Raw genomic sequence first — 230686 nt, forward strand, 5'->3', positions numbered from 1 at the left:
TTCGGGATACTCACGCCCGGAGGAAGAATTGTTCCAGCCGGTATGGTCACTTCCACTTTGCCTGTAGCCAGTGTGTTGGCCATAATGTTCAGCTGGGTGATATATCCTTGAACATGCACATCACGAGAGGTCACATAACCAGCGATCTCCCCACCGGTCAATGCGCCGGCGATGGCGTTCGTAATCGGAGTAGAAGTCATATCATCCACCACAACTTGATTTCCGAACGTCACTTGATAGACGTCCCCTGTCTCGGTTACATTCACGTTCCCGAGCAAGGAGAGCTGATCGATGAGCAGATCCCGCTTATCACGCAGATCATTCGCGTTGTCACCAAGACCCTCAATCCGTTTAATACTCTGGGTTAACTCTGCAACTTGGTCGATATAGTTGTTAGCTTCAGCAACCTTAGTGTCAATACGAGAAGTCAGGTTATTGCTGAGGGTATCCAATTGTGAGTAAATATGGTTAAACGTTTCCGTCAAAGCGATCGCTTTCTGCTGAACCGCCATACGGGCGGACAAGTCGGTGTCGCTCGGATTCTTGCTCAGCGTCTGCCAAGCCGTCCAGAATTCAGAAATACTTGCACTCAAGCTGCTGTCCGAAGGCTCATTAAAAATCCCCTCAATATTCGAAAGCGTCTCTTGCTGAACGCTCCATGTCGACAAATTCGTATTCTGATTGCGATATTCGATATCCAATAAAAAGTCCCGTACCCGCTGAATACTTTCCGCTTCTACACCCATCCCGAGCTGACCGGCCGCTTGGGAACGCTGCAGTCCCGGGAAAGCAATGGGGTTGGCTGCAACAAGGCGAGTAGTCTGGCGAGAGTATCCTGGCGTATTGGCGTTCGTAACGTTATGACCAGCTGTGTTAATTGCAGCTTGCTGGGCAATCAAGCCCCTCTTTCCGATTTCGAGCAAATGAAATGTGGATCTCATCTACATTTTCCTTTCTGCTTATGCCCTGGTATCAAACATGCTTCGGCCCTTGCCGGCAGGATTCTGATGCTTCGGATGCTGATAAAGCAAATCATCCTCCGGACGACTGACTAACAAATTTAAACTGTAATCTATGAACGCTAGTGATTGCTCAATTAGCTCCCGGTTAATCGCATTCAGCTCTTTGAGTTCCATGAGCCTGTCCATTAATTGCTGCTGCACATCCTGCAGCTCTGTTTTTTCCTCCGGGTTAAATACAAGACGAGTCATTTCAGTAACCGTCAGCTGAAGCTGGGAGCGGATGCCCTTCTCACGTAAAAAATCATCTGCGGCACCTTGACGCAGCGCTTCCGTTTCCGCCACCTGCTTCAGCAGGCGGTTCTCCTTGGTCATGACCGCTGTAAGACGTTCCACATCATTATCCAGAATGGCTTGCCTTTTATCTTTCCCTGCCTCTATGAGCTGCTGATGCAGCTCATCCTGACGCTTCATATATTCGATTATGGACCTAGCACTCACTTGGACTCACCTGATTTATTGTAGGATTGAAAATACGGGAGCAATTTGTCTGCTAAACGGTCGACTGGCACTTCATAAGTACCATTAGCTACAGATTCCTTCAAACGCTGAATTTTCTCCGCGCGTTCCGGATCCTGTACTTTACTCTGTGCACTCAGTTCCATCGCCTCCGAGGAGATTGATACTTCATCCTTGCGGCGCTTCTTCTTATCGATATGCTGCATCTCCCGAGATTCAATATTCCGTTGATACGAATTGATGCCGTTCACACGTCCCGATTCGTTAATCTTCACGCCCTATTCACCTCACTTAAAATAAAAGACCGATAAGCTTTACTAAGTTTATCGGTCGGATATGAAACATTGTTAATAGTTCAAAAGTTAGTATTTGCGCAGTTTATCGACTGCACTGTAAGTCTCTCTGTCTTTTCTGGACCCAGGCTGATTTTCCTGGTCGCCAGCAGCAGCCTGCCTTAGCTCCCTCGTTAAGCGCGTCCGGCAGGACTCGCACATATTGCTCTCACGAATCAACGTTCCGCAAACTTCGCAAGGATACGCCAGGTTTGGCGCGTTCGCAATCGAGATCCGGCCTTCCTTGATAAACTTCGTAATTTGCCGCACAGATACTTCCGTAGCCTCAGATACCTCATGAATAGTTGCACCTTTTTGCTCACGAAGGAAGGTTGCGCATTTTTCATATTCCTTCTCAATAACCTTCATGCAATCAGGACATAATTCCCGAATATTAACCGTATATAACTTGCCGCACCGAGGGCAATTCCCCAGATTCATGCTCAACAACCTCCATGCCACATAGAACCTTTAATACCCCTAGATTACATTATCTTAGGCCTTACGTCTATCATTCGGTAACAGAATCCACACATTTTTCCTATATTTAATCATTTACGAACGAGCCCAGGTTAAACTATAGATCTCGATGGGCATTTCTACAATGGATTCATATCTCCGCAAAACCTGAGCACAAGCGTTAATCGTACTCCCGGTTGTGTATATATCATCTACCAATAATATACGGAAAGGTCCTTTGATCCGTGATGTCCGCACTTGAGATCGATTATGCTCTACTACCTGCCTGCTTATGGACCACAGTACATCAGGTGCATCCTGCAACGCACCAAAAACACCCTCCATATCCTTTAGCCGATCCATCCGGCTCTTGAAACTCTGTTTATTCGTGTGACGTCTACGTTCCAGCAGCCGAACACAAGGCGCCTTTATTCTAAGCGCAAGCCCTTGTGCGAGCACCTCCGCTTGATTGAACCCCCTTTCCTGAAGCCTTTCCTCACTGACCGGAACCGAAGTGACGGCATGTATACTCCATGGTATGTTGCCAGAATTCCGTGACCCCTTATTGCCCAAATGGATGTTCGCTTCCCGATGGAGCAGCGTGTATACCCGTAACATCATTTCTATCAAAAGAGGAGCGTAACGCTCATTCCCCCTATATTTATACTGGGCCAACCACTCTCTCATCTGCGTATCATAGGTTACCGCACTCCGATTCAAAATAAAGCTCCGCTCGTTCATGCCTGATCGAATACAATCGGGACAGCCGATTCCCCGCCCGCATCGCCAACATTTGGGTTTCATGATCCAGGGGATAATCCGATAACAGGCACGGCATATTCCCGGAAGTTCCCGGTTGAATGAACCTGTTTTTCCACAAGTGAGGCAGGTTTCGTCAATCGGTTTGAGCAAACGATGCATATGCCCGAGCAAATGGCTAAAGACATTTGATATCAAATATGCTCCTTCCTTTCTAAGAGAGATAGAATAAAGAACACCAATAAACCAGATAAAAAAAGTACACAGCTAACAGCGCGTGCATATCGCCACACCCATTGCCGCGATTGCCGATATATGCCTGATAGTATTTTCCTCAACTAAATTGAAAGTGTTAAAATGATTCCTGATTGAATAATACATACGTCTTAGATAGAAACTCATGTCCCGATGAAACCCAATCACCCAAAACTCTCAAAGCTGAGCATCCAGTTGATTTCCAATTCCATTACTACATTTTCCTGACTTACCACTGTTCCTTCTATCATATCTATCAATCGTTTGTTAAAGATGAGTTATATGAAGAATTATGAGGATCCATGAGGATCCATGAGGTTTCATGAACTATGAGCTATGAGAGCCATGGGAGTAAATGAGAGCTATGAGAGTCTATGAAAGCTAACACTAAATATCATGTTTAACTCAATCCCCTAGTCATTCGACAATTCCTGAACAGACCATAAATACCCGCCTTTACGTGCGATTCGGTTCATCGCCTTGATTTGCCGGACTGCCGAGCTTTGGCTCCGAGTCCATTGAGGCGCAGCAAATACCACCCGTCCTGCCGGATCATCCTTGGATCGGCCCGCGCGGCCGGCCATTTGAACCAATGCAGCTTCGTCAAAAAGCTCACTGTCCGCATCTAAAATAAACACGTCACTTTTCGGAACCGTTACCCCTCGTTCAAGAATGGTCGTTGTCACAAGCAAGCGAATCTCACGGTTACGAAAGGCCATCACTTTGCTTGCCCGTTCCGGATCGATGGATGAAGTTCCTTCAATCGGCATATTGGCAATGGCCTTGCGAAGCAGCTCCAGCATCGGATCAATATGCTTGATGCGGGAAACGAACAGGAACACTTGAGCACCACGGGAAAGAGATGCACTCAGACTACGGACCAAAGGTGGGGGAAGCTTTTTTTCCTGTAGACAGCGGTTCACCGTCGAGATTTTCAGCTTTTGCGGTACGGGTAATGGATGACCGTGGAAGCGTGCGGGGACTTTGGCATGCGGCAATCGGCCTGCAGCTGCCTCACGCTGTAAAGACGTTGGTGGAGTGGCTGACAGATAGATATACTTCCCCCCTGATTTGCAAGCACCTTTGGCCGCGTAATCCAGCATCGGATCATTATGATAAGGGAACGCATCAATCTCATCGATCACGACCAGGTCAAAAGCTCCCCTGAAACGCAGCAGCTGATGCGTCGTTGCCAGTGTGATGCTCCCTTGCTTCCATCTGTCCGGACTTCCCCCGTATAACGTGACCACTGTCTGTTCCGGAAAAGCCTTAGATAAGCGTGGTGCCAGCTCCAGCACCACGTCCCGTCTTGGCGCGGCAACCAGCACGCGCCCACCCGCATCCAGAATAGAATGCAGCAGCGGAAAGATCATTTCAGTCTTTCCGGCACCGGTCACCGCCCAGATGAGAAACCGGGCGGGCCCCGCGGAGCCCCCTGCGGGCGGCTCCGCCAAAAACCGCAGCGCAGCGCTAGCGGCGGCGCTTTGCGCTGCGCTAAGCCCCCACCGGCCCAAGGCCGCGGTGGGGGAACCCCCGGCCGGGCCCCGCACGGCCGACCCTGCTGCGCCATGCAGCAGCAGGGCACAGGCGCGGCTGCGCCCCATCGCGAGGCAGGCCTCGCAATAGGCGCAAGCCGCCGAGCCGCACGCGGCGCATGCCGTGCGGCCCCTGGCCTCGCTGCCGCATCGCCGGCAGCGGAGCGCCACGGCCCGGCGGCGCAGCCAGCCGGGCGCACCCTGCGGGGCGGGCTGTGCCAGCCCCGCTTCCAAACGCAGGCGGCCCAGCAGGACGCCGAGCTGGGCCGCGGAGCGCCAGTCGCTGGTGTCCCAGGCGACCTCCGCCAACAAAGCCTCGACCTCGCCGGCAAGCAAGGCTCGTCCTGCCATGCACTGAATCAGCAGCTCCGCCTGCTGTACCAACAAAGTCCAATCCTCAACCACATTCCTTTTTTCGATAACGGAATTTACATACGATCCGTCCAATAGCTGAATCTCCGTAAACAAAAGACTCCATTGTGATTTGTTTCCTTCAGGCTCTTGTAGTAAAAACGAACTTAAGCTCTGGTACAAATATTTCTGCCATTCCGATTTCCCCCATTGATCCATGTCTTGGTTGGATCGAAATCTCTCTTGAATGACAACGGCCCACCCTAATGGAACTTGTGTTGATAACAGCACCAATGAGCGTACGCTGGTTTTCTCATCCGTCCATCGTTTCACTCCATACCACCATTGAAGATCCACCCGCATATCCAGCGAGAGAAAACACTTCCATTTCTCTGATGTTCGAATGGCATATATGGCAATCTGCATGACATCAACTCCAATAATGAGACATATAAGCTGGTAAAATGCCGAGTGCTGGTACGTTATTAAGCAAGATTTCATATCTACGGCTTACCAGTTCCATGCTGAGACCATTACATTATGAAATAGATCCTTCTCACGATGCCCTATGTCGAAATCTGTCACACCCCTAATTTAACCGCTCTATTCCCACTTCTCCTAGTCGGGTACAAGTACCGCTATGAGAGACAGAGAATCACATGGAAACAAGAACGGAGTTGAATGCAGGAGGTTCAGCGAGGTTCAGCTGTAGACAAAATAAGAACAAGCACATTTTGATATTAGATAGCCACTCTCCCTCCAAGAAACACAAAAAACACACCCTTCGCTTACGCTTGGAGTGTGCTTCACGCCTTTAACAATATGAATACCAACCTGGTAACCAAAACAACTTGCTGATGTTTAACCCTGTACATATGGAATCCGAACAGCCTCCATCGGGTTTCTTAGATCGATCCGTATCACTTCTTCTTCATTCGGACCGGCACCCATTTCCCGTGATGCCGAGTCATCGGACTTCCAAGTCCCATATACCAGTTCAATTCCGGACAAATGAGTCAATCTCTGGACAATCTTCAGCGTATCATCGTACGACTGATCATCAAGGACGGTGACACGCACGCGCGTCCCGCTCAGCAGGGCATACCATGAAAGGGCTCTCAAATACCATTCCACCTGCCGCTCATGGTTGGACGTGATCAGCACATAATGCCTGCGCCGCCCCGTGCCTTCACCGGCTCTTCTAAGATGACGGGCATGCACGATATGAATCAGAGCAACAGCAATCCCGTACACCGCGAGTATCCACAGCAATTGGGCAACCATGAGACTCACCTCCTTCTCTTATCAACAATATATGCTGGTCAGGAGGGTACGGTGACAGCTATGTAATCAGAGCCCACACAGAACTTAATGGGAACGGCTCAAACACCATAAGAACAACATCTTTTGGGGCGAACCTTCACGGAAGACAGACCGCCTTTTGAAGTATGTCTTCTTGCGATTATCGAATTTGTTCAGCTTCGCTGAAAACCTATAAATCATCATAACAAAAAGGAACCGCCCTTGGCAGTTCCCTCCCTATGTAAGACGCGTCCGTGCATTCGGATCGGCGATTACAACGTCACCCAGCCATATTTGATCGAGTTGATAACCGCTTGTGTACGGTCGTCCACTTCCATCTTCTGCAAAATGCTGCTGACGTGGTTTTTTACAGTTTTTTCACTAATGAACAGGTATTCCCCTATCATCTTGTTGCTCTTGCCTTCGGCCATTAGTCTAAGCACTTCCGCTTCGCGCCTTGTCAATGGGTTATTCTCGCCTGCCACAAACTTGACTCCAGCCTCACGCGAACCGCCCTCAGCCATAGCGCCTGCTTCGTTTACATAAGTCATTCGGCGGAGCTGTTGAATGAGCTTACCCGTAACTTTCGGATGGATAAATGCATATCCCTCATGTACCGAACGAATCGCATTAATCAGTGACTCGGCTTCCATATCCTTCAGGAGGTAACCGTTTGCTCCCTTACGGAGCGTTTCAAACACATAACTTTCATCGTCATGAATCGACAGAATGATAACTTTGATCTCAGGAAACATTTCACGTAGTTTCTCAGTTGCTTGAACGCCATTTTCGGTGGGCATGTTGATATCCATCAGCACGATATCCGGCTTCACTTCGTTACAGAACTCAAGCACTTGAATTCCATCGCCGCATTCTCCGATAACGTCAATGTCGTCCTCCATATTCAGTATACGCTTCAGACCCTCCCTAAACAGCTGGTGGTCATCCGCTAATAATACTTTAATAATCGCGTTCTCTTTCTCCAAATGTTCCATCCGATTACTCCTTTCTCTTTTCTACGTTCGTCGGGATATGAATCACGATCTTCGTTCCTTGATTCTCAGCTGAATCGATCTCCATTCTCCCTTCGAGCAGCTCAACCCTCTCCCGCATGCCAATTAACCCAAAGTGGTCCTTGCTTTTCTGCTCCAGCAAATCGACATTGAATCCCAGGCCATTGTCCTGTACAACGATTTTGACCAATTGCGCCTGGTACGTGATTTCAACAAGCACATAAGTCGGGTAAGCATGTTTTGCAGCATTCGAAAGTGCTTCCTGCACCAACCGGTAGATGGCCGCCTCCATCGCAGAAGAGAGACGATGCTCTTTTCCCCGTGTCTCGAAGATCGTGCGGATTTTCGATTTCTCTTCATAATCATGCACGTATTTACGCAATGTGGGGATTAATCCTAGATCATCGAGTGCCATTGGACGCAGATTGAAAATGACTTTTCGCATTTCCTCCAAGCTCGATCGAACCTGGCCCTTCAAATCTACTATTTCGTCCTGCACCATCTTAAATTCCTGCTTTGCGAGCATTCTTTCTACAATTTCCGTCCTAAGAACCAGATTCGCCAGCAATTGTGCAGGTCCATCATGAATCTCCCTGGATATGCGCTTCCGTTCTTCTTCCTGCGCCAAAATAATTTTGAGACCAATGACCTGTCTGTTTTTGGCAGATTCGATGATTCGGGATACCTGACCCAGCTCTCCGGACAAGTATTCCAATACCACGCCCATCTGAGATCCGATCGATTCTGCACGCTCCACGGAGTTCTCGACATTACGAACCCGCTTCTGCAGCTCATCTCGTCTTGCCTTCAGATACATTTCCTTCTCCCGGTAGATCATGAGGTCAAGCTGTAGCTGGGTTGCTTTCTCATACGCCTGCTTGATGTCCTCTTCCTTGTACCGGACAAAATCCCGGCTGACCTCGGTCAGCCGGATCCGGGAACGGCGGTAGTTCAGCTCCAGCTGATCTACCTTCTCTAAGGTTTCCGTCGTTTCTTTTAATGTCCGCTGCAGTTCATGATTGAGAGACGTAAGCTCTTGCCGCGACGCCTCCAATATTTCGAACATTTGGTATTTGCTGTCCTCCATCACTTTGATGGCATTTTTTATGACACGGTCGATGGCATCGGCTTGATAATCCACGCACTCTACTCCATTTCTAACGTTTCATATACATATCATACCATATCACGATTCGATCGTAACGGTCTTCGTGTTCTTGTCCCATTTTACTTTAAGGCCTAATTGCTCGGAAACGAGACGAAGAGGGACCAAAGTCCTACCGCCTTGGACCATAGGTGATACAGCCGCCGAACTGCGCTTACCGTTTAGAATGAATTCCTTCTTGCCGACCGTTAATTCCATGAACATGCCGCCTCTCAGGACGCCTACCCGCTGAGCAGATTGGTTCCAGGTTGCATGCCCGCCGAACGCGTCGAGCACGTGTTTAATCGGAACGTAGGTCGTCCCATTTTTCAGAATTGGCGCCGAATCTATTGCCACTTTCGAACCATTCAGCATAAGAGATTTTTGCCCAATGGTCATGACCGCTTTGCCGGTTGGAAGTCCTTCATTCCCTGATAGAGACGGCATTGTGAAGCGGATATCGTCAAAAGATACAGCTCCTGTCAATGCACGCTCGTCCTGGCCTTCTTCCACGTTCACCACATACAGCCGCTTCATCTGTGCCGGGAATGCAATGTTGTATCCGCTGAGATCGAGGCTCAGCGTCTTCCAACCGCTCCAATCAATTGCTTTTGCCAAGTCGACGTATACGGTTTTTCCATTATTGTCTTGGAGTTCAGCGCGCAGCCAGTTCAGGCTGTTATCTCCCTCCACATCAATGGTCATGGCCGTAGCCTGTGCAGGAATCACTTTGCCAGTTGTACCATTCAACTCGGCGTAAGCGTACATTTTTTGCCCTAATCCGCTTGTCATATCATAGGTCAAGTTCAAGACTTTGGACGATGCCTTTGCTCCGCTGCCATTTTTGATCGCTGCAGTCCCGGTAACTGTCGGCACATTGGTCGTGAACTTCACCGGGTAATTCACATTCTCGAAGTTCTCCCACGTGCTTTCGCCCGCTGCCGACAAAATAACGACCGTGCTAAAGCCGTCATAGCGTGCGATGGCATAACCGACTTTTGTATTGCTGTTCACGGAGGATACGGTCAGGCGGCCGTCTTTGACGCTGCCTTTAAATCCGATAAACTCCCATTTCAGCGCGCTGCTCGGAACCTCCAAGCTCTGGCCGTTGCTTGTTACGGCCGTCACCGGCACGGAAACACTCGTTCCAGCCTGCAGCGGTGCGCTTGATACGCCTGTAGTCAACGCAACAAGATCATCAGCGCCCAGCACCTTGACTTGCATCGTAGCTTTCGTGCTGCCGCTTACTGCTGTCAGTGTCGATGTACCCGGCTTCGTCGCTTTAATGCTTTGTCCGTTGACCGCTAGATTGCCGTTGCTGGACTTCCAAGTCGGTTTAATCGAACCTGCTTCAATTGGGTTATAGTAGGTATCATAGCCTTTTAGTTCATAGGTGCCCATTTGACCGATCAGGAGCGTGTTGCTGCCACTTACTTTTAAGCCCTTCAAGCTGCCCTGAGGTGCTGTGGAGAACACGCCAAGTGAGTTAACAATGCTGCGCTGCGTGGTGCCGTATTCCGTGTTAAAGGTCAACTGGGTATTCATCTCAGCTAGTGGACGGTTTACCATCGTTGTCGATCCGCCGCCGTCGAGGTTCATCCCCTTCCATACGCCAACCTTTGTCATGAAATCCTGAAGCTGCTGCAGCGTCATGCCTTTACTGTTATCGTTGCTCTCCGTAGCAATCAGGTAGGCGTATCGTCCGTCTTTGGAGTAACCTACGGCTGTACGTGCCCTGCTCCCTCCAATCGAATTCACGTTTCGAGAGAATGATGTTGCCTTGCCGTTATCCACCAGAATCGTATGGCCGCCAATCATCATTTGGAGTGTAGACGGGTCCAGTTCTTTACCTGATTTTTTGGACACCAGAGCATAATTCGCTTCCAGCTTTTGACCGACAGCCAGATTTTTTTTCACGAACTCTGCCGCAGCCCCATGGGTTCGCAAAATGTAGCTTCCCTCCGGTATCGCTGTTGGCAATCCTGCCATTACTGAAATATCGGTTATGACCCCATCCGTTACCATAACCTCCGTTGGCGTTGTCGAGCTGTTCTTAGGACGCTCAACAGCCTTCCATGCGCTTGTGTAGATATAAGCTGTATTGGCATGGCTATACGTTGATCCGGTGCCTTCTGGCGCATAGGATGTTTTGTTCATACCCGCGAGCGGGAATGAGGCTCCATTCTCAGCTGTAATACTCCCCGAGAATGCAAACTCATCCAGAATTGGCGTTCCATTGTTCGTTACTCCAAAAGCATACATGCCTTTCAGATCCGAAGGCGTTGACATCAACAGACCATTCGATACTTGAGCACCCATCGGAGCCCCTTCGCTGCCGGTATTAAAAAAGTCACCGTTAATAGCAGCTACCGCGCCGTTCTCCTTAGCCATTCCTCCCGTGCTTTGTCTCGTTGTAAATTTATTCCCTTGGCCTGTCATGACATCCAGCTTCACATATTTGTTGTTCAGATCCACCCGAACGACATTCGCCAGCGATTTTGCGCCTGTACTGTTGATATACTGATACTTCATCAAAACCGCACCGGAAGTAATGATTTCCTCGCCAAGCTTCTTAGCCGATGTTGATGCCGCATAAGCTACCGAGGATGTTGATAGGTTCCCTATCACTGGTATTCCGCTGCTCAGCACAGGACCCACCCAGATGACTCCTGCCAATGTAATAATCAACCATTTCTTGCCTACACCTGATGTTGTAGACTTCAGTGTTTTCCCCTGACTAACCATGTAATCGTAACTCTCCCATCTATCGTTCAACACGGATGCCGAACATATAAAGTCTCTAATTAATAGACTTCATTTTTGCGGAAAAGTTACGAATTTGTTATAAAAAAACACTTTCGCGTATCGTACAACAAGTCTTGTAAAATTTATAGCGGAATTTTTTAGGAGTCTATGTAAATCAATCCTATGTTACTATATTTTCATGTAAAAGTAACTAGTTTGTCATAAAGTTTATTCCTCGTTTTCCATTTATTCATTAAAAAAGCTGATAACCATAGTGGGTAATCAACTTTTTAATTATTTCATTTTTGTCATATTTTCATATCCAACTGAGTTGAATCTCTACTCACTATGAGAATTAAGAAGCAGAAAAAAGGCATGTGCCGATTTTTTTCAGAAGAAAAATTAAATCAGCACATGCCTAAACTTTATATCTGGAACATATCTTAAGATTACCTTAGTTTACGCCAGCTTGTTCTTTCAGTGCTTCCGCTTTGTCTACGCGTTCCCAAGGCAAATCCAGATCTGTACGTCCAAAGTGTCCGTAAGCAGCGGTTTGCTTGTAGATCGGGCGACGAAGATCCAGCATGCGGATGATTCCAGCCGGACGCAGGTCGAAGTTGTTACGCACAAGCTCAACCAGCTTCTCTTCGCTCACTTTACCAGTTCCGTAAGTATCAACACTAATCGACACTGGGTTAGCGACACCGATAGCGTAAGCCAATTGAATTTCACACTTGTCCGCAAGTCCTGCGGCAACTAGGTTTTTAGCCACGTAGCGAGCCGCGTAAGCAGCGGAACGGTCAACCTTTGTAGGATCCTTACCGGAAAATGCACCGCCACCATGACGAGCGTAGCCGCCATAGGTGTCCACGATAATTTTGCGGCCTGTCAGGCCAGCATCCCCTTGAGGACCGCCGATAACAAAACGTCCGGTAGGGTTAATGAAATATTTAGTTTCTGCGTCCAGCAATTCAGCTGGCACGACAGGAAGAATGACTTGTTCTTTAATATCTTTCTGGATTTGCTCCAGCGTTGCTTCTTCGGCATGTTGAGTTGATACCACGATCGTATCCACACGGACCGGTGTATTGCCGTCATACTCAACCGTTACCTGGGTTTTACCGTCCGGACGCAGGTAGTCCAGCGTACCGTCTTTACGAACCTCGGACAAACGACGAGCGATACGGTGAGACAATGCAATCGGAAGAGGCATCAATTCTGGCGTCTCGTTGGTTGCAAAACCAAACATCAGACCTTGGTCACCAGCACCTATGTTCTCGGTTTCCTTGTCCATTTGGGAAGGATCACGATTCTCCAGTGCAGCGTTTACCCCCTGTGCAATATCGGCAGATTGCTCATTCAGCGATGTTAACACCGCGCATGTATTGTAATCAAAACCGTACTTTGCACGGGTATACCCGATTTCCTTCACAGTATTGCGTACAATGGATGGAATATCCACGTATTCAGATTTAGTGCTAATTTCACCAATGACCAAAACAAGACCAGTCGCAACGGAAACTTCACAAGCTACGCGTGCGTTCGGATCGTTAGCCAAAAAAGCATCGAGTACCGCATCAGAAATCTGGTCACAGATTTTATCCGGATGTCCTTCAGTTACGGACTCAGATGTAAATAAACGTCGCCCTGTTAAAGACATGAGATCAACCTCCCATATGAATAGTATGTGATATATCAAAAGGTCCTACACAAAAAATGAACCTTTTCCGACAGGAAAAGGTTTGAAATGTACAATCCTCAACATGCATATTAACTTATTTGTTACTAGGTGTCAATCCAGTAAGTAAGCTGCTTTCCAAGGATTTTCTTGGGTTTCTCAATCGGATTTAGTCAAGGATAAGTTCCGCTTTTAACTGAAAAACAACTACAATTTACCGAAGAGACTTTGTTCAGCGTTTCGAACCAAACGTTTAGTGATCTCTCCACCAACCGATCCATTCTCACGGGATGTTAGATGCCCCCACCCAGGACGACGGCTGGAAGATCCACCACCGATGATTCCTAACTCAGAGCCAAATTCCGTATCGGCTCCATTGGAACCGCTGCCATATCCCACGGGTAATCCAAACTCTGCTGCAATTTCGTATTTCATTTGCTTCAGCATTTCACGACTCTCCGGTACCACTTGACGGTTACGACTGCTGCGTGCCATGAAAATACACCTCCTGTATTTGTTTTTACAGAAGTATTATTTGTTGATTTCAAAGCACCCACACGTATAAAACGTTGTCACTACTGGCAATAATTATAAGAGGATTATACCGATAAAATGTTGCCATGCCTCTAAGCAGGTTAGAGCAAGTATTAGCAGGAGTTAAACGGATCCTAGTGGATTCCTACTTAATGGTGAACCCGCCACGGACCATGACAATCAGATTGCTTGTCTGCCCTTCTTTCACCTGGATGCCCCGACCTTCACGGGGGAAAGAAAGCAGATGGTTCTTAGGCGCAGTTTCACCATTTAAGAGGTCTTTACCGTCCGTAAGGTCTGCAACGCCGCTAGCGACTTCTGTGTAAATCACAGCATTACCTGAGCGAACAATGAACTCCGTTCCTGCATCGGCAATCAGAATCTTGCCTGGTTTCAGCGCAACGTTCTTAACCTCATCAGCACCTTGGGATGGCTGAGTTGGATTTGTAGGATTTGTTGGATTCGTAGACCCTCCACTACCGCCATTCAGCGCGTGCTGAATTTGTTGGTCAACGTAGCTTTTGGTGACGACCGGGTCGTCAGTAGTACCTGGGGTGGTGCCAGCGCCGGTGGCGGTGTTGTTGTAAGTTGCACCAATCCAGATGCCAGCTCCAATCGTCAGAGCCGCCAAGCCAACCTTTAAATAAGGTTTCATTTAATCTGTTCCTCCTAAGGTAATCTATACTATTTAACTATAAAGAAAAAACCAGAACTGAACAACCCTACTTAGGTAAGCTAAGGATTGTTTTCTTTGGAAAATTAAAAAACACACCGGAGAACATAATGTTCTCCGGTGTGTCAAAGCTTAGATGCTAAGCTTTATTTTGGTATGTCGATTTTAGTACTTGATAGTACCTTTCAAATCAACTGTTGTATTATCTTCCAGAACAACACTAGCTTTCAACTCTCCGCCATTAATGGTATCTTCTTTACCAACTACTACTTTGAAGGTTTTTCCAACAGCAGGCAATTCTGCATCATAAAGAGTTGTTCCTTTATTAGTAGCAATCGAAACTTTACCATTAACGATGCCTTTAATGTTCTTATCTACATTAACAGTCAGTGTAGAAGTCGCTGTGTCATAAGTTGTAGATTGTACGGTTACTGGTGCGACAGCTGGTGCAGTAGGAGCCTCGACAGTAAATACATCGGATTCAACGGCTTTAACATCTGTTCCTCTTGCAACCATATACTGAGCATCCTTACGAACTTGCACAGAGATCGGAGGATTTGCTTTAAGCAGCTCAGGGTTAGTAAGTGTCACTACAACATTACCCTTTCCATCAGTAGTGAAGGAAGTAGTATAGTCAGTTGCAGGGATAACTGGAGTATTATCCTTGGAAAGATCTTTAAGAATGAAGTCATTTCTCAGATCTTCAACTTTACCGTTTTTGGAATCTACATAAGTAGAGAAGGTAACAGTAAACGACGCGTCTTCTCTCTTAGTAACACCAGTAGCTTTAGGTGCTACAGTGTTTTGAATATTCATCACAGCATTACCATTAAGGTTAAGTCTGTTGTTGGAATAAGTTTCGATGGAGTTGTTAGCAAACAAAGTGATTGTTCCACCATTTAAATGCTCATTGCTTGTTTTCAATGTTACTTTAGCTCCATCAATTTTCACTTCTGATGGGTAAGTACCGTTAACAGTGAAATCACTAGCGCTAGCATAAGCAATTACTTGATTGAACTCAAGTTCAAAGGTTTTAGCATCCTTTTGAACAGCTTTTGTCCATTCGAGTTTACTTTGTTTTGCCTCTCCTAAGCCCGCGCTAGTCCAGGAAACCGATTGTCCTGTTTTAGATTTGAGACCAATTGCATGGACTCCTTTAACAGAACCGTTCGTTCCAAACGAAACTTTTGTTCCGTTAATGAACTCTGGGAACTGAAGCACTACGGATTTAGCACCATTTACTACATCCACTCTAACTTCAGCAGGGATAGCAATTCTTTGTGTGTTAGCACCGTTCTTTTGGAAATCGATATAGTAGCTGCCTTTGTTTTGAAGAGTCGAAACATCCATTTCTCTTCCAAAATGCAATGCTAATTTACGAGTTGAATCGTTGTAATCCACATTAGAAACGTCTGGGTTAGTAACATCAGCCGCTACAAATGTACCATCGTACTCAACCATAGTGTTTTGCAATGCTGTTCTGTCTTTTACATCTTTAACCTTCAGGTCGTAAGTACCTTCAAGAGTGCTGAAGAAACTAACGTAGAAGATTTTGTTCGATGCATCTGCAGCCACTACATTGTTCACAGGAATAACATCGCTACCTTTTTTAACAGTGAAGTACTTTTTGTCAGCAGCATCTACTGCTTTGTCAAAACGAACTGTCAACGTGTTTGCTCTGTCATTACCGAATGTAGTTTCAAGTACACGAGGTTGAACCAAGTCAATACTTGCTGTTACTTTATGTTCCTTCACAGGATTCACGTTACCGGAGTAGTCTTTAACCTCAACGAACAGGTTAGTTTCATATCCTGGCAAACGGTTAGCAGAGAAATCAACTTCATAAACGTTTGCTGCGATTTGAGTTGCTTTACCTTTTTTCTTGCTGTCGCCAGACTTCCAGTAGAAGCTATCTTCTGTTACGGAAGCAGGATCGATTTCTTCATCGAATGTTACTGTTACTTTTTCCAGAGTAGCAGAAATTTCAGTAACCTTCGGACCTTCAGTATCAACTGCAACTGTGAATTCTTTGGTATCAGCCAAAGATTTTAGACCTGCGTAGTCCTCAACCAGGGAAGTTGTCAATTTGTGAGCACCGACGGAAATTCCACCTGTGTAGTCTCTCAAGATAACTTCTCTTTGGTTTGCACCTTGCGTTACGGAACCAGTGAACGCTTTGTCATCCAGTTGGAAGTTGCTGCTGGATGGAGCGATAACAGGCTCGGAGAAAGTTACCTTAATAACTTTAGTTCCAAGAGCTTTTACTTCGGAAACTGTTGGCAGCGTGTTGTCGGACGATGAGAAGGACACTTCACCTTGTGGGATTGCAGCGCCTTGATCACCTTTAACATTCTTCACAACAATCTTGTATGTTGTTCCTTGTACGAATTTGCTGGATTCGTTCAACAGGATACGTACAGATTTACCATCTTCCAGTACGGAAATGGATTTGATTCCTTTAGAGTTGGAATCGATGACATAGTTGTTTTTGTCAGTAGCAGACGCTTTGTCAACTTTACCGTCAAATACAACTTCAACTTCTTTCAAGTTAGTGGAAGTTGCGGATTCAACTTTAGTAGCAGAAGTTACCTTCCAAGTTACACTTTCAGTGTACTCGTAGTTGTTATGTTTGAACTTCACTTCAGTAGCTGTGTTAGCTTTCAGTGGAGTTTCCAGTTCAACTTTCACTTCTTCGTTGTTAGCAAGTTTGAAAGTTACAACTTTACCGCTCTCAGTTACATCATAAGAAACCACTTTTGGTTTTTGTTGCGACAAGTAGATTGTGTAAGCAACTTCAACCAATTGGGAACGGGAAGCGTTAGCTTTAGGGTTTGTTTTAGCATCTACCAAACCAGCGTTGATTGCTGCTTGAACATAACCTTTAGCCCAGTCAGAAGCGTTGTTGTTCGTTTCTGTTGGAACTTCAAGCTTTTGAGCAGTAACGAGAACCTTCGCCATTTCTTGAACGGTGATTTTACCGTTGAAGTCGAAGATCATTTTCGTTGTGTTTTTACCTTCCATGATGCCTGCAGCGTATACTGCTTCTACATAAGGAGCTGGCCATTTGTCAGCTTTGTAGTTTTTGTCTTTGAAAGATGCTTTGCCTTGGATTGGCTCAAGACCCATGATGCCTACCAAAACTTTCGCGAACTCAGCGCGAGTCATTTCTTTATCAAGACCAGCAGTGTTATCTGGATAGCCAGTGAAGATACCTTTTTCTTTCAATACATCAAATTTCTGTTGTGTGTTAAGCGCATCGTCACCGAATGCAACAGAAGCAAACATCGAGAATGCCATTGCTGTAGACAGTGCTACGGATAAAATTTTCTTCATAACCTTTTTTTCTCCTCCTTGAATCATCACTTGATTGTTTTCTTTAATTTGGTAGCTCTTATCACTCATTGTCCTGCACCTCCTTTCCCGAGTTGAGCATAAATCATAAATGATGTCTGTGACGATATCACAGAATCTTGTTAACGAGAGAACACTACAAACTAGAATAGATTTCCTAATCCTACCTAGGTATTATACAACGAGTCCCATACTCCGTAAAGAACATTTTTCTAATTAATAGACAATCTTCTTGCATCGGATAATCTTGGGTTCCTCATTGCGTTCTACATTATAAACGTTTGATTTCTCAAAAAGTTGCGGTTGTTACAAAGTTTTTTTAAAAATATTTTCAAAACCATTTCCGATTCCCATAACATTGGGTCAATTACATAATATGACAACAAAAAAGACGCCCTGTGGGCGCCCTTTGTAGAATACTATCGAATCTTCATAGCAAGCTGGATAATTCGTGCACGCATCTCCGGATTGCTGTGCAGCGTGCTGTACATCTGATCAATCTCTGCTTTATTCGTACGATATGATTTGTCATGTTTTATTGTTGTATGAGACCATTGGATCAACGCATTCTCAGCCGCTGTCATTTCGTTAAATGAATCATGAAAGCCTGTCTCAACAACGAGTCCCTCCATGACTTCCTGAGTTATCTCATCATGAGCGGCACGAGCCAGCTCAATCTTCTTCTCCATCACTTTGGCTTTTTCCTCGAACTTGGTCTTCGCCTTCATGTAGTCGAGCTGCGCTTTTGATAATATCGGCTTCATAAATTCATCTTCACCCTCTAAAAATAGTATGTGCTTCCGCTATTGTAGCGTATTCTACATGAAATTACAAAACATTAGATATTGGTAAACGGTTTCTTGGTCCATAGTATCATCCTTAAGATCTTGTTAATTATGTTATATATAACCTTATCCATCATAATTTGCACATAAGAAAACGAGAGCACAGCCATCAGTAGTTAGGCGTCTGCTCTCGTTCCTTTTGTCCTACAGTTTCTTCTTATAATATAACCTACATCATTTTAAGTTTGTTCATCATGCGTTTCACGATCGTCGCCGTATCTGCACGATTCAGAACAGCATCCGGGTTGAAGTTATACGTCGGTTTCTTCTCGCCTTCCTTCAAGCTGTTGGCAACACCAGTGATGATGCCCGCCTTACTTACAGCAAGAATGGCTGGATAAGAATAATTCGATTTGATTTTGCCGACATCTTCGAACTGCTTCTGAAGTGCTGCTTTATCTTTTTCGATTTCACCCATCTTCAGGTTGAGCGCACGTGCAATCATGTTGGCCGCTTCTTCACGAGTCAGTTCCATATTAGGAGCAAAGCTTCGTGGCGCAATGCCGCGAATGATTCCTTTTCTGGCAGCTGTCTCAATATAACGGTAATCCCACTGCATGCTATTGACAACACTTTCCTGATAAATGTCATCAAAAGTGAGCTTGTTCTTATCGGTATCATAATCCAACGGAATATCCAGCAGCTTCACTATAATAGTAGCTAATTCACCGCGTGTCATTGGATCATACACGCCGAATGCATCCGTCTTGGACGCCTTCATGTATCCTCTGGCCAGCATCAATTCAATATCGTTACGGGCCGTCTTATGCGAGATCGCATCGGAGTAGCTATAACGCAAGGATTTAACTGCGTAATAACCAAATCCCTTAAATGGAGCCGTAACAGTTTTCTTCTTAGCATCTACTTTCCCGCCGATGTTGATCCAAGTTCCTTGGGACGGGTTATACCACCAAATGCCCAAGTTGCTTGAAGCTGAGTTCACCAGTGCAGAATCATATTTCAAGGTAATCGTACCTTTTTGCGACAACTCCATCCAGTTCTGGGGAATCAAGCGTTGATGGAATTCGTTCCCTTTTGCGTACGGATGCGCTGCTGCTTTCACATTAAAGTCCTCTACGTTGCTGCTGTATGCATTAAGCGAACCCGCATCCAGCCAGTAAAGAGGGGATGAATAACCGTAATGGGCTGCCGGAGTGAAACGGAACGCATTGTTGTTATCCCCTGGAATGAGGGACAGGCGTCCATCCATTTCTACACCGTTCTCGATTTCACCAATTCGATTGTAAGCTTTAACGGTCCGCCCATCGATCTGGTTGGCAATACCAAACAGGATGTCATGCTCGCCAAGCAAATTGATCGTAGGCACTTCTGCATTCGGACTTGATTTTGCCTGTTGAAGCACCGTGCCTTTCGGCAAGGATAGAGACAAATCACCCTTAAATACTTTAACCTTACCTGACTTCGAAATATTTGTTTTAAACTGAGAGCCTTCTGTTGCATCATCGGTGTACGTTACAACGAATTGCCCGCTTGTCTTTTTGGTACCTTGTTCGATCGTGAACTTAATCGTATTTTTACCGTTTTTCAGGTTCTTGACCTCAAGACGGAAAATGTCGCTGATTTCGGATTTCACCATTGGCGTTTTGCCAATCAGAATGGAAGTAGCTCCTTCAGCCTTGATGCTTACCTCTACAAAGTTCTGTTTCAATACGCCTTCGTTAGGGAGCCTAGGAGAAAGAACTTCATAAGGCGCACGCTCACGAGTAATTTCAATGGTATCTGTGGTTGTAACCGACTGATAACGCGAACCGATGCTGATTGCCTGCAATCCAACCTCTGGAAGCGCGAGTTCTTTAAATACAACGCGGGCAGAGCTGGAGTTTGCTCCATTGACAATGGTAAAGTATCGGTCGTGCTCCTTCGGATCAATGGGATCTAATTGTGTCTTCAGGGTCCCCCCTGTAAGACGCCAGGTTCCTGCGTTGTCTTTTGTAAACACTGCAAAGATGGATGGCGTAGGATGGCTAAGATTCACCGTGATCTCATCGGTGTATTCCACCTCAAAGCGAAGACCCAAAGCCTTTTCATATGTGTTATAGGCATTCTCGGCGGTTTCTCTGAACAACCCATCCGGATCGGATTCCGTTGCGGAACCAACCGGGAATGGAATCATGTTTTTGATAACCGAACGAGTATCGCTAAAATACAGCAGAGTTAGTTTCGTCGAGATTTTCCCGCTCTTGTCAGCGACCACCAAAGTATTCGGACCTGGGATCAGCTGCAGGAACGTCGTATCTGTAAAGCTGAACTCGCCATTTCCGCTCACTGGCAGATCGCGAGTGTTACCATTCAAGGAAATCGTAAGTCCTGATGTTCCCGTGTAGTTCACAATCCGACCCGTTACTTGATTAAAATCTGTACTATTCTTAAAGACCTGATTGTTATACAAATGATAAATATCAATATAAGTGGAGGACAGGAACGTTACCGGGATCACCTTGGTATCGGAGACGCCCGATGCATTGCTGACCTTAATGATCAGATTTTGTTGTCCTGAAGGCAGATTCGTAATTTTGAAAACCGTGCTGCCATTATAGGTAAGTTTCTGGGCAATCGTGCCGCCGCCCTTGCTGGATTCAATCTCAACGTCGCCTGCGTTCACTTGTTCCACCATTAAGTAGATCGGCAATTCGTTAAGGACAGTATTGTTACTGCTTGGAAAAATGGACTGAGAGGTAAATGTTACCGTTCCGCCACTCTCTGTTACACCGTATAGTTGATGCACCTGTTTGATTGTAGGTGCATTGATATCACGATAAGTAAAAGGATTTTTCACATCGAAACCAGTGCTAGTGTCCTTAGTATAAACAAAGTATTCCCCGCTCTGTGTGATGTCAACCGAGCCAGTGGATGTAAAAGGATACATCAAGCTGTTTCCCAGGAGGCTTGCTGCACCTACGGTAGCATTTGAGGTCATGATTGGCACTGTGGATCCTGTCGGAAATACGGATACTTCAAGAGTTGGCGGTACCGCAGGCGTACCAGCCGGAGGAGCATCCATGATAACATAACCGGAGATGACGCCGTTAACCGTACCGGTTACAACGGCCTGCCCATCGATCTTGGTGTTACCAATCTGCAGTTGATTGACCGTCAAGGAGCCTGTCGGATGATATACGACCTGTCTATTAATGGTCTGTGTTTTCGATTCCGAGTTAACGACGATCACCAGATCGTTTACACCCTTTTGCAATTGGATCCCTGCGGAGTAATACGTATCACCGCCGCCAGGATACATGGCCATGCCGTTAACGGTCACACCTTTGGAGCCATTGGTTGCTTTTACCGAGATGCTAACGGTCTGCGTGGTAACGACAACCGGCTTGGAAGCATTCTCTTCCAGGACACGTCCATCACTGAGCGCTACTTCGTACACAGCCGGTACGTCGGAAAATTTCACATAAGCCGTCGCACTCATCTGCTGGCCTTGCGTACTCATACCGGATACGATGATTTTGTTCACGCCCTGATTCAACTGCACATTCAGGAACTCGAACGTATTCGCTGCTTCGTCCAGAATCGGCTTAACACCTGTTCCGCCTGTGGTTGTGTCATCAAAGCGTTTAATCTCATACGAGATGGTATTCGGGTTAATGCCGTTGTAGGTACCCGAAACCGAAATAGAATTCCGGTTCTCCGGTGTTGGGGAATTTGGATCCGTACTTAGATTTGAAAAGTGAAAATACAAGGCTCCATTTGCAGCTGAAGCCGGTAAAGCCGGAATTAGGGAAAAGAACATAGCAATGGCCAATAACAGGCTTGCTATTGTACGGAAATTTTTCTTCAACGGTTGTGCCTCCTTGATCATTCGGACGTTGGAGTCCGTTTTGGGTGTTACGTCGTTCACTGGGTCCCCTCGCTTTCACTAACAGATTGGTTCTATCGCATAGTTCATATATCGGAAACGAGTGTCCTATTATTTAGCAAAAATCACAAAAAAGCCTCACCCTTTTTGGGTGAGGCTGGCATGTCCGATCCGGACGCATCATGAAAAAGAATAAGTTCTACTTGGAGCGACTTTCGGGATTTGCCTTCATTCGCATACGGTTGATCAATCCAAGAATCGGCCGTTTGGTCTTGCCGACCAGTCCGATAATTTCAGCACCGATCTGCATGAAACACATCATAACGCAGATAACGACGAAGGTTACCCAGTTTGCTTCATACATGGCCGCCGAAGATTGAATGACAGCCAGTACGCCGAAAAATGCAGCAATCACATAAATGATCAACACCGTCTGACGGTGACTGAATCCTAGCTCGCGCAGACAGTGATGCAGATGTCCTTTGTCTGGAGCGAAGATCGGTTTCTTCTGGATTTTACGACGGATGATAGCGAAAAACGTATCAGACAACGGAACACCGATAATAATCAGCGGCGTAATGAAGGATACAATGGCAATCTGTTTGAATCCAAGCAGGGATAGCATGGCCAAACAAAATCCAAGGAATAATGAGCCCGTATCCCCCATGAAAATCTTGGCCGGGTGAAAGTTGAAGAATAGAAACCCGATAATGCTGCCGAGGAGAAGCAGACAGAGCAAAGCAACAGTGGTATTGCCCATCAGGACCGCCATGACCAGAATCGTACCGATCGCAATGCCCGATACACCGGCTGCAAGTCCATCCAGTCCGTCAATGAGATTAATCGCGTTGGTTACGCCGACAATCCAGAAGATTGTCAGTGGAATCGATACCCAGCTCTCCAGCATAGAGTACCGGTCCTGGAACGGTATATTTACAAAGTCCACGGTAATATTAAATCCGAATACAACTACGCAAGCAGCTGCAATTTGAGCCAAAAACTTCACTTTGGCCGAAAGTTCAAATCGATCATCCAAGGCTCCGATCAATACGATCATGGAACCGCCGATTAGAAATGCCTTCATAAAGTTGGCATCGCGAGGGGACAGGCTATCTGGAAGAAAAGGAAGAACTGCAATCAGTCCAATAATAAAAGCCAGATAGATGCCGAGTCCCCCGAGTCGGGGCATGATCCGGGTATGAACCTTGCGGGCATTTGGAACGTCAACGGCACCAATCTTAACGGCAAACTTCTTCACAAGCGGCGTTAAGAGCAGAGCGAGCGTCAGCGATATGATAAACCCGATGATGTATATCATTAACATGTAATCATTCGACCCCCAATATTGTCTACCGGTTGAATTATACTCCCTTCGGGTCCGAAAACCAATACCAATTTCCGGTGAAATCCCGGATTTTACCCACAGAAATGAGCCATTTAGCTCGTTTTCGTTACGTTTTCTTTCTCGCGCAGCACTTTCACTACGAATCTCGGCAGCGCAAGCATTCTTTTGTAACGTGTAGGCTCCTTCAGAAGACGGTAAAACCATTCGAGACGCAGCTTTTGGAATACCTTCGGTGCTCGCTTCAGTTTGCCGGAGATAATATCAAAAGATCCTCCGACCCCCATAACAACCGGAACTTGAAGCGCTTGTTTATGCTGGGCAATCCAAGGCTCTTGAGTGTCCGCACCACGGGCAACAAACAAAATATCCGGTGAAGCTGCCCGAATCTGTTCAATGACGGCAGCATCTTCATCTGGTCCAAAAAAACCGTCCCGATAGCCGCATATAATGGCAGCCGGATATTGCATTTGTAACCTTTCGGCCGCTTCCTGAATCACTTCGGCGGTGGTTCCCAGCAGAAAGAACTTCCATCTATAGGTTTCCCCGACCTTCAACAATTCATGTAACAGCTCGAAGCCGGTAACGCGCCCCTCCAGCGGTTCGCCCCCTACACTGGCAGCCCAAACAATCCCCGTGCCATCCGGAACGATGATTTCAGCACTTTGCATCATCTGTTTATATTCCGGATGGTTGACGGCGGTCATCACCATGATCGGATTCGCCGTGATCACATGGTGGGGCTGCCCCGACTGCACAGCCTCTGTCAGGTATTTCACCGTATCTTTCATACTGAGTTTAGAAAAAGGAATCTCGAACACCGATACGGTAGGAAATGGATAGGTCTGTTTCATGTTTATCATCCTCTATGGCGTAAATATTGGGCAATGTGGCGTGCAGGCAGAGCAGCCTGTTGTTTCAATGCGGTAATCTGCTCGCCGTGCTCCGCCTTCCATGCCGCTGCATCGTCCAGCAGCCTCAGCATCTGATCCTTTAACGTATCCGCGTCAAGGGACTCGCTGCTTCCCACAGGCTCGCTGCCCAGCCGCTTCAAAAAGTGATTGATTTTCGGGTCATAGGAAATTCCGAGCAGCGGCACGCTCTGATTCGCGGCATAGATCAGGCTATGCAGGCGCATGCCCAATATCATATCACAACGGCTAACCTCTCGCAGCATGTCCTGCGGCTGCTTCTCATCACAATAGAAACTGATTTTCGAACCATTCTTGGAAATATCGCCAATGCCGCTAGCAATAAACTGCGAAGCCTCAAGATCTTCCGGCTGATAAAAAGGGAGAAAACGAAAATGTACCGGACGCTGTGCGGCTAATGCCTTTAACCCTTCCGCAATAGCCTTCAGCTCTTTGCGTTCCGGATGCCAATATCGAACCGAAATACCGATAACTGGCAGAGAACCTTCTCCTTCCATCTCACGATTTGATAATGAGGACTGCACAAAAGGTTCTTCGAATGATTCACGATGTTCTTCTTCTATAGAAGAAACTGATGCAGCACCGTTCTCTTCCAGAGTCGATCCCGGGTTGGAATCACTCTGATGAACAACCTCGCCCTCTGGCAGCGGCAATCCCATCACCGGATCGGGTACGACGTGAATGGCTTCCCCTGATATTCCCATGGACTGAAGCAGTTCGCCGGACTGCATGTCACGCACCGAGATATACGTGCATTTACGGAAGATCGAGCGAATCATCGGATAAAACAGCTTACGGTTGACCGGACCTACGCCCTGGGCATAAATAAACGTCGGTTTACCAAGCCACTGTGCGATCTTGAGGACGCCCAGGTAATACGGGATCGTTTTCGGACTGGTAGCATCCTGCAGCAAACTTCCTCCGCCGCTGATCAAGCCGTCACTTTCCTTGATTGCCTGTCGAACTTCACCCAGCTTCATCCGGTGTACGGACTTCACCCCATATACCGCTGAGGTCCATTCCGGGTCAATGGAAAGTACAACGGGATTAATATTAACTCCCGCCGCCTTTCCTTCCTGCTCCAATGCGGTCAGGATGGATTTCAGGACCGCTTCGTCACCGCTATTTTTGAATCCGTAGTATCCGGAAATGACTATTGTTTTAGAAGTGGAGACCATCGTTTCCAGATCCTTTCTGCCACTTGCCATACCAATATCGCGATCAATCCGATAATTAAGCCGAGTCCAAGACCCAGTACAACGCGAATAGCCGAAATATAGAGTGGCGTGTGAATATGCGTAAATGTTCCGACCATCGACAACTGCCCCATCACACCAATAATGAGCAGGTAAACGGCATGACGGTATTTAAATGACAGGAAGACGCCAAGCACCATCATTGGATGGGCCAGCAAGAACTCCTTGTTACGCGGACGTACGCCAAACGTATTTTCCAGGAATGTACGGAATGTCATTTCGATCGAGGACACATTGCCTGCATTACCTGTACGTGTGAGATAGTACCAACCAACGATAGCTACAATACCGGCTGCGATGACCCATGTCAGTGAGATCGGTGTTTTAAGCAATTTCAGGATTGAGTTATAAGTCGATCCACCGCGGTACAGTACTACGTAGATTGCAATGAGCCCAATCGGTGCCGCAGCCAGCAAATTCACGCCGCGGAACTGGTCCAGAACGAGCATATAGGTCACATTATTCAATAACGCTACAACGATCGGTACAGCTGCGAGCGACAAGATCGTAGTCTTTACCAATAATACGATCGAATGGGTCACTCTTCTGCCAGAACTCATGTCCGGTATGCTCTGCTGCGTTTCATTGACTTTGCGAATGGCCAGAATGACGGCAACCGTTGGAGCACTGATTGCAGCTAATAGAGCTAAGGCCTGTTCAAGTAATGTCGGTTTCAGAACATATAATCCCGCACTGCCCAAAAGCCCGATCAGGAAAGCGGCAATCGTAAGGAACGGAATGTAATAGGAAATCATGAGCGCAATCAGAGCTACAGCTCCGACGACAGCCCCAAGCTTGAAGTAACGCTGCAAGGAAGAGTCGGTTACCTTAAACGGCTCTGCTGGACCCATGGTGAAACCATTGTCCTCTATCTGCTTAATGGCCTGACCCGAACCTGTCAAACTGTCAATCAGATTATCCAGCGGGTGGGTAACAGACGCTTTGGTCATATCCCGGCTTGGCTCTGCGTTTAAATAGAACATTCGAATGTTACGGTCTTTGGAAGCCAGAGCAAAACGGTCTCCAATAACCTCAGGCTCCAGATTAGCATCCCGCTCACTTAAGGAATAAATACGGGTTACATTGTAATCTGTTAAATAGGCTAGCTTCGTAAATCCTTTTTGCGGGCGCTTGATATTCTCAATCGCCACGAGGCCAATACCATGTTGGTTCAAAAGTTCACCAAAGGAATCCAAGCTTTTCATGTCGGCATTATCGTTGAAGCCTTTGGCGGAATCACCTTCAAACAAAATTCGTTTTACACCGTTTTCCGCGAAGTAGGACATCAGCTTCTCCATATAGGCCTGGTCATAGGGAAGACTGTCCGACAGACGCGGCACAATGTTAAAGCCCTTCTCTCGCAGCATGCCAATGGTAATCGGGTCTGGAGACAACGGTTTGATGACCGCATTGGATCGCGGAGTTTCCAACACCAATCCATCCACTCCACGCTCGAACTGCCAAGATCTTACCGGAATGCCCAACCTTGTGTAGGCTTCTTCGATAATGGGTTTAATTAAAGTCGCGCTTTCCTCGTTCAGGAACGAAACGTACGTAAAATTCTCGTTCGGCGAGACCGTCGTACCTGTCAGATCGGCGACCTGCTGCCCGTCATATACCGATATTCGCCGCGATTTCACCAGCTCGTCCAGCGTGCTTTCATATAGCGCCATACTGATTACGCCAGCGTCTTTCAGGCGATCCAGCTGCTCGGATACAAAATCCTGCGGCTTAGATTGATATACCGCGACATCCAACAAATCCCGATAATCAAACACCAACTCGACGTTCTTTGATGTTGATTCTGTTTGCAGTCGGTCATAACCTACCGGCAGGGCCGCTGCAACGCCAAGAACAACCAGAATCCACAGCCACTTGCGGGCTGCTGTGTTCCAGCGTTTCCAATTCTGAACCACGAAAGTACCTCCTCATCGAACCTATGGAAATTTACGATGGAGGGCAACAGTCCTCTTGGGCCTTGCAGCAACCATCGTAAATTCCCCTCGTTCTCTTCTCTCATTAAATGTATCTATGTTTAAGCGTCTACCCGGGCCATGACTTGATCCGAGAGCGATTGAATTTTGCGCTTCGCATCGGCGAGGGATTCGCCGCGCACGGCAAAATACACTTTGATCTTCGGCTCGGTACCGGAAGGTCTCAGGCAGAACCAAGATCCGTCTTCAAGCAAATACTTCAACACATTTTCCTTTGGCAATCCGCCCAGGCCTTCCGCATAATCAAGCACCTGCTTAACCGACACGTCTCCGACTTCCCCAGGTGGATTGTCGCGCCAATCAGACATCTTCGCTTGAATCTGGGCGACGCCATCCTTACCCTTGAGCGTCCGGGATTCCAGTGTCTCGAGGAAATAACCGAATTGCTCATACAGCTCCTGCAGCACATCGTACAAGGTCTTGCCTTGTGCTTTATAATAGGCGGCTGCTTCGCATATCAGCATCGAGGCCAATACCGCATCCTTGTCGCGGGCATACTTTCCAGCCAAATAGCCGTAACTCTCCTCATAACCAAACAGATACGTATGACTGCCAGACTCCTCGAACTGGGTCATTTTCTCACCAATGTATTTGAAGCCCGTCAATGTATTCAAGACGGTGGCACCATAATGCTCGGCAATCGCCGCTCCCATCTCACTCGTTACGATCGTCTTGATAACCGCACCATTATTAGGCAGCTTACCCGCTTCCTTCAATTGACCCAGCAAATAGTGGATCATAATTGCGCCGGATTGATTGCCTGTCAGCACGACGTATTCGCCCTGGCTATTCTTCACGACAGCCCCCATGCGATCCGCATCCGGATCCGTCCCGATCAAAATGTCAGCTCCGACTTCCTCACCAAGCTTCATCGCCAGTGTGAAAGCTTCCCGCTCCTCAGGATTTGGAGATTTAACGGTGGAGAAGTTTCCATCCGGCTCGGCTTGCTCCGGAACAACATGAATATGCTTAAAGCCGATGCTTTTAAGCACACGCTCTACGGGTGCTTGCCCTGTTCCATGGAGCGGCGTAAATACGATTTTGAAATCCTCGCCAAGCTTGGATGCGATAAGTTCCCGATTCACGCTGACATTCGTCACCGTATCCACAAAAGCCTGGTCCTCCGCTTCGCCCAGCCAAACCAGCAGACCTTGAGCCTCTGCATCAGCCTGAGACAGCCTCTTGACCGCGGAGAAGGAATCGACCTCCTGTATCCGGGCAATCACGTTCTCTGCTTCGTGCGGTACCAACTGGCCGCCTTCACGGTTGTACACCTTATAACCATTGTATTCCGGCGGATTATGGCTTGCCGTGATAACAATCCCTCCGGTAGCACCCAAGTGACGCACGCTGAATGACAATTGCGGCGTTGAACGCAAGGAAGGATACAGCTTCGCTACAATCCCGTTTCCGGCCAGAACCAAAGCAGCCTCTAACGCGAATTCCGGTGAGAAATGCCGGGAATCATGGGCAATGACAACAGAAGGCTTTCCCTCCGCTGTGCCATGAGCCTCCAAAATATATTGGGCAAAGCCTTGTGTTGCGCGACCTACCGTATATTTATTAATCCGGTTGCTGCCTGCACCAATGACGCCGCGCAGACCACCCGTTCCAAATTCCAGATCACGATAAAACCGTTCCTCCAGCTCTTTGGTATCGTGCTCGAGTGAACGCAGTTCCTGTTTCGTCTCCTCATCTACATAAGGATCATTCAGCCAACGTTGCAGCGTATCGATTGTTCTCTGACTCATCTCTGACATGAAAAAAAGTCTCCCTTCCTCATCCAAACAAGAATAGTCTGAAAATTACTCCTTATCCGCGAGAGCAAACATAATCTCTCCCTCGGCAACTACACGTCCATCCACCGTCGCGGTTGCTTTCCCTTTACCAATCATGCCCTTCAAGCGAGTGATCTCGACTTCCAGCCGCAGCGTATCTCCCGGTACTACTTGCCCACGGAAACGGAAACCGTCAATGCCCGCCAAGAAGCCAAGCTTTCCCCGGTTGCTCTCTACATTGAGAATCGCGACAGCGCCGACTTGCGCCAAAGCTTCTACAATCAGGACTCCCGGCATAACCGCATATTCAGGGAAATGCCCGACAAAAAAAGGTTCATTGATCGTCACATTCTTAATGCCAACCGCTCGTTTGCCGTCCTCAATCTCCACAATCTTATCGACCAGCAAAAATGGGGGGCGATGGGGAATAATTTCTTGAATCTGTTTGATGTTTAACATAGTATTAAAATCCTCCTTATGTACGTACCCGCCAAGCATAGCGTTTGAAAAGGGGTGTTCGTTCCATTTGCTGCCGCTGTGCCGCTTTCTCAAGCCGCGGGAGGTATTATTTGCGGTTGTATCATGCTTTCTCTTGAGGTTTTCTTAACGAATTTCAGATCATATGCATAAAAAGAAGGATCTGCGGAAAAAATGATGGATATCCTTCACCGCTGCAGAAGTGAAGGTTTTAGATAAGGGGCTTTCTCCAATCGGACACTTGTGTACGAGGAGAGGGCCCTTTTATAAGTTTTTTGGGGTCCCCGCAAAGTATTTGGAATAAGCATCGCAGCATAGGCTCTACTTTGTGGGGTTATTTTATATACATCCGTCCATTGTCATGAAATGACAAAGTTAATACGCAAGTCCCACCCCATTATACCGTTTAACCCCAAAAAAAGAAAACTCCCTTAAAGGGAGTTTGGCATCTAATCTCAAGACATGGTGTTCACCCTGACCTCTCGTCACGGTGCGAAAATCAAATCAAAAACATGCTTCCATGTGCCCCATTCAAACACTTCACTGAGCTCCTGATCGCCGAGGACAACATATCCGAAGACCATGCCTCCGAATAATGCCAATACGAGCAATACAGGAATCATGATACGGACAGCGATTTTCCATCCGGATGTCTTGGAACGTTTATTGGCTTTTGCTTCACTCATGATGCCCACCTACCCTCGCATTGTGTTGGCAAGGTTCATCATGGTATCGCTTGAACTAAGCGCACGTGCTGTCAGCTGGTAGGCCCGCTGAACTTCCATCATCTTGGTCATCTCGTCGGTCAAATTGACATTCGATTGTTCCATAAATCCGGACAGTACCTTCGATTTAAGAGGCTCGCCTGGAGCCGCCGGTGTCAAATCGAACACATCGCCTTCCGCCAAACCGTTTCCTACGACAAACAGGTTATCGCCGACAGCGACCAAACCTTCCGGACGCTCAAGCTCGACCAGCTTCAAGGTTGCATAAGGAGCCGTACGACCTGTGGGGGTCTCCACGATAATCTGCCCTTTCTCGTTAATGGCAACTTTCCCTTTGGCCGGAAGCGAGATTGGCTTATTGTTCACGTCAAGTACAGGATAGCCTTGTGAATTGACCAGCAGCAGGTTGTTAGGGTTACGGGCATCCGGAGATACATGGAATCCGCCTTCGCGGGTATATCCAATCTCGCCATCTCCCTGAACGGCAAACATGGCTTGTCCATCAATCATCAGATCAAACGGACTTCCGGTTTCCTTCATGGCTCCCTGCTCCATGTTCTGCACAACGGAAGATAGTCTCATGCCATACCCGAGTGTATAGCCAAGCGGTGTCGCACGGCCTGTCCGGTCGAAATCCTTGTGATGCCGCTGAACCTGTGTCAGCACATCTTCAAAGGAAGCCTCCTTTTTTTTATAACCAGCCGTATTGACGTTTGCTATATTGTCCGCAATGACATCCAACCGCTGCTGAAGGGCATTCATCGACACCATGGCGCTAATCATCGAGTTGTTCATCACTTACCTCCCGTGGGCTCACATTTTCATACAGCAGCGTGCTGCCTGCTTACTTACAGACAAGCTTAGACTCGGCCGATCTCATTGACCGCCTTCTCCAGCGTTCTGTCGTAATACTGAACAATTTTTTGGTTCGTTTCATACGCGCGCAGCGCAGCTGTCAATTCTACCATCGATTGCGTTGGGTCCACGTTGGACCCCTCAATAAATCCCTGACGGATGACTCCGTTATCACCGCGTGCCATAAAACGCACTTCCCCGTCCGGATCGGCCATACGGAACACGCCGTGACCTTCACGAATCAGTCCATGAGGCTCGCTCACGATGCTGACTCCGAGAATGATGCCTGTCCCATTGCCTTCTGCGTCCATGATTTCTCCTTGCTCATTCACTGTAAAGTTACTCGCCGAGCCTGTCAATACAATCGGTCTGTTATTGTTATCCAGAACCTGATAGCCACCATCGCTCAAGAGGCTGCCATTCGGGCTAACCCGGAAGCTGCCGTTACGGGTGTAACGGATATCTCCGCTCTCATTCTGAACAGTGAAAAAACCTTCCGGCCGGTAAATCACCTCGCCGTTCTCATCCACGTATCTGCCGGAAGCATCAAACGGATAAGCTTGGCCTGTTGCCGGATTCTGTACCGTAAAAGAGGACACCAGCGCAAAGTCTGTTGTCTTGCCCGTTTCCCGGAGCGCGCCTTCGGTATAAAGCGATATGCTCTCCTCAGCGTAAACACCAGTGTTGAACTTGCCCAGCTTCCGTCCCGCATTCGCCGAATCATTGCCGCCGATCATGGAGACAAGCACTTCGGGGAATGAACGCTGTACGCTGTTCGTTGCCTTGTAGCCTGTCGTGTTGACGTTGGCAATGTTCTGCGTCACCGTATTATGTCGCTGCTCCTGGGTCATCATCCCCGAAGCTGCTGTATATAGACCTCTTAACAATGAAGGCACTTCCCTTCCAAAATAGATCCGTGAATGGCCGCTTCGCTGACGGATTGTATTTCCAATCGCTGTTGTTTTCGGATTTCTCGTTAGAACTTCTCAAAATGTTGAAATCCGAAATCAAAGGCGACCACTCCGTTTTTCCAATACAATTCCGTCCTCTTCGCTGCTGCTGCGCATGACCATTGTATACTGCAGACTTATGTAGCTGCATCGTATGGATACAGATTTAAAATCAAATATCACGTTCCTATCATCTATATCGGAAGGTTAGAACTTTTTCTTTACGACCTTGTCCAAATTATCCAGCATAATTCCCGTTCCCTTAACCACACAGTGCATCGGATCCTCCGCAACAAGCACCGGCACCCGCAGTTCGTCGGTCAACAGCTCGTCCAAACCATGAAGCAGTGCGCCACCGCCGGTCAATATGACGCCGCGATCGATAATGTCCGCCGACAGCTCCGGCGGCGTCCGCTCCAATACGGATTTGGCTGCGAGTACGATCGATGACACCGGATCCCACAGGGCTTCCTGCACTTCGGCTGAGGACACCGTTACGGTAAACGGAAGTCCCGATACCATATCGCGTCCGCGAATATCCATCTCAGCTTGTCTACCGCCTGGACGAACTGTTCCGATCGCCATCTTCAAATCTTCTGCCGTCCGTTCCCCGATCAGTAATTTATATTTTTGCTTCACGTACTTTATAATCGCCTCGTCGAACTTGTCCCCTGCCATTTTAATCGAAGAAGCGGTGACGACATCGCCCATGGACAGGACGGCCACATCCGTGGTGCCGCCCCCGATGTCCACAACCATGTTACCGCTCGGTTGGAAAATATCCATCCCTGCGCCAATTGCCGCTGCCTTCGGTTCTTCTTCCAGGAACACATCCCTTGCGCCGCTGCGCTCAGCCGCTTCCCGGATCGCCTTCTGCTCTACCGAAGTAATGTTCGTCGGAGCACAGATGAGGATTCGGGGCCGGCTGTGCCAACTGCGCGCGCCCACGCGATCAATAAAGTACTTCAGCATTGCTTCCGTTATTTCGAAGTCGGCGATGACCCCGTCCCTCAGCGGGCGGATCGCAATAATGTTGCCGGGAGTGCGCCCGATCATGCGCCGTGCTTCCTCACCGACGGCAAGGACTCGTTTGGCGTCGGTCTCAATAGTGACAACGGAAGGTTCGTCTAACACTACCCCCTTCCCCTTTACGTGAATGAGCACGTTCGCCGTTCCGAGATCGATTCCAATATCCTTGCTCAACATCATGAAAAGCCCCCAAAGTGTTATTTTATGGTAAAAGAGTCTGTTCTCTGTACCGAACCATCCTTCGACATAATCTAGCAAGCGATGATGATCTTCGGCAAAACAGGTCCCATATTTCGATCCTATACCAGCTTTTAACATATCATACTTTAGGGGAGGGATTCAACGCCAATCTAGCGACCAAAGCCCTAAAAAATCAGGATTTCGCCGTGGCCACCGGTTCACGGTTGCTGCCGGTTTTTTTGTACTTGATCTTGGTAGCTTCTCCGCCTCTCAAATGGCGGATGGATTTGTGGTATTCGAGAATGTGCTTCACCTGATCCGCCAGGTCCGGGTTGATCTCCGGCAGACGTTCGGTTAAGTCCTTATGCACCGTGCTCTTCGACACGCCAAATTCTTTGGCTATAGTTCGAACCGTATGCCTCGTTTCCACGATACAGCGTCCGATCTTAATGGTCCGCTCTTTGATGTAATCGTGCACGCTCCCGCCTCCCTACTGTGTGGATAGTTTGGTACATTATATGAGGGGCATGACGGGATATTCGCGGTTTCAAGGGCTGACAAGCTTACTTGGACTCATTTATTTTCTGGACATGCCCGTGACGGACAAGTCTAAAATGTCCACAAAACAAGGCGCAGCAAGGGTTGGACTTGCCGTCCAAACCCGCAACAAAAAAAAGACAGGATCACAAGATCCTGCCCTCTTCAAGTGCGCGGTGGGCGCATGGCTACAAAGAAATGAAATTATTTTTGCGGAAGCACGCTCACAGGGTTGACCAGTTTCCCGCCCTCGTACACTTCGAAGTGCACATGGTTGCCGAGATCCTTCTCAAGCTCACTGCGTCCTGCAGTCGCGATGGAATCGCCCTGCTTCACTTCAGCGCCTTCCTTCACTTTCACTTCGTTCAAGCTTTGGTACACGGTTTTCGTATCACCCGACGTAATCTCCACGACGTTGCCGTTAACTGGATGATTCTCAACCCGGGTCACTTTACCTGTCAGTGCGGCACGAACTTCAAACATCGTGTCATCTGCAGCGGCCAAGTCGATTCCCAGATTCGGCGTGAAGGTGTCATTGTATTGCACCATCGCCTCTTGATGCGTTTCTGGGTTCGTCTCATCAAAGTAAGGCTTGACGATGCTGACTGCCACGTCATCGGCTACCGGCCAGATCATTGATTGCGCATTGGCCGTCACTTCTACAGCTTCTCCATCATTGCCTTCCGTTGCAGCAGGTTTCTCTGATCCTTGTACCGATCCCGATACACTTGTTTCTTCCCCTTGTGGCTTCAGCGTTTTTTGGCTGGCGTCCTGGTAGACCCACACGAGGGTTAGTATAATTGCCGCTGCTGCTAAGTATGCTGCCGGGAACACCCACCGTTTGGATAATGCTTTCTTCCACGAAGATGACGGTACCGCCGAATCTCCTTGCACAGTTTTAGGAGTTTCTTCGTGGGGTTTACTATTTTTGTTCTGTTCATTCATTTGCAATCACCTCAGTAACCATTGTTACCGGGGTCAACTCTTTTATACGTTATCTCACTATTATTTTTTTGAGAGGTTGTTCCAAAAGTCGTCTTTTGATCACGGAGTGAATCAAGGGGCAACTCGGCATCGAATCTTGAATTCAGCCGGTCCTTCCAATGCTCACGTACCTAAAACGTACGCTCCGCTTCTCAGTCCCTAGCTTTATTCAACCTTCTCGGTGCTGAAAGACCGATTTTTTGAACTTGTATTAAAAGAGAGAAGATTTGAAGTTTTGTCAAAAGAAATATTCGTATAATAGTGCTCCAGAATCTCTTTCGCTTCATATCCTTCGCGGGCCATGCCCTCTGCTCCGTATTGGCTCATGCCCACGCCGTGGCCATTGCCGTAGGTCGTTATCTCCATCTCGCCGTCTTTCATATGAAGGGTGAATTGGCTGGACCGAAGCCCCAGCTTCTCTCTCACCTCGCGACCGGTGAACTTCTTGCCGCCAACCCGTACGCTCTCAATTCGATGACCTTGCGTATACGAGAGTACTTTCAAAAAAGAAGCCCCCCCATCCCCGCCTGCCGATACCGGTACGGCTCCATCCGTCAGGCCGAGCTTTCCTATGAATTCCGAACGGGGCATCGTGATTGTTGTCTTGTACTTCGGTGAAATCTGTTTATCCCATGGACTCTCCACACTTCGCAGATAGGGAATCTCGTTCTTCCAATAATCCTCTGAATTTTCGGTATACCCGTTACTGGTGGAGAAAAAAGAAGCTGTAATCGGTTGACCCTCATACGTCATCACCACTCCTGCCGTTTCCTTCACCGCTTGCTGGAGCTTCGCCAGCTCTGTTTCTTTCCCTAGCCGCTGCCATTCCTTCGTAAGTTCGTCTTGGGCAATATAAGCCTGGTGACTGACCGTATCGGTCACCACGGCCTTGCCGTCCGGCACGCCGCTGCGGTCCCTGGACGCAAGCCGCTGCACGATATAGGTCCGTGCCGCAATGGCCTGGGCCTTAAGTGCCTCCAGCTGGAACTCGGCCGGCATCTCGGCGGCCAGGACGCCGACGAGATATTGTTCCAGCGGCAGCTCCTCCACGGTATCCGTCTTGGTTACATAGACGGATACCGTGGGCTCTTCCGCCGCCTGCGGCTCGGCGGAAGGCAGCGGGGCCGGCCCGGGCGGCAGCGGCTCTGGTGCGTTGTTGCCGGGGGCAACCACCAGCAGAGGCAGCGCCAGCGCCAAGGCCAGTAGCACCGCCACGGCCCAGACGGCGGGGTGCACCCGCACCCGCCGCCTTCCGGTGGCCGGGCGCCGCGCGGCAAAGCCGCGGCGCCCCCAGCGCGCAGGCCGCACACGGAACGTGCGGCCGCCGCGCGGCACGCGGCCCGTTGCCGCCTGCGCGAAGCGCTGCGGCTCGGCCGCGGGATGCGGGCCCTGCGGCATCGCCGCTGGCCCGCCGGGGTCTGGCGTGGCGCTGTGCGCAGGCACGCCAGCGGGGCGGCCGGGCGGCGGCGTATGGGCCGCCCGCGGGCCGTGGCCGGACTCGCCGAAGGCGTCCGGCGCTCTCCCCGGGCTGCCGTGCCCGTGAGGCCCTTCCTCTATATCCTTTTTATCCTGTTTCGATTCATAACTATGTTCTTCAGTTGATCCGGCTTTTTTCTCAAGTTCACCGGGAAAATCCCACTTCAATACGGGAGCAGCCGATCCTTCGGATGGCACCTGGTATGATTGAGGATTTTCTTCTCTCAGAACATCTTTTGGATCGATCGCTCGTTTTTTTCCTGCTGTGCTCAGATTTACCCGAACCTTCGAATCTTTCATTGCATTTCCCTCCTGTGCCTTTTCCCCTGGAATATACCTCTGGCTTATGCTCCATCAGGCTCTACTTATACTTATGAGATACGGGCATTTGATAGAACTATTCTAAGAGAAAGGAAAAAGTCACATGGATGAAGAAACGCTGACACTGAATGCAAGCAAGCTAGCAAAGAGAGAGTCTCCTACTCATCCGGTATCAACGTAAGAGAATCAATGATAGCCGGAATTATGTTTATATACAAAAGAGAAGGAGCTTCGCCCTTATCGGCAAAGCCCCTTCTTCTACACTCTATTGTGGTCTATCCTGGATCATCAAGGTCAATCTTGATTGTTACACCCAGGTAGGTTGAACTTTGAAAACTTTTGCGTCTTCTGTTTCACTTGCCACTTTTTTCGAAACTTTCTCCGAGCTCTGGTCCTCCGTCGAAATACGCCAGATATCCGCGCCAAGTCCAGACAGCTTCTCCGCTAAATGAACATAGCCGCGATCGATATGCTGTACGCCGCCAACTTCGGTAGTCCCCTCCGATACAAGCCCGGCTAATATCAAGGCAGCCCCTGCACGCAGATCCGTTGCCGTTACTTTGGCACCTTTAAGCTTAGCGCCGCCCGTAACGATGGCAGAACGTCCTTCAACTTTGATCTCTGCATTCATCAGCTGAAATTCGTCCACATGCATAAAGCGGTTTTCAAATACCGTTTCCGTAACAACACTTGTACCTTCGGAAACCAGCAAAAGAGCCATCATCTGGGACTGCATATCGGTTGGGAACCCAGGATAAGGCAAGGTTTTCACATCAACCGACTTTAATGGTTTGTCAGCGATAACGCGAATTCCATTCTCGTCCGGTTCAATGGTAATCCCCATCTCTTCCATCTTGGAAATAACCGGTCCAAGGTGGTCTGCAATGGCTCCTTCGACATACACATCACCGCCCGTGATTGCAGCCGCAGCCATAAAGGTGCCTGCTTCAATTCGGTCAGGAATTACGTTATGCTTAACGCCATGCATCTTCTCAACGCCCTCGATACGAATCACACCCGTGCCCGCACCGCGAACTTTGGCGCCCATTGCATTCAGGTAATTCGCTAAATCGACAATTTCCGGCTCTTTCGCCGCATTTTCGATTACCGTAATCCCTTCAGCCAATGTAGCAGCCATCATAATATTTTCAGTAGCACCCACGCTGGCTACGTCCAAATAGACCTTCGCCCCACGCAATCTGCCATTGCTTTTAGCTTCAATATATCCTTGTCCGAGGCTAATCTCAGCCCCGAGAGCTTCAAATCCTTTTAGGTGTTGATCAATGGGTCTTGTGCCGATAGCACACCCCCCGGGAAGCGAAATCCGGGTTCGTCCACAACGTGCCAATAAAGGTCCCATGACCAGAAAAGACGCCCGCATCTTCCGCACCCATTCATAAGGTGCTTCACATGTCGTTATGTGCTCTGCATTTACACGTATCACTTCATCCTGATATGTAATGCCCGCACCAAGCGACTCCAATACTTTACTGATTGTAATTACATCGTCAAGAGGAGGCGCGTCAATAATAACACTTTCCCCAACTTCCCCTAGTAGAGAGGCAGCGATGATCGGAAGAACTGAATTTTTTGCTCCGCTGACTTTGACGCTTCCGGTCAGTCTTTTGCCACCGCGGACGATAAATTTGCTCATCATGGTTTCCCTCCGCGTCCATAATTTTCCTGATTGCGTGTGTTAGTGATTAGTTGTTGCTAATTCCCTAACTTTCATCTTAACATTAGTGATTTCCGCTAAACAAGCGATTTTCGAACTATTTATGACATCTGATTCGGTGTCTACATCAGGTATCAGAAATCCATGATGCCACCTTATGAAGCATCTGTTATCCGCAGTATGGACCTTCGAAAGGTACCATGACCGACCAGCACTTGTCAATGCATAACAATTACCGGGTGAACTCTATAGTCCGGAAGTCATACCGTCCGCCCGATCAAATTCTTATTTTAAGTGTTAACATAATAAAATGCGTTTATTCGACATTCTCCCCTAGCAACCTAACAGAGATATAACCATTCATGCCGCAATTAAAACAGACAAGTAAAATATTGGCAAGACCATAACCTCGTGCAACAAATGTTTCATTACTAACTGCAGCACCTTGTGTTATGTATGACGCTCATTTCCGTTCTAAAACATATATCGGATCATTTGACTCCATGTAATATAGTCAATTAGGAATTCAGCCACGAATCGTCCAAGCACCACTGCCAGCAGCAAATGCAACAGCTTTCCCTGCGGCCCTTTTGGATGACGGACAACCAAATCCAGCTTTACTTGTTGTAATGCCCACCAAGCCAGTGCGATACAGATCAGCGAAACGACAATAGACAAGAATCCGTTAACACCAACAGCACTGATTGAATTAGATAAATCCTGGTTCATACTCCCTCCTCCTTCATAAATTATCCTGCCCTGTTCAGGACCGACTCTTCTATAATACTTGGCTGGCGGCTAAGAATCCAGCACTTTCTATTCGACATTTCCTCGGAAATAATAAAGTTTCTCGACAACCTCCCAAAACGATCATTTATACGCTATTAGGAGAAGTTAGAATTCCCATTAATTTCACTCCAAAAAACATCCAACAGCCAATCATATAGTGTAGTTTTATATCTCGAACTTCTATTTATACCGACGGTTTAACAAAAAAATACCCATCTATGAAATTAATGATATTCACAGACCGTGTATAGCTGAGATGACGTTATCACAAAAAGAAGAATATTTATGTATCAAAACAATCCATGCCTCAGGTCCTTTCTAAGAGTAATTGATGGCTATGGACCCATTTACGTCATCCACCAAATTGTATATGCCATTGGCTCCATGGGCCAACTAGATCCCCACCAGATATGCGGTTCAGACAGTGAGATAACTATAAAAGATTACCTCTTTCTCCCTTTCATGCTTGGTTATACCTGCAATCTATGAATGCTCTACACCTTAAACGAGTACTTTTATAACCAGTATCATTGGCTACTAATAGAAATAGAACACAAAAAGACAGCTTGGCTGAAAATTACAGCAAGCTGTCTTCGTTACCTTATTAGTTCCGCGTCACTTTAATCCGGTTCATCGCTCTTTGCAGAGCCATTTCCGCGCGACGATGGTCAACTTCATCTTGTCTTCCCTTCGCATGCAGACGGGTCTCAGCTCTTTCCTTCGCGGCTTCCGCACGCTCCAGATCGATTTCTTCCGCTTTCTCTGCGCTTTCCGCCAGGATGACAATCTTATCTTTACGGACTTCGACGAAACCGCCTTGTACCGCAAACGGGGTTCTCTGGTTGCCAATCTTCACATAAACTGGCGCTATCTGAAGCGGCGTAACGAAGGAAATATGACCTGGCAAAATGCCCAGCTCTCCCTCGACCCCACGTACCGTAACACTGTTCACCTGCTCAGAGTAGACCAGGCGGTCCGGCGTTACGATTTCCAACAAAATGGTGCTCACTTCCATCCCTCCTCACCGTTTTCCGCAGAAAACTCGCGCAGCAGACCTCACAGTCTCACTAGAAGCACTGTTCCGGTCTGCTGATCACGGAGCGTCAGCTTACAATGTTTTTGCTTTTTCAACTGCCTCTTCAATCGTACCTACGAACAGGAAAGCCGCTTCCGGAAGGTGGTCGTGCTTGCCTTCCAAGATCTCTTTAAAGCTGCGTACAGTTTCTTTAACCGGTACATATTTACCCGGGATGCCGTTAAACTGCTCGGCAACGTGGAAAGCTTGGGAAAGGAAACGTTGAACACGACGAGCACGTCCAACAATCGCTTTATCTTCCTCGCTCAGCTCATCCATACCGAGAATCGCGATGATATCTTGAAGCTCGTTATAGCGAGCCAAAATTTTCTTAACGCCTTGAGCAACATTATAGTGCTCTTCGCCCACGATTTCCGGAGCCAAGATACGGGAACTGGATGCAAGCGGATCTACCGCAGGATAGATACCCATCTCGGAAATCTTACGCTCCAGGTTTGTCGTTGCATCCAAGTGAGCAAACGTTGTAGCCGGAGCCGGATCCGTATAGTCATCCGCCGGTACATAGATAGCCTGGATGGATGTAACGGAACCTTTCTTGGTAGAGGTAATCCGCTCCTGCAAGCGTCCCATTTCGGATGCCAGCGTTGGCTGGTAACCTACCGCGGAAGGCATACGACCCAGGAGGGCGGATACTTCGGAACCCGCTTGAGTAAAGCGGAAGATGTTATCGATAAAGAGAAGTACGTCTTTACCTTCTTGGTCACGGAAATATTCCGCCATCGTCAAACCAGTCAATGCTACGCGAAGACGGGCACCCGGAGGCTCGTTCATTTGACCGAATACCATCGCGGTTTTGTTGATAACACCGGAATCACTCATCTCGTGGTAAAGGTCATTACCTTCACGAGTACGCTCACCTACGCCGGCAAATACGGAAATACCGCCGTGTTCTTGGGCGATGTTGTTGATCAATTCCTGGATAGCAACGGTTTTACCTACGCCGGCACCACCAAAGAGACCGATCTTACCGCCTTTTTGGTATGGAGCAAGCAAGTCGATGACTTTAATTCCCGTTTCAAGCATTTCTGCTTGCGTGGAAAGCTCATCATAAGCAGGAGCCTCACGGTGGATCGGGTTATTAATTTCGGATACTACGGCACCTGCATTATCGATCGGCTCACCCAATACGTTAAATACACGGCCAAGTGTAGCGGAACCTACAGGAACCGTAATCGGTCTGCCCAAATCCACGGCTTCGATACCGCGAACAAGACCATCCGTGGATGACATCGCGATACAACGAACCAGATTATCACCCAAATGATTGGATACTTCCAAAGTCAAATCAACCGAGCGGCCGCCTTCCAGCGTTGCTTCAATCTTGACAGCATTAAAAATCTCGGGAAGATGACCGCGCTCAAATTCAATGTCAACTACAGCACCTGTAATGCTGACAACGCGTCCTTTTTTCATTGATTCGTTTTCCCTCCTACCCGCTCACCTCTAGCGGTGAACGATGATCGTAAAAGCGGCTTATTCATGACATGGCCGCATATCCGTTAAATACTAAGTTAAGAATTCGGAGCCGTGCATTATTGCTGAGCGTTTGCTCCGCCCACAATCTCGGAAATTTCCTGCGTAATGGCAGCCTGACGAGCACGGTTGTAAGTAAGGTTCAACTCGTTGATCATCTTGCTTGCATTCTTCGTTGCAGCTCCCATAGCAGTCATCTTCGCACCCAACTCACTTGCCTTCGCATTCAGCATCGCACTGAAAATCAATGTTTCCGCATATTTCGGAAGCAGAACCTCGAGTACGCCTTCAGGAGATGGTTCGTACTCATAACCCGTCAGGTTCTCGGCGCTACCAATGTTCTCCATCGGCAGAAGCTTAGAGATCTCCTGAAGCTGAGTCAAAGCATTCACGAATTGGTTATAGCACACGTATAACTCATCAATCTGACCCAGCTCATATTGATGAACCGCCGCGTTAGCGATGGCCTTAATATCTGCGTAGGTCGGACTATCGGATAAATCGGTGAGCTCCTCAACAACCGGAAGTCCACGACGGCGGAAATAATCCCGTCCTTTACGTCCGATCACAAACAGGCAATACTCGTCCTTGGACTGATGGCGTTCTGCGATAAAGTTCGATACTTTTCGCAAAATGTTGGAGTTCGATGCACCAGCAAGACCGCGGTCTGAAGTGATCACCAGATAACCGGTTTTCTTCACTTCACGCTTTTCCAGCATCGGATGGCTGATTCCCTTGGTTCCAGCAGCAATGCTGCCAACCACTTCTTTCAGCTTCTCAGAGTATGGAAGCGCGGAGGTTGCTTTCTCTTGGGCTCTTCTCAGCTTCGCGGCAGCAACCATTTCCATCGCCTTGGTGATCTGCCTTGTGTTCTGAACACTCTTGATCTGCCGCTTAATATCACGTAATCCTCTTGCCATGTTTTCACCACCTTAAAACTTTGGCGGAGCCAAAGCTAACTTCGTACGCGTAGACTAAGCTTTGGCTAGGACCAAAGCCGTACCTTTTGTAAAAATCACTTTGGTCACAGCCAAAGCTACATTCCATATGATGAAAGAGGATGCCGGGCTTACCCCGGCTCCCCTCCTATTGCTTACCTGAGGAGCTTAAACCGAAGCGGCAAAGCCCTTCTTAAATTGATCGATTGCCGCTTTCAATGCGTTTTCGTTGTCGGACGTCAAATCCTTCGTATCTGTAATGGATTGAAGAATTTCCGGTTTATTGCTTTCAATAAACGTAAGGAACTCGCTCTCGAAACGACGCACGTCAGCAACCTCGATATCATCGATATATCCTTTAACGGCTGCGTACAAGCTAACCACCTGTTGTTCAACGGACAACGGCTGGTTTACACCCTGCTTCAGGATTTCCATCAATCTTGCACCACGGTTCAAACGAGCCAAGGTTGATTTGTCCAGATCAGATCCGAACTGGGAGAACGCCTGGAGCTCACGATATTGCGCAAGATCCAGCTTCATGCCGCCCGCAACCTTTTTCATCGCTTTGATCTGCGCGGAACCACCGACACGGGATACCGAAATACCGACGTTAATCGCTGGACGTTGACCGGAGTAGAACAACTCAGACTCCAGGAAGATCTGTCCATCCGTAATCGAAATTACGTTGGTTGGAATGTAAGCAGATACGTCAGAAGCCTGTGTTTCAATAAATGGCAGTGCGGTTAATGAACCACCACCAAGCTCATCGTTGAGCTTCGCTGCACGTTCCAGCAAACGGGAGTGCAAGTAGAAAACGTCACCCGGATAAGCTTCCCGACCCGGAGGACGACGGAGGAGCAAGGACAACTCACGGTATGCTGCCGCTTGTTTCGACAAGTCATCATAAATGATGAGTGCATGCTCGCCCTTGTACATGAAGTACTCACCCATAGCGCAGCCTGCGTATGGAGCGATGTACTGCAATGGAGCCGGCTCAGAAGCCGAAGCCGTAACAACAATCGTGTACTCCAGTGCGCCATGACGGCGAAGTGTTTCAACAACCTGTGCTACAGTGGATTGTTTTTGGCCAATGGCTACATAGATACATTTAACGCCACTGCCTTTTTGGTTCAGGATGGTATCGATCGCAACGGTGGTTTTACCCGTTTGACGGTCACCGATAATCAACTCGCGCTGTCCGCGGCCGATAGGTACCATCGCGTCGATCGCTTTAATACCTGTCTGCATAGGCTCATGAACGGATTTACGTTCGATAACGCCTGGTGCGCTGCTCTCAACCGGACGATAAGCTGTCGCTTCGATCGGGCCTTTGCCGTCAAGCGGTTGACCCAGCGGATTGACAACGCGTCCAAGCAGAGCTTCACCTACAGGAACCTCCATGATACGTCCTGTACGCTTAACCTGATCGCCTTCCTTGATTTCGGAGTAAGGTCCCAGGATAACGACACCGACATTGCTCTCCTCAAGGTTCAGCGCCAGACCGAACACGCCGTTCTGGAACTCCAAAAGTTCCCCGGACATCGCGTTCTCCAGGCCGTACACGCGAGCAATACCGTCACTTACTTGAATTACCGTACCTACTTCAGAGACAGTGATATCGGATTTATATTCTTCAATTTGACTTTTGATTAAAGTACTGATTTCTTCAGGTCTGATACTCAACGTTTTCACCCCTATCTACTATGCTCGTCTATTAAAAGACTTTTCAAGACGTTCCAGCTTCCCGGCAAGGCTTCCGTCATAAAGCTTGTCGCCAATGGCAACTTTCAGGCCGCCGAGCAAACTCTCGTCCACAACATTGGTCACCCGGATATTCTGATGGGCTAACTGTCCGAATTCCGAAGCTACCTGTTCTTTTTCCTGATCGCTAAGCGGGTAGGTGGAGTACACAGTGGCGTCCGCCAATCCTAAGCTCGCACCTTGTATCTTCACATAACTGTTCAGCAGTTCAGCGAACATTTCTGTACGCCCTCTGTCGAGAAGCAATTCGATCGTGTTCAATACAGGCTGCGATACCTTCCCTGCCAACGCCTGGCTGATTACGTTCATCTTCACGGACTGGGGAACATTCGGCGTGGAGATGAATTTCTGGATGTCGGCATCGCCTTCGATGGCTTGCACAACAGCGCGTAATTCTTCTTCCACTTCCAGACCCTTCTGCTGCTGAGCCGCCACTTCGAACAGCGCCCGCGCATACCGCTTGGCTGCTACTGTATTTTGGCTCATGGTCTGCCTCCTACCTCTTTAAGGTATTGATCCACCAGTTCTTCTTGAGCTTTGTCATTCTTCACTTCCCGTTCAATCAGCTTGGTAGCGATTTTCACGGAAACACTGCCGATTTCATTGCGAAGCTCTTCGACAGCTTTCTTCTTCTCATTGTCGATATCACGAACAGCCTCGGATTTCAGGCGAACCGCCTCTTCCTTAGCTTGCTCCATAATTTGCTCTGCTTGTTTGTTGCTAGTTTGTCTGGAACGCTCGATGATTTCGTGAGCATCTTGACGCGCTTGCTCCAGTGCCTTCTTCTGCTCTTCTACATAAGCAGTTGCCTGCTGACGGGTCTGTGCCGCTTCGTTCATCTGGCTCATTACCAGTTCACGACGCTGCTCCATGATGCCGAACAATTTACTGAACGCAAACTTTTGAAGCAAAAGGTAAAGAATAATAAACGCGATAATAGTGATTACCATATTTTCCCATAGAATATTCATTGAGGTCACTCCTTTCCATCAACACGAAGTGCGGTGCCTAACAAAACGAAGGCGCGGATGGCATCGGCCCTCCCCGCCAAACCGTTGTATTGTTATTAAGAGAACATGATCAAGAACGCGATAACAGTAGCCGCCAAAGGAATAACCTCTACGATACCAACACCGATAAACATCGTTGTTTGCAATTGACCACGTGCTTCTGGTTGACGAGCGATAGACTCAACTGTTCTGCTTACGATCATACCGTTACCCAAACCTGCGCCAAGAGCGCCCAGACCTACTGCAATAGCTGCTGCCAAAAATTCCATTGTTAAATATCCTCCTTAAAATTGTTTCAAAATTGAAATTTGGTGAAACTATAGAAAATATCTCTTTCGAAAAACACCGCTGTTACGGCGGATTCGTCCGAGTTGATCAATGCTCTTCGTGAATCGTTGTTTGCGAGATGTATACCATGGTCAAAATCGTAAAGATAAACGCCTGCAATGCACCAATGAAGATACTGAAACCTTGCCATGCGGCCATAAATGGAATGCCCCAGAAGCCGGTTTTCAGAATCACCGTGATCAGTACCTCGCCGGCAAAAATGTTGGCATAAAGCCGGATTGCCAGAGCGATAGGTTTTGCCAGGTTCTCAATGATATTGAGTGGCAAGAAGATCGGGAACGGTTCGATGTAATGCTTCAGGTAATGCTTGCGATTCTGCTTCAAGCCCAGGTAGTTCATGAGCACGAACACAACGATCGCAAGACCGGCCGTAACGGAAATGTCCGCTGTTGGCGACTTCCACCACAATACGTGGGCGTAGTGGCCATGTTCAAGTCCGAGCGTAGCCAGAATTGGCTGACCAAAGACTTTGAAGTTCTCCGGCAAGTCGGTGATAATTGAGAACGGCAGGCCCAGCAAGTTCGCTACAAAGATGAACAGGATGAGAGTAAGCCCCAATGATATGTAAGCTTTCCCTTTCTTCAGATCCATCGCACTCGCTACGACGCCTTGCACAAATTCCACTACCCATTCCATGAAGTTTTGCAGTTTGGAAGGGTTTTCGACGGATAGATTACGTACAGCCAGTCGACATAATACGAACACCACCAAACAGGTGACGAACAGCATTAGTACCGCTGAAAGATCAATATTCAATCCGCCAAGTTTGATAATCGGTGAATCATGCATAAAATTGTTTTCACCCCTTTCCAAGTTAGCGCTGATCAATGATTGTTTCTCAAACTGAACACAATGCTGACAGGAATGGTCAACAATTGGGGTATGAACAGACCGGCAATTGCACCGCCGAGTGATACCTGCTCGAGTTTAGCGGCGAAGATAACAATCAGAAATCCGATGCACAATCTCGTAATAAAGCCGAAGTTGTACTTTTTCGGTTCCGGATCGACAGCCAATTGCGCCAGCTGCTGCACTTTCATGGAGAGGAAGCGTACATTAAACAATCCCGCCGCCATGCCCATGATCAACCCCATAAAAATCGGGCGAAATTCCGGATAGAGAGCCCATCCGAGAAACAAGGCAGACAATAAGAGTAATGATACTCTAAATACAGCGTTCACAATGGAAGTCAAATCATTCACGCCTGCGCCCCCAAAAACTTTTTAATGAGAAGAGCGATATTCAAAATCCCTACAAAGAGCCCCGAAAGCGTACCAATGGCAAGCCACACTCTGGGCCCGTCCAAATGATTCATGAGCCATCGCCCGGTAAAAAAACCGATGAGAATGTAAGCGGCAAGCAAACCGCCAGCCCCGCTAATGTATAGCGCTATCAACCAAGGGTTATCTTGACTTTTCGGATTTTTCATATGAACCTCTAATCCCAACTCATTTTACTGAATATTACAAGAGTTTGTCAATGAATCGATTTGATGGATTTACCGTGTAAAATCGGCGTTTTGAGCAGTCTAAATTGCACAAAACGCCGCGGTAACCGTACAGTTCAACTGTATGCTGTCTCCTTGCCCATCAGAATACGGTAAACTATACCTTTGTGAACATTCTGTGAAATTCTTCAGGACGCTCTTTTCGGATGCCGAAATGGTGCAAAATCGCATTGACAATTCGCTGTGAAGCTTGTCCATCACCATACGGATTAGCCGCTTTGCTCATCTTGTCGTAGAGCTCCTGATCAGTCAGAAGAACCTTAATCCGTTCATACACATTCTCCTCCTGGGTGCCTACCAGCTCCAGGGTACCGGCCTCAATGCCCTCCGGACGTTCGGTCGTATCCCGAAGCACCAGGGTCGGCACGCCGAATGACGGAGCTTCCTCTTGCATGCCGCCGGAATCCGTAATAATGAAATGCGTATGGGTGTAGATATTGTTCATATCCACAACATCCAGCGGATCAATCAGCTTGATGCGCGGGTGATCTCCCAGAATGCGATGAGCCGGCTCTTTAACGGCAGGGCTCGGATGTACAGGATATACGATGGCGATATCCTCAAATTCATCGGCAATGCGCTTTACCGCTTCAAATATTTGACGATGCGGCTCCCCTTGGGATTCGCGGCGATGTGCCGTCATCAGGATCAAGCGTTTGCCCTTCGCCCAGTCCAGAACCGGATGGGTATAACCTTCACGCACCGTGTACTGGAACACGTCCGTAGCCGTGTTACCCGTAACATAAATGCGGGATTCCGGCTTGTTCTCCTTGCGGAGATTCTCGGCGGACCAGTTCGTCGGCGCAAAGTGAAGATCAGCAAGCACACCGGTCAACTGACGGTTCATCTCCTCCGGATAAGGATTCAGCTTGTTCCATGTCCGCAGACCCGCCTCTACATGGCCAACCTGAATCTGCTGCAGAAAGGCTGCATAGCTGGCCAGGAACGTTGTCAGCGTATCGCCGTGCACCAGAACGATATCCGGTTTAGCCTCACGAAGAACAGGCTCAAGACCCTCCAGAACGCGCACGGTGATCTCGTTGAGCGTCTGACGGTCCTTCATGACATCCAAATCATAGTCGGGAACAATCTTGAACACATCCAGCACCTGATCCAGCATTTGCCGATGCTGCGCAGTAACACAAACGACCGATTCAATATGCTCGGGGTGACGTTGAAGCTCCAGAATAAGCGGCGCCATCTTGATTGCTTCGGGGCGGACCCCAAATATCGTCATCACTTTCACTTTTGACATGTTTGAAATACCCCTCTTTGCTTGTTTTCAAATATTCAAGACGTACGAATGACTGGCACTTATTTCGTGCCGTACAGCCGATCCCCTGCATCCCCAAGGCCCGGTACGATGTAGCCATGGTCGTTAAGGCCCTCATCGAGAGCAGCAACATAAATATCCACGTCCGGATGGGCATCATGGACAGCCTTCACACCTTCCGGTGCAGCCACGAGGTTCATCATCTTGATCTGGGTACAGCCGCGTTTCTTCAGCACGTCGATAGCAGCGATGGCGGATCCGCCCGTCGCGAGCATCGGATCAATGACGATCAATTCCCGTTCCGTAACGTCCGTTGGAAGCTTCGTATAATATTCAACAGGCTGAAGCGTTTCGGGGTCACGGAACAATCCGACATGCCCTACCTTTGCTGCAGGAAGCAGCTTGACAACTCCATCCAGCATGCCGAGACCGGCGCGCAGGATCGGAATCAAGCCGAGCATGCGGCCGGAAATGACTTTGCCTTGGGTTTCAGCTACCGGCGTCTGCACGGATATGGATTCAAGAGAAACCTCCCGCGTAATTTCATAAGCCATCAAAGTCGCGACTTCGTCTACCAATTCGCGAAAGTCTTTTGTGTTAGTCCGCATATCGCGGATAAATGTAAGTTTGTGTTGAATCAACGGGTGATCACAAATCACCAATTTTCCCATGTCTGGTCCCTCCGGTTTGAGTACAAATGTTATTTCAATATGGGCGTAAAATATTTGTGAGCTCCATAAATCCTGTCTATTATATCATTCCCTCTAGTCAATTGACACCTGCACGGGTCATGTTTTATTCCATGAGTTTTTGACCTTATAACTAAACCGGATCTCCTTCTGCCCTGAACCTAGGTTTTCCATTTTCGCCTATATTGATGCTAACCGCGAAGCTACCTGACTGGGAAAATGAGAGCATAGCAATCTGGCCAGAATGTTTATAGCTCCTAAAAGGACCCCACCTGCATCAGGCGGGGTCCTCTTATCATAGGCTTCTTCTTCGGAGGAGACTGTGATTAATATTTCATTTCAGCATAGAGAGGGTATTGATCTGTAAGCTCAGCCACCAAACGACCTGCGTTTTCAAGCGTTGCCTCGTCTTTCGGCTGCTTCAATGTCATGGCAATAATTTTCGCGATTTTCACCATCGCCTGCTCATCCATACCGCGGGAAGTAACCGCAGGGGTACCGATACGGATACCGCTCGTTACGAACGGGCTGGTTGGATCAAACGGGATGGCATTCTTGTTCACGGTAATCCCGATGGAGTCCAGAACTTTCTCCGCGTCTTTACCGGTGATGTCCAGATTGCGGGTATCCACCAGCATCAGGTGGTTATCGGTTCCGCCGGATACGATATTCAAGCCTTCCTCGATCAGAGTATCTGCCAGCACTTTCGCGTTCTTCACGACATTCTCTGCATACGTCTTGAAGGACGGATCCAATGCTTCGCCAAGCGCAACGGCCTTGGAAGCAATAACATGCATGAGCGGGCCGCCTTGGGAGCCGGGGAATACCGCTTTATCGATCGCTTGCGCCCAAGCCTTTTTGCACAGAATCATACCGCCGCGAGGTCCGCGAAGCGTCTTATGCGTCGTTGTCGTTACAAAATGGGCATGCGGAACCGGATTCGGATGAAGACCTGCCGCAACAAGACCGGCAATATGAGCCATATCAACCATGAACAACGCGCCAACGTCGTTCGCGATGGCAGCAAGCCGTTCAAAATCAATGATGCGAGGATAGGCACTTGCACCCGCTACGATCAGACGAGGGCGATGCTTGAATGCCGCTTTGCGAACTTCGTCGTAATCGATCAGGAACGTATCTTCTTGCACGCCGTAGGCAACAAAGTTGTACAGAAGGCCGGAAGCGTTAACCGGGCTTCCGTGAGTCAAATGACCGCCATGAGCCAGGTTCATGCCGAGCACGGTATCTCCAGGCTTCAGGGCTGCCAAATATACCGCCATGTTCGCTTGGGCACCGGAGTGCGGCTGAACGTTGGCATGCTCGGCTCCGAACAGTTCTTTGGCACGGTCACGGGCGATATCTTCCACGATATCCACACGCTCACAGCCACCGTAATAGCGTTTGCCAGGGTAGCCTTCCGCATATTTATTCGTCAGCACCGTCCCCATTGCTTCCATAACCGCTTCGCTAACAATATTCTCAGAGGCAATCAGCTCAATGTTGCTGCGCTGACGCTTCAGCTCCAAATCCATCGCTTCCAATACAGCCGGGTCACTCTTCCGCAAATGTTCCATCATGTTCATATCCTCCCATAATCAATCGTTATTTTTTCTTGCAAAGTCAATACTACAAGTTGTCATAATTAAAAAAGCGAGTTCTCATTTGAATCAATCGCATAGTGTGGAATCATCCCTCTGCTCGAACTGGTACACCGCGCGTTCTCCGCCAATCAGCTTCGGACGGGTATAAGCCGCGGTTACGCGCGCCTCGCCGATATAACGCTCGGTCGGTCTGAACGGAACCGCCACTCGCCGCAAATGCATGCCGATCAGCGTCTCGCCGATATCAACTCCGGCATGTGCTTCAATCGATTCCGCAAGACAAGGCTCCTTCATGCTGCGGTAAGCCGCGGAGGCCATCGACCCTCCCGCTCCCGGAATGGGAACAGCCGCCACTTCCGTCAAGCCCAGCCGCTCGAGCAGCTCGCGTTCCATGACAAGCGCACGGTTCAGATGCTCACAGCATTGATAAGCCACCGCGAAACCGAATTCCGCTTGAACCTCGGCAATGCCCTGAAGGAGCTGCTGCGCCGTTTCAAGAGCGCCGCCTGTGCCGATCCGGCGTCCGACCACTTCACTGGTGCTGGCTCCGATGACCAGCACTTTACCGGGTCCTAACACGGCCGCTTCGGCCAGTTCGCGGACCATACGCGCTGTCTGTTCGTTCAAGGAAACCTTGGAGATATCCGTCATGTCACAGTCCTCCCGATGATTTTTTTCACAGAAGATGCTTCAATCCCATATCACGATAGCCGCAGCCGTAAATTACGCGTTCACTTATCGCGACTCATTCTTCAGGTAACGCTCCTCGATGGCCTTGATCTTGTTCACACGGCCGATATGGCGCTCGCCATGACTGAAATCCGTTGTCAGCCATGCGCTGACGATTTCAGCAGCAAGTCCGGGACCGACGACACGCTCACCCAACGCAATCACGTTGCTGTCGTTATGCTCACGCGTCGCTTTGGCCGAGAACACATCATGTGTCAGCGCGCAGCGAATGCCCGGCACCTTATTGGCCGCAATGCTCATGCCGATCCCCGTACCGCAGATCAGAATGCCGCGATCCGCTTCACCCGAGACTACCTTCTCGCACACAGGAAGGGCATAATCGGGATAATCCACGGAATCGGAACAGCCGCAGCCCAGATCCTCCACCTCGTGTCCAAGACCCCGAATGACTTCCACGATCTCCTCTTTCAGACGAATGCCGGCATGATCCGTACCCAATGCAATTTTCATCTATGAAAAACCCCCTCGTATGTTCGCTTTTGCGTTTTAGCTTGTTTCATTATAACCCAAATCAGGCGCAAAAGACGAAAAAAGAGCAGTCGGCGCACGTATTGTGCTCCAAATGCTCTTTGCCCAGGCGACCGGCCGTATATTCCGATGCTCCATCGTGGTTTCATCCACTTCGTCGCCAGTTACACCGGATCATTGTTTTTCAACTCCATCTTAAAGCAATACCATGTGAAAGGCAAGTGGCTTTTTAGCCCAATGGTAGGCTTCATATCGTTCAAAGCAAGGCTTAGTTATGCCGATCCGCCTCCAGCTTGTCCAAGAGACGGAACAACGCCGTCCGAATCTCTGCAGCCGTCGCTTCATATTCCTCCCGCGAGCCTCCAAAAGGATCGGAGATATCGAAGCTCGGAATGCGCTGGCGCAGCTCGATCAGACGCTCCCGGTCACGGTCGCTGACGTCGCGGCCCAGCGATCTGGCCAGCTCAAGCGCCGCATACAGACTATCCTGCTCCCGCAGATCATCCAGCACCTGTCGGTCATCCTCAACAAACTCTTTCAGCGTATGCATCTTGTCTGCGGCGTGCGGGAACTGCCTTATAGCATACTGCTTATGCGACTGGGTCAACGTCAGGATCAAATCTGACCACTCCACCAGATTCGCAGTCAACGGTTTGGACACCAAGCGTTCTTGGATATCCTGGTCTCGTAGTATGGACTCCGCATGATGGGACACCGGCATTCCATCCACGGCCGAGACACCGGCGGACTTCGTTTCCAGCGGGATGCCCCGTTGTTTGGCAAGCTTGCGCAGCATGCCTTCAGCCATTGGACTGCGGCAGGTATTTCCCGTGCAGACAAACAGTATATTTTTCACGGTCCCGTTCCTCCCGTTAGTAGGTTCTTTGGGGTTATTGTAACAAATATAACGTCAAAAGATAAACATGACACCAAATATAACCAAAATGAGCCCGCCCAGCATTTCACCGTACTCCCCCAGTTTATTGCTTACCTGACGGCCAAGCAGCAAACCGAGAATGGACAGCAAACCGCCCACGATCCCGAAGGAGATCACGATCAACAGTACATCATCCACAAACATCCCGAGTGAAACGCCTACCGAGAAGGAATCGATGCTGACGCTAAGTGAAAACAGCAGCATGCCTAAAAATGCGGTAGGATGTATTCGCTGTCCTTCTCCGCCCCGCCAGGCGTTATACATCATATGCCCGCCGAGAAGAAGCAGCAGTCCGCCGGCCGCAAGTCCTGTGACGTGACCCAGTAACATGCCTACATAGCGGCCGGCAAATAAGCCCAGCAGCGGCATCAACATATGAAACAACGCGATCATGAAGCTGATGCCCAACATATGGCCTAAGCGCATACCGCTTCTCATTCCGACTCCGACTCCAAGCGAAAATGCGTCTAGCCCGAGTGCAACCGCCATCAGCAGAATCGCCGCAAGCTGTCCCGATTGGACAGACGCCTCCAGCATGCCCATTCCCCCAAGTCCCATGGTCTTGTACACCATATGCGGACAAGGGGTAAATGATGCCAAAAGTGTTCATTCAGCAGCTCAATTCACATCGATGATGTGGTGTCCCGCGGCCTTCAACAGCCGGTTCATGACGGCTGCCCCGAGACCTTGCTCCGGGCACGCTTCGGCCAGAATGAAGGTCGCGCCTTCGTCATCGAATCGGCGCAGGCCGGCGTACAGCCGGCGGGCCGCTTCCTCCGGCGCGGCCAGGCTGCCGAGCGAGACGACAACGTCCGCGTGGTAGTGACCGATGTGCTCGTCGAATGACAGCACGCCGGTCACCTCCCCGCGCCGGGCGGCCGCCTCAAGCTCGGCCGCGATGCGTGCCGACACGGCAATGGCACGCGGGCCCTGCACCACGCACATCGCACCCTTCGGTGCGTAGTGCGTGTACTTCATGCCCGGCGATCGCGGCGTCGGGCTCTCCGCCTCCCCGGCGGCGCGATGCAGCGCCGGGTCCATGCGCACGCTTGCCGCAACCGTGGCAAGCTGCTCCGCCGTGACGCCGCCCGGGCGGAGCACCGTGACGGCCCCGTCTTCGCCGACTTGCACCACCGTCGACTCGACGCCCACCCCGGCCGGGCCGCCGTCGAGGACGCCGTCGATCGCTCCCGCCAGATCCTCCAGGACATGGCTGGCCAGCGTCGGGCTTGGCCGACCGGAACGGTTCGCGCTCGGCGCAGCCAGTGGACGCCCGGCGGCGCTGATCAAAGCCAGCGCCACATTGTGATCCGGCATCCGTACGGCAACGGTATCGAGGCCTGCCGTCACGCGAGGGGAGACAGCACCTGGTTTAACGGGCAGTACCAGCGATAGCGGCCCAGGCCAGAACATTGCCATCAGCGCCCGTTCCGTCTCATTTACATGAAGGACCAAACCGTCAAGCTGAGCTAGCTCTGAAATATGCACAATCAATGGATTGTCCGACGGCCGGCCTTTCGCGGCAAAGACGCGCTCGACCGCTTCTGTATTGCCGGCGTCCGCGCCAAGCCCGTAGACCGTTTCCGTCGGAAAGGCCACCGTTCCGCCGAGCTCAAGCACCTGCCCCGCTTCCCCAAGCGCCTGCTTTGCCTCATTCTCCAAACTTAAGCTCTCCCTAGAGAGCGAGTTCGAGACGTGCCACACTTGGGTTGATTTTGCACCAACCTGGCGGAAGCCGTTATCCCGCTGCTGGTTAGGTTCCATGCCGTTCCCGTTCTGTTCCATTCCTATCCCAAACTTTCTGTATATGAAATATATAAACTCCCGTGCGAGTTTTGCCTATGCCCCAAAATAAAAAGCGCTTTTCGTTCTTCAGTCCCGGGCCGGTTCTCATTCAAACCAGTCGCGCCAAAGAGAAAGCACTCTTCTAGAGGTTGTTCAAAAAGTCCGCTTTTGATCACGAAGCGAATCAGGAAGCAGCTCGGCATCGAATCTTGAATTCAGCCGGGCCTTCCGGTGCTCACGTACCCAAAACGTACGCTCCGCTCCTCACTCCCTAGCTTCATCCAACCTTCTCGGTGCTGAAAATCCGACTTTTTGAACTCGCACTTCTACTTCAAAGTTTATCATACCGGGTCAGGATTGAAAATCAGCTTACTCATAATCCTAGAACAAGCTTACCACCCAGTTCCAAATGCCACGGAACATATCCCACAAGAAGAAGCGGACCTCCGGTTCGCTATCGCCTGCGTTCTTCGGAGCTTCCTCTTGGGAAGTTTCGCCAGCCTCAGCAGAAACCGTTTGGATACCTGTGTCAACAGGCTGCGCCGCCGCATCCCCGCTGCCACCATCGATGAAACAAAGCGGCGGGAACAGGACACACCACCAGTTCTGCCCTTGACCTTCTCCTAAAGAAATCCGCAGCGCATCGTAATCGCCGGCCGGATACACCGTGCCCCCGTATAACTTCGTCGGGAACGGCACGACGCCAAGCTCTACGGTGTAATTGTACGTAATTCCCCTTTTCTTCAACTCTTCACCCACCAATTGGCGGATTTCCGGAAGATGCTGCCGGGTTAATTCTTTGGCGTCTTCCAGGCTTTGCGGGTTCTCCAGCTGCAGGACCCAGAGCTGCATTTGCTCAACGACCGAATCACGGATCTCTCGTTTGACCAGCTGATCGGACGGGCTATCGGAATTCGCCAGAATGCGAAGTCGTATCGATTCCTCGGGGATCGGACCGCCAACAACAGAAGCATCAATCTGCTGTCCTTCCCAAGCCATAATGACCATAAACATACAGGATAAGAGCACAACCATTTTCTTCACGATAATACGGAGGGTTTCACTATAATTTTTCATCTTGCCAGCCGCCTCTCTATGAACATCTCTATGATGCTATCAGTATGTCCGCCGGACAAAGATATAAACGTAGAATCTAGCAATTTGATATAAAAATCATAGATTGATGCAGCACGAACCAAAAAAGATGCGACTCCCACGGGAATCGCATCTTCGCCAAGATCGGTTATTCAGTTCATCTAATTGCCGTGCCCCACACTTTTCCGCTGGAGATAGGGCAATTATTGAGCTTCCCGCAAGTTACGCCTGCTTCGAAGCGGCCGGGCGATAGGCATGCGGATCCGGCATATCTTCCTCCACTTCCTGTCCATGCAGCTTCACGCTCATGGCGACACCCAGACTGGCCATACTGATCACAAGGGAAGTTCCCCCGTAACTGATGAAGGGCAGCGTGATCCCGGTCAGCGGCATTAAGCCGATAAACATGCCGATGTTCTCGAAGATCTGATATAAGAACATCGCCACGACTCCTATAATAAGAAACGGCCCCGCACGCTCTCGGGATTCCAGGGAGATCAGGATTAGCCGATGGATCAGGATAAAATATAACAGAAGCAGAACGGAAGATCCGATAAAACCGAATTCCTCGGCAATCTGCACAAATATGGAATCAGAATACGCATATGGCACTCTGCCCGACTGGATCGACGATCCCTGCATGTAGCCCTCGCCGCTCATGCCACCCGAGGCGATGGCAAGCTTCGCATTCGTCGTATGGTAGCTTGCCTTGGCAGTTGCCTTCTCCGGATAGAGCCACGGATCAATCCGTTCCACCCAGTGCGGCTTCAAAATCTTCGATTCCAACAATTCATCATGATAATGAATATAGGCCTGAGCCCCACCGAAGGCTAAGCCTGCCACAAGCGCAAGCCCAATGAGCGCATGGGAGAACTTGACATTCCCGATCCAGAGCAACCCCAGCAAAATCACGACATAACTGAGCGCGTTACCCAAATCATTCTGGGCCATAACGAGCGCAAAAGGCACGAATGCCAAAAGTCCGATCGGGACAACGTCCTTCCAGAAAGACAGCAGCGGTTTGTTTTTGCGCACCAATACGAAAGAAAGGAAAATAATCAGGATCAGCTTGAACAATTCAGCAGGCTGTATACTGAGTCCGCCAATGTAAATCCAGCCTTGGGCCCCGTTGATATCCTTACCGATAAACATAACGAGGACCAAAACAGCTAATCCACCCAAGTAAATATATTTAGCATATTTAATCAACAACCGGTAATCCAGCAGACTGATTCCGAAAAAAGCAATGAAACCGACAATGTAAAAGGCAATCATGCGGAGATGAGAGCCTTCGAATTTGGTGTCAACAGTTGTGCTGTATATCGACGTAATGCTGATGCCCATCATCAAAACCAGTACAAAAACAATAACGTAATCCATCTTCTTAAATTTCTGAAGCATTCTTTACGGTCCCCCTGTGCCCGGAGCTGTTAACCCCAACCCCCCGGTTTGCCTATACAGGCATATAACGATTATTCGAAAAGAAAGTTTAACGCTGCTTATCGTTGATCCAAATAATATCCGTTAAAAAAAAGTCTAAAGGCGACATTACAATGGAGCGTTTCAAGGAGCAGGCCGTGCTTAGCCCCTAATGAAATATTCTAAAAGATTTCCTCCACTAATACAATTCACGGACCCTTCTGTGGATACCAACAAAAAATACAAAAGAGATGCTGCTTTCGATAGCATCTCTTTTGATTCTAAATCCGATAAGCGTAAATCAAGCCTGTTTTGGGGGTACAGAGCGGTACGTTTGAGGATTAGGCATATCCTCCTCCACTTCCTGTCCATGCAGCTTCACACTCATGACAACCCCGAGGCATGCCATGTTAATGATGAGTGATGTTCCACCATAACTGATGAAGGGTAGCGTAATCCCTGTCAAAGGCATCAACCCAATAAACATGCCAATATTCTCAAAGATTTGATACAGCAGCATGGCAACAATGCCGATGATTAGAAATGGACCCGCTTTGTCCCGGCTTTCCAATGAAATCAAAATCATTCTGTGAATGAGTATGAAATATAACAACAACAGAATGGAAGAACCGATGAAGCCGTATTCCTCTGCAATTTGCACAAAAATTGAATCCGAATACGTATAAGGTACACGCGAGGATTGTACGGAGCTTCCTTGTAAATACCCTTCTCCGCTCATACCGCCTGAAGCAATGGCCAGCTTCGCATTGTTCGTATGATAACTCGCTTTCGGCGTTGCTTTTTCTGGTATCAGCCATGGGTCAATCCGTTCCATCCAGTGGCCGCGGCTCTCCATGATTTTCGATTCTTTGATTTCATCATGATAGTGGATATAGGCCTGTGCTCCACCGAAAGCGATGCCTGCTACAAGCAGCAGCCCGATGAGAGCGTGCGAAAACTTCACATTCCCGATCCATAACAACCCAAGCAAGATGACAATATAGCTCAGTCCATTACCCAAGTCATTCTGAACCATGACAACGGCAAACGGGATAAACGTCAAGAGCCCAATCGGTACAATGTCCCGCCAAAAGGACAACTTCGTTTTATTCTTACGGATAAGAACATAGGTGATAAATATGATCAGCACCAGCTTGAACAATTCCGCAGGTTGAAAATCCACGATACCCAGATTAATCCAACCTGTGGCATTATTTTTGGTCTGGCCGATGAAGGAAGGCAGCAGAAGGGCTAATAACCCGCCGATGTATATATGCATTGCGTATTTATTCCATAACCGATAATCAATCAAACTGAGCCCAAAAAAGGCTGCAAATCCGAGGATATAAAATATCCCCATCTTGATATGGTGTCTTTCGAATCCGGTGTTGTCGAGCGTGGCACTATATATCGATGTAATACTGACAACCATCAGCATCAACAGTACAAAAACGATAACAAAATCAATTTTCTTGAATTTCTGAAGCATGCTTTGGTCCCCCTGTGCCCGGAGCTGTACACACTGATTTGCCAATTGAGGTAAGGTAACAATCTGTACGACAGCAAACATTTAATCGGCTCAGCCCATCATCTATTTTAAAAGAAATCCACCCAGAACACAATTAACGGAAAATTCCCAGAACATGCCTGTCAATCCCCGCCAAATCCGGCACCGTGACGATTTCCTTCCAGTGCCCTGCACTCCGCAGAAGCTCTGCCACATCCTCGGCTTGGCCCATACCCAGCTCAAAGGCGATCAGCCGCGGCGGAGCTGACAGCAAGGGCAGCTGCGCCATCATGATCCGGTACGGATTCAATCCGTCCGGCCCGCCATCCAGTGCCGTTCGCGGCTCATAATCACGGACTTCGGGCTGAAGTCCCTCAATATCCTCCGCCGGAATGTACGGCGGGTTGGAGACAAGGATGTCCGGGGCCATGCCGGCGAATGGCTCCAACAGGTTCCCCTGCCGAAACTCGACACAGGCGTTCAGCTGCTTCGCATTACGAGCAGCTACCTCCAGCGCATCCGGCGAAATATCGCTCGCCAGCAAATCCCATGCCGGCTCCTGCAATGCCAACGTAATGGCGATGGCCCCGCTACCCGTGCCGATATCAATGGCCTGTAGCCTTTCATACGATCGCGAAGTAAGCTCCCGTCCATACTTCAGCACCGCTTCCACGAGCAGCTCCGTTTCCGGACGCGGAATGAGAACCGCCGGCGTAACTTCAAACGGTCTGCCGTAAAATTCCTGTTCGCCGATAATATACTGCGCAGGAACGCCTTGGGCTTTGCGATTGATCGCTTCTTCCAGGGCGTAGCGGCGGTCCGCCGGAAACGGATCCGCGAGTGCCATATAATATGAGGTTCCCGACAATCTCAGCACATGCTCCAGCAGCAGCTGCGCATTCCGCTGCGGTTCCATTACCCGCAAGCCGTCTAAAAAAGAAGAAGCCTCCACAAAGGCTTCTCTTATGCTGCGCTGCGGCGTCAATTCAAATATCGTCCGCTTCAAAGCGTTATACTCCTTTTTCCATCAGTTCAGCCTGCTCCGCAAGGGTCAGCGCCGAAACGATCTCTTCAATCTCCCCGTTCATCACTTGATCCAGCTTGTGAACGGTAAGTCCGATCCGGTGATCGGTTACACGGCTTTGCGGGAAGTTGTACGTACGGATCCGCTCACTGCGGTCACCTGTACCCACTTTGCTCTTCCGCTCACCGGCATACTTCGCTTCTTCCTCTTGGCGCATCATATCAAAGATACGGGCACGAAGCACCTGCAGTGCCTTATCCTTATTGGAGTTCTGCGATTTGCCGTCTTGGCACGTAGCCACAATCCCCGTCGGGATATGCGTTACGCGTACCGCCGACTTGGTGGTGTTAACGGACTGACCGCCTGCACCACTGGAGCAGAAGGTATCCACGCGGATATCCTTGTCATGGATTTCGATATCCACTTCTTCCGCCTCTGGCATGACCGCCACCGTAGAGGTGGATGTATGGATACGACCTCCGGATTCCGTAGCCGGAATACGCTGCACACGGTGCGCGCCGCTCTCAAATTTCATTTTGCTGTAAGCGCCGCGACCATTAATCATGAAGATGACTTCCTTGAAGCCACCCAGATCGTTCGTGTTGACGTCCATCAGTTCAACCTTCCAGCCCTGGGTATCCGCATAACGGGTATACATCCGGTACAGGTCGGAAGCAAACAGTGCCGCCTCGTCGCCGCCGGCTGCGCCACGAATCTCGATGATGACGTTCTTATCATCATTCGGGTCCTTCGGCAGCAGCAAAATCCGAATCTTCTCCGCCAGCTCGCGCTCACGCTGGGTAAGCTCTTCGATCTCCATTTTCACCATTTCGCGCATGTCGTCATCCAACTTTTCGCCCTGCATGGTTTTGGCAGCTTCGAGCTCTTCAATTACATTTTTATATTCAACATAAGCCTCATAAGCAGGCTGTAAATCGGATTGTTCTTTGGAATAATCCCTGAGCTTCTTGGAGTCATTAGCGACATCGGGGTCGCACAACAGCTCACTTAACTTCTCGTAACGGTCCGCAAGGGATTGTAATCGGTCCAACAAAGGAATTCACCTCTCTAAGATATATTCCTGAAGATATGCCCTTTTGCACTCCATTTCGCATCAACAATGAAGTGTAAACGACTTTTTATTTTACCATGAAACGACGTATTTGACTAGCAGGCAGTTGACCGGACTGAAAGGATCTCTCCCTTCAAGTTTGGCTCCCATTCAGAGGGTGATCCACCTGTGCAGGGAGGGTCCAGCACTCCTCAGCTCATCACTATGATATCTTCAAAAAAACCACGGTCCCATGCACAAAGTGACATGGAGCCATGGCCTTTGAATACTTCAATTCCTACACATTGAAACGGAAGTGCATCACATCGCCGTCATTCACAACGTACTCTTTGCCTTCCAGGCGAAGCTGTCCGCGTTCCTTCGCGCCGTTCATCGATCCGGCCGCAACCAGATCATCGTAAGCTACGACCTCAGCACGGATAAAGCCGCGTTCGAAGTCGGTATGAATCACGCCAGCCGCTTGCGGAGCCTTCGTTCCTTTGCGGATCGTCCAGGCACGTACTTCCTGCACGCCTGCCGTAAAGTAGGTGTACAATCCCAGAAGACTGTAAGCCGCCTTGATCAGACGGTTCAAACCGGATTCCTCCAGCCCCAGCTCCTCAAGGAACATCGCTTTATCCTCGCCCTCAAGCTCGGCAATCTCGGCTTCAACCTTCGCGCTGATCGGAACCACGAGTGCGTTCTCCGCAGCCGCGAAATCACGAACCTGCTGTACAAAAGGATTGCTGTCGGCTTCCGTAACGCCGTCTTCGCTCAGGTTAGCCGCGTATAGCACCGGCTTCAATGTCAGCAGGTGCAAATCACGAACAATCAGCTTCTCATCGTCGCTCAGTTCCACGCTGCGTGCCGGTTGATCGTTGTAAAGGGCTTCCTTCAGGCGCTCCAGCAGTTCTACTTCCTGAGCATACTGCTTATTGCCGCCCTTCATGTTCTTCTTCGCGCGATCGATCCGCTTCTCCACGCTGTCGAGATCCGCTAGGATCAGCTCCAGATTAATCGTCTGGATATCGCTGACCGGGTTCACTTTACCGTCAACGTGGGTAATGTTCTCGTCCTCAAAGCAGCGAACAACATGAACGATGGCATCCACTTCACGAATATGGGCAAGAAACTTGTTCCCAAGGCCTTCCCCTTTGCTCGCCCCGCGAACCAAGCCCGCGATGTCCACGAATTCAAAAGCGGTCGGTACCGTTTTGTTCGGCTGAACCAGTTCGGTCAGTTTGTTGAGGCGCTCATCCGGCACTTCCACAACACCGACGTTAGGATCAATCGTACAGAACGGATAGTTGGCCGATTCGGCGCCTGCTTGCGTGATCGCATTAAACAATGTTGATTTGCCGACGTTTGGCAAACCGACGATTCCTGCTTTTAAAGCCATTTATGTGACAACTCCTTATTAGGTTTACTTCTTTATTTATAAGTATTACACAGCTTTGGTTCTTATCGCCGAAGCTACGAATCGCCAGCTAAACAATCTTATTAATTATAGCAGATACCCGATAGACTTCAACACGAATATACTGCCATCGTTGAATGTGATCCGGGCCCATCACTCCGGCCATTTATACACGAATCAGCCGGTTGGTAGACTTCAGCGCATCGATATTCCCTGCGCCGATTCCGAACATCGCCGTCCGCAGCTCCAACTCCACCTGGGCAAGCCGCTGATCCAGCGCTTCCACGGATTCGACCGCCGAGCCCAGGAGTCCACGCCCGAAGCCTGCCAGATCGGCGCCAAGCGAGAGCGCTTTAGCCGCATCGACGCCGCTCTGCAGCCCACCGCTGCCAATAATCGCACAGGTTGGCGCAGCTTCGCGCACCTCCACGATACATTCCGCGGTAGGATTGCCCCAACCGGCGAAAGCCTCAGCCGCTGCGCGGCGAACCGGATCCGGGCTGCGAAATTTTTCAACCTGACTCCATGAAGTACCGCCCGCACCTGCCACGTCGATGAAGGCCGCCCCGATATTCAGCAGGCTCCGCGCCGTTTCACCATCGATTCCCCAGCCAACTTCTTTAATGCCAACCGGTACCGAAAGTGTACGGCACAGATCCTCAATTCGCCCAAGCAAACAGCCAAACCGGGTATTCCCTTCCGGCTGAAACACCTCTTGAAGTCCGTTTAAATGGAGAACCAGCATGTCCGCACCCGCGATATCTACCGCCCGCTGACAATCGTTAAGGCCAAAGCCATAGTTCAGCTGCACCGCTCCAAGGTTAGCGATAACCGGCACGCTCGGCGCACTCTCCCGGACACGGAAAGTAGAAGCAAGCTCTTCCTTCTCCACCGCGGCCCGAACGGAGCCTACCCCAAGTGCCCAGCCGCGCCGCTGCGCTGCTTCAGCTAAACGTCTATTGATCTCTCCGGTAGCCTTGCTTCCGCCAGTCATGGAGCTGATTAGAAATGGTGTGCGTACAGAAAAATTAAGAAATGTTGTGTCCAGCTTAATATCGTCAAAGTCAATTTCCGGCAGTGCGGAGTGACGGAAGCGGTAACGTTCAAAACCGGTGGTTACTCCCACAGAGCCTACTTCCTCATTCAAGCATAAGCGTACATGCTCTATTTTCCGCTCGCCCGTGGGCACTTCCGGCATCAGCCTGCCCTCAAGTTTTTCCGATCCTCTGCCTGAAATGGTTTCAGCAGGTTTATCCGCAGTTTCTTTATGTTCTGAATTCATCCCGTGCCTCCTTATCCACTTCACTCATCCCTTAAATAACTATATATAAGCATATCATTGGCACCACAGATTGTCCCAGCTCTACATGATATGTACCTCTACAAGCTAAAATATAAACTCGGTGTTCACCCATTCTTACGCATGTATTGAACTAACAAACCTCTCGACCATCATTCTACCCTGAGATCTTAGGAACAACCCGAAATCGAATACGATCCGAACTGCAAAACATGGAGTGCGTCAGGACAGGTCATTCATGTTAATTAACGTTATACAACAGTAGCGATAGGAGGATGGGCTATCTTGGGTTTCCGCCAATTATTTCATACGCGCACTTCAGAAAATCAAAATACACCTCGTGAAGGTACAAAGCTTGTACCAGGGAAACCTTCCAGAGGCTTCCGCATACGAAACACGATTTTGATCGGCCTGGCCCTTCTCATTCTCTGGCTTATCGGCGTGATGATTTATCAGACGCATAAGCCGCTGCCGAAGGGGATCTCTTATGAAAGCCCGCTTTACCAGAGCGACGTTAAAATGTGGATGGACCTGACCTATCCCGGACCGGACGGTCAACCGATACATGATCGCGAAATCGGACCACGCATCAGTCAAATTATCGATGAATCCCGGAAGTTCCTGGTGATCGATATGTTTCTGTTCAATGGCTACACCCATAAAGGTCAGATATTCCCTGAAGTCAGCGAAGAACTCACTCATCTTCTGGTTGTCCATAAGAAGAAATATCCCGACATGGATATCTTCTTTATTTCCGATGAAGTCAATACCGGATATGGCTCCTATTCGCTGCCGGAATTCGAGGCCATGAAAGCAGCCGGGATTCATGTAATTATAACCGATGTCAACCGGCTTCGAGATTCCACGCCCATCTATTCCGCTGTATGGCGAACGTTCTTCCAGTGGTTTGGCCAGTCGGGCAGAGGGACACTCCCCAATCTGATGGCAAGCGAAGCACCCGATATTACGGTCCGCTCCTATCTGAAGCTGCTGAATGTGAAGGCCAATCACCGTAAAATCGTCATCAGCGAGAACACTGCGCTGGTCACTTCGGCCAACATCCATGACGCCAGCGCGTTCCATTCAAACATTGCCTTCGAAACGAGTGGGGACATCATCGGGGATATGCTTGCAGCTGAACAAGCTGCCGTTAACCTTACAAGCCGAATCAAACTGCCGGAATATGAGCCAGACTCCAAGCCACACATGCAACCTTCTGGTCAAGCAAACGATGTCGATGTTCGTTATCTGACGGAAGGAAAAATCTATAAATATGTTCTGAAAGCCATAGAGCAATCACAGCCTGGGGACACGCTCTGGATGGGGATGTTCTATCTAGCCGACAGCAAAGTCATGGACCAGCTTCTTAAGGCCTCGGACCGCGGCGTTGATATCCGCCTCATCCTGGATCCGAACCAGAATGCCTTCGGCCGGGACAAGATCGGCATCCCTAACCGTCCGGCTGCCGCTGAGCTCATCCAAAAATCCAAGGGCAACATCTCTGTTCGCTGGTACAACACCGGTACAGAGCAGTATCATACCAAGCTCATGTACATTGCCAAACCGACAGGCAAGTCTGTGATTACCGGTGGGTCAACCAACTTCACCCAGCGGAATCTGGCTGATCTCAATTTGGAAAACAACTTGTGGATAGCCGCACCTAAGGATCATCCGCTTACCCGGGATCTGGACCGTTACTTTCATCGAATATGGCTCAACGAAGGCGCAGCCTTTAGTCTCGAAGTTGAGGCTTACCAAGGAAAAACGACATGGATGAAGGACATCCTGTTTAAACTGCAAAAATGGCTCGGTTTCACTACCTTTTAAAGTTCTTTCAATATGATGTATGTACGCACATGAAGTGCCCGTATGTACCACGAGTTCCCCACCTCCACCGCATTACAGCAGAGGTGACATTAGCCGGGCGGCCGACTCCAGCAGCCGGGTCATGATTCTTTTTTTACGGGTATGATTGCGGTCGTACAGGATAGCGGATTCCTGGTCCTGCTCGAAGTCGGATACCAGCCTGCCTACGCTTTCCGTATGAACGAGTAAAGCATTAACCTCAAAATTAAGGTGGAAGCTCCGCATGTCCATGTTAGCCGTACCAATGGTTGCGACCTCGCCGTCAACGATTAGCAGCTTCGAGTGCATAAACCCTTTTTCATATTCATACACCCTTACCCCGGCATCCAGCAGAGCCGGAAAATAGGAATGAGAAGCCAGGAAGGGAAGCCATTTGTCCGGTTTCGACGGAAACAGAATCCGTACATCAAGACCGGACAAGGCAGCAACCCTGAGCGCGGTGAATATGTCTTCATCCGGTATAAAATAAGGCGTAGCCAGCCATACCGACTTACGAGCCGACACAATCATGGAGAAGAAGATGTTCTTCAGGGCTCTTCGCTCATTGTCCGGTCCGCTTGCGATAATCTGGACGGCACCGGCACGGTTCTCCAGCAAATCCGGTGAATAATAGATGGGTTCACTCGGCTGCTCACCTGTCATGTACTGCCAATCCTGGAGAAAGATAACTTGGAGCGTTCTGACAGCCTCTCCACGGACAAGCATGTGGGTATCGCGCCAGAAACCAAATGCCTTGCTGCGGCTTAAATACTCATCCCCTACATTCAATCCACCAACGAATCCGACACTCCCGTCAATAACAACGATTTTGCGATGATTGCGGTAATTCACGCGGCTCGTGAAAAATATCGTTTTGGGACTGCCGAATACGGCGACCTGTACACCCGCATCTCGCATCTCTTGCAAAAAGGAAGGCGGCAGCTGCAAGCTGCCAACGGCGTCCACCATAAACCGAACGGCCACCCCCTCTTTCGCCTTCCGTATCAAAATTTCCTGGATCTGCGTTCCGATCGCATCCGGACGGTAAATGTAATATTCCATATGAATGTGATGCGCCGCTTGTTCCAGCTCCGCAATCAAGGCCGCAAAAGTCTCTTCCCCGTCGGTCAGCACCTTGGTATCGCTCGAGAAGGAAATCGGCGTGCGTGCAAGGCGGGTAGACAGCTGAAGGAGCTGCTGCACTTCGGGCTTAAAGCAGGAGATGTCTGGGGTGTTCTTCCGGAGCACTTCGCTGGTATATACCAGCACGTCCTTCCGCGCTTTTTTATCGTATTTTCTCCGCTTGAAATAGTTCTGTCCGAACAAAAAATAAAAGACAAGCCCTACGATAGGGACAAGCGCCAAAAGCAGAATCCAGGCCAACGTGCTGGTGGGATGACGATTCTCCATAAAAATCATGAATCCGATGGATACTACGGTTAGCGTAGAGAATATCCCGATAATGGTCCCTGTCGTCTTCCCGAAATAATCCATGCCAAAATAATAAAACGCGAACAAAAGCGCGGTAATCAGTACAGCCTCTATTCCCTTTCTCATATCGTTTACCCCTTGTTCTTCATCGTTTCTGTCTCTATGTATGTACGATGCTGGTCACACCATATTCTACATGATCTCCCCCAGGAACTAAAGACTGTTCTCCTTGAGCCGACAAGGCCTGATACCCAAAAATAAAATATTGACAATGCGAACGCCATTTGTTAAAAATATAACTAACGATCGTTAGTTAGGAGGAATCTTATGAGTGCCGTCGACATTAAACAATCCGCCCTTGCCCACTTTGCCAAAAACGGTTACGAAGGGGCATCGTTAAAACATATTGCTGACGACTGCGGAATCAAAAAACCGTCGATTTATGCCCATTTTTCCAGCAAAAAAGATTTGTTTCTGCAGGTGCTTCAGGACGTATTCCAGCGCCAAGAGGACTTAATGGTAGGCTATTTTCTCGACCATGCGGATTGGCCGCTGGAGCAGCAGCTACACGGATTTCTTGAAAGCCGTCTCCAAGCTTATCGTATGGATGATGAAGTCCGGTTCTTCTTGCGGATGGCCTTCTTCCCGCCAAGCTCGCTGTACGACGAAGTGATGGGGATGGTATATCCATTGCTGGACCAGCAGGAGGAGAACCTGTCCAAACTGCTTGCCGCAGGCTGCCCGGTTCACGGACGCATTATTCGTTATCCGCGTAAAGCCGCCATTGCCTACATGACCTTGCTGGACGGAATTCATCTGGAAACCGTATACGGCGGAGAAGAACGGGCCCTAAGACGGGTTGTGGCCGCTTGGCCCGTGTATTGGTTAGGGGTAAAGAAACAGGGATATAACCACGAGAGTTAATGTCTCCTATTCTACGCATGCTAAAGGGGCTTAAGGAGAATAGGAATCGGTAAGTGAGGGGTTACTGTTATTTTCATAAAGGAGTGACAATTATAATGAATCGCAACTGGCTTTATGTGCTGCTTGCTGGATTGGTTGAAATCATATGGGTGATGGGTTTGAAGCATTCCTCTAACACATGGGAATGGCTTGGAACCGTGGCCGCCATTACAGCGAGCTTTTATCTTATTATCGAGGCGGCCAAACGGCTGCCGGTCGGAACGGTGTATGCCGTCTTCACGGGAATCGGCACAGCCGGAACAGTGGCTTCCGAAATGCTGTTCTTCGGAGAACCGTTTAAAGTGCTCAAGGTGCTTCTGATCTGCGTGCTGCTGGCAGGTGTGGTCGGACTTAAACTGATTACCAGCGATCATGCAGAACCGGAGGTGAGCAAGTAATGGCCTGGGTTGCTCTTGTATTTGCCGGATTATTTGAAATCGGCGGCGTTATCGGTATCAAAGGCGTGTCGGAACGTAAGGGATGGCGCTATGTACTGATTTTGGCATTATCTTTTGCCGCCAGCTTCTCCCTCCTCTCCTACGCCATGACCGTACTGCCTATGGGTACCGCTTATGCCATCTGGACGGGAATCGGAACGGCGGGCGGCGCGATCACCGGGATGTTCCTGTTCGGGGAACCCAAGGAGTGGCGGCGGGTGCTGTTTATTGCCATGATTCTGTGCTCGGCTGTCGGTCTGAAATTGATCAGTTAAATAATTTCAACAAATTTCATATATTTTCAGAACCCATGAAAAGGGACGACCGTAGTAAAGTTGAAACGGTCGTTCTTTTTCATATATAATAATTCTTGACCTTATGGTCAATCTAAGAACCGCAAAGTTCTCAAGCGAGGTGAACTATTGATTGACTGATAAAACGGCAGAAAAACGACAGCAAATACTCATCACTGCGATGCAGCTGTTTTCCGCGAAGGGCTCTTCGGTTACCTCCATGCAGGAAATTGCCGAAGTATGCGGGATGTCGAAAGGCAGCCTCTATCTTCATTTCAAATCCAAAGAGGAACTGGAAAAGAGCATTTACGAGCTTATCGCAAGCCGCATTAAAGATGAGATTCTCCGGGTCGACCACGATCCACTGCTTGCACCAAAGGAGCAGCTGCGCAAGCAGACGGAAGTGCTTCTGGTCCATTTTCTGGAGATCCGGGAATTTCTCCTGAAGCAGTTCCATGATCAGATGCCTCCGGGGAAACCGCCTTTTGACAAGGAAAACATGCGGCAGGAAATGCTGGCTACATTGCAGTGGTTTAACAATAAGCTGAAAACCATTTATGGACCGGACGTAGAGCCGTATACGATGGAGATCGGCATGTTTATGGGCAGTATGCTCGGTTCTTATATCCGTTTCCTGTTCATGCCGGGATTTCATTTGAATGTAGGAATCATCGCTGATCATCAGATCCAGCTGCTGGATGATATTGTAGCCAGTATTCTGCGCAGACGGCCCGAACCCCTGATCCCGATGGAGGCGGTTGGGCAATTGGGTCAATTATGCCAAACCGACATGCGCACGCAGCGTCACCCTCTCATTGTTATTAAGACGATGAAGAATGAGCTTAAGAGGATCCAGGTGGAGCCGGATGTCCGGGAAGATGCGATGGAGTCGCTCAATATTATGGAGAAGGAGCTGCTTGCCCTTCAGCCCAGCCGGGCCGTTCTGAAAGGAATGCTTGCCAACTTGGAGGGGATCGAGGACCTTGAAGCATTGTTTACGGAGCTCAAGGGCACCATTGTGACTGTACTCGAAAGCTATCTTACACCCGGTGGAATGATGATGAAGGGGAATTAGTCCAAGTTACAGACATAGAGTTTTGGAGAGGAGAGAGAATCGCCTAATGAAAGGAATTATCAATTTCTCGCTGCGCAACAAGTTTGCGATCTGGCTGCTGACCATCATCGTCAGCTTCGGAGGGTTATACAGCGGACTGACGATGAAGCAAGAAACCATTCCGGATATTAACGTCCCGTTCTTAAGTGTCACCGCGATCTATCCGGGTGCAGCCCCTGAAGGTGTTGTGGAGGATGTTACCAAACCGCTTGAGACGAGACTCCGCAATATTGACGGCGTCAAAACCGTAACCTCCACTTCCATGGAAAATGCAGCCAATGTCATGGTTGAGTTTGATTATGGTAGTGATCTGGACAACGCTACGGCTGCTGTTCGTGAAGCCATTAACGAGGTAAAGCTGCCTGATGACGCCCAGAAACCTACCATATCCAAATTCAGCATGAGCTCCATGCCGGTTGTCTCCCTAAGTATTGCGAACAAAGACAATATGGCATTGGATGAATTGACACGCATCACAGAGAAAGACATCGTTCCGGAGCTGGAGGATTTGGACGGAGTTGCTTCCATCCAGGTAGCCGGACAATTCGTGAACGAGGTACAGCTAAAGTTTAATCAGGACAAATTGAACGAGCTTGGCCTGACGGAGGATACCGTCAAAGGAATCGTGCAGGGTTCAGCGCTGTACGTTCCGCTCGGCATGTTCGAAATGGAAAAATCGCAGAAGGCCGTTGCTATTGATGGCGGCATCATCGGCATTGACGATCTGAAGAATATCGCCATTCCGGTTATTCCGGGTGGCGGCGGTGCAGATGCATCTGCCGGAGCTGGTGCTCCGAATGCCGGGACAGGTCAACAACCATCGCAGCAGCCTTCCGGTAATGCAGCTGGGGCAGGCCAACAAGGCGCTCCTGGAGCCGGTGCGGCTGCTGGTGGACCAAGCGGTGCTCCTGCCGTTCCGACCGGCATTCCAACTGTGAAACTCAGTGAGATTGCCAAGATTGAAGTTATCGGAACCTCGGAATCCATCTCCCGCACCAACGGGAAGGAATCGATCGGTATCCAAATCGTGAAAGCCAACGACGCCAATACGGTTGATGTTGTCAATCAGGTGAAAGACAAGGCCGAAGAATTGAGAGGCCTCTATCCTGGCATGGATCTGACAATCATGCTGGACCAAGGCAAGCCGATTGAAGACTCTGTTCATACGATGCTCTCCAAGGCATTATTCGGCGCACTGTTCGCCGTTCTGATCATTATGATCTTCCTGCGCAACATCCGTTCGACGATTATATCGATCATTTCAATCCCATTGTCCTTGCTGATTGCGGTTCTGTGCCTGAGACAAATGGATATCACCTTGAATATGATGTCGCTCGGTGCCATGACCGTTGCTATCGGCCGGGTTGTCGATGATTCGATCGTCGTTATCGAGAATATCTACCGGCGCATGTCCCTCTCGACCGAGAAGCTGACAGGCCGAGAGCTTATTAGTGCCGCTACACGTGAAATGTTTGTACCGATCATGTCCTCCACCATCGTAACCATCGCGGTATTCCTGCCGCTTACCCTGGTTAGCGGTATGGTCGGAGAGCTGTTCATGCCATTTGCATTGACGATGGTCATTGCACTGCTCGCTTCCCTGGTCGTGGCGGTCACACTCGTACCCGCTATGGCGCACAGCCTGTTCCGCAAAGGCTTAAAGAACAAACATGATCATGCAGAGAAACCTGGCGCAATGGCCCGCGGGTATCGTTCCATTCTGAAATGGACGCTGAATCACAAAGCCATTACATTCCTGGCAGCCATCGTGTTATTGGCAGGAAGCTTGTTCCTGACGAAGTACCTTGGAGTTAGCTTTATTCCTGAACAGGAAGACAAATATGCCATGGTCACTTATTCTCCTGAACCTGGCGTCATGCTGGAGGATGTAGAGGAACGCGCATTAAAAGCGGAGAAATTGATCCTGGATCAGCCTGGAGTGCAAACGATGCAATACTCCATCGGCGGAAGCAATCCGCTTGGTATGGGATCAGCGAATTCCGGATTATTCTATATTATGTATGACCCGGACACGAAAAACTTTGAAGATGTCAAAAAAGCGCTTGTCGAGGATCTTGCCAAGGAAGTACCGGATGGCACTTGGTCCAATATGGACATGGCGGCCGGCGGCTTTGGCGGCAGCCAGTTAACGGTTAACGTCTTTGGCGACTCTCTGGAGCAGATCAAGCCGGTGGCTGATCAAATCGCAGAACTCGCAAACAAGGATACCGCTACCTTCGACAATGCAAAGACCAGCTTGTCCGAAGCGTTCGAGCAGTATACGCTGGTTGCCGACCAAGAGAAGCTGAGCTCCCTTGGCCTGACAGCCGGACAATTGGCAATGAAGCTGTCTCCGGTACGGGAACGTCCAGTCTTGACCGAAGTCAAAATTGAGGACAAGACCTACAATGTTTACATTGAGACGGACAGCAAAACCTATAAGAGTATAAAGGAAATCGAGAACGAAACCGTCACCTCCCCACTCGGTATCGAAGTACCGATCAAGGATGTGGCCAAGGTGGAAAAAGGAACGACTCCAGACTCCATTATGCGCATCGACGGGAAAATGGTTGTGACCGTCACAGCCGACATCCTGTCCAGCGATGTAGGATCGGCCTCCACCAACCTGGAGACTGAAGTGAATAAGCTTGAGCTTCCAGACGGCGTATCCGTCCAATTCGGAGGCGTCACCGAGCAAATCAACGAAACCTTCGGACAGCTTGGACTCGCCATGCTGGCAGCCATCGCGATTGTATACTTTGTGCTTGTGGTTACATTCGGTGGCGGTCTCGCACCGTTCGCCATCCTGTTCTCGCTGCCGTTCATTGTCATCGGAGCCATTATCGGCTTGCTCGTCACAGGCGAGACACTGAATGTGTCTGCACTCATGGGCGTACTTATGCTGATCGGTATCGTCGTGACCAATGCGATTGTATTGATCGACCGCGTAATCCATATGGAGCGCGAAGGAATGAGCACACGCGAAGCCCTGCTTGAAGCCGGCGCTACCCGTCTTCGTCCAATCCTGATGACGGCACTCGCAACGATCGGCGCTCTTCTGCCTCTCGTATTCGGTTGGGAGAGCAGTGCAGGCATCATCTCGAAAGGTCTCGGCATTACGGTTATCGGCGGTCTGATCAGTTCGACGCTGCTCACGCTCGTGGTGGTACCTATCGTGTATGAGTTCCTGATGAAGTTCAGCAAGAAAAGAATCGAAGATTAAGTAGAACAGCAAAGCCCCGGTTTCCTATAATAGGAGATCGGGGCTTTTTTGATGACTATGATGTTGACGACTATGATGTTGTCTTGCTTGCTAATGTACCAGCACAGCCTCCCTGGAATGCTTCCACGTCTTCAGCATGCTCAGATCCTGTGCGAGGAAATCCTCCAGCAGACTGAATAACGACTGATAAAGCGGACTTTCCGTGGATCCTTTCAGATCCTTGCAGAGGGACGGCACCCATGACAACAGATGCTCCTCCAGAAACTTCTCTTGAACCTCCATCAATTGCAGCATGCTATGTTCACAATACGTATTGTTCAGCATACGGTCATGAAGCAGTGTCATAAATTCCAGTTCAATGGCTATATGATCGTCCGCTTCCCCGTGCAGTTTATTAAAGGCAATACCGACGGATGCGTAACAATCGGCTAAATCCTGAGCGCATCCATCCTTCGTATAATGAGACTCTGCTGCCTGACGCTGTTTGGACTGCTGAAGCAATCGGCGGTATTCCGCCCCTTCATATTCGCAAATCCGAACCAATTCCTCAGGTGAGCGTCCACATAAATATGTCATCAGTTCCGTACCGGCCTTCGAACACTCCGCAGCCTTGCTAATTCCACTTCCGCGGCTCCATTCCGCAATCATAGACAAGCTGGGCCAATTGCCCAAAAAATCAATCAGCAGCTCGTAGACCGTCCCCCGGTTTTCAAGCCATCTGTGACAGACGTCAGGCACCTCCAAAGTTTGAACAGGTGATATCGCCATATCGAACCTCCTATTGGTAACCTTTCTTGTTGGATGTGATATCCTTGACAGTATATCTTAGATGAACGCCTAATGAAAGCAGATAGAAATGATTTCCGAAAATTTCGGAAAAATCAGGAAACTTTCGGAAATCTAGAATGTCACTACTCGCTTTCAAGGGGAGAAAGCTTTTGTTCACAGCTTCAATATAATGGATCCCGAAAGCGTTTACTGTGATTCTTCTCACAAAAGAATGGCCATTTTGCCGCTGCTTGTCCTCCGTCATGACCCAAACGGCGCATTGACTCCCGTTCGGGGAATGGCTACAATGTGACCATGCATGCTATAAAGGGGGATTTCCATGATCGAACCGCTTAAAGATTCTTTCGGTCGGGTCCATGATTATATTCGCATCTCGGTGACGGATCGATGCAATCTTCGTTGTGTCTATTGTATGCCGGAAGAAGGAATGGAATTCCAGCCTCATGATCAGATTATGAGCTATGAAGAGATCGCAGCGATCGTGCGCGTCCTTGCCCCTATGGGCGTCTCCAAAGTACGCCTTACCGGCGGGGAACCGCTGGTGCGCAAGGATCTGGAATCCTTGGTCCATATGATTGCTTCCATTGAAGGAATTCAAGATATATCACTTACCACCAACGGGATCATGCTCCCATCCAAAGCTCGTCTGCTTAAGGAAGCGGGACTCACTCGTATCAACATCAGCCTGGATTCGCTTCATGAGGAGCGTTACGCGCGCATTACGCGCGGCGGACGGGTGCATAAAGTGCTGGAAGGCATTGAAGCCGCTTATGAAGCTGGCCTGGATCCGATCAAACTGAACATGGTGTTAATGAAGGGCTTCAACGAAGACGAAATTCGCGACTTTATCGCTCTAACGCTCGATCGTCCCCTCCATGTCCGCTTTATTGAATATATGCCGATCGGCCAAGCATCCGATGCCTGGCGAGATTCGTATCTGCCGCTGAGCCGGGTATCCGAAGTGTGCCAGGAGGCGGGGTGGACCATTCAAGAAGAGCAGGGACCATCCGGCAATGGGCCTTCACGCAACATGAAAGTGGTTGGAGCTACAGGAACCTTCGGTCTGATCCATCCGGTCAGCGATCATTTCTGCGATTCCTGCAACCGCCTCAGGCTGACGGCGGACGGCCACATCAAGGCTTGTCTATACTGGTCCGATGAATTTAACGTGCGCCGTGTCGTCGATGATCCTTCCGCGGTGGCGAACCTGTTCCGCAAAGCGCTGGGCGATAAACCGCTGAATCATGAAATGGCGCTCGCGCTCGAGAAAAAGACACAAAACCATACTCCCACCGTCCGGCGCATGTCGCAGATCGGCGGATAAACCCGTCTGCTGCGCGTATACTGCCGATGGCAGATTTATTATCGCTAGCCCGCAGTTATATATTAAAATTCCCCGCCAAGCATTTAGTTGGCGGGGTTATTTTTTAGGATGAGTACCGGCTTCAACGGGCTTTGCACCTTGATGCCGCTATAAAACTCTACTATCTATCCTCAGACAAGTCGGAATTCAGCAGGCCGCCTGCTGCCTCATATTCCCCAGGTGTGTTCATATTAAATAAAATCCTGCGCGGATCAAGGCCCGTCATTGCCTCTAATTGCTCCTCATGCACAAAGACGGCATTCAGCTCCTGCACCCATTCCACCATGCGCAGTTGTCCCTTGATCAGCCTGTGCTCAAGGCCTTCTACGGTTTCTTTGCGATATGCCGCCAGCAGCGGATGCATCCTGCCCTCTACCACGGGGATTACAGCGTCGGCTGCGTACTGCTTGTTCGCCAGATCCAGCAGTCCCCGAAGGAAACGCTCATGGATATAAGGCATGTCACACGCAGCAACCATATTCCATGTGCTTTGGGATGACTTGAGCGCTGCATGAAGTCCCGCCATCGGTCCTTGCCCGACATAGAGATCGGGAATGCACTCCAATTCAAGAAATTGATAAGCGGCCGGGACATTCGTGGATAGGATTACCCGTCCGCTAACTTTGTCAAGCACCTGGACCGTTCGCTCGATCAAACTAATTCCCTCCATAGGCAACAGCGCCTTGTTTCTCCCCATTCTCCGGGAGGCTCCACCTGCAAGCACGATACCTGTCACCTGATCCGGCGAAAGGCCAACATCTAGGGAGTGATCGCTCATATGTTCTTCCCGCCTTTCTTACACGTTGTAAAAAAAGTTGATTCAGTTTACAGATTAATAACCAGAATAATGGAAAATCATTTAAAAGATGGTTTGTATCCCTTTTCAATGCATGATACATTGAAAGGAAAGCGGCTTCCTATGTCGCCGCGATTTTGGATTGTATTCGGTTTGAAAGGAATGACCTACTTGCGGAATATGGACAATGCTCAACCTTCGCTGACATCGCTCAAGCTGTTCAACTTCTTCATTTACGGAACCATGGTCATCTTCACCGGTTTTTTCCAGTTATATTTGCAAGACATCGGCATGAGCAAAATCGAAATCGGCAGCCTGATGGCAATCGCGCCATTTGTGTCCATCTTCGCAAATCCGTTCTGGGGATTCTGGGGTGACCGGGCGGCCAACATCAAACGCGTGCTGCTGATCATGATGACCGGTACGCTGCTGCTGGTCCAGCTTGTATTTCAGGCGAATACCTATGCAATGATATACATGACGATGATTTTCTTTTATTTCTTCCAGACTCCGATGTTCTCGCAGACAAATTCGCTGATTCTAACCTATATTGAGGGGACGCAGCAAAAATTCGGCTCGTTCCGGCTATGGGGATCGCTGGGATGGGCGCTGACGGCAATTGCTGCAGGACCTGTCATCGACCGGCTCGGATCGGGACGCATCTCTATCGTGTTCTCGGTCATGCTCCTGGTGGCGGCGTTGTTCATGTTCACATTGCCCTCCATCCAGAAAACAACGGCCTCGGCATCGGTTAACCTTAAAGGACTCAGCAGGCTGTTCCTGAATCCCTATTTTGTCTGGTTCATTCTGTTAGGCATCATGGTATCCATCCCGAACACAGCCAATAACACCTTTATGTCCCTATACATTCTGGAGCTTGGCGGTACCAAGCAGATGGTGGGCCTTGCCATCTTCTTCTCGTCGATATTTGAAGTGGTGATCTTCATTCTGTTTGACCGCTTCCTGAAACGGAAAATCAATGTCCTGGTCGGCTGCCTGACGATTGTCAGCCTGCTCTTCGCCCTCCGCTGGCTGCTGATGGCGGAAGCCAACAGCGCGCTGGAGGTGGCCTTCATCCAGCTGCTGCACTGCGTAACCTTCGGCGGCTATTTCTATGTTGGCGTTCAGTTGACGATGCTATTTGTGCCCACGCCGTATCGCGCTTCCGGACAAGCACTCTATACCTTGAGCTGGAGCGGCATATCCGGCGTCATCGGCGGTCTCGCCGGCGGCTGGATGTTCCAGAACTTCGGGGCGCAGATCATGTACCGGACCGGTACGATGCTTGCCATTGTGGGTGCTATCGGCTTTGGCTGGATGTGGTACAACCTTCGCAAGCACGGGTACCAGCCGCTGCATCCGGACGATCCCGAAGGCGACGAGATCGAGGAGTATGCTGCGAGTTAGAACGTGGTCCGTAGGAGAAGCCATTCAAATGACAAGATGGTATCACCGTAAATATAACAAGACTCGAATGAATCCTGTAACGGAATCTTCGAGTCTTGTTTACGTTATAGGGAGGCACGGGAGACTCTTCTCCCCTTCAATGCCTCCATTTCTATTTGCAATCTTGATTAGCTCTTCGGAAGCTGGAAGGAGCTCTTCAGGGAGACTACGCGGTTAAATACCGGACGCCCTGGCTGCGAATACTTCGAGTCGACGTTGAAATATCCGTGGCGGAAGAACTGGAACTTGTCCTGCGGTGCAGCATCCTTCATATTCGGTTCCACGAATCCTTGCACGATTTGCAGCGAGTTCGGATTGATGTCGTCCAGGAAGGACTTCTCGGCAGCTGCTTCTTCCGCTTCGCCTGCAACCTCTGGTACCAATTCGGCTTCTTCCTCTTCGTCCTTGAACAGTGGTTCGAACAGGCGGAATTCGGCTGGTACGGCCTGCGTGGCCTCCACCCAGTGAATCGTTCCCTTCACCTTGCGTCCGGTAAAGCCGCTACCGCTCTTCGTCTCCGGATCATACGTGCAGTGGATCTCAACGACCTTGCCGTTCTCGTCTTTGATCACATCATTGCACTTAATGAAATACGCATGCTTCAAACGCACCTCATTGCCAGGGAACAAGCGGAAATATTTGCTCGGCGGATCCTCCATGAAATCCTCTTGTTCGATATAGATCTCGCGCGAGAACGGAATCTGGCGGACGCCCATCTGCGGATTCTCCGTATTGTTCTCGGCATCCAGCCACTCCGTCTGGCCTTCAGGATAGTTCGTAATGACCACCTTCAGCGGGTCCAGCACAGCCATCGTGCGCGGCGCCTTCAGCTTCAGGTCCTCACGGATAAAGTGTTCCATCACTTGGCGGTCCACCGTGCCGTACGCCTTCGAAATTCCCGTCTCAAACACGAAGTTGCGAATGGCTTCAGGCGTGTATCCCAGACGGCGAAGTCCAGAGATCGTAGGCATGCGCGGATCATCCCAGCCGTCCACCACATTCTCGTCTACGAGCTGCTTCAGTTTCCGTTTGCTCGTAACCGTCTGCGCCACGTTCAGACGCCCGAATTCGTACTGATGCGGTGTGCTGTCCATCTCGCATTCCGCCACAACCCAATCATAGAAGGGGCGCTGATCTTCAAACTCAAGAGAACACAGGGAATGCGTAACCCCTTCAATGGCATCCTCCAGCGGATGGGCAAAAGCGTACATCGGATAGATGCACCACTTGTCGCCTGTATTATGATGATGCGCGTGGGAGATACGGTAGATGACCGGATCCCGCAAATTGATGTTCGGCGAAGCCATATCGATCTTGGCGCGCAGCACGCGCTCGCCGTTGGCAAATTCCCCTTTGCGCATCCGCTCGAACAGATCCAGATTTTCTTCCACGCTGCGATCCCGGTACGGGCTATTTTGCCCAGGCTCGGTCAGGGTTCCGCGCTTTTCGCGAATTTGGTCAGCGGATTGGTCATCCACGTAAGCTTTCCCTTTCTTAATCAGCAGCACTGCGCGATTGTACATCTCTTCAAAATAATCGGACGCGTACCGCAGCTCTTCCCAATCGAATCCGAGCCACTTCACGTCCTCCTTGATGGAGTTAACATACTCAATGTCTTCTTTCACCGGGTTCGTATCATCGAACCGCAAATGCGTCCGTCCGCCGAATTCATCGGCCAGCGTGAAATTGATCCATATAGCCTTGGCATGTCCAATATGCAAGTAGCCGTTCGGCTCCGGCGGAAAGCGGGTAACGATTTCCTTGACTTTACCGGACTTCAGGTCTTCGGTAATAACATTTTTTATGAAATTGGAGGGGGTGCCCCGATGGTTCTCCACGTTGATCAACCTTTCGTCCTGTAATTTCTGTCTATCTCCTGTATAAACGTGTTTCCCTTAAATATACCTGTAATGCCGTGATTGTTCAAGGAATTCGGCACTTCCGTGCCGCAAGTTGCCGACTTGGGATGAGGATTCCAGCGATCAGCCTGCTCCCAGCATCTAACCTGCATACAGAGATCCTCCCACAGCCGAAAATGCCGGTGAGAATCGTTTTGACGGGGGCTTTTCAATAGGGTAGCATGGAGAGAAAAACAACGATGGAAGGAGGCCTGCAATCATCTTATGAAACCTAGCAAATTCCCCAAAGAACAACGCGAACACCTGGTTGAACGGGTTCAGGAATACTTTGAAACAGAGCGCGGCGAAACCCTCGGCCATCTGGCTGCGGAAGGGATTCTTGATTTTTTCATGGAGACCTTAGGGCCGCATCTATACAATCAAGCGCTAAGCGACTGCAGAACGGTGGTCAATCAGCGTATGATTTCCCTTGAAGAAGATATTTACGCATTAGAGCAAAAAGTGAAGCGGACTCGTTAAAGCTACATACTCTTCACGATGGAGAACAAAGGAGATACCGTATGTTTGGATACACATTAGATGACCATGTTGAATTACGCCCCCTTGCCATAGAGCATGCACGGGCGATGTTCGAGATTACCGACCGGTCTCGGGACCGTCTCCGCAAGTGGCTCCCATGGGTGGATGCCGTCACCGAGGTCAACGATACCGTCAATTATATCAAAGGGGCCATGAAGCAAGCGGCTGAGAATGGCGGCTTCTCGGCCGGCATCTGGGTCCGCGAGGAACTGGCGGGCACCATCTCGTTCCATGAGATTGATTGGAGCAACCGCTCCGTCAGCATCGGATACTGGCTGGATCAGCATTTTACGGGGCAAGGCCTGATGACAAGCGCATGCCGGGCGTTCACGGATCACGCGCTGATGCGCATGGGCCTGAACCGAGTGGAGATCCGCTGTGCAACGGCGAACCATCGCAGCCGGGCCATTCCGGAACGGCTGGGATTTGTGCTGGAGGGAGTCATAAGGGAAGCCGAGAAGCTGCCTCAAGGATATGTCAACCACGCGGTCTACGGCATGATTCAGAGCGAATGGAAGCGGATGAGGTAACCCTTAATCCGAAATAAAATCGGCTTGTATCCTACGATAAGGACACAAGCCGGTTTTTGTTGTCTATATGTTCAAGGCAAGGGCCTGGCTTGGCTGGGAGCCCACGTCTCACTCCTGGTTGTCCCGCAGGGTCTTCAGCCATTTGCCGAATTGCTCCTTCAAGCTGGCTGACAGCACATCGATCTCCAGCATGCGGAACAACCCGCGTTCATCCTTCCGTCCATCCTTCATCATCTGGAGCACGTCCAGCACCGTTATGCCGGAAGCATGAGACTCAAGCTGAGCGACCGCTGAATCGGCGCGGACATTCCCTTCCTCCAGGACTCGAAAGTAAAACCCGCTGTAACCCGTATTCAATACTCTTGCCGGCATATCTTTAACGCCATGCTTTTGTGACAGCTTAAAGCATGGATACCGGGGCTGGCTGACCTGCACCACCGCGTCGCCTATCCGGTATACATCCCCAATGCAGACCCGATCCTCCAGCATCTCCCGCAGCGTCAGGTTTTCGCCAAATGCAGCATACTCCATCTGCTTGCCCAAAGAGCGTTCCCAATAAGGATAATGCTCAGAGGGGTACGCGCACACCGCCTTATCCACGCCGCCGTGATTGACGAGATCGGCCTGACCATCCCCTTCGAAATTCAATGAACTTAGGAACAAGGGGCCTTCCGCAGGCTGCTTATAAATCCCCGTAGACAGGTCCTTTCCCAGGTAATCAACCGTTACAGGCTTTCCCACATTCAGCGATACAATGCCCATGGTCATGGAAAATAACCTCCGCCTTCTTTTCTTTTCATCTACTATATGCAATAGCCTGTGCCCTTGTCCAGAAGCCATTTAAGCGGCGGGCCAAATAACATAAGGCCAACCAGAAATCCCTGATTGACCTTAACATACGAAACAGCCCGGCAAGCTGCCGGACTGTTCAAACCTATAACTCCATCTCTCTGCTGCCCGTTAACCGGCCTAGAGGGATATCATGATGTGATCATGATAAGAAGCAACACATTAAGATATCATCGACGTAACGTCCATCCACGTAGAACTCCTGAATCAGTCTGCCCTCTTCCTGAAACCCGCAGTTCCTGTAAAAAGAGAGTGCGCCCGGATTGCTGGACAGCACCCGCAGCCTCAGCTTCGAAATGCCTTCCACGCGCGCCATATCCTTCACGGCCTCGATCAGCCGCTGTCCGATGCCCTGTCGTTGATAAGCAGGGTGAACCGCTATGTTCAGCTCCAGTACATGACGATTGCTGTGAAGACTTGTGGGCGACCGGAATCCGATGTAACCGCACAGTTCTTCCTCATGCAGCGCCACGAGCTGTGTGCCTGGCGGACAATGCAGAAGATAATGTTCTCTTGAGGTCCACTCCAATGGGGCAGGGGCCGTGTTGCGATCCCATACCAGTTCGTCGAGTTCCATGAGTGCAGCAGCATCTTTCATCTCGGAGAACCGGATGGTCAATGTCTCTTGCCGGGTCTTCATCGCCATCCCTCGCTTTGATAACCATTCCCTCTATTATATCAGACCAGTTAGCCTTCTTGCAGACGAGTTTCACGGGTCAAGATTTATTGTTCATGAATAGAGGCGTAAATATCCACGACACAGCCGGTGTCGCCCTCTCCGGCCAATCGTTTGAAATCCGCACCTGCAATACGAACGCCGCCTGTACGGTATCGGTTCCGGATAGCATCCGCTGCCACATCCTGCCCGTTAATCGTGATACGGGTCCGCTCGGCGCGATCCACGTGATAAATGAACGTTACCGCCTTCCCCGCATAATTGAATTGGAACTCCAGGCCATCCAGCGTCTTCGGCAGGACCGGATCAATCACCAGGTCTCCTCCCGCTTCGCGAATGCCAAGCGCATTGGAAATCAACTGGTTCATGTAGATCCCCGGGCCGCTGGAATAAATCCGCCATCCGCCTTTGACAGGCACGCGTCCGCTCCGCAGTGCATCAAACGATTCCTGCGCTTCATAGCGCGTGTTGAACTTCCCGTCCGAGCTGCTGAAATACGCATTGCTCTGACGCAGCTCCGCATTTGGCACAACCTCGGTAATGCCGATCGGGTTAATACGCTCAAGCCCACTCCAAACCTCACTGCTCTTGCCGAGCTTTGCCATCGCCTCTACATAACGGATGTGCGCATGCACATATTGAAGACCAACCTCCCGGCCAAAATTCGCCGCCTGCTCCGCCCGCTTAAAGTGCGTGCTAACGCCCCCGGCATATACGGCTGGACGGTTCATCAATCTCACGCCGTCCGGACAGAACAGCTGCTCACGGATGATCTCATAATGGCTTGCTGCCTGCTCCGGCGTCAGCAGCTCGCTAATCATGCTGCGCGTCATCGGAAGAAGGCGGTACTGGATTCCCGTTTCCTGATCGGACGGATGCAGCAGGAATTTGCTCTGCTCTTTGCTCTCCATATAGACAAAGCCGGGAATCACTTCAGAATTCAGAATATACGTATTGAAATCCTGCTGGATTCCTTCCGCGAGGTCCCCTATCGCACCGGACATCGCTTGGTCCACACGCTCCATAACGCGGGAGAACTGGTTCAAGGTCTGATAGGTCAAAGCTACCGTCCAGCTGCTGACCATGAACTGCTTCAGCTGCGCGTTCGCCGGCTGTAGCGTATCATCCCAGTCCCCGTCTCCATAAGAAGACAGATAAGTGTCATGAAGGAAATGATTTTGAATATAGGCCATTTGCTTCTTCACATGCTCAAGCACGGTGTACGTCTGCTCCGTAAAATCGAAGCTGTGCTTTCTGGTGTAAGGAACAACCGAATCCAATATGTCGTAATCATGTGTGACAGCCAAGTAATCGCCCAGCACCTTAAGCGGCCATACGATAATATCGCCGTGGCTCTCTTCCTGCTGAATATGGGCATATTGATCAAACATGAACCACTGCGGCCAATTTCCGTCATCCTCATACTGGTGGGAATACACCTCTAGCAGGATATCGCGTACCTGCTCATATTTATGCGTAGCCATGAAATATTCAACAGGCCCTTGGCACACATCGCGCGTTCCCCACGCAGCGCCGCCGTATTGTTCCAGGCCGTGCGGTACCGAATAGTGAACGAGCATGTTATGCGTATACCACCAGGCGAGCGCATTCACCTTGAACAAGCCTCCTTCCTGTCCATTCTTCAGACTCAGATGGAACCCGTTCATGACGGACGCATAGAATGAGCGGTAGCTTGCAATCTCTTCATCGGCTTCCCGCGCCGCAAGCGGAGCGTTCGCTGCATCAAGGCTGCCTTGTACGGTCATGGTCCATTCCGCACTCTCGCCAAGCTCAAGTACTGTTAAGGAAGCACTGCCAGACGCGGTGTTGCTTGCCAGACAAGTTTCGTCCTTAACCTGCATATCGGCTCCCGTCACGCGAAGACGATAATGCAAATCTGTGTACACAGAAGCACTGAGTGAAGACGTATCGGCACGGAACGTCAGAATACCGTCTTCCTGAACCATATGATAAGGCACTTCGTATTCGTTGACATCCATCGTGATCTGCATAGTGACCAGATAACGATAAGCCCTTCCGCTCTCGGAACGGACTTGAAGCGTAACCTCCGATGCCGCAGCAGACGTGAAGTTGGTGATGATCAGCATGTCGCTTTCGGTCTTATAGTACCACCGCACATAGTTAAAGCCGATCTCGAACACGGATGGCATCGTCAGAAGACGATACTCGCCGTCCATTTCCACATAAATCCGCTGACCGGATGTCTTAGGCACGTTCAGTGCATTCCGCGCATGACTCATCATTTTGTTGAAGTTCGTGTTCCCCGTCACCAGCTGGGAATTAAACACACCATACATGTAAGAGGTTGTCGTAATGACAGGACTGCCCAGTTTCACATTGTTGCCGCTCATCAAGATATGGCCATGTGGACGCTCTACGCGAAGCTCCTTCTCCTTCATGACGATATGTTCATAAGTATCCGTGAAGAACGAGAGCAGTTCTTCCCCGTCACGCTCCTCTTGGCGGCGTACAGGGTACAAATTGTTCAGCTCGTCTTCCGTCAGCGGCAATGTGCGCAGAGGCTCCCCGAAACGCTCGGATCGCTCGATCCGAGGCAGCCGATTGCCCGTCTCCGTCAAGCGGGACGCTTCAACCTGCTGCCATGCAGCCTGAAGCTCATCCTGGAATTCCAGTGTTGTGACTGCATCCGGATGATTCTCTTTAAACAAGCCGTAAAATACGAACCGGGTTGTGCCACTAAGCGGTACACGAGGGGACTGCAGGGCCGTATAGGCAAACTCGTATTGATATACCTCATTCGGCAGGCTCTCCTTGGATAAAGCCTCCGCCTGATTTGTCTCTTTATAGGAAAGGCCAAAAAACTGAAAGCCATCCGTTGCATATCCGACCGCAGAAGTCAGCGCTCCCTGTTGAAGATAGGGGAATACGCCTCCCTGCGGCTGATTTTGACGGGAGCACACGACATACCCCAGACCTTCCTGCTCGAATACAGCATGGTCGATGTATTGGGACAAATATGCTTCATTGGTTCGAACGGCTCCCGGATGGGCGATGCCGATATCCTGTCCATACACGACGTCGGCTAGAATTCCTTCCCCCTGAAGCTGAATGTCCCAGAACCACGCGCCGGTATCCGTTGGGGTAAACAGAACCTTATAATCTACTCCCTTGACGCTGCCTTCCCACATCATCCGGTTATCCGCATGAGTGACCACGCTGTTGGAGTGTACTCCGAGCATAGGAACGGCCTCAATGCCGCTTTCCGTATGGATTCTCAGAAACAAATTATTGAGGGCGCCATCAATCGAATTGGAGAGCAGTTGATTAATCATCGTCGTGCCGTAAGTGGCTTGATAAAGATCACCGCTAGGCAAAAAGGAAAACGTCAATTCTCCTGCCTGGAGTACAACTTTTGCATCGTGCATTACTTGATTGGCTGTCACAAGTTTCACTTCCTATTCTGCATAAATGATGTTAGTCGTGTTATTTCCGAAGCCGAAAACGTCTTGTCTCCGTATCCCGGCTGTTCTTTCCGACCATGACGTCGAACTCACCCGCATCGCTGGTAAAGGACAGATCCGAATGATGATACCGCAGCTGTTCTTCAGTCAGCGTAAAGGTGATTTCCTGGCGTTCGCCCGGCTGCAGCAGCACCTTGCGGAAGGCTTTCAGCTCCTTGACGGGTCTAACGACCTCACCGGATCGGTCCCGGACGTACAGCTGGACGACTTCTTCACCGGCCATATCGCCGGCATTCGTTACCGAAACCGTAACTTCAAGAGGTTGATCCGGGGACATTTCTTCCGCCGACAAGTTCATGCTCCCATAGAGGAAATCCGTATAACTGAGGCCGAATCCAAACGGAAGCAGCGGCTCATTCGGAATGTCCAAATATTGCGATACATAGCGTACCTGCGCATCGGGCGCATCCTTCGGACGGCCGGTATTAAAATGGTTATAGTATACCGGCACCTGCCCAACGGAATAAGGGAACGACATGCTGAGCCGGCCAGAAGGATTCGCTTCGCCCATAAGCAGGGCAGCTACGGCCGCTCCGCCTTCACTTCCTGGGAACCAGGCTTCCAGTACGGCATCGGCCTCATCCAGCACGCCGTGCAGATCCAGCGGACGACCGTTGAACAATACGGCAACCATCGGCTTCTCCAGCGTTTTCAAATGCCGAATCAGCTCGAGCTGCGGCTCCGGCAGAGTTATGAACGCACGGCTGCCGGCTTCGCCACTCATCTCGGAATCCTCGCCCAGCGCAAGCACGATCACGTCGGCTTCCTTCGCCGCCTTCATCGCCTCATCCAACTGCTGCCCGGTCATGACGTTCACGTTACAGCCCTCGGCTACCGTGAGGGCACCGGAAGATAGCTTGGAGCGCAGTCCCTGTTCCAGGGTCACCGCATCTTCCTTCGAGCCCGTCCAGGACCATGGCCCAAGAATATCGCCGCTGGCACCGAACGGGCCGATCAAAGCCACACGCTGCTCACCGCGCAGCGGTAGCAAGGAATCGTTCTTCAGGAGCACGCAGGATTTAGCCGCAGCCTCCCGGGCCGCCTGACGGTGCTCTTCGCAGAACACAATCTCCCGTTCCGCCTGCGGATCGGCTCCCCGCACAGGGCGCTCGAACAGACCGAGACGCTTTTTCAATGACAGAATACGCAGCACCGCTTCATCGATCAGACTCTCGTCTACCAGGCCTTCGCGTACCATGTCCGGTAAATGATGTACATAGCTGGAAGTCATCATCTCGATGTCCACGCCCGCTTCGATGGCTCTTAACGCGGCCTCTGCCTCGTCCTCCGCTACCCCGTGAGGAATCAGCTCTTTGACCGCACCCCAGTCGGAGATCAGTACGCCGTCAAAACCCCATTCGCGGCGCAGCACATCACGCATCAACCGCTTATTGCCCGTAGCTGGTATGCCATCCACGGTATTAAAGGCGGTCATGACCATCTCGACACCCTCATCCAGCGCAGCCTTGTACGCAGGCAGGTAATATTCCCGCAGCTGACGCTCGGACATGTCCACCGTGTTGTAATCGCGGCCGCCTTCGCCTGCTCCGTATGCGGCAAAGTGCTTCACGCAAGCGGCCAGCCGGTTGAGATCGCCGCTCAGGTCATTCCCTTGGAAACCTCTGACAAAGGCTCTGGCAAATTCACTGTTTAAATAAGGGTCTTCACCAGTCGCCTCCATCACGCGTCCCCAGCGGGGATCGCGCACCAGGTCTACCATCGGCGCAAATGTCACATGCAGGCCGGATACCGACGCTTCACGGGCGGCGATTTCCGCACTCCGCTCCGCTAGGCTAGGGTCCCAAGAGCTCCCCATGGCAAGCGGCACCGGGAAGATTGTTTTAAAGCCGTGAACGATATCGGCCATGATGAGCAGCGGAATTTTCAATCGATTCTTGCGCAAATGCGCTTCTTGGACGGCTATCACTTCCTCCGCACCCGCCAAACCCAGCACAGAGCCGGCATTGCTTACGATCTCATCGGTGATGCCAAGCGACTCCATCGGTCCTGTAATCTGCCCCGATTCTTGAGCGCCTTCGAAAAAAGGGACGGCCAGTTGTATAAGCTGCGCAATTTTTTCCTCCAGCGTCATCTGCTCTACCAGAGAAAGTAGTTGTTGGTCTGCCATTTCCCATCCTCCTTTGTTGTTGCCGTTCACTTCATAGTCAATTCGAAACGTTTTGATTTCTCCCGAAGCGATCCATGTTTTCCCGAAAACCATATATTTTATAAGCATTTTTACTTGAAAATTAACTTTCTAAAAAACAAGGGAATCAGCGCTTATCTGCGCATATAATCGAAACGTTTCTATACATGCGAACGAAAAAAAATCAGGGCAGGGGCAGCCAATCCAGCACACGCTGAATTTTACGGTCCCAATATCCCCATTCATGACCACCAGGTTCTTCCTCATAGGTGATGTGAAGCCCCAGGCTGTCCGCATATTGTCTAAAGGTTTGGTTATCGTTGTACAAAAAGTCTTCGGTCCCACAACACTGATATAACATCGGTTTGTCGCCTGTATATGCCGCGAATTCCGTGGCCAAAAACAACAAATCGTCCCGGCTCCCCCGTAATCTATCGACACGGCCAAAGAGGGTTCGAATTTCTTGCTCTTGAAAGCCCAGCCCTGCAGCACGACTGACAAGATCCAGCCCACCCGACAGGCTTGCGCCCGCCGCATATCGATCCGGATAACTCATGGCCAGCTTGAACGCTCCGTAACCCCCCATCGAAATTCCGGCGACAAAGGTATCTTCCCTTCGTCCGGACACCGGAAAAAACGATGGAACGAGCTCTGGAAGCTCCTCGCTCAGGAAGGTAAAGTAAGGCAAGCCGTTTGCCATGTCCATATAATAGCTTCGTCCGACGCCCGGCATCACGAGCGCGATGCCTTTATTCTCGGCGTATCGTTCGATGGACGATCTGCGCATCCATTCGGTCTCATCCGCTCCTCGGCCGTGAAGCAAATAAAGCACCGGCAGTTTCGAAGAAGAACCGTACGGCATCAAAGCGGCTTGCGGTATAAAAACCTCGATGCCGGTAGACAGTTTCAGTGTTTCGGAATAAAAATCACACGTGATCCATGCCAAGTTCCTCATCTCCAATCCGGTCTATTAATTCTCTACTTTGCTCTTCCCTGCAGATGCCCGTTCCATCATTTCAGTCGTCAGCATATAAGACTGCTTCACGGATTCGCCGCCCAATATCTGAAACAGCAAATGGGCTGCAAGCGATCCCGCCTCGCTCTTGGGCTGCTTGATGGTGGTTAGCGGCGGATTCACGTATTCGGCTAATTGAATATCGTCATATCCGATGACGGATACATCATCAGGCACCGATATGCCACTCTCCTCAAAAGCCTTCAATCCTCCGATGGCCATCTCGTCGTTGCCGTAGAATATGGCCGACGGGAGCGACCCCTGCATGATCATCATCTTGGTCGCATTGTAACCACCCTCGCGCACGAAGTTGCCACTGAGACGCCATTTCGACTGTTCCTCCAGCCCCGCCTCGGCAAGTGCCCGTAAATACCCCTGATAACGCAAATGATTATCGTACGAATCCGATGAACCGCTGATGTACGCCACATGCCGATGACCGTTCTCAAGCAGATAACGGGTAGCCGTATACCCTCCTTGCTCTCCATCAACCAGCACATTCACCAGGTATTCACTGCACAATGGACGATCCATCACGACGATCGGAAATTGGGGACCGGAGGTCTCGATCAGAACTTCATCCCGAATATTAGGTGCAAGTATGATGGCACCATCCGCCCTTTTCTCTCTCAAAAATTTAACCGCCGTTGAATCTCTGCCCCCTATCGAGCTGCAGGCGATCAGATCATATCCATTGGTTAAAGCGACTTCCTGCACACTTCGGATCAGCTCGGAATAATAAGGGCCGGATAGATCCGTCAGAATAAGAGCGATTGTCTTGGTGCGGCTCCGCTTCAAATCCATGGCAAATCCGTTCTTCCGATAATTCAACTGCCTTGCTGCATCGAGCACCTTTGATCTTGTCTTGGAACTCACTCTGCTGTCGCCGCTTAACGCGTATGAAGCCGTTGACAAGGCGACTCCAGCGAGCTTTGCCACATCCTTTATCGTTGCCATTTCCTTACGCCCCTTCTACTACTTAAGAAACTCTATCTATTTTATTTCATGCCAGAGATCGTATATCCTTCAATAATATGTTTTTGGAAGAAAGAAAATACGATAATAATCGGAACAACCATAAATGCAGCGCCTGCCATCTGGAGGCCGAAATCAGATCCATGCTGTCCTTTCAGAAGCTGCAGACCCACCGAAAGCGTATAAAGCTTTTGATCGTTTGCCATAATGAGAGGCCACAAGAAGCTGTTCCAGGCGCCAATGAACGCTAAGATTCCCTGTACAGCAAATACGGGCTTCGTGATCGGAACGATCAACTGGAAGAAAATCCGCAGCTCTCCCGCTCCATCCAGCCTTGATGCTTCAATCAGATCCGACGGGATTGTGGACATAAACTGACGGAAGAGGAAAATACCGAATGCTCCGACCAGGCCAGGCAGCACAATACCCGCCATCGTGTTAGTCAATCCCATGGCATTAATCAGCAGGTAGACTGGAATCATAGTAACCTGTCCCGGAATCATCATCGTTGCCAGCACGAGATAGAAAAGCTTCTTATTGCCAGGGAACTCGTATTTAGCGAATGCATATCCTGCAAGCGCATTGAGGAATAGACCGACAAAAGACCAGAACACAATGATAAGCGTATTTTTCAGGTATACGATAAAGTCCAGCTTCGTAAATAAATCAACATAATTTTTAACCGTAAATTCTTTCGGTAATAACGTTGGCGGAACCGCCGTAAATTCATTTTCCGGCTTGAATGAGGACGTGATCATCCAGATAAATGGAATCATCATCAGCAGTCCCCCTGCAATGAGCAGCACCGTCATGACTGTTTTCTCAATTCTTTTAGCTGCCATACCCTGAGCCTCCTTCAGTTACGATAAGGAACATCGCTTGAACCTGAACCTTAATATTCGACATCTTTTCTCTTGACTGCGAATTGTACGACCGTTACAGCGATAATGATGATGAAGAGCACAAACGATCCTGCAGCCGCATAACCAAAATTGCTAAGCTGGAAGCCATTGTTATAAATAAAGAGAGCCATCGACATCGTTGAATTGAGCGGGCCGCCCTTGGTCATAACCAGCGGCTCTTCGAAGAACTGAATCCAGCCGATCAATGTCGTTATGGTGACAAAGAAGGTCGCAAAGCTAAGGAGCGGTACTGTAATATATAGAAGCTTCTTCCATTTGCTCGCTCCATCAATTTCCGCAGCTTCATAATAGGAGCGTGGAATGCCCTGCAGCGCAGCCAGGAAAATGATCATGTTGAGTCCGATGGATTTCCATACGGCCAGCAGAATCAGCGATAGCTTGGCTAGTGCCGGATCTGTCAGCCACTGCTGAGCCGGAACTCCGAACCAGGACAATATATGGTTAAAGAGGCCGTAATGGCTGTTATACAAGTAACCCCAAACAACCGCGACCGCCACAATATTCGTAATGGAAGGCATATAATACACGACGCGGAATGTTTTAAACAACAATCCCGTGCCGTAGTTAAGCAGCAATGCAGCGCCCATGGCAAGCATTACGACAAGCGGAACTCCGATAATAACATAGAACATGGTGTTAAACATGGATTTCAGAAAGACCGGATCTTTAAATACATTCATAAAATTATCGAAGCCAACGCCTTCAATGTTTGAATAATTAGCGAGACCAGCAAGGTCAATATCCGTGAAGCTGATGACAAGCGCAATGATGATCGGAATGATTGAGAACGTCAGAAGCAGCACCAGTGCGGGCGCAATAAACATATAAGGATACTTATATTGGTTAAAGCGCTTGATAAAGTTCTGCAATGTCATTCACCTCCTGCAAGTGTGGGTTTCTCAATGAAAGAATAACGCCCTTTGGAAGCAGTCAGGCTTGTTTCATCCTTCGAAGAAACAAGCCGGGCTGCGTGAAGACGCACTCTTATTTTTTGTTTAGAATTTCAGTAGCTTTCTGATTCAGAAGATCCATTTCTGCTTTGATGTCAGCTCCGCCAAGGGTAATTTTCTCAAAAGCGGCAATGGCTTCTTGGGAGACAGCATCCCACTCCTTAATGAACGGAACAGGTTTAGCGCTTTCGAGCTGTTTACCAAAGGTAGCAAAAATCGGATCTTCAAAGCGTTGGTCTTCCCATGCACTCTTAACAGCAGGCAGGTTTTTGGCCACATCATAATTGGTCAGCTGTGATTCTTTTTCACTCATGAAGGAGATGAATTTAACGGCTTCATCTGCATTTTCGGTTGTATTGAATACCGACATGTTCGCTCCGCCTAGGAACGATGCATTGTTTTCTTTAGCTGGAAGTGTTGTCGTAGCCCATTTACCTTCAATTTCAGGCGCCTTGTCTTTAACGCCTTGAATCATCCAAGGACCGCTGATAAACATCGGGAATTGTCCGTCTTTAAATGCGGCAAACAGATCCAAATCACTGGTAAGCGGCGTCATACCCGTGTCGTAGAAGCTCTTCAGGTATTCCATGGCTCCCATGAATTCCGGCTCGTTAAAATGAGGTGCCCGGTTCGCATCGATCATATCGCTTCCATTCTGCCAAGCAAACATGGACAGATAGTTCATATCTTTCGCATCAATGGTGATTGCGTAATTGCCGTCCCCTCTAGCTGCCAGTTTCTTACCGGCATCCTTCATTTCATCCCAAGTCTTAGGACCTTCCGGATAGCCTACCTCAGCCAGAATGTCCGTACGGTAGAACAGTACGCGCGTTTCCACATACCATGGGATGCTGACAACCTTGTCATCATAACTCATGGTTTGCACAGCACCGTCAAAATAGTTTTCTTGCTTCAAGTTTGGATACTGCTCCAGATAAGGCGTCAGATCGAGCAAAGCTCCAGCCTGAGCAAATTCCGGAATCCAGGTTGTTCCCATTTGCACAACGTCAGGGCCGCTTTTGGATGCAACGGCTGTTAGCAGCTTGTCATGCGCGCTGCCCCAAGGAATCAATTGAACGCTTACTTTAACGCCTGGGTTCTTCTCTTCATATGCCTTAATCAGAGTTTCGTCTGTTGTGTCACCCATCAACCAAACTTTCAGCTCTTTCTTGCCCTCGCCGCCTTTGCTACCTCCGTCTGCTTTCTCAGACCCGCCCGAGCATCCGGCTAATACGACGGAGAACATCAGCAATGCTGCCAACGTCCACAATATTGATTTTTTTCTCATTCTACATTCACCCCGTTTTTAATGTTTACCACCATGCGAAACGTAATACAAAACCTAATTGAAAGCACTTACTTCGAAACGTTTCGATTTTATTCGAAAAAATAAAGACGCCGGATAAAGGTTATTTCTATAATCCTACTGTCTCTTCATTCCCCCTATAAAGCACCTTTTCATGGTTATCATTGGGATAACCATGCTCTTGCGTATTCATAATAAATAGATTGCTTACTTGATAACTTCAAAAAACGCATTCCCTTTTGAAACGTTTCGACAAGTTCATTATAGCTCCCCCTGAGAGCGATTTCAATATCCTTTTTATTTTTTTTGTAAGGCGTTTCTTTGACAAGTGGTGTAAGCCTTGAACCGTAGACAAAAAAGCAGCAAGCTCCGAAGTAGGCCTGCTGCTTAATCCTATATCTTGCAATTATTTCAACTTTTAAAACCTGGGCTAGGCGTTAAGGTGACCTGCATTCTTGTCATGACCGTCATGATGCAGCGGGATGCCCTTACTAAGCCGGCCATGTACCGCAAATGACAGGATTGACAGCACGGCAACACCTGCTGCCAACCATGCCACCGGCGTCAGCCCGCCGCCGTCATACATCGTTCCCATCGCATAAGGCCCAATCACCCGGCCTGCGGCACCCATGCCGCCTGTCACGCCGATATAGAACGGTGCGGCTTGTCCTGCACGCTCCGAGATAAAAGCCGGGATTGCAGGCGAAATCAGCATTTCACCCAATGTAGCCAGCACCATCGCGAAGATCATGCCCGGATAACTGTGCACCGTCACGATAACGACATAAGCTGCCAGATAGAACAACGCACTTGCCGTCATCTGACTGCTCTCCGTACGGGCCGCCCAGCGCTTGATGGCATTCGTGAGCGGCTGCGCGGCAAAAATCAGAATCCCGTTCAGCGTCCATAAATAGCCATAAGCTGTCTTGGACATTCCCTCCGAGATGATGAATGGAGACACCCCTGTATTCCAGATGGAATTCCCGAACCACAAGAACAGGGAACCCAATCCCATAAAGAGATAGATTCGGGTGTTCCCGAGCAATGCCCAAGCCCCGGGGCCTGCCGGCAGCGGATTCTTAGGCTGCGGATGATGGGCCCCTTGCGATACGTCTGTTCCACCCAGCTTCGTCAGGTAGGACAGGAAGAAAATCGCAAATCCGAAGGACGTGACACCGTTTAAGACAAAGCTTAAATGATAGGAAATCTCCGCCAGGAAACCGCTCATGGCCGTTCCCAAGGCTACGCCTATATTATTCGCGACATAAATGACATTAAACAATTCTCCCCGCCGATCGGCAAACCGAAAGCCGATAAATGCCTGAATAGCCGGCATCGATACCGCGTTACAGAATCCGATGAAACCCATCATCGCGATGAACAAGCCCCATAATCCATTAATGAACGGAAGGGTGAACAACCCGAGGGCATTTAGCAGCAGCGAGCCTACAATGAGCTTTTTCACCCCGACCCGGTGGTACAGCGCGCCGCCAAGGAGTTGACCGACGATTCCCCCCATAGATTGAATCAGGATGACAAAGCCTGCATCCTTCATGCTGCGTCCCAGTTCATCAAATACATACATCGTTGTCAGCGGCCACATCAAGGACCCGCCTGCAGAGGCAACGAGACTTGCAACAAGAAAACCTTTTACTTCCTTAGGGTACTGCTCCAACCATTTCATGTTTATAATCTCCCAGCAGCCTCGCAGCAGTATAATTACGTATTTAACCTAAAAAAAGCCCATGCGGGCTTTTATAATTCTTCTTGAAGAAAGAGGCGAACGCCATCTTTATGATGCTCCTATAATCCTGTAAGAATGAACATTGCTTGTCATTTCTTATCGCCCAAATCCTAGTATCGCTTGAGAGATCCATTTTTAGCAAGCACACTCATTGACGCTTTACCATAACAGTGAACAGGACACTAAATAGCGGATCCCCAATTCTCAAATAACCCCTTGGTTCGGAGCCCCCCATCTATCCCGACGCCTTCTAATCGGGGTTTGAATCTCTTGATCTTGCAGGAATGCGTATTTGAACCGAAGTGCCGATTCCAACTTTGCTGAAGATGGACACGCCATATTCGCTCCCGTAATGCAGCTTCACCCGCTGGTCAATGTTTTGAATCCCGCAGCCCATGTGAGTATGATCCTTGGGATCAAATATCTCTTGGATTCGCTCCTGCTTCATACCCAGACCATCATCTATGATTCGGTACAAGATATCATCACCTTCCTTTTGGACCACGATCCGAATATGAATCCGGTCCCCGCTCCAAGCATGCTTCAGTACATTCTCAATGAAGGGCTGCAAAATCAGTTTAATAGTCTCGTAAGGCCATACGTCAGCATCAATGTCGTAAGTGACTTCCATGCGCTGACCGTATTTCACCTTTTGGATGTCCAGATACGCATTGGCCTGCTCAATCTCTAATGCTACGGGTATTAATACTCTGCCTGAGTTTAACGTAAGTCGATAAAATTGCGCCAGCTGCACAACCATATTCTGAAGTTTCTCCGTCTCCCCGAATTTCGCAAGTTGATTAATGGATGATAGCGTATTGTATAAAAAATGAGGATTGATCTGCGTTTGCAGCATTTCAAGCTCCGCTTCCTTCTTTTGGAGTTGGGTTAAATACACTTTTTTTATTAACGCTTCGATATCCTCGCCCATCGCATTCAAGGCATTCGCAATTTGAGGAAACTCTCCTTTGCCCCGATAAGCGATCCGTTTATGCAGATCCCCTTCCCGAAATGCATTGAGTACCCCTACAATCTTCAGGATTCGCTTAGAGAAGGATTGGGAAATAACATACCCCATAAATGTAAACAACACGACGCAGAGGATACAAATAACAATCAAAACGGCCCGTACTCTCTTCGCTTCCTGTTCAATAATGTTAAGTGGAACTTGCGCAACGATCTTCCAATTCTTCTGTGGTAAATTTTCTTCGATGACCAAATAATTCTTCTGATCATGTTCTGCCAACGCTGTAGACTCATTTACCTTGACAAGGGTGTCGTTATTGTCTTCAACAGATGGACCAGAGGTAAACACCACATTCCCGAAGGGATCCAGCACCGATAGCATACTTCCGTCCCCAAGCTTCGTGTAATCCACGCTATCGAACAGTTGCGACAAGCGAACACTGAAACGCATGATTCCCACTTCTTTGATTTGCAGCGGATTGTTCATATCCACCATCCGTCGAATCATCGAGATCCGTCCGTCCCGCTCATCCTCTTCTACCTGCCTCCAGATCATTGTTGCATTGTATTTCTCTTCCGGCAGTGTGAAATACCAAAACTCATCGGAAATTCGGGTCATATGGTAAATATCATAGGTTTGTTCGTTGAAATCTTGATTGTTTTCGTTATTCCAATTTTTATACTTCTCGTACACCGTTTGATTATGAAAATAGACGGATAGCCTTAAATTAAGGCCAACCGCCTTTGCAGCGCTCTCTAGCTTTGGGAGAATCACATTGTTCATGCGGACATGATTCTCTGCACCGGATAAATTCCGGCGGACGCTCTGAATGAATGTAGGATCATCATACAATGTCGCCGATGTCTGGACGATATCATCCACCTTATAGGCAACGTTATCTCGAATCTGCTGAAGCGTCCCCTGGATGTTCACGCGGGTCTGTTCGCGCATAGTCTCATCATACATCGAATGCGAAATATAAAAGTTTACAGAAACCAATAGCAAAATAAATAGCGTAAAGGTCAGCATGAGTTTATAACCGATGGGTATATACCCCAGCTTCTTGCCGTTTGTTCCGGATAATGGAACCCCGTGATTGTTCATCCCAATTCTCTCTTTCGATACTCCATGGGTGTCATCGCAAATTTTTCTTTGAATTGTCGGCTGAAATAAGGAAGGTAACGGTACCCTACCTGATCGGCGACCTCATAGACTTTGAGGCCAGGCTGTTTTAGCAATTCACATGCTTTTTCCATACGCAGTTGTACTAGCAGTTCATTAAACGTATTTCCTGACCTCTCTTTAATCAAAAATCCGATATGACTCGGCGAAAAAGAAAAATGCTGGGCAATATCCTTTATCGTTATATTCTCACTCATTCGTTCTTTCATCGTTTGGATAACACTGCGGATGAATTTACTATCCTTTGAATTGGATTTCTCATATAATCTTTCGGAAATTTCGAATATATGCTGAATGAACCAAGAACGAATATCACTGACGGTTTCGAACTGCATCAAAATATCCAGATGATGTATCTCCATGCCTAACAGATCAAACAAGTCTTCATTTCGGCTGCTTAAATATTGTTCGAGCTTCCAGATAATATAGTTCGACATATTATGCACGGTAAATCGGGAGCGCAGACTCCTTATAGAACCGAATAATTTCTCCAACTCATCACAGATTTGGACCAGCTCGTATTCCTCCATCGCCTTCAAGAGGACGTTCATGCGTTCATCAAGCATCCTTGCATCCAGCATTCCCGGCTCGGCACTGACGTCTTCGTACTTGATAATACTTCCCTTGCCCAGAAACATCTTGCCTTCCACAGCTTCAACAGCTTGCCTATAAGACAGGTGAAGTTGATCCAAGGCGCGCACGGGTTCACCAATGCCCGTTGTCATGGATGTCGTCAAATGCTGCTGAACGCTATCCATCAGTGTGATTATCGTTGGAGTAGCGTTACTGTCCTCCAGCAGTATCGCTATTCGTTGCGAGGACAGCTTACAGTAAGGAAGCATGCCCCTCCCACTATCCGTAATCGCCTCTTGAATACGTTGCAGAAATATTCTCGCCAATTCCCTCTGTGAAGAAAGGCTCCCCGCTTGGCGCCATGATACATTATCGAGCTCCATAACTGCGACGCGAACCGGCCACTTCAACTGGTCGAATTCATAAGAGATACTCACCTTTGTCAGTAATTCTTCTGATTCTTCCCGCTCAAGCAGACGTATAAGAAAATCGCTTTTGACAATGGGGATCATCTCCTGATAAGCCATCTCCACCTCGCGCTGCTTGGTTTCTTCATCTAGATCCCGCTTTACCTTGATTAAGGAAGCAACCAGTTCTCTATCGTTCATCGGCTTGAGAACATAACTATACGCCTTCAATAAGAGTGCTTGCTGGACATAGCTAAACTCCTGATATCCACTGACAAAAATGATTCGCATGTTAGGTTTATGTTCAAGCGCAATCCGTGCCAGCTCGAGCCCGGACATATAAGGCATATTGACGTCACTAACTAAAATATCAACATCTTCGCTCTTTATAATTTCACAGGCCGACAACGCATTATTGACGCTCCCCACTACTTTCATACCCAGATCAGGCCAAGGAATGAATCTTTTCATTCCTTCGAGATCCAGCTCTTCATCATCCACTAGCAGCACCTTGTACACGAGAATCCCTCCAGGCGATTGTAAAAAATTCCATATTTACATATTATAATCGATCTAAAACAGGCATTTAGCAAAAGCAAGAAATAAACATGCATAATAAAAAAGAGATCTCCCAAAGAACCTGGAGGGTTCTTTGGGAAATTCACCTGCGACATCTTTGTTTAAATTAGTTGCCGTTCAGCTTAGCTACGTTCTCCTGCCATTTGGCTGTACGCCATTCTAATAGCTGATCGTAGCCCAGATCCATCAAATCTTTATGGCCTTGATCAAGAATTTTGTCAACTTCTTCATCGCTCTTCGCCATAACCGATTTTGCATAGATTTCGAGGAACAATTCGTCTACCGATGTTTTGATAATCCCTTCATCTGAATCTGGAGCCGGATTCAGGTTAACAAATTCCGTGACGTTTAACTGCGTAGGCCATGTAATCGTCTGTTGGTAACGCGTTCTCCAATCCTGCTCTTCGAAAGGAAGCTTCTCCATGTACTTGTATTTGGCAGGGTCAATATAACTCGTATTACCAACGAACATAACAGGCTCATTCTTGGATTGGATTTCTGCTACTTCAGCCGGGTCATAGTTTTCTGTAAAGTTCGGCTTGCCTTCCTCATCGAATCCATCCCAGTTCTTGCCCTCTGGTCCGAAGTATTGGATATTCATTCCTTCAGGACCTGTATACCAGTCAAGGAATGCGAAGATCGCCTCAGGGTCTTCGGCAGCTGTTGTAATATAAGCAGCATTCCATCCGAAACTCGTGTAAGTACCTGGATAGATTTTATTTTTATCCAAACCTGGCTTATGAATCGGCCAGATCATAAAATATCCGCTATCCGGATCATTCTTGGTCAATTCAGGCTGCGCCTCGCCCGCCATCGTAGTTGGACTAGCTCCTGCAAATACAGCCACTCGTCCTGTCATGACTTTCTCCAAAATCTGGTCCTCGGTTTGGCTGAAGGCATCTTGAGAAATAAGCTTCTCTCTGTAAAGCTTAGCAATATATTTCTGTGCCTCACGGAATACCGGATCCGTTAGCAGAGGCGTCAGCTTCCCGTCCTTTGGAACTGCAAGCAAACTAGCGTTAAGGTTAGTGTAGCTCGCACCTTCTCCGAATGCGGTGTACAGCACGCCGAGCCCCTGTCTTTCCTGCGCACGGTGCGGTTCGAACGGAACAATTTCGCTACCATACTTCTCTTTAACCTTTACCAAGTAGTTATATAAATCATCTGTTGTTTCAAGCGGCGGCTCGCCTAGCTCTTTGTAGATCTTCTTGTTAACTACATAGCCCGCGTTACCGTACGGATTGGATGAATACCAGTTCGGGAACATATACAGCTTGCCGTCATCGGAACGAAGCATGTTCAGATCGCCCATCCATGTTTTCAGATTAGGATATTTATCGAGGTAATCATCGTAAGCTACCAATTTCCCCTCTTTACGAAGTCTCTCCATGTCCGGATGGTTACGATCTGTCCAGATCATATCCGGAAGATCATCCGAAGCCATCATCGCACTCAGCTTTTGGGTATGTGCTCCAGCAGCCGCAATCATATTGATTTTCACTTGCTTCTCTTCACTCAAATATTTACCGATAGGTGTACTTTCCCATTTAGGGAAGTCCGAGTTCTCATAGTGAGCATAAGCTGAAAATTCAAGCGGTTTCTCCCCGAGTACCCATTTGCCATCACGACCACCCTCCGCCGGCGGATCGGTTTTCTTCTCGCCATCATTGTTCGCTGCCGGTGGTGTTGGGGTTGGATCCGCCGATTTTCCGCAACCGGCTAGAGCTGTGATCAGTACCAAAAGCAAAGATATCATCAACAGCAACGACTTTCTTGTCTTTCTCATTCACTAAACCCCTCTCATTTACAAAAATATATATGTTCAAAGCTGTTCGCCTTAAACCGTTCCTGAGCCTACTCTTTCAGCGAGCCTACCAGCACGCCTTTGACAAAATATTTTTGCACAAAAGGATAGACCAGAATGATCGGTAGAGTCACAACGATCATCATCGCCATCGTGAGCGACTTGGAAGTAATCTGTCTCGCATTCTCCAGCAGCGCCGTCGAAGCACTATCGAGTACGGAGCTTGAACCGGATACAATATTGGCATTCAAGGTTTGTCGAAGAATTGTCTGAATCGGGAGCAAATTATCGTTGGTGATGTAAATGCTTGGCAGGAACCAGTCGTTCCAGTGTCCAACGGCAGTCAACAAAGCCAGCGTAGCGATAACCGGTCCGGACAAGGGGAGGATAATCCGAAAGAAAGTGCCCCAATTGCTGCAACCGTCGATATTGGCCGATTCTTCCAAGCCAACGGGAAGGCCTTTAAAGAAGGTTCGGAATATGATCATGTTCCACACGCTGATGAGGGATGGAATAATAAATACTAGAAAGCTATCCATCAATCCCAAGGAACGGATCAGGAGATACGTTGGAATCAATCCTCCGCCAAAATAGAGGGTAAATATAAAGAACAATGTGTAATATTTGCGTCCGATCAGATACGAACGGGTCATCCCGAATGCCAGGAGCGCTGTCATGAATATGGAGGTTGCAGTTCCGACTATGGTACGGCTTACGGATATAAAGAATCCGTTAAGCAGTCGATCATCTTGGAGTATGATATTGTAATTTTCGGTTGTGAACTCTCTTGGCCAGAAGGTGATTCCGCCTTTTGCGGTGTCCACACCTACGTTGAAGGAAACAGCAATTGCATTCCAGAACGGATAGAGCGCCGAGAAGGCTAGTAAACTGAGAAAGACGTAAATCACGATAAGCGTAACCTTGTCACTGAAGCTAATTCTTTTTAACATGCCGTACCTCCTGAGGGCTGCTGATTCTTACCATAAGCTATTACCAGATCTTCGAGCCAAATAGTTCGCGATCGTTAGCAGTCCTACACTGATAATCGCCTTAAACAATCCGATAGCAACCGCATAAGAATAACGGTGTGACCCAAGGCCCACTCGATAGACATACGTATCAATAACATCGGAAACCGGCCTCAGCACCGGATTGGATGCCAGGAGCAAGATGTCCTCAAAGCCTGCATTGAGCAAGTTGCCGATAGCAAGAATCATGAAGATGATGACAACCGGCATAATCGAAGGAAGCGTAATCAGATAGATCTGCTTGGTCTTGCTAGCCCCGTCAATGTCTGCAGCCTCGTACAGCGCCGGATCGATACTCGCAATTGCAGCAAGGAATACAATCGAGTTAAATCCGATCTCCTTCCATACGTTGGCCGAAATCAGGATCGTCCAAAAATATTCCTTCAATGAGAGGAAATTGATCGGTTCATCAATGGCCCCGATGCTCTCGAGCAGAATATTGATGCTTCCGTTTTCCGTTGACAGCAGGGCAGTGGTGAAGCCTGCCACAATAACCCATGATAAGAAATGAGGCAGATATGTAATCGTCTGGATGACTCTTTTGAATAACATATGGCGAACTTCATTCAATAAGAGGGCCAGTAGAATCGGTGCTGGAAATCCGATAAAGAATTTCAACAGACTGATCACAATCGTGTTGCGCAAAATTCTTTCAAACTCGGGGGCGGCAAAAAAGGCTTCAAAATGCTTAAAACCAACCCACGGGTTATCCCAAATCCTTGAGCCGGTGAACAGGTTATAATCCATAAAACCGGTGATCACGCCATACATAGGCAGATAGGCAAAAATGAATACCAGAATCACGCCGGGTAATACCATGAGTTGAACATCCCATTGCTTCATTAAGCGCCTAAGGAAACTTTTGTTATGGACTTTTGGCTGCCGGGAAATGGGTGATGGTTGCTGTTCTGTAGTAACTTGCGGCATATAGATCCTCCTGTTACGAAATGATGTAAAAGCATGCCAGGTCTCTGAATATCGACCATTCCGAAACCGCTTGCAATTGACTTAGTATCATTCTAACTTTGGGAATATTTTGAATCTATATAATAAAACCCCGATTTTTTACACTTCTACCGGAATGTTTTATCCTTTCCAGCCAATAAAAAACGTCGATCGACTTACTTTCTCAGCAGACAGACCGCATTTAGTGGAAGTTTTTCTTGCAATATATGGATGTTAAGCCCTCGGATGTTTATACTTTCTTATCTCTAAAAAAAGACTGCCTTCAGGTCATATAGACCTTCAAGACAGTCTTTGTATTCATCTTTAAGCACCGGTTATTGTAGTCCTGACCTCTACCACCGTTGAGAAGAAGGTAGCTCCTTCGCCCATGTCCGACAACCTGTCGGGTGTAAGGGCATTGGCGCGCTGCTTCCTGCCTTCGCCTTCCCACCACAAGCCTTGGCTGACCACGGTGCCCGGCAGCATTTTATCCGTCACCTTGGCTCGGACTTCGTAGGTTCCACGGTCGTTGTACACTGTAACCATGTCTCCGTCCACTATACCGCGTTCCTCTGCATCCGCCGGATGAATCTGCAGGGCAGGCTCCTTCTCCAACTTCTGATGCTTCTCCACATTCGCAAAGGTCGAATTCAGGAAGTTGTGGTTTGGCGGCGAAATGAACATAAGCGGGTATCTGTGCCCGCGGCCGCGCCTTACACCGTCATATCCTTCCTTCAAGGGCACGTAAGTCGGAAGAGGCGGAAGACCTGCTTCCTCCAACTTCGCGGAGTATAGCTCGATCCGGCCCGAAGGCGTCGGCAAACGATCCAGATATGTTTCAAGCGGCGTCATGTCAAGCTTCACATAGCGGTGTACCTTTAGCTTGTCCAGCGTGACGCCGTTCAGATAAGGGTTGTCCGGGAAGTCGAGCGCTCTTGCCATCATCTCCTCTTCGGTCTCATGGAAGGCCGGGTCGGTGAACCCCATGGCCCGGCCCAGCAAGGAGAACAGCTCCACGTTGCTCTTGCTCTCCCCGAGCGCCGGAATGACCGGCTCCTGCAGCTGGATATACTGATGCCAGTAGGATGCGAACAGGTCCGTATTCTCAAATGAGGAGGTTGCCGGAAGCACGATATCCGCATACTTGGCTGTATCCGTCATGAACAAATCGTGTACGACGGTAAACAGATCCTCTCTTGCAAACCCTTCGCGCACCCGCCCGGTGTCAGGAGCGACAACCAGCGGGTTGCTGCAATAGACAAAGACCGACTTAATCGGCTGTTCGGTCATGGCAAGCGCCTCGCCGATTCGGTTCATGTTAATGGTCCTGGCATCCGGATTCGGCCGGAGATCCGGACGCTCCAGTGCATCACTGTCCATGCTGTTGTAGCCACCATTCGACTTGGCAGCCCCTCCGCCCCGCTTCAGCCATTGTCCGGTCAAGGCCGGAAGCGCCGCGATGCTGCGCACCGTCAAGCCGCCATTGTCGTGATGCTGAAGACCGTTACCAATATGAATATAAGAAGTACCGGCCCGGCCATACAGCTCGGCCAGCTTCTCGATATCCTCTACCGGAATGCCGGTAATGGAGGATACATGCTCCGGCGTATAGTCTTTGACATGCTCACGCAAGGCTTCATGCCCGAGCGTATACTGCCGGAGGAATTCCTCATTCACCATGCCATCTCGGAACATGATGTGCATGAGGCCGACCGCCAGTGCCGCATCCGTGCCCGGAAACAGCGGAATGAACCAATCCGACCATTGCCCGGTCTGGTTCTTATGAACATCAATCACAATGACCTTGGCACCGGCCTTGCGTGCTTTCTCTGCCAGCACTACTTGGTGCATATTGGTGCTGACGATATTACCGCCCCAGACAATGATGACATCGGCATGAACGGTTTCCTCCGGGACGGTGCCTCCATTAAACCCCATCACGGATTTCCAGCCCGCAGTGCCTGCGGAATTACAGATCGACTGCTTCAGGCGGCTGGCGCCCAGCCTGTTGAAGAATCTCCGATCCATACCGTCCACGCTCAATATCCCCATATTGCCGTAAAAGCTGTATGGTAGAATGCTCTCGGAGCCATATTCCTTGATCAGCTTCTTGTAGCGCCCGGTAATCTCCTGAATCGCTTCATCCCAGCTGATCCGCTCGAAAGCCCCCTCACCCTTGGGCCCTACCCTCCGCAGCGGATAAAGCACGCGCTCGGGATGATACACCCGATGTGCCATATTGCGGACTTTATTACAGATGGCTCCCTGCGTCATCGGATGATCCGGATTGCCGGTAACCTTCACGATTTTTCCATTCTCTTTATGCAGCAGCAGACCGCAAGTATCGGGACAATCCAACGGACATACCGCCGGAAACACACCATTCTCCTGATGAATCATCGCTTGAGTCATTTCGTCCATTCCCCCTTGTACACGCTGAATCATATCCCCTTATCTTAAAAGAAAATCAGGGCTCCAGTAAAGTCTTACATTTTTTTCTGAGCAGGTGTTTCACTCTACTTCCTTCCGGGTATATTCCTATCAAGAGCAACGAAGAGGAACCCAGACCCTTTCTCTTCCTTGCCAAATCATGGACCACTCCCAAAAAATTCGCCATGCCCATGTCTCCTCCCCCGAGACCGGCATGGCGAATTTGTTTGTATGCAGCGTCTATCGCATCACATCTGGGCTACTTGCCACTTACGCATCATAGAAAGTCATGCTTTCTATAGCAAACATGCAAAAAACAAAGCCTGTCAAAGCCACATATTTATGTAAGCGCTTATCTGTCATTTTTTATAAATAATTCTGCTTTATTCTTCGTTGGAGGGTGTTTTACAAAAGATTTGAGCAGGCGTAATATACTATTCAGCTTCGAAATCATTCTTCATATTCACATGACATTCGCTTAATTTCCAATTGGGAAAGCGGGGGAACCACACGTATGGATGGATACCTATAGGATCTGTCAACCATACTATGGGGTGAATCCTGATGCAGCGCGTACTTACGCCGCGACTATTATCAGGTAGGGCGACTCTCACCGCCCGAATCCGACAGCTAACCTCGTCAGCGTTGATGGAGAGGGTTGTGAACTTGTGATCAAACACAGGGTTCTAACCTGTGTTTTTTGTTTGCCAAAAATCAATATTGGAATGGAGATAGCCCATATGTCCAGCACATGAGGCACACCGATTGAAGTCACTTCAAGCAGCTCCCATCATGTACCTATTCTTAATCGGCGGTGAAAAACATGTTATCTTCTATCAAACGATTCCTCATCGGAAGACCCCTTAAATCAACGGAATTGGGCGAGCAAAAGCTGAACAAAACCAAAGCGCTGGCCATCCTTTCATCCGACGCCTTGTCGTCCGTGGCCTATGGACCTGAACAAATTCTGATCGTCTTGATGACCGTTGGCGCGGCTGCCTATTGGTATTCCATACCGATTGCCGTCGGGGTCCTGGTCTTATTGCTGGCACTTATCCTATCATATAGACAAATTATTTTCTCATATCCGCATGGCGGCGGAGCCTACGTGGTTTCCAAACAGAATTTAGGCATGTATCCAGGATTGGTCGCTGGCGGCTCCCTGCTGGTCGACTACATCCTGACGGTTGCGGTCAGCGTATCGGCGGGGACGGACGCGATCACGTCGGCTTTTCCGGAATTGCATGCCTACAATCTGCCCATCTCCATCGTGTTCGTTCTATGTTTGACCGTACTCAATTTAAGAGGGGTTACGGAGTCGGCCACCATATTGGCTTATCCGGTTTACTTGTTTGTACTGGCGCTGTTTATCCTGATTGGCGTCGGAATATTCAACATAGCTACAGGCCATGCATCACCAGAGCTTCACACGCCGATCGGCACGCCTGTCGCCGGTCTCAGCTTATTCCTGCTCCTGCGGGCATTTGCCTCGGGCAGCTCTGCCCTGACCGGCGTTGAAGCCATTTCTAACGCCATCCCGAATTTCAAGGATCCCGCTCCGAATAATGCGGCCAAAACCTTGGTCGCGATGGGATCCTTGCTGGCAATGTTATTTTCGGGCATCGTATTCCTGGCCTATTACTATGGGGTTAGCCCCAGCGAGCAAGTCACTGTCGTTTCCCAGATTGCCGAGCATACTTTTGGACGAAACGTTTTTTATTACTTTATCCAAGGAACCACGGCTCTCATTCTGATCCTGGCCGCCAACACGGGATATTCCGCCTTCCCGCTGCTTGCCGTTAATCTGGCGAAGGATAAATTTATTCCCCGAATGTTCACCGTCCGGGGGGACCGTCTGGGATATTCAAACGGGATTATCATACTTGGGTTCTTCTCCATTCTGTTGCTGCTGGCTTTCGAAGGCAAAACCGAGCATCTGATTCCTCTGTATGCCGTCGGCGTGTTTATCCCTTTTACCCTCTCCCAAACAGGGATGATGGTGAAGTGGATTCGCGAAAAGCCCGAAGGATGGATCGTCAAGCTGATCATTAATACCACCGGCGCATGCATTAGCTTTATCGTGACGATGATCTTCTTTTTCACGAAATTCGCCCAAGTGTGGACCGTCTTGATTTTCCTGCCGCTGATCATTTGGATCTTCACACGAATCCACAAACATTATGAGGCCGTAGCAGACCAGCTGCGAATTACGACCTGTGAGCCGGTTAAGCCGATTGAGGGAAATGTTATTATTCTGCCTGTGGCGGGAATCACGCATGTGGTGGAGAACTCGCTGAATTATGCCAAATCACTGGGAGCAGGACAAATTATCGCGGTGTACGTGCCGTTCGAGCGGGAGGACGAGGCGGCCTTCCAGGAAAAATGGAAGAAGTGGCAGCCGGACATCCGGCTGGTGACGCTGCACTCGCCTTATCGGAGCATCATTCAGCCGCTGACCAAATTCATCGATACCGTGCAGCGGAAGGCAAGCGAATCCCACTACCAGGTTACCGTTGTCATACCGCAGTTCATCCCCAAGAAGGGCTGGCATAACTTCCTGCACAATCAGTCCAGCTTGCTCATTCGCGCACATTTACTGTATCGGAGAGATGTGATTATCACCACAGTACCTTACCATTTAAAAAAATAGCGGGCTTGTTCCGCTGCGACTTATACAAGGAATCCACTCCGCCAACAACACTAAAAAAGCTGCGATCATCCGATCCCTATTCTTAAGGGAGCGGTCAATTGCAGCTTTTTTTCCTCCGCCTAGACGCTTACCAGGCTTCGGGATATTAAGAAACATTCTGCGCAGAATGAACCTGTTGAGCAGTGCCGGTAGTTGGCGCAGACGGCAGTGCGGCGTCTTGTTCGCCGCGAAGCATGACCTCAACCTTATCATCCTTCTTCAAATATACGGTCCCGTAGGCAGCTCCCACAAACAGCGCGCCTCCGACGAAATTGCCAAGCCATACCGGAATGAAGTTCACCAGATACTCGCCCCAGCTGTAATATCCTTCAAATATCGCTGCCGGAATGAGGAACATATTGGCCACCACGTGCTGAAAGCCAATGGCTACAAACGCCATCGTCGGAAACCAGATCCCGAGAATTTTGCCACTCATCTGATCCGATCCGTAGGACAGCCACACAGCGAGCGCCACGAGCCAGTTGCACCCGATGCCCGACAAGAAGGCCTGCAGGAAGCTGTCGTCGATCTTATGACCTGCCATGTCCACCAGCTTCTCCAGATAAACGCCGCTGCCTGTCAGACCCGTCACATGACCAAAGAAATAAGCGACGAATAACGCCCCTGCCATATTGCTTACCGTGACAAGAGCTAAATTTCGTACCATTTCTTTCGTGGAAATTCGCTTCTTGAATCTGGCCAGGGACACGGCCATCATGTTGCCTGTCAGAAGCTCTCCGCCCGCTAGCAATACAAGAATCAGTCCGACAGGGAATATCGCCGCGCCTATAAAACCGGCAATGCCTCCCCAAGCCTCCGATGCTCCGGCAATTACGCGAATATCCAGCAAAAAGCCGAGCGCAATAAAAGCACCCGCCAAAAATCCTAATATCATCACGTTCATAGCGGAGTTATGTGCTTTTTTCACCCCGTTCTCCAAGGTGATCTCCGCAATGCGATCAGGTTTGTAATAGGCCATGGCCGCTCCCCCATTTCTCCCGCATTCCGTCCTGAAATCTCTCGAATGCAGCGTCTGATGTTTCTGTTTACAGTTACTCATATTGTACCGCAGCCTCCATAGCAAGAACGTGAATTATATCACGATCGTGTGCGGCAGAGGGGACAAGACAGCCTCTGTCCTGGCTGCTCTTGATTTGCCCTGACTCATTCGCTCGAATCCGAGCGAGCGGTACATGTAAAATAGCGGTGTCGGAGTTGACTCCGACACCGCTTGGTTGGTGCTTTTACAACCATGTTCTAACCCAGCAAGCCTATGCCTTTAACCACCATCATGTTCGAATCCAGCAGCCTATGCCTTTTTACCGCACCATCATGTTCTAACCCGGCAAGCCTATGCCTTTATACCACCAGCCTATGCCTCGGCGGCAGTCTCTACCCTAACAGGCGTTTCCTTTTCCTGAACCGGAACGTTCGAGATCGGAAGCTTCATGCTAATGAAGGATGACAGCAGGAAGAGCGCACCTGCCGTGAAATACACGACCACAATGGAGGTTGCCGACATATACCACCCCGTAAACCCGGAGCCGATGAGCAGCATGCCGGTAAAAATCGGTGTCATCACGCCGTTCAGCCGACCGATGAATTTCTCTTCCACCTGCTGCATCATCACGGCCATCAATACCGTCTGCGCCATCGCCATCAGCACCCCGGTTATGAAGCGCATCGTGCCGGTCAGGATCGGCCACTGGGACAGCACCTCGACAAAGGTCGAAAGGCCAAGGAAGGCAAGCCCGGCGAACAGCAAGTAGGAACCTTTCACTTTGCCCGCAATCACCGCTGCGATCACACCGCCAATCAACATGCCAAGACCCTCTAGCGCGGTGAACCACTGAACGCTGGACATTGCCAACTGTAGACGCTCCGTGATGACAAAGATATCGAGCGGCTGAACAAGTCCGCTGCCGAGCGCCAATAAAACGTAAACCACCAGCAGCACCTTCAGCAGCCGACTGGAGCCGATGTAAGTGAAACCTGCCTTCAAGTCCTTCATAAATGAACCGGTCGATTCCGAATGGTTAGAGGGCTCATCCACACTGGAAGGGAGAAACACCAGCACGATCGCCGAAGCGCCGAACAGAACCAACAAGCTGATTAAAGAGGCCTGCAATCCAAATGCTTGATAGATCGTCGTGCCGACCATCGGTCCCAAAATGATGAACAGCGACATCGAGGTCTGGGACAAAGCCGTTGCCGCGGGCACATGCTCATCCGGCAAGCAGCGCTTGATGATCTTCATGGACGAAGGCTGCGAGAATTGGGATACAACGGCTGAGACCAGGGTCACCGCAAACACGGCCTGCCAATATCCCGCATACACAACGAAGAGGATAAGCAATATGGATAAAAAGCTTAGAATGTCCCCCCAGATCATCGTTCGCTTGGGGCGCCAACGGTCCGCCAGCACGCCGCCAATCATGGAAATCACAAAGATCGGCGCGTATTCAATTACGGTAAGCAGCGATACGGCGACCGGGTCATGGTTGCTCTTTTCCATAATGAAGAACAACAGCGCCATGTTGCGGATCCAGATCCCGATATTTTGCATAAAATCCGAAAACATCAGCAGCACGAACGCGCGGTTTCCAAACAAATGCCTCATGTTTCATCCCCCTATTAAAACCGACTATTCGGTTTAATTATATGTGCGGAAACGCCCACCTGCTTTCAAACCAACAGAAGCGTTTCCGATAAATCCTTCAATACACTACGAACCTTGACTCGATAACACACCGTTTAAAAAGTAAGTTACTCCCTTACGGTACAGCAGTCTCGATTCCTCCTGAGAACGTTCATAGTACAAAATCGACATTCCATCCAGAAGCGCGCCAAAAATGACGGATATCTCCTCGACATCTTCTGCCGGTATCCGTCCCTCATCCGCTCCCTCCGTCAAAATCTCGCGGTAGAGCGTGCGCGGACCTTGCAGAATCGCCAGCATCTCGCCCACAATCGTCTTATTCTCCGGCTGATTGATATAGAACTCCTCCGCGATCTTGGTGAGCGGATTCTGGAAGTCATCGACCATATGATCGGCAATGCCGTACAGCTTCTCCTCGAAGCTGGCGTAACGGGCTTTTTTATCGTTCCAGGCTTCCATCCATTCCTGATTCTGCTTCGCCAGCAGCTTGACGAACAAATCTTCCTTGCTCTCAAAGTGATAGTAGATACTTCCCTTACTGGCACCCGTATACTTGACCAGTTCATCCATGGATGTTGCCGCATACCCGCGCTGGATGAACAGTTCCTTTGCTTTATCCAGAATCATGTCCCGCTTTCGCTGCGCTTTTTCTGAAGACATCGATGTAAGCACTCCTTGCTTGTAAATAATAGTCCGCAATCAGTAAGCGGAAATCTGTTTCCTGTAATCAAAATGAATTTAAAATCAATGAACGCCATTCCAAATAAAAAAACCGACTGTACGGTTTAATCATACTGAAAACATTCCCCCATGTAAAGCGACGCCTTGACAATGACATAGAAAAAAGGACTTTGCCTAAGCAAAATCCTCTCATCACTCGTACATCTCGAAACAAATATAATATTTTTTTATTCCACTGCCCAAATGGCTCTTCCTTCTTTCATCGGATCGCCATAACTCAGCTGCAGCCCCGTAACCCCCTGTTTCACTTCGTACGGAATTTCTCCTGTCAGCTCGCCGCCTGGGGCAATGGTGCCGTCCAGCATCTTCACATCATCCGTAATGGGAACCGTATAGTTCAGATCGCTCGAGTCCGTCAGGGAAAAAGATAGCGCGGAAGAGATGACCAGCGGCTCCTGGCCATCGTTCTTCACGGTAATGTCAACCACTTTAAACGTATGACCCGGCTGGGGCTTTAAGTACTCGTCCCCTTCGGATTCGCGTACGCTGTTCAGCGTAATGACCGTGCCGTGATAATCCACCGTATCGCCCACCGCGGCAGATTCGCCGATCGGCTTCACATCTGTGTTGTCGGACGGTTGGTCCTCCCCTTGGGTTGGTTCTGCAGGCGGCTGCTCTTCAGATGTGTCCGTCTGACCTGTCCCCTCGCTATCCACAACAGCCGGCGGAGTTTCTGCGGGCGGATCAGCCTGATCATTGGAACAAGCAGCCGTCAGCAGCATGGAGAACAACACAGCCGAAGCCAGCATTACTTTTTTATTCATACTTTATCCTACCTCCTGAAAGTCGATATCTACATGTCCGGATATTTTCCAATTCGCTGTAAAAATCCATATTCCTTCAAAAACACGAAAAAGACCCCCAAATTAGGGAGTCTTCTTCGTGAATGGATTACGAATGGCTTACGAATGCACCGGTGTTTTCGTCTCGATCGCCGGCAATGCCTGCAATCCAGCCGTGTTAAGGAAATTCCACGGTTTGTTGTAATGCGGCTGGAAGAAGAAGTCGATGAATGCCAATTGATCAATCGTCATCCGATTCTGTATGCATACCGACAGCGTGTTAATGGATTGCGTCATATCCACTTTGGAAATGACCTGTGCACCAAGCATCCGGCGGCTGTCTTGCTCATATACCACCTTCAGCGTAACCTCTTCGAAGGTAGGCATGAATTCCGGACGGTAATGATCCGTAATGGTGACCGTCTCCACTTTCAAACCTTCGTCCTTGGCGGCTCCTTCGGTCAATCCCGTCGAGGCAATGTTGTGTTCGTATATTTTCAATCCCGACGTACCTTGCGTTCCCATATATGGGGTTGTCGGCTGCACAAGATTGCGTGCAACGAGTGTTCCCATCCGGACGGCGTTAGTTGCCAGTGGAATGTACATCATTTTACCCGTCGGGTTATAGTGTACGGAGCAGCAATCGCCTGCTGCATATACATCCTGCTTGCTGCTCTGCATATATTGATCCACGACGATGGCGCCATTTTTCAGCATATCCACTTGCCCCTTCAGCAGCTCCGTATTTGGACGGAAGCCGATGCAGAGGATCACCAGATCCGTGTCGATCTCACCTTTATCGGTGATGACCTTGTTCACCTTGCCATTCTCGCCTTGGAAAGAAGTCACGGTCTGACCCAGGGCCATCTCAATCCCTTTTTCACGGAAGGATTCCTCGATCTTGCCGCTAAATTCAGGGTCCAGATATTTGTTTAGAATGCGGTCAGCACTATCAATCAGCGTAACCTGCTTGCCGTTCTGCTGGAAGGCTTCGACAAGCTCCACGCCGATATAACCGGCGCCGACAACCGTAATGTGTTTCGATTCCTGCGCTTTTTCAATGATCGCATTGGAATGATTGTAGTTTTTGCAGAGCAGAATATTATTGAGATCGATGCCTTCAAGCTTCGGTACGATTGGCCATGATCCGGTTGTGATAATCAGTTTATCATAGGTATCATCAAAAATTTCTTCTGTAACCAGGTTCCGAACTTTCAAGCTTTTCTTATCCGTATCTACCGAGATAATCTCATGCTTCATCTTGGTTTCAACACCCAGCTCGTCGAGCTTCTGAGGTGAAGAATAGAACAAACCGTCAGGATCTTTTACAACGCCTCCAACGTAAAGCGCGATGCCGCAAGACAGGAATGAGATGTTATCATTGCGTTCATAAACGGTGATCTGGGCTTCTGGGTAAAGTTTGGCGGTATTCACGATGGCGGCCGTTCCTGCATGGGTACAACCGATAACTGCTACTTTCATGGTTTTTCCTCCTCCAAGTATGAAGCTTTATATTTGATTAAGATGAGCTCTTTTGCCTGGATTCATGCTTGGTAACGCTTGTTGAGCATGAATGTGGTGACTGGTAATATTATTTGTGAATGTTTTCACTTCGTACCCTTATTATAATGTGATTAATTTCACAGTTCAATAGGTAATTGCGTCATTCACATATTGTTCATAATTTCACATAGTTGAGATGATAAAAGATGTTGACCAAGAATACGGGTTCGGTATCAGGGTAAGCTATAAGTGCCCGCCTCATGAAGTTGATTCAAGAATCATCTATCCTATACGTGCTGCCTTGAAGGATCTTGCTTCTCCTGATCTAACGGAATGATACTTAGGGCTCAGTGTTCCGGTTAACAGAAGTGGTGTCCAAGAAAAACAGGACTGTTCTCCTCAGAGGGAAATCCCCCAAAGAAAACAGCCCTGTTATGTAATCGTTACTTCCTGCTACTAACCAAGCAGAGATTCAATGGCACTCTTCATCGATTCCGGCGTATCCCTCGGTTCGAACCGCTGAACCACCTTACCCTCCCGGTCTACCAGAAACTTGGTGAAATTCCAAGCGATCTCTCCGCCTTCATTCGGTCCTGGTTGCTCGGATTTCAAATATTGAAATAACGGATGCGTTTCTTCCCCATTGACGTCAATCTTCGCAAAGATTGGGAAATTCACACCATAATTCAATTGACAGAACGATTCGGCCTCTTCACTTGTACCCGGCTCCTGTCCGCCAAACTGATTGCACGGGAAGCCAAGAACCTGCAGCCCTTGCTGGCTGTATTGGTCATACAGCTGCTGAAGCTCTCCGTATTGCGGCGTAAGTCCGCACTGGCTTGCCGTATTTGCAATAATCAGAACCTTGCCTGAATACTGATCGAGCGAGACTTCCTGACCTTTGGTATTGGTTGCATGATATTCATAAACTGACATCTTCGAATCTCCTCCCGGCTTGTTTTGAATGGATTGGCATGCTTTTCAAGCGCAACAGCCTAGCCAATCTCCCTCCATCATATCGAATAAATGGCCCTAAACCAAATTTCAGTTCCAAGACCTCTACCCCGTCGCCCGCAAATCCATTATGATGAATGTATAACCTCTTTAAACAAGATTTACATAGACTAATAACAGCTGTTTAATCAGCAAGTAAGCAGGGTAATGATTTAAGATTTGGAAAAATATTGCACGATTCCGTATTTCAACAACAGTAAGCGAGGAAAAGAAATGAAACTGTATCCCGAAATGTTTGTATCCCCATGGCATCTCATTGTCATTGTGCTGGCCCTGATTGCCTTCATCGGCTTAATCAAAGGGGGGTATGACCGGAAGACCGTGCTGCGCAGCACTGGGCTATCGACGCTGGCCTTTTATTTTATACTGACGATCCCCATTGGCCTGATCACCCAGGAATCCCTTTACAAAGAAGAAACGATGCTGACCGATTTGGATCAGAATTTTGAGGACAAGAAGATTAGTTCCGAGCTGCAAAGCTTTAAAGACTACATCTTGGTCCACGCTGGAGCCTATAAAAATGAGGATGATGCCGACATTGTGATCTATGCCGGCAACTACCACGAGAGCCAAACATTTCGTGGTCACATTACCTTGTTCGTATATGATCAGAACGATGAGGAAGTTTTCACCGAGATGTACAAGAACGTAACCCTTGCCCCCGGCGAGAAGAAGAAGCTCGACACCACCTTTACCAGCCAGCCTATGGAAACCTACAGGTACCGATACGAAACGCACCCTCAAATGTGAAGAGCGCGTTTTTCTCGCTTTTGTATTAAGTTGACAGATGGTCTCCGGACTGGATCCCCACCTTATCTTTATCAGGGAGAGGCTGATACGGCCCCGGCATCGGCGGCAGATTCCTCGCATCCCTTCCTTTGCGGATATACCGGATACCCAAATAGAAAAGACCAACCACAGGCAGTGACAGCATAGCTATAGCAAGGAGCATGCTGGACATTTGGTACGAGGGATCCGTTTCGATCTCGGAAAAGTCCAAGAACATAAACGATATAAAGGTAACCAATGAGAACATGATGATCTGGAGCCAGCGCATCCATTTCACCAGGAAGAAGAACAGGATCGCGGAGAGTGCAACAAGCAGAATAGGGTATAGCCGCTGTTCCGGGTCCGCGTTCCCCAGCTCTGCCTGACGCGTCAGCCAAAAACCGATGGCGAACTGAACCGGAAAAATCAGCCACGCAAGCAAACCGGTTCCACGGAAAGCCGATCTTCGCTTTTGCAGCGCCTCTTCGTATTCGAGGAGCTTCATCTCGTATTCCAGCTGATTAAGCTCCTCCTCTGTCAATTCCCGGTCTTCCTCCTCGTTCTCCTGCACCAGACGGTCCAGGTAAGGCCGGAATTGCCGCTCCATATTGCCATCAAATTCGGAACGCTCTAAATCCTCATCCTCGCGAAGCAAAGACGCAACCGATTCATCCCCCAGATCTTGAATGATGATGGACGTCAGGTATAGGGGAATGTCCCTTCTGCCGATAACCTCCAGCCAACGATTCGCCTCCATCGGATCCGTAAATGGAACGGCAACCGCCCGTTCCGTCTGACCTTCTCCCGCGACGAGGTACATAATGGGCATTAACTCCGCACTAGGCACGGATTCGGTCATTTTGCTTTTCTTATAAGCATAGCTGAATTGAAAGATGTATCGCCCATAGTATATTTCCTTGATGTCACCGATCCTAAGGCTCCCCTTCAGGGAGTCTTTCGTTTCCGGGTCCCATCTCTCGTACTCAATATGATCTTCGACGAATCATCATGAAGATACCGGCGGGTGTAGCCGCCAGACTCATCCAGGTCCAGACATTGGTCCAGAGGTACAGTAACATCAAAGGACCTAGTGTCAGGGCCAGGCCAAGCAGTATGCCCAGCACGTGCATTTCAAATGTAATCACCCAATAAAAAGGCTGCATTTTGGGCTTTCTCTGCTCATGAATCACCAGAGACATTCAAGCAACTCCCCCTCATATTCTTCGTTGTTTCTAAAGCTCACATGAAATGAAGACATTGTAGATCATATAGACAGCAGTTCGCACGATGTACTCTCACATGAAATGAAGACATTGTAGATCATATAGGCAGCAGTTCGCACGATGTACCAAATAGTATGATAGGCCAACGGTAGAGCGTGCGCCGGCAGTGCGACAGAAGAGCGGTAATTGTAAGTCTTGCCGAGCGATGGAGCTGCGTCCTGCGTTCACTTAGAGTCTAGCGGACTCAGGAGACTTTATTTCGTAGAAAATGGGGTTTTTAGCGAAACAAACGGACAGGAGATCCGTTATTCATCTAAAAAGATGATATTTTGGCTGTTTCCACGCTAAATAACGGCTGTGGTGTCCGTAATTACGATAAATTGGCCTCATAACAGGGAAATAACGTATCTGATGTCCGTTAGCCTCAGCGTTCGGCGGGGTTCTGGCCATCGTTACTGCGATTTCGTTGCACTTAGTTGCACCTGGTTTTTTTTCGTTGCACCTAGATACCTTTTCGATGCACCTCACCCGGATACCGAAGCCAGGGGGCGGACAAGCAGCTCTAGCTTGCATGCATCATATTATGTATAGAAATTAATATACATCCCTACATCCCTATAAGTATGTTAATTACTACTCTTGAACCCAAAAATCCTTCCACGGCAAGTTGGCCGGGAAGGATCTCCATCTCATACTTTGCCTTATGGAGCCGTACGTTTCTGAGCCAGCTTCACAAGCAGATGAGCCAGTTGATGCTGCTCCGCTTGGGTTCCAACCTTCCATAACTCCTGAAGAAGCTTCTCTTCGGAATTCCGGGGCTCCTCATTTGCAGCCAGATAGCCAGCTACCTTCTCTGCTGCCTGCGCCAGCTGCTCTTCATTCAACCCAATACTCTCGGCAAGCTGAATTCGCTTGTTCAAATAGGATTGGAAGGCATCAAAATCGGCCAGGATCCTCTCCTTCTCCCCATCATCAATCCGGTCCATCGCGTCACTGACCTTACTCACATCCAGCTCACCGTTCTTGTTCACTACATGATTATGTTCAGACATGGTAACGCCTCCTTGTCATTGACTGGGTAACGCTCTCTACTTAAACGGGATTTTCCGGCTTGAAACAGATGCCTTCCAAAAATCTCCTGTACCTGCTAGCGGCTGCGGCCACCGCGCCGTCCACCACTCTGGCCTCTTGCACCGCGGCCTTCGGAAGATCGTGTACCGCCTTGTCCACCGCGACTGCCTTGATTTCCCCGACCCTCGGTTCTGGACTGTCCACGGCTGCTGCTGCCACGTGTTCCGGCCTGTGACTGTCCACGGCCTTCGCCTGCACGCCCGCCGTCACGACTGCCGCTGCTGCGACCTCCAGCCGACGATGGTCCGCGTCCCTCGCCTGGACGACCGTCGCGGCTTCCAGCCCGTCCGGAGCCACGCTCATCTCTGCGTGACGATCCGGCTCTTCCTCTACCCTGCTCGCTACCGCGGCTCCGCCCGGAACCCGTACCGCGATCTGCCCGGCTTCTGCCTTGACCACGTTCTTGATCAGATTCAAGCGAAGAGATGTTTCTTGCTTTTCCCGGTCTGCCCGTATCCCTGCCTGAGCCGCCGGTGCTTTCCCTAAGGCCTCCTGCACTGGAATCATAGCGCACGCGCTTCAAGCGAAGGGAAATTCCTTCCTCGATGCGCTGTAGATCGTTAAGATCCTTACCGGCAGCAAACGTGATAGCCATCCCGTTCCCCCCAGCCCGTCCGGTCCGTCCGATACGATGGATGTAACTATCAACATCATGAGGCATATCGTAGTTATAGACATGAGTCACGCCCTCAACATCAAGCCCCCTTGCGGCAACGTCCGTTGCTACCAGCAGCTGGAGTTTGGCATCCCGGAATCGCTTCATCACCGCTTCCCGTTTCGCCTGTGACAGATCCCCATGAAGCTCGTCCGATTGATACCCATGGGCCAGCAGCGCCTCATTCAATATAGTAGCTCTGCGCTTCGTCCGGCAGAAGATAATCGCGAGAAAAGGGTTATGCTCCTCGAGCATGGCACGCAGCGCATCCTGCTTGGAGCGGTCCGTACACTCGACCACAACCTGCTGGATCTGCTCCAGCGGGATCGGGGAAGCCCCTTTAATGACGATATCGACAGGTTCATTCATATAGCTACCGGCAAGCTGCTTCACGCCGGCAGGCATCGTGGCCGAGAAGAGCATCGTCTGGCGCCGATACGGAAGTGCATGGATCAGTGTCTCGACTTCATCCAGAAAACCCATGTGCAGCATCTGGTCGGCTTCGTCCAGCACCAGCTGCTTCACGCCGCCCAGCTCAAGCGTGCCCCGGCGTAAATGATCCAGCAATCGGCCCGGTGTTCCGATGATCAAATGTCGTCCGCCTTCGAGCTTTCGGAGTTGCTTCTCCACGTCCTGACCACCATAGACCGCCAGGATTTTGATCCCGTCCGGCTCGCCGACTGTCAGCTTCTTGGCTTCTTCCGTAATCTGCAATGCCAATTCCCGTGTCGGCGCAATAATGAGCGCCTGCGGGTACGCCCGCTTGGGATCGATATGCTGCAATATTGGCAGCATGAAAGCCAGCGTTTTGCCAGTGCCCGTCTTCGCCCGGGCGATAACGTCCTTTCCTTGCAGCAGCGGCGGGATACTCTCTTGCTGTACCGGAGTCGGCACCGCAATTCCCTGCTCCTTCAGTTTCCGTACTCTTTGTTCGTCAATGCCCAGCTGTTGAAAGTTCGGCAAACGTTCCACCTCATTTAAATTATTTAGCATCTGCTTGCGTCAGGTCGATTGGATATAGCAAACAAACATACTTACATATAAGTCCCAACAAAATGTCGATCGAATTCGTTCTAAGTAGACCGGAACGTTTTCGTTGTATTTCTTTTCAACTGACAAAAGACCCTGACTTTGGTAATGTCAATGATATAGATATCCAGTTTGCACCAGCGAGGAGGTGTCCCCGATATGCATACCCTGCAGATCATCCTGTCAGCACTCATCCTGATGATCCTGTTCGGCCTTATCAATCTGATGATGAATTATATTTCAAGACGCGACGGGGAGCCTGTCGTCCCCTTCCGGAAGAAGCTGTGGCTTATCCCGCTGTTGTCGGCCTTTATCATTATACCGTTAGAATTCTTTGCGATGTTATATGCCCGGTGGTTCCCCATGTCGGATCCATCAGGGTCAGGTGAAGTCCTGGCATACGACGCTCAAGGCATATGGATCGGTTTCTCGCTCACGATCCTGATTGGACTCCTGATCTTCGAAGGTATCATTCATCCTTTAGTTATCACCCTGCTAAGGCTGCTGCTTCGCATGGATACCTCCATCTATATCAAACAGGCGGTCACAGTTGTGACCGACACGGTTCTGCTGTACATTGTGTCTCTGATTGTGCCTGGCATGCCTGTCGGCGGCTGGCTGCAAGCACTTCTCATTGCCCTATTCTTTCACCTCATAGAGTGGATCCTCATCGGAGTCCAGACTTGGGTGCAGCAGCGCAAGCGGGCAAGATCTGAGTCTACTGGCTAGAACCTGCCGGATTTGAAAATGGCATACAGCAGCCATGCAACCATGAGCAAGGCTACAATGAACCCGACTTCAATCACGGGGAAACTCCACAGCATCATCGGCTCCCGGCTCAGCGACGAGCCGATAATCAGACCCACCATGATGATGCTGAAAGCTAGAAGCACTATGCTGAAGGACAGCCGGTTACTGATCTGATCCAGCTTGCGCATCAGGGTTTGCAGTTCCGGAACACTGATCTCCACCCGCAGCTTCCCCTTGCTGATCAGAGCCGACAGCTGCCTGGCCTGTCCGGGCAGATCAAGCAAACTCTCTGCAAGTCCGCTCACCCCATCCAGCACCTTCCTGCTGATCCGGCGGGTGTTATACCGCTTCTTCAATAGCTTTCGTCCAAAAGGCTCCGCCATATCGATAATGCTCAGGTTCGGGTCCAGCATCTCGATGACCCCTTCCAACGTCAGCAATGATTTGCCGAGCAGCGTCATATCCGGCGGCAGCATAATCCGGTGGCGCTGGGCAACGGCAAAGAGATCTGTCAACGCCTTGCCGATCCGCACTTGTGCGAACGGCACATCATAATACTCTCCACGCAACCGGTCCATATCCGACCGGAGCGAATCCATATCGCAATCGTCCGGGATCAATCCCATTTTGGAAATCGCCCGGATCATCCCTTCCGAATTCCGCCGCATCAAGGCAATAATGAGTCCGGACAAATGGTCCTTCATATCTTCGCTGAGGTGACCCACCAGCCCGAAATCCAGAAAGACCAGCTTGCCGTCCTCCCTGACAAGCAAATTCCCCGGATGAGGGTCGGCATGAAAAAATCCTTCAATAAAGATCTGCTGCAGCATGCCATCGATCAAATGTTCAGCGATCGCCTTCAGATCATGTCCCTTGTCCACGATCTCCTGCCTCCGGCTTAAAGTGAGGCCATCGACATACTCCATCATCAGCACTTTGGAAGACGTATACTCCCAATAAATCCGCGGAATGCGGATAAATTCATGCTCCGACATCTGGGAGGCTATCTTCTCTGCGTTTCGGGCTTCATGGCTGTAATCCAGCTCTGCCATCATCGCTCTGGCAAATTCGTCAACAATCCGGTCCACACGGTACTGCTTCACCCATTCCCAGTGGCGCTCGGCAATCGAGATTAAATCCCGCAATATCTCCAAGTCACGACCGATCATTCGGGCTACCCCGGGCCGCTGAACCTTAATCGCTACATGCTCCCCGGACTTCAGCTTCCCCGCATGGACCTGCCCAATCGAGGCCGCGGCCAGCGGTTTGTCTTCAAACTCACTCAACACTTCATCGATCGGCATACCCCACTCTTGCTCAATCAGCTCCCGTGCGCTCGCGGAAGAAAAAGGAGGCACCCGCTCCTGCAGCTTCACCAATTCCTGGATAATATGGTCCGGCAGCAGATCCGATCTTGTACTCGCCAACTGTCCGAGCTTTACGAAGGCGGGGCCAAGATCCTCAAGCACCCGCCGTATGCGTTCCCCGAGCGTAATCGTCTCCGGCTGTTCCCTTGAACTCCAGCGAACAGGCAGCGACAGAACATGAAACAGTCCCATCTCTTCCACCATATAGCCAAAGCCATGACGCATGAGCGCCATGGCGATTTCCCGGTAACGTCCGGCATGTCGGATTCGGACCGCCATCTATTCCTGCCGCGATCCTTCCAGTTCTACAACCTTCTTCTCCAGAGTAGCAATGCGCTGTTCCAGGCTGGCGACATCACTCTCTTTGGGAACATCCAGATCGGACAATACACGCTGCACCTGTTCATAAATATAGGTCTTGATCTGCGACTGCTCCTCTTCGCCGCGTTCGACGAGACGGTTTACAAGCGCTTTGGACTCCGCAGGAGCAAGCTCCCCGCGTTTGACCAGATCATCCACGATTTTCTCAACTTTTTCCTTGCTGACCACGGTAAGGCCCAATCCTAACGAGATTGCTTTCTTAAAAAGATCACTCACGGTATATCCCTCCCGGTCGTTGTCTGGTTCCATTATAACCTTTAACGCTGGTAAAAACATCTATCCTTGGACTTGCTTTCATAAGTATAGAGAAGCTGCCTTATCAATTTCCCCTGAATTCACATGAAATATGAGGGCAATCCACATTCGAATAACAAGAAATTGCATTCCAGCCATGCTTATTATGTAAAATACAATGGAAAAAGCGAACAGGCTGGAAGAAAATGATCCGCCTGTTCGCTTATAAATGCTATCCCATATAGATAGAGAATGACTTAGTCGTCATCCCCATCATGATCGTCGTGATCACCATGATCCCAATCGTGATGGTCATCATGGGCATCGTCGTCGTCATGGTCGTCGTATTTCTCATACTCTGCCTTGATCACTTTACCGCTGACCGCATGGACTTCTACGTCGGATGATCCGTTTGCTGTCTTCACTTCGACATCATACACCCATCTGCCGTCATCTTGGTCCAGATCCACTTCCACAGCCGTCCCGCCCTTAACGTGTTTAACGGCGATAGCGGATGCCTTGCCGGCACCGATCAGATTGCCTGGAAGGTTGTCACGATCATCATCGTCGTCATCCCGGTCCACTCTTACCCCAAGGGATTTGCCAGTATAGGCATCAATCCATACATCCACATCCCGGTTATTCTGCTGGATCTCCACATCGTACACCAGTTTGCCCTTTTTCCGGTCTATATCCATGCTCTCCACTTTGCCATTGGCAGCAGCCAGTGCCAATTGTTCTGCTTTCTCCATTCCGATTAGCTGCTGCTTCGCTGCTGCCTGAGTTCCCACTGCAGTCGTCTGTCCGGATCCTGCCGCCTGTACAGCGTTATAGCCGTATACTCCACTTGCCGCGATGGCTATGGACAGTGCGCCTGCCCACCATATTTTCTTCTTCATCATCTTACGCCTCCTCATGATTCTCTCCTGTTGATCTCTACAAACCCAATATACTCTCTCAACATGAGAGCTTTCAGAGAGAAAGATTAGAAAACGATGAGAAAACACGGACAAGACCTCTCATCTATTCATCAATCGTCCTCATCATCCCAAGTCACCGTCATGATCTTGCCGGTAATCGCATGGACTTGAATGGTCGCTTCACGCCCGTCTTCCCGCTCGATCTCCACCAGGTAGTAACGACTGCTCTTGTTCTCGCGATATTCCACGTCTTCCACCGTTCCCGGTACCTTCTCTAAAGAAAGCTTGATCGCATATTCTTTGGTAATCATCGTTGCAGGCGGTTCCGAAGTGCCGCTTCCATTTCCACTTTCCCCGCCCGTCGTTCCCCCTGTTGCTTCCTTGTCGCCGTGATCCGCTGGCTCGGAAGGATGAGTATCTGGATCCGGTTCGGTGGGCGGCTGCGAAGCCCTCTCATTCAGCTGCTGGATGGACACGATGTCGCCCTGGCGGGAATCCACCGTCATCTCATACGTTCCGGTAGCCGACTGTAGCTCCAATCGATACACCCCGCCATCCAGTGTGGTCTTCGTTATTTCGCCGCCAGGATATTGGGAGAGCACCTCCTCCACCACTTCATCCGTTGACATGGCGGAAGTTGAAGGGCTAAAAGGACTCCATACCGCATTCACAATAATCAAAACCGCTACCAGCATCACGACACCCAGCAGCAGACTGACTTTTTTACGCATCGAATCACCTCGGATACAATCTGTCTTTACCGTCAGTATAGCGCAGCATGGTTAGAATACGATGAGAAAAAGGGAAGTTGGCAGCCTTTTATTTCGTTGCTTGAAGCCGAATCGTGGCGGTTGTACCCACACCTGGCAGGCTATCCAGCTCTATCGAAGCCGAGATGGCCTCTGCGATATCCTTTGCCAAGGACAGACCAAGGCCGGCGCCCCCACCCCGGCGGGTACGAGCCTCGTCCACCCGGTAGAAACGGTCGAAGACGTGCTCCAGCTCATCTTTGGCAATGCCGATTCCGCGGTCGATGACCCGGATATAAACTTCCGCTGGCTTCCTGCCGACCTGGATGACGATATGCTCATCGCTGTATTTGCGCGCATTATCCAGCAGAATGAACAAGAGCTGCTTCAGCCTGCGGCTGTCCGTCCAGCCGAGAACCTCGCCATCGGCTTCAACCTCCACCGTGCGGTTATAGGCATCGCGAAATGCGCGCGCGGAAGACTCCGATAATGTCACCAGATCCACCTGCTCCATTTCGACCTGCCATTGATCCTGATTGCGGGCAAGCAGCAGCAGCTGCTCCGTCAGCTCCTTCATCCGGATCGCTTCCGAATGGATCGCTTCAACGGATTCCATGAATAGCTCGGGCCGGTCCAGACCTCGCCGCTTCAACAAACTGGCGTAACTCTCGATGATGGTGAGCGGTGTCTTTAACTCATGGGAAGCATTGGACACGAATTGCTCCTGCCTTGCATGATTGCTCTCCAGCAGCGTAATCATATCGTTGAATGCAGCCCCCATCTCCACCAATTCATCCTTCGACTTCTCCTTCAGCTCGATTCGCCGAAACCGCCCGCTTTGCCGGATCTCCCGCATCGTTTGGATCAAAGCCGTAATCGGCTGCACGATTAAACGCCCCAATATCCGCGTCGAGATGATGACCGGAACTAAGGCAATTGCGGTTACGGCGACCAGCACGATTCGCAGCACTTGGAGCGTCTCCATCGTAGCGGCAAGACTGCGGGCGACCTGGATATTGACCACGACCCCGTCTCTCCAGATGAGGGGCAGGGAAACCATCGTGTACCGGATATTTTCATACTCGACGACCTTCACCTGCCTCTTCGTATCGTAAGGCAGCTTGAGCTCATCCATATCCTCCCCGGAGGAAGTCACCCAAGTAGATGGATACCGTTCATTGGGTCCGAGCAATTGGATCTTCCCGTCCAGCGGCACATAGCTCCGAAGCAATTCGCCCACCGGGATCGTATCCGCAGCCTTGGCCATTTCCCTCGATATTCTGGAGTCCTCGGCTTCCGCTTGCTCCAGCTGGCTGTCCACCGTCATTTTGCTGAACACATAGTATACGGATAAGTTCATGACAATCAGAATGGCCGCCATCAGCACCGATGAATAGAGGTGGATTTTACTGCTCAGCTTCATGGGGTCTCTTTCAACACATAGCCGACACCGCGGACGGTGTGAATGAGCTCGGATGTGCTGTCATGATCGATTTTCTTGCGGACATAACGTATATATACATCGACGACGTTGGTGTCGCCGTAATAATCGTATCCCCATACGGCAGCGAGAATCTGCTCGCGGTTCAGCACCTGCCGTTTATTCTTCAGTAAGTATACGAGCAAGTCAAATTCACGCGGCGTCAGATCGATCCTTCTGCCATCGCGAATGACTTCCCGCGTACCTTCGTTCAATTTCAAATCCGCTGCCGTAAGCCACTCCCCTGCCGCCTGCTCTTCCGGCTCCTGCTTGCCTTGGAGCCGCAGCGCAGCACGAATCCGCGCCAGCAGCTCTTCGATCTGAAACGGCTTCGTGATATAATCATTGGCTCCAAGATCAAGCCCCGATACTTTATCCTCAACGGAACTCTTGGCTGTCAGCAGCAGTACGGCTGTGTGGGAATCATGGGCACGAATCCGCCGCAGCAGCTCAATCCCGCTCAAACCGGGGAGCATGACATCCAGCAGAATTAAATCAACGTCCTGACTGCGGTATGCCTCCAGCGCATCCAGCCCGTTATCCGCCTTGGTGACCTGATATCCTTCACTCTCCAGCTCGATTTCAAGCAAACGGGATATTTTCGCTTCATCCTCAACAATTAGTATCTTCCCGCTCAAGCGCGTCCCTCCTACTATCGTATCGAAATGGCTTCTTAACCCGGAACGCGTGCAGCCCACTTGGCCGCTTGCGTAATCATTAAACGCAGCTGAGGTTGGAGAAAGGACGGCTCGTGATGACCCGGCATCAAGAAGACAACGCGTCCGATGCCATACGTATGGCACCAGGCAGCAGGCCACTGCTTGCCTTCGAATTCATAATGCAGCAGCACGGTTTTTTCCGTAAACGGACTGAATATGAACCGATAAGGCTCCTCATCCAGCACAAAAGGCTCCACGCCTTCCGTAATATCATGATCGGTCTCCCCCGGAACGAAGTACAGCTTCTCCATAGGCGGGTGTCCGTCAAAACGGGCGCCGATCAGCTGCGCCAGCTCATAACGATTGGCCAGCGTAACGCCGTTATGAATCACAAGCAAGCCGCCGCCTCCGCTTACATAGGACAGCAGACCTGCGGTCTGCCGGGGCGAAACGCGCTCGTCCCATAGGTCGCTGTAGGCGATGCAGAGCTCGTAAGGGTAGAGATTGCTTTCATGCAGCATTTTATGATTTTCCGTGCACTGCACGGTGAACATGTCGTTCAGCAAGTGTGTCATTTGTTTATCGATGCCTTGCAGCGGATGAAACTTCGGGTGGGTATAGCTGCCAAGCAGCAATGCTTTTCTTTTATCCATCGGTCATCCTCCTATTTACTACTCAATATTTCACATGATCCTTAGGAACATGCATGAAGAAGCTGGCATGGACTGAAATCTCCCCAACTTCATTACGTTATATCATGACATTATTCTTGGTTTTGAGCAAAGTAGCGGCCAAGCGCCACCATCATGCTGCCCATTCGCTCTTCCTCGGGAACCACCATGCGTTCAATGCCTTCCTCGCGAAGCCCCTGAGCCGTAACCTTGCCGACAGCCGCTGCCACGACCGGTCCGCGGAACGCCTCCAGCACAGCCTCCAGCTTGCCATGGGCACGTGCATAATCCGCAAGAAAACGAAACTGGGGCGCGCTTGTAAAAGCAACCGCGTGAACCTTGCCGTCCACAATTTCATCAACGAGTTGCGAAACATCCTCCTCCAGCGGCGGAATGTGCTTATAAGGCAGGATCTGCTCTACTACCGCCCCACGACTTTCCAGCCAATCCACCAGCTTCGGAGCAGACTCGCCATGCAGCTGAAGAATGACACGCTTGTCCGATAGGTCATGCGGCTCCAAAGACCGGATCAGCCCCGACGTACTGCCGTCATCATCTCTGACGACCGGTGCCAGCCCGCGCTTTTTCAGCGCATTGGCCGTTTTGTACCCTCTTGCCGCAATCGAGGTGCTCTGCAGCGTTTCATTCAATGTATCCAAAAGGCCCATCTGTTCTGCTGTATCATAAATGGCCTCCAGGCCGATTCCCGTCGTAAATATCGCCCACGGTGCAGGCGCCTTGAGCCAAGCTTCGATCGAACGGCGCAGTACTTCATCATCCAAAAATACGGTTCCCTGGGCCGGACGAAGCAGCGCGGTGCCACCCATCTTCTCCACCAGCTTGGCCATGTCTGCTGCCTTGCGCGGACCAGCTAAAGCGACGATCCGATCTTTCATATGCTGTGCCATGTTATATGCCCCACTCTCATCATTTTCTAGCTTGTGCATCCGTCAGTCTTACAGCTTCAAGCAGTTGACTCCAGTATAAAGGCCCCGCTCCTAGAGATAAAGCCACTTTGGTCTTATTCTTTCATAAAGCCCCCCTTTCCTGCCACAAACAAAAAAGCAGCAAAGGAATATAAGCTCCTTTACTGCTTCAACACGAAATATTCGGGGCATATTACAGCGCCCTTGAATCTCTTAAATCTTAAAGCGTTTCACCATCTCCTGCAGTTCTTCAGCTAAACGGCTTAAATCCGCAGCAGATGCGCTGACCTCTTCCATGGAAGCAAGCTGTTCCTGAGAGGCTGCCGATATGGTCTGGGTCTGGCTTGACGTTTGCTCTGACACCCCACGGATATCTTCAACGGACTTTTTCGTGGAAGCTGTATCTTGAGCCAATTCCTTAGCCGATTTCGAAGTGGTTCTTACCTGGCCGGACACCGTGTTCACTGCCTTTTTGATACGGGAGAAGGAGCGTCCGGTCAGATCCGCTGCGTCAACGCCGTCCGATACCTTCTGCCTGGCGGCTTCCGTCATTTCCATGGTTCGTTCCACCTCTGCCAGTATTCCTGTAATCAGCCCCGATATGTAATCCGCTGAGCTTTCCGACCTTTGAGCAAGCTTACGGATTTCCGCGGCTACAACCGCAAATCCTTTGCCCTGCTCCCCGGCTCTTGCAGCTTCGATAGAGGCATTCAGCGATAATAAACTCGTCTCCTTGGCAATGGCGGTAATGGCGGAAGCGATACCGCCGATCTCCTCGGTCCGCTCAGACAGCTGATGGATAACCCCATTCAGATCATTCATCGCATGATCAATATCCTGCATCGTCGCTGCTGCGGTAATCACCGTCTGGTTCCCTTCCTGGGCCAATTCCTCCGTCTGGTTCATGGCTGCAGTAACCTTCTCCAATACATCCGCAATGTCATCAGCATGCCGGGATACTTGAAGAATACCCTTCAGAATCTCCTCCGCGGCGTTCAACTGACGTTCACTGCCGGCGGCAACCTCCTGAATGGAAGACGTAACATGCTCGACGGCGCTTGTATTTTGCAGGGCGCTTGCGGACAATTGCTCTGAAGATGCGGAAACATTCTCCGTCATGGCTTTGACCCCGTGAACCATGTCCCTGAGACTATCCACCATCTGCTGAAAGTGATCGGCCAACTCGCCAATCTCGTCACGCTTGAAACCATTCATGCGAAGCGTCAGATCCCCCTCGCTAATGACTTCCGTCGCTTGGCGCATACGGCGGATCGGTTTGATCACAGAGCTTACATTCCAAGTCACCATGATTAAGGCGGCTAGCAGCGAAACGCTCATAACCACAATCATCGTTTGGCGGATGCCATTAACGGAGTCGTCAACCTCCTTAACAAACATGGTCCCGGCAATTTTCCATCCGGTTCGTTCATTCGTAATGTAGTTCAATTGTTGCTCGATGCCGTCATGATCATAGTGAAAATGACCGGTTGGCTGCTCATACATCTTGGAGACCCAAGCTTCCTTAGCCAACGCGTCCGTCCCTGCGTCATAATCGGGGTGAAACAGATATTTGTGATTTTGATCCAGCACCATCGTATAGCCTTCTTTACCTACCTGCACTTGGACCAGACTCCGGATGCTATGAAGGTTGAGGTCAATACCCACGACACCTTTGCCGTCAGGCAGCATCTGAGCTAGCGTTACTACAATCAAGGAGCCCGTGTTCGAAGTATAGGGGGCTGTAATAATCGGTTGGCCCGATGCATTCATTGCCTGCTGGAACCATTCCGTTTGTCTAGGATCATAGTCGGACGGCAGCTTTTCCCCTGATGCCTTGATAATGCCAGCCTGTGCCGTACCGATAAATACGTCCACCGTCTCCGGATGAAGTCCCAGGTACTGCTTCAGTGCATTGATAGTTGAACCCGCTTTCGCTTCGAGTTCCTTGTCGATTTCAGTGGACTTCATCGCCACGCTTAAATAATTCAGGTCATCGAACTTGGATTGCAGCGTGTGATTAATGATCTCATTCGCCGTCTCGACGCTCAGCGATGCACTGCGCAGAATTTCTTCCTCGACAGTTCCCTTGGCGTCACGGTAAGTGATAATACCGATAGCGCAGCTGGGCACAAGAAGCACGAGCAGAAATGTGAGAATCAGGTTTCTTCTAATACGATTAGCTCTTTTTTTCTTCATTGGTTTCTTTCCTTTCTAAACTGCAGTGAATCTCATCTGTCTTCTATAAAAAAATACTCCTTTCAACTTATCGGCATCTCTAAGACCATTCATTATGTAGTATATATAGGTAATTATTTCCACTAAGAGAGGGGTACCCATGTTATACGGGTACCCCTCTTGGCGGCGGTCATAGACCACCTCTATATAAAGGCCATCCATCCTGCACAGCGAAAAACAAAGATGGCTGGCTCTTATAAGATCAAACTACGTTACTTCGGCTGATTGGAAGGTATGAATCCGCTCAGGTCTACGCCAAGTCCGGCAGCGAGTCTTGCACCATATTCGGCGTCCGCACGGTAGAAATTGCATACGGCACGGAGCTGGATATCAGATTTGACCTGACTGAGGTCATCAACCAGATTGCGGATCAAATGATCCTTCTCCTGTTCCGTAAACGAACGGTACAATTCTCCGGCTTGGGTGAAATCATCTGTTTTTTCAATACGCTGGCGAACGACATGCCCGATGAGCGGTGCTTCGCTTTCATTTACAGTAGGGTCTTCCACAGGACCTGTTGTATAGCTGTTCGGCTCATAGTTTACCGGCGACGGATCTTGATTCACGTTCATCAAGCCATCACGTTGATGATTACGCACAGGAGCATACGGGCAGTTAATCGGGATCTGCAAATAATTCGCACCGAGTCGATGACGCTGCGTATCCGGGTAAGAGAATAGCCGGCCTTGCAGCAGTTTATCCTCCGACGGCTCGATGCCAGGCACCAGCGCACTTGGGGAGAAAGCGACCTGCTCAACTTCGGCGAAGAAGTTCTGCGGATTGCGATTCAAGGTCATGGTGCCGACCGTTACGAACGGGAAGCGATCCTCCGGCCAGGTCTTTGTAGCATCCAGCGGATCAAAGGACAATCCATCCATCTCTTCCGGGGACATCAGCTGTACCTGCAAGCGCCATTTCGGGAAATTCCCGTTTGCGATGTGCTCATGAAGATCACGGGTGGCGTGATTGAAGTCCTTGCCCTGCACTTCGACCACTTCATCGGCATTCAGCGTATTCACGCCTTGTACGGATTCCCATTTGTATTTAATGTAAGTCACTTTGCCTTCGCTATTCACCCATTTGAAGGCGTGGACACTGAAGCCATCCATCTCGCGATAGTTCGCTGGTGTGCCATTATCCGAGAACAGCCAGGTCATCATATGTGTGGATTCCGGAGACAGCGTCATGAAATCCCAATACCGGCCGGGCTCCTGGATGTTGGTCTCCGGCGAAGGTTTCAAAGAATGCACCATATCAGGGAATTTGATCGCGTCGCGAATAAAGAAGACCGGAATATGATTCCCTACAATGTCATAGTTGCCTTCCTCCGTATAGAACTTCACGGCAAATCCGCGTGGGTCGCGTGCCGTTTCGGGTGACCCTGTTCCATGAATAACCGTGGAGAAGCGAACGAACACAGGAGTTTCCTGACCAATTTCCTGCAGGAATGCAGCTCTCGTATAAGGCTTCATGTCGTGCTCCACAACAAATGTGCCATGTGCACCTGCCCCGCGGGCATGAACAACACGCTCCGGAATCCGTTCACGGTCGAAGTGGGCAATTTTTTCGATCAGATGATAATCCTCAAGCAGCGTCGGTCCTCGGCGTCCTGCCGTTTTGGAGTTTTGGTTATCTCCGACTGGAGCCCCTTGATTGGTTGTCATTCTATCCATATATGAACCCTCCATCATTTCTATAATTGATTTTAGACTGAATCTAAATTTATGAATTGATTGTATCACTGGAGAATCCATTGGATCATGATTGTCGCATGAGTGTTATATGACCCTTCTATGATCGTTATATGAAGGTCGGATGAATTCATTTTGAGTACCGCAAAATGAACAAAAAAAGGGAGGGGGGATTAGTCCGCCAGGCGGTATCCCACTCCTCTAACCGTTGCAATATAGCGCGGGGCTCCCGCGTTGTCGCTCAGCTTTTTACGCAAGCTTTTGATATGGACGTCGACCACATTGCTGCCGCCCATAAAATCCGTATCCCAAATTTTGCACATCAGGTCCTCACGCGTGCAGACGGCCCCTTCGCTGTCCAGCAGGAGCATCAGCAAATGATACTCTGTCTTGGTCAAATGGATTGGAGTGCTGCCCCGGTGGATGGTCATTTTATCCCGATCAATGGATAAGTCTTTATAGATGAGGCCGCGCATGACCTCTTCTCCACCCGACAATCCGGCAGCAGGAGAGAATAATCGAATGGTCCGCTGCACCTGATACATCATCGTATCTTTGGAACGGGCAGGCCATACCATAAGCTCTTCGTTTAACAAACTTGAACCTGCTTTGCTCATTAACTCTTCCCCTACTAGGTATAGAATCGGAATAGAGGAATGTTCGGGCAGCAGGAGTTCCTTCTCCTTGTTGAACGCCGCCATATTCCGGCAGCCCGTCATATCGGCAATAATCAGTCCTGTATTCAATGCCGACTGAAGACGCGGTTCCCATTTGCGGAACATCATCACCTCAAAGCAGTTCTCAGTCAAGGTAATGAACATTTCGTTCACCCGTCCGGGAGAACGGCTTAATAACGCAGCCCGCAGGGTTGTGGGACAAGCATCCCCTATCGCCATCGCGATCGGCGTCGTCGGACGAACATACAGATTGCCGGACTGGAAATCAGGAAATGAATAGACCGTTCCAAGTTCCGTCATTTCTTCCGTTTGGTTTGACATTCTGGACACACCCCCCCGAATACGACATGAGCATGATGGATGACGTAATTGGTTTCACCGGCTACCGTAGCAGCCCAATCCTCTGGCACCTCCGTCATGACCTCGTCCACTTTACCGCATACTTCACAAATAATATGTTGATGATCGTCCATACGGGCATCGTACCGGCTCGCGCTCTCGCCCAGCTTCAATTCACGGATCAGCTGCTTATCCGTCAAATAACGCAGGGAATTATAAACCGTTCCGTACGCTAAATTATATCCTTTCTCCACCAGCCGGTTCATGATATCCGCAGCAGTCGGATGATCATGCGATTCCCGAAGGACATCGTACACCGCTTGGCGTTGCGTCGTCAGATTTAAAGATTTCAAGGTATTCACCCTTTTAATTTATTTTTAGATCAAGTATAAATCCTATTCTCTTCAAGGTCAACATCCCGTGCCAGAATTTCCGCTGGTAATCTTTAAGATTTCTTTAGATTCAATTAAAAATTCCTTTAGCTTGTGTGGTTAGAATTAGAACATACATAAAACGATGAAACATATATAGCCCGCCAAAGGAGGCGATCGATCGCCATGGAATCCATAGCCAAGCATCCCCGTCATGTACCGTCATCCCCTGAACGATCCCGGCGGCAAGCCGGCACGATTCGGCATAAACCTGCGAAGCCCCGCAAGGGACGCACAAGATTAAGCTTGCTCCTGCTATTGTTTAGCGTCATTCTGATGGCCGTGTTCATAGCGCGGGTGTTTATTCCTCCTCCCATCAAAGCCAGTTCGGCCATCTTGATTCATGCAGATACCGGCCGCGTGCTCTATGCTATGCATGCCGATCTTCCCCTTCCTCCCGCGAGCATGTCCAAGATGATGACCGAACTGCTGGTGCTGGATGCTGTTCGTTCCGGGCAGCATGCTTGGGACGAGAATGTACCGGTCAGCCGATATGCCGCAGAGGTGCCCGGTTCAGGCATCGGCATGCATGAAGGCGAACGTTATACGTTGAAGCAGCTGTTCGAAGCGCTCATCATCCATTCGGCCAATGATGCGGCCGTAGCTATTGCGGAGCATCTCGGCGGGTCGGAGTCCCGATTCGTGGAGAGCATGAATGCCCGGGCGAAACAAATCGGCCTCTCTGATCGCACCGTCTTCGCCAATGCTTCCGGTTTGCCTGCCGCTGACCTCGCTCCCTTTGCCGAAGCGGCCACCGAACGCGATACCGTCATGACGGCCAGGGATTCGGCCATGCTGGCCCGATGGCTGCTTAACAAACATCCGGATTTGCTCGAGGTAACCAGCCAGCGCGATTTGCCTGTTCCGCAGAAGAAGCTGTCCCTGCATACCACCAATCTCATGCTCCCTGGGGAGGCACATTCATACGAAGGTAATGACGGATTTAAGACCGGATATACCCGCTCTGCCGGTTACTGCTTTACCGGAACGGCGTCTCGTGGTGGAAACCGGCTGATTTCCGTCGTGATGGGAACCGGGGATGCCGATCAACGCTTTACGGAAACCCGGAAGCTGATGGATTACGGATTCGAACGGCAAGGCATTCTTTCGAATCTCCTATCCGCTCTTTTTTAATAGTTGTCATAGAAGAACTCACGATTTTGAAGGCCAAGCTGCACTCTATAGGGTCAATTTAGGGTACACTGTTCGTAAGGAATCATTGTTTCCAATAGGCGGATTTACTGGAGGATATTTTAATGAGAAGTATATTAATCGTAGATGATGATAAAGAAATTTCCGGGCTGATCTCCATCTACCTGGAGAATGAGGGTTACCGCGTGATCCAGGCCCATGACGGGGAGGAAGCGCTTCTGGCCATGACCAGCAATAACGGGGGGGTGGATCTCGTGATTCTGGATGTCATGATGCCTAAGCTGAACGGGATTGATACCTGCCGCAGAATCCGGGAAACCTCGTCCATACCCATCCTGATGCTGAGCGCCAAGAGTGAGGACATGGATAAAATACTGGGGCTGATGACCGGAGCGGATGACTATATGATCAAACCGTTCAATCCGCTGGAGCTGACGACTCGCGTCAAAACACTGCTTCGGCGCTCCACTCTGTACAATGCGGAACTGCATCGGGAGGACAGCGAGCGGATCGAGATTAATGGGCTCGACATTAACCGGAGTACGCATGAAGTAACGGCCAACGGCAAAGCGATCTCTCTGACGGCGAGAGAATTCGAGATTCTGTATTTGCTTGCCCGCCAACCGGGGAGAATCTTTAGCGCCGAGGATATCTTCCAGCAGGTCTGGAAGGAGAAATATTACGTATCCAATAATACGGTCATGGTGCACATCAGCAACCTGCGGGACAAGCTCGAGAGGGAGCTGGGTTATAAGCTCATTCAAACGGTATGGGGCGTCGGGTACAAAATCCATGCGTAAGCTGCAATGGAAGATCATTACACTGTTCTTTGCCAGCGGAGCCCTGACCTTGGCCATACTGTTCATCGCGCAGCAGATCTTCCGATTGATCGGCCGGGAATACTGGAAGGAGCCCTGGGTAAACACCCTTTTCAGAGTTGATCGTACGTTGGAGGATTTCTTCGGTTTCCCCATCATCCCGACGATCATCGGCATCGTGCTGTTTATCTGTATGGTGCTCCTCCTGAGTCAAGGCACCATTCGTCAAATCAATCAGTTAATGGAGGGTACAAAGCGTTTGGCGAAGGGCGAATTGGATCAAGAGATTATCGTTAGCTCCAATGACGAACTGGGCCAGATGGCAACGCAAATCAATCAAATGGCCAAGCAGCTCAAGCTATCGCTGGCGGAGGAACGCATGGCCGTCCAGTCCAAGAACGAGCTGATCAGCAACGTATCGCATGATCTGCGTACCCCCCTCACCTCCATCATCGGGTACTTGCGGCTGGTCAATGAAGACCATTACAAGGATGAGGTCGAGCTCCGGTATTATACCGATATCGCGTACGATAAGTCGCTGCGCCTGGGCGGACTCGTGAACGATTTGTTTGAATATACACGAATGGGGTACTCCCCGATGAACCGTGTTGACATTAATTTGGTGGAGCTGCTCGCGCAATTGGCCGTGGACTTTTCACTAACCGGGCAGCAGGAAGGCGTACAGGTCAACTTCACGCCTGAATCGGAGAAAATCATGATCTCCTCGGATGGGGATAAACTGATGCGCACCTTCGAGAATCTGCTGTCCAATGCGGTACGGCACGGACTTGAGGCCGGGGTGGTGGATTTGAAGGTATCAAGTGATTCGAAGTTTGCCATCGTACAGGTCATCAATTACGGCCCCCCGATCCCTCAATATGCGATCCCCTATCTGTTCGAGCGGTTCTACCGGGCGGATGAATCGCGCACCGATCAAACCGGCGGCTCCGGACTTGGCTTGGCTATCGTAAAGACCATCGTGGATGCCCATCATGGCACGATTCAGGTGACCAGTAATACGGAACGGACGATGTTTGAAGTTCTCCTACCTTTAGAGACTCCTGAAAATTAACAAAATAAAACATTTAATATTCGACATACAATTCCATTTTCCGATAAAATAGGGGGTGAATGTCTTCATCGCCTTGCCGCCATTGTGCAAGGTACATGAAAGGAATGATCCCCCATGACCAATATACTGTTTACCAACTTTTGTATATTTGTGACTTTCTTATACTTATCCGGACTGCTGTCCAAAAAATATGTAGCAGGCGTTGTGACACCGTCCATCAGCGTTAAGATCAACGCTGGACTGCTCTTTGGCATTTACGGGATCATCTTGATGTACTATTCTTTTCCGATTGACCCTCGGTTTTTCGCAGATTTGCGGCATCTGGCCATTGTTGTGATCGCCAGCTACTTGGGCTGGCTTCCAGCCCTGATTGCCGGCGTGCTCATTGCGCTCGGGCGATTGATTCTGTTCGGCATGTCCGCTTCCTCTGCCATTGCGGGAGCCGGCATGCTGCTGATCGGCATCATATGCGGGACGGTATCTCGTATCCATTGGAATCGTTTAAACAAAATGCTGCTCATGAGCGTATCGAGCATGCTGGTGCTCCTAGGCATTATGTGGATGAATATCCAGGACCACCATAAGGTATATACTGTCTTCACGCAGCACCTTATCATATCCGTCCTCGCCACGGTTGTCATCTACATGTTGACGGAGTATATCAACACGTCCAATCAACTATTTCTGCAGATGAAGAAAAATGCGGAAACGGATCACCTGACCAGTCTTCACAATTTGCGCCAGTTCGAGCAGCTGTTGTCGGAACGTTTTCTCGAAGCCCAGCATTTCAGCGAACGGCTGGGTGTTCTTGTCGTGGACATTGATCATTTCAAAAAAATAAACGACACCTACGGCCATGCGGCCGGAGATGCCGTTTTGCAGCAGCTCAGCAAAGTGCTGAGGGAGCATTCCCGTTCTTTTGATGAAGTGTCCCGCAACGGCGGGGAAGAATTCTCGGTGCTGGTCCCGGAAGCGACCATTGACGAGACGGCCGCTATTGCAGAACGAATCCGGGCCGCCGTAGCGGATCATATCTTTGTCCTGGAAAACGGAACCAAGATCCAGATCACCGTGTCGATTGGGGCTGCCGTACATCCCGATACGATCCGGTCGAAAAATGCCAAGGAGCTGCTCCAGCAAGCAGACCGCGAGCTGTACCGCGCCAAGGACAGCGGACGCAACCGCGTATGTTCCGCTCCCGAAATCCATGATCTGATTCTTTCTTAATTCGAATCCGCCTTCAGTATTTCTTCAATGGCAGTCAGCGTATCTGAAGAGAGCTTAATACCGGAAGCCTTCACATTCTCTTCCACCTGCTCCGGACGGCTGGCCCCCACCAGTGCACTAGCTACGTTGTTCTGACGCAGAATCCAGGCCAAGGCCAATTGGCCGACGGTCATACCCAGCTCGCTTGCAACGACTCCCAGGGCCTGCACCTTCTGAATGCGGTCTTCACTCATTTTAAGCCGGTCGGCTCCAATCTTCGATGCGCGGCTGTTCTCCGGCACGGCTTGCTTGGAGGCGTACTTTCCCGTCAGCAGCCCTTGCGCAAGAGGAGAATAGACCACTTGACCAATGCCCTTCTTCTCGCCTAAAGGGATGATCTCTTCCTCGATCTTGCGCTCGAACATGTTGTACAGCGGCTGATTCACCACGATGCGATCCAGCAAATAGCGGTCCGCCACGGCCAATGCCGCTTCCATCTGGGCAGCGGTCCACATACTGACTCCTACATAGAGCACCTTGCCTTGCCGGACAAGGTCATTCAGCGCCCGCAGCGTTTCCTCTATCGGTGTTTCTTCATGATATCGATGACAGTAATAGATGTCGACGTAATCGGTTCCCAGCCGCTTCAGACTCGCATCGCACTGCTCTCTAATATGTTTGCGGGAAAGTCCCTGATCATTGGGTCCGTCCCCCATCTTGCCGAATACCTTCGTGGCCAGGACATAGGATTCCCTTGGGAATGCTCTCAAGGTTTCCCCGACAACCACTTCAGCCGCTCCCTGGGCATACACATTCGCTGTATCAAAAAAATTAACGCCAAGTCCATATGCAGTCTGAATCGACTTCACGGCATTCTCCCGTTCCACATATCCCCCGTACGTCAGCCAGCTCCCCAGACTGATATCGCTAACCTTCAATCCGCTTCCGCCCAATCTTCTAAATTCCATATGTGAAACCTCCTTCATACAAGATAGATGCTTATTCTTTATTGTAACATCTTCCTGTACAATAGACAGATGTGCCCTGTCTAACGTTTATAACCGGTCGACTTTATTTTCACCTTGACCGATACATTAAACTTGGCATGGGGATACATGGCGTCCCATTCATCCATCTCCGTCTTATTGTTCCAGTGCGTCCCTCCATACCGGAGGCCGAAACCGAGCGGGTCCAGGCCTGTTTTTTGAATCCTCTCCAGCAAGTTTTTCACCGCTTGGGATAGTTCCTTGCTAAACTGCTCTTCGATCTTATGCAGACCCTTCTGATTCAGTTGCGTTGGATCCTCTTTCTCTTCCAAAATCGCCGTTATCCGAATATTGAAATCAATCGTTTCTTCCCCTGGTTTGTCCGTTACGATCTTGTATCTTGCTCGGGTTCTATCCGTGTTGACTTCAAGCAATTTGCCGTCCATTATCGTCCCGAAATTCGTGCTTAGATTACGACGATCCAACAGGTTAAACAGCCTGGTTTCATCCGGCGTCAGAATCACCTTCACCTTGTCCTTATCCATCAAGGCTACTCTCTCGATATTCAGGATCTTGTCAGTGGTAGTTTCCACAACGGGCATGACCGGATCTTCCCCTTCCTCTAACATTCGGCGGGACAAATCGAAGGAGTATGTCCTAGTAATGAAGGGAGATTCCGTCCCATCCTCGCTGAGCGCCAGAAATATTGCGTTCCCGGCAATCCGCTCCGTTGGAGGATCCGTCTTTAATACGGCTTCTGCCGAAGGAATGGCGACGGCTGGATACATTAAGAGCTGCATATCCCGCCTCCGAACGGTCCAGTCCTGGATTTTGCTGATATTTCGCCGAGCATAGGCTTCGCCGTACATGACCCCCTTGCAATGACCAAAGTCAAGTTCCTTATCTACTTTGGATTTGACCTCCCTGATCGCTTCCGCAATACTTGTTGATTCTTGTGTAATAAGGAAAGACTTCTTATCCCCAATCTTAGGGTCTCCTGAAGGAATCGCCATTTTGAAGGTAAATCGGTTCATATCGGGGTTTTTCTCAGAGACGTCAATACCAATGGACACGACAAAAAGTCTGAGATCGATATCCCTAAAATCACATCCCGACACAAATAAAAAAGAGCAGCACATGAGCCAGACCAGCCATCGTTTCAGGTCTTTCATGCCTTCTTCCTCCTTTTCCTCCATACCGCATAGAATAATAGGGCAATGAGCAGGAATTCCCCAGCGAACCGGACGTCCAAAAAGACAATCGCCATATCATTTAATATGTATTGATTAACGATAAACGACGTGCCGAAGATAATCAGGGAAAAGAGGAGAAGCACCCACCATTCGAATTTCCTCCTTTTAGACATCGCTTCCCCCTTATCGACCTTTAATCCGAAACCTCCCAGAATCAACTCCTTGCCCACATGCCAATGAACGATGGAATTCACGAGGGAGAGGCACATATACACCACGTAGAAGACATAAATCATCCGTTCTATGATGAAATAACGAATCCGAAGCGAGTCCACCGTCGAGAAGGCAGGATACACGTGTCCTCCGGCGCCCGCGGCTCCCAATATGCCGATGGATGCAAAGATCGATACCAGAAGGGTAAGAATACTAACCACCACAATCGCCCAAATATGCCGCACTCTGAATCGGTGAAAGATCCGATTAAATACCACCATGTTCACGTAGCCCGTAAATATATAGGTAGCCGCGGCCACCGTCTCGTAATTGGGCATGTTCCATGCATAAGTAATGATCTGCCTTACGGCATCCCAACTGAAATATGGATTGCTGAAGATACGCCATGACATATAAGCAATGATGGGCACGGTGATGTACAGAATCATCTCCAGGCCATAGAGAATCGACTCGGAATCCAGCCTGGCACTAAGTGCAACCACCACCAGAAATCCCATCAGAACGATATAGGGTGATACATCCGGACTGATGTATCGGGAGGTAATATCAACGAAACTGACCAAGGTTATCACGCTGGAGAAATACCACCCGAGTCCGTATAAAACAAGGAGGATACCAGATATCCACTTGGGCATAACCGAATGAAAAATCTCCGGCAACCCCTGTCCCGGGAATTGTTGGATCAGTTTTACGAAAGTAAACATCACAAAGACACCAATTGGAATGGACACCAGGATCGACATCAGCGCACCGTCAAAACGATCCGTAATTAAGATGCGGGGGACAAAAATAATTAGGTTGATGGTTGCATTGAGCAGGAAGAGGTAATAAAAATATTTATTTCTAACCACTTCGCTGGTCTCCTTTCTTGTTCCAATCCACAGCAAACATCTTCAAGTAGGGTTTGCCAAAGGACCTGAGACTCGTAAGGTACATGATCATGGCCACCATGCCCAAAACGATACCGACCAAGCCGAAGAAGGTGGCCAGGACAATGAACAAATACTTCGTGACACGGATGCCCGAACTCATCATCGTGATCGGGATCACGAAATTTGTTATTGCAACCGCGGAAACCAGAATGATCATGATGTTACTAACCAATCCCGCCTCCGTAGCAGCGGTTCCCAAAATGAGACCCCCTACCGTGGTAGCGGTCTGACCAATCGCTTTGGGCAGCCGAACACTCGCCTCCGTCAGAAACTCCATCGCCAGCAGCATGAAGATCACTTCAAAGAAAGACGGATACGGCACCGTAGCCCTGCTTCCCGCAATAAGCAGCGTAACCTGCATCCTCAATATTTCCGGATTATAGGAGGTGAAGGCCACATAAAGGCTTGGCATCAGCACGGTGACAAACAATGCGATATACCGGATTCCCTTGAGAAACCAGCCGATCGGAGGAAGCTGTATTTTGTCATCCATCGCCGTAAAGAAATCATTGAATATAGCCGGCAGTAGAAGAGCATACCCCGTTGAATCCATCAACACAGCGATCTTTCCTTGAGATATATTCAATACGGTCCGGTCAGGGCGTTCGGTCAGCATGAGCGTCGGATACAGACGGAATTTAGGATGCATTGTATGTCTCTCGATTTCGGAGGCCGATTGCACAATATCCGCCTTGATCTCGGACAATCGCTTCCTAAGCTCCTCTAATACCGTTTCTTCCACTTTGTATGCATCATACATAATAATGATTCGAGTCTGTGATATCTTGCCAAGGGTCATAAATTCCGTCTTCAAATTTTCAGTTTGGTAACGGTGGCGAATCAGATTCAAGTTCACCTCGATATTTTCCGTAAACGAATCATTGGGACCCTGAATGACGTTCTCCGTACTGGCGGGTTGGATGAAGCCTGCATTAACCAATACGGCGTCAAACAGGAGCACGCTGTCCCGAATGAATATGGCTACGCAGCCCCTTAGTATATTACGGAGCAACTCCTGTTTATCTTTCGGCTCCACACTTGAGGGAAAGGATCGGATGAATTGGTCGTATAACTCCAAGGAATTCAGCTCATAGAAACGGTTAATCAAATTATCGTTAATCATAGCGGGGTCGCACATGCTCTTAAGATAAATCAATAACGCATGCTCACCTTCATTCTTCAGCTCACGCTGCTCGATATCCCCGACATTACGAAGATGTTCTTGCAGGCATTGTCTGGCTTCCTCCGCATTTAGATATTGTTCGCTGGTCATGATACCACCCCTCATTCACTAAATTCCGGTTCTCCCGCTGTTCTTTAGGTTCTGCACAAATGTCCCAAATTATTTACAATCATCCAGAAAAACCTAGGAAGACTGTGAATCGAAATCACCTAGTTTCTAATCATTCCCATGTGGTAATAATGAAGACAAGAGTCGGAGTTTAAGGGCAATGCCCATAGAAACTGAGGAGGAATCGTGAATGAACCCATCCAATTCATCGCATCAAGAACTGCCGCAATATCCGGAGTCGCTGTGGAGAGCGACAACGAAACTGCCCACCTTCCCCCGCTTGGCCGAAGATATTGAGACGGATGTTGCCATTGTCGGAGCCGGCATAACCGGCATTACAACCGCTTATCTGCTTGCCAAGGCAGGCAAAGATGTCGTGCTGATCGAAGCAGGGCAAATCCTGAACGGGACCACCGGTCATACAACAGCTAAGGTTACGGCACAGCATGGGCTGATCTATCATGAATTTATGCATCATTTTGGGGAGGAGAAGACAAGACTCTATTACGAAGGCAATCGGGAAGCGATTGAATTCATTCGGGATATTATTGGCGGAGACGAAGGGAAATTCGGGCTGAAGCTGGAGGATGCCTATATCTACGCTCAACAGGAGGACAAGTATCTCTCGAAGCTGGAGGATGAAATCAAAGCCTATGAAAAGCTCGGCATTCCGGGAGAATGGCAGGATAGCCTTCCCCTGCCTATGCCGATTCGGGGAGCCATTAAGATGCCCGGACAATATCGATTCCACCCTTTGCAATATCTTAAGCATCTGACCGAACAATTCCTGAAGCTAGGAGGACGGATCTACGAGAACACGACCATGGATGAAAAGGCCGAAACCGATGGACCGATCACACTCCTGACCAAACGGGGCGGTCACCGGATTACTTGCAATTACGCAGTATCGGCCTCTCATTTTCCGTTCATTGACGGGAAAGGACTGTTCTTCACGCGCCTGCATGTGGGACGCTCCTATGCCATTGCAGTCAAACCTGAAACCGCTTATCCGGGCGGGATGTATTTAAGCGTGGATCAACCGACCCGTTCCCTGCGGTCCGCTTCTTATGGCGGTGAGGATTTGGTTATCGTTGGAGGCGAGAATCATCCGACTGGCCGCAGCATCTGCACCCATCAGCATTACGAAAACCTGGAGCTGTTTGCAGGAAAGCTGCTGGGCGCTTCCGCGATTCCTTATCGCTGGTCGGCCCAGGACCTGATTACCCTGGACAACATGCCTTACATCGGGCCGATCACATCCAATCAGGACCGGATCTTTGTCGCGACAGGCTTCCGGAAATGGGGCATGACAACAGGAACACTGGCCGCGAATATCATCTGTGATCAAATCTTGGAGAAGGATAACCGTTACGCCGACGTCTTCAACCCGTCCCGATTTATCGCAGATCCAAGCATCAAAACATTTGTTGCACAAAATGCTATGGTTGCGAAAGATTTCGTTTCCGGCAAGTTCGAAATGTCCCATGCTGATATTACCGAGCTGAAGGCAGGCGAAGGCGCCATCGTCCGCCATAACGGTCAGCGCGCCGGGGCTTACAAGGATGATAAGGGGAATCTCCATCTCGTGGATACGACATGTACCCATCTCGGCTGCGAAGTGGAATGGAATGAGGGCGAACGCTCATGGGATTGCCCTTGTCACGGATCACGCTACCGTTATAATGGCGAAGTGATTGAAGGGCCGGCCATTGAGCCGTTGAAGCAGTTGGACCCGGAGAGCTAAGCGGACGCTGCGCTCCCTCAAGGACTCTAACCTAAAAGAAGTGAAGCCCATGCGAGCTTCACTTCTTTTTTTATAACAGGGGACTTCACACCGGAGTGGCCTAAATTCAACCAAAAATAACATATTTCTGGTATAATAAGCTTACAAATCGTTACGGGAGGGACAGCTATGGTTCTAGGCCCTGAGTATTTGGATCGAATTAAAGAGGACGTCTCGGAGATTAAGGCAAAGGAGAAGCTGCGCGGTATCCGGCAACAAAGCCTGCTTAGTGATTTTTTAATGACCCTTGCTGCTGCAGGTGCCTTCATTGTGGTGGCTGCCATCTTTGGTTTTATCTTGTATAACATACGATATTAGAAGCCCTTCCCCATGCTTCCAAGGTGGTAAGTCTCTGAAGTTTATACTTTCTTGCAAGTCCAAAAAGGCACCCGTCAGGGTGCCTTTTTCATGTTACGACCTGGCCTGGATTAACCTAGTAAGCCAGCCTAAGCGATTTCTGGTGCCGGCTCCTCGCGGTAGGCCTCAAGCGACCGGTCCACGATGACCTGTATAAAATCCGGATCCATATCCTGAATCCATGGCATGGCGTTATTCCAAGCATTTTCCTCGATTTGAAGCGCGATCTGATTCTGCTCCCATTCATCCACCGTTCGATCCATCCGGTCACAGAGTTCTGTCAGCATCAGGTCCATCGAATGACCCAGCTCATGTGCGAATACTACCGCAAAATAGGCATGAAACAGCTCAAGTGTCCCAAACAGCTGCAGACACTGCTGGCGTATGACTTCGGTATACATCGTCACGCTGTGCGAATTCATAACATATTTCCCGCCGATTAACCGGCCCCCTGGGAAATACGCCTCCATCTCCACGGTGACACTGCTGCCCGACCGACGTAGAAGCTCTTGCGTAATTCGGTTCAGTTCGGACTTATTCAATAATGATCATGGCTCCCTTTAAAGATCTAAACATAAACATCATTATAAAAGAACCATATGAAATTGCAACAACCAATATGCCTGCTAGCTTACTCTAAACCTACCAAAAACCTTTAATTAAGCCAAAAAAAAGAAGACCCACTCGCACTCCAATGGGTCTTCTTATGATGGTAATCCTCGCCTCGCTATCCAGCCTCATGCTGGTCGCTGAATTGACTGTTATACAGGTCCGCATAGAAGCCGCCTTGAGACAGCAGCTCTTCATGGGTTCCTTGCTCGATAATGCTGCCCTTGTTCATGACCAGAATCAGGTCCGCATCCCGGATCGTGGACAGCCGATGCGCAATGACAAAGCTGGTTCGGTCCTTCATCAGCTCATTCATCGCTTTCTGGATATAGAGTTCTGTCCGCGTATCCACGCTGCTGGTGGCCTCGTCAAGGATCAGAATCGATGGATTGGCCAGAATGGCACGCGCAATGGTAAGAAGCTGCTTCTGCCCTTGCGATATGTTGGAGGCCTCCTCGTTCAGAACGGTATCGTAGCCGTCCGGCAGTGTCCGGATGAAGTGATCCGCGTGAGCCGCTTCCGCCGCTCGGATGATCTCTTGTTCCGTGGCGCCTTCGCGTCCATATCCGATATTGTCCCGGATTGTCCCGTTAAAGAGCCATGTATCCTGCAGCACCATTCCGAACAGGCTGCGGAGTTCACCGCGTCGAAGAGCCGTAATATCTGTGCCGTCTATCGTAATCTTGCCCTTATTCAGCTCATAGAACCGCATCAGCAGATTAATAAGCGTAGTCTTGCCTGCACCGGTCGGGCCGACGATGGCGACAGTTTGCCCGTGCCTTACGTCCACATTCATATCCTCGATCAGAAGCTGGTCTGCTTTATAGCCGAAACTCACGTTCTCGAAAGACACGTCGCCAAGTGGCTGCTTGAGTGCTGCCGGAGCTGTATGCTCTGACACTTCTTCTTCCTCATCCAGCACTTCAAATACGCGCTCTGCCGATGCTATGGTAGATTGAATGACGTTCGCGATATTCGCAAGCTGGGTAATCGGCTGCGTGAATTGGCGTGAATATTGGATGAATGCTTGAATATCCCCGATCTCAATCGCTCTGCGGGTAACGAGCACGCCGCCGACAACACTGACGATCACATAACCGATATTGCCGACAAAACCCATCAGCGGCATAATGGTACCCGATATAAACTGGGCTCTCCACCCGGCATCATAGAGTTTATCGTTGACCTCATTAAATTGCTCCATGGATTGTCGTTCCCGGCCAAAGGCCTTCACCACTTTATGACCTGTGTACATTTCTTCCACATGCCCGTTCAGCTCACCCAAATGCTTCTGCTGAGCCACAAAATGCTTCTGCGAGCGTTTGGCAACCACAATTGTAACCACCACACTAAGCGGTAGGGTCAGAATAACTACTAATGTCAACAGCGGGCTGATCGTGAGCATCATCACGATGACGCCAACCAGCGTGACTATCGAGGTAATCATCTGCGTCAAGCTCTGCTGAAGCGTGCTGCTGATATTGTCCATATCGTTGGTCACCCGGCTCAGCGTTTCCCCATGTGTCCGAGCGTCGAAATATTTAAGCGGCAAACGACCGAGTTTGTTGTAAACATCCTTACGCAAATCATACACGGTCCGCTGGGCCACGCCAGCCATAACATATTGCTGGATGTAAGCAAACAGTGAGCTTAAGAGATACAAGCCTGCAAGCCAGAGCATGATCGTCCGAATCGCGTCAAAATCGATCCCGGCCCCCGGCACGCCTTGCATCTTAGCCATGAAGCCTTTGAACAGGATCGTGGTTGCATCCCCCAATATTTTCGGGCTCACGATGCTGAATATCGTACTGAGAATAGCTGCGATCAAGACGATCATCAGCTTGCCGGTATGCGGTTTGAGATATCGCGTTAACCGGCGAAAAGTGCCTTTGAAATCCTTGGCTTTCTCCCCCGCCATTCCAGGTCCGTGCGGGCCGCCGCCAAAGGGACCGCCCGGTCCCCGAGGATGTCCTCCCCGTTTCTTCTCACTCATGCGATCTCCTCCTCTGACAGCTGCGAGGTAACGATTTCGCGGTACACATCGCTGGAAGCCATAAGCTCCTCATGCGTGCCGATTCCGGCTATGCGTCCCTCATCCAGCACAATAATACGGTCAGCGTCCATGACGGTGCTTACCCGCTGAGCAACAATCAGAACGGTAGCTTCCGTCGTTTCCTCGCGGAGCGCTGCGCGAAGATTGGCATCCGTCTTGAAATCCAGCGCCGAGAAGCTGTCGTCAAACACATAAATCTCGGGTCTCCGAACCAGCGCCCTTGCAATCGAGAGCCGCTGCTTCTGACCTCCGGATACGTTGCTGCCGCCTTGCGAAATCTCGGCATCGTACCCGCCTTCCATGGATGAGATGAAATCGGCCGCCTGGGCAACCTTCGCAGCATGCCGGATTTCCTCGTCCGTCGCATCTTCTTTACCATAGCGGATATTCTCCGCGATCGTTCCGGTGAAGAGCAGCGCCTTCTGCGGCACGAATCCGATCCGGTTCCGCAGGTTCTCCTGCATCATGTCCCGGATATCCGTACCATTGACGAGGATCCGCCCCGAGGTCACGTCATAGAAACGAGGGATTAAGCTGATCAGCGTCGATTTACCCGAACCGGTTCCGCCGATAATGGCGGTGATTTCACCCGGCCCGGCATGGAAGGAAATATCGGATATGGCGGGCTCCTCTGCACCCGGATAATAGAAGGTCACATCCTGGAATTCAATCGATCCGTGCTCCACGCCGGTATCGGCCGGTTGCTTCGGATCATGGATCTCCGGCATCATGTTCAACACCTCATTGATCCGAACCGCCGATGCCTGTGCACGCGGAATCATGACAAACATGACGGATAGCATGATGAGAGAGAACATGATCATCATCGCGTATTGGAGAAATGCCATAAGGTCACCGACCTTCATGTGGCCACTATCGATTCGCAGCCCCCCGAACCAAACAATCGCCAGCGTTGCAAAGTTCATGACCAGCATCATGACAGGCATCATCGCACCCATGATTTTATTCACTTTGATGGAGGTGGCTGTCAAATCCTCATTCGCATCATTAAAACGGACGGTTTCATGATTCATCCGGTTAAATGAACGAATGACCCGGATTCCGGTCAGATTCTCCCTTAGCACGCGGCTCAGTGTATCGATCTTCACCTGGATCGCTTTAAAGAGCGGAATCCCCTTTTTGGCGATGAGGAAAATAGCCAGGGCCAGAATCGGCAGGACGATGAGAAGTACCGTGGTCAATCCAGGGTCTCTCGATACGGCCATTATAATGCCCCCGATACACATCATCGGCGCAAGCGCCATCATGCGAAGGATCATGATCGTGACCTGCTGCACCTGCGTAATGTCGTTCGTTGTACGGGTAATTAGGGATGCCGTACCGATCTTGTCAAATTCCTGCAGCGTGAAATTCTCTACATGGGAGAAGACGCGTCCCCGAACAATTTTCCCGAATCCCGTAGCTGATTTGGATGCCAAATAACTTGCGGCAATGGAGCACAACATGCCCCCAGCTGCTACCAGGAGCATAAAGCCGCCCACACGCCAAATGTAAGGCACATCTCCCTTCACGATGCCGATATCCACGATGTCCGCCATCAAGGTTGGCAGGTAAAGATCAGACAGACACTGGAAAAATGTGAACAGCAGGACAAAAATGACCGCTGTCCGGTACGGTTTCAAATAGTGAAACAGTTTTAACAAATTCCCCACCCCTACTCATTGTCTGAAGTCGTTTCGTTCGTTTTGTGCTTTTGCTCGTGAAATTGATACACCTTCGTTAACAGCTCCGTCAGTTTGACGCTGTCCTCTTCTCCTAGAAATTCCACCAGCTCGTTAAAGTTGTTTCTGACGTTCTGATAGGTTTCCTGGACAACGCGATTCCCTTCCTCCGTAAGCTGCACACGCACCGCACGTCGATCCTGTACATCCATCACCCGCTCCACCAGACCTTTGCTCTCCAGAGCGTTAATAAATTGAGTGATCGTCGGTGACGTAACATTCATCATGCTGCTGATTTCGGACACTTTCATGCCAGGACCGTCAGGCACGATATGATGTTTAAGTCCCATCAGAACGCGAATCTCGCCAGGCGTATAGCCGGAAATCAAGTGCCGATCCCATTCCTGCTTATGGAACATGCGAATGCTGTACAAGAGCCTGCCTGCTACGCTATCTTCTCGCCGGCCAGCCTTCATGCACAGCCCTTCCCGCGAATCTTTTTCCTCTTTCCCGTTGTTCTCTTTAGGTAAATCTGGATGTATATTCTCTTCCATGGTCCACCTCTTTTCTGCAACTACTTAAGCAAATAGATAGTCTGCCAATTTATTTGGTTTCCTAACTATATACCCGAAGAAGACCGAAGTCAAATCGACTCCGGACCTCTCAATAACATCCATTATTCGTCATCGTACAAAAGCTGCTGGTAGTTCCCTTTGCGGTCTCTCTCGCTCTTCCGCGAGGACTTGCCTGAGCTCTTATTCTGGCGGCGGGTGCTGACCCTCTCCTTACTGGCAATATAGGCGAGCTCCCGCTCCGTCTTCTTGTAGTTCGCATATCGTTTCGCATCCAGCGTTCCGTCTTTCAGCGCTTCCTGCACCGCACAGCCGGCCTCCGTCTCATGGCGGCAATCCTGGAACCGGCACTGCTGCACCAGCGCCGAAACATCCGCAAAGGTTGCCTCGAACCCTTCTTCCGAATCCCACAGCTGCAGCTCCCGCATGCCTGGCGTATCCACCATAATCGCGCCTCCCGGCAGCACGAAAAGCTCCCGGTGCGTCGTGGTATGCCGTCCCCTTGCGTCCTCCTCACGTATCCCCTGAACCCGCTGCAGCTCCTGACCGGACAGCCAGTTCAGGAGGGTGGATTTACCGGCCCCCGAGGTACCCGTAATGGCAATCGTCTTCCCCTGTATCAGATAAGGCTGCAGCTGCTTCTTTCCTTGATCCATCAAGGAGCTCACCGCATGAACCGGCACGCCCGGTGCAACAGCCTCTACCTGTGCGACATAATCTTCCGGCGATTCACATAGATCCGCCTTGGTAAGCAGCACAACCGGTGTGGCTCCGCTCTCCCAGACCGCAATCAGGTAGCGTTCAATCCGGCGAACACTAAAATCCTTGTTGAGTGCGTTAATGATAAACACGGTATCCATGTTCGCGGCAATGATCTGCTCATCCGGCACGCTTCCTGCTTCCTTGCGCGTCACAGCAGATTGGCGGGGGAGCAACTTATGAATGACGGCACGAGATTCCCCTTGCAGCGGTTCCACCATGACCCAATCGCCAACAGCGGGAAAGTCGCTTTTGCTGGCTGCCTCGTATTCGTATTTGCCCGTAACAATCGCGGACTGCTCTCCCTCTTGCGTGATAATGCGGTATTGCTTCGAGAATTGGGCTGTGATGCGTGCCGGTGCCAGCGCTTTATCCTGCTGCGGGATCTGCTCAGCCAGCAAAGCCCAATGTTCATTCCATCCATATACTTGTAGCGTAGTCATGTCTTGTTTAGTCAAATTCGTGATATCCCCTTATCGTTATTGGATTGGTTGTTATCAAACACAAAAAAACCGCAGATTTGTATCCGCGGCTGATCTGAATCTATGCAAGAAGAAGGCATCAACCCCCATACAGCCTACAGTCAAGCCGTTAAAGGTCGTACCAAGCCCTTAATATAGACACAAAAAACCCGCAGGATACCAAGTACGGTCTCCTGCGGGTTCTTGAGTATGGAGTAAAAGACAAGTATGTTTACATGCCTTATACCCCTATACCATTAGAATTTCCCGTCCAAAGAGACCAACGTCAATGCGACCCATCCACTATGCATCATAACCATTTGACATCAGCCTCCTTCAGCTAAATTAATATATCCGTATTATAGGGGTCATATTTCCAGGTGTCAACATCTCATGCAAAAATTAGATTCGCCTGTAGTGCCTCCACTCCTCAGGCAGCAGCATCCCGTACTGGCGATTCAAAAAGCGGTCATCCACCAGCGTCAGTGTCCCGCTGTCCTGCTCTGAGCGGATCAAGCGTCCTCCGGCCTGCAGCACTTTGTTCATGCCCGGGTATACGTAGGCATAGTCGTATCCCCGCTTGCCGGTACGATCGAAATAATCCTTGATGATATCATTCTCGAATGATAGCTGCGGCAATCCTACGCCGATGACCACGACACTCGACAGCCGTTCTCCCTTCAAATCAATGCCCTCGGAGAAAATACCGCCCATTACGGCAAAGCCGATCAGCGGATCCTCCGCATCCGCCTGGAAGGCATTCAGGAATGCCTCCCGCTCCTCCTCACTCATCCCATGCCCCTGAAGCAAGGTACGCGCTCCCGGGTTCATTCTGGCAAACGCCTCATGGATATCCTGCATGTAGGGATAGGACGGCAGGAAGATCAGGGTATTCACCGGCTTTTCCTGAACCAGCGCACTCAGCATCCGGACGATGGCTTCGCTATTTCGCTCCCGATCCTTGAAGCGCGTCGATAACGGCAAAATTCGAACATCCAATTGCTCGGAAGAGAAGGGAGAGGGAATCGAGAGGCTGTAGTCCTCTTCCTCTGCTCCCAGCATATCGCGGTAATACCCGAGCGGCATAAGGGTTGCCGAGAAAAATACGCTGGATCGGTAGTTTTTTCCCGCTTGCTGGAGCAAATAAGAGGGGTCCAGACAAAACAGCTTGAGAAACACCTCGCTCTGACTCATCTCCGCATACGTGACAAAGCGGTCGTCATACAGCTTGGAGATGCGCAGATACCCCTGCACGGCAAAATAGCACTCCAGGAGCGCATCCGCCTCATCCCCGCTCTTGCCAGTCATCAGTTCGGCCTCTGCCTGGAGCGAAAAATCCTCCAGCAGCTCCACCATCATCTCCGGCTGCTGGGACCCGACAATCCGCTCTTCCTCCTCACTGACCTTGCGCAGCACTTTAAATCGGTTATTCACCCGCTTCGCGGCGTTGTAAAGCGCGGGATTGCTCTCTTTGTAAGCTCGTTGCAGTTCCAGAAAAGCCGATTTATTCAGCTCGGCCGAGAACATTCCCCGCGCCCGGTCTACCAGATTGTGTGCCTCATCAATGAGCAGCACACTGCGCTTCTTCACGTCCTCCGGCATCCGCTTGAAGGATACACGCGGGTCAAACACATAGTTGTAATCGCAGATGACGGCATCAGCTGCATACGCGGCATCCAGCGAGAACTCAAACGGACACACCGTATGCTTCCGGGCGTACTCTTCAATAACAGGCCTCGTGATCAACGTTTCATTCGAGAGCAAATCCAGTATGGCGCCATTAATCCGGTCATAGTAGCCCTCCGAGAACACACAGCCCATCTGACCGCAGCCCTCAGCTTCACGGAAACAAATCTTGTCCTTCGCCGTCAGCGTGACCGTGTGCATGCAGAGTCCTTGACGCTCCATGCGCGCCATGGCTTCCTCCGCGGTCGTTCGGGTGATCGTCTTGGCTGTCAGATAAAAAATCCGCGACAACAGGCCTTCACCGATCGCTTTAACCGAAGGAAACAGCGTGGATATCGTTTTCCCTATGCCCGTTGGCGCTTTGGCAAACAATTTCCGTCCTTCCCCGATGCTCTTATAAACGGCCCCGGCCAACTTTCGCTGTCCTTCGCGGTAGGCGGGAAACGGAAACTTCAATTCGCGGATGCTTCGATCCCTCCGCTCGCCATGCTCCCGCAGCAGGTTGGCATAAGGCGCATAAGCCGCCACGACCTCCAATACGAAGGATTCCAGCTGTGCACAGCTCCATTCCTGTACGAACTGCTTACGCTCTCCACTCGGGACTTGGAAGTAGGTTAATCGCACTGCCATCTTCGGAATCTCATGCTGCTTCGCGTACATATAGGCATACATTTGGGCCTGCGCCCAATGAACCGGGTACGTGTGCTCCGTAATCTCGCCTAAATCGCCGGAGGTCGACTTAATCTCGTCAATCATCATCCGCTCTTCCTCTTGAATCAGACCGTCGCAGCGGCCTTCCACCACAAACAGAAGATCCTCGTAAGGAATCTCCACTTCAAGCTGAACTTCCTTCTGATCGTTCTCACCATAGTCGCGCTGTACCTGTTGATGCGCACGGGTCCCCTCGGTAAGGGATGTCGCCGTGCGAAAACCCGAGGTAATGCTGCCGCTGCGAAAGACATATTCCACCAGCGGCCTGACGGATATTTGGATAGTATGAGGCATGATGGTCTCCTTCGTTCATGTTCTATTTAAGGGTATTATACCAAACATTCGTTCCTGAAAGCGAAGCATCCATCTTCATTCGCCAACAAAAAGCGTGCAGACGGCATCCTGACAGGATAGCGTTCTGCACGCTGTATGCAACAAATATTTACGGGGCTTTCTTCTGCATCTGATCCAAACCCTTGAACTCGTACCCCCGGTTCCTGGCTTCGTCAATGATCCGCCCAAGCGCCTCGGTGTTGTCCTTGGAGATCGAGTGCAGCAGAATCACAGCGCCCGGGTGGAGCTGTGCGGTTACCTTATCATAAGCATACTGCGCACCGCGCTGGGACTTCACGTCCCAATCCATATACGCGAGCGACCAGAAGACATTGGTATAACCCAGCTGCTTGCTGGTCGCCAGCGACCGCTCATCGAAAATGCCGCGCGGTGTACGCAAATATTTCATATCCGGCTGGCCGGTTATGCGCATAACCTCCTTCTTCACCCGCTCCAGTTCCTCGGTCAGCTTCTCTGCCGAGATCGTGGTCACATCCGGATGGTTCCAGGAATGGTTGCCGATAATGTGTCCCTCAGCCGTCATCCGCTTCAGCAGATCTTCCTGTGTCTTTACGTAGTGTCCGGTCACGAAAAAGGTGGCAGGCACCTTCTTCTCTTTGAGCGTATCCAGGATACGGGAGGTATATCCGTTCTCGTATCCGTTATCAAACGTAAGATAAAGCTCCTTCTGCTCGGCATCGCCCATGAAGATCGCGCCGTATTTTTGCAGAAGCTCCTTAAAACCCTCCTCATTGATGGAAGGCAGCTGGCCATTGACGCTTTTTTTGAATCCAAAATGAAACGGACCGCTTCCTACTGCCAAAGCCGCTCCCGATATGGACAGCATCACCGCCAAGCTCATCAGAAGCGCAAAGGCCGACCGAAGGATATCGCGTTTCTTCATATCCGTTCTCTCCTTCTTTGTTGTGATATGGATTGATTCCCCTCATGAAAGACGTACAAGGGTTGCATCACCTAATATCCCACAAATCGGAGCAAACTATGTGCTAGCCAAAGAGGACCCTGTCGCCGGATATAGCAGAGTTTCACGTGATCTTGATCAATCGGCCTTTCTGATGACTTTGCAGTGCATACTCAATCATACGGATGACATTACGGGCTTCTTCAGGCTGAACGGGTAACGGGCCATCCTTAAGAATCGCTTCAGCCAAACCCTGATAAAAGGCCTGATAACGTCCCGGCAGCGTCTCAATCTCACCCTGAACCGCCAGTCCGCTCAGCTCAGTAGCAAGCTCCCCGTACTGGTCCGGCTGGTCTTCACCCCAGCCCGCATCCCCCGGGTGCATTCCCTGCTTCAGCTGGCCTTCCTGAGGGTCTGTTCCATATTTCAGGAAGCTTCCTTTATCCCCGTGCAGCTCGAATTTCGGGCCGGCTTGCCGGACCAGCGAGCCGGAATGCAGAATAACGCGAAACGTTTTGTAACCCAGCACCAGATGAAAATAATCATGGGTTTTGGACCCGTTGCGCTCCGTTCTCAAATCCGCCCACAGCGTCTCCGGCAGACCGAACAGGAACAGCGCCTGATCAAGCAGATGCGAACCCAAGTCGTACAGGATGCCGGACCCGGGAATCCCCTGTTCCCTCCACCGCTCCGATTGCACTTCCGGACGGTAACGGCTGAACTGCGACTGATAAATGGATAGCTTCCCGAGCGCTCCCGTCTCCAGCAGGTTGCGGACAGTCAGAAAGTCATTGTCCCAGCGGCGGTTGTGATATACCGTCAGCAGAACTCCCTTCTGTTTGGCCAGATCAATCAACTGGTCCGCTTCTGCGGATGTTACGGTAAACGGCTTCTCGACGACCACATGCTTACCGGCCTCGATGGCTAACCGGGTATATTCGTAATGCGTTGCATTCGGACTCGTAATGATGACAACATCAATATCCGGATTAGACAAAAGCTCATCCACACTATCGACAACCGCCGTATCAGGCAAATCCTTGTAAACCTTGTCCGGATCTGATGACACAACCGTGTGGACTATGTAATCCGGCACGCTTCTCAGGATAGGTGCATGAAACACCGACCCGGACAGGCCGTAGCCGATGATTCCCGCTTGTATTGCCATAAAGCACGCCTCCTCTTCCCATGGTTCTATGTTGATTCGATATGTATCGCTTTGATTCCTTGCAACATCTTAACATTCCGCAAATATTTTACAACCTCAAATAATACAGCCGCCTGCACATTTATCACTGTGCAGGCGGCTGCTCAATTGCCATTGCAAAAGATAACCTGAAGACCTCTTCCGGCTTAGCAGATTTTAGTAAGGATCCGCCTCATGGCCCATGCGGTTAGCATCCTCAACCGCCTGCTCCCGGTCGGGCTCGTTCGAGCCCTTTCTGGCCTGCTCGAGTCCTTCTCGTACGCGGCGTCCATATTCCTCATCCGCATTCGTAAAATATTCCACCATCTTGTCTTGAATCCGGATATCACATTGGATGAGCGCACCCACCAGATTGCTAATCAAGTCGTTTCGCTCCCAATCCTCAAAGGCTCTGTACGTATCCCCGGCCTGCTTGAAGTCCAGCGTACGGTCCAGCTTCTGCCGGACGAGGTTGGCATCATAATGGGGCTGATGAGGCTTCGCCGTCTGCGAGGCTTCCACCAGACCATCGGTCATGGAAGGCTCGTAATCCACATGCGGGCTTTGCCCTGGTGCCTTATCCACGTAATAAGACATCTGCCCGCCGCGCTGGTTGGTAGCGACCCGCTTCTTCGGCGCGTTGATCGGCAGCTGCAGATAGTTGGTGCCCACCCGATGCCGCTGGGTATCCGAGTAAGAAAATGTGCGACCTTGGAGCATCTTGTCGTCCGAGAAATCGAGTCCATCCACCAGCACGCCCGTGCCAAAGGCCGCTTGCTCCACTTCGTTATAGTAGTTCTCCGGATTGCGGTCCAGCACCATTTTGCCCACCTTCAGGAACGGAAATTGATCTGCCGGCCACAGCTTGGTTGCATCAAGTGGATCGAATTCCAGCTCCGGATGCTCATCATCGCTCATAATCTGAACGCATAGCTCCCATTCCGGATAATCCCCGCGTTCAATGGCCTCATATAAATCCTGTGTTGCGTGGCTGTCATTCATGGCCTGGATCTTGCTTGCTTCTTCCTGCGTGAGGTTCTTAATGCCTTGCTTGAGCGGCTCCCAATGGTATTTGATCAGCACACTATGGCCATCTGCATTGACCCATTTGTATGTATTCACACCTGAGCCTTGCATTTGGCGGTAGTTAGCCGGAATGCCCCATGGGGAGAAGACAAACGTGATCATATGCGTCGCTTCCGGGGAACGGGATACAAAGTCGAACATGCCGACTGGACCCGGAACGTTGGATACTGGATCCGGCTTGAACGCATGAACCATGTCCGGAAACTTGAGCGGATCGCGGATAAAAAATATTTTCAGGTTATTGCCAACCAAATCCCAGTTGCCCTCTTCGGTGTAGAATTTCACGGCAAACCCGCGCGGATCCCGAAGCGTTTCAGGTGAGCCGGAACCATGAATAACGGTTGAGAACCGGACAAACACCGGTGTACGCTTGCCTTCAACCTGAAACAGCTTGGCCCGAGTATACTTCGAAACAGGCTCATCGCCTACTTTCCCGTATGCTTCGAAGTAACCGTGAGCTCCAGCACCCCGTGCATGCACGACGCGCTCCGGAATGCGTTCCCGGTCAAAGTGCGTGATCTTCTCCAGATAATGATAATTTTCCAGGGTCATCGGACCCCGATTCCCTACCGTTCTCACATTCTGATTATCCGAAATAGGATGTCCCTGACGATTAGTTAGCGTATCCTCCCGCTCCGTCTCGCCGCGGTTCTGGGCAAATCCTTCCTGACCTGGGTTCGTTCCATTATTACCATCATGTTCCTGGCCACTCACGAATGTCATTCCTCCTTGGATATAAGGCTTGTAAAATGGTTCTCTTATTATGGATATTATGTCCAAGGCGTGAAAATGTATGAAATGCCCCTTAATTTGAAACAAACTTAATCCTGCTCACCCAATAGGGCGCGGGTAAAGCTGATCCATTCCCTGACGGCAAAGGACAGATACCGGTCCTTCCTCCAGATCATTCCGAGCTGCCAGGGAATGGACGGGTTGTCCAGCGGCAGTATCGTCACGCGCGAGGAATCGATCTCCTTACAGATTGTCTCCGGGAGCAGAGCGATGCCCAAATTGGCGGCCACCATGCCACTGATGAGGTCCCACTGCGAGCTTTCATAGACCACCCTTGGCTCGAAGCCCGCGCTGACGCATTCGCGGATGATCCGGTCATGCAGCGTAAAGTCCTCTCGAAACAATACAAATGCCTCGTCGGCTAGCTCGTTCAGGTGTACATGATCTCTGCCTGCCAGCCGATGGGACGGATGGACCAGCAGATTCAGCTTCTCTTTCACAAAGGAATAATAGTGAAATACATCTTCATTGACAGGCAGCACCGCGACTCCGATATCGGTCTGACCGCTCTCCACATCCGCTTCGACCTTCTTGGCTCCATCCTCAATCAGCTGAATGGTAATCTTCGGATAGTCCCGGTGGAACTGCCCGATCACCTCAGGGAAAAAGCTTGAGCCTACCATAGGTGGAAGCCCGATCCGGAGATGGCCGCGCTTCAGGTTCATGAGATCCTCCAGCTCGGCCGATACCCGCTGAAAGGAATCCACCATCTGCTGCGCCTGCTGATACATGATATGACCCGCATCCGTCAGCTCAATCCGCTTGCCCTGCCGGTAGAACAAGGTTACGCCCCACTCGTCCTCCATGTTGCGAATCGTTTTGCTAATCGTTGGCTGCGTAATATACAGCTTCTCGGCGGCTTTGGTAAAGCTTTGGTTCCTCGCTACCTCAAGAAAATACTCCAGGTGCCGTATGTCCATCCGATATTCCCTCCGGTTTCTTCTATGTATAGATAAATGGAATGCATCTCATTCGATATATGCATTTTACCTATGAAAATTATCGTTGTAAAATTTCATTAACAATGAAAATAAAGGAGTCCGGTCATGATCAACATGTTGAAAGGAACACTCCAAGTGGCCGGTTTCATGCTTCTTTCCTTAGGGATGGATCAACTGGCCGCTTGGCTGAATATAGGGATTCCGGGCAGCATTCTCGGAATCGTTGTGTTGTTTATACTTCTCGAAACCAAAGTCCTCCGCCTGGAGTGGATTGAGCTTGGCGCCAATTGGCTGCTCGCCGAATTGCTGCTGTTCTTCATCCCTGCAGCGGTCGGCATTATGAAATATTTCCCGATGCTGGAGGCCGAAGGACTCCAGATTCTGGCCGTGGTTTTGTTCAGCACCGTCATTGTGATGGTCAGCTCTGGACTGACTGCCGGCTTCATCTCATCCAGAAAGGAGCGTAAAACACCATGAACATCCTGCTGACCGTCATTCTCGGCTTATTATTGACGATCGGAATTTATGGGGGGACCAAAAGACTGTATCGCCGCCTGCCAAAGGTCTATTTATCGCCGCTCCTGATCACCCCGGTACTGATTGTTGTGATATTGACACAAACAGGGGTATCCTATGAATCATACAATGAAGGAGCGCAGTGGATCAGCAAGCTGCTTGGACCGGCTACAATCGCTTTTGCCGTGCCTTTGTACAAAAACTTCCAGACTCTTAAAAAGCATGCGGCCGAAATTATGCTCAGCGTGCTGACCGGATCGGTACTGGCCATGTTATCCTCTGCAGTTCTTGCTAAATGGATGCACCTGAACAGCTCGCTGGCCACCAGTCTCGTCCCGCGCTCCATAACAACGCCCATTGCCATGAACGTCTCCGAGGTCATCGGGGGCGTGCCGAACATGACCGCCGTCTTCGTTATTATGACCGGGATTCTAGGCTCCATGATCGGACCGGCGGTCATGCGAATCTTCCGGATTCGGGGCGATATTGCACGAGGTGTGCTGTTTGGGACCAGCGCCCATGGAACCGGCACCTCCAAGGCATTCGAATTCAGCTCCCTTTCGGGAACGATCTCCAGCATTTCGATGATCGTCGCTGCTCTCTTCACCCTCGGAACCGCACCGCTGATCATGTCTTTTCTTTATTAATATTTGCTAAGCCCCTGACAAAACCGGTGATGGCCGGTTTTTTCGTTGTCTTTTTCGTGTTGTTATAAGAAGCTTATGGACTTACTTTAACTCTTTGACAACCTCCTCCGAAGAGGTCATAATTAGTTCTGTTCATTCCTTTTGTAAAATAAATGGTATACAGAATGTATATCAACAGTAAGAATAACGTCTATCGATTCTTAAATAACGAGTGGCCGCTGGAGTTTTCGAAATTAGGGTTACGGCGGCATTGAAAGGAAGGCGATACAGGTGTTTTCCTCCTCGCGGTTTCGGTTAACGATTACGAAGCCTTTTATATTTTTCTCTGTCATTATGATGCTCAAAAGCTACCTGGCCTGGATGGTCATTTTTGATGATGTTATGCCATGGAAACCGCTCATTACGGAAATCCCTTTTATTTGGCTTGTGTTCAGCTTAATCGAATGGTTCGCTTCCAAGCGAAAGCTCGCTGCCTATATGAGTGTTAACTTATTGCTAACCGCCATATTCTTTGCGGCCATTATGTATTATAAATATTACGGTGTTATTGTTACGTATCACGCGCTGGAGCAGGTCAACCAGGTAACCGCGGTAAGCAATAGCGTATTCTCCTTGATGGACCCTTACTATCTGTTGATCTTTACGGATATCATCGGTATGTTTTTTCTATTATGGCGCAGTGATCGCGTTAAAAAATGGAAGATTCGGCATGCCAAGAAAGAAAAGCGCAAAATCATTCCTATTGTTTTTGTCGTCTCTTTAATGCTGTGCCTATTCCAGATTATGCCGAACCGCGCAAGCATGAACGAAATCGTGAAGGCGCAGGAGATGGGCATTCTTAATTATGAGGCTTATACGATTTTCCAACAGGAGAACAAAGAGCTCGTGGATGCCAAGGCCATCACGCAGGATAAAGTCAACGAATTGAAGGGTGTCAGGGCGTCTGATCAGGAAGCTGTGCTCTCGGGCGCAGCCAAAGGGAAGAACTTGATCATCATTCAGATGGAGTCCTTCCAGAATTTCCTGCTCGGTTTGAACATTGATGGCAAGGAAATTACGCCAAACTTGAACAAACTCGCTAAAGAGAGCTTATATTTCCCGAACTTCTACCAGAATGTCGGTCAAGGAAATACCTCGGATGCCGAGTTTGTGGTGAATACGTCCTTCTACATTCCGCCGCGGGGAGCGGCAACGCAGCATTATGCGGACAGGGTTCTACCCAGCCTGCCGAGGTTGCTGCAAGGGGAAGGTTATGATACAGCCACTTTCCACACCAATGTGGTGGAATTCTGGAACCGCGGAGAGCTGTACAAGGCCCTCGGGTTCAACCGTTATTACGATAAAGCGTTCTTCGGTGATGAAGATAAACTGTTCTTCGGTGCCTCGGATGATGCCCTGTACTCCAAAACATCGGCCGAGCTGAAGAAGATGGACGATGCCGATAAACCGTTCTATACCCAAGTCATCTCCATGTCGGCTCACCATCCGTTCACGATTCCCGAAGATAAATATCGGATGACGCTGCCGGAGCGATATGAAGGCACCTTTGTCGGCGACTACATCCGCTCGCAGAATTACGCCGATGATGCGCTGGGTAAGTTCATTGAGCAGCTGAAGAAAGACGGCGTGTGGGAAAACAGCCTGGTTGTTCTCTACGGCGACCACCTTGGACTTCCTATATATTCCTTGGACAACAAGGATAAAGAACTGATGCATGAAATTTACGGCCGTGATTATAACTCCGCAGATATGATCAATATCCCGCTTATGATCCATGGAGAAGGCCTTAAGCCCGAAGTGAAGGAGCAAATCGGCGGGCAGATCGACCTCCTGCCGACGGTGGCCAACCTGCTCGGCGTATCGATGGACAATCAGCTTCATTTCGGCCAGGATCTGTTAAACAACACTGATAATAACTTGCTGCCGGAACGATACTACCTTCCTTCCGGTACATTTATCAACAATACGACCCTATACATTCCGGGAATCGGCTTCGAGGATGGAACCAAGCATCCGCTTTCGAACTCGGACGAGAAGAAGACCCAAGCTACCAAAGAAGAATTCGAACGCTCGCTGCAGTTGCTCCATCTGTCGGACAGCTATATCAGACAGCTGCCATACCATAAATAGTTCGTTGCTTAATAGGACAACTCTTTCGGATAATCGGAGGGTTGTCCTTTTTTTGCTTGGCAGAGAATGCCGGAAATCCTTGATATATAAGGGTTTATACAGCCGAAAGCAACGGTTATTTGACATAGTGGCTTACTTTTTCTTATTATTAATAGCAATATACCTTGTTTTGAACACTGCATTCGTGGTGAAATTACGTACAACAACTTAAATGACTCATACTCATACGCTGACCATTAAGCCATATATTTTTCTTGAACAAATCGATTATGAATTGTAGGAGTGACGATCCGACTTGGACCCCATACGAAGGACAAACAGAATTATATGTTCAACACTTGGCCTTCTTCTGATTGCTTCCGTTACGCATGTTCCCCTGGTGGACATCACCGATTCCGCTGCCGCTACGCAGGGATTGGAAGCGTCTGAAGGAACTCTTCCATCGCCAACGCCGGTACTCAAGAGTCCGGAACCTGTTCGGTTGATGATGGAGTCAAAACGCCATGTGTATCTGCTTTCCTTGCATAACGTTACATCCCGTACCACGGATACCGATATGTTTCTGCTCCTCAAGCACATGATGCTAGACCCTTTAAAATTCCGGTCGAATTATGTTGACAGCCATGCATAGTAAGTGATGGTTATTAAAAAACTAATTCGGATCAGATAAAAAAGGATGTGTTTTGTTTGGATGACAGTATAGGCTTAAATTTATTCTTAGTCGCTGTGCTTATCGCAGCTACCGCTTTTTTCGTTATGACGGAATTTGCTATCATAAGACTTCGTCCCAGCCGAGTAGACCAATTGGTAATGGAAGGGCGTAAAGGCGCGCTTGCCGTCAAAAAGGTAACTTCGAATCTGGATGGATACCTATCTGCGTGTCAGCTGGGAATTACCATCACGGCACTCGGTCTTGGTTGGCTCGGGGAACCGACCATCGAGAAAATTCTTCACCCGGTGTTTGATAGCTTTTCCATTCCTGCTGCTATCGCATCGCTAATCTCATTTTTGCTTGCATTTATTATCATGACTTATATTCACGTCGTTATCGGTGAACTTGCGCCGAAGACGATTGCTATTAATAAAGCGGAAGCCGTGTCGTTCATCTGTGCGACACCTATTATCTGGTTTAACCGGATCATGTACCCGTTCATCTGGTTGCTGAACGGATCCGCCAACAAGATCGTTCGTCTGTTCGGCATGCATCCCGCCAGTGAGCACGAAGAAGCTCACTCGGAAGAAGAACTCCGCATGATTCTGAGCGACAGCTATGAGAGCGGAAAGATCAACCAAGCCGAATACGGTTATGTAAGCCGGATTTTTGCTTTTGATGATATGCTTGCCAAGGAGATTATGGTACCTCGTACCGATATGATCTGCCTGTATGTGGATAAGCCGCTTGCCGCCAATCTGCAAATCATCAAGCGCGAGCAGTACACCCGTTTTCCGGTTGTACGCGGTGACAAGGACCAGATCGTCGGTATGGTAAACACCAAGCAGTTCTTCCTGGAGTTCGATGACAATTCCAACATCGACTTGACCAAGCTGATTCATCCGGCCATGACAGTATCCGAAGCGATTCCGATCAAGAAGCTGCTGCGGAAAATGCAGCAGGAAGGCACGCATATGGCCATCCTGATCGATGAATATGGCGGCACTTCCGGGATGATCACCATTGAAGATATTCTGGAAGAGATCGTCGGCGAGATCCGCGACGAATTTGACGAGGATGAAGAACGCGAGCTGACCCAGCCTGAGCCGAACCGCATCATTGCGGATGGCAAGGTATCCATTAACCGGATCAACGACCTGCTTCACACCGACTTGAGCACCGATGACCTGGATACGATCGGCGGCTGGCTGTACGGACATAACTCCGAACTTGCCAAAGGTGATACATGGAGTTACAGTGACTTGACGTTTACCGTCATCGAGAAGAAGACTCACCGCTACACGAAGCTGCAAATCGTTAAAGAAACGGCCGAATCAGCAGCGGAAGAAGCAGCTGCCGTCGCGGCTGCAAGCGAAAACAACGAATAGACAATAGATAGCCAAGCCGCCATGCAGCCATTACCGGGTTTTGCATGGCGGTTTTTTATATGCGGGAATGACATTTTAGCACTTTAACAAGTTATAACTCTGCTGTAATATAGAAATAATCTAATTCCATACATATAGGGGGCAGCAAGCCATGAATCGTCAAATCGCTATTATCGGAAGCAGCGGCGGCAATCTGTACAATCTCGGCGGCAAAGACCCGCTCAAGCTGCTGGATGAAATATTGATGCAGCTGGAGAGCGCAGGCCTATCCTGTGGGGCACTGCAGTTTATTGCTGCCCAGGTCTCCATGGATGCAGCCAAGGATACAACGCCTGCCACTCTTTACAGCTGGAGCATCTCTCAAGGGGAGCCGGTCGTTATCGCCGAGGGTACGCTACAGCAGGTCAATCAAGCGGCTGAACGGCTGGACCTAGAGATTGCCGAGCAGATTGAACTCGGCGAAATCGACGGCATCATCGTTATGAGTGCCGACCCTGAGGGCAGCAACCGGCACGCCATTGAGGCTGCTGCCAAGTTCCGTCTTCCAGTGACCGGTACCGGCGGAACTTCCATGGCCATCATACAAACCAAAGGCGCGCATGTCATCGCCGCCTCGGGCACAACCGGGACCACCAACCGAACCCGTGCGGTCACCTTCGTCACTTCCCTCAGCAAGCATTGGCGGCTTACGTACCGGCCGGTCATCGGAAATGCAACCGCGAACCTTCACGGGACTTCCGGGAGCTCGTCGCCATGGCGGCGCATCAATATTCGCGGCATTATGATGGCTTCCCTCCCCGGTTTCATCGGCATGGCCCTGATCCTCGCGGTCAGCAAGATCCCGGGGTTATCCTCGCTGACCGAGGTGTTTGATCTATTGATTAAGGCGCTGCCGGTCATCGTCGCTGTCATTGCAGCCAAACAGGTATCCGAACTGGACGAGGTATCCATCGTGGCAGGCATCGTGGCAGGTGTCCTTTCCGTCGAAGGGGGCATTATCGGAGGCATCATTGGCGGAATTAGCGCAGGTATCATCGTCCATTACATATTCCGTCAATGCGTGGAATGGCGTTTCCCTGCAACCACGGTCAACATTGTAGCAGGCGGCATATCGGGTCTGATTGCCGGGTTGCTGGTTTACTTCCTCATTGCGCCGATTGCGCTGAGTGCAGGGCAAGGCATCCGCTTCCTGATCGAAACCCTTGTCTCCTGGAGCCCGGCCATAGCCGGGTTGATTGCAGGCCTGCTGATTTGGCCCGCGATCATTGGCGGCGTCTATCATGCGGCCATCCTGCCGATAGTACTGCTGGAGATGGAGACGACAAGCAACAGCTTCCTCGGCGCGGTCGATATGGTCGGTCTGGTGATGGTGTCCGCAGGAATCACGCTGGCCAACATTATCGCCCCACGGGATAAGGGAGAAGCGGCCGTAGCGGCTCCCGGGTTTGCCATCAATATGGGTTTTGGCACTTTCGTTGAAGCTGCCTATCCCTTCATGTTTTCGAACAAACTTGTGTTTGCTGGGGCAATTGCTTCCGCAGGTCTTGGCGGCATGCTCGTCGGTTTATTCGGCGTTCGGGGAACTGCCTACGTGCCTTCCTTCATTGGTCCCATCACATCAAATAACACCGTTGGCTTCCTGATCTCCATGGCAGCAAGCATGCTCTGCTCTTTCCTTATTACGTTCTTCGTAAACAAACTATCCGGTTATCGGGATGCGAAGAACACTATGAGTATATAGTGAGTTTATAGTACATGGTCAATTACAATATGCAGGATTTTAGCTAACCATTTAGTTTCAAAAAGAGTTTATATAATAGATAGGTTCCTAGTTAGATGCTATACACAATCGAAAAACGGAAGGAGGTTATCAAAATCGTGAAATTCAGAAGCCTATCGCTGTTTGCGCTGACAAGTGTCCTGCTAGCCGCTTCGCTAATCTGGAACAGCGAACAAGCTGCCGCTAACGATGCGGAAGACTACTCCGTGATGGCGGGAGGCACGCCCATAACGGACGTTCTTGTTCACAAAGGCAAAGCGTACGTTCCGCTCAAGTCCTTAGCCGATGCAATGGGGTATGAGATTTCTTATACGCTGAAGCAGGAGTTGGACAACTTTCATCAATATGACTTAAAGGCTGCGAACAGTCCCGCGGTATCGATATGGGGCAACGACAAGTGGGGATATACGATCGTTCGGCGGGCAACGCAAGAGATGAGCGTAAACGATATCGACATTTACAAGCCAGCCAAGCTATGTCCTGAAGAATCGGACCATTGCAAGCTCGATGAACGTAAGTACGAAGGACCCCTCTTCATAAAGAAAACCCTCTACGTACCTGTCCGAGACATGGCCACAGCCTTGAATCTGAAGCTGACCGTGACGCAAACCCAGAAAGGGCGCAGCATTCATCTGTCCAAGCGCTAAAGCTCCCATTCATCTGCTCCCCTAACGAATACTACTAAAAAAAAGCCAGGCAGAGTCACAAACTCTGCCTGGCTTTTAATCGAATAGAGGCAATCCAGCCTTCAAATTCTTCATTCCAGTTCTCTGATCTCTATGTCATCTGCGGACGTGATTTTCGAAATATCAAACTCTCTGAAACTATGGGTGCTCTCTTTCCCATTCATATCAAAATCCTGCTCGATCTTTTTCACACGGTCCGGCGTCTTCAAATCCGCCCCATAATATTCAATGTGAAGGTCCGTCTCCCCCTGTACCGTAACCGATGGCAGCCGCCGAATCAGCTCCAGCACCCGTTCCTTCTCTTGCGCCTGATTGTTTGGTGTCAAATCCGCGAACACGATTAAACTGATATTCTGACTGACATTTCCGTCGGCATTTGCGAGTTGGTTATAATCACGCTCAACCGTGTCTAAATCCGAGTTGACATAAGCATCCGCAAACGCCTGGTCCGGATAAAGCTCAGCCAGCAGAGGTTTCAACTGGTCTCTCAGCTGTTGTCCCCAAAGCAAATTCAAATATGTATCATCCGATATGACTGGAGGGCTGGCATCATTGCTGCTAATCGTGAATTCCAGTTCAGGGGACTGTACCGGATGGGCTCTCAGATTGTATGTGCCGATGGCCCAGGTATAGTTCACGTCCGTTACTTTAAAGGGTTCGTTGTACTTCTGTTCCAAATAGGACTCTGTCGCTTCCTGGACCTCTCGTTTCTCGGCGGCCGTCTTTATGAACGGAGCAGATCCCCAAGTATACCCCGCGTGGATGGACCCGGCGAACAGGGCAAGTCCGATCACCGTCCGCACGACGATTTTCCACGGAGAGGAGAGTTGGCGCCTCCGCTTCTCGTCGAACATCGGTTTCTTGGGTGATCGGTAGTTGAAGTAAATAACCGGTATAATCAGACCTATAATATGAATCCCAATGGCGATCGGACCCAGAATCAGGCCCAAAAATCCTAATGTCATGAAAAAAATAAACAAAGCCGCTCCCTGAAGCGCTATAAGCAGCGTTCCGCCTATAATCATGCCCGGCGTCCCGATATAAAACATCCCGAGCCCAGTGCAGATCAGAGAGAGCAGTGTGGCAATCCATTGATGTTTCTTCAAGTTATCATCCGTCCTTCATGCAAATGGTTTGTGAATCATGGTCAGATCCTGACACACCCTATTATAACCGCTGTGGAGCTTGGAAAAAGATAATTTTCGATCGATATGCTCTTACAGAAGGCTAGCCGCGTATAGAAAGGTGCCCTTGCGATGATCAAATATGGTTTAGATTCGCTGAAACCTGATCATTCAACCATCTAAAAACCAAAACCCATTTCACGGTGGTGAAATGGGCTGGAGGTTCAACCGAGGTCTGTTTTCCGATCAAGCTCTAAACATCAGACCCTACTCCTTCGGATGGATCATTTCTTCCGGACGAACGATCCGGTCAAAATCCTCTCCGGTGAGCAAACCGCTTGCCAGAGCCGCTTCACGAAGTGTTGTCCCTTCTTTATGCGCTTTTTTCGCGATGGCCGCGGCATTCTCATATCCGATATGCGGGTTCAGCGCCGTCACCAGCATCAGCGACCGCTCCATGTTCGCACGGAGAACGTCAAGGTTGGCTTCGATGCCGACCGCGCAATTCTGGTCGAACGAATCCATGGCATCCGACAGCAGGCGTACGGACTGCAGGAAGTTATAGATGATGACCGGTTTGAAAACGTTTAGCTCAAAATTTCCCTGGCTTGCTGCAAAACCGATCGTTGCATCGTTGCCCATCACTTGGCAGACTACCATCGTCAGTGCCTCGCTCTGGGTTGGGTTCACTTTCCCCGGCATGATGGAGCTTCCCGGTTCGTTAGCAGGGATCGAGATCTCGCCAATCCCGGAACGGGGACCGCTTGCCAGCCAGCGAACGTCGTTGGCGATTTTCATCAGATCAGCAGCCAGCGCCTTTAGCGCCCCATGGGCAAATACAATCTCGTCATGGCTGGTCAGCGAATGGAACTTGTTGCTAGCGGACGTGTAGCTTTTTCCGATCTGCATGCTGATTTCGGCAGCCGTCATTTCTCCGAATTTCGGATGCGCGTTAATGCCGGTCCCGACGGCAGTACCGCCAATAGCCAGCTCACGCAGCGGTTCTACGGCGGAAGCCAGCATCAATTCACACTTCTCCAGCATCCGATGCCAGCCGCTGATTTCCTGTCCGAGGGTCAGCGGCGTTGCATCCTGAAGATGCGTGCGGCCGATTTTGATCAGGTCCTTATATTCATCGCTTTTCTTCTCCAGCGTTTTCTTTAAGCGGCGCAGTGCCGGCAGCACATGATCTTCAACAGCCACGACCGCGGCCATGTGCATCGCTGTCGGAAACGTATCGTTAGAGCTTTGGGATTTGTTAACGTCGTCGTTGGGATGAACGCGCAGGGCGCTGTCTTTTTGCTCAAGCAGTTGATTCGCACGGTTCGCAATGACTTCGTTCACGTTCATATTGGACTGTGTGCCGCTGCCGGTCTGCCAAACCACCAGCGGAAAGTGCTCATCCCACTTGCCGGCCACAATCTCGTCGGCGGCGGTCGTAATCGCATCCACTTTGTCTGCATCCAGCTTACCGAGCTTGCCATTCACAATGGCCGCGCTCTTCTTCAATATCGCAAATGCCCGAATGATTTCCTTCGGCATCGTTTCGGTTCCAATCCGGAAATTCTCGGAACTGCGCTGTGTCTGTGCTGCCCATAGCTTATCCGCAGGCACTTTAACCTCACCCAGGGTATCCTTCTCAATACGATAATCCATCCCAACTTCCTCCTTTGGCTTCCTTGAATTTAAGCGCTTAATATTCCATCTCCCCTATTATGACATAGACTTGCCCTAGAAAAAAACAGACGGGATGAACGGCTTTGTCTTCCTGGCTTAAAGCGCTGGCTCGGCTGCCTTCTTGGCTCGCTTACTCACCGTCACCTCATATGAAACAACGCGGTTGCCGAACGATTCGCTGCCGCTTCTTCAATCACACGCTAACGGTAATATTCCCGCCTTACAACAGCCACTCAAACCAGCGCGCATGCCCATCCGTCCGTGCCACCGTAAACTGGCTCGGCACACCTCCGAGAATATAATCGGCATGGAGATGCTCATCCTCCATATTGTTGTAGACATGCACGATATCGCGGACGCTTCCGATTTCATTTAAGTGATGCAGCAGTTTTTGCTTAGACGCCTCCGGAATCTGATTAGCCACATGCGTGTGAAATACGCAAATGACGGCCTCCTCCGGGATGCCCTTCACGATATCGGGAAGCAGTTCGGTCCCATCCCCTTCCCGGAACTGTATCCCGGACTGCTGCTTCAGCACCTCCGCCGCATGCTCCAGCATGGATACCCTGTCGTGGTTACCCGGCCAGATTAAAGACCGCAGCCACAACAAATGCTCCGGGTTTCGCACGTCATTCACATGCAGATCGATCCCCATCCGATAGACGACCGGGGGACTGGAAGCCAGCAGGAAGGGCGTGCGGCTCCCCCTGATCTCCGATGTGATATGAACCTTTGACCCCGCAAGGCCGTAACTCTCCGCGTCCCCATAGGAATAGCTGTATTGATCCCACAACAGCTGCAATCCGGCACTAGTTCCAAGCTCCACCAAGGCAAGCGGCTTACGGACCTTGTCATAGATCGAGCAGAACACCGGATACAAATACGCACAGCGGCGGACTTCGTTCGTTTGTACTCGTTTACTCTCCAGTATCCCGATAATGTCTGCCTGATGCTTCAGCACAAATGAACGAAAATGGGGATAACAAGAGCTCATTTCCTTCGGATGTTCCATAAGGCCGGGGTAATACACCCTCAGCTCTGGTCCCTCACCCTGGAGCAGCAAATATTGAACTGCCCCAAACAGCATATTGGGTACAGGCTGGCCTGCAGGAACAAACGTTGCGACTTGCAGCACCTCTTCATCATCGGCTATATGGCGCGACAAATACTCATAGAACACACTGGAGCCCGGACATTCCCGCTCAGCAAAATGACGAAACACGTTGACCATCCGTTTATGAGCCACCTTACATCACACCCCTAAAATTGTAATTAACCTTTATCTTGCTTAAGGCTAATGTTACATCTTTCCAAGATGCGCGTGGATTTGGATCTTTTATCAGGCTCATTAAGAAAAATAAGATGGAGACAAAAAAAGAACCGATCCTAAATGAACTGCACCCCAATCGTTAGGTCATGTCTAACAATTAGGGGCATTTCAAAAGGGCGGTTCTTCTACTAAGAATGCTGTTATTGCCTAGACTGCCGGACGATCTAATAGATACAAGTTCCGATACCGCGGGTAGCGCTCCATCAGCTCATCGTGGGTACCCCGCATAACGATTTGGCCGTCTTCCATGAATAGGATCTCATCCATGCGCTCAACGCCCACCAGATGATGCGTTACCCAGATCAGCGTCCGGTCCTGTAGACTGGCGAACATGGTGGATAACAGTTCCCGCTCGGTTTTGGGATCCAGCCCGACCGTCGGTTCATCCAGAATGACAACAGGTGTCTTCTGCAGCAGGATTCGGGCCAAAGCCACGCGCTGGCGCTCTCCCCCGGAGAAACGCTGTCCGGCTTCCTGCATACGGGTGCGGAGACCCTCCGGAAGGGAGGCCACCAACGGTTCTAGCCGTGCCAAAGCAACCGCGCCCCGTATTTCCGCTTCCGTAGCATCCGGCTGTCCGAGCCGGATGTTGTTTGCTAGCGTCGTATCGAACAAGTGCGGACTCTGATTCAATACCGAAATTACAGAAGATATCTCATCGCCAAACCGCGCAGCATCCACTCCGCCTAGGGTAAGATTTCCCCCCGAAGGTGCCAGCACGCCCTGAATCAGCTGCAGCAGGGTGGATTTACCGGCACCGGAACGCCCTATAATGGCTACCTTGGCCCCAGGAGGAATATCCAGGGATACATCCGTTAATGTAGACCCTTCCCTATTCGCACCGGATCGTTCCAGCCCGGATTCGCCGCCTGCTGCCTGATCATAACGGAAGCTGACGCCATCCGCCTTCACATGGACACCGCTGCTTATGACGGATTGGATCTCTCCCTTATTCAGCTGTTGCTCCCGGTTCTGCTCCCCTTCAGATGTTTCTGCGCTTTCTATCGCCTGAAGTCTCGCGACCGATTGGCCGTACTGCGGAATCCGCTCCACGGCTTCGGATACCGGCAGGAATGCGTCCATTAACGGGAATACAACCAGAACCAAAGCCGCGATCAGCGTAACATCGATCGAGCCGTCCGCATACTGTCGTCCTGACCAATACACCATTGATACCACCGTCACGGCAACCACGCATTGACCGATAAAAGCCCGAAGACGCAACCAGCGCTTAAGGGAGCGGTCGGTCCGGTCGACCTCGGCTTCATCCGCCTCATAACCGGTCAGGAACTCCGTCTGCCGGCCGCTGACATACCATTCATGAATACCCAGTACCGCGTCGGTTAGCTTCTGGTAGAGGTTGCTGCGGGCCTGCTTCATCTCCCGGTTCTTCCGTTTGGTGAGCAGCAGGGAAACCAGCGGCAGCACCAGAATCAGCACCGCTACATATAACGCGAGCAGAAGGGCAAATGCCGGGTCAAACAGGCCGACAGCCAGAATAACCCCGGCGTATAACACAAGCGCTACAATCGATGGAAAAACCGTTCGAATATAGACGTCCTGCAAATACTCGATATCATCAGAGAGCACGCCCAGCAGATCCCCGGTGCGGTACCGGGAGGACAAACGAAGGGCTTGCGGTTCCAGAATGCGGTACAGCCGCAGACGCATCTGGGACAGGATGCGAAGAATCGTGTCATGTCCCACCAGGCGCTCCACGTAATGGATGACCGCGCGTCCGATGCCGAAGGTCCGAACCCCTACGGTCGGCACGTATACCATCAGGATGTTTTCCGGTCGCAGGGCGGACTTGGAGATCAAATACCCGGATGTGAACATCAGCATCCCGGCGAACAGGATCGTGAGCACGCCAAGCATCACAATCAGCAAAAAGCGCCAGAAGTTTGCCGTTACGTAAGGCCGAAACCACGATTCCTGCTTCATTGTACTCCCTCCATCTGCGATGTAATTAATCCATAATAGACACCTTGCCGAGCGATAAGCTCCTCATGGGTTCCCGTCTCCACCACCCGCCCCTGATGCAGAACGAGGATGTAATCCATATCCTGCATCCAGTGCAGTCTGTGCGTCGCGAGGAATACCCAATTATCTTGAAAAAGGGACAGCATTGTCTCCTTCAGCTCGTATTCCGTCTCGATATCCAAATGAGCCGTCGGCTCATCCAGCAGCAGAACCCGCCGGCCGCCGAGCAGCGCTCTGGCTAAGGCTACACGCTGTGCCTGACCACCGCTTAAAGTGCGTCCGCCGCCGCCGATCATCTCCGCAAGTCCGCCCGGCAAGCTCTTCACCAGATCCGATAGACCCGCCGCTTCCACTGCGGCTTCGACTTGCGCTGTTGATGCCTCCGGTGCATAGAAGCGCACATTATCCGCCAAGGTAGCACCGAATAAATACGGCTGCTGCGGCATATAGGTGACCTCGGTCCGCCATGCCTGCCGGTTCCTGTCCTCCAGCTTCACGCCGTTCAGCTCCATCACGCCGGACGTTGGTGCCAAGAATCCCCCTAATAGCTCGATGAGCGTGGATTTGCCGGCCCCGCTCTCCCCGACGATGCCGATCTTGCGCTGACCCGGTATCCGGAAGCTGACATTCTCCAAGGAAGCCGGCCCCAACTCTTCGTGCCTGAGGCCGATACCGGACAGCTCCAGCACGCTGTGATTATCCCACTGGAATTGCGGCTGCGGCGAATTGGGCTCAGACAAATTATCTTTAATTTTAAATGTTATATCGCAGGAATGCCCTTTCCGGGCCTCCTGAATCATGGATTGCATCGCTTCCCCTGCCTGCTTACCGTCCAGCGTGGCATGAAAGTCCGCCCCGACCATGCGCACCGGCAGGAAATACTCCGGTGCCAGGATCAGGATAAGCAGCGCGGGCAGCAGCTCCAGGCTGCCGTTAATGAGGCGTAAGCCTAAGTTTACCGCAACAGATGCCACGGACAGCATCGTAAAGAAATCCAGCGCGAAGGACGACAGAAACGCCACGCGCAGCGTCCGCATAGTAGCTGCTCGATATCCCTCGCTGACTTGCTGTATGCTCTCGCTGTGCTTGCGGCTCTGTCCCAGAAACTTCAGGGTAGTCAGACCTCTCAGCGAATCTACAAAATGATTAGACAGCATCCGGTAAGAATCCAGCTGCCGCTCGGTCTGCTTTCTCGCGGCAAGCCCCACGAGGATGAGAAATACGATCAGGATCGGCATGGTCACCAGCAGAATAATGCCCGAAATCCGGTCCGTCATGAACACGTACAGCCATACCAGAGCCGGGGTAATGCTCGCCCCCATCATGCGCGGTATGGTCAGCTCCACATATTTGCGGAACTTGCCGATGCCCTCCAGCACAAGCGTAACCACATTGCCTGTTCCTTCCGACCGGACAAAGGACGGCCCCTTCCGAAACAGCTCATCCAGCAGCTGCTTCCTCAGGCTCGTGCCCGTCTCCTCGGCAAAGCGCTGTGCGATTCCTTGCTGCACGGCTGAGATGCCGTGGCGTGCCAGAAATGCAAGCAGGAACAAGGCAATCGTCTCCCCCTGCTCCTGCAGCGTTGATCCGGCAAACAAGGCGGATATGGCTTCCGCCAGCCACTTGGCTTGCAGGAGGATGGCCATGCTCTGTGCCAGGGTACATACGGCGACAAGGAAGAATACCGTCTTGGCGCCTTTGTATCCCAGCAGATCTTTTCCCATCAGTACTCCAGATGCTCCTTCTCATGTACCCGTTTGTGGAAAACGAAGTAACTCCAAATTTGATAGCCCAATACGAATGGCAGCAGCGTTACCGCCACAATCGTCATAATCTTGAGAGAATACGGTCCGGAGGCCGCATTATAAATAGTCAGGTCAAATGCCGAATTGATGGAACTGACCATCACGCGCGGGAACAAGCCCACGAACACGGACGTTACCAGCAGAGCGATAACCGCCCCGGTCATCCCGAAAGCCCAGCCGTCCCGCTTGATGTTCATGAAATATCCGCCCAGTAAGAATGCGAGCAGAGCCAGCACCAGCAGCACGGTTAACACCACGCCACGCTTCTCGAAGACATCGGTCATGAAATACGTCATCACCCCGAATGCCACGAACAGGGCTGCTACGGGAAGCAGGAGTCTCCGGGCCATACGGCGTGCCCGTTCCTGAAGATCCCCCATCGTGCGCAGTGTTGTGAACATTAAGCCATGCAGCAGGCAGAGCATCACCATCGTCAGCCCGCCAACCACAGTATAGCCATTCACAACATCAAACAATCCGGCATGCAGCTGCATCTCTTCGTTAATCGGGAGCCCCTGGATCAGGCAGGCAAAAACAACGCCAAGCAGGAATGGTGGAAGCACGCTGCCGGTGAAGATTGCACCGTCCCACACCCGTTTCCAGCGAATATCGCCCACTTTGCCGCGGAATTCAAAGGCCACCCCGCGTCCGATCAAGGCCAGCAGAAGAAAGACAAGCGGAATGTAGAAGCCGCTGAACAGCGTAGCATACCAGTTCGGGAAGGCGGCGAACATCGCGCCGCCCGCCGTCAGCAACCAGACCTCGTTAGCATCCCAGAACGGGCCGATCGAGTTGATCAGCACCCGGCGCTGGGTATCATTTTTGGCCAGCAGCTGCGTGGACATCCCGACCCCGAAGTCGAAGCCCTCCAAGAAGAAGAACCCGATAAACAATACGGCAACGAGCACAAACCACAGTTCGTTAAGAGACAGCATTGTAGCCCTCCTTATTAAACGGATCGCTTGCGTGGTGGTCATCTTCCTCCGCCGCATACGGTCCTTTCTTAATGACTTTAATAAATAGATACGCCATGACGGCTGCCAGCACCGCATAAATGGCGGTAAACATGATCAGCGAGAACAGAATCGAGCCTGCGCTGACGTTCGGTGAAACACTGTTCTCCGTGGTGATCAGTCCGAATACCGTCCACGGCTGCCGCCCGATCTCCGTCATAATCCACCCCGACGTGTTGGCAATGAACGGAAGTGAAATACCGAACAGCATCAGTCTGAGGAACCATTTACCGGCCTTCTCGACCTTTTTGCGCAGCATGAGCCATGCTCCGTACAACCCCAGCAGAATCATGATGCTGCCTGCGGCCACCATAATCCGGAAGCTCCAGAACGTGGTGCGTACAGGAGGGATATAATCTCCAGGTCCATACTGCTGTTCGTATTGCGCCTGCAGCTCCTTCATCCCGATGACTTCACCGGAAAACTTGCTATAGGACAAAAAGCTGAGCAAATACGGGATTTTAAACTCCATCGTGTTCTCCTGCTTATCCGGATCGATGGCTGCAATGACCGTCCAAGGCGCAGGATCGTCACTCGTTTCCCATAGGCTCTCCGCAGCAGCCATCTTCATCGGCTGCGTATCCACCAGATACTGTGCTTGCTGGTGACCGAACACCGCAACCAGAATGGAGGTGATGAGGCCAATCACGATGGCGATATGAAATGATTTCTTAAAGAAATCCAAATCTTGCTTTTTCATTAGCTTGTAGGCACTCACACCCGCTACGAGGAACGCCCCGGTTGCCAGTGCCCCGAAGATTGTATGCGGGAACTCTACCAACAGCTGACCGTTCGTAATCAGTGCGAAGAAATCATTCATCTCCGCTCGCCCGTTGTTCATCTCGAACCCAACGGGACGCTGCATGAACGAATTCGCTGCCAGAATCCAGAAGGCGGACATCAGGGTGCCGAAGGACACCAGCCAGATACTGAGCAGATGGACCTTCTTCGATAACCGATCCCAACCGAATATCCATAGTCCGATAAACGTCGACTCGAGGAAAAACGCCAGCAGCGCTTCGATGGCAAGTGGTGCACCAAACACGTCCCCGACAAACCGCGAGTAATCCGACCAGTTCATGCCGAACTGGAATTCCTGCAGAATCCCTGTCACAACCCCGACCGCAAAGTTAATCAGGAACAGCTTTCCCCAGAACTTGGCCATTTTCTTGTAGACTTCCTGGCCTTTGACAACATACATCGTCTCCATGATGGCAATCAGAAACGCCAATCCGATGGACAACGGTACGAAAATAAAGTGAAAAATGGTTGTCGATGCGAATTGAATTCGCGCCAGCATAACCGGATCCATATTAAGATACCCCTTTCTTTAGCTCACGTGATCACTTCAAATTTGATTCTTTTTGTATTGTCGCAGACCACGCCCTAAAGGATTGTGATAAACATCACAATATCAGGGCTGAAACGGGGGCAAAAAGTTATAAATTTGTGACGAAAATCACTAAGTAGGCGGTGGAATATGTGAGGATTATCAATTGGAACATGGCTTGCGGCATCCACTCACAGGCCAAGCCCGGTATTTACGCACCAAAAAAGCAGGTTCGCCCTCAGGCCAACCTGCTTCGGTGTATCTGCAATCTTATTGAACCGCGCCAATCTCGGTCTCGATGAGCTTGAATTCCGTTACGTCTGCGATCCCGCGGTTGGTAATGCGGATTTCCGGAATCACCGGCAGCGCAATCAGCGAGAAGGTCATGAACGGCGCATGGATATAGCATCCGAGCTCCTTCCAAGCTTCCTCCAAGGCAGCGACTTCTTCCGCTACGATCTCAACCGGACGGTCCGCCAGCAAACCGGCAATCGGCATCGCCACCTTCGCCAGCACCTTGCCGTCCCGTACTACGATCATGCCGCCTCCGCACGCCGCCAGCTCATTTGCCGCGAGTGCCATATCCTCGGCATTCGTACCCATCACAAGCAGATTGTGACTGTCGTGCGCAACGGTAGACGCAACCGCGCCGGACTTGAGTCCGAAGCCGCTGGCAAAACCGAGCGAGATTTGTCCCGTCGTGCCGTGGCGCTCAATGCATGCCAACTGAACCACGTCCTGATCCAGGTCTGGCTGGATCACCCCTTGCTCAACGGAGAGCACCGCCGTCATCTTGGCGGTACGGGCGCTGTTCTCGATGACGCGGACCACGTTCACTTCCGTACGTGCGGCATCGAATTTGCTGCGCAGCAGGAAGTCATCCGCGGTAAGCGAACGCTGCAGCCGAACCGAGTTAAACGCTTTTTCCGGATATTGATATACCGGGAACGCCTTCACGAGCCGGCCGTTCTCTGCAACCACTTCGCCATCCGTGATCACAACGGAAGGTACCATGCTTTTCAGATCATCAATCAGCAAAATATCTGCCGTTTTGCCTGGCGAAATGCTGCCAAGCTCCATGTCCATGCCGAAATAACGAGCCACGTTGATCGTTCCCAGCTGGATCGCCGTAACCGGGTCCACGCCCTCTTCCATAGCGCGGCGGACCACGTGGTTCATGTGTCCGAGTCTCAGCAGCGTCTGCGGATACACATCATCCGTAACCAGAGAGATATTGTCTGTACGCACCTTATCTACCGTTATAACCTTAACAACTTCCTTCACATCCTGCCAAGCTGAACCCTCACGGATCATCAGGTGCATACCGAGGCGAACCTTCTCCAAGGCCTGCTCTCTGGTTACCGTTTCATGGTCGGAGCTTACGCCGGTTGCCATATATGCCTGCAGCATCCGGACATCCTCTGCCGGAAAATGTCCTGTCACCGTCTTGCCCGCACGCAGCGTGGCTTCGATCTCCCCGCTCATGGTCGGATCGCCATACACGACGCCCGGGAAATTCATCACTTCGCCAAGCCCGGCAACACCGGGCCATGTCAGCCCTTCCTCAATGTCGGCTACGCCCAGCTGCGCCCCAGCATCCTCCAGATCAAAGGTCGACGGTACACACGAAGGAACGGTGGTGAACACCTTCATCGGCAGTTGCTGCCCCTCCTCATGCATCCAGCGCACACCTTCCATGCCGAATACGTTGGCAATCTCATGGGGATCCATATAAACCCCAGTCGTTCCACTAACGATAGCCGCCTTGGCAAACTCGGTCACGGTGAGCATCGTGCTCTCCACATGCATATGACCGTCGAGCAGGCCTGGCGAGATATAGCGGCCATTCGCTTCGATGACCCGAGTCCCTTCCCCGATCGTATGATCTGCGTTGCCGATATAAGCGATGCGTCCGGATGCCATGGCCACGTCCACCTGCTCCTGAAGCTCGCCTGTAAACACATTCACCAGCGTGCCGTTCTTGATGACCAGATCGGCAGGCTCCTGTCCTAAGGCAACCTTTCCCAGCTTCCGGCTAACCTCGTATCGTTTCTGTCTCTTGCTTGAACTCATGATGATTGCACGCTCCCCTTTTTTCTTTAGATATCAGAAAGTATACACTTCGAAGCTTTTAACTTCCTGATATCGCAATAAAAACTTCATCTAATTGCGGTCTATCATCTGTTAAAGTGCGTCGATAGACGTTTTTCTTATCATGAACGGTAAAAACACAAAATCGATCCGCTGTATAACACGCAAACACCCCGGGCAGCGTATCTGCCCGGGGTGCCTGTACTATATCCATAGAGGAAGAGAAATCCCGTGCATCAGCATGTATGCTATCTAGTCTGCACATCACCTCATCCGTTAAAACCTGCCGGATTCCAATCAAGATGATCCTCCTGCCCGGCTTCAATCATTGCGAAGCTGGGCTTTGGGTGGTGGGATTCTCAACCTTCATGTAGTCAAGTCATTTACGGTAACCTGGTAGAAACGCCTGGGCCCTATTCCCCGGCATATACATCAAGATTTGATTTTGATTAAACTTATTCTTCCATTCTCTTTTCGTTTCATTTGTTGTATGAATTATAATCCTCCTGCCCAAGAAGTCAAGCCATTGGAAGGAACTGTACATCTCACGCCCTGCCAGCTCAAGCCAATTTCCGACCCATTCTCTGCACACGCTCAAGCCATTGCTTTCTTGCCACTTCAGGCATTTTGCGAAGCTGCGTAATGTTCGTGGCACGAACCGTGCCCACGCCGCAGAACTTCAGAATGGAATGCTTCATCATTTGATGTCCCGGCTGGCCGAGATAAAAACGATAGTAGACGTACGGCGAATCCATCGTGACGATCAAACGGGCCGTTTTCCCTTTGAGCAGCTGCTCCGGCAAAGGCGAGTTCCGACGGTACTTAAACGCAAAGCCCGGCAGAAAAACCCGGTCGATGAACCCTTTGAGCAGCGCCGGCATGCCGCCCCACCAATTCGGATATACAAACACCAGATGATCCGCCCAAGAGATCAGTTCTTGCGCTTTTTGCAGATCCGGCTCCAGCGGTTGTTTACCCTTATAGCCACCGGACAGATTCAGGTCAAACTCCATCTCCGCAAGCACCAGCTCCCGCACCTCCGCCCCGGATTCGGCCGCCCCCCTTGCATAGACCTCTGCCAGTTGACTGCCATAACTGTTCTTAATGGGATTGCCTTGAATAATTAAAACCTTTTTCATATGTTTCTTCCCCCTCATGATTTGGTTAACAAACACTAACCTGATGGTAAAAAGAAAAGGTCACTCCCGACCTTTTCCCAAACCTGTTAATGCCAATAGATGCGCCGTCACTTCAGGTGCCAGCGGCGACAACGGTTCCTTCAGCTCTCCTTGCATCGTTGAGATTGCAAGCTGGCTGAATGCACCAATGATCAACACAGCGGTTAATCGCGTGTTCTGCGGCGGAATATCCCCCTGCAACACCGCTTGCTCAAGCAGATCATGCAAGGCGTCCAGCGGCTGACGTCCCCTGCTCTTGAGCACCTCCGTAAACAGCTCGTGATGCTGGGACAAGAGCAGCAAGCCGTATTTATCCTCGTCATACGCCGCCAATACCCGGATGACGAGCGCCGACAGTCTCTCTGCAAACAGGCCGGGCCGGGAAGCATAATCATCCACCAGACGCGTATAACTGCTGCAGTATTCCTCGAACGCTTCCGCAGCCACGGCATCCTTATTCGTAAAATGCTTATAGATCGCTGCATCCGTTACACCCGCCGCTGCGCCGATCTCCTTCACCGATACGCCATCCACGCCTTTCTCGGCGAAGAGTTTCATGGCAGCCTGCAAAATATCCTTCTTCTTGCTATCGAAATGAGGTTTCTTTTTCATGCTCATATCATAAGTGAACGCTAACCAAATTGCAATAACCAACGCAAAAAAAGAGGCCCCCCTTGCCTGGAGTGCCTCTTCATTCATATTTTTACGCTTCCCATAGCTAAAAGCGCGCGCTCAACCCTTTTAGCCATTGGCTCAATCTCCATGCCCAAGCTTAACTCCGGCTTCAACGGGGGCTGCCTTTGCCTTTTTGCCGTACAGCATCATAAGCGGGATGCTGATCACAAATGCGCCGGCAACAAGCAAGAACGGAATTCTCGGGTCGATGCCATATGCCCAGCCGCCAATGATGCCGGAAGGCGAAATGACAATAAGGATGAGCACCTGGAGCAGCGCGAATATTTTGGCGCGGTTCTCATCGTCTATCGCATTGGCCACCGCCGTCTCCAGATACGGATATGTCATCATCGTACCGATGGCGGCAATGACAGTGCTCAAACTCAGCACCAGCAGATCCCCTTGCGGCGCAAACACCAGTATGACATTGGACAATACCGATATTACGAATCCCCATACCATCGTCCGGTGCACATGCTGCTCCCCGATTCGGGGCATGATCCACCGCATGAATATTAGCATAATGACAGAGGAGAATGCCGGAAAAACCGAGATCAGGCCGCTGCCCAAATGCAAATATTCCACCATGAAGATGGAGACGTAGGTCGTCTTCACCGTCATCTGAAAATTGAACAATATATAAACGCCGAAGATCATGAGCAGCAGCGGATTTCCGAGCATGCTCTTCATCACCAAGGCATAGTCGGACATCCCTTCCCGCAGGCTCATCGCCTTCGTTTCCTTCATCTTGCGGTATCCGATATCCGTCTCCCTTGTCGCATAATGGCGCCCAATGAACTGGATTGTCATCAGGATACAGGCCAGCACGAACATGATGCGCACCCCGGGCACAAGCGTGAAATGATACACCAGCAGTCCGCCGATCGGTGCAAACAAGCCGCCCACGACGCTAATCAGCTGCAGCAGCGTAAAGACATAGGTTCGCTCCTTCGGTGCGGTATCCTCCACCAGCAGACAGTAAAAGGCGGTATGCGGCACCTTCTGAAAGCCGTTGATCACGGCCGCGATCACAAAAAACCAGAAGTTCTGTGAAATGGCCCAGAGCAGCGTGGCCACGGTCCAGCTTAGTACGTCGAAGTATAGCAGCGCCTTTTTTCTGCCTAAACGGTCTGTTAAATACCCGCTGAGAAACGAAGAAAGCACCTGCACAAGCAAACCGATGGAGGTAATCCAGCCGATTCCCGTCTCGGTTACCCCAAGTTGGTACATGTAGATGGAGGTGTACGTCGTGAACATGCTGTAAGGGATGAGAAACAGCGGCTCATAGACGAGACAGCCCCGCGCATTGCCAGTCAATTGCCGAAACGAAGTTGAACCCATAATATCCTCCGCACCTCATGTAATCGTTGCTTAGCCATTATAGCGCAACCGGGCCGGCAGCAGGATAGGAATGTTGAAGGATTTTTAGAGCTCATTCCGGACATGACAATCCAGGAAAACGTCAGTCCTTAATCGCGTTCAACAGCCCCTCGCCTTCTTGTACGGCAGCCTCAGGCAATAGAACGGTGATGGTGGTTCCCCGGCCCACTTCAGACCACACATTTACCCGGCCCCGATGTGCTTCGACAATCGCCTTCGCGATACTCATCCCGAGCCCCGAGCCATCCATACTCTCTTCGGTGTTCGTTCCCCGGTAATAACGCTCGAACAGATTACAGCGGGTCTCTTCATCCATCCCTACACCTTGATCCGCTACTACGATCGCCGCGCCAGCAGGGTGCCTCTCTACACGCACTTCAATGTTAACGCCCTCCGGATTATGCTTCACGGCATTCGTGATCAGATTATCCATCAACCGCTGCAGCCATTTGGCATTACCGTCAATGAGCAGTGCTTTTTCGCCACCGATATAATTAAAATTCGCATCCAGCGTGGCATCGTTGACGTATTTCAGCACGCAGCGACGCACCAGCTCGTTCAGATCAAGCCGGGTCAGCTCCTGCGGCCGGATTTCGCTCCTCAAACGGAAGACGAGCGAGAAATCATCGATAAGCTCCAACATGTAGTCGCCCTTCTCACGAATCACGGTTCCCATCTCCCGCAGCTCTTCCTGGTTCCAATCCTGGGGAGCGCTCTCCAGCATATAGCCGTAACCCTGGATGGAAGACAACGGAGTACGCAAATCATGCGATATCCCGGACATCCATTCTTCCCGATTACGGTCGAGTCGCTCCCGTTCTCTCTCGGCCTCGGCAAGCTGCTCCGCCATCTTGTAAAAAGAATGAATCACTTCCTTGTACAGCTTGAAGCGCGTACGCAGCTTTCCGTTCTTGCGGAATACCCGCTTCCGGTCCTTCGGTGTCAGCACTTCCTCGTAGGCTCCGCTCCCCATCCGCTCAAACCACCCGGTAAACAGCAGCAGCGGCCGGCTGTACCGGTATCCATGCCATATCGCCACCCCAAGCGACAACGCAAGCACGCAGACCATCGTCCATAGCGCCACGCGGATCAGCTCATTCATCATTGGCCTTTTCTCCAGCGCCTCGTCCTGCGGCGTATGATATACCCAGGTGTTGCCGCTGGCCGTATCGCGGTATACCGCAATATGCGTTGAATACGTGCCCGGCTGCTCCTGCATCGTAATGATCTCCAGCGGGTGGTAGCTTACCTTATTGTCTGCATTTGTTCCAATCGCTTGGACAACGCGGCCCTCCCGGTCAATGACATGCAAATAACCGCCTAGACCAGCTAATTCGTGTCCGAGCCCCGCTTCATCCTCCGGCCTCACCCTGCCGCCGTCCTGATAACGGGCATACCATTCCCGAAGATGGTCCGAACCCTCATCGATACGTCCGATCAGATACAGCAGCGGTTCTTCATAGGTCAGATCCATCTGCCAATACATCGTATACTCGCCGAGACGACGCTCCTCCTTGATCTCGAGCAAGGTGCTTACCGAGTACTCCGATGGAACATCCGGAGCCGTATTGGTGGAATGAATCACGTTTCCCTCCATATCCACCACTTGCAGCCACATATCCTTCTCTTGAAGCAGGAGCTTCCACTGTTCCTGCAGCAGCACCTCGCCATTCTCCGTCACCGTCTCGGTCACGATGCTGTTCAGGACGCCTGTCGAAAAGTTGCGTTTGATCTCATCGTCGCTGATATGTTTGATCAGGAAGAATAAGAGCACAATCAGGAAGCAAAACATAAACGCCGAGAACGCAATCAATTGGTACGTAAAATGAAAGGCCAGCCGTCTGCGCAGTCTCATCGGACTTTCTCCTTAACCAGCTTGTAGCCGAGCCCCCGGACCGTCAGTAGATATTGCGGGTTGCTCGGATCCTCCTCGATGCGCTCGCGGATACGGCGGATATGCACCATGACGGTGTTGTCCTCGCCCATGCCGTCGATGCCCCATACGGCTTCGTACAGCTGCGACTTGGAGAATACCACCCCCGGGTGCTTGCAAAAATAAAGCAGCAGCTGAAAGACCTGGGCCGGACAAGACACAGGCTCTCCCAGCACCGTAAGCTCCCCGGCGGATTCATCAACCTTAAACCGGCCGAAATCCCATGCACGCTGGATCACCGGCTGCTCAGACGATACGGTCGTCCCGATGCCGCCACGGCGCAGACGCGCCTTGATTCTTGCGGCAATCTCCAGCGGATTAAAGGGCTTGGTGACATAATCGTCTCCGCCCATCGCAAAACCGGTCAACACATCCAGATCCGATGCTTTGGCCGTCAGAAACAGGATGTGCGGACTACCATAGGAACGGATCTGCGGACAGAGATCAAATCCCGTGCCGTCCGGCAGCATGACATCCAGCAGCACGATATCCGCTCCGTGTGCAGCAATTTCGTTAAGCGCCTCCTTACAGCTGGAAGCCGTGTATATGCGGTTAAAGCCTTCCTTGCGCAGCACCATCTGCAGCATTTTCACAATGGAAGGTTCGTCATCTACAATTAAAATTCGTGTTTGATCCATTTTATCTCACCCGACATTTATGCTAGCACAACAACCTTAACAGGAGTTAAACAAATGCTGAAAGAGTTAAGAAAAAGTTAGGATGCCGTTTCCGAGTTATTTCATTTCGAGCTTTATACTTGGTGTCAGAGGTGATTGATATGAATTCAAATAAACGTTCCACGGCCGTGGATGCGATTCGCGGCTTGAGCTTGCTCGGCATCCTGATGGCCAATATGCTTATTTTTCAATACGGCATGTTCGGCAAAGACGAGCTGCATCTCTTCCAGCCATCCACGCTGGATCTGATCAGCCATGACATGCTGAAAGTATTCGTAGAAGGCAGCTTCATGCCGATCTTTACGTTCCTGTTCGGTTACAGCATGATTAAAATGAGGGAAAGCCTGATTGGCAAAGGGCTCAAATATGGCCGCAGCTTCTTCCGCAGGTCCGTGCTGCTGATCATTCTCGGCTGGCTGCATTCCACATTCATCTGGGAAGGCGATATTCTGTTGTTTTACGGAGCGATCGGGCTTTTCCTGTTACTATTTGTGAAACGGAAGGCCAAAACGATCTTGATTTGGGGCATCCTCTTCCTGACGTTGTTTGCCATCTTCGGATATGGCTCCATGGAGCCTGCGACAGGTGAAACAGAGCGCATGGAGAATTATGTGAAGCAGTCCATTGAAATTTACGGCACCGGCACGTACGGCGAGATTTTGCATTTTCGGTCAACCGAAGAGATGCCCATCGACCTTCCGGACTGGTTGATGCTGCTGGTCATTCTGATTGCCCCACTGATGAGCGCGCCGATGTTCCTATTTGGTATGGTCGCAGCCAAGCGCGGGCGCTTCCTTCATCCTTCTAAGGAGATCAAGCTGTATCTAAGATGGTCTCTGCTCGTTCCGGTCGGGCTTGGACTAAAGACTGCAGGGGTTATGCTCGGGTCAACCCACGGCTTGAGCGGCATCTTTATGATGCTTGGCGGACCTCTGCTCGCGCTGGGGTATATCCATCTGTTCGCCTCCCTATACGCCTTCTCGTCTAAACAATCGGTTATCATCCGGGCGTTTGAAGCGGTTGGACGGATGTCGCTAACCAACTATCTGACGCAAAGCGTTGTGTGCGTACTGATATTCTACGGATTCGGGCTGGGCATGTTCGGCAAGCTCGGTGTGCTGCAAGGAGCGCTGCTGGCGATCCTGATCTATGCTGTACTGGCAACGGGCAGCCTGCTCTGGTTGAAACGATTCCACGGCGGCCCAATTGAACGGCTGCTGCGCATCGGCACCTACTGGTCGTGGAGCGGCAGGGCGAAACCCAAAGCCATGACGCCAGCTGCCGCCATCCCTACCGCAGAGTTTCCGGCAGAAGGTCCTCCAGCGACCTGAGTATTCCATGCTTTTTTCGGCATAAAGCACAGTTCCTCCCAAGATGAAATCAGAATGCTCGTTCATGTATAATGGACATACATGCAAGGGGGCTAGACATTACTGGAATGTATCCGGTCATCACCGAAGGGGGAATCAAGCATGCTGGTTGTTACAAACTCGATTAAGGTTAAACCGGGCTTCGGACAAGAAATTGCGCAGCGATTTGCTGAAGCGAAGGGCGTGCAGGACATTGAGGGCTTCGTGCGGATGGAAGTATGGCACGAAGCCAAAGAAGGCGCAGAGGCTGAGGAACTGAAGGTCTCTACGGTATGGGAAGACGAGGAGGCCTTCAAACGCTGGACTTCCAGCGAATCATTCCGGCAATCCCACGGTCAGGGCCGCAACGAGAATATTTTGGGCGCTTCCTTGAACAAATATGAGCTGTTGATCAGTCATAAGAAGTAATCAAACACCATAAATACCCCGCCCGGGCGTTTGCCTGTGGCAGGGTATTTTTTTGCCGTGATATGGCAGATACCTTCTCCATTTCGTTCGCGATCCCTATGAAACCAAAAAAGACATACCTCAGGGCCCCTGATCGTTTATCGTGTACCCCGGCAGCAATTCAGGGTTGTGGGAGCGCCCCAACTCGGCCATGTACGTGTTCAGGTCGCTCAACTCGGGACCCGCCAGTATATACGATTGTCCACACCTCAAACTCGTTCGCCAAGCGAACCTCCCGCTCACCATCCATATCCATTCCAAAGTCACCAAATATGATCACGACGAAATGGTTATATTAAGCACGATCAGGCAAGGCCATACATTCTGAGCAAAAGGAGCTTACGTCATATGGAAAGCACGCACGATTTTGTGGAAAAAATGAACGAGAATGCGGAGAAGGCCCGTCGCAACAAAGAGAATCACGGCAAAGGAACGCCAAGCGACAAGCTGCCGACCAAGCAGCACGGCACCAAGAAGTAGAATGACACATACCGCGATCCTCATAGGATCGCGGCTATTATATCAGGAACGCTTCGAACCGGTTATCCGCGCTTTCCTATTACATATGATTTACAGTCCATCGGATGCCTGCTTCAGCAGGGATCCAAGCGCATCATAATCGACCTGCTGCCCGGACGTGATTTTGATGGTTTTTCGTTCAGGCGGTCCTTCAAACAACGCTTCAGACCAATCCAGGCCGTCCGCATTGAAAATCGTAAAGCTCACGGCGCTCTTCGCGACGCTGATCACCGCCGCATATTTTCCATTCTTCAGAAAATGGGGCTTTTTATATTGAAGCCGTTCCGAAACGTCCGGGATCGTGCTGTGTACGAGCCCCCGAAGCCGCTCGCTGACCTCCACCTTCCAGGTATCACTGATCGCTGCAATGTAATCCGTTACTTCTTGATTCATCTTATTGGCTCCCTCTTTATCATGGTATAGTATTTTTCAACTCAGCCCTGATGAACCATCTGCCAGGTCATGCCGTAACGGTCCACCACTTCACCGTAGTAGGCTCCCCAAGGCTGCAGGGCAAACGGATATTTCTCGGTACCCCCATGGCTAAGATGGCGATAGGCGGCGCGGGCGTCTTCCTCGTTATCGAACGTGATAGCCAGACCCATGCTCGTGCTCTTGCCGGTTTCCTGAAAAGCATCGGTGAGGATGAGCTTATTGCAGCCAGCCAGCGTTAACGACATGTGCATAATCTTATCCTGATGAGCTTCCGGTATGCCCGGCATGTCCTTGAAGGTAGTCAGCAAACCGATCTCTCCACCCAACGCTTGCATGTAAAAATCCGCCTGAGCTCTTGCATCCTCCGAAATAATAAAAGGTACCATTTGTGCTTGCATGTTCATCTTCCTCTCGGTTCATTTTTTAGTTTTATATCTAAATGACGAACGAGATTTTATGTAATCGACACAGCTTCATATTTTTTTTGAAATTTTTTTAAAAATGTTTCTACAGCTTGTTTTAGGACTCCGCTGGCAGGCATTCTGCCGCACGGTCAAGCAGCAGGGCCCGTTCCCTCAGGTTATCCGTCAGCGATGCGGCCAGCTTGAACTCGGCGCAGGCTTCGTCCAGGCGTCCCAGCTTAAAGAGCAGGTCTCCCCTTACGCTCGGGAGGAGATGGTATCCCTTCAAGGCAGGCTCGCAGCGTAAAATGTCCACGATCTCAAGCCCGATCTCCGGACCGAAAGCCATGGAGAGGGCCACGGCCCGGTTCAATTCCACGATGGGAGAAGGAGAAACCTGTGCCAATGCCTCATACAGCGCGGAGATTCGAATCCAGTCTGTCTCTGCGGCACTGGGCGCTCCGGCATGACATGCGGAGATGGCTGCCTGGATAGCATAAGGCCCGGTCATTCCACCCAACCGCTCGATCCGATCCAGAGCGGCAAAACCGCGGCGAATCAATAAATAATCCCACAAGGCCCGATTCTGATCCATGAGCAGGACAGGCTCCCCCTCCGCGTTGACCCGGGACTTGAATCTAGAGGATTGAAATTCCATTAACGCAACCAAACCATGCACCTCGGCCTCCGTCGGGGCGATCTCTGCCAGCACCCGCCCAATCCGAAGCGCTTCCTGACACAGCAGCGGGCGAATCCACTGGCTGCCGGATGAAGCTGCATACCCCTCATTAAACATGAGATAGATGACCTCAAGAACCGATGACAATCGCGGTTTAAGCTCGGCTCCCTGAGGAATCTCGAATGCCACCCGGGTCGCCGACAGCGTCCGTTTGGCACGAACGATTCGCTGCGCGATCGTCGGTTCAGGCACAAGATAGGCGTGGGCAATCTCCGCCGTCGTTAATCCGCCAAGCAAGCGCAGCGTCAGAGCCACCCGCGCTTCAGGGGATAGAACCGGATGGCAGGTCATGAAGATCAGCCGCAGAAGATCGTCGTTCACTTCCCCCGCCTCCGGCACCTCAATATCCGAATCCATCCGGGAATCCATATCGCGTCCCAACAGCTCATACTTCTGATCGCGTACTTTATTCCGGCGCAACAGGTCCAGCGCTTTGCGCTTCGCGGCGGTCATAAGCCAGCCACCGGGATTATCCGGTATTCCGTCATTCGGCCAGCGTTCCAGCGCAGCGATAAGCGCATCCTGAGCAAGATCCTCGGCGATACCGACGTCACGAACCATGCGAGTCAGGTAGGCAATGATTTTGGAGGATTCGATTCTCCAGATGGCATCGATCGTGCGATGGGTATCTGCCGCTGACATTACGGATTCTGCCTTTGGATGTGTTCACGCATTTCGTATTGTTTAGCCTGCGCTTCCGGGTCCTGCGTTAAGTCAGTCGGTTCAAACACCTGACGGAGCTCGATCTGGCCCGCACCGAAGCCGTGTGGATCCGGCATGCGTTTAGCCCACTCGATCGCCTCTTCCCTCGTCTTCACTTCGATCAAAGTATACCCCGCGATCAGTTCCTTCGCTTCCGTAAAGGGACCATCGGTAATTTTCGGCTTGCCCCCGGGCTCCGGATAAGAAATCCGGATAGCGCCCGAACTTGGATGGAGCCCATCGGCGGCAAGCAGCACGCCCGCTCTGGCCAGCTCCATGTTGTACCTCATCATGGCATCCAACTGCTCTGCGCTTGGCAATACACCTGCCTCGGAATCCTCGGTTGCCCTTACAATCATCATAAATCTCATTCTTATTCCCTCCTGATTCTCGAGACTATCTTGAATTTTCGTTCTATGCTTAATCAACGAATAGAAAATGCTCTAATCGACAAAGACATCAACATTTTCCCAAAAAATAATAGGTTACAATCATTTCGTTACTGAATCGTTTATTCCTGTTTGAATGATTCGGCTCCATAAAAAAAAGACCCGCCAAGGCAAATGCTTGATGGGTCTTTGGAGTTGGACCTGATTCAAACCTGGTCCCATGGCTGCGATTCATCCCATGGACTTACTTCGCTCCCGATATGTTTTATTCTTCGCCCGATTGCCGCAGGCTTTCATCGAGCACCATTTTCCCGTTCCCGGCCTCGACCGGTCAACAAATACCCACTGACAATCTTCGGCCGTACACACTCTCAATCTGCCCCACATATTCTTTTCACGAAGCCGAAATACCAGAATCAACAGCCGGGCCATGCCCCCCTTTCCCTGGGCATCCACTGGCTCGATTGCATCTGAAGTTTCACCGAAACGGTAGGAGAACCGGAACCGTCCGGCTACACGGTTTAACGCTTGAAAGCCAGCTTCCTGATGATCATGTATATTATTCGGAATGGCTGCTCTTAAGCCACCCCGCAGCTCGCGGGCCAAAGCTAGATCCTCTTCAGATACGGTGTCCTGTTCCAGAATAAAGCCGTTTTTTAACAGCCACATGCGCAGCTCCTCCGCAGTCTGGAGCAGCTCCACACCCGGATCCCCATCATATCTCATGCGTTTATCATGGGTGTTGATAAAATCCGCGATGATTTCGAGTTGATCAAATTCCTGTCCCACAACAAAACAAACCTCCTATTGATTTCTCCATAATAAACCAGTAAAGTGTATTTATCGGTTAGCTAACCAGTTATATATTTTTAACGGTCACTAGCAACAATATAAAGAATGCCCTATGGCTTCATTTACCTATCTACCACAAGCTTGTTGTTATCAGTATACCAGACTCCCATTCTTTCCAAGAGGTGAAGCGAATGAAGATCCAACCGTTTTCTTTTCAAATCGAGCCCGCTGCCATCGATGATTTATATCAGCGCCTGGACATGACCCGATGGCCTGACGAAATCCCCGGCGGACAATGGGATTATGGAATCCCCCTGGATTTCATGAAAGAAATGACCGCCTACTGGAGGCATGAGTTCGATTGGGAAGCCTTCCAGCGCTCCATTCAGGCCTATCCGAATTATATCGCTGAAATCAATGGAGTGGACATTCACTTCATACATATTAAAGGCAGCGGTGAACACCCCATCCCGCTCCTCATCGCCCACGGTTGGCCCAGCTCCTTCTATGAAATGCTGGAGCTTATCCCTTACCTCACGAATCCTGAGCAATTTGGCGGCCATACGGAAACTTCCTTCGACGTTGTCATTCCATCGATCCCGGGCCATGGATTCTCAGGTATCGAACTGCGTCCGGGCTTTGAAGATCGCCAGGCGGGGGAACTGCTCATGAAACTCATGACAGAGCTCGGTTACGAACGATTCGGTGCACACGGCTATGATATCGGAGCCAGCATTCTGGGACTCATGTGTCTCGACCATCCCGACCGTTTCATCGGCTATCACACCACATCGCCAGGGAATCCCAGTCCCTATCTGGATTCGAACTCAACGCTTTCAGCCGAGGAGGCCGAGTTCCTCGACTATCAGAAGCAATGGGGACGCGAGGAGGGCGCTTACGCCCATATTCTGGGCACGCGGCCGCAGACGGCAGCTTATGGATTGCATGATTCACCCGTAGCGCTCGCCGCGTTCATTCTGGAAAAATGGCACTACTGGACATCTCCCGAGGATGGCGATGTGTTGCAGCATTTCAACAAGGCGCAGCTCATGGCCAACGTCTCCATCTACTGGTTAACCCAGAGCATCAACGCCTCGAACCGCTATTATTATGAAGGCAAGCATACGAGGTGGCCGGGGCCCAAAGAAAGTTCACCTGTACCGCATGGTGTCACCTTAAGTGCTCAGCGGAACGAGCGTCCGCCCCGATCATATGTAGAACGGATCTTCCCGAATGTGATCCACTGGAAGGATCTAAATGCGGGTGGGCACTTCATTGCAGCAGAACAACCGGCCTGGATTGCTGAGCAAATCATGGCTTTCTTCAAGTTGCTCCGCGATTAGCCGCAGGATGTTGTGTAATTTTACGAATAATAGGACAGGAGATCACCGCATCGGTACCGAAATAAGTAGCTACCATTTCTCATGAATGCGGTGATCTCCTATGGTAACTAACATTCCGAACCGGATCCATATTATCGGCTCCGTCGGAAGCGGAAAAACGACACTCGCCAGGACGCTGTCCGCCCAGTTCCACATTCCTTATTACGAGCTCGACAATGTGGTGTGGGAGCGAGCCAAGCCGGATGATATTCGGAGGAGCGATGCGGACCGGGATGCGATGTTAATAAGCATCATCAACACGAAATGCTGGATCATCGAAGGCGCTCACCTTAAATGGGTCAGCCCCAGCTTCCGCCTTGCAGATCTTATCATATTCCTGAACCCGTCCTACTCCACAATAACCTACCGGATCATTACAAGGTTCATCAAGCAGCGACTGCGACTTGAACAGGCGCATTATACACCCAGCTGGGGCATGTTCAAAAAGATGTTTGAATGGAGCGCCGCGTTTCAGCGGGAAGGCAGATATCAGATTCAGGATACGCTCGAAGATTATCCCGGCAAAGTGATCGTCGTGAAGAGTCATCGACAACTCATGCAGCAGCTTAAGCAGTGGATACCCTCCATAGAACACCAAGAAAGGACCTCCGGTTAACCGGAGGTCCTTCTCACTTAGAAAATATCCATGCTCAAATACCGCTCTCCCGTATCCGGAGCAATACAGATAACCCGCTTTCCTTCCCCCAGCCGCTTCGCTACGTGAAGAGCAGCGAATACCGATGCGCCGGAGGACGGCCCCACCAGAATTCCTTCCCTGCGAGCCAAATCCCGCACCGTTTGCAACGCATCCTCGTCGGCGATCTGGATGATCTCGTCATATACGCTCGTATTCAGAATCTTCGGTACAAAACCCGGGCTCGTGCCCACTAGCTTGTGCGGTCCAGGCTGTCCGCCGGAGAGCACAGGCGAGCCCTTCGGCTCGACTACCGCGATATGCAGATTCGGCAGGGACTTCCTCAGCTCTTCCCCGGTACCGGTTACGGTGCCGCCCGTTCCTGCCGTTGCCACGAAGGCATCCAGCCGCCCTTCCATCTGCCCCAAAATTTCCGGCGCTGTCGTCAACCTGTGAATGTCTGGGTTGGCCGCATTCTCAAACTGCTGCGGAATGAAGCTGCCGGGAATCTGCTCCCTGAGCTCAAGCGCTTTGGCAATGGAACCCGGCATGCGCTCGCTGCTCGGTGTCAGCACGACCTCCGCGCCGTACGCCTTCAATATATTTATCCGTTCCTTGGACATGTTGTCCGGCATAATCAGGATAGCGCGGTAACCCTTGGCTGCTGCTATCATCGCCAGGCCAATGCCCGTGTTCCCGCTCGTTGGCTCAATAATGGTACCGCCTGGTTGGAGTAATCCTTGTTCCTCTGCGGTATGAATCAGATTGTACGCCGCACGATCCTTCACGCTGCCGGAAGGGTTGAATCTCTCAAGCTTTACATAGACATCAGCAGACCCTTCAGGCACTAGCCGCTGAAGTTTCACCATTGGCGTTTGACCGATCATATCAACTACACTATTATAAATCTCCATGATGTTGATTCTCTCCTTTATATAGGAAGTGAAATCATTCTCCACTAAACCAAATTACTCACAAAGACAATAAACTTACTCGGATTATAACAAAAATGTCGATCAACGTACATCCACAGAAGACGGACCGCAGTTAGAAGAAGTTTTTCCTTGCGATATCAGGAGGTCACGAGCCTCGAAGTTTATACTTTCTGATATCTAAACAAAAACGTTGAAGGTTCCCGACTCATAAGGCGAGGCTCGCCGCTTCAATATGAATTTATGGTATGCTGTTCAAAGAAAATAACGATCGGGCTCCCCCTCGGAAGACAAACCCTTCCATGGTCTATGCACGATCCACATATAAGAGGAGGGCAAGAAAGCGTGAATATTCCGCTGTCACTACCTGAAGATCAACCTGTTCTGCTGCTCGACCGGACACATGATTTATCGCATCAGGACGTGCTGTACCATTTTGCGCTGGACGAGCTCCTATGCAGGCTGACCGGAGATGGCGGGCCGGCCGTCTGCCATCTGTGGCGGCATCCGCGCGCTTTTGTCATGGGCGTGCGCGACAGCCGCCTCCCCCATGCACCACAAGGGGTAGCCATGCTTCGTTCCCTCGGCTATGACACCGCCGTCCGCCATTCGGGCGGTGCTGCGGTTCCCTTAGACGCTGGCGTGGTGAACCTGTCCCTCATCCTCCCCTTTTCCTCTACGGGACCGGCGCCTGACTTTCATCAGGACTTTGAGATCATGGTGGAGCTGATCCGGGAGGCCCTCCGCGGCACCGGACAGAACGTAGATACCGGCGAAATTGCTGGCGCCTTCTGTCCCGGAACGTTCGATCTAAGCATAGGTGGCCTTAAATTTTGCGGCATTGCCCAGCGGCGGCAACGTAAAGCCTTCATTATCCAGGCTTTTATCATCGCCGAAGGTTCAGGCAGCGAGCGCGCCCGGCTGGTTCGTTCCTTCTATGATATTGCCGCTGCGGGTGCAGACCCCAAACAATATCCCCTAGTAGAGGCTAACAGCACCGCCAGTCTTGAAGAGCTTACGAACATCGGCACCAGTCAAAACCCCGTCCACCCGTTTATCGTTGCTGTAAAAGAGGTCATCCGCAGCTGGCAGTCAGGCAAGGAGCTGACAGAAGCCGCTTCCAGGTTTACGATGCCAGGCACTGAGGAAATTCGTGTCATGGCCGAACAGATGCGTCAGCGCTACAAGGGCAACTCCATATGATCATGCATATCCTCCGCAAGTCCTGCCATGTACAGGGGCGCCGCTAGACGCCCCCTCCAATATCACTTTATTTTTACAATTCCACCATTCACCGATGATATTCCCTTAACACTTCCCCTATAAACTTGTCCTGATGGCAATTTATACATTAGGGGTGGATAAGCTTGAGTAAAACGATGGATCGCAAAACGTTTCTGTCTTATCTGGGTACTGGCGCAACCGCATTGGCAGCCGCTTCCGCAGGCTTAGGTGTATTGGAAGGGAAAGCTTCGGCCATGTCCGGAACCGCAAATCATCTGTTCGGATTCAAAACGAATCGGGTCAGCGGTTACTTCGAACCAATCGAACCAACCAAAGCAGACCAGCTCGTCCTGCCTAAAAACTTTAAATATGATGTCATTGCGGCTTTTGATGACGTGATCAATCCGGCTGGCGAAAAATTCGGCTCCGGCTGTGATTACAACGCATTTTTCCCGCTTAAGGGCTCCAATGTCCGCGGCCTTCTGGTCAACAATCATGAATACTCCACCATCTTCTCCATCGGTCCTGTAAAGGATGGGAAGATGACGGCGGATCAAATCCATAAAAACCTGTATTACCAAGGCATGTCTGTTATCGAAGTATACCGTGACGAGAAGGGTGTATGGAAAATGGACACCACCTCCTCCCATGCCCGCCGCATCAACGGTTTCAGCAAATTCGATATCACCGGTCCGGCCAAAGGCATCCCTGCCCTGAAAGGCGCAACGACAGCTACCGGCACGTTTGCCAACTGCTCCGGCGGGGTGACGCTTTGGAACACAGTCTTATCTTGCGAGGAGAACTTCGAGGACACCGCGGCAGTCTCTAACCTGCCGGATACGCATTACGGCTGGGTCGTCGAGGTCGATCCGTTCGATAAATCCTTCCTGAAGAAGCACACCGCCCTCGGCAGATTTAATCATGAGAATACCGCGATGGGCCTTGCCGCAGACGGCCGGATCGTTGTCTATATGGGCGACGACAAGAAGGATGCCTGTGTCTATAAATTCATTAGCAAAAGCAAATATGATAAAAGCAAAGGCCGCGCTAACTCCGCGCTTCTGGAAGAAGGAACCCTGTACGTGGCCAACCTGAAGTCGGGCAAATGGCAGCCGGTCACCCTCGAGGCCGTAACCAAGGCCGCCGCAGAGGATAAAGAGGCCCAAGCCAAATTCAAGTCCCAAGGTGATGTTGTCACTTACTGCCAGGAAGCTGCGCGTCTTGTCGGCGGAACACCAACGGACCGTCCAGAGGATATCGAAATCTCGCCGTTCGATAACACCGTGTTTATCTGCCATACAAACAACGATAATCACGGCAACATCCATGGTCATATAACGCGCATTTTTGAAGCGGGAAACGACCTGGCAGCCATGGAGTTTGACTTTGAAATTTTTGCTGCAGGAGGACGCCAATCCGGATTCAGCTCACCGGACAACCTGGCTTTCGACTCGAACGGCGATCTGTGGGTCGTAACGGACATCTCCAGCAGCAGCCAGAACAAAGGCGTTCACAAATCCTTTATGAACAACGGACTGTTTGTGATTCCAACAAGCGGGCCGGATCAAGGGGTCGCGCTGCAATTCGCCTCCGGTCCGGTGGAATCCGAGCTTACGGGTCCTTTCTTCACACCCGATGAGCAGACGCTCTTCCTATCCGTTCAACACCCGGGCGAGAATACGGAGAACCTCAGCAAACCAACCAGCACATGGCCTCACCGCTCCGGTGAAAACATGGCGCGCTGCGCCGTCGTGGCCATTAGCGGCTTCAAACTGGAGTAATACCAATCGAAAGGAGCGAGGATCATGCCGTTTGGTAACATCGGAATCGGTGGTTTAATTCTTATTTTGATTATCGCACTCATCATATTCGGTCCATCCAAGCTTCCCGAGCTCGGTCGCGCTTTCGGGCGGACATTAAGCGAATTCAAGGGCGCAACCCGTGGCTTGATGAACGGAGACGACGAGAATGGAAAAAAAGACGATGCTCCGCAAACTGCTGCAGCGGTCGATAAGCAGCACAGCTAATCCGAACGACCAGAGCGCGATCGAGCATCTGGAAGAAATGCGGAAGCGCCTGATCCGCACCCTGATTGCGTTTCTCGTCGCAATGGTGGCTGCCTTCATCTACGTCGAGAAGATCTACCACTGGCTGGTACGAGGCATGGACAAACAGCTCGTTCTGCTCGGTCCCTCCGAAGTCATGTGGGTATATATGATCATTGCAGGCGTTGTGGCCGTAACCGTCACGCTTCCCATTGCCGCCTATCAAATATGGCGGTTCGTGCAGCCGGCGCTGCCGGATGGGACTCACCGCTCGGCCGTGCTGCTCATTCCCGTGATCAGCGTATTATTCATTGCCGGCATTTGCTTCGGATACTTCGTGCTGTTCCCGATGGTGCTGCAGTTCATGCAGCGTATGGCCGAAGGCGCATTCCAAACGATGTATACCGCGCAAAAATACTTCACGTTCATGATCCATATGACCGTTCCTTTCGGATTCCTGTTCGAAATGCCCGCCATCGTCGTTTTTCTGACGAAGCTCGGCATCGTGAATCCGCATCGGCTGGCCAAGATGCGCAAATCAGCCTACTTTCTGCTATGTATCGTGGCCGTCACCATCACGCCACCGGATATCATGTCCGATTTGATTGTGATCGTTCCGCTGTTCCTGCTGTACGAAATCAGCGTATCGATCTCCAGATTCATCTATCGCAAGCAGTTGCAGCTCTCTCAAGTGGAGGGCAGCGCAACCTAGTAAGGAACCAATTTCAATGTGTGCACTGCTCCCTGTGCGCACGTTGCGTGGTCCGGTGCATGCTTTTTACGAGATTTGTACGAATAACCATACAAACAAAATGGATAAAAGCTATCGACTCAGGATGTTGTACGAAAAATCGCACAACAGGAAGGCTAATGCCAGCTGTTTTACGAGATTTGTACGAGAAATCGCACAAACTGAATGGATAAGAGCTATCGACTCAGGGTGTTGTACGAAAAATCGCACAACATGAAGGCTAATGCCAGCTGTTTTACGAGATTTGTACGAGAAATCGCACAAACTGAATGGATAAAAGCTATCGACTCAGGATGTTGTACGAAAAATCGCACAACAGGAAGGCTAATGCCAGCTGTTTTACGAGATTTGTACGAGAAATCGCACAAACTGAATGGATAAGAGCTATCGACTCAGGGTGTTGTACGAAAAATCGCACAACATGAAGGCTAGTGCCAGCTGTTTTACGAGATTTGCATGAAAAATCGTGCAAATACGAGTACGAAGGGATCCTTATAGGAAATTAGAACGAAATTTCGTTCAACCTATGTACATGTCCGTTTCCCCCGAAATTGGACGGAACTTTATAGAACCCGTGAACTGGACAGCCTCAACATGCAGGTTGTCTGACCTACGGGTTCTTTTTTTTGCAATCCTCCCCTTTACCGATATCTTCGCTTCAACACGTATCCCCCGCTTATTTCGAACCGATTGTTTCGTTATACCCCCCCTCATCTGAGACTTTTTACGTGATTCCATTGTATATTCGAAATGATCCATTGATTTATTAGTCAAGTTCTCCTAGTATTTTTAATAGGGTATCTATTCGTCATGATGCTACTGCCTCGGCAGCATTTATGATAGCGCTATCAAATGGCGTAACGTGAAAACACAAATTGCTATTTAAAAACCGTCTCGGTGTGTAGAATGAAATAGTTCCGGCTAAAAACTTAATAATCTAAAATCGTAAAAAACGGGAGGTTGCAGATATGAAATGGAATCACTTCAAGTCCAAGCTTCTGCTTAAATACACACTGTCCTACATCTCCATTTTCCTGATACCTCTTGTTATATTAACCATCATTATTTATCACAATGCCGTGAATACGCTCCGTTCCGAGATCGAGCAGACCAATGTCAATCAATTGACCCAGGCCAAAACTGTCATCGATGAGCGCATGAAAGAATTGCAGGACATCGCCTTTCGCATCGCCTACGATGAGCAGCTGACCCGTTATTGGACTCACCATCCTTACTACAGCCGGGAATCCATCGGGGCCTTGGTCAAATACAAAGCCACCAGCTCCATTATTGATGAATTGTTCCTGTTCTTCCGCGGAGATAACAGCATTTATTCGTCACAGGGCTTTGAGAATCTGAATGTCTTCACCGACCGCTACAAATTCAACAGCTGGAACGAAACGGAGATGGTCCGTGATTTAAACTCTGTCCCGATTCCGACCATGCGTCCGGCGGAGCAAGTGGTTCAGGGGACCAAAATCCAAAATTCCATGCTGGCATACCTTGTGCCGATCGCACCTAACAATACGCCCGCCCACGGCACCGTCATGTACCTGATCCATGAGTCCAATCTGACCGGATTGATCGAATCCATCCTCAGCGACTATCATGGAATGACATATATATTCGATAATTACGGACAAGTGCTGGCCGCCAATCACCAAGGCGAAACCATTACCGAGCAGGAAGTCCACGCCCTGTTCGCACTTGAGCCTGGAACGCACAGCCTTTCCTTGAACCAAGAACCGCATTCGGTTGTATCCGTCAAATCCGATGCGGGCTGGACTTATGTCACCGCAATGCCAAGCAACCAATTTTTCAGCCGTATCGTTCATATTCGTACCTTTGTAATTCTGGTATTCTCCTTCGTCGTAGTGATGGGCACCATTCTTGCCATTATGCTGGCTCGCAGGCAATACCATCCGATTTCAGACTTGATGGAGTTCATCCGCTTGAAGAATGACCCGGAAACGTCCACATCCAGCAACGAGCTGGAATGGATCAAGAAAACGCTGCACGACTACAGCCAGCGCGTCGATCTTCAAGAGCCTTATGCACGGAATCATATTCTGCTCATGCTGCTAAAGCATGGCCATACTGGTGAATTCCCTTCCGAGTTCACCGAGAAGCTAGGCATCCGCTTCAGCCAATCCCATTATTTTGTCGTGACCATGGGCTGGGAGTCGCACGCCCTGCCCATTGGCGACAATTCGGAGCGGCGGCCCGTCATGCAGTTAATGAACGATGTGGAGCTGCCGGCGTTTTCCGCCTATGCCTATGGAGTGGAGCTGCCACAGCCCGATCAGTTGGCCCTCATTGTAGGATTTGATGCCGAAACCGGACATGATGCGAGCCTTAACGCCCGTATGGAGCCGATCGCCCTGGCCCTGCAATCGATGGCGGGAGAGCACACGGGTGTCTCTCCTGCGATCGGGGTAGGCAACCGCTACAGCTATCCGGAGCAGCTGAATCAATCCTTCATTGAAGCATCAACCGCTTTGGAGGCTTCCATGCTGCACGGACAGGGCAGCAGCACCTTCTTTAACGCTCTTTCCGGTTCCGGCGCACAGGATTCATCCTTCTGGGTCCCTAAGGATGTGCTGCTGAAGCTGGTTCAAAGCTTGAAACAGGGCAGTTATGATGTAGCGGTTCAGATGGTATCCACCGCATTGAATAACCTGAAGACGGAAATGCCGTCCGTACCGCTGCTGCGCTGTATCTGCTTCGATATTCTGAATACGATGCTGAAGACCGCGTCCGAGCTTGGCATCCATCATGTGGTCAATCAGCTTCCACGGGTCACCTCTTATGACTCGCTGGAGGATTTGGAGAAGAAGCTGGCAGGCCTTGCCGCGGAAATCTGCGCCCATGTCGAGGCGAAGAGCGAGACCGAAGAGAGCTCCCTGATGGACGAAATCGTTGCCTTTATCGATGCCAATTTTACGGACTATGACCTCAGCCTGGGCACGATCTCGTCTAAATTCTCCATCTCTTCATCATATTTCAGCCGCTCCTTCAAGGAGAAGATCGGGATGAACTTTACCCAATACATCTGGCAGAAACGAATGGATGAGGTGATCCGGCTGCTGCTGCACACAACCGATCCATTAAAGGATATCATCACCCGGGTCGGTTACCTGGACACGCCGAACTTCATCCGCAAATTCAAGAAAGAGACGGGGTACACGCCCGGTCAATACCGCAAAATGCACAGCAGCAACGGCGCTGCTGATTCGCCGGATGAGGATGACGAAGAGTACACCGGATAACGAATTCGGATGATGGCGAAGAATAGTGAGTCGGTACCAGTTTTGCCGCAAAAATAGAAACCTCCCCTGAACCGTACCGTTCAGGGGAGGTTTTCGTATGTTTTAAACTCATCCGAGTTATCAGATCCACCGCGACCGCCAGCTGTTCCTATTTCCCGGCCGAGATGCTTTGAAGTCCTTGATGCATAGCGCCCAGCAGGCGATGGGTCGGGTCGCATCCATATTCCCAGAACATGATCCCGGCCAAGCCTTGTTCTTTCACATAATTGCATTTGCACTGAATCGATTCCTCATCGTCATAAGAAATCAAGCTGGAGCCGTTAAAAAGGTACGGCGCACAGGCTTCCTCGTCCCAATAACGAATGTAGCCGTTCTTGTTGATGTACTCCGCAGCCAGCTCGGCAAAGGCCGGACCATAGCCGCCTGTGCTGCCAGCCATTTGGTGAAGGCCATGGTTTCGATCCGGCACCTCGTTCCATACACGGGAGTAAAATGCGGCACCGATGACTATCTTCTCCTTCGGGACGCCGGCGCGAACGAACAGGTTCACGGAAGCATCCGTGCTGATTCGGAACAGATCTCCGGTTGACGTGTACAGATTCGTATGATGTCCGGTCAGGACCTGAAACCCGCCTCGCATATCATAGGTCATCAACTGGACAAAATCCAGGTACTGCTGTACCTCGGCCATCTCCGTGCCGTCTACATAGTATTGGTCAGCCCCTGCCGCAATCGTGAGCAGGTAATGCCGGCCATCCCGGGAGCCCTTAGCATCCAGCGCCTCCCGGATCGTCTTCAGCAGCAGGGTGAAATTCCGTTTATCATCCGGACTCGACCCTATGTCGGCTTCACCGTAACATGGATACTCCCAGTCCAGATCGATACCGTCAAAAGGATATTCCTCCAGCACCCGTATGGCGGATGCGGCCATGCGGTCCCTTCCGCCCTCGGTTGAAGCGGCTTCGGAAAAACCACCAGCGCTCCAGCCGCCAACAGACAGAAGTACCGTAAGAGTCGGGTGATCCCGCTTGATGTTCCGGACCACCTCGCCATTCTTCAAATGCTCGGTGGTGATCTCATCGTTCTTGACATGACCGAAGGCTACGTTCAGATGCGTTAATTTCAGCAGATCCTCATGCGTCATGTCGGGAAGAACCGAATCGACGGCGTAACCCGCCACAATATACTTCGTCATTACTCTTCACTCCGATCCCTTCTAGGGTTGTAATATCGCGGTTGCAATCTGCAGGGCTTCCTTCCCGGTGCCGATCTTGTATCCAGAAGCCGCATAACGGATTTGATCCTGACGATCCAGGACGAACAGATGAGGATAACCGGCTTCATGGGCTGCAGGATTCGAGATGAAACCCGATAAGGAAGCATAACTGGAATCCCGTACAAAAATAGTGCGGGCCGGCAGCTTCGGATAGCTTGCCGTATCAAAGGAAGCTGTCCATTCCGCATCCCCGATCACCAGCACAATCGGCAAGTCCAGCTTATCCAGCGGCTCGGCCAGCTCGCTGAGCTCGCGGAGCAGATGCTTGGTCGGCTCCCGCTCCGGTTCGATCCAGGCAGCGATAGCGCCCTCGGTTCCCAGAAGATCCTTAAGATCCGCTCCCGTTCCGTCTAATCGGGTAAGCGTACTGCCCGGCGCCAGTTTGCCCAGCACCGGAATGTCGACCGCCGTCTCACGATAGGTTAGCGCCACGCGCGTGGTGTCTCCGGCACGAACGGTAAAGTACGTGAAGCGCACTCTTACCGTTCCGTCCTTCAGCCGGATGCCCGACGTTAGACGGTACGAACCCGGCTCAACCTCATACGGCTCGTCGTAAACATCGGTGCTGCCATAAGGATACACCAGCGTTTTGTACACGCCGTCTTCCAGGCGGGCGAAGGTAAAGTTCTCGGCATAGGATGCGGCCGGCGTATCCTGCGAGCCTTTCGGATCTCTGAGGAACTGCAGCATCCCCCAGCCTGAGCTCTCCTGATTCCGGGGGGAGTCCAGACGGAAGGCTGCATCTTCCCAACTTCCATCACGTAAGTACTGCGGCTTCTGCTCGCTCGGATGCAGTCGGGCGGGAATCCCCAGACTGCGGCATACAGCCACAAACAGAATGTCCAGCGACTGCTCGTCTCCCTTCATGAGACTGTACGTGCCTGCCGGATTTCCCTTACCCTTCAGGTTGGGAAGGTCCTCAGCATAGGCATAGCCCTGCTCCAAATGCCCGGCAAGCGTAGAAGGATCCTTCCTGAATGCCGCAGTCTCCTCCGCCGTAAAGGCATCAACGATTACACGGCGATACGGGACCAGCATTTCATAAGAAACCCGCGGACACAGGATGTACTTCACGAAGGTATCCTCATCCCACTGTCCACGCTGTGAGAGGGCACCCATCAGATGATCATCCAGCGTTTGCCGGAAGGTATCAATCAAATCCTTTTCGTTCAGCGATTCCAGCAGCCGCAGCGGCCACTCGCCGTAATCGCCGGAATGCTCCTTCAGGAACGCTGCGATTTCCTTGCTGTTGCCTCTGGCTTTTCGAAGGACGTCCCACACCCGCTCCGGAGGCAGTCCTAATGACTGGGCCAGTGCAGTTGCCTCTTCTTCGCTCAGGAATGTACCCTCATATTCGGTCCGGACCTTCGTCCCTTCCTCCAGACGGTGGTTATGAGCCTGGGTCTTCTCCTCGGATAACGCCGTCGCGGCGTCCCCTTCTCCTTCCGGTGGAGGAACCATATCGAAATCCACGATCCCTGACGGCTGTTCGGATGAATCAAGCACAAGTTCGATATGTCCGCCGTCCTCGGCCTTGAACAGGATTTCACTCCACTTGCCGCCGCTGACCGCACGAACCAAGAGGTCGCCATAACCGGTCTTAAAGGAAGCCTTCCCTTGCTCATCGGTCTTGATTTCGGCAATCGGATAAAATTCAGCCATATTATACAGCTCAAATCGAATGCTTGCGCCGGATACAGCCTCTCCCTGCTTATCCTTCACGCTCACGTAAAGGGTGCGAGCCGGTGCATAGTTCTCCAGCAAATTAATCTCCGTAAACCCCTTTTCGCATAGGGTAATATCCTCCGGACCGGGGTAATCGGCAAAAATTCGCGTATTGATCAGCATCGCCCTGCGTGCCGGCGGACTGAACCAGCCTTGATTCAAGCGGGCTTCCGGTTCGCATGCCCCGATGTAATACCACTGGCCGTCTGCCCATGCTTCCACCCAGGCATGGTTGCTGTCGCAATGAGCCCAGCGCGGCGTATAGACCTGACGCGCGGGGATGCCGATGCTACGAAGCGCGGCCACCGCCAGCGTGGACTCCTCGCCACAGCGTCCGCGTGCGTTCCGGATCATCGTCAGCGGCGAAATGGTTCGCAGATCGCTGCCGATGTAGGTCGCCTTCTCATGGCACCAATAATTGGTTTCCAGAATGGCATCCGCCATCGATAACTTCGCCGTCCGTTCGGCCAATTCGTTGTAGAGAATACCGCGGTAATCCTCAATATTCTCCGTATTAACCCGGTAAGGAAGCACAAAATGCAGGAACAGATGATCCGGCACGCGCTCGCCCCAAGGCACGCGCTTACGGATGTCCAGGGCTTGGCGCACATGATTCAAGAACAATTCTCCATCATAGTCGGCCATGTCGTTCACCGGCATGTAAGCAAACAAATATTTCAGGGCCCAAATCTCTTCATCGGTCAGTTCCTGCTCAAAAACATGAAACAGCTTATCTTTGCGCGCTTCCGCAAAAATGATCTTCTCCTGAAACTTTTGCTCGATCCGCTCCCGTGTCTGCGAATCCAGCGAGAACACCGCGGTTTGGCTGGTCATCCTAGCGTTCACTCCCTCCATAGCTTTCCGTCTTCCCGAATGCAGATTAGAGCCGTTCCGTCTGATGAAGGCGCGCTAATCTGGAACAGGCTGCGAGTCGTTTCAATCACAGGCTGGATGCTCCATGCATCCTCGCCCATGAGCTGCTTCGTGTCCTGCGTAAATTCACCATGGGCTTCATAGTAATTACGCTGCCGGTAATAGAGTCTGCGCAGCTCCCATTTGATCCGTTCGTCTTCCGGAAGCGTAAACGGCTGTTGCTCCTCGCCACCCGCGAACACAACGTAACCCCACAGCTCCGGGTAATGCATATTGATGATGCCCATAGGCGACCATACCCAATTGTCCTCCGGAAAAGGCTTGCCTGTCTCCGGATTCAACACCTTACGGTACTCGCCGTCTTGCACTTCGGTCTGCCATTCCACGCGCGAGAAGTTGACGCGCCAGAACTCACCTGGCGCAGGGCGGCGGCCACCTTCGGCACATTCCTTGAGACTGGTCCAAGGAATCGCCACCTCCACGCTCCATTTCCGGTTGTCCGCGCCAGGACGGTTCAGCTCCCCATCGATAAATACCGCCGTCTTAAGACCGCTGATATCCCAGCCGTTGACCGGAGGTCCGCCATCCCGGTACGGTTTCACGAGCAGCAAGTCCCACACCGTGTTCAAGGCATTAATTTCGAATTCATAATATTGATGGCTGTCTCCGTCCGGATCAATGAATATTTCAAAGTCATTATCATAGAAAATAACCGAATCGCGTTCAGTCAATGTCGCCCATATCTGATCCTCGATCAGCTCGGCGGCAAAATAAAAATAATCGTCGTCCCACAGCATTTTGACCCGGGTCCGTTTCCCCGGCTTCGGACGAAGATCCCCTTCGATATCAACGAAATCGTCGGTCCACTCCGCCGCATCCCAGAATGCCTTATCCACGCGGCCATCCAGCACGAGCGGCTGCCCCGCACGCTTGCATAAATAATGCTTAGGAGCATACTCAATCCTCGGCTCCGGCACTCCACTTCTGTTCATGTCATTCTCTCCGCTTCATGAGGGAGGCTAAGCACTTATCTAGCGCGTCCCTCCCCGTGATGGTTAGTTATGCGTGACAACAGCTCCCGAGCCGCCGTACATCTCCAGCTCCTCGTCAAACTCCAGCTTAAGAACCGTCACCTGCTCATGCGCGTCTTCAGGAGTCATCTTGATCCACGTCGTCCCCGGGATGTTGAACCAAGGCACGCCCCCATGAATCTCGTGGGTAAGCTCCTTGCCCGAATGCAGCACGGTAATCTTCTTGATCGGGTTGCACAGCCCCTTAATGCACACATTCTCTTTCGGAGCGTCATAGACAAACAGGTACAGTGTCTTTCTGTCCTCGGAAATCGTGCTTCCCCCCAGATAATAGCGGGTCATAATGCCTTCACCCGTTCCGAATACAGCCTCTTCATGGGTCCGGATCCATGCTCCCAGCCCAAGCAGGATGTCCTCTTGCCTTTGATCGATGGTGCCGTCTTCGCGCGGACCGATATCCAGCAGCATATTGCCGCCCATCGAGATGCAGTCGCAGAACATCCGAATGATCTGGTTCAAGGATTTGTATTTATGATCGGTCGGGACGTAGCCCCATGAGCTGTTGATCGTTGTGCAGAATTCCCAAGGTCCCTCCGGTCTCGTGATCGGAATGCCCTGCTCCGGCGTTTTATAATCACCGTGGCCCTGCAGCCGTGAATTGATGATGATATCCGGATTGAAGGATTGCAGGTAATGCTTGAACTCTGGCAGATTCCACTGCTCGGCACTTCGCTCCCAATCGCCATCGAACCACAGCAGATCCACTTTCCCGTAATTCGTCAGGATCTCCCGCAGCTGGTTGTTATTAAACTCCAGAAATTTCTGCCATTTCTCCTCATCCTGAACACCGTCCACGGGACTGGTGTGCGGGTTGACGCTGCTGAGATCCTCCGGCACCTTGCCTCCTTCGAACACGCTCGGATAATCCGGATGCGACCAATCAATCAGAGAGAAGTACATGCCCAGGTGAATCCCCTTCTCCCTGATCGCTTCAGCATACTCCCGCACGATGTCTCGATTGGCTGGTGTCCGCTTGACCACGTTGAGATCGCTGTACTGCGTATCCCACAGCGCAACACCATCATGGTGCTTCGTTGTCAGCACGGCATACCGGGCACCGGATTTCTCGATCAAATCCGCCCATTTCTCCGCATTGAATTTCGATGCCGTAAAACCGTCCATCTGTTTCATGTACTCGTCGTAAGTGATCCTCCCATTGTAGAAGGACCAGGATTCCGAGACTCCGTCCACGGCATAAATGCCATAGTGAATGAAGATGCCCAGCTTGGCTTCTTCGAACCATTTCTGCATATCTGTCCACACCTCTTCTTGAAGTCGTTGTAAGTGAAAAATACGTTTATACAACCCGCCTCTTAACGAAACCGCAACACATGTGCAATCGGGGCCGGTCCCTGACGTTCCTGATCCGGAAGACGGACCGCAACGCCATCGTCCGTGCGGCGGTAATCGAGCGCCTCCTGACCCCCGACGAGATCAATGCGGCTGAACGCCGTCTGAATCGGAATGTGCAGCTCTTCAGGAACAGCATCTTGTTCATTTCGATACAGATAGATGGCATAGGTCGTATCGTCTTTTTGGGTAAACTGGACGGCCCCGGAGGAATACGACTCGCAGATACGCGTGCCATAGATCGCCTCTCCATAGACTTTCAACCATGCCCCCATGCCCTTCATTCGTGAAATAGCCGTCTCGGGCAGCCTACCGTCCGGCTGCGGACCCACATTGAGCGCTAGATTTCCGCCTTTGGCCACGATCTCGACCAGCAGATGAATGAGCTGACGCACCGTTTTATAACGATCCTCGTAGCGGAAAGAGAAGGAAGTTCCCATCGTGATACAGCTCTCCCAAGGCACATGCAGAGCACGCTCAGGGAGGGTCTGCTCCGGCGTAATCAGATTCTCGTAAGGCCCGCCGACCGTGCGGTCCGCCGAGAGGAGCCAAGGCTGAATCTCACGCGCTTTCTCTACCACTTCACCCAGGCGGATATTCTGATCACGATAATCGTTCACCCAGCCTGCATCCAGCCACAGTACATCAATGCGGCCGTAACGGGTCATCAGCTCCATGATCTGCTCATGGGTAAACTGGACAAACTGTTCCCACAGCCACGGGTATTTCTTCGGGTCATAGCTAGGACCGCGTGACGTAAAGCTTCCCGCCTCCATTCCCGGCGCCCAGTAGTATGGCGTATGCCAATCGGCCTTCGAGAAATAGGCGGAAATGCCGAGCCCTTTGGCACGAAATGCCTCGAACAGCTCCTTCGTGATATCGGCGTGTTTATGCATATGGAACGGACAGTCTGGACCCGTTACACGGTAGTCGGTCGTATGCGTGTCCCACATGCAGAACCCGTCATGATGCTTGGTTGTAAAGTTCAAATATTTGAAGCCGTTATCGGCTGCCAGGTCAGCCCACAGATCAGGCTGAAAGCGAAGCGGGTTGAAGGTCTTGTTCAGATCAAAATACTGCCGCTTAAGCTCCTCCGCATCGATATCCCAGTCAATGCCGTCACGTGACCAATCCGCGTCTTTATCGCTCAGTGCCCATGATTCAACAAGACCCAACTGGGAATACGGTCCCCAATGCATCATCAGGCCCAGCTTCTGGTCCTTGAACCATTCCAGACGCTCCAAGAGCAGCGGATCCTCCGGCTTGACCCATTTGTCCTCACTGCTGAAATTGTGCACGCCCTGCTCCACTACTGCTTGCTCTTCCTCTACCAGCTTGTTCTCCGACATGGTGTACCTCCAATAGTCATTGTTGATAACGATAGGTTTGAAGACCGCAAGGAACAGGCTTGCCTGCCCCTAAAAACAATAGCCAACCCCCGGTCATGAATCGACCGGGATACGTTGGCTCTTTGTTTTTCATCTATGCATCTGATTATTGCTCGGCGTTCCAGCGATCATATGCGCCTTGGTAAAGCTCGACGAGACGGTCGCTGCCCATTTTCTTAACTTGTGCAACGTATTTATCCCAATTTTCAAGCGGCTCTTGGCCTGTTACGAATTTCGCTTCCATCTGTTTCACATACGTTTCCAAATCGGACAACAGCGAAGTTGCCTCGCTCTGCTCTTCATTCGTCAAATAGACGTTAGGGAATGGCGACTTTCCGATCGGCACCAGCTTCTCTTGATTCTGTTGATCGATCCACTCATCAAATTCAGTGCGAAGGCCTTTGGCAACTTCCGGATCATTGACGCCAGGTGTCAAAACACCGTAGTTCGGCGTGATTTTGCCGCGATACTCCTCACGATCTCCACCGCCTGGCACCGGGAGCCATTCTTTCACGCGGTTTGCCTCATCCTTGAATTTCCACAACGTGCCTTCAGGCCCTTGGTTAAACAACGTGGCGCCTTCATAGCTGTACAGGTAATCGATCCAGCGCATGGTAGCTTCCGGAGACGGGTTGCTGCTCGAAATGGCGAATGTACCTCTTGCCGACATACCAGGGTGCATGCCGTATACAGGAGAGTCCGCAATTTCACTCTTCACCGGCGTCATGAGCGGATGCTCGCTGCTAGGCTCGCCGCCGAGCGTGAAGTACGCATGGTAGTCATTAAACAGAGCTAGCTGATTGTTTTCTCCCTTGGCTTTTTTCTGATCGCCTGTTTGCGAGAAGGTTTCATGATCCAGCAGTTCTTCCTTCCACAGACGGTTCATGAACGTCAGGTAGCCTTTGTAGCCTTCTTCCTGGTAAGGATAGTGCACTTTTCCGTCCTTGTCGGAATAGATGCCTTCGTTGTACATGCCCCAGAAGCCGAAGAAGTACATACGCAGGTCATCCAGCTTGACCGAAGTCAACGGAATCTCGTCTTTCTTTCCATTTCCGTTAGGATCTTCTTCCTTAACGCGTTTCAAGAATGTATATAGTTCCTCTGTTGTCTTAGGTTCGGACACGTTTAGCGCTTTTAGGAACTTGCCGTTGTACCACATCGGGCCTCTGTACCATACGGCAGCCTTGTCGACGAACGGCAGGGCATAGATATGTCCGTCCGGGGTCGTGAAGGATTTGCGGACATCCGGGTTCTCGTCAAAAATCTTTTTGATGTTCGGTGCATAGCCTTCGTCAATGTACTTCTCCAGCGGAATGAGGATTCCTTGGGTACCATAGGTCACCTGCTCAGCCGGCTTCAGGTCGGCAGCGTAAAACATATCGGGCAAATCACCGCTGGCGAACACCAGATTCTTTTTCGTTTCAAAGCTGTCAATCGGAGAAAGCTGATATTCCAGCTTGATGCCTGACAATTTCTCCATCTCTTGTAGTACGGGCATCGTATTCCAATCGGCTACACCGGCATCCTGTGACATGACCGTCAGCGTGATCGGCTCATCCACAATCGGGAAACCTTCCTTTTTTACCCCTTCCGTACTGGCCGTCCCGGACGGTGCCGTAGCAGCGCCGTCTCCTTTGGGTGAACCACAGGCTGCAAGCATTGTTGCTGAGAGGGTGAGGCAGAGTAAAATAGATGATGCCTTACGAAGCTTTTTCATGACAACAACTCCCCTTTTTTTGGTGTGGATTTATGGTATAAGATCAGCCCTTAACGGAACCAATCATAACACCCTGCACAAAGTAACGTTGAAGGAACGGGTAAACCGCAATAACCGGAAGTGTCGCAACGATAATGACCGCATATTTGACCAGTGCAGCAATTTCCGCTTTGGAATTCATCGCTGCTGCGGATGAGGCGTCAATCGCCCCGCCGCCCTGTGCCGCCATCTCCTGAAGGACCAGGATTTGACGCAGGAAGAGCTGAAGCGGGTACTTCGCGGCATCATTCAGATAAATCATGGCACTGAAATAACTGTTCCAATGTCCGACGCCGTAGAAAAGTGCCATGACGGCAATAATCGGCATCGAGAGCGGCAGTACGATTTTGATGAATAACCGGAAGTTCGTACAGCCGTCGATATGGGCAGCTTCCTGAAGCTCCTTCGGAATGGTCGATTGGAAGAACGTCCGGGACACAATAATATTCCATATGGACGCAGCTCCCGGCAGAATTAGGGCCCACATGCTGTTGACCATGCCAAGATCCTTAACGAGCAGGTAACTCGGAATCAGTCCCCCGCCGAAAAACATCGTAACCAGAAACACCGCCATAAAAAATCCTCTGCCCACAAAATCAGAACGGCTGAGCGCATAGGCTGCAGGCAGCGTGACAATCAGATTCACAATCGTACCGATCACTGTATAAATAATCGTGTTCTTGTAGCCAATCCAAATGTTGGCGTTCTCAAACACTCGGGCATATCCATCAAAAGTTATCCCTTTCGGAATCAACCACATTTCACCTGAGCTTACGTACTTCGGATCACTGATGGAGGCGCTGACAATGTACAGCAGCGGGTACAGTACGATGACAAGCGCAATCGTCAGATAGATGTAGTTGCATAGCAGGAATAATTTATCCCCTTTGCTTTCCCTTACCGTGGATGACATATGTTATTCCCCCTTCTACCACAGGCTGTTTTCGCTGGTGCGACGAGCGATTTGGTTCACCGCAATCAGCAGAATCGCATTAATGACCGAATTGAACAATCCGACGGCGGTAGAGAAGCTGTACTGTGCGTCAACCAGACCGGAACGATAAACAAAAGTCGAGATGACATCGGAAGAGCTCATATTCAGCGGGTTCTGCAGCAGCAGGATTTTCTCGAATCCGACGCCCAAAATGCTGCCCATGTTCAGGATCAACAGGATGGTAATCGTAGGTATAATAGCCGGGATGTTGATGTGCAGAATCCGTTTGAAACGGCTTGCTCCGTCCACGACAGCTGCTTCATGCAGCTGAGGATCGACACCCGATAAGGCTGCGAGATATATAATGGTACCCCAGCCTGCACTCTGCCAGACGCCAGACAGCACATACACCGTCTTGAACCATGCAGGGTCCGTCAGGAATTGAGGCGCCTGAAAGCCAAGCATTTCCACAAAGTTAACAATCATGCCGGACGAAGGCGACAAGAAGGTGATGATCATACCGGACATGACAACGACCGAAATAAAATGCGGTGCATACGTGACGGTCTGTACGGTACGCTTGAAGAATGAATCCTTCACTTCATTGAAGGCCAATGCCAGAATAATGGGCAGCGGAAACCCGATGGCCAGCTCATACAAGCTGATGCTGAGCGTATTCCAGAGCAAGTCCCAGAAGTAATAAGAGTTAAAGAAGCGTTCGAAGTGGTCGAATCCGACCCACGGGCTTCCCGTTATTCCCAACGTCGGGATGAAGTTTTTGAAGGCGATTTGGATCCCGTACATCGGGCCATAATGGAAAATGACAAAATACAGAAATGCCGGAGCTATAAACAAATACAGCTCCCAGTTTCGAATCATCCTCCTCCATAATGTATTTTTCTTACGATTCGGTATCGTGTTAACCGATAAGCTTTGCGACAGGGCGGATTGACCATCTTGCTGCATAGGTTGCCCCCTCCTTTTCTAATGAAAATCCGGCCATTTTTTTCGGAAAAGCACCCCTGTTTAATGTAAAAGAAAGAGCCTTCCTGACCACTCCTTAGCGTGCGGCTTTTCGCCCGCTTCAGAAATGTTAACGCTTACACACCAAGTGTATGGACCGCGGCACTATCCGTAAATATGTCATTTTCAATGGTCTAATGAAAACGGCTTCATGCATTGGTATGACGGGCTTTTTACGTCCTTTCCACTCTTGTCATTGTCGTTTTCGGGTAGGAAAACATGTGGTTTTTGACCCTTCCCCCCTGGTAAATTGTCATCCAGGTCAATGGGATGATCCTTGACAGATGTCATATCTGACCGTAAGTTGGAAAAATAAACCGTAAAAGCAAAACTGACATATCCTAAAAAGAAATGAGGTATTACGCATGTTGCCATCCTCCTGGATTTTAGCCGGCTACGCAGGGCGCAAGGTCTTATCCACGATCACGACCGAAGATGCCCAGCGGCTCACTCACTTGAATATCGCTTTCGCCCATATCCAAGAAGACAAGATTTCGTATACCGATACGAACACCATCCACGAGATCCAACGCCTGAAAACCGTCAATCCCCAGTTAACCGTTCTGCTGTCCGTTGGCGGTTGGGGCTCCGACGGATTCTCGGAAGCTGCAGCCACGCCCGAAGGAAGACAAAGCGTGTGCGAATCGGCGATCAAGCTGCTGCAAGAGTTTCCATTCGACGGCATTGACCTGGACTGGGAGTATCCATGCTACTCGATAGCCGGAACGGTGGCATCGCCAAGTGACAAGGAGAACTTCACACTGCTCCTGAAGGAGCTCCGGGAAACACTGGATCAGTACGGGCGGGGCAAGAAGCACTATCTGCTCACGATCGCGGCCGGAGCCGATCAATATTATATCGATGGCACCGAGATCCATAACATCCACCCCTATCTCGACTTCATTCAGCTGATGACGTACGACATGCGCGGCGGATTCCAGACGATGACGGGCCATCACACCAACCTGTACACCTCCACCGGCGATCTGTTTCGAATCAGTGTCGATGCTTCCGTCCGCCTGTTCACCCTAGCCGGTGTGCCGCGCGAAAAAATCGTGATCGGCGCCGCATTCTACTCCAGGAAGTGGAAGGATGTGCCGGATGTCAACAACGGTTACCTCCAGGTAGCTCCATCTTCTGGTGGTTACGGTCCGACCTATACCCAGCTCGCAGCCGAGTATTTTAACAATCCTTCATATAAGCGGTACTGGGACGATGAAGCCAAAGCGCCCTTTTTATTCGATGGCAGCAGCTTCATCACTTACGATGATGCCGAATCCCTGACCCATAAATGCAAATATATACAAGATCAAGGCTTGGCTGGTATTATGTTCTGGGAATACAGCTGTGATGCGACACACAGCCTGCTGGATGCAATGTACAAAGCATTCCACTCCTAAAGGAAGCAGAAACTTGCCTGAGCCTAACAGCCTCACTCCCCTTCAGCGTGTCTTTATTTCGCTATTCGTTCCGGACTCTTTCCTTATCGTGAAGGAGTCCTTTTTCACTACTTACGCAAAAAAAGAGGCTGACGACAGATAAAATGTAATGTTTTCTGCCATACTGTTAACTTCCGATTATTTCGCTGCAATGGCTTGGCTTTATTCTAGGAGTTCCTTCCGAACTCCGTAAATATGTCGTTTTTATCTTTAACTATAGAGCATACAAAGCCTCATAAACACTGGAAATTTCATACTGTATATGTTGATCTTGCACCTTACATGAGGTTTACAATTCACTGACCATCTTGGAATTTGCACACAAAAAAAGCCATTCCTGAACACGGAACGGCTTTTTTCATCTAGGAGAGAATCGATATCTCTCTTTATTTATGTCATTTATATGTCATTAAATGTAACTCATCTAGCTGTCTTTCGGTCGTCATTCGTAACATCACCAAAGAAGCGGATCGAGTACAATGCACACAGACCGACAATCGTATAGATAATACGGGACCCTGCGGAGCTCTGTCCTCCAAATAATGCAGCTACCAGGTCGTATTGAAACAGGCCGACCAAAAGCCAGTTAATGCCCCCAATAATCAATAACAGCAAAGCAATTGTATTAAATGTTCTCATCGCTTAACACCCCCTTGCGTCCGATTTTCACATCATTCGTTACATGGTTTGTTATTCTAAGGATTTTAGTATCTATTTTTAACCATTTACGGCGTTTGTAATCATGCCTGAACAAAAAAACATTCCCTAAAACCGGGATGTTCTTGCACCGAGATCGTTCTCTTCCTTTAGACTCCCTTGGGGAAACCGCGTTTATGATGCAGAAGCTCGAGAAATACCTCAACCGCCTTGGTATGATAAGGTGTCTTCTGTGTAATCCATGAGAACTGCCGGGCCACCGGCTTGCCGTTCGGTAGCAGCATATGCAGCGTTCCGAGCTGAACCTCCTTGCGCACCGCCCATCGTGACAGCAGCGTGACGCCAAGGCCTGCCTCCACGGATTCCTTGATCAGCTGGGTGCTTCCAAACTCCACGATATGCTGAGGGTGAATATGATACCGTGAGAACATCCGCTCCGTTGCCGCGCGGGTGCCTGATCCAGCTTCTCTGACAATCCAGGTCTCATCTGCAAGTTCGGAGAGTGATATCTCTTGCAGATGGTCATACCGCCCGCCCCGGGGAACCATCACCACCATCTCATCCTCGGCAAAGGCCTCGATATGCAGCTTATCATCCTGATAATCCCCCTCCACGATGCCGATATCCGCCTCATGGCGCAGTATCATCTCCCCCACCTCCGTGGTGTTCCCGATCATAATCGATGGGCGGATCAAGGGATAATGTTCCCTCATATAAGCGATCAAATGCGGCAGCATATATTCCCCAAAGGTGTAACTGGAGCCAATGGACAAATTTCCGCTTGCCCGATGCATCAAATCGTCCACAAGCGTGTTCATGCGGGTGTACAGACCCAGAATGTCCCTCGCATGGTGATACACGATCTCTCCGGCTTTCGTCAGCCGGACATATTTATTGGTTCGCTCCAGCAGCTTGGTGCCAACTGACCGCTCGAGCGATTGGATATATTGGCTTACCGCGGGCTGTGTCATCAGCAGTTCCTCGGCCGCACGGGTAAAATTCCCTTTCTCTACCACCGTAACGAATACCTCCAATGTTGGATCCACCTTTGGGCCTCCTTCGTTTGCAATATCCACAAATGGTTATGAGTTATATTATCATAACTTATCACTTATGATGATCATCATATTGATTTATTTTTCTTATCCAGTGGAATGAGATACGATGGGTTCAGACCAACCGAACGAATCGGAGGTTACATCTTATGACAGAGCCAGCTTATTCCAAATCACAAGAACACGTCCATCGCCTGGTTCGATGGACACAGCATACGCTGCCCGCAGCCGCAGGCGGCATTGCCTTTACCTTTGTCATCGCCCTCATCGGTTACGCATTAGCAAGCGTGCCAGGCCTTGGCTACCTTGGCCAGCTCGCATGGGCAATTCTCATCGCCGCGATATACCGGCAGTTGCGCGGTTACCCGGAGAGACTTCGCATTGGAACCCAATTCACGGCCAAGCGGCTGCTGCGTGTAGCGATCATACTATATGGCTTAAAGCTGAATATCGGCATCGTGTTCCAGCAAGGCCTTGGTTTAATGATGAGGGATGTCATCAGCGTTGTATTTGCCATTGCGCTTACCCTGCTGATTGCCAAATGGCTGAAGGCCGATATGTCCCTGTCCCTCCTGCTCGGCATTGGAACCGGCGTATGTGGTGCGGCGGCTATTGCTGCCGTATCCCCGATTCTCAAGGCGAAGGAGAAGGACACCGCGCTTGGAGCAGGGCTTATCGCCTTTCTTGGAACCATCGTTGCTATCGGATATACCCTTGTCCAGCCGCTGCTTCCTTTAACAGACACTCAATACGGCGTGTGGTCTGGCGTAAGTCTTCATGAAATCGCCCATGTGGCACTGGCAGCTGCTCCGGCAGGTGAGGACGCCCTTGCGATTAGTCTGCTTGCCAAGCTGGGACGCGTATTTTTGCTTGTACCACTCAGTATCGCACTCATGGTCTGGATGAAGCGCACCGGCCGTTTACAGAGTCAAACACGGATGGAGTTTCCCTGGTTCCTGCTGGGCTTCATGGCAGCGAGTGTACTGGGAAGCTGGGAATTTACCGGACAACCGATCATTCCCCTGCCAATCAAGGATTGGATTTCTCAGGCAGCCTCCTTCATTCTTGCCATGGCCATGGTGGGACTTGGCCTGAATGTCCACTTGAAGGATATACGCGGTGCCTGGCGGCCGCTGCTGGCCATGTCCATCACCACCGTGCTGCTGATCCTGCTTACTTATGCCATGGCATAAGTAAGCGGAAGGCAGCCAGTGTGTAAGGAACGAACACCATCCCTAGCGTTGAACTTTTGCGCAGGGATGGTGTTTTTTTCGTACATGATCAGCCGGGGGGGGGGGGGGGGGCGTGTGTTGCCGCCGGTTTCGGGATCTTCCTCCCCTTGCTTCCTTATTACCGGAGCTTATCCAGGCGGCATGAAGGTATCCGCTTTGATTTGCCTCTTCACACATTAGATGGATCTTCTTAGGATATCAACCACTCCTTGGTGAACACCCTCATGCCAAAGACTCCCTATGAACAAGTCTCCCAATGTGTAGAGCTTACGATCCTTCCCCAAATCAAAAACCCGCGACGCAGATTCTCCAAGTCTCCCAAGGGACCCCCGTCTTTTTCTTTCCATTTTAGGGTAAAACTAAATGTAGGCGATCCGCCCATTTCGGGTGGAAGGTTTAGCTCCCCTGCTTTCTTGGGTATTTGAGCTTAGTATGCAGTATTCATGCAGAGCTATCATGATAGAGGAGATGGATATATGCAACGAAATCATACGATTATGCAATTCTTCGAATGGCATGTTGCAGCCGATGGCTCGCACTGGAACCGACTCAAGAACGCAGCCCCGGAGCTGAGCAAGGCAGGGATCGATGCGGTATGGATTCCTCCGGTGACGAAGGCATCGTCCGCTGAGGACAATGGTTATGGCGTATACGACCTGTATGATCTGGGAGAGTTCGATCAGAAGGGAACGGTTCGCACGAAGTATGGAACCAAACAGGAATTGATCGATGCCATTGCGGCCTGCCACAAGAACGGGATTGCCGTCTATGTGGATCTGGTCATGAACCATAAGGCGGGCGCAGATGAAACCGAGCGGTTTCGGGTTGTGCAGGTCGACGAGATGGATCGGACCAAGGATATATCCAAGCCATTCGAGATTGAAGGCTGGACCAAATTCACCTTCCCTGGCCGAGGGGATCAATACTCCTCGTTTCAATGGAATTTCACGCATTTTAACGGTACCGATTACGACGATATCAGCAAGCGTTCAGGCATTTACCGGATCGTCGGCGAGAATAAGTCATGGAGCGATAACGTTGACAATGAATTCGGCAATTACGACTACCTGATGTTTGCCAACATTGATTACGGTCATCCGGATGTACGCCAGGAAATGGTGGCATGGGGCAAGTGGCTGGTGGATACGCTGCAATGCAGTGGTTTCCGGCTGGATGCGATCAAGCATATTAACCATGACTTCATTAAAGAATTTGCCACCGCCATGAAGAAAAAGCGTGGAGATGATTTTTACATCGTGGGCGAGTTCTGGAATCCCGAGCTTCAAGACTGCCGAAACTTTCTGGATACGGTGGATTACAGGATCGATCTGTTTGACGTGTCTCTTCACTATAAACTCCAAGCAGCTTCCAAAGCCGGCCGTTCCTTTGACCTGCGGACGATCTTTGACGATACACTTGTGCAATCGCACCCGATGAATGCTGTCACGTTTGTGGACAACCACGACTCACAGCCGCAGGAATCACTGGAATCCTGGGTGGAGGATTGGTTCAAGCAGAGCGCTTATGCGTTGATCCTGCTGCGAAAGGACGGTTATCCTTCCGTCTTCTATGGCGATTATTACGGAATCGGCGGCGAGAAGCCCATTCCCGGCAAAAGGGAAGCGATTGACCCGCTGCTCTATGCCAGAGCGAATCGGGCGTATGGCGAGCAGGATGATTATTTTGACCATCCGAATACGATAGGCTGGGTTCGCCGCGGCATCCAGGAAATCGAGTTCTCCGGCTGCGCGGTGGTCATTGCCAATGGCGAAGCCGGGGATAAGCGGATGTTTGTCGGCGAGCATCGAGCCGGAGAGGTATGGGTGGATCTGACCCGCACCCGGAAGGATCGCATAACGATCGGCAAGGATGGTTTCGCTCTTTTTCCGGTGAACGGCGGCAGTGTATCTGTCTGGGCTCATCCGGATATTCCCGTAAAAGGGTAAGCAGCAGCATTTGAACAAAAAAAGACCGGAACGATGGGTTTCGCCAGCACTCCTAATGTGTAGGAAAACATCTGGCGCAAGTCCTCATCCTTCCGGTTTTTCGGGTTAACGGCTACGTACCGATCAGCCTTTAACCTGATAACGACGGCGCAGGCCCTCGCCTAACAGGTTGAACGTGATGATTAGCAGCATCATCGCAAATGCGGGATAGACAACGAATTGGAACTTTCCTAACCATATATCCGCTCGATTCTTGGACAGAATCGTCGCCCAGTTATATCCGGTCTCCACAAATTCCATGACATAATAATTAACTTCCTTCCACTCATGACCAAGAAAGATGTTCACGATCGCAAGTTGGCCAAGCAGCAACATAACCTTTCCCATATCCAAACAGAAGTTGACGATCACCTCGGGGAACATGACCGGAATATAATAATTCTTGGTCAATGTCCTCGTGCGAAGTCCTAACGCGGTTCCGGCCTCCATGTAAGGCTCGCTTGCCATTTTGTGGGCCTGCTGCTGTATCGTTATCGCAACACGTCCGGCTTCAACGCTGGCCAGAATCAGAATGGCCCAGCCCATCCGCTGCTGGGAGAAGAGAAAGAACGGAAGCGCAAGCAGCAGGGCCGAGGCGAAGACCGGCGGCAAATAGGAGCACAGCTGGTTCCAGAAGGTAATGAACCGGTGGGTGAAGCCTTTTTTCTTACGAGCGATCAATCCCAGGGGCACACCTATCGCATATCGAACAGCCGTAATCCCCAGCACAAGCAGGATCGTATCCTTGGCGGTCACAACGAGCTTGCTCAGGTTATCGACCCCCTTCTTATCCGATCCCAGCCAGTTCTTCGAAGAAGGTTTAAAGGGCGGAAGAGTCAGTTTCTGCTTCCCGTCCTTCATCACCCATCGGGAGGTTTCCTGTTTCAACTCTTTATCGATAAAGGGCATGTACGGCCCCGCCAGCATAACAAAAACAAAGAAGGCCAGCAGCGTGCCGCCAATCCATAAAGGGACATTCTTCAAGTCGACTCACCTCATTTCTTATCGTGGATCAAAGTATTTGCGTGCTGATTGACTGATCCATTGAACGATCATGAACAGCACCATGAAAGAAAACGTGATATAAATAATGACCCCCGGCTCATAATTGGACCCGGTGCCGCTGAACGTGTTGAAGTCCAGCGCCTGAAACAGTCTCCATGCCGCTCCCGGATAGTTGCGGTAATATTCCACGACGAGCAGGTTGGACAATATGAAGACGAGCAGGCCCGGAAGATGGGTCAGGATGGTCGCGATGCCGTTGCGCAGCATATGTTTGTATACGACCTTCCGGTCACTAAGCCCCTTGGCTTTAGCCAGCAGTATGTATAACTTTCCCTCCTGTGCAAGCAGAGAAGCCGAAGTGATTCGAGCAATGAAGAAAATCGGGTAAATCGACACGAGCAGCGAAGGCAGCACGAAAGCCTCCCAGCCATCAACCGCAAAATAGCGGATAGCCGGAACATACTTAATGAGCACCCACTGGGCGATCAGCATCAGAAAAAAATCGGGAATGGATTGGAACAGCCATGTGGTCCAGTGTCCCAGCACATTGAATTTGGTCTTGGACAATTTGTAGTCAAGGACTCCCTTCAGAATGCCGAACACGAATCCAATGATTAAAGCGGATACAATAACGAGCAGGCTTTTACCGACGGCTCCAAAAGCGGCGGCTTCCGAAGACTGGCCGGTATACTGCGATTCCCCCAGCGTCCCGTTCTGAATGGCATTTGCAAAATAATCGCGAATATACGTAACATACTCACCCAGATCAAAGGAATAATTCGTCACCCACAAATTGCTGTCCAGCGACAGATTCAAATCCCTCGGAACCAGGACAATGAGGACGATGAACATAAAAGCGAGCAGGCTGGTTACCGTCGTTTTGAGCATTTGTGTTTTTAATCTCATAAAGTCCTCCCACACATAGTTTCAGCAGTACCCTCTTGTTTCATCTGCTTAAATACTTATTCTACTACTACCATATATCTCCTAAATTAGTCCAGATGAAAACACAAAATTTTACTCTCTATATTTCCGCATCATGTATTGCATTCCAGCTTTTGTCATGCATATAGCATATAATTGCCGCTGCCGTTTCTAGCAAATTGCAATCCATGGCGAAAGAATATACTCTGATTGTATATACATCTCATTGGAGGAGGTTCTACGGCGATGTCCATCTATGAATATGAAGTAAAAACGATACGCGGCGAGTCCCAAACGCTCAAATCTTATGAAGGCGACGTCATGCTCATTGTCAATACAGCGACCAAATGCGGCTTTGCCCCTCAATTCGACGGTCTGGAGAAGCTGCACCAAACCTACCGCGATCAAGGATTGGCCGTTCTCGGTTTCCCCAGCAGTCAGTTCATGAATCAAGAGCTGGAGGAGGACTCCGCGATCGAGGAGGCCTGCAAGCTCAATCATGGCGTCACCTTCCCGTTGTTCTCCAAAATTGATGTGAATGGCACGAACGCTCATCCGCTCTACCGGCATTTGACGAGCGAAGCTCCCGGCGCATTGGGCATTAAAGCGATTAAATGGAACTTCACCAAGTTCCTTGTGGACCGCAGCGGCAGGGTGGTCAAGCGCTTTGCGCCAACCGATACTCCGGAGAAAATAGAAGAGGATATCAAGAAGCTGTTATAAAAGCAGGCAGCCGATTCGGATAAAAAAGGGCTTGCCCGAGGTCCATCGACCTTGGGCAAGCCCTTCACGTCATGCGGTTTGGCATCATCAATGCTTTGCCATTGCATCCTTTATATGCTGGCTGTTCTGTAGCCCCCTATCCGGAGAACCGTCTTTACGATCTTTATACCGTGTGCGGCAGCTCGCGCACCCAGACGGCCATTTCATTCTCGCCGCGGTTGCCCCATAAATAGTACGGAATGGCCTTTAATGCCGCAGGAAGCCTCCTTTTCGGAGAGGAACGATACAGTTCATCGCCCCAATCATCAGACTCTTCAAGCCATCCATCCCCTTCAATGATAACGGCACCGCCGAGAAAATCCGGGTCGAATCGGGAATGAAGCTTCGGATCGCCTGCGAGCGACAGCGAGGATACCGGCGCTCCATGATCGACGCTCTCCAGGCAGTATACTAGCGGTCCCCGCTGAATCGCTGCCCTGCCGGCATTCTCCCGTATATTGGGATTAGCTCTTACTTGATGAATCTCCATGGAGAATGCCAGTTCCACCGTGTCCCCCGGCGCCCACACTCTCTTCACGTAGGCATAACCGTCTTCGGTAATATCCTCCACGATCACCTTTTGCCCGTTCACCCGCATAACGGCTTTGCCCTGCGACCAATCCGGAATGCGGAGACCGACGGTCCACTCGACTGCCTGCTCAGGCTGAATCGTAAGCATAACATTCCCGTCCCACGGCAGCGCGCTGGTCTGGGTTACCTTCACCGGCACGTCCCCAAACCGGACCTCCGCTTCGCCGCCGATGTACAGATGGGTATACAGCGTGTCGTCATTCATCGTATACACGTATTCACCCAGCGACGACAGCAATCTCGCCACGTTCGGCGGGCAGCAAGCGCAGGCGAACCATCCCGGCCGAACCGGCTTCACATGGAATTTGCCTGGATTATGGCGGCAGGCGGTAGGCCATACCTCAAGCGGATTCACATAGAAGAAATGCCGCCCGTCCTGAGCCATGCTGCCAATGACCGTGTTGAACAACGCACGCTCCATCACGTCCGCATACTCCGATTTGGGTGACAGCTGCAGCATGCGCTGGGCAAAAAAGATCAGCCCAATGGATGCGCAGGTCTCCGAGTATACGGTATCGTTCGGCAGATCATAGTCCGTGGTAAACGCCTCGCCATGATGAGTGGAGCCGATCCCCCCGGTAATGTACATCTGTTTGCGGACTATGTTATGCCACAGATTAACGCAAGCCTCAAGCAGAGCAGGGTCTTTCGTTCTGGCAGCTAAATCCGCCATCGCCGTGTACATGTAAACGGCACGAACCGAATGCCCAACCGCCTCCTTCTGTTCCCTGACCGGCAGGTGGCTCTGATGATAAGCCAAATGCGGCGGATGCAGTACCGAGGGGTAGAATGACTTCTTCCCTCGCTGTTCCCACTCCTGAAGGAAGAAATGGGGTTCAGTCCCGCGCTCATCTATGAAATACTGACTCAGACTCAAATATCTCGGTTCCTGAGTCACCTCGTACAATTTGACCAGTGCCAGCTCAATCTCCTGATGGCCGTCGAACCCATGGATTTTGCCATCCTCGGGTCCAAAAACGGTATCGATATAATCCGCCAAGCGGCACACCACATCCAGCAGCTTCCGCTTGCCTGTCGCCCGGTAATGCGCAACTCCAGCTTCAATCATATGGCCGGCGCAGTACAGCTCGTGGCAATCCGTCAGATTGGTCCAGCGCTTCTCCGGCTCCTTCACCGTAAAGTACGTATTCAGATAACCATCCGGCTGCTGGGCAGCGGCCACAAGATCGATCAGCTCATCCACCTGCTTCTCCAGCTTCGGATCCGGATGAATGGCAAGCGAATAAGCCGCAGCCTCAAGCCATTTGGCGACATCGCTGTCCTGAAACACCATGCCGCCGTATTCACCCTCCTCCATGCCGGCAGCAATTCGAAAATTGGACACGCCATAACTCGGTTCCACACCCGGAATTCGATCATGGAGAGCTTCATATTGGTATGGGATCACCACTTCCCTTACCAGTTCTATGTAACGGGACCAGAAAGGATCCGTCAGTTTCACTTGCTTAAGGGGGATGGCGGCTGAACGCGAAGTAAGAGTAATCATCTTGGATATACACTCCTTTTGGAATTCATAAGATAAAGCCTCGACACTTCCCATTCTACGTTCTATGATAGGATGAAAACGATAACATAATCGACCTAATTTCTTATACAATTTCACACTTCCCTGGAGGTGTTACCATGACGGAACGGAGTGTTCTTTCCTTTCCTTCGCCGCCGCTCCCCTACTTCCTTGAATCAGGAAAAACACATTATATGCCGGGCGAGTCGCATCCCAACCGGAGAAACCTTGGCGTTTTCGATCTCATCCTGGTTCAACGCGGCTGCTTGTTCCTGGGCGAGGAGGATATGCAGTGGGCGCTTGGCCCAGGGGACTCCGTTGTATTATTGCCGGATGCGTACCATTACGCCGTGCAGGGGTGCCAAGAGGAAACCTCCTTTTATTGGCTGCATTTTCAGTCCGCGGCATCAAGTGCAGCCGATGATGATTCGATCTCACACAACATAAAGCTGCCGAGGCATGGCCCTATCCCTTATCCGGAGCAAGCCTATCAACTGTTCGATTCCCTGCACCTGCTGGCAACGGAACCGAGGTCCACGGCATTTTGGCGGGAACAAACGCTGTTTATCCAGCTGCTGGAGCTGCTGGACCCGTCAAGATCGGATCAGGAGCAATCACGGGTACGCAAAATAGCGGAGCAGGTAGAGTCCTATATCAAAATGCATTACCGTGAGCCCATCAGCAACGCACGTTTATCATCTGACCTGCATTTCCACTACAATTACCTGACGCGCTGCATGAAAGAATCGCACGGCTTGACGCCAACGGAATACCTGCTGCAATACCGCCTGGACCAGGCGAAGCGGCTGCTGCTGACCACCCAGTGGTCGATGGCGCGGATTGCGGAGCATGTGGGATTTCAATATCCGCCTTATTTCTCCCGCCGCTTCTCCGCACGTTTCGGCCTATCGCCTCTGCAATTCCGAAAGCAGTATACGGAGTAAGACGCGAAGATGGGGCCAGCTTCGAGACACCCTACACTCTGCCATTCGGTTGGCAATGGGGATCGGCGGGGCCTTGATCGCAGAGCAACGAGCTGGCGATGCATTATCAGCAGCAAAAAGAGACGGACCCCTCTAGGGCCCGTCTCTAATGAATCGATTACGTAACGTAACGTTATGCTTCATTCGGCAGATTAAGCTGCCATGATACGCCGAACTTGTCCGCGATCCAGCCGAATTTTTGGCTAAATCCATAGTTGTCCAGCGGCATCATCGCACCTCCGCCATCAATTAATGCCCCGTACACCTTCTCGATCTCCGCTTCCGACTCGCAAGTCAGATAGATGGAGAAGGAAGGCGTGAACGTAAAATCATGCTTCACATTGCTGTCGATGCACATGAACGTTTGCCCCTTCAACGAAAAGGCGGCATGCATAACGCTTCCCTCGGTTCCCGGCTGATTGGGGCCATAACGGGCAATGCTGGTTATTTCGGAATCCTCAATAATGGAAACGTAATGGTTCATGGCTTCTTCGGCATTACCTTGGAACATTAAAAACGGGGTAACACTCTTCATGGACAATACACTCTCCTTGTTCATCTGATTAGGATGGGTAGTTAATATTTCCTGTCTCGAGCAGCTGCTTCAAGCCCTCAAACATATAACCCCATCCATGTTCGGTTTGGGTATGATACTCCTTGAGCGCCTTCTCAATATCCTCTGCGGTCCAATCTTCCTCGTGAGGAACAACAATCTCTTGCGTGAATGTCATGTCACATCCTGCGTCCACGGCTTTGAACTCAACCGTTATTTGGTCCACGGTTTCGCTGAACTGGGGCATCCTGAAGGTAAGCACCAGCTTGTGAGGCCGGTCGATTACAAGATACTCCCCAATGGCCCGGTACTCCTTGCCTTCCCGAACGTCAACAATCTCCCAGGTTCCGCCCACGCGAGGATCATTACGGGCGATCTTGTTCGTCGTTTCCATCGTAAACAACCATTTGCACATCATGTCGGGGTTTAACCAAGCATCAAACACTCGTTCCGGCGCTACCTCAAACAAGCGTTTCATGACCAGTGTAGTTGTAGAGGCTTTCTCCAATGTAAATCATCCTTCTCTTATTAAAAGTGTATTCCGTCTGTTTCCCCTAGTTCTCATCGTTGTCCAGGATGTTCAGTCGTATTCCTGTTAATGCTCCTCCTTCTTCGCTTTGTTCAGCTCACGTTCCAATGCATCAAATTGCCGGGTCCAGAATCGTTCGTAGAATTGCAGCCATTCCATCGCCCTGGACATGACGCCCGGATTGAGACGGCAGGTATGTGTCCGTCCCTGAATGGATCGATCCAGCAGGCCGGAGCGCTCCAGCACCTTAATATGCTTGGAGGCTGCCGCAAGCGACATGTCAAACGGCTCGGCCAGCTCGGATACGGTCCGCTCCTGCGCCGCGATCATACGCACCATCTCTCTTCGGGTCGGGTCAGCCAGTGCGTGGAAGATGTGATCCAGTTGTTCTTCGTTATTTTGTTCAACCATGTGGTTAACTATAATAGATGAATCCCATAAAGTCAACCAATTGGTTGACTATAAGGAAACAAAAAAAGCCAAGCCCTCCATTTAAAGGGTCTGGCCACGATAAATCTTTTACTCGATCCTGCCCCGGCAGCACCTTACGCTCGCCACAGCATTTTTTTATCCGATAACCTCATCAAGCAGCCGCTCCAGCTCGCCATAACTCGTCACGGTATGCTGCGGTTGATGCTCCGATTCCGGCCCAACGCTCCGGTGATTGAACCAAATCACATGCCAGCCCGCAGCCAGGGCGCCAACCACATCATTGCGCCACGAATCCCCGATGTAATAGGAGCCCTCCGGCACCGTTCCGGTCAGCCGATTCACATGGTGGAAGATCCGCGGATCGGGCTTGTCCCAGCCCACGGCTCCGGATACGAACAGACGCTCCTCCGGTATGAGGTCACCCAGCTGCATAGCTGCGATTTTATTCATCTGGTGTTCCGCCGGACCATTGGTAATCAAGCCAACGACATGCCCGGCATCTGCCAATTTCTTAAGAAGCTCCCGGGCGCCTTCAAACATCGTGATGTTATACTGTCGGTCCAGGTAGGTCTGCTGTACCGCCTCAGCCTCCTCGAGGGTCAGCTGTATGCCGAATTCGGCCAACGCGTATTGAAAACGACGCCTGCGCATATCCTCAACCGCTTCCCCATAAGCTGCCGTGCCAGCCCCTCCGAGCTCTACGGACAGCTTATCGCTGTAATAGCGCATCCGGTGATAGGCGGCTTCATAAGGAAACGCACCATCAGGCCGGGCAACCTCCTGAACGGCATCGCGAAAAGGCTCCAGATGGTCATACAATGTATCATCCACATCGAAGAAGATCCCTTTCGGTGATATTGGTGTCTTCATACGCATCCCTCTTCCTCATTCGTTCTCTCTATTGTACCCGCATCGGCACTCCCCGGGTCAAGGCTATCTGTTAATAAGTTCCTTTCCTATGATATGATGGCATTAAAGCGGCAGAAAACGGCAATGGGAGCCTTCGTCCGTACTCTCGGAAGCCAGGAAAGCGCCAATTGCAATGCCCGATTCATGTACCCGGATAAGGAGATGACTAATGATGACCAAGAATATGACCGACGTGTGGAGTAAGGATTTCGTTCCCGAGGGCAACCGTGCCAGCAACGTGGACCGTTTCACCGGCTTTGAGGATACCTATGATCAGCATCGCCCCGAAGCACCCCAGGAGGTTGTCGCCTTGCTGACAGGATACTTGGAGCGCAAGCCCTCTCTTGTTGTCGACTTGGGATGCGGGACGGGGCTGTCCTCGTTTGCATGGAGAGACGCAGCGGACCAAGTCATCGGTGTCGAGCCGAATGACGATATGCGGAGCAAGGCCATGGCCAAACTGCAATCGCTGCAGCAAGAGGCTGACACCAGCCACGATGTGCAGCTTGCCGACATCAAGTTCGTCTCCGGCTATTCAAACCAATTGGCGCTTCCGGATCAGTCCGCGGACATCATCACCTGTTCCCAATCCTTTCACTGGATGGACCCGGCCAGTACGTTGAAGGAGGTTTCCCGCGTACTGCGTGAGGAAGGGATATTCGCAGTATATGATTGCGATTGGCCGCCGAGCCTGACCTGGAAGGTCGAGCAATCCTACCATGAGCTGATCGAATGGGCAGAGGACATCATCGACCGCCATGTGGAGGCACAGGAGAAGGCCTATAAAGGGAATAAGAACGAGCATCTGAAGCATATCCGGGAGAGCGGGGTGTTCCGGTTCTCCAAAGAGATCGTATTCCATCATATGGAGCCGTTCACCGCCGAACGATATACCGGCCTTGCCGTCAGTCAAGGCGGTATCCAGACCGTGTTCAAGCTGAAACAGACTGAATTGAACGATAAAATCGCACAGTTCCATGCGCTGGTCGAGGAGCACTTCCAAGGGCGGACACTTCCCGTGATGCTCAGCTACCGCATGCGGCTTGGCATTAAATAAAGCAAGAAGATCGAAAGGGATAATCCCGAAGTCCTCGCGCATCAGCGGGGGAAGGGATATGAAGTATAACCGGCGTGGCTGAGAGGTTTGAGGTTCACCGAACCACCTCAGCACGCCTTTTTCATTAGCGAATAGGTCAACGCCTCCCTCGTCTATTTCCTTTATGAATGATTACTCGTATAAGGAAATCATGAGACGGACGATATTCTCCGACATTCTCTCCACGTTCTGCTGTCCGATGGCCAGTGCCTCCGGCTAGCGTAACAGTCCCTGGCACGATGCCAAAAATAGCGTCCATCCCTTGATCGTACAGCACCTCGATTCCGTCACCGCCGTCCATCATGGGCACATGGATACAGGTTACCTTTGGATTCCCCTTCTTGATGCCGCGTTCCATCGCCTCACAGACTTCTTTGGCGGTCATGCTCTCCTTAAATGAATCGGGCGCGAGTACAATTACACAATCCTGCTTCACTGTTATCCCCTGCCTCTCCTTCATCATTTGTATGTATGCTCTGTCATCCCGGCTCGCGGGTACGAATCTCATTAGGGGCCACATGGGCAATGGCCTGCATCGTCTCGAATTGGCCGCTTGAGCCGACTTTACCGGATAGCAGAGTACCGAGGATGCCGCCCGCGAAACCAATCGGTATGGACACGATGCCCGGATGCTTGAGCGGGAAGATCGCTTCCGCCCGGATCCAGCCGGCCCCGGGATCCATCACGTTAGGCCCCACGGCCATGAGCAGCAAGGAGGATACCAATCCGGCCGCAATGCTCGACATGGCCCCATACGTATTAAATCTCCGCCAAAATAGCGTGAACAGCAGCACCGGCAGATTAGCCGAGGCCGCAACCGCGAACGCAAACGAAACGAGGAATGCCACGTTTAGCTTCTGCGCGCCGAGGGCGAGCACAATCGAAGCGGTGCCAACCACGATGGCCGAAAGCTTAGCCACTCTCATCTGCTGTGCCTCGGTCGCCCGTCCTCTGCGGAAAATGCTGCTGTAGACGTCATGAGCAAATGCGGAAGATGCCGTCAGCACAAGCCCCGAGATCACGGCCAATATGGTTGCGAAGGCAACAGCCGATACAAAGGCCATTAAGAATTCGCCACCCAATGCGCTTGCGAGAAGCGGCGCCGCCAGCTCAACCCGCTCTGACAAAACGGACCAATCGACGAAGGCAGCCGCCCCAAAACCAAGAAATATGGTCATGGCATAAAAGATGCCGATCGTAAACGTTGCCATTTTTACCGAAGAACGGACCGTACGCGGGTCTCTTACCGTGTAGAAACGCGCAATAATATGCGGAAGTCCCGCTGTCCCTAACACCAGCGCCATATTAAACGACAGCATGTCCAGCGGATGGTCGAACATATTACCCGCCATCAGAAACCGCTCCTGCAATGGGGTCGCCCGCTTCATGGATTCGAATAAGCCGAGCAGATCCCAATCGAACCTTGCCAGTACGATAAGACTCACGATAAAAGTGCTGCTGACCAGCAAAATAGACTTGACGATCTGCACCCAGGAAGTCGCGAGCATGCCGCCGAACGTGACGTAGACGGTCATTAAGCCTCCGACCAGCACGATGGCTAGCGACGTTTCCAGCCCGAACAGCAAATGGACGAGCCACCCGGCACCAACGAGCTGGGCAATCATGTAGAAGACGGTGATCATCATGTTGTTGACGGCGATACATCCGCGCAGCCGTTTCTCGCTGAACCGAACCGCCACCGCATCCGCCATCGTGTACCTGCCCAGGTTATGAAGCGGTTCGGCTATGACGTACTGCACGATCACATAGGAGGCGAGGAAGCCGATCGAATAGAAAAAGCCGTCGAAGCCGTACACAGCAATAGAACCCGCGATGCCAAGAAAGGACGCCGCGCTCATATAGTCACCGGAAATGGCCAAGCCGTTTTGCAGCCCGCTCAGGCGATTGCCCGCTGCATAGAAATCATTCGTGCTTGTTGTCCGCTTGGCGGCATAATACGTAATCATTAACGTGCCGACCACAATCGCCAGAAAAAAAACGATGCCGGATATGTTCATTTGCATGCCTCCTTCCGCTTCAGCCTCAAAGTCCTGTCCTGTTATTCCTTTATTTTACGATAAAATGACAAAAAAAGGGCGATCCCCTGTGCTGCTAAGCAGCTGGATACACCCTTTTTGGTCATTGAATTGAATCCGGATTACGCGCCCGTATTGGCCTTGACCAGCACTTCGGCATACTTCGCTTCATCCTTGGAAGAGGATAACAGCGTCCCGATATAAGCTGCCACAAAGCCTAGCGGAATGGAGATAATGCTCGGGTTGCTCATCGGGAAGATCGGATCGCCAATCAAAATCGCTTTGCCGGCCGGATCCCATATATTCGGACTAAGCGCCACAAGAATCACCGTGCTGATCAATCCTGTCAGCATCCCGGTAACCGCGCCCGTCGTATTAAACCTCTTCCAGAACACCGTGAACAGGATGACCGGCAAATTCGCGCTGGCCGCAACGGCGAAAGCTAGCGAGACAAGGAATGCCACGTTCATCTTCTGGGCGAACAATGCGAGCAGAATGGAGACAATGGATACACCAATCGATGCGTACCGTGCCATCTTCAGCTGCTCCTTCTCCGACGATTCGCCGCGGCGCACGATTTGGCCGTAGAAATCATGGGCGAAAGCCGATGCGGCGGATAGCACAAGCCCTGTCACCACCGCGAGGATCGTCGCGAACGCAACCGCCGAGATGAGCGCGAAGAGGAAGTCGCCACCAATCGCTTTGGCCAGGAGTGGCGCAGCCATGTTGCCGGCTTTATCGACTGCGGTAATATCCGCCGCGCCTACGAAAGCGGCAGCCCCGAAACCGAGAAAGATCGTCATGACATAGAAGATGCCGATAATCCAGGTAGCGTATACCACGGAGCTGCGTGCCGTCTTAGCATCCTTAACGGTAAAGAAACGGGTCAAAATATGCGGCAGACCTGCCGTGCCCAGTACTAGGGCAAGGTTGAGCGACAGCGTCTCCAGCGGGATTTTGTATTTATTCCCCGGGTTCAGGAATGCCTCCTGCAGTGGGGTGGCCGTCTTCATATGGTGGAACATCTGGGTCAGGCTGAAATCGAATTTGGCGAATACGATCAGCGAGATGATGAACGTGCCGGCCATGAGCAGTATAGCTTTCGAGATTTGAACCCAGCTCGTGGCGTGCATGCCGCCGAAGACAACATAGATGGTCATGAGCACGCCGACAATCAGCACGGACGTAACATAGTCCAGTCCCAGCAAAAGCTTAATCAGCGCGCCTGCTCCAACCAGTTGTGCGATCATGTAGAAGATGGAGATGGAAATCGTGTTCAGCGCTGCAACGCCGCGCACTTTCTTGTCGGAGAAACGAGCGGCAATCATATCCGCCACCGTATACTTCCCGAGATTCCGAAGCGGCTCGGCAACAAGGTACAGCACCACCAGGTAAGCCACGAGAAAACCGATGCTATAGAAGAAGCCGTCAAAGCCAACTAACGCGATCGAGCCTGCGATGCCAAGGAAGGAGGCAGCAGACATATAGTCGCCGGCAATGGCGGTTCCATTCTGCCAGCCCTTGAGCCCTCCGCCTGCCGTATAGAAGTCGCTGGTGTTGGTTGTTTTCTTGGCAGCGTAATACGTTATGATCAGCGTGAGAAATACAATTCCGCAAAACAACGCGATAGCCATAGTCGATTACGCCCCCATATCCTTTTTAATATCGTCTACCATACGGTCAAACTGGGCCGCCTTGCGGGAGTACAGGATGCACAAGACCCATGTCATGATGAACTGCGCGAATGCAAATACCCATGCCCACGTGATCGGGCCAATCGCCGGGTGGTTCAACACGTCGGTGTACGAAGTAAGAATCGGCAGTGCAAAGTAAAACAGAAGAAAAAAGACGGTCATCGGAATAATGAACCGTTTCTTGCGGGAGAGCAGCGTTTTGAATTTTTCAGAATGCCATACTTCGGTATAGCTTTTTTCTTCCATTGCCTTTCCCTCCATTAACGATCAAGGATTCTATTGCGTCTCCCATATATGAAAGCGCTTTAGAATGATTATATACAGGAGGATTGTCTGCGACCACAGCTCCTGCGCGAAACGTCCGATAGGGTGCGCGAAAAGGCGGATATGCCGCCTGAACCGGGAGACAACCACCGTCCTCACGCGCTTCTCCCTAGGCCTCTCTAAGCAACCGGAACAAATCCCGGGCGGCTTCCCGCGACAAGGGAATCATCGTCCGCTGCTCATCCTTTAGCACAATATTGTAAGCGCCGTTCTGCCAAGGGGACAGCTCCGCAATCCGGTTCACGTTAACCAGGTAACTGCGATGAGGACGAAAGAACGAGTAACCCGCCAGC

Annotated in this window: 195 protein-coding genes, 1 pseudogene and 3 riboswitches (2 of these 199 only partly in view); of the genes and pseudogenes, 41 read left to right on the forward strand and 155 right to left on the reverse strand. The window is 50.5% G+C overall.

Annotated features, from left to right (window positions below; genetic code table 11):
* From flgK to fni, 56 genes are all read right to left on the reverse strand, one after another.
* Window positions 1-941, reverse strand: partial view of a flagellar hook-associated protein FlgK gene (gene flgK, locus NYE54_RS31275; protein ID WP_339268471.1) — the 5' portion only. 634 nt of this gene lie to the left of the window's left edge; 941 of the gene's 1575 nt are visible here — the first part of the coding sequence; it begins with the start codon at window positions 939-941; the stop codon falls past the left edge of the window.
* A gap of 18 nt (window positions 942-959) precedes the next feature.
* Window positions 960-1460, reverse strand: coding sequence for a flagellar protein FlgN (locus tag NYE54_RS31280; RefSeq protein WP_260069447.1), 501 nt, complete (start codon window positions 1458-1460; stop codon window positions 960-962).
* Window positions 1457-1753 carry a flagellar biosynthesis anti-sigma factor FlgM gene (gene flgM / locus NYE54_RS31285; protein ID WP_098749202.1) on the reverse strand — a complete coding sequence of 99 codons (297 nt, stop codon included), beginning with the start codon at window positions 1751-1753 and terminating at the stop codon, window positions 1457-1459. The genes NYE54_RS31280 and flgM overlap by 4 nt, the downstream gene beginning before the upstream one ends.
* An 87-nt stretch (window positions 1754-1840) precedes the next feature.
* Window positions 1841-2251, reverse strand: coding sequence for a TIGR03826 family flagellar region protein (locus NYE54_RS31290; RefSeq protein ID WP_339268476.1), 411 nt, complete (start codon window positions 2249-2251; stop codon window positions 1841-1843).
* 114 nt (window positions 2252-2365) lie between these two features.
* Window positions 2366-3073 (reverse strand): ComF family protein, encoded by a 708-nt coding sequence (locus tag NYE54_RS31295; protein ID WP_339268478.1) that lies wholly within the window; start codon window positions 3071-3073, stop codon window positions 2366-2368.
* Between the two features lie 623 nt (window positions 3074-3696).
* Window positions 3697-5595, reverse strand: a complete 1899-nt coding sequence (locus tag NYE54_RS31300; protein WP_339268479.1) for a helicase-related protein — start codon at window positions 5593-5595, stop codon at window positions 3697-3699.
* A gap of 435 nt (window positions 5596-6030) precedes the next feature.
* Complete coding sequence (locus NYE54_RS31305; protein WP_339268481.1) at window positions 6031-6453, reverse strand: hypothetical protein; 423 nt, start codon at window positions 6451-6453, stop codon at window positions 6031-6033.
* Between the two features lie 290 nt (window positions 6454-6743).
* Window positions 6744-7466 carry a response regulator transcription factor gene (locus NYE54_RS31310; protein ID WP_076324006.1) on the reverse strand — a complete coding sequence of 241 codons (723 nt, stop codon included), beginning with the start codon at window positions 7464-7466 and terminating at the stop codon, window positions 6744-6746.
* A gap of 4 nt (window positions 7467-7470) precedes the next feature.
* Complete coding sequence (locus NYE54_RS31315) at window positions 7471-8625, reverse strand: sensor histidine kinase (protein WP_076324005.1); 1155 nt, start codon at window positions 8623-8625, stop codon at window positions 7471-7473.
* Window positions 8626-8670: 45 nt separating this feature from the next.
* A complete protein-coding gene (locus NYE54_RS31320) occupies window positions 8671-11373 on the reverse strand; it encodes a stalk domain-containing protein (RefSeq protein WP_339268482.1) in 2703 nt (900 codons plus the stop codon).
* Window positions 11374-11827: 454 nt separating this feature from the next.
* Complete coding sequence (metK, locus tag NYE54_RS31325) at window positions 11828-13033, reverse strand: methionine adenosyltransferase (RefSeq protein WP_098749208.1); 1206 nt, start codon at window positions 13031-13033, stop codon at window positions 11828-11830.
* Window positions 13034-13258: 225 nt separating this feature from the next.
* Window positions 13259-13546, reverse strand: a complete 288-nt coding sequence (locus NYE54_RS31330; RefSeq protein WP_339268484.1) for an alpha/beta-type small acid-soluble spore protein — start codon at window positions 13544-13546, stop codon at window positions 13259-13261.
* A 184-nt stretch (window positions 13547-13730) separates the two neighbouring features.
* Window positions 13731-14240, reverse strand: coding sequence for a hypothetical protein (locus NYE54_RS31335; protein WP_339268485.1), 510 nt, complete (start codon window positions 14238-14240; stop codon window positions 13731-13733).
* 183 nt (window positions 14241-14423) lie between these two features.
* Window positions 14424-17660 (reverse strand): S-layer protein, encoded by a 3237-nt coding sequence (locus NYE54_RS31340; RefSeq protein WP_339268487.1) that lies wholly within the window; start codon window positions 17658-17660, stop codon window positions 14424-14426.
* Between the two features lie 368 nt (window positions 17661-18028).
* A complete protein-coding gene (locus NYE54_RS31345; RefSeq protein WP_098749212.1) occupies window positions 18029-18373 on the reverse strand; it encodes a hypothetical protein in 345 nt (114 codons plus the stop codon).
* A 250-nt stretch (window positions 18374-18623) separates the two neighbouring features.
* On the reverse strand, window positions 18624-22262 hold the full coding sequence (locus NYE54_RS31350; RefSeq protein ID WP_339268489.1) for an S-layer homology domain-containing protein: 3639 nt from the start codon (window positions 22260-22262) through the stop codon (window positions 18624-18626).
* A gap of 217 nt (window positions 22263-22479) precedes the next feature.
* Window positions 22480-23604 carry an MraY family glycosyltransferase gene (locus tag NYE54_RS31355; protein ID WP_213647029.1) on the reverse strand — a complete coding sequence of 375 codons (1125 nt, stop codon included), beginning with the start codon at window positions 23602-23604 and terminating at the stop codon, window positions 22480-22482.
* A 113-nt stretch (window positions 23605-23717) separates the two neighbouring features.
* A complete protein-coding gene (locus NYE54_RS31360; RefSeq protein ID WP_339268491.1) occupies window positions 23718-24476 on the reverse strand; it encodes a WecB/TagA/CpsF family glycosyltransferase in 759 nt (252 codons plus the stop codon).
* Window positions 24477-24481: 5 nt separating this feature from the next.
* Window positions 24482-25732 carry a polysaccharide pyruvyl transferase CsaB gene (csaB, locus tag NYE54_RS31365; protein WP_339268492.1) on the reverse strand — a complete coding sequence of 417 codons (1251 nt, stop codon included), beginning with the start codon at window positions 25730-25732 and terminating at the stop codon, window positions 24482-24484.
* Window positions 25708-27726, reverse strand: a complete 2019-nt coding sequence (locus NYE54_RS31370; protein WP_339268494.1) for a DUF5693 family protein — start codon at window positions 27724-27726, stop codon at window positions 25708-25710. Before NYE54_RS31370 ends, csaB begins: the two co-directional genes overlap by 25 nt.
* 119 nt (window positions 27727-27845) lie before the next feature.
* A complete protein-coding gene (locus NYE54_RS31375) occupies window positions 27846-29564 on the reverse strand; it encodes a phospho-sugar mutase (protein WP_339268496.1) in 1719 nt (572 codons plus the stop codon).
* A gap of 45 nt (window positions 29565-29609) precedes the next feature.
* A complete protein-coding gene (fabZ, locus tag NYE54_RS31380) occupies window positions 29610-30041 on the reverse strand; it encodes a 3-hydroxyacyl-ACP dehydratase FabZ (RefSeq protein WP_098749219.1) in 432 nt (143 codons plus the stop codon).
* Between the two features lie 503 nt (window positions 30042-30544).
* Window positions 30545-30745 carry a DNA-directed RNA polymerase subunit beta gene (locus NYE54_RS31385; RefSeq protein ID WP_076323992.1) on the reverse strand — a complete coding sequence of 67 codons (201 nt, stop codon included), beginning with the start codon at window positions 30743-30745 and terminating at the stop codon, window positions 30545-30547.
* A gap of 9 nt (window positions 30746-30754) precedes the next feature.
* Window positions 30755-31579, reverse strand: coding sequence for a flagellar hook-basal body protein (locus tag NYE54_RS31390; RefSeq protein ID WP_339268499.1), 825 nt, complete (start codon window positions 31577-31579; stop codon window positions 30755-30757).
* 65 nt (window positions 31580-31644) lie between these two features.
* Window positions 31645-32526 (reverse strand): flagellar hook-basal body protein, encoded by an 882-nt coding sequence (locus NYE54_RS31395; RefSeq protein ID WP_076323990.1) that lies wholly within the window; start codon window positions 32524-32526, stop codon window positions 31645-31647.
* A gap of 270 nt (window positions 32527-32796) precedes the next feature.
* Window positions 32797-33795 carry a rod shape-determining protein gene (locus NYE54_RS31400; protein WP_076324088.1) on the reverse strand — a complete coding sequence of 333 codons (999 nt, stop codon included), beginning with the start codon at window positions 33793-33795 and terminating at the stop codon, window positions 32797-32799.
* A 196-nt stretch (window positions 33796-33991) separates the two neighbouring features.
* A complete protein-coding gene (gene spoIIID, locus NYE54_RS31405) occupies window positions 33992-34276 on the reverse strand; it encodes a sporulation transcriptional regulator SpoIIID (protein ID WP_009594246.1) in 285 nt (94 codons plus the stop codon).
* A 263-nt stretch (window positions 34277-34539) separates the two neighbouring features.
* A complete protein-coding gene (locus NYE54_RS31410) occupies window positions 34540-35280 on the reverse strand; it encodes a M23 family metallopeptidase (RefSeq protein ID WP_076323987.1) in 741 nt (246 codons plus the stop codon).
* Between the two features lie 204 nt (window positions 35281-35484).
* Window positions 35485-37095: a stage II sporulation protein D gene (gene spoIID / locus NYE54_RS31415; protein WP_339268502.1), complete on the reverse strand. Its 1611-nt coding sequence runs from the start codon at window positions 37093-37095 to the stop codon at window positions 35485-35487.
* Window positions 37096-37423: 328 nt separating this feature from the next.
* Complete coding sequence (gene murA / locus NYE54_RS31420; protein ID WP_213647187.1) at window positions 37424-38770, reverse strand: UDP-N-acetylglucosamine 1-carboxyvinyltransferase; 1347 nt, start codon at window positions 38768-38770, stop codon at window positions 37424-37426.
* A 495-nt stretch (window positions 38771-39265) separates the two neighbouring features.
* Window positions 39266-39520, reverse strand: a complete 255-nt coding sequence (locus NYE54_RS31425; protein ID WP_076323985.1) for a DUF1146 family protein — start codon at window positions 39518-39520, stop codon at window positions 39266-39268.
* 664 nt (window positions 39521-40184) lie between these two features.
* Entirely contained in the window at window positions 40185-40589 is a 405-nt protein-coding gene (locus NYE54_RS31430) for a F0F1 ATP synthase subunit epsilon (protein WP_076323984.1), read from the reverse strand.
* A 99-nt stretch (window positions 40590-40688) separates the two neighbouring features.
* Window positions 40689-42089 (reverse strand): F0F1 ATP synthase subunit beta, encoded by a 1401-nt coding sequence (gene atpD, locus NYE54_RS31435; RefSeq protein ID WP_076323983.1) that lies wholly within the window; start codon window positions 42087-42089, stop codon window positions 40689-40691.
* A gap of 119 nt (window positions 42090-42208) precedes the next feature.
* Window positions 42209-43069 carry an ATP synthase F1 subunit gamma gene (gene atpG, locus NYE54_RS31440; protein ID WP_076323982.1) on the reverse strand — a complete coding sequence of 287 codons (861 nt, stop codon included), beginning with the start codon at window positions 43067-43069 and terminating at the stop codon, window positions 42209-42211.
* Window positions 43070-43255: 186 nt separating this feature from the next.
* The gene (gene atpA, locus NYE54_RS31445; protein WP_076323981.1) at window positions 43256-44770 is read right to left on the reverse strand and encodes a F0F1 ATP synthase subunit alpha; all 1515 of its coding nucleotides are present in this window, start codon (window positions 44768-44770) and stop codon (window positions 43256-43258) included.
* Between the two features lie 18 nt (window positions 44771-44788).
* Complete coding sequence (locus tag NYE54_RS31450) at window positions 44789-45334, reverse strand: F0F1 ATP synthase subunit delta (RefSeq protein WP_076323980.1); 546 nt, start codon at window positions 45332-45334, stop codon at window positions 44789-44791.
* A complete protein-coding gene (atpF, locus tag NYE54_RS31455; protein WP_076323979.1) occupies window positions 45331-45819 on the reverse strand; it encodes a F0F1 ATP synthase subunit B in 489 nt (162 codons plus the stop codon). The genes NYE54_RS31450 and atpF overlap by 4 nt, the downstream gene beginning before the upstream one ends.
* A gap of 95 nt (window positions 45820-45914) precedes the next feature.
* The gene (atpE, locus tag NYE54_RS31460) at window positions 45915-46127 is read right to left on the reverse strand and encodes a F0F1 ATP synthase subunit C (protein WP_007128780.1); all 213 of its coding nucleotides are present in this window, start codon (window positions 46125-46127) and stop codon (window positions 45915-45917) included.
* Between the two features lie 106 nt (window positions 46128-46233).
* Window positions 46234-46995 carry a F0F1 ATP synthase subunit A gene (gene atpB, locus NYE54_RS31465; RefSeq protein ID WP_076323978.1) on the reverse strand — a complete coding sequence of 254 codons (762 nt, stop codon included), beginning with the start codon at window positions 46993-46995 and terminating at the stop codon, window positions 46234-46236.
* A gap of 35 nt (window positions 46996-47030) precedes the next feature.
* Window positions 47031-47408, reverse strand: coding sequence for an ATP synthase subunit I (locus NYE54_RS31470; protein ID WP_076323977.1), 378 nt, complete (start codon window positions 47406-47408; stop codon window positions 47031-47033).
* The gene (locus tag NYE54_RS31475) at window positions 47405-47635 is read right to left on the reverse strand and encodes an AtpZ/AtpI family protein (RefSeq protein WP_076323976.1); all 231 of its coding nucleotides are present in this window, start codon (window positions 47633-47635) and stop codon (window positions 47405-47407) included. The genes NYE54_RS31470 and NYE54_RS31475 overlap by 4 nt, the downstream gene beginning before the upstream one ends.
* 175 nt (window positions 47636-47810) lie before the next feature.
* On the reverse strand, window positions 47811-48968 hold the full coding sequence (gene wecB, locus NYE54_RS31480; protein WP_076323975.1) for a UDP-N-acetylglucosamine 2-epimerase (non-hydrolyzing): 1158 nt from the start codon (window positions 48966-48968) through the stop codon (window positions 47811-47813).
* 59 nt (window positions 48969-49027) lie between these two features.
* Complete coding sequence (gene upp / locus NYE54_RS31485) at window positions 49028-49657, reverse strand: uracil phosphoribosyltransferase (protein ID WP_076323974.1); 630 nt, start codon at window positions 49655-49657, stop codon at window positions 49028-49030.
* 344 nt (window positions 49658-50001) lie between these two features.
* Entirely contained in the window at window positions 50002-51252 is a 1251-nt protein-coding gene (glyA, locus tag NYE54_RS31490) for a serine hydroxymethyltransferase (protein WP_076323973.1), read from the reverse strand.
* Between the two features lie 90 nt (window positions 51253-51342).
* On the reverse strand, window positions 51343-51927 hold the full coding sequence (locus NYE54_RS31495; RefSeq protein WP_339268507.1) for a TIGR01440 family protein: 585 nt from the start codon (window positions 51925-51927) through the stop codon (window positions 51343-51345).
* 84 nt (window positions 51928-52011) lie between these two features.
* Window positions 52012-52476 (reverse strand): ribose 5-phosphate isomerase B, encoded by a 465-nt coding sequence (gene rpiB / locus NYE54_RS31500; RefSeq protein WP_339268509.1) that lies wholly within the window; start codon window positions 52474-52476, stop codon window positions 52012-52014.
* Between the two features lie 114 nt (window positions 52477-52590).
* Window positions 52591-52672: riboswitch (ZMP/ZTP riboswitch) on the reverse strand.
* A gap of 90 nt (window positions 52673-52762) precedes the next feature.
* Window positions 52763-53350, reverse strand: a complete 588-nt coding sequence (locus tag NYE54_RS31505; RefSeq protein ID WP_213647039.1) for a low molecular weight protein arginine phosphatase — start codon at window positions 53348-53350, stop codon at window positions 52763-52765.
* A gap of 54 nt (window positions 53351-53404) precedes the next feature.
* Window positions 53405-53968, reverse strand: a complete 564-nt coding sequence (locus NYE54_RS31510) for a manganese efflux pump (RefSeq protein WP_339273713.1) — start codon at window positions 53966-53968, stop codon at window positions 53405-53407.
* A gap of 81 nt (window positions 53969-54049) precedes the next feature.
* Window positions 54050-55216 (reverse strand): L-threonylcarbamoyladenylate synthase, encoded by a 1167-nt coding sequence (locus NYE54_RS31515; RefSeq protein WP_339268510.1) that lies wholly within the window; start codon window positions 55214-55216, stop codon window positions 54050-54052.
* A 381-nt stretch (window positions 55217-55597) separates the two neighbouring features.
* Window positions 55598-56293 carry a stage II sporulation protein R gene (gene spoIIR / locus NYE54_RS31520; protein ID WP_076323968.1) on the reverse strand — a complete coding sequence of 232 codons (696 nt, stop codon included), beginning with the start codon at window positions 56291-56293 and terminating at the stop codon, window positions 55598-55600.
* 240 nt (window positions 56294-56533) lie between these two features.
* Window positions 56534-57712 carry an FtsW/RodA/SpoVE family cell cycle protein gene (locus tag NYE54_RS31525; protein ID WP_076323967.1) on the reverse strand — a complete coding sequence of 393 codons (1179 nt, stop codon included), beginning with the start codon at window positions 57710-57712 and terminating at the stop codon, window positions 56534-56536.
* Between the two features lie 319 nt (window positions 57713-58031).
* Window positions 58032-59219, reverse strand: a complete 1188-nt coding sequence (locus NYE54_RS31530) for an FtsW/RodA/SpoVE family cell cycle protein (protein ID WP_339268512.1) — start codon at window positions 59217-59219, stop codon at window positions 58032-58034.
* A gap of 133 nt (window positions 59220-59352) precedes the next feature.
* Window positions 59353-60243, reverse strand: coding sequence for a peptide chain release factor N(5)-glutamine methyltransferase (prmC, locus tag NYE54_RS31535; RefSeq protein WP_339268514.1), 891 nt, complete (start codon window positions 60241-60243; stop codon window positions 59353-59355).
* A 4-nt stretch (window positions 60244-60247) separates the two neighbouring features.
* Window positions 60248-61315: a peptide chain release factor 1 gene (gene prfA, locus NYE54_RS31540; protein WP_076323964.1), complete on the reverse strand. Its 1068-nt coding sequence runs from the start codon at window positions 61313-61315 to the stop codon at window positions 60248-60250.
* 295 nt (window positions 61316-61610) lie between these two features.
* On the reverse strand, window positions 61611-62711 hold the full coding sequence (gene ychF / locus NYE54_RS31545; RefSeq protein WP_076323963.1) for a redox-regulated ATPase YchF: 1101 nt from the start codon (window positions 62709-62711) through the stop codon (window positions 61611-61613).
* 184 nt (window positions 62712-62895) lie between these two features.
* Window positions 62896-64011, reverse strand: coding sequence for a type 2 isopentenyl-diphosphate Delta-isomerase (fni, locus tag NYE54_RS31550; RefSeq protein WP_339268517.1), 1116 nt, complete (start codon window positions 64009-64011; stop codon window positions 62896-62898).
* A gap of 303 nt (window positions 64012-64314) precedes the next feature.
* Here fni and NYE54_RS31555 point away from each other — a divergent pair, with 303 nt between their 5' ends.
* On the forward strand, window positions 64315-65856 hold the full coding sequence (locus NYE54_RS31555) for a phospholipase D family protein (RefSeq protein WP_339268518.1): 1542 nt from the start codon (window positions 64315-64317) through the stop codon (window positions 65854-65856).
* Between the two features lie 72 nt (window positions 65857-65928).
* On the opposite strand, the gene cls is transcribed toward NYE54_RS31555, so the two are convergent.
* A complete protein-coding gene (gene cls, locus NYE54_RS31560; RefSeq protein ID WP_339268520.1) occupies window positions 65929-67431 on the reverse strand; it encodes a cardiolipin synthase in 1503 nt (500 codons plus the stop codon).
* A 201-nt stretch (window positions 67432-67632) separates the two neighbouring features.
* On the opposite strand from cls, the gene NYE54_RS31565 reads away from it, so the two are divergent.
* The 5 genes from NYE54_RS31565 to NYE54_RS31585 all read left to right on the forward strand — a co-directional run bounded on the left by NYE54_RS31565 (window position 67633) and on the right by NYE54_RS31585 (window position 73335).
* A complete protein-coding gene (locus NYE54_RS31565; protein WP_339268521.1) occupies window positions 67633-68229 on the forward strand; it encodes a TetR/AcrR family transcriptional regulator in 597 nt (198 codons plus the stop codon).
* A 95-nt stretch (window positions 68230-68324) separates the two neighbouring features.
* Window positions 68325-68666: a multidrug efflux SMR transporter gene (locus NYE54_RS31570; protein ID WP_076323959.1), complete on the forward strand. Its 342-nt coding sequence runs from the start codon at window positions 68325-68327 to the stop codon at window positions 68664-68666.
* The gene (locus tag NYE54_RS31575) at window positions 68666-68980 is read left to right on the forward strand and encodes a multidrug efflux SMR transporter (protein ID WP_076323958.1); all 315 of its coding nucleotides are present in this window, start codon (window positions 68666-68668) and stop codon (window positions 68978-68980) included. The genes NYE54_RS31570 and NYE54_RS31575 overlap by 1 nt, the downstream gene beginning before the upstream one ends.
* A gap of 151 nt (window positions 68981-69131) precedes the next feature.
* Entirely contained in the window at window positions 69132-70073 is a 942-nt protein-coding gene (locus tag NYE54_RS31580) for a TetR/AcrR family transcriptional regulator (RefSeq protein WP_339268523.1), read from the forward strand.
* A 46-nt stretch (window positions 70074-70119) separates the two neighbouring features.
* Entirely contained in the window at window positions 70120-73335 is a 3216-nt protein-coding gene (locus NYE54_RS31585) for an efflux RND transporter permease subunit (RefSeq protein WP_339268525.1), read from the forward strand.
* A 90-nt stretch (window positions 73336-73425) separates the two neighbouring features.
* Here the strand turns inward: NYE54_RS31585 and NYE54_RS31590 are convergent, their stop codons facing one another.
* Window positions 73426-74103 (reverse strand): molecular chaperone TorD family protein, encoded by a 678-nt coding sequence (locus NYE54_RS31590; protein WP_339268527.1) that lies wholly within the window; start codon window positions 74101-74103, stop codon window positions 73426-73428.
* Window positions 74104-74443: 340 nt separating this feature from the next.
* Between NYE54_RS31590 and moaA the strand changes: the two genes are divergently transcribed.
* On the forward strand, window positions 74444-75448 hold the full coding sequence (gene moaA / locus NYE54_RS31595; RefSeq protein WP_339268529.1) for a GTP 3',8-cyclase MoaA: 1005 nt from the start codon (window positions 74444-74446) through the stop codon (window positions 75446-75448).
* A gap of 160 nt (window positions 75449-75608) precedes the next feature.
* Here moaA and NYE54_RS31600 read toward each other — a convergent pair whose 3' ends face one another.
* Window positions 75609-76265, reverse strand: a complete 657-nt coding sequence (locus NYE54_RS31600; RefSeq protein WP_339268531.1) for a molybdenum cofactor guanylyltransferase — start codon at window positions 76263-76265, stop codon at window positions 75609-75611.
* Between the two features lie 141 nt (window positions 76266-76406).
* On the opposite strand from NYE54_RS31600, the gene NYE54_RS31605 reads away from it, so the two are divergent.
* Window positions 76407-77690, forward strand: a complete 1284-nt coding sequence (locus NYE54_RS31605; RefSeq protein WP_339268533.1) for an MFS transporter — start codon at window positions 76407-76409, stop codon at window positions 77688-77690.
* Window positions 77691-77857: 167 nt separating this feature from the next.
* Here the strand turns inward: NYE54_RS31605 and NYE54_RS31610 are convergent, their stop codons facing one another.
* Together NYE54_RS31610 and NYE54_RS31615 are read right to left on the reverse strand one after the other, a co-directional pair.
* Window positions 77858-79576, reverse strand: coding sequence for a glutamine--tRNA ligase/YqeY domain fusion protein (locus tag NYE54_RS31610; protein WP_339268535.1), 1719 nt, complete (start codon window positions 79574-79576; stop codon window positions 77858-77860).
* Window positions 79573-79740, reverse strand: a complete 168-nt coding sequence (locus tag NYE54_RS31615) for a hypothetical protein (protein WP_339268537.1) — start codon at window positions 79738-79740, stop codon at window positions 79573-79575. Before NYE54_RS31615 ends, NYE54_RS31610 begins: the two co-directional genes overlap by 4 nt.
* Window positions 79741-79852: 112 nt before the next feature.
* Here NYE54_RS31615 and NYE54_RS31620 point away from each other — a divergent pair, with 112 nt between their 5' ends.
* Both NYE54_RS31620 and NYE54_RS31625 read left to right on the forward strand, forming a co-directional pair.
* A complete protein-coding gene (locus tag NYE54_RS31620) occupies window positions 79853-80107 on the forward strand; it encodes a DUF2164 domain-containing protein (protein ID WP_339268539.1) in 255 nt (84 codons plus the stop codon).
* Between the two features lie 41 nt (window positions 80108-80148).
* Window positions 80149-80697, forward strand: coding sequence for a GNAT family protein (locus tag NYE54_RS31625; RefSeq protein WP_076323950.1), 549 nt, complete (start codon window positions 80149-80151; stop codon window positions 80695-80697).
* A gap of 108 nt (window positions 80698-80805) precedes the next feature.
* Here NYE54_RS31625 and NYE54_RS31630 read toward each other — a convergent pair whose 3' ends face one another.
* The 16 genes from NYE54_RS31630 to NYE54_RS31705 all read right to left on the reverse strand — a co-directional run bounded on the left by NYE54_RS31630 (window position 80806) and on the right by NYE54_RS31705 (window position 104681).
* Window positions 80806-81465: an MOSC domain-containing protein gene (locus NYE54_RS31630; RefSeq protein ID WP_339268542.1), complete on the reverse strand. Its 660-nt coding sequence runs from the start codon at window positions 81463-81465 to the stop codon at window positions 80806-80808.
* A gap of 223 nt (window positions 81466-81688) precedes the next feature.
* On the reverse strand, window positions 81689-82186 hold the full coding sequence (locus NYE54_RS31635; protein ID WP_076323948.1) for a GNAT family N-acetyltransferase: 498 nt from the start codon (window positions 82184-82186) through the stop codon (window positions 81689-81691).
* A gap of 83 nt (window positions 82187-82269) precedes the next feature.
* Window positions 82270-85629, reverse strand: coding sequence for a cellobiose phosphorylase (locus NYE54_RS31640; protein WP_339273715.1), 3360 nt, complete (start codon window positions 85627-85629; stop codon window positions 82270-82272).
* Between the two features lie 58 nt (window positions 85630-85687).
* Complete coding sequence (gene bglX, locus NYE54_RS31645; RefSeq protein WP_339268545.1) at window positions 85688-87853, reverse strand: beta-glucosidase BglX; 2166 nt, start codon at window positions 87851-87853, stop codon at window positions 85688-85690.
* A 202-nt stretch (window positions 87854-88055) separates the two neighbouring features.
* Window positions 88056-88817 carry an alpha/beta hydrolase family protein gene (locus NYE54_RS31650; RefSeq protein WP_339268546.1) on the reverse strand — a complete coding sequence of 254 codons (762 nt, stop codon included), beginning with the start codon at window positions 88815-88817 and terminating at the stop codon, window positions 88056-88058.
* A gap of 24 nt (window positions 88818-88841) precedes the next feature.
* On the reverse strand, window positions 88842-89843 hold the full coding sequence (locus NYE54_RS31655) for a LacI family DNA-binding transcriptional regulator (protein ID WP_076323945.1): 1002 nt from the start codon (window positions 89841-89843) through the stop codon (window positions 88842-88844).
* A 41-nt stretch (window positions 89844-89884) separates the two neighbouring features.
* Window positions 89885-90703 (reverse strand): carbohydrate ABC transporter permease, encoded by an 819-nt coding sequence (locus NYE54_RS31660; protein WP_076323944.1) that lies wholly within the window; start codon window positions 90701-90703, stop codon window positions 89885-89887.
* A 50-nt stretch (window positions 90704-90753) separates the two neighbouring features.
* Complete coding sequence (locus tag NYE54_RS31665) at window positions 90754-91659, reverse strand: sugar ABC transporter permease (RefSeq protein ID WP_076323943.1); 906 nt, start codon at window positions 91657-91659, stop codon at window positions 90754-90756.
* Window positions 91660-91768: 109 nt separating this feature from the next.
* A complete protein-coding gene (locus NYE54_RS31670) occupies window positions 91769-93022 on the reverse strand; it encodes a sugar ABC transporter substrate-binding protein (protein ID WP_076323942.1) in 1254 nt (417 codons plus the stop codon).
* 448 nt (window positions 93023-93470) lie between these two features.
* The gene (locus tag NYE54_RS31675; protein ID WP_339268549.1) at window positions 93471-94724 is read right to left on the reverse strand and encodes an MFS transporter; all 1254 of its coding nucleotides are present in this window, start codon (window positions 94722-94724) and stop codon (window positions 93471-93473) included.
* Window positions 94725-95034: 310 nt separating this feature from the next.
* Complete coding sequence (locus NYE54_RS31680) at window positions 95035-96855, reverse strand: sensor histidine kinase (protein ID WP_339268551.1); 1821 nt, start codon at window positions 96853-96855, stop codon at window positions 95035-95037.
* Window positions 96852-98432, reverse strand: a complete 1581-nt coding sequence (locus NYE54_RS31685; protein WP_339268553.1) for a response regulator — start codon at window positions 98430-98432, stop codon at window positions 96852-96854. The genes NYE54_RS31680 and NYE54_RS31685 overlap by 4 nt, the downstream gene beginning before the upstream one ends.
* Window positions 98433-98598: 166 nt before the next feature.
* Window positions 98599-100278 (reverse strand): extracellular solute-binding protein, encoded by a 1680-nt coding sequence (locus tag NYE54_RS31690; RefSeq protein WP_339268555.1) that lies wholly within the window; start codon window positions 100276-100278, stop codon window positions 98599-98601.
* Between the two features lie 68 nt (window positions 100279-100346).
* On the reverse strand, window positions 100347-101246 hold the full coding sequence (locus NYE54_RS31695) for a carbohydrate ABC transporter permease (protein ID WP_339268557.1): 900 nt from the start codon (window positions 101244-101246) through the stop codon (window positions 100347-100349).
* A gap of 27 nt (window positions 101247-101273) precedes the next feature.
* Window positions 101274-102251 carry an ABC transporter permease subunit gene (locus tag NYE54_RS31700; protein ID WP_339268559.1) on the reverse strand — a complete coding sequence of 326 codons (978 nt, stop codon included), beginning with the start codon at window positions 102249-102251 and terminating at the stop codon, window positions 101274-101276.
* Window positions 102252-102593: 342 nt separating this feature from the next.
* Entirely contained in the window at window positions 102594-104681 is a 2088-nt protein-coding gene (locus NYE54_RS31705) for a molybdopterin oxidoreductase family protein (protein WP_339268561.1), read from the reverse strand.
* 483 nt (window positions 104682-105164) lie between these two features.
* Window positions 105165-105360: riboswitch (cyclic di-AMP (ydaO/yuaA leader) on the forward strand.
* A gap of 162 nt (window positions 105361-105522) precedes the next feature.
* Here NYE54_RS31705 and NYE54_RS31710 point away from each other — a divergent pair.
* The gene (locus tag NYE54_RS31710) at window positions 105523-107349 is read left to right on the forward strand and encodes an APC family permease (protein WP_339268563.1); all 1827 of its coding nucleotides are present in this window, start codon (window positions 105523-105525) and stop codon (window positions 107347-107349) included.
* 145 nt (window positions 107350-107494) lie between these two features.
* On the opposite strand, the gene NYE54_RS31715 is transcribed toward NYE54_RS31710, so the two are convergent.
* From NYE54_RS31715 to NYE54_RS31740, 6 genes are all read right to left on the reverse strand, one after another.
* Window positions 107495-108367 (reverse strand): formate/nitrite transporter family protein, encoded by an 873-nt coding sequence (locus NYE54_RS31715; protein WP_339273717.1) that lies wholly within the window; start codon window positions 108365-108367, stop codon window positions 107495-107497.
* Between the two features lie 393 nt (window positions 108368-108760).
* Window positions 108761-110008, reverse strand: coding sequence for an MFS transporter (locus NYE54_RS31720; protein ID WP_339268565.1), 1248 nt, complete (start codon window positions 110006-110008; stop codon window positions 108761-108763).
* Window positions 110009-110113: 105 nt separating this feature from the next.
* Entirely contained in the window at window positions 110114-110707 is a 594-nt protein-coding gene (locus NYE54_RS31725; RefSeq protein ID WP_339268567.1) for a TetR family transcriptional regulator C-terminal domain-containing protein, read from the reverse strand.
* Between the two features lie 248 nt (window positions 110708-110955).
* Entirely contained in the window at window positions 110956-111552 is a 597-nt protein-coding gene (locus NYE54_RS31730; protein ID WP_339268569.1) for a DUF4352 domain-containing protein, read from the reverse strand.
* A 138-nt stretch (window positions 111553-111690) separates the two neighbouring features.
* On the reverse strand, window positions 111691-113052 hold the full coding sequence (locus NYE54_RS31735; RefSeq protein ID WP_339268570.1) for an FAD-dependent oxidoreductase: 1362 nt from the start codon (window positions 113050-113052) through the stop codon (window positions 111691-111693).
* A 477-nt stretch (window positions 113053-113529) separates the two neighbouring features.
* Window positions 113530-114009: a glutathione peroxidase gene (locus NYE54_RS31740; RefSeq protein ID WP_076323929.1), complete on the reverse strand. Its 480-nt coding sequence runs from the start codon at window positions 114007-114009 to the stop codon at window positions 113530-113532.
* 291 nt (window positions 114010-114300) lie between these two features.
* On the opposite strand from NYE54_RS31740, the gene NYE54_RS31745 reads away from it, so the two are divergent.
* Complete coding sequence (locus tag NYE54_RS31745) at window positions 114301-114837, forward strand: hypothetical protein (protein ID WP_339268571.1); 537 nt, start codon at window positions 114301-114303, stop codon at window positions 114835-114837.
* Window positions 114838-114862: 25 nt separating this feature from the next.
* Here the strand turns inward: NYE54_RS31745 and NYE54_RS31750 are convergent, their stop codons facing one another.
* The 4 genes from NYE54_RS31750 to NYE54_RS31765 form a co-directional block, all read right to left on the reverse strand.
* Window positions 114863-115675 (reverse strand): hypothetical protein, encoded by an 813-nt coding sequence (locus NYE54_RS31750; RefSeq protein ID WP_339268573.1) that lies wholly within the window; start codon window positions 115673-115675, stop codon window positions 114863-114865.
* A gap of 163 nt (window positions 115676-115838) precedes the next feature.
* Window positions 115839-116054 carry a hypothetical protein gene (locus tag NYE54_RS31755; protein ID WP_339268574.1) on the reverse strand — a complete coding sequence of 72 codons (216 nt, stop codon included), beginning with the start codon at window positions 116052-116054 and terminating at the stop codon, window positions 115839-115841.
* Window positions 116055-116779: 725 nt separating this feature from the next.
* Window positions 116780-117130, reverse strand: a complete 351-nt coding sequence (locus NYE54_RS31760) for a DUF3243 domain-containing protein (protein WP_076323927.1) — start codon at window positions 117128-117130, stop codon at window positions 116780-116782.
* Between the two features lie 95 nt (window positions 117131-117225).
* On the reverse strand, window positions 117226-118857 hold the full coding sequence (locus tag NYE54_RS31765; protein WP_339268576.1) for a DEAD/DEAH box helicase: 1632 nt from the start codon (window positions 118855-118857) through the stop codon (window positions 117226-117228).
* 195 nt (window positions 118858-119052) lie between these two features.
* On the opposite strand from NYE54_RS31765, the gene NYE54_RS31770 reads away from it, so the two are divergent.
* Window positions 119053-119622 (forward strand): hypothetical protein, encoded by a 570-nt coding sequence (locus tag NYE54_RS31770; protein ID WP_339268578.1) that lies wholly within the window; start codon window positions 119053-119055, stop codon window positions 119620-119622.
* Here the strand turns inward: NYE54_RS31770 and NYE54_RS31775 are convergent.
* The 12 genes from NYE54_RS31775 to NYE54_RS31830 all read right to left on the reverse strand — a co-directional run bounded on the left by NYE54_RS31775 (window position 119619) and on the right by NYE54_RS31830 (window position 132325).
* On the reverse strand, window positions 119619-121289 hold the full coding sequence (locus NYE54_RS31775; RefSeq protein ID WP_339268580.1) for an AarF/ABC1/UbiB kinase family protein: 1671 nt from the start codon (window positions 121287-121289) through the stop codon (window positions 119619-119621). The genes NYE54_RS31770 and NYE54_RS31775 overlap by 4 nt on opposite strands.
* Window positions 121290-121607: a phasin family protein gene (locus NYE54_RS31780; RefSeq protein ID WP_076323924.1), complete on the reverse strand. Its 318-nt coding sequence runs from the start codon at window positions 121605-121607 to the stop codon at window positions 121290-121292.
* Between the two features lie 275 nt (window positions 121608-121882).
* The gene (locus NYE54_RS31785) at window positions 121883-122527 is read right to left on the reverse strand and encodes a PepSY domain-containing protein (RefSeq protein ID WP_339268582.1); all 645 of its coding nucleotides are present in this window, start codon (window positions 122525-122527) and stop codon (window positions 121883-121885) included.
* 128 nt (window positions 122528-122655) lie between these two features.
* The gene (locus NYE54_RS31790; protein WP_339268584.1) at window positions 122656-123276 is read right to left on the reverse strand and encodes a PepSY domain-containing protein; all 621 of its coding nucleotides are present in this window, start codon (window positions 123274-123276) and stop codon (window positions 122656-122658) included.
* An 88-nt stretch (window positions 123277-123364) separates the two neighbouring features.
* Complete coding sequence (locus tag NYE54_RS31795) at window positions 123365-124717, reverse strand: HAMP domain-containing sensor histidine kinase (protein WP_339268586.1); 1353 nt, start codon at window positions 124715-124717, stop codon at window positions 123365-123367.
* Entirely contained in the window at window positions 124714-125412 is a 699-nt protein-coding gene (locus NYE54_RS31800) for a response regulator transcription factor (protein WP_076323921.1), read from the reverse strand. The genes NYE54_RS31795 and NYE54_RS31800 overlap by 4 nt, the downstream gene beginning before the upstream one ends.
* A 35-nt stretch (window positions 125413-125447) precedes the next feature.
* Window positions 125448-126086, reverse strand: coding sequence for a ThuA domain-containing protein (locus NYE54_RS31805; protein ID WP_076323920.1), 639 nt, complete (start codon window positions 126084-126086; stop codon window positions 125448-125450).
* 110 nt (window positions 126087-126196) lie between these two features.
* Complete coding sequence (locus NYE54_RS31810; RefSeq protein WP_339268588.1) at window positions 126197-127012, reverse strand: uroporphyrinogen-III synthase; 816 nt, start codon at window positions 127010-127012, stop codon at window positions 126197-126199.
* Window positions 127013-127243: 231 nt separating this feature from the next.
* Window positions 127244-129226 (reverse strand): methyl-accepting chemotaxis protein, encoded by a 1983-nt coding sequence (locus NYE54_RS31815; RefSeq protein WP_339268589.1) that lies wholly within the window; start codon window positions 129224-129226, stop codon window positions 127244-127246.
* Between the two features lie 251 nt (window positions 129227-129477).
* A complete protein-coding gene (locus NYE54_RS31820; protein ID WP_339268591.1) occupies window positions 129478-130938 on the reverse strand; it encodes a catalase in 1461 nt (486 codons plus the stop codon).
* Window positions 130939-131129: 191 nt separating this feature from the next.
* Window positions 131130-131954, reverse strand: coding sequence for a winged helix-turn-helix domain-containing protein (locus tag NYE54_RS31825; RefSeq protein ID WP_339268592.1), 825 nt, complete (start codon window positions 131952-131954; stop codon window positions 131130-131132).
* On the reverse strand, window positions 131930-132325 hold the full coding sequence (locus NYE54_RS31830) for a transcriptional repressor (RefSeq protein ID WP_076323915.1): 396 nt from the start codon (window positions 132323-132325) through the stop codon (window positions 131930-131932). Before NYE54_RS31830 ends, NYE54_RS31825 begins: the two co-directional genes overlap by 25 nt.
* 204 nt (window positions 132326-132529) lie before the next feature.
* Between NYE54_RS31830 and NYE54_RS31835 the strand changes: the two genes are divergently transcribed.
* The 4 genes from NYE54_RS31835 to NYE54_RS31850 all read left to right on the forward strand — a co-directional run bounded on the left by NYE54_RS31835 (window position 132530) and on the right by NYE54_RS31850 (window position 136672).
* Window positions 132530-133537 carry a D-alanyl-D-alanine carboxypeptidase family protein gene (locus NYE54_RS31835; protein ID WP_339268593.1) on the forward strand — a complete coding sequence of 336 codons (1008 nt, stop codon included), beginning with the start codon at window positions 132530-132532 and terminating at the stop codon, window positions 133535-133537.
* Window positions 133538-133659: 122 nt separating this feature from the next.
* The gene (locus tag NYE54_RS31840) at window positions 133660-134355 is read left to right on the forward strand and encodes a response regulator transcription factor (RefSeq protein WP_339268594.1); all 696 of its coding nucleotides are present in this window, start codon (window positions 133660-133662) and stop codon (window positions 134353-134355) included.
* Entirely contained in the window at window positions 134348-135445 is a 1098-nt protein-coding gene (locus NYE54_RS31845; protein WP_339268596.1) for a HAMP domain-containing sensor histidine kinase, read from the forward strand. The genes NYE54_RS31840 and NYE54_RS31845 overlap by 8 nt, the downstream gene beginning before the upstream one ends.
* A gap of 114 nt (window positions 135446-135559) precedes the next feature.
* Window positions 135560-136672, forward strand: coding sequence for a diguanylate cyclase (locus NYE54_RS31850; protein ID WP_339268598.1), 1113 nt, complete (start codon window positions 135560-135562; stop codon window positions 136670-136672).
* Here the strand turns inward: NYE54_RS31850 and NYE54_RS31855 are convergent.
* From NYE54_RS31855 to NYE54_RS31870, 4 genes are all read right to left on the reverse strand, one after another.
* Window positions 136669-137619 carry an aldo/keto reductase family protein gene (locus NYE54_RS31855; RefSeq protein WP_339268599.1) on the reverse strand — a complete coding sequence of 317 codons (951 nt, stop codon included), beginning with the start codon at window positions 137617-137619 and terminating at the stop codon, window positions 136669-136671. The genes NYE54_RS31850 and NYE54_RS31855 overlap by 4 nt on opposite strands.
* A gap of 80 nt (window positions 137620-137699) precedes the next feature.
* The gene (locus NYE54_RS31860; RefSeq protein ID WP_339268601.1) at window positions 137700-138809 is read right to left on the reverse strand and encodes a Ger(x)C family spore germination protein; all 1110 of its coding nucleotides are present in this window, start codon (window positions 138807-138809) and stop codon (window positions 137700-137702) included.
* Entirely contained in the window at window positions 138806-139915 is a 1110-nt protein-coding gene (locus NYE54_RS31865) for a GerAB/ArcD/ProY family transporter (protein WP_339268603.1), read from the reverse strand. The genes NYE54_RS31860 and NYE54_RS31865 overlap by 4 nt, the downstream gene beginning before the upstream one ends.
* Window positions 139908-141269: a spore germination protein gene (locus tag NYE54_RS31870; protein ID WP_339268605.1), complete on the reverse strand. Its 1362-nt coding sequence runs from the start codon at window positions 141267-141269 to the stop codon at window positions 139908-139910. The genes NYE54_RS31865 and NYE54_RS31870 overlap by 8 nt, the downstream gene beginning before the upstream one ends.
* A gap of 208 nt (window positions 141270-141477) precedes the next feature.
* Here NYE54_RS31870 and NYE54_RS31875 point away from each other — a divergent pair, with 208 nt between their 5' ends.
* Both NYE54_RS31875 and NYE54_RS31880 read left to right on the forward strand, forming a co-directional pair.
* Window positions 141478-143031 carry an FAD-dependent oxidoreductase gene (locus NYE54_RS31875; protein ID WP_339268607.1) on the forward strand — a complete coding sequence of 518 codons (1554 nt, stop codon included), beginning with the start codon at window positions 141478-141480 and terminating at the stop codon, window positions 143029-143031.
* A 168-nt stretch (window positions 143032-143199) separates the two neighbouring features.
* Entirely contained in the window at window positions 143200-143388 is a 189-nt protein-coding gene (locus NYE54_RS31880; protein ID WP_215161454.1) for a hypothetical protein, read from the forward strand.
* Window positions 143389-143516: 128 nt separating this feature from the next.
* Here the strand turns inward: NYE54_RS31880 and NYE54_RS31885 are convergent, their stop codons facing one another.
* From NYE54_RS31885 to NYE54_RS31930, 10 genes are all read right to left on the reverse strand, one after another.
* A complete protein-coding gene (locus tag NYE54_RS31885; RefSeq protein ID WP_098749298.1) occupies window positions 143517-143969 on the reverse strand; it encodes a hypothetical protein in 453 nt (150 codons plus the stop codon).
* A 185-nt stretch (window positions 143970-144154) separates the two neighbouring features.
* Window positions 144155-146029 carry an ABC transporter ATP-binding protein gene (locus NYE54_RS31890; RefSeq protein WP_339268610.1) on the reverse strand — a complete coding sequence of 625 codons (1875 nt, stop codon included), beginning with the start codon at window positions 146027-146029 and terminating at the stop codon, window positions 144155-144157.
* Window positions 146026-147753 carry an ABC transporter ATP-binding protein gene (locus NYE54_RS31895; protein WP_339268612.1) on the reverse strand — a complete coding sequence of 576 codons (1728 nt, stop codon included), beginning with the start codon at window positions 147751-147753 and terminating at the stop codon, window positions 146026-146028. The genes NYE54_RS31890 and NYE54_RS31895 overlap by 4 nt, the downstream gene beginning before the upstream one ends.
* Before the next feature lie 11 nt (window positions 147754-147764).
* A complete protein-coding gene (locus tag NYE54_RS31900) occupies window positions 147765-148325 on the reverse strand; it encodes a MarR family transcriptional regulator (RefSeq protein WP_339268614.1) in 561 nt (186 codons plus the stop codon).
* Window positions 148326-148447: 122 nt separating this feature from the next.
* Complete coding sequence (rsgA, locus tag NYE54_RS31905; protein ID WP_339268615.1) at window positions 148448-149560, reverse strand: ribosome small subunit-dependent GTPase A; 1113 nt, start codon at window positions 149558-149560, stop codon at window positions 148448-148450.
* A gap of 405 nt (window positions 149561-149965) precedes the next feature.
* Window positions 149966-152254, reverse strand: coding sequence for an ATP-dependent DNA helicase (locus NYE54_RS31910; protein ID WP_339268617.1), 2289 nt, complete (start codon window positions 152252-152254; stop codon window positions 149966-149968).
* Between the two features lie 148 nt (window positions 152255-152402).
* A complete protein-coding gene (gene pdaA, locus NYE54_RS31915) occupies window positions 152403-153197 on the reverse strand; it encodes a delta-lactam-biosynthetic de-N-acetylase (RefSeq protein WP_339268619.1) in 795 nt (264 codons plus the stop codon).
* Window positions 153198-153339: 142 nt separating this feature from the next.
* On the reverse strand, window positions 153340-154383 hold the full coding sequence (locus NYE54_RS31920) for an oxidoreductase (RefSeq protein ID WP_339268621.1): 1044 nt from the start codon (window positions 154381-154383) through the stop codon (window positions 153340-153342).
* A gap of 195 nt (window positions 154384-154578) precedes the next feature.
* Window positions 154579-156201 carry a catalase gene (locus NYE54_RS31925; RefSeq protein WP_339268623.1) on the reverse strand — a complete coding sequence of 541 codons (1623 nt, stop codon included), beginning with the start codon at window positions 156199-156201 and terminating at the stop codon, window positions 154579-154581.
* A gap of 107 nt (window positions 156202-156308) precedes the next feature.
* Window positions 156309-157199 carry a LysR family transcriptional regulator gene (locus NYE54_RS31930; protein WP_339268625.1) on the reverse strand — a complete coding sequence of 297 codons (891 nt, stop codon included), beginning with the start codon at window positions 157197-157199 and terminating at the stop codon, window positions 156309-156311.
* A gap of 126 nt (window positions 157200-157325) precedes the next feature.
* Here NYE54_RS31930 and NYE54_RS31935 point away from each other — a divergent pair, with 126 nt between their 5' ends.
* The 6 genes from NYE54_RS31935 to NYE54_RS31960 all read left to right on the forward strand — a co-directional run bounded on the left by NYE54_RS31935 (window position 157326) and on the right by NYE54_RS31960 (window position 164980).
* A complete protein-coding gene (locus NYE54_RS31935; protein WP_076323894.1) occupies window positions 157326-157697 on the forward strand; it encodes a CidA/LrgA family holin-like protein in 372 nt (123 codons plus the stop codon).
* Complete coding sequence (locus NYE54_RS31940; protein ID WP_076323893.1) at window positions 157694-158383, forward strand: CidB/LrgB family autolysis modulator; 690 nt, start codon at window positions 157694-157696, stop codon at window positions 158381-158383. Before NYE54_RS31935 ends, NYE54_RS31940 begins: the two co-directional genes overlap by 4 nt.
* Before the next feature lie 270 nt (window positions 158384-158653).
* Window positions 158654-160513 carry an LTA synthase family protein gene (locus NYE54_RS31945; RefSeq protein ID WP_339268627.1) on the forward strand — a complete coding sequence of 620 codons (1860 nt, stop codon included), beginning with the start codon at window positions 158654-158656 and terminating at the stop codon, window positions 160511-160513.
* A 687-nt stretch (window positions 160514-161200) separates the two neighbouring features.
* Window positions 161201-162553 (forward strand): hemolysin family protein, encoded by a 1353-nt coding sequence (locus NYE54_RS31950; RefSeq protein ID WP_339268629.1) that lies wholly within the window; start codon window positions 161201-161203, stop codon window positions 162551-162553.
* A 151-nt stretch (window positions 162554-162704) separates the two neighbouring features.
* Window positions 162705-164294 carry a PTS sugar transporter gene (locus NYE54_RS31955; protein ID WP_339268631.1) on the forward strand — a complete coding sequence of 530 codons (1590 nt, stop codon included), beginning with the start codon at window positions 162705-162707 and terminating at the stop codon, window positions 164292-164294.
* Window positions 164295-164431: 137 nt separating this feature from the next.
* The gene (locus tag NYE54_RS31960) at window positions 164432-164980 is read left to right on the forward strand and encodes a hypothetical protein (protein ID WP_339268632.1); all 549 of its coding nucleotides are present in this window, start codon (window positions 164432-164434) and stop codon (window positions 164978-164980) included.
* 110 nt (window positions 164981-165090) lie between these two features.
* Here the strand turns inward: NYE54_RS31960 and NYE54_RS31965 are convergent, their stop codons facing one another.
* From NYE54_RS31965 to NYE54_RS32030, 14 genes are all read right to left on the reverse strand, one after another.
* Window positions 165091-166125 (reverse strand): hypothetical protein, encoded by a 1035-nt coding sequence (locus NYE54_RS31965; RefSeq protein WP_339268634.1) that lies wholly within the window; start codon window positions 166123-166125, stop codon window positions 165091-165093.
* 285 nt (window positions 166126-166410) lie between these two features.
* Window positions 166411-167799: a class II fumarate hydratase gene (fumC, locus tag NYE54_RS31970; RefSeq protein WP_076323886.1), complete on the reverse strand. Its 1389-nt coding sequence runs from the start codon at window positions 167797-167799 to the stop codon at window positions 166411-166413.
* Between the two features lie 241 nt (window positions 167800-168040).
* On the reverse strand, window positions 168041-169051 hold the full coding sequence (locus NYE54_RS31975) for a DUF2332 domain-containing protein (RefSeq protein ID WP_339273719.1): 1011 nt from the start codon (window positions 169049-169051) through the stop codon (window positions 168041-168043).
* 246 nt (window positions 169052-169297) lie between these two features.
* On the reverse strand, window positions 169298-171094 hold the full coding sequence (gene cydC / locus NYE54_RS31980; RefSeq protein ID WP_339268636.1) for a thiol reductant ABC exporter subunit CydC: 1797 nt from the start codon (window positions 171092-171094) through the stop codon (window positions 169298-169300).
* Window positions 171091-172857, reverse strand: a complete 1767-nt coding sequence (gene cydD, locus NYE54_RS31985; protein WP_339268638.1) for a thiol reductant ABC exporter subunit CydD — start codon at window positions 172855-172857, stop codon at window positions 171091-171093. The genes cydC and cydD overlap by 4 nt, the downstream gene beginning before the upstream one ends.
* Window positions 172857-173873 carry a cytochrome d ubiquinol oxidase subunit II gene (cydB, locus tag NYE54_RS31990; protein ID WP_339268640.1) on the reverse strand — a complete coding sequence of 339 codons (1017 nt, stop codon included), beginning with the start codon at window positions 173871-173873 and terminating at the stop codon, window positions 172857-172859. Before cydB ends, cydD begins: the two co-directional genes overlap by 1 nt.
* Window positions 173860-175263, reverse strand: coding sequence for a cytochrome ubiquinol oxidase subunit I (locus NYE54_RS31995; RefSeq protein ID WP_076323881.1), 1404 nt, complete (start codon window positions 175261-175263; stop codon window positions 173860-173862). Before NYE54_RS31995 ends, cydB begins: the two co-directional genes overlap by 14 nt.
* A gap of 288 nt (window positions 175264-175551) precedes the next feature.
* Window positions 175552-177354 carry an adenine deaminase gene (gene ade, locus NYE54_RS32000; RefSeq protein WP_339268642.1) on the reverse strand — a complete coding sequence of 601 codons (1803 nt, stop codon included), beginning with the start codon at window positions 177352-177354 and terminating at the stop codon, window positions 175552-175554.
* A 58-nt stretch (window positions 177355-177412) separates the two neighbouring features.
* A complete protein-coding gene (locus NYE54_RS32005; RefSeq protein WP_339268644.1) occupies window positions 177413-177673 on the reverse strand; it encodes a hypothetical protein in 261 nt (86 codons plus the stop codon).
* Window positions 177674-177723: 50 nt separating this feature from the next.
* A riboswitch (purine riboswitch) is annotated at window positions 177724-177825 on the reverse strand.
* A 107-nt stretch (window positions 177826-177932) separates the two neighbouring features.
* Window positions 177933-178511, reverse strand: coding sequence for an NAD(P)H-dependent oxidoreductase (locus NYE54_RS32010; RefSeq protein WP_215161416.1), 579 nt, complete (start codon window positions 178509-178511; stop codon window positions 177933-177935).
* A gap of 60 nt (window positions 178512-178571) precedes the next feature.
* A complete protein-coding gene (locus NYE54_RS32015; RefSeq protein ID WP_339273721.1) occupies window positions 178572-179162 on the reverse strand; it encodes a TetR/AcrR family transcriptional regulator in 591 nt (196 codons plus the stop codon).
* A gap of 141 nt (window positions 179163-179303) precedes the next feature.
* The gene (locus NYE54_RS32020) at window positions 179304-180566 is read right to left on the reverse strand and encodes an MFS transporter (protein WP_339268646.1); all 1263 of its coding nucleotides are present in this window, start codon (window positions 180564-180566) and stop codon (window positions 179304-179306) included.
* 121 nt (window positions 180567-180687) lie between these two features.
* Complete coding sequence (locus NYE54_RS32025) at window positions 180688-182460, reverse strand: HAMP domain-containing sensor histidine kinase (protein WP_339268648.1); 1773 nt, start codon at window positions 182458-182460, stop codon at window positions 180688-180690.
* Window positions 182457-183176 carry a response regulator transcription factor gene (locus NYE54_RS32030; protein ID WP_339268649.1) on the reverse strand — a complete coding sequence of 240 codons (720 nt, stop codon included), beginning with the start codon at window positions 183174-183176 and terminating at the stop codon, window positions 182457-182459. The genes NYE54_RS32025 and NYE54_RS32030 overlap by 4 nt, the downstream gene beginning before the upstream one ends.
* A 140-nt stretch (window positions 183177-183316) precedes the next feature.
* Between NYE54_RS32030 and NYE54_RS32035 the strand changes: the two genes are divergently transcribed.
* The 3 genes from NYE54_RS32035 to NYE54_RS32045 all read left to right on the forward strand — a co-directional run bounded on the left by NYE54_RS32035 (window position 183317) and on the right by NYE54_RS32045 (window position 185512).
* A complete protein-coding gene (locus NYE54_RS32035; RefSeq protein ID WP_339268651.1) occupies window positions 183317-184546 on the forward strand; it encodes a DUF418 domain-containing protein in 1230 nt (409 codons plus the stop codon).
* Between the two features lie 141 nt (window positions 184547-184687).
* On the forward strand, window positions 184688-184993 hold the full coding sequence (locus NYE54_RS32040; protein ID WP_076323874.1) for an antibiotic biosynthesis monooxygenase: 306 nt from the start codon (window positions 184688-184690) through the stop codon (window positions 184991-184993).
* A gap of 387 nt (window positions 184994-185380) precedes the next feature.
* A complete protein-coding gene (locus NYE54_RS32045; RefSeq protein WP_009590359.1) occupies window positions 185381-185512 on the forward strand; it encodes a DUF4023 domain-containing protein in 132 nt (43 codons plus the stop codon).
* A gap of 90 nt (window positions 185513-185602) precedes the next feature.
* On the opposite strand, the gene NYE54_RS32050 is transcribed toward NYE54_RS32045, so the two are convergent.
* The 5 genes from NYE54_RS32050 to NYE54_RS32070 form a co-directional block, all read right to left on the reverse strand.
* The gene (locus NYE54_RS32050) at window positions 185603-185944 is read right to left on the reverse strand and encodes a DUF1801 domain-containing protein (RefSeq protein WP_339268653.1); all 342 of its coding nucleotides are present in this window, start codon (window positions 185942-185944) and stop codon (window positions 185603-185605) included.
* Window positions 185945-185985: 41 nt separating this feature from the next.
* A complete protein-coding gene (locus tag NYE54_RS32055) occupies window positions 185986-186384 on the reverse strand; it encodes a VOC family protein (protein WP_339268655.1) in 399 nt (132 codons plus the stop codon).
* A gap of 121 nt (window positions 186385-186505) precedes the next feature.
* A complete protein-coding gene (locus NYE54_RS32060) occupies window positions 186506-187768 on the reverse strand; it encodes an RNA polymerase sigma factor (RefSeq protein WP_339268657.1) in 1263 nt (420 codons plus the stop codon).
* A complete protein-coding gene (locus NYE54_RS32065; protein ID WP_076323869.1) occupies window positions 187768-188199 on the reverse strand; it encodes a YciI family protein in 432 nt (143 codons plus the stop codon). Before NYE54_RS32065 ends, NYE54_RS32060 begins: the two co-directional genes overlap by 1 nt.
* A 249-nt stretch (window positions 188200-188448) precedes the next feature.
* On the reverse strand, window positions 188449-189006 hold the full coding sequence (locus NYE54_RS32070; RefSeq protein ID WP_339268658.1) for a CGNR zinc finger domain-containing protein: 558 nt from the start codon (window positions 189004-189006) through the stop codon (window positions 188449-188451).
* Between the two features lie 194 nt (window positions 189007-189200).
* On the opposite strand from NYE54_RS32070, the gene NYE54_RS32075 reads away from it, so the two are divergent.
* Both NYE54_RS32075 and NYE54_RS32080 read left to right on the forward strand, forming a co-directional pair.
* Complete coding sequence (locus NYE54_RS32075; protein WP_339268660.1) at window positions 189201-190352, forward strand: epoxide hydrolase; 1152 nt, start codon at window positions 189201-189203, stop codon at window positions 190350-190352.
* 100 nt (window positions 190353-190452) lie between these two features.
* A complete protein-coding gene (locus NYE54_RS32080) occupies window positions 190453-191007 on the forward strand; it encodes a DNA topology modulation protein FlaR (RefSeq protein WP_339268662.1) in 555 nt (184 codons plus the stop codon).
* A gap of 17 nt (window positions 191008-191024) precedes the next feature.
* Here NYE54_RS32080 and cysK read toward each other — a convergent pair whose 3' ends face one another.
* Window positions 191025-191939 (reverse strand): cysteine synthase A, encoded by a 915-nt coding sequence (gene cysK / locus NYE54_RS32085; RefSeq protein WP_339268663.1) that lies wholly within the window; start codon window positions 191937-191939, stop codon window positions 191025-191027.
* Window positions 191940-192302: 363 nt separating this feature from the next.
* Here cysK and NYE54_RS32090 point away from each other — a divergent pair, with 363 nt between their 5' ends.
* The 5 genes from NYE54_RS32090 to NYE54_RS32110 all read left to right on the forward strand — a co-directional run bounded on the left by NYE54_RS32090 (window position 192303) and on the right by NYE54_RS32110 (window position 199246).
* A complete protein-coding gene (locus tag NYE54_RS32090) occupies window positions 192303-193160 on the forward strand; it encodes a lipoate--protein ligase family protein (RefSeq protein WP_339273723.1) in 858 nt (285 codons plus the stop codon).
* A gap of 176 nt (window positions 193161-193336) precedes the next feature.
* Entirely contained in the window at window positions 193337-194962 is a 1626-nt protein-coding gene (locus tag NYE54_RS32095; RefSeq protein WP_339273725.1) for an alkaline phosphatase PhoX, read from the forward strand.
* Window positions 194963-194986: 24 nt separating this feature from the next.
* On the forward strand, window positions 194987-195208 hold the full coding sequence (gene tatA, locus NYE54_RS32100) for a twin-arginine translocase TatA/TatE family subunit (protein WP_015737862.1): 222 nt from the start codon (window positions 194987-194989) through the stop codon (window positions 195206-195208).
* 37 nt (window positions 195209-195245) lie between these two features.
* The gene (tatC, locus tag NYE54_RS32105; protein ID WP_339273727.1) at window positions 195246-195938 is read left to right on the forward strand and encodes a twin-arginine translocase subunit TatC; all 693 of its coding nucleotides are present in this window, start codon (window positions 195246-195248) and stop codon (window positions 195936-195938) included.
* A gap of 1007 nt (window positions 195939-196945) precedes the next feature.
* Entirely contained in the window at window positions 196946-199246 is a 2301-nt protein-coding gene (locus NYE54_RS32110) for a helix-turn-helix domain-containing protein (protein WP_339268665.1), read from the forward strand.
* Window positions 199247-199394: 148 nt separating this feature from the next.
* Here NYE54_RS32110 and NYE54_RS32115 read toward each other — a convergent pair whose 3' ends face one another.
* The 8 genes from NYE54_RS32115 to NYE54_RS32150 form a co-directional block, all read right to left on the reverse strand.
* Window positions 199395-200441, reverse strand: a complete 1047-nt coding sequence (locus tag NYE54_RS32115) for a glycoside hydrolase family 18 protein (protein WP_339268667.1) — start codon at window positions 200439-200441, stop codon at window positions 199395-199397.
* A gap of 21 nt (window positions 200442-200462) precedes the next feature.
* Complete coding sequence (locus tag NYE54_RS32120; protein WP_339268668.1) at window positions 200463-203081, reverse strand: transglutaminase domain-containing protein; 2619 nt, start codon at window positions 203079-203081, stop codon at window positions 200463-200465.
* Between the two features lie 8 nt (window positions 203082-203089).
* Window positions 203090-204112 carry a carbohydrate-binding family 9-like protein gene (locus NYE54_RS32125; RefSeq protein ID WP_339268669.1) on the reverse strand — a complete coding sequence of 341 codons (1023 nt, stop codon included), beginning with the start codon at window positions 204110-204112 and terminating at the stop codon, window positions 203090-203092.
* A gap of 63 nt (window positions 204113-204175) precedes the next feature.
* Complete coding sequence (locus NYE54_RS32130) at window positions 204176-205462, reverse strand: alpha-L-fucosidase (RefSeq protein WP_339268670.1); 1287 nt, start codon at window positions 205460-205462, stop codon at window positions 204176-204178.
* Window positions 205463-205524: 62 nt separating this feature from the next.
* On the reverse strand, window positions 205525-206910 hold the full coding sequence (locus NYE54_RS32135) for an alpha-L-fucosidase (RefSeq protein ID WP_339268672.1): 1386 nt from the start codon (window positions 206908-206910) through the stop codon (window positions 205525-205527).
* Window positions 206911-207055: 145 nt separating this feature from the next.
* Window positions 207056-208666 carry an extracellular solute-binding protein gene (locus NYE54_RS32140; RefSeq protein ID WP_339268674.1) on the reverse strand — a complete coding sequence of 537 codons (1611 nt, stop codon included), beginning with the start codon at window positions 208664-208666 and terminating at the stop codon, window positions 207056-207058.
* Window positions 208667-208709: 43 nt separating this feature from the next.
* Entirely contained in the window at window positions 208710-209618 is a 909-nt protein-coding gene (locus NYE54_RS32145; protein WP_098749345.1) for a carbohydrate ABC transporter permease, read from the reverse strand.
* 15 nt (window positions 209619-209633) lie between these two features.
* Window positions 209634-210605, reverse strand: coding sequence for an ABC transporter permease subunit (locus NYE54_RS32150; protein ID WP_339268675.1), 972 nt, complete (start codon window positions 210603-210605; stop codon window positions 209634-209636).
* A gap of 422 nt (window positions 210606-211027) precedes the next feature.
* On the opposite strand from NYE54_RS32150, the gene NYE54_RS32155 reads away from it, so the two are divergent.
* The gene (locus NYE54_RS32155; protein ID WP_339268676.1) at window positions 211028-212062 is read left to right on the forward strand and encodes a glycoside hydrolase family 18 protein; all 1035 of its coding nucleotides are present in this window, start codon (window positions 211028-211030) and stop codon (window positions 212060-212062) included.
* Between the two features lie 459 nt (window positions 212063-212521).
* Here the strand turns inward: NYE54_RS32155 and NYE54_RS32160 are convergent, their stop codons facing one another.
* Window positions 212522-212740, reverse strand: coding sequence for a DUF378 domain-containing protein (locus tag NYE54_RS32160; RefSeq protein ID WP_339268677.1), 219 nt, complete (start codon window positions 212738-212740; stop codon window positions 212522-212524).
* Window positions 212741-212907: 167 nt separating this feature from the next.
* Window positions 212908-213804, reverse strand: coding sequence for a LysR family transcriptional regulator (locus tag NYE54_RS32165; RefSeq protein WP_339268679.1), 897 nt, complete (start codon window positions 213802-213804; stop codon window positions 212908-212910).
* Between the two features lie 158 nt (window positions 213805-213962).
* Here NYE54_RS32165 and NYE54_RS32170 point away from each other — a divergent pair, with 158 nt between their 5' ends.
* Both NYE54_RS32170 and NYE54_RS32175 read left to right on the forward strand, forming a co-directional pair.
* Window positions 213963-215006, forward strand: a complete 1044-nt coding sequence (locus NYE54_RS32170; RefSeq protein ID WP_339268681.1) for a putative sulfate exporter family transporter — start codon at window positions 213963-213965, stop codon at window positions 215004-215006.
* Window positions 215007-215521: 515 nt separating this feature from the next.
* Window positions 215522-216991 carry an alpha-amylase gene (locus NYE54_RS32175; protein WP_339268683.1) on the forward strand — a complete coding sequence of 490 codons (1470 nt, stop codon included), beginning with the start codon at window positions 215522-215524 and terminating at the stop codon, window positions 216989-216991.
* A 123-nt stretch (window positions 216992-217114) separates the two neighbouring features.
* Here NYE54_RS32175 and NYE54_RS32180 read toward each other — a convergent pair whose 3' ends face one another.
* On the reverse strand, window positions 217115-218014 hold the full coding sequence (locus NYE54_RS32180) for an ABC transporter permease subunit (RefSeq protein WP_339268685.1): 900 nt from the start codon (window positions 218012-218014) through the stop codon (window positions 217115-217117).
* A gap of 18 nt (window positions 218015-218032) precedes the next feature.
* A complete protein-coding gene (locus tag NYE54_RS32185; RefSeq protein ID WP_339268687.1) occupies window positions 218033-218941 on the reverse strand; it encodes an ABC transporter permease in 909 nt (302 codons plus the stop codon).
* 264 nt (window positions 218942-219205) lie between these two features.
* On the opposite strand from NYE54_RS32185, the gene NYE54_RS32190 reads away from it, so the two are divergent.
* Window positions 219206-219682, forward strand: coding sequence for a glutathione peroxidase (locus tag NYE54_RS32190; protein ID WP_339268689.1), 477 nt, complete (start codon window positions 219206-219208; stop codon window positions 219680-219682).
* 163 nt (window positions 219683-219845) lie between these two features.
* On the opposite strand, the gene NYE54_RS32195 is transcribed toward NYE54_RS32190, so the two are convergent.
* Entirely contained in the window at window positions 219846-221819 is a 1974-nt protein-coding gene (locus NYE54_RS32195; RefSeq protein ID WP_339268690.1) for a beta-L-arabinofuranosidase domain-containing protein, read from the reverse strand.
* 137 nt (window positions 221820-221956) lie between these two features.
* Here NYE54_RS32195 and NYE54_RS32200 point away from each other — a divergent pair, with 137 nt between their 5' ends.
* A complete protein-coding gene (locus NYE54_RS32200) occupies window positions 221957-222781 on the forward strand; it encodes an AraC family transcriptional regulator (RefSeq protein ID WP_339268691.1) in 825 nt (274 codons plus the stop codon).
* A gap of 172 nt (window positions 222782-222953) precedes the next feature.
* Here the strand turns inward: NYE54_RS32200 and NYE54_RS32205 are convergent, their stop codons facing one another.
* From NYE54_RS32205 to NYE54_RS32220, 4 genes are all read right to left on the reverse strand, one after another.
* A complete protein-coding gene (locus NYE54_RS32205; RefSeq protein ID WP_076323841.1) occupies window positions 222954-223355 on the reverse strand; it encodes a VOC family protein in 402 nt (133 codons plus the stop codon).
* Between the two features lie 28 nt (window positions 223356-223383).
* Complete coding sequence (locus NYE54_RS32210) at window positions 223384-223881, reverse strand: SRPBCC domain-containing protein (protein ID WP_339268693.1); 498 nt, start codon at window positions 223879-223881, stop codon at window positions 223384-223386.
* A gap of 87 nt (window positions 223882-223968) precedes the next feature.
* The gene (locus tag NYE54_RS32215; RefSeq protein WP_098749621.1) at window positions 223969-224313 is read right to left on the reverse strand and encodes a metalloregulator ArsR/SmtB family transcription factor; all 345 of its coding nucleotides are present in this window, start codon (window positions 224311-224313) and stop codon (window positions 223969-223971) included.
* 156 nt (window positions 224314-224469) lie between these two features.
* Window positions 224470-225210 carry an HAD family hydrolase gene (locus NYE54_RS32220; protein ID WP_339268696.1) on the reverse strand — a complete coding sequence of 247 codons (741 nt, stop codon included), beginning with the start codon at window positions 225208-225210 and terminating at the stop codon, window positions 224470-224472.
* A 205-nt stretch (window positions 225211-225415) separates the two neighbouring features.
* Here NYE54_RS32220 and NYE54_RS32225 point away from each other — a divergent pair, with 205 nt between their 5' ends.
* Entirely contained in the window at window positions 225416-226300 is an 885-nt protein-coding gene (locus NYE54_RS32225) for a methyltransferase domain-containing protein (RefSeq protein WP_339273729.1), read from the forward strand.
* Window positions 226301-226622: 322 nt separating this feature from the next.
* Here the strand turns inward: NYE54_RS32225 and NYE54_RS32230 are convergent.
* The 5 genes and pseudogenes from NYE54_RS32230 to NYE54_RS32250 form a co-directional block, all read right to left on the reverse strand.
* Window positions 226623-226799, reverse strand: a pseudogene (locus NYE54_RS32230) (glycerate kinase); the annotation flags it as partial.
* Between the two features lie 19 nt (window positions 226800-226818).
* Window positions 226819-228357: a cation acetate symporter gene (locus tag NYE54_RS32235; RefSeq protein WP_339268698.1), complete on the reverse strand. Its 1539-nt coding sequence runs from the start codon at window positions 228355-228357 to the stop codon at window positions 226819-226821.
* Between the two features lie 140 nt (window positions 228358-228497).
* Window positions 228498-230009: a cation acetate symporter gene (locus tag NYE54_RS32240; protein WP_339268700.1), complete on the reverse strand. Its 1512-nt coding sequence runs from the start codon at window positions 230007-230009 to the stop codon at window positions 228498-228500.
* 6 nt (window positions 230010-230015) lie between these two features.
* Window positions 230016-230315 carry a DUF485 domain-containing protein gene (locus NYE54_RS32245; RefSeq protein ID WP_071218738.1) on the reverse strand — a complete coding sequence of 100 codons (300 nt, stop codon included), beginning with the start codon at window positions 230313-230315 and terminating at the stop codon, window positions 230016-230018.
* Between the two features lie 187 nt (window positions 230316-230502).
* Window positions 230503-230686 carry the end of a LytTR family DNA-binding domain-containing protein gene (locus NYE54_RS32250; RefSeq protein WP_083659734.1) on the reverse strand. It continues 614 nt past the right edge of the window, so the window shows 184 of its 798 coding nt (coding positions 615-798); its start codon lies beyond the right edge, outside the window — the gene reads right to left on this strand; its stop codon occupies window positions 230503-230505.

It is taken from the genome of Paenibacillus sp. FSL K6-1330 (assembly GCF_037976825.1).
Classification (GTDB): Bacteria; Bacillota; Bacilli; order Paenibacillales; family Paenibacillaceae; genus Paenibacillus_AQ.

Excerpts from the sequence above, each read along its gene's own strand:
- NYE54_RS31290 (WP_339268476.1), bottom strand. The coding sequence starts at position 2,251 with ATGAATCTGGGGAATTGCCCTCGGTGCGGCAAGTTATATACGGTTAAT.
- NYE54_RS31295 (WP_339268478.1), bottom strand. The coding sequence starts at position 3,073 with ATGAAACCCAAATGTTGGCGATGCGGGCGGGGAATCGGCTGTCCCGAT.
- NYE54_RS31300 (WP_339268479.1), bottom strand. The coding sequence starts at position 5,595 with ATGCAGATTGCCATATATGCCATTCGAACATCAGAGAAATGGAAGTGT.
- NYE54_RS31305 (WP_339268481.1), bottom strand. The coding sequence starts at position 6,453 with ATGGTTGCCCAATTGCTGTGGATACTCGCGGTGTACGGGATTGCTGTT.
- NYE54_RS31310 (WP_076324006.1), bottom strand. The coding sequence starts at position 7,466 with ATGGAACATTTGGAGAAAGAGAACGCGATTATTAAAGTATTATTAGCG.
- NYE54_RS31320 (WP_339268482.1), bottom strand. The coding sequence starts at position 11,373 with ATGGTTAGTCAGGGGAAAACACTGAAGTCTACAACATCAGGTGTAGGC.
- metK (WP_098749208.1), bottom strand. The coding sequence starts at position 13,033 with ATGTCTTTAACAGGGCGACGTTTATTTACATCTGAGTCCGTAACTGAA.
- NYE54_RS31330 (WP_339268484.1), bottom strand. The coding sequence starts at position 13,546 with ATGGCACGCAGCAGTCGTAACCGTCAAGTGGTACCGGAGAGTCGTGAA.
- NYE54_RS31335 (WP_339268485.1), bottom strand. The coding sequence starts at position 14,240 with ATGAAACCTTATTTAAAGGTTGGCTTGGCGGCTCTGACGATTGGAGCT.
- NYE54_RS31340 (WP_339268487.1), bottom strand. The coding sequence starts at position 17,660 with ATGAGTGATAAGAGCTACCAAATTAAAGAAAACAATCAAGTGATGATT.
- NYE54_RS31345 (WP_098749212.1), bottom strand. The coding sequence starts at position 18,373 with ATGAAGCCGATATTATCAAAAGCGCAGCTCGACTACATGAAGGCGAAG.
- NYE54_RS31355 (WP_213647029.1), bottom strand. The coding sequence starts at position 23,604 with ATGTTAATGATATACATCATCGGGTTTATCATATCGCTGACGCTCGCT.
- NYE54_RS31360 (WP_339268491.1), bottom strand. The coding sequence starts at position 24,476 with ATGAAACAGACCTATCCATTTCCTACCGTATCGGTGTTCGAGATTCCT.
- csaB (WP_339268492.1), bottom strand. The coding sequence starts at position 25,732 with ATGGTCTCCACTTCTAAAACAATAGTCATTTCCGGATACTACGGATTC.
- NYE54_RS31375 (WP_339268496.1), bottom strand. The coding sequence starts at position 29,564 with ATGTCAGAGATGAGTCAGAGAACAATCGATACGCTGCAACGTTGGCTG.
- fabZ (WP_098749219.1), bottom strand. The coding sequence starts at position 30,041 with ATGTTAAACATCAAACAGATTCAAGAAATTATTCCCCATCGCCCCCCA.
- NYE54_RS31385 (WP_076323992.1), bottom strand. The coding sequence starts at position 30,745 with ATGAGTGAAGCAAAAGCCAATAAACGTTCCAAGACATCCGGATGGAAA.
- NYE54_RS31390 (WP_339268499.1), bottom strand. The coding sequence starts at position 31,579 with ATGAACAACTCGATGATTAGCGCCATGGTGTCGATGAATGCCCTTCAG.
- NYE54_RS31400 (WP_076324088.1), bottom strand. The coding sequence starts at position 33,795 with ATGTTGAGCAAGGATATTGGAATCGATCTCGGAACGGCGAACGTGCTC.
- NYE54_RS31410 (WP_076323987.1), bottom strand. The coding sequence starts at position 35,280 with ATGAATGAACAGAACAAAAATAGTAAACCCCACGAAGAAACTCCTAAA.
- spoIID (WP_339268502.1), bottom strand. The coding sequence starts at position 37,095 with ATGAAAGATTCGAAGGTTCGGGTAAATCTGAGCACAGCAGGAAAAAAA.
- murA (WP_213647187.1), bottom strand. The coding sequence starts at position 38,770 with ATGAGCAAATTTATCGTCCGCGGTGGCAAAAGACTGACCGGAAGCGTC.
- NYE54_RS31425 (WP_076323985.1), bottom strand. The coding sequence starts at position 39,520 with ATGAACCAGGATTTATCTAATTCAATCAGTGCTGTTGGTGTTAACGGA.
- atpD (WP_076323983.1), bottom strand. The coding sequence starts at position 42,089 with ATGAAAAAAGGACGCGTTGTCAGCATTACAGGTGCTGTAGTTGACATT.
- atpG (WP_076323982.1), bottom strand. The coding sequence starts at position 43,069 with ATGGCAAGAGGATTACGTGATATTAAGCGGCAGATCAAGAGTGTTCAG.
- NYE54_RS31450 (WP_076323980.1), bottom strand. The coding sequence starts at position 45,334 with ATGAGCCAAAATACAGTAGCAGCCAAGCGGTATGCGCGGGCGCTGTTC.
- atpF (WP_076323979.1), bottom strand. The coding sequence starts at position 45,819 with ATGAATATTCTATGGGAAAATATGGTAATCACTATTATCGCGTTTATT.
- atpE (WP_007128780.1), bottom strand. The coding sequence starts at position 46,127 with ATGGAATTTTTGGCAGCAGCTATTGCAGTAGGTCTGGGCGCTCTTGGC.
- atpB (WP_076323978.1), bottom strand. The coding sequence starts at position 46,995 with ATGCATGATTCACCGATTATCAAACTTGGCGGATTGAATATTGATCTT.
- NYE54_RS31475 (WP_076323976.1), bottom strand. The coding sequence starts at position 47,635 with ATGAAAAATCCGAAAAGTCAAGATAACCCTTGGTTGATAGCGCTATAC.
- wecB (WP_076323975.1), bottom strand. The coding sequence starts at position 48,968 with ATGTCAAAAGTGAAAGTGATGACGATATTTGGGGTCCGCCCCGAAGCA.
- upp (WP_076323974.1), bottom strand. The coding sequence starts at position 49,657 with ATGGGAAAATTGGTGATTTGTGATCACCCGTTGATTCAACACAAACTT.
- glyA (WP_076323973.1), bottom strand. The coding sequence starts at position 51,252 with ATGATGGAACATTTGCGGAAGAGTGACCCGGCTGTATTGGAAGCGATG.
- NYE54_RS31495 (WP_339268507.1), bottom strand. The coding sequence starts at position 51,927 with ATGACGGATATCTCCAAGGTTTCCTTGAACGAACAGACAGCGCGTATG.
- rpiB (WP_339268509.1), bottom strand. The coding sequence starts at position 52,476 with ATGAAAATTGCATTGGGTACGGATCATGCCGGCATTCGTCTGAAAGAG.
- NYE54_RS31510 (WP_339273713.1), bottom strand. The coding sequence starts at position 53,968 with ATGCTGGAGGCGTCTGTCCAATCGGGACAGCTTGCGGCGATTCTGCTG.
- NYE54_RS31515 (WP_339268510.1), bottom strand. The coding sequence starts at position 55,216 with ATGGAACAGAACGGGAACGGCATGGAACCTAACCAGCAGCGGGATAAC.
- spoIIR (WP_076323968.1), bottom strand. The coding sequence starts at position 56,293 with ATGAAAAATTATAGTGAAACCCTCCGTATTATCGTGAAGAAAATGGTT.
- NYE54_RS31525 (WP_076323967.1), bottom strand. The coding sequence starts at position 57,712 with ATGCTTCAGAAATTTAAGAAGATGGATTACGTTATTGTTTTTGTACTG.
- NYE54_RS31530 (WP_339268512.1), bottom strand. The coding sequence starts at position 59,219 with ATGCTTCAGAAATTCAAGAAAATTGATTTTGTTATCGTTTTTGTACTG.
- ychF (WP_076323963.1), bottom strand. The coding sequence starts at position 62,711 with ATGGCTTTAAAAGCAGGAATCGTCGGTTTGCCAAACGTCGGCAAATCA.
- fni (WP_339268517.1), bottom strand. The coding sequence starts at position 64,011 with ATGAATTCAGAACATAAAGAAACTGCGGATAAACCTGCTGAAACCATT.
- cls (WP_339268520.1), bottom strand. The coding sequence starts at position 67,431 with ATGAGAAAGGGAATAGAGGCTGTACTGATTACCGCGCTTTTGTTCGCG.
- NYE54_RS31565 (WP_339268521.1), top strand. The coding sequence starts at position 67,633 with ATGAGTGCCGTCGACATTAAACAATCCGCCCTTGCCCACTTTGCCAAA.
- NYE54_RS31570 (WP_076323959.1), top strand. The coding sequence starts at position 68,325 with ATGAATCGCAACTGGCTTTATGTGCTGCTTGCTGGATTGGTTGAAATC.
- NYE54_RS31575 (WP_076323958.1), top strand. The coding sequence starts at position 68,666 with ATGGCCTGGGTTGCTCTTGTATTTGCCGGATTATTTGAAATCGGCGGC.
- NYE54_RS31585 (WP_339268525.1), top strand. The coding sequence starts at position 70,120 with ATGAAAGGAATTATCAATTTCTCGCTGCGCAACAAGTTTGCGATCTGG.
- NYE54_RS31590 (WP_339268527.1), bottom strand. The coding sequence starts at position 74,103 with ATGGCGATATCACCTGTTCAAACTTTGGAGGTGCCTGACGTCTGTCAC.
- moaA (WP_339268529.1), top strand. The coding sequence starts at position 74,444 with ATGATCGAACCGCTTAAAGATTCTTTCGGTCGGGTCCATGATTATATT.
- NYE54_RS31600 (WP_339268531.1), bottom strand. The coding sequence starts at position 76,265 with ATGAGCGATCACTCCCTAGATGTTGGCCTTTCGCCGGATCAGGTGACA.
- NYE54_RS31605 (WP_339268533.1), top strand. The coding sequence starts at position 76,407 with ATGTCGCCGCGATTTTGGATTGTATTCGGTTTGAAAGGAATGACCTAC.
- NYE54_RS31615 (WP_339268537.1), bottom strand. The coding sequence starts at position 79,740 with ATGCAGGTTAGATGCTGGGAGCAGGCTGATCGCTGGAATCCTCATCCC.
- NYE54_RS31620 (WP_339268539.1), top strand. The coding sequence starts at position 79,853 with ATGAAACCTAGCAAATTCCCCAAAGAACAACGCGAACACCTGGTTGAA.
- NYE54_RS31625 (WP_076323950.1), top strand. The coding sequence starts at position 80,149 with ATGTTTGGATACACATTAGATGACCATGTTGAATTACGCCCCCTTGCC.
- NYE54_RS31630 (WP_339268542.1), bottom strand. The coding sequence starts at position 81,465 with ATGACCATGGGCATTGTATCGCTGAATGTGGGAAAGCCTGTAACGGTT.
- NYE54_RS31635 (WP_076323948.1), bottom strand. The coding sequence starts at position 82,186 with ATGAAGACCCGGCAAGAGACATTGACCATCCGGTTCTCCGAGATGAAA.
- NYE54_RS31640 (WP_339273715.1), bottom strand. The coding sequence starts at position 85,629 with ATGCACGATGCAAAAGTTGTACTCCAGGCAGGAGAATTGACGTTTTCC.
- bglX (WP_339268545.1), bottom strand. The coding sequence starts at position 87,853 with ATGGCAGACCAACAACTACTTTCTCTGGTAGAGCAGATGACGCTGGAG.
- NYE54_RS31655 (WP_076323945.1), bottom strand. The coding sequence starts at position 89,843 with ATGGCAACGATAAAGGATGTGGCAAAGCTCGCTGGAGTCGCCTTGTCA.
- NYE54_RS31660 (WP_076323944.1), bottom strand. The coding sequence starts at position 90,703 with ATGGCAGCTAAAAGAATTGAGAAAACAGTCATGACGGTGCTGCTCATT.
- NYE54_RS31665 (WP_076323943.1), bottom strand. The coding sequence starts at position 91,659 with ATGACATTGCAGAACTTTATCAAGCGCTTTAACCAATATAAGTATCCT.
- NYE54_RS31670 (WP_076323942.1), bottom strand. The coding sequence starts at position 93,022 with ATGAGAAAAAAATCAATATTGTGGACGTTGGCAGCATTGCTGATGTTC.
- NYE54_RS31675 (WP_339268549.1), bottom strand. The coding sequence starts at position 94,724 with ATGAAATGGTTGGAGCAGTACCCTAAGGAAGTAAAAGGTTTTCTTGTT.
- NYE54_RS31680 (WP_339268551.1), bottom strand. The coding sequence starts at position 96,855 with ATGAACAATCACGGGGTTCCATTATCCGGAACAAACGGCAAGAAGCTG.
- NYE54_RS31690 (WP_339268555.1), bottom strand. The coding sequence starts at position 100,278 with ATGAGAAAGACAAGAAAGTCGTTGCTGTTGATGATATCTTTGCTTTTG.
- NYE54_RS31695 (WP_339268557.1), bottom strand. The coding sequence starts at position 101,246 with ATGTTAAAAAGAATTAGCTTCAGTGACAAGGTTACGCTTATCGTGATT.
- NYE54_RS31700 (WP_339268559.1), bottom strand. The coding sequence starts at position 102,251 with ATGCCGCAAGTTACTACAGAACAGCAACCATCACCCATTTCCCGGCAG.
- NYE54_RS31705 (WP_339268561.1), bottom strand. The coding sequence starts at position 104,681 with ATGACTCAAGCGATGATTCATCAGGAGAATGGTGTGTTTCCGGCGGTA.
- NYE54_RS31710 (WP_339268563.1), top strand. The coding sequence starts at position 105,523 with ATGTTATCTTCTATCAAACGATTCCTCATCGGAAGACCCCTTAAATCA.
- NYE54_RS31715 (WP_339273717.1), bottom strand. The coding sequence starts at position 108,367 with ATGGCCTATTACAAACCTGATCGCATTGCGGAGATCACCTTGGAGAAC.
- NYE54_RS31720 (WP_339268565.1), bottom strand. The coding sequence starts at position 110,008 with ATGAGGCATTTGTTTGGAAACCGCGCGTTCGTGCTGCTGATGTTTTCG.
- NYE54_RS31725 (WP_339268567.1), bottom strand. The coding sequence starts at position 110,707 with ATGTCTTCAGAAAAAGCGCAGCGAAAGCGGGACATGATTCTGGATAAA.
- NYE54_RS31730 (WP_339268569.1), bottom strand. The coding sequence starts at position 111,552 with ATGAATAAAAAAGTAATGCTGGCTTCGGCTGTGTTGTTCTCCATGCTG.
- NYE54_RS31735 (WP_339268570.1), bottom strand. The coding sequence starts at position 113,052 with ATGAAAGTAGCAGTTATCGGTTGTACCCATGCAGGAACGGCCGCCATC.
- NYE54_RS31740 (WP_076323929.1), bottom strand. The coding sequence starts at position 114,009 with ATGTCAGTTTATGAATATCATGCAACCAATACCAAAGGTCAGGAAGTC.
- NYE54_RS31745 (WP_339268571.1), top strand. The coding sequence starts at position 114,301 with ATGAAACTGTATCCCGAAATGTTTGTATCCCCATGGCATCTCATTGTC.
- NYE54_RS31750 (WP_339268573.1), bottom strand. The coding sequence starts at position 115,675 with ATGTACCTCGTCGCGGGAGAAGGTCAGACGGAACGGGCGGTTGCCGTT.
- NYE54_RS31755 (WP_339268574.1), bottom strand. The coding sequence starts at position 116,054 with ATGTCTCTGGTGATTCATGAGCAGAGAAAGCCCAAAATGCAGCCTTTT.
- NYE54_RS31760 (WP_076323927.1), bottom strand. The coding sequence starts at position 117,130 with ATGTCTGAACATAATCATGTAGTGAACAAGAACGGTGAGCTGGATGTG.
- NYE54_RS31765 (WP_339268576.1), bottom strand. The coding sequence starts at position 118,857 with ATGCTAAATAATTTAAATGAGGTGGAACGTTTGCCGAACTTTCAACAG.
- NYE54_RS31770 (WP_339268578.1), top strand. The coding sequence starts at position 119,053 with ATGCATACCCTGCAGATCATCCTGTCAGCACTCATCCTGATGATCCTG.
- NYE54_RS31775 (WP_339268580.1), bottom strand. The coding sequence starts at position 121,289 with ATGGCGGTCCGAATCCGACATGCCGGACGTTACCGGGAAATCGCCATG.
- NYE54_RS31785 (WP_339268582.1), bottom strand. The coding sequence starts at position 122,527 with ATGATGAAGAAGAAAATATGGTGGGCAGGCGCACTGTCCATAGCCATC.
- NYE54_RS31790 (WP_339268584.1), bottom strand. The coding sequence starts at position 123,276 with ATGCGTAAAAAAGTCAGTCTGCTGCTGGGTGTCGTGATGCTGGTAGCG.
- NYE54_RS31795 (WP_339268586.1), bottom strand. The coding sequence starts at position 124,717 with ATGAAGCTGAGCAGTAAAATCCACCTCTATTCATCGGTGCTGATGGCG.
- NYE54_RS31805 (WP_076323920.1), bottom strand. The coding sequence starts at position 126,086 with ATGGATAAAAGAAAAGCATTGCTGCTTGGCAGCTATACCCACCCGAAG.
- NYE54_RS31810 (WP_339268588.1), bottom strand. The coding sequence starts at position 127,012 with ATGGCACAGCATATGAAAGATCGGATCGTCGCTTTAGCTGGTCCGCGC.
- NYE54_RS31815 (WP_339268589.1), bottom strand. The coding sequence starts at position 129,226 with ATGAAGAAAAAAAGAGCTAATCGTATTAGAAGAAACCTGATTCTCACA.
- NYE54_RS31820 (WP_339268591.1), bottom strand. The coding sequence starts at position 130,938 with ATGGATAGAATGACAACCAATCAAGGGGCTCCAGTCGGAGATAACCAA.
- NYE54_RS31825 (WP_339268592.1), bottom strand. The coding sequence starts at position 131,954 with ATGTCAAACCAAACGGAAGAAATGACGGAACTTGGAACGGTCTATTCA.
- NYE54_RS31835 (WP_339268593.1), top strand. The coding sequence starts at position 132,530 with ATGGAATCCATAGCCAAGCATCCCCGTCATGTACCGTCATCCCCTGAA.
- NYE54_RS31840 (WP_339268594.1), top strand. The coding sequence starts at position 133,660 with ATGAGAAGTATATTAATCGTAGATGATGATAAAGAAATTTCCGGGCTG.
- NYE54_RS31845 (WP_339268596.1), top strand. The coding sequence starts at position 134,348 with ATGCGTAAGCTGCAATGGAAGATCATTACACTGTTCTTTGCCAGCGGA.
- NYE54_RS31850 (WP_339268598.1), top strand. The coding sequence starts at position 135,560 with ATGACCAATATACTGTTTACCAACTTTTGTATATTTGTGACTTTCTTA.
- NYE54_RS31855 (WP_339268599.1), bottom strand. The coding sequence starts at position 137,619 with ATGGAATTTAGAAGATTGGGCGGAAGCGGATTGAAGGTTAGCGATATC.
- NYE54_RS31860 (WP_339268601.1), bottom strand. The coding sequence starts at position 138,809 with ATGAAAGACCTGAAACGATGGCTGGTCTGGCTCATGTGCTGCTCTTTT.
- NYE54_RS31870 (WP_339268605.1), bottom strand. The coding sequence starts at position 141,269 with ATGACCAGCGAACAATATCTAAATGCGGAGGAAGCCAGACAATGCCTG.
- NYE54_RS31875 (WP_339268607.1), top strand. The coding sequence starts at position 141,478 with ATGAACCCATCCAATTCATCGCATCAAGAACTGCCGCAATATCCGGAG.
- NYE54_RS31880 (WP_215161454.1), top strand. The coding sequence starts at position 143,200 with ATGGTTCTAGGCCCTGAGTATTTGGATCGAATTAAAGAGGACGTCTCG.
- NYE54_RS31890 (WP_339268610.1), bottom strand. The coding sequence starts at position 146,029 with ATGAGTGAGAAGAAACGGGGAGGACATCCTCGGGGACCGGGCGGTCCC.
- NYE54_RS31900 (WP_339268614.1), bottom strand. The coding sequence starts at position 148,325 with ATGGAAGAGAATATACATCCAGATTTACCTAAAGAGAACAACGGGAAA.
- NYE54_RS31910 (WP_339268617.1), bottom strand. The coding sequence starts at position 152,254 with ATGCCTCATACTATCCAAATATCCGTCAGGCCGCTGGTGGAATATGTC.
- pdaA (WP_339268619.1), bottom strand. The coding sequence starts at position 153,197 with ATGAAGAAACGCGATATCCTTCGGTCGGCCTTTGCGCTTCTGATGAGC.
- NYE54_RS31920 (WP_339268621.1), bottom strand. The coding sequence starts at position 154,383 with ATGGCAATACAAGCGGGAATCATCGGCTACGGCCTGTCCGGGTCGGTG.
- NYE54_RS31930 (WP_339268625.1), bottom strand. The coding sequence starts at position 157,199 with ATGGACATACGGCACCTGGAGTATTTTCTTGAGGTAGCGAGGAACCAA.
- NYE54_RS31935 (WP_076323894.1), top strand. The coding sequence starts at position 157,326 with ATGATCAACATGTTGAAAGGAACACTCCAAGTGGCCGGTTTCATGCTT.
- NYE54_RS31940 (WP_076323893.1), top strand. The coding sequence starts at position 157,694 with ATGAACATCCTGCTGACCGTCATTCTCGGCTTATTATTGACGATCGGA.
- NYE54_RS31955 (WP_339268631.1), top strand. The coding sequence starts at position 162,705 with ATGAATCGTCAAATCGCTATTATCGGAAGCAGCGGCGGCAATCTGTAC.
- fumC (WP_076323886.1), bottom strand. The coding sequence starts at position 167,799 with ATGGATTATCGTATTGAGAAGGATACCCTGGGTGAGGTTAAAGTGCCT.
- NYE54_RS31975 (WP_339273719.1), bottom strand. The coding sequence starts at position 169,051 with ATGGTCAACGTGTTTCGTCATTTTGCTGAGCGGGAATGTCCGGGCTCC.
- cydC (WP_339268636.1), bottom strand. The coding sequence starts at position 171,094 with ATGAAGCAGGAATCGTGGTTTCGGCCTTACGTAACGGCAAACTTCTGG.
- cydD (WP_339268638.1), bottom strand. The coding sequence starts at position 172,857 with ATGGGAAAAGATCTGCTGGGATACAAAGGCGCCAAGACGGTATTCTTC.
- cydB (WP_339268640.1), bottom strand. The coding sequence starts at position 173,873 with ATGCTGTCTCTTAACGAACTGTGGTTTGTGCTCGTTGCCGTATTGTTT.
- NYE54_RS31995 (WP_076323881.1), bottom strand. The coding sequence starts at position 175,263 with ATGGATCCGGTTATGCTGGCGCGAATTCAATTCGCATCGACAACCATT.
- ade (WP_339268642.1), bottom strand. The coding sequence starts at position 177,354 with ATGAGTTCAAGCAAGAGACAGAAACGATACGAGGTTAGCCGGAAGCTG.
- NYE54_RS32010 (WP_215161416.1), bottom strand. The coding sequence starts at position 178,511 with ATGAAAAAGGTTTTAATTATTCAAGGCAATCCCATTAAGAACAGTTAT.
- NYE54_RS32015 (WP_339273721.1), bottom strand. The coding sequence starts at position 179,162 with ATGAAAAAGAAACCTCATTTCGATAGCAAGAAGAAGGATATTTTGCAG.
- NYE54_RS32020 (WP_339268646.1), bottom strand. The coding sequence starts at position 180,566 with ATGGGTTCAACTTCGTTTCGGCAATTGACTGGCAATGCGCGGGGCTGT.
- NYE54_RS32025 (WP_339268648.1), bottom strand. The coding sequence starts at position 182,460 with ATGAGACTGCGCAGACGGCTGGCCTTTCATTTTACGTACCAATTGATT.
- NYE54_RS32030 (WP_339268649.1), bottom strand. The coding sequence starts at position 183,176 with ATGGATCAAACACGAATTTTAATTGTAGATGACGAACCTTCCATTGTG.
- NYE54_RS32035 (WP_339268651.1), top strand. The coding sequence starts at position 183,317 with ATGAATTCAAATAAACGTTCCACGGCCGTGGATGCGATTCGCGGCTTG.
- NYE54_RS32040 (WP_076323874.1), top strand. The coding sequence starts at position 184,688 with ATGCTGGTTGTTACAAACTCGATTAAGGTTAAACCGGGCTTCGGACAA.
- NYE54_RS32045 (WP_009590359.1), top strand. The coding sequence starts at position 185,381 with ATGGAAAGCACGCACGATTTTGTGGAAAAAATGAACGAGAATGCGGAG.
- NYE54_RS32050 (WP_339268653.1), bottom strand. The coding sequence starts at position 185,944 with ATGAATCAAGAAGTAACGGATTACATTGCAGCGATCAGTGATACCTGG.
- NYE54_RS32055 (WP_339268655.1), bottom strand. The coding sequence starts at position 186,384 with ATGCAAGCACAAATGGTACCTTTTATTATTTCGGAGGATGCAAGAGCT.
- NYE54_RS32060 (WP_339268657.1), bottom strand. The coding sequence starts at position 187,768 with ATGTCAGCGGCAGATACCCATCGCACGATCGATGCCATCTGGAGAATC.
- NYE54_RS32065 (WP_076323869.1), bottom strand. The coding sequence starts at position 188,199 with ATGAGATTTATGATGATTGTAAGGGCAACCGAGGATTCCGAGGCAGGT.
- NYE54_RS32075 (WP_339268660.1), top strand. The coding sequence starts at position 189,201 with ATGAAGATCCAACCGTTTTCTTTTCAAATCGAGCCCGCTGCCATCGAT.
- NYE54_RS32080 (WP_339268662.1), top strand. The coding sequence starts at position 190,453 with ATGGTAACTAACATTCCGAACCGGATCCATATTATCGGCTCCGTCGGA.
- cysK (WP_339268663.1), bottom strand. The coding sequence starts at position 191,939 with ATGGAGATTTATAATAGTGTAGTTGATATGATCGGTCAAACGCCAATG.
- NYE54_RS32095 (WP_339273725.1), top strand. The coding sequence starts at position 193,337 with ATGGATCGCAAAACGTTTCTGTCTTATCTGGGTACTGGCGCAACCGCA.
- tatA (WP_015737862.1), top strand. The coding sequence starts at position 194,987 with ATGCCGTTTGGTAACATCGGAATCGGTGGTTTAATTCTTATTTTGATT.
- tatC (WP_339273727.1), top strand. The coding sequence starts at position 195,246 with ATGCGGAAGCGCCTGATCCGCACCCTGATTGCGTTTCTCGTCGCAATG.
- NYE54_RS32110 (WP_339268665.1), top strand. The coding sequence starts at position 196,946 with ATGAAATGGAATCACTTCAAGTCCAAGCTTCTGCTTAAATACACACTG.
- NYE54_RS32115 (WP_339268667.1), bottom strand. The coding sequence starts at position 200,441 with ATGACGAAGTATATTGTGGCGGGTTACGCCGTCGATTCGGTTCTTCCC.
- NYE54_RS32120 (WP_339268668.1), bottom strand. The coding sequence starts at position 203,081 with ATGACCAGCCAAACCGCGGTGTTCTCGCTGGATTCGCAGACACGGGAG.
- NYE54_RS32125 (WP_339268669.1), bottom strand. The coding sequence starts at position 204,112 with ATGAACAGAAGTGGAGTGCCGGAGCCGAGGATTGAGTATGCTCCTAAG.
- NYE54_RS32130 (WP_339268670.1), bottom strand. The coding sequence starts at position 205,462 with ATGCAGAAATGGTTCGAAGAAGCCAAGCTGGGCATCTTCATTCACTAT.
- NYE54_RS32135 (WP_339268672.1), bottom strand. The coding sequence starts at position 206,910 with ATGTCGGAGAACAAGCTGGTAGAGGAAGAGCAAGCAGTAGTGGAGCAG.
- NYE54_RS32140 (WP_339268674.1), bottom strand. The coding sequence starts at position 208,666 with ATGAAAAAGCTTCGTAAGGCATCATCTATTTTACTCTGCCTCACCCTC.
- NYE54_RS32145 (WP_098749345.1), bottom strand. The coding sequence starts at position 209,618 with ATGTCATCCACGGTAAGGGAAAGCAAAGGGGATAAATTATTCCTGCTA.
- NYE54_RS32150 (WP_339268675.1), bottom strand. The coding sequence starts at position 210,605 with ATGCAGCAAGATGGTCAATCCGCCCTGTCGCAAAGCTTATCGGTTAAC.
- NYE54_RS32155 (WP_339268676.1), top strand. The coding sequence starts at position 211,028 with ATGTTGCCATCCTCCTGGATTTTAGCCGGCTACGCAGGGCGCAAGGTC.
- NYE54_RS32160 (WP_339268677.1), bottom strand. The coding sequence starts at position 212,740 with ATGAGAACATTTAATACAATTGCTTTGCTGTTATTGATTATTGGGGGC.
- NYE54_RS32170 (WP_339268681.1), top strand. The coding sequence starts at position 213,963 with ATGACAGAGCCAGCTTATTCCAAATCACAAGAACACGTCCATCGCCTG.
- NYE54_RS32175 (WP_339268683.1), top strand. The coding sequence starts at position 215,522 with ATGCAACGAAATCATACGATTATGCAATTCTTCGAATGGCATGTTGCA.
- NYE54_RS32185 (WP_339268687.1), bottom strand. The coding sequence starts at position 218,941 with ATGAGATTAAAAACACAAATGCTCAAAACGACGGTAACCAGCCTGCTC.
- NYE54_RS32190 (WP_339268689.1), top strand. The coding sequence starts at position 219,206 with ATGTCCATCTATGAATATGAAGTAAAAACGATACGCGGCGAGTCCCAA.
- NYE54_RS32195 (WP_339268690.1), bottom strand. The coding sequence starts at position 221,819 with ATGATTACTCTTACTTCGCGTTCAGCCGCCATCCCCCTTAAGCAAGTG.
- NYE54_RS32200 (WP_339268691.1), top strand. The coding sequence starts at position 221,957 with ATGACGGAACGGAGTGTTCTTTCCTTTCCTTCGCCGCCGCTCCCCTAC.
- NYE54_RS32205 (WP_076323841.1), bottom strand. The coding sequence starts at position 223,355 with ATGAAGAGTGTTACCCCGTTTTTAATGTTCCAAGGTAATGCCGAAGAA.
- NYE54_RS32215 (WP_098749621.1), bottom strand. The coding sequence starts at position 224,313 with ATGGTTGAACAAAATAACGAAGAACAACTGGATCACATCTTCCACGCA.
- NYE54_RS32220 (WP_339268696.1), bottom strand. The coding sequence starts at position 225,210 with ATGCGTATGAAGACACCAATATCACCGAAAGGGATCTTCTTCGATGTG.
- NYE54_RS32225 (WP_339273729.1), top strand. The coding sequence starts at position 225,416 with ATGACCAAGAATATGACCGACGTGTGGAGTAAGGATTTCGTTCCCGAG.
- NYE54_RS32235 (WP_339268698.1), bottom strand. The coding sequence starts at position 228,357 with ATGAACATATCCGGCATCGTTTTTTTTCTGGCGATTGTGGTCGGCACG.
- NYE54_RS32240 (WP_339268700.1), bottom strand. The coding sequence starts at position 230,009 with ATGGCTATCGCGTTGTTTTGCGGAATTGTATTTCTCACGCTGATCATA.
- NYE54_RS32245 (WP_071218738.1), bottom strand. The coding sequence starts at position 230,315 with ATGGAAGAAAAAAGCTATACCGAAGTATGGCATTCTGAAAAATTCAAA.